Source organism: Sphingobacterium paucimobilis HER1398, from assembly GCF_000416985.1.
In the GTDB taxonomy this organism is placed as follows: Bacteria; Bacteroidota; Bacteroidia; order Sphingobacteriales; family Sphingobacteriaceae; genus Sphingobacterium; species Sphingobacterium paucimobilis.
Window position 1 is genome coordinate 1 of record NZ_ATDL01000022.1, and the last position, 230,686, is coordinate 230,686.

At 41.6% G+C, this 230,686-nt stretch carries 223 protein-coding genes; 97 read left to right on the forward strand and 126 right to left on the reverse strand.

The genetic code is table 11. The annotated features are described in order from the left end of the window. Both M472_RS0123180 and M472_RS41675 read left to right on the forward strand, forming a co-directional pair. Positions 1-342: ATP-binding protein (locus tag M472_RS0123180; protein WP_031301989.1), on the forward strand; the 342-nt coding region annotated here is incomplete at its 5' end. A gap of 62 nt (positions 343-404) precedes the next feature. After that, positions 405-707 carry an STAS-like domain-containing protein gene (locus tag M472_RS41675; RefSeq protein ID WP_021071874.1) on the forward strand — a complete coding sequence of 101 codons (303 nt, stop codon included), beginning with the start codon at positions 405-407 and terminating at the stop codon, positions 705-707. A 360-nt stretch (positions 708-1,067) separates the two neighbouring features. On the opposite strand, the gene drt3b is transcribed toward M472_RS41675, so the two are convergent. The 4 genes from drt3b to M472_RS41695 are packed head-to-tail and all read right to left on the reverse strand — an operon-like array spanning position 1,068 to position 7,206. Further along, positions 1,068-3,116 carry an antiviral reverse transcriptase Drt3b gene (drt3b, locus tag M472_RS41680; RefSeq protein WP_021071876.1) on the reverse strand — a complete coding sequence of 683 codons (2,049 nt, stop codon included), beginning with the start codon at positions 3,114-3,116 and terminating at the stop codon, positions 1,068-1,070. Further along, the gene (gene drt3a, locus M472_RS41685; RefSeq protein ID WP_021071877.1) at positions 3,113-4,474 is read right to left on the reverse strand and encodes an antiviral reverse transcriptase Drt3a; all 1,362 of its coding nucleotides are present in this window, start codon (positions 4,472-4,474) and stop codon (positions 3,113-3,115) included. Before drt3a ends, drt3b begins: the two co-directional genes overlap by 4 nt. A gap of 14 nt (positions 4,475-4,488) precedes the next feature. Then, the gene (locus M472_RS41690) at positions 4,489-6,279 is read right to left on the reverse strand and encodes a P-loop NTPase fold protein (protein ID WP_021071878.1); all 1,791 of its coding nucleotides are present in this window, start codon (positions 6,277-6,279) and stop codon (positions 4,489-4,491) included. Between the two features lie 39 nt (positions 6,280-6,318). After that, entirely contained in the window at positions 6,319-7,206 is an 888-nt protein-coding gene (locus M472_RS41695; RefSeq protein WP_021071879.1) for a hypothetical protein, read from the reverse strand. A 410-nt stretch (positions 7,207-7,616) separates the two neighbouring features. On the opposite strand from M472_RS41695, the gene M472_RS45050 reads away from it, so the two are divergent. The 9 genes from M472_RS45050 to M472_RS41735 all read left to right on the forward strand — a co-directional run bounded on the left by M472_RS45050 (position 7,617) and on the right by M472_RS41735 (position 14,077). After that, positions 7,617-8,051: a hypothetical protein gene (locus tag M472_RS45050; protein ID WP_081643220.1), complete on the forward strand. Its 435-nt coding sequence runs from the start codon at positions 7,617-7,619 to the stop codon at positions 8,049-8,051. Between the two features lie 21 nt (positions 8,052-8,072). Next, positions 8,073-9,005: an AlbA family DNA-binding domain-containing protein gene (locus M472_RS41700; RefSeq protein WP_021071880.1), complete on the forward strand. Its 933-nt coding sequence runs from the start codon at positions 8,073-8,075 to the stop codon at positions 9,003-9,005. Positions 9,006-9,045: 40 nt separating this feature from the next. Continuing rightward, positions 9,046-9,441: a hypothetical protein gene (locus M472_RS45305; RefSeq protein ID WP_021071881.1), complete on the forward strand. Its 396-nt coding sequence runs from the start codon at positions 9,046-9,048 to the stop codon at positions 9,439-9,441. Between the two features lie 55 nt (positions 9,442-9,496). Further along, complete coding sequence (locus tag M472_RS41710; protein ID WP_021071882.1) at positions 9,497-9,964, forward strand: hypothetical protein; 468 nt, start codon at positions 9,497-9,499, stop codon at positions 9,962-9,964. Positions 9,965-9,995: 31 nt separating this feature from the next. Then, a complete protein-coding gene (locus tag M472_RS41715) occupies positions 9,996-10,421 on the forward strand; it encodes a hypothetical protein (RefSeq protein WP_144062787.1) in 426 nt (141 codons plus the stop codon). Beyond that, positions 10,418-10,870 (forward strand): hypothetical protein, encoded by a 453-nt coding sequence (locus tag M472_RS41720; RefSeq protein WP_021071884.1) that lies wholly within the window; start codon positions 10,418-10,420, stop codon positions 10,868-10,870. Before M472_RS41715 ends, M472_RS41720 begins: the two co-directional genes overlap by 4 nt. 43 nt (positions 10,871-10,913) lie before the next feature. Next, complete coding sequence (locus M472_RS41725; RefSeq protein ID WP_021071885.1) at positions 10,914-11,879, forward strand: hypothetical protein; 966 nt, start codon at positions 10,914-10,916, stop codon at positions 11,877-11,879. A 27-nt stretch (positions 11,880-11,906) separates the two neighbouring features. Then, the gene (locus M472_RS41730; RefSeq protein ID WP_021071886.1) at positions 11,907-12,239 is read left to right on the forward strand and encodes a hypothetical protein; all 333 of its coding nucleotides are present in this window, start codon (positions 11,907-11,909) and stop codon (positions 12,237-12,239) included. 167 nt (positions 12,240-12,406) lie between these two features. After that, positions 12,407-14,077: a hypothetical protein gene (locus M472_RS41735; RefSeq protein WP_021071887.1), complete on the forward strand. Its 1,671-nt coding sequence runs from the start codon at positions 12,407-12,409 to the stop codon at positions 14,075-14,077. An 85-nt stretch (positions 14,078-14,162) separates the two neighbouring features. On the opposite strand, the gene M472_RS41740 is transcribed toward M472_RS41735, so the two are convergent. The 3 genes from M472_RS41740 to M472_RS41750 form a co-directional block, all read right to left on the reverse strand. Further along, positions 14,163-15,656 carry a hypothetical protein gene (locus M472_RS41740; RefSeq protein ID WP_021071888.1) on the reverse strand — a complete coding sequence of 498 codons (1,494 nt, stop codon included), beginning with the start codon at positions 15,654-15,656 and terminating at the stop codon, positions 14,163-14,165. A gap of 16 nt (positions 15,657-15,672) precedes the next feature. Next, a complete protein-coding gene (locus M472_RS41745) occupies positions 15,673-16,074 on the reverse strand; it encodes a type II toxin-antitoxin system HicB family antitoxin (RefSeq protein ID WP_021071889.1) in 402 nt (133 codons plus the stop codon). A gap of 123 nt (positions 16,075-16,197) precedes the next feature. Beyond that, positions 16,198-16,374 carry a type II toxin-antitoxin system HicA family toxin gene (locus tag M472_RS41750; protein WP_021071891.1) on the reverse strand — a complete coding sequence of 59 codons (177 nt, stop codon included), beginning with the start codon at positions 16,372-16,374 and terminating at the stop codon, positions 16,198-16,200. 195 nt (positions 16,375-16,569) lie between these two features. Here M472_RS41750 and M472_RS41755 point away from each other — a divergent pair, with 195 nt between their 5' ends. After that, entirely contained in the window at positions 16,570-16,917 is a 348-nt protein-coding gene (locus M472_RS41755; protein ID WP_021071892.1) for a hypothetical protein, read from the forward strand. A gap of 118 nt (positions 16,918-17,035) precedes the next feature. Here the strand turns inward: M472_RS41755 and M472_RS45060 are convergent, their stop codons facing one another. The 5 genes from M472_RS45060 to M472_RS41770 form a co-directional block, all read right to left on the reverse strand. After that, on the reverse strand, positions 17,036-18,109 hold the full coding sequence (locus tag M472_RS45060) for a TlpA disulfide reductase family protein (protein ID WP_021071893.1): 1,074 nt from the start codon (positions 18,107-18,109) through the stop codon (positions 17,036-17,038). Between the two features lie 35 nt (positions 18,110-18,144). Further along, positions 18,145-19,554 carry a RagB/SusD family nutrient uptake outer membrane protein gene (locus M472_RS41760; RefSeq protein WP_021071894.1) on the reverse strand — a complete coding sequence of 470 codons (1,410 nt, stop codon included), beginning with the start codon at positions 19,552-19,554 and terminating at the stop codon, positions 18,145-18,147. A gap of 12 nt (positions 19,555-19,566) precedes the next feature. After that, complete coding sequence (locus M472_RS41765) at positions 19,567-22,986, reverse strand: SusC/RagA family TonB-linked outer membrane protein (protein WP_021071895.1); 3,420 nt, start codon at positions 22,984-22,986, stop codon at positions 19,567-19,569. A 217-nt stretch (positions 22,987-23,203) separates the two neighbouring features. Then, positions 23,204-24,358 (reverse strand): FecR family protein, encoded by a 1,155-nt coding sequence (locus tag M472_RS0123190; RefSeq protein WP_021071896.1) that lies wholly within the window; start codon positions 24,356-24,358, stop codon positions 23,204-23,206. 106 nt (positions 24,359-24,464) lie between these two features. After that, positions 24,465-25,055 (reverse strand): RNA polymerase sigma factor, encoded by a 591-nt coding sequence (locus M472_RS41770; RefSeq protein WP_021071897.1) that lies wholly within the window; start codon positions 25,053-25,055, stop codon positions 24,465-24,467. 195 nt (positions 25,056-25,250) lie between these two features. Between M472_RS41770 and M472_RS41775 the strand changes: the two genes are divergently transcribed. After that, the gene (locus M472_RS41775; RefSeq protein WP_021071898.1) at positions 25,251-25,811 is read left to right on the forward strand and encodes a hypothetical protein; all 561 of its coding nucleotides are present in this window, start codon (positions 25,251-25,253) and stop codon (positions 25,809-25,811) included. Positions 25,812-26,192: 381 nt separating this feature from the next. On the opposite strand, the gene M472_RS41780 is transcribed toward M472_RS41775, so the two are convergent. From M472_RS41780 to M472_RS41840, 13 genes are all read right to left on the reverse strand, one after another. After that, the gene (locus M472_RS41780; protein WP_021071899.1) at positions 26,193-26,417 is read right to left on the reverse strand and encodes a hypothetical protein; all 225 of its coding nucleotides are present in this window, start codon (positions 26,415-26,417) and stop codon (positions 26,193-26,195) included. A gap of 66 nt (positions 26,418-26,483) precedes the next feature. Next, complete coding sequence (locus M472_RS41785; RefSeq protein WP_081643222.1) at positions 26,484-27,089, reverse strand: Rpn family recombination-promoting nuclease/putative transposase; 606 nt, start codon at positions 27,087-27,089, stop codon at positions 26,484-26,486. 308 nt (positions 27,090-27,397) lie between these two features. Continuing rightward, positions 27,398-28,963, reverse strand: a complete 1,566-nt coding sequence (locus M472_RS41790; protein WP_021071901.1) for a calcineurin-like phosphoesterase C-terminal domain-containing protein — start codon at positions 28,961-28,963, stop codon at positions 27,398-27,400. A gap of 67 nt (positions 28,964-29,030) precedes the next feature. Beyond that, the gene (locus M472_RS41795) at positions 29,031-29,627 is read right to left on the reverse strand and encodes a histidine phosphatase family protein (protein WP_021071902.1); all 597 of its coding nucleotides are present in this window, start codon (positions 29,625-29,627) and stop codon (positions 29,031-29,033) included. A 1-nt stretch (position 29,628) separates the two neighbouring features. Beyond that, a complete protein-coding gene (locus tag M472_RS41800) occupies positions 29,629-31,059 on the reverse strand; it encodes an FGGY-family carbohydrate kinase (protein ID WP_021071903.1) in 1,431 nt (476 codons plus the stop codon). A 2-nt stretch (positions 31,060-31,061) separates the two neighbouring features. Beyond that, positions 31,062-32,507: an FGGY-family carbohydrate kinase gene (locus tag M472_RS41805; RefSeq protein WP_021071904.1), complete on the reverse strand. Its 1,446-nt coding sequence runs from the start codon at positions 32,505-32,507 to the stop codon at positions 31,062-31,064. 5 nt (positions 32,508-32,512) lie between these two features. Then, positions 32,513-33,517: an NAD(P)-dependent oxidoreductase gene (locus M472_RS41810; protein ID WP_021071905.1), complete on the reverse strand. Its 1,005-nt coding sequence runs from the start codon at positions 33,515-33,517 to the stop codon at positions 32,513-32,515. A 24-nt stretch (positions 33,518-33,541) separates the two neighbouring features. Then, positions 33,542-33,715: a hypothetical protein gene (locus M472_RS45660; RefSeq protein WP_200859644.1), complete on the reverse strand. Its 174-nt coding sequence runs from the start codon at positions 33,713-33,715 to the stop codon at positions 33,542-33,544. Between the two features lie 62 nt (positions 33,716-33,777). Further along, entirely contained in the window at positions 33,778-34,020 is a 243-nt protein-coding gene (locus tag M472_RS45665) for a hypothetical protein (protein ID WP_021071907.1), read from the reverse strand. Positions 34,021-34,139: 119 nt separating this feature from the next. Next, positions 34,140-35,081 carry an endonuclease/exonuclease/phosphatase family protein gene (locus M472_RS41825; protein ID WP_021071908.1) on the reverse strand — a complete coding sequence of 314 codons (942 nt, stop codon included), beginning with the start codon at positions 35,079-35,081 and terminating at the stop codon, positions 34,140-34,142. Positions 35,082-35,097: 16 nt separating this feature from the next. After that, the gene (locus tag M472_RS41830; RefSeq protein WP_021071909.1) at positions 35,098-36,486 is read right to left on the reverse strand and encodes an FAD-dependent oxidoreductase; all 1,389 of its coding nucleotides are present in this window, start codon (positions 36,484-36,486) and stop codon (positions 35,098-35,100) included. A 42-nt stretch (positions 36,487-36,528) separates the two neighbouring features. After that, positions 36,529-37,770: an MFS transporter gene (locus tag M472_RS41835; RefSeq protein ID WP_021071910.1), complete on the reverse strand. Its 1,242-nt coding sequence runs from the start codon at positions 37,768-37,770 to the stop codon at positions 36,529-36,531. A 112-nt stretch (positions 37,771-37,882) separates the two neighbouring features. Beyond that, positions 37,883-38,932, reverse strand: a complete 1,050-nt coding sequence (locus M472_RS41840) for a metallophosphoesterase (RefSeq protein WP_158499942.1) — start codon at positions 38,930-38,932, stop codon at positions 37,883-37,885. 147 nt (positions 38,933-39,079) lie between these two features. Between M472_RS41840 and M472_RS41845 the strand changes: the two genes are divergently transcribed. Next, the gene (locus M472_RS41845) at positions 39,080-39,847 is read left to right on the forward strand and encodes a DeoR/GlpR family DNA-binding transcription regulator (RefSeq protein ID WP_021071912.1); all 768 of its coding nucleotides are present in this window, start codon (positions 39,080-39,082) and stop codon (positions 39,845-39,847) included. Positions 39,848-39,910: 63 nt separating this feature from the next. Here the strand turns inward: M472_RS41845 and M472_RS41850 are convergent, their stop codons facing one another. The 5 genes from M472_RS41850 to M472_RS46020 form a co-directional block, all read right to left on the reverse strand. Further along, complete coding sequence (locus M472_RS41850) at positions 39,911-41,173, reverse strand: DUF5689 domain-containing protein (RefSeq protein WP_021071913.1); 1,263 nt, start codon at positions 41,171-41,173, stop codon at positions 39,911-39,913. Positions 41,174-41,190: 17 nt separating this feature from the next. Further along, positions 41,191-42,675, reverse strand: coding sequence for a SusD/RagB family nutrient-binding outer membrane lipoprotein (locus M472_RS41855; protein WP_031301997.1), 1,485 nt, complete (start codon positions 42,673-42,675; stop codon positions 41,191-41,193). 10 nt (positions 42,676-42,685) lie between these two features. Further along, on the reverse strand, positions 42,686-45,922 hold the full coding sequence (locus M472_RS41860) for a SusC/RagA family TonB-linked outer membrane protein (RefSeq protein WP_021071915.1): 3,237 nt from the start codon (positions 45,920-45,922) through the stop codon (positions 42,686-42,688). A 188-nt stretch (positions 45,923-46,110) separates the two neighbouring features. Further along, positions 46,111-46,458 (reverse strand): hypothetical protein, encoded by a 348-nt coding sequence (locus M472_RS41865; RefSeq protein WP_021071916.1) that lies wholly within the window; start codon positions 46,456-46,458, stop codon positions 46,111-46,113. A gap of 69 nt (positions 46,459-46,527) precedes the next feature. Beyond that, positions 46,528-46,686, reverse strand: coding sequence for a GIY-YIG nuclease family protein (locus tag M472_RS46020; protein WP_021071917.1), 159 nt, complete (start codon positions 46,684-46,686; stop codon positions 46,528-46,530). On the opposite strand from M472_RS46020, the gene M472_RS45070 reads away from it, so the two are divergent. From M472_RS45070 to M472_RS41875, 3 genes are all read left to right on the forward strand, one after another. Beyond that, positions 46,661-46,807 carry an ATP-binding protein gene (locus tag M472_RS45070; protein WP_081643223.1) on the forward strand — a complete coding sequence of 49 codons (147 nt, stop codon included), beginning with the start codon at positions 46,661-46,663 and terminating at the stop codon, positions 46,805-46,807. The two genes, M472_RS46020 and M472_RS45070, sit on opposite strands and share 26 nt — an antisense overlap. 122 nt (positions 46,808-46,929) lie before the next feature. Next, on the forward strand, positions 46,930-47,382 hold the full coding sequence (locus M472_RS41870) for a hypothetical protein (RefSeq protein WP_021071918.1): 453 nt from the start codon (positions 46,930-46,932) through the stop codon (positions 47,380-47,382). A 184-nt stretch (positions 47,383-47,566) separates the two neighbouring features. Continuing rightward, on the forward strand, positions 47,567-47,830 hold the full coding sequence (locus tag M472_RS41875; protein ID WP_021071919.1) for a hypothetical protein: 264 nt from the start codon (positions 47,567-47,569) through the stop codon (positions 47,828-47,830). Between the two features lie 139 nt (positions 47,831-47,969). Here M472_RS41875 and M472_RS41880 read toward each other — a convergent pair whose 3' ends face one another. From M472_RS41880 to M472_RS41905, 6 genes are all read right to left on the reverse strand, one after another. Beyond that, a complete protein-coding gene (locus M472_RS41880; protein WP_021071920.1) occupies positions 47,970-48,206 on the reverse strand; it encodes an RpnC/YadD family protein in 237 nt (78 codons plus the stop codon). A gap of 66 nt (positions 48,207-48,272) precedes the next feature. Next, positions 48,273-48,920 (reverse strand): Rpn family recombination-promoting nuclease/putative transposase, encoded by a 648-nt coding sequence (locus M472_RS41885; RefSeq protein WP_021071921.1) that lies wholly within the window; start codon positions 48,918-48,920, stop codon positions 48,273-48,275. 337 nt (positions 48,921-49,257) lie between these two features. After that, on the reverse strand, positions 49,258-50,709 hold the full coding sequence (locus tag M472_RS41890; RefSeq protein WP_021071922.1) for a TlpA family protein disulfide reductase: 1,452 nt from the start codon (positions 50,707-50,709) through the stop codon (positions 49,258-49,260). Positions 50,710-50,773: 64 nt separating this feature from the next. Next, the gene (locus tag M472_RS41895) at positions 50,774-52,195 is read right to left on the reverse strand and encodes a RagB/SusD family nutrient uptake outer membrane protein (protein WP_021071923.1); all 1,422 of its coding nucleotides are present in this window, start codon (positions 52,193-52,195) and stop codon (positions 50,774-50,776) included. 11 nt (positions 52,196-52,206) lie between these two features. Continuing rightward, the gene (locus tag M472_RS41900) at positions 52,207-55,461 is read right to left on the reverse strand and encodes a SusC/RagA family TonB-linked outer membrane protein (RefSeq protein WP_021071924.1); all 3,255 of its coding nucleotides are present in this window, start codon (positions 55,459-55,461) and stop codon (positions 52,207-52,209) included. Positions 55,462-55,628: 167 nt separating this feature from the next. After that, positions 55,629-56,651 carry a FecR family protein gene (locus M472_RS41905; RefSeq protein WP_021071925.1) on the reverse strand — a complete coding sequence of 341 codons (1,023 nt, stop codon included), beginning with the start codon at positions 56,649-56,651 and terminating at the stop codon, positions 55,629-55,631. A 141-nt stretch (positions 56,652-56,792) separates the two neighbouring features. Here M472_RS41905 and M472_RS41910 point away from each other — a divergent pair, with 141 nt between their 5' ends. Beyond that, positions 56,793-57,374, forward strand: coding sequence for an RNA polymerase sigma factor (locus M472_RS41910; protein ID WP_021071926.1), 582 nt, complete (start codon positions 56,793-56,795; stop codon positions 57,372-57,374). On the opposite strand, the gene M472_RS46025 is transcribed toward M472_RS41910, so the two are convergent. From M472_RS46025 to M472_RS41925, 4 genes are all read right to left on the reverse strand, one after another. Continuing rightward, positions 57,362-57,640 (reverse strand): ATP-binding protein, encoded by a 279-nt coding sequence (locus tag M472_RS46025; RefSeq protein WP_081643224.1) that lies wholly within the window; start codon positions 57,638-57,640, stop codon positions 57,362-57,364. The two genes, M472_RS41910 and M472_RS46025, sit on opposite strands and share 13 nt — an antisense overlap. A 61-nt stretch (positions 57,641-57,701) precedes the next feature. Continuing rightward, positions 57,702-59,483 carry a hypothetical protein gene (locus M472_RS41915; RefSeq protein ID WP_021071927.1) on the reverse strand — a complete coding sequence of 594 codons (1,782 nt, stop codon included), beginning with the start codon at positions 59,481-59,483 and terminating at the stop codon, positions 57,702-57,704. A gap of 512 nt (positions 59,484-59,995) precedes the next feature. Continuing rightward, positions 59,996-60,343 (reverse strand): hypothetical protein, encoded by a 348-nt coding sequence (locus M472_RS41920; protein WP_144062789.1) that lies wholly within the window; start codon positions 60,341-60,343, stop codon positions 59,996-59,998. 69 nt (positions 60,344-60,412) lie between these two features. Continuing rightward, positions 60,413-60,916: a hypothetical protein gene (locus tag M472_RS41925; RefSeq protein ID WP_144062790.1), complete on the reverse strand. Its 504-nt coding sequence runs from the start codon at positions 60,914-60,916 to the stop codon at positions 60,413-60,415. A 182-nt stretch (positions 60,917-61,098) separates the two neighbouring features. On the opposite strand from M472_RS41925, the gene M472_RS45515 reads away from it, so the two are divergent. Next, positions 61,099-61,260, forward strand: a complete 162-nt coding sequence (locus tag M472_RS45515) for a hypothetical protein (RefSeq protein WP_021071930.1) — start codon at positions 61,099-61,101, stop codon at positions 61,258-61,260. 121 nt (positions 61,261-61,381) lie between these two features. Here the strand turns inward: M472_RS45515 and M472_RS41930 are convergent, their stop codons facing one another. The 5 genes from M472_RS41930 to M472_RS41950 form a co-directional block, all read right to left on the reverse strand. Further along, complete coding sequence (locus tag M472_RS41930) at positions 61,382-62,431, reverse strand: endonuclease/exonuclease/phosphatase family protein (RefSeq protein WP_235049534.1); 1,050 nt, start codon at positions 62,429-62,431, stop codon at positions 61,382-61,384. Positions 62,432-62,440: 9 nt separating this feature from the next. After that, positions 62,441-63,793 (reverse strand): DUF5689 domain-containing protein, encoded by a 1,353-nt coding sequence (locus M472_RS41935; protein ID WP_235049535.1) that lies wholly within the window; start codon positions 63,791-63,793, stop codon positions 62,441-62,443. A 12-nt stretch (positions 63,794-63,805) separates the two neighbouring features. After that, entirely contained in the window at positions 63,806-66,556 is a 2,751-nt protein-coding gene (locus M472_RS41940; RefSeq protein ID WP_021071933.1) for a TonB-dependent receptor, read from the reverse strand. A gap of 74 nt (positions 66,557-66,630) precedes the next feature. After that, positions 66,631-68,055 (reverse strand): fimbrillin family protein, encoded by a 1,425-nt coding sequence (locus M472_RS41945; RefSeq protein WP_021071934.1) that lies wholly within the window; start codon positions 68,053-68,055, stop codon positions 66,631-66,633. 50 nt (positions 68,056-68,105) lie between these two features. After that, positions 68,106-69,701, reverse strand: a complete 1,596-nt coding sequence (locus tag M472_RS41950; protein ID WP_235049536.1) for a DNA/RNA non-specific endonuclease — start codon at positions 69,699-69,701, stop codon at positions 68,106-68,108. Between the two features lie 174 nt (positions 69,702-69,875). On the opposite strand from M472_RS41950, the gene M472_RS41955 reads away from it, so the two are divergent. Then, positions 69,876-70,106 (forward strand): hypothetical protein, encoded by a 231-nt coding sequence (locus M472_RS41955; RefSeq protein WP_021071936.1) that lies wholly within the window; start codon positions 69,876-69,878, stop codon positions 70,104-70,106. Positions 70,107-70,150: 44 nt separating this feature from the next. Here the strand turns inward: M472_RS41955 and M472_RS41960 are convergent, their stop codons facing one another. Together M472_RS41960 and M472_RS41965 are read right to left on the reverse strand one after the other, a co-directional pair. Next, the gene (locus M472_RS41960) at positions 70,151-71,200 is read right to left on the reverse strand and encodes a hypothetical protein (RefSeq protein ID WP_021071937.1); all 1,050 of its coding nucleotides are present in this window, start codon (positions 71,198-71,200) and stop codon (positions 70,151-70,153) included. A 154-nt stretch (positions 71,201-71,354) separates the two neighbouring features. Continuing rightward, positions 71,355-72,494, reverse strand: a complete 1,140-nt coding sequence (locus M472_RS41965; RefSeq protein ID WP_021071938.1) for a hypothetical protein — start codon at positions 72,492-72,494, stop codon at positions 71,355-71,357. Between the two features lie 78 nt (positions 72,495-72,572). On the opposite strand from M472_RS41965, the gene M472_RS41970 reads away from it, so the two are divergent. From M472_RS41970 to M472_RS45670, 3 genes are all read left to right on the forward strand, one after another. After that, the gene (locus M472_RS41970; RefSeq protein WP_021071939.1) at positions 72,573-73,763 is read left to right on the forward strand and encodes an immunity 26/phosphotriesterase HocA family protein; all 1,191 of its coding nucleotides are present in this window, start codon (positions 72,573-72,575) and stop codon (positions 73,761-73,763) included. A gap of 88 nt (positions 73,764-73,851) precedes the next feature. Beyond that, positions 73,852-75,039 (forward strand): hypothetical protein, encoded by a 1,188-nt coding sequence (locus M472_RS41975; RefSeq protein WP_021071940.1) that lies wholly within the window; start codon positions 73,852-73,854, stop codon positions 75,037-75,039. 272 nt (positions 75,040-75,311) lie between these two features. Next, a complete protein-coding gene (locus M472_RS45670; RefSeq protein ID WP_200859646.1) occupies positions 75,312-76,448 on the forward strand; it encodes a helix-turn-helix transcriptional regulator in 1,137 nt (378 codons plus the stop codon). A 40-nt stretch (positions 76,449-76,488) separates the two neighbouring features. Here M472_RS45670 and M472_RS41985 read toward each other — a convergent pair whose 3' ends face one another. The 3 genes from M472_RS41985 to M472_RS41990 form a co-directional block, all read right to left on the reverse strand. Then, positions 76,489-77,583: an aldehyde dehydrogenase family protein gene (locus tag M472_RS41985; protein WP_021071942.1), complete on the reverse strand. Its 1,095-nt coding sequence runs from the start codon at positions 77,581-77,583 to the stop codon at positions 76,489-76,491. Continuing rightward, positions 77,564-77,851, reverse strand: coding sequence for a hypothetical protein (locus M472_RS45675; protein ID WP_021071943.1), 288 nt, complete (start codon positions 77,849-77,851; stop codon positions 77,564-77,566). The genes M472_RS41985 and M472_RS45675 overlap by 20 nt, the downstream gene beginning before the upstream one ends. 218 nt (positions 77,852-78,069) lie before the next feature. Continuing rightward, positions 78,070-78,276 (reverse strand): dihydrofolate reductase family protein, encoded by a 207-nt coding sequence (locus tag M472_RS41990; RefSeq protein WP_081643225.1) that lies wholly within the window; start codon positions 78,274-78,276, stop codon positions 78,070-78,072. A gap of 411 nt (positions 78,277-78,687) precedes the next feature. Here M472_RS41990 and M472_RS41995 point away from each other — a divergent pair, with 411 nt between their 5' ends. The 10 genes from M472_RS41995 (at position 78,688) to M472_RS42030 (ending at position 90,807) form a co-directional block, all read left to right on the forward strand. Continuing rightward, complete coding sequence (locus tag M472_RS41995; protein ID WP_021071945.1) at positions 78,688-79,266, forward strand: RNA polymerase sigma factor; 579 nt, start codon at positions 78,688-78,690, stop codon at positions 79,264-79,266. A 46-nt stretch (positions 79,267-79,312) separates the two neighbouring features. After that, positions 79,313-80,428: a FecR family protein gene (locus M472_RS0123210; protein WP_021071946.1), complete on the forward strand. Its 1,116-nt coding sequence runs from the start codon at positions 79,313-79,315 to the stop codon at positions 80,426-80,428. Positions 80,429-80,545: 117 nt separating this feature from the next. Next, positions 80,546-84,022 carry a SusC/RagA family TonB-linked outer membrane protein gene (locus tag M472_RS42000; protein ID WP_081643226.1) on the forward strand — a complete coding sequence of 1,159 codons (3,477 nt, stop codon included), beginning with the start codon at positions 80,546-80,548 and terminating at the stop codon, positions 84,020-84,022. Between the two features lie 11 nt (positions 84,023-84,033). Continuing rightward, on the forward strand, positions 84,034-85,569 hold the full coding sequence (locus M472_RS42005; RefSeq protein WP_081643227.1) for a SusD/RagB family nutrient-binding outer membrane lipoprotein: 1,536 nt from the start codon (positions 84,034-84,036) through the stop codon (positions 85,567-85,569). A gap of 10 nt (positions 85,570-85,579) precedes the next feature. Beyond that, the gene (locus M472_RS0123215; protein WP_021071949.1) at positions 85,580-86,635 is read left to right on the forward strand and encodes a metallophosphoesterase family protein; all 1,056 of its coding nucleotides are present in this window, start codon (positions 85,580-85,582) and stop codon (positions 86,633-86,635) included. A 4-nt stretch (positions 86,636-86,639) separates the two neighbouring features. Beyond that, positions 86,640-87,101, forward strand: a complete 462-nt coding sequence (locus M472_RS42010) for a collagen-like triple helix repeat-containing protein (RefSeq protein WP_021071950.1) — start codon at positions 86,640-86,642, stop codon at positions 87,099-87,101. A 20-nt stretch (positions 87,102-87,121) separates the two neighbouring features. Then, entirely contained in the window at positions 87,122-87,658 is a 537-nt protein-coding gene (locus tag M472_RS42015) for a collagen-like triple helix repeat-containing protein (protein WP_021071951.1), read from the forward strand. Positions 87,659-87,667: 9 nt separating this feature from the next. Beyond that, complete coding sequence (locus tag M472_RS42020) at positions 87,668-88,219, forward strand: hypothetical protein (protein WP_022829445.1); 552 nt, start codon at positions 87,668-87,670, stop codon at positions 88,217-88,219. A gap of 148 nt (positions 88,220-88,367) precedes the next feature. Beyond that, complete coding sequence (locus tag M472_RS42025) at positions 88,368-89,144, forward strand: glycerophosphodiester phosphodiesterase family protein (RefSeq protein ID WP_021071953.1); 777 nt, start codon at positions 88,368-88,370, stop codon at positions 89,142-89,144. 574 nt (positions 89,145-89,718) lie between these two features. Continuing rightward, the gene (locus M472_RS42030; RefSeq protein WP_021071954.1) at positions 89,719-90,807 is read left to right on the forward strand and encodes a radical SAM protein; all 1,089 of its coding nucleotides are present in this window, start codon (positions 89,719-89,721) and stop codon (positions 90,805-90,807) included. Positions 90,808-90,923: 116 nt separating this feature from the next. Here M472_RS42030 and M472_RS44765 read toward each other — a convergent pair whose 3' ends face one another. Beyond that, on the reverse strand, positions 90,924-91,844 hold the full coding sequence (locus M472_RS44765; protein ID WP_021071955.1) for a DUF6892 domain-containing protein: 921 nt from the start codon (positions 91,842-91,844) through the stop codon (positions 90,924-90,926). Between the two features lie 281 nt (positions 91,845-92,125). Between M472_RS44765 and M472_RS42040 the strand changes: the two genes are divergently transcribed. Next, positions 92,126-92,599, forward strand: coding sequence for a hypothetical protein (locus tag M472_RS42040; RefSeq protein ID WP_144062791.1), 474 nt, complete (start codon positions 92,126-92,128; stop codon positions 92,597-92,599). 131 nt (positions 92,600-92,730) lie between these two features. On the opposite strand, the gene M472_RS42045 is transcribed toward M472_RS42040, so the two are convergent. From M472_RS42045 to M472_RS42080, 9 genes are all read right to left on the reverse strand, one after another. Beyond that, positions 92,731-93,876: a TlpA disulfide reductase family protein gene (locus M472_RS42045; RefSeq protein WP_021071957.1), complete on the reverse strand. Its 1,146-nt coding sequence runs from the start codon at positions 93,874-93,876 to the stop codon at positions 92,731-92,733. Positions 93,877-93,898: 22 nt separating this feature from the next. After that, complete coding sequence (locus tag M472_RS44770; protein WP_021071958.1) at positions 93,899-95,095, reverse strand: thioredoxin family protein; 1,197 nt, start codon at positions 95,093-95,095, stop codon at positions 93,899-93,901. 99 nt (positions 95,096-95,194) lie between these two features. Continuing rightward, entirely contained in the window at positions 95,195-96,643 is a 1,449-nt protein-coding gene (locus M472_RS42055) for a RagB/SusD family nutrient uptake outer membrane protein (RefSeq protein ID WP_021071959.1), read from the reverse strand. Positions 96,644-96,664: 21 nt separating this feature from the next. Further along, positions 96,665-100,345 (reverse strand): SusC/RagA family TonB-linked outer membrane protein, encoded by a 3,681-nt coding sequence (locus tag M472_RS42060; RefSeq protein WP_081643229.1) that lies wholly within the window; start codon positions 100,343-100,345, stop codon positions 96,665-96,667. Positions 100,346-100,435: 90 nt separating this feature from the next. After that, the gene (locus tag M472_RS0123230) at positions 100,436-101,608 is read right to left on the reverse strand and encodes a FecR family protein (protein ID WP_021071961.1); all 1,173 of its coding nucleotides are present in this window, start codon (positions 101,606-101,608) and stop codon (positions 100,436-100,438) included. A gap of 83 nt (positions 101,609-101,691) precedes the next feature. Further along, complete coding sequence (locus M472_RS42065; protein ID WP_021071962.1) at positions 101,692-102,273, reverse strand: RNA polymerase sigma factor; 582 nt, start codon at positions 102,271-102,273, stop codon at positions 101,692-101,694. A gap of 124 nt (positions 102,274-102,397) precedes the next feature. After that, positions 102,398-104,668, reverse strand: coding sequence for a cation:proton antiporter (locus tag M472_RS42070; protein ID WP_021071963.1), 2,271 nt, complete (start codon positions 104,666-104,668; stop codon positions 102,398-102,400). A gap of 117 nt (positions 104,669-104,785) precedes the next feature. Further along, on the reverse strand, positions 104,786-105,517 hold the full coding sequence (locus tag M472_RS42075; RefSeq protein ID WP_021071964.1) for a LytR/AlgR family response regulator transcription factor: 732 nt from the start codon (positions 105,515-105,517) through the stop codon (positions 104,786-104,788). Further along, positions 105,507-106,238 carry a histidine kinase gene (locus tag M472_RS42080; RefSeq protein WP_021071965.1) on the reverse strand — a complete coding sequence of 244 codons (732 nt, stop codon included), beginning with the start codon at positions 106,236-106,238 and terminating at the stop codon, positions 105,507-105,509. Before M472_RS42080 ends, M472_RS42075 begins: the two co-directional genes overlap by 11 nt. Positions 106,239-106,524: 286 nt before the next feature. Here M472_RS42080 and M472_RS42085 point away from each other — a divergent pair, with 286 nt between their 5' ends. From M472_RS42085 to M472_RS42100, 4 genes are all read left to right on the forward strand, one after another. Next, the gene (locus M472_RS42085) at positions 106,525-106,743 is read left to right on the forward strand and encodes a hypothetical protein (protein WP_021071966.1); all 219 of its coding nucleotides are present in this window, start codon (positions 106,525-106,527) and stop codon (positions 106,741-106,743) included. A 105-nt stretch (positions 106,744-106,848) separates the two neighbouring features. Further along, complete coding sequence (locus M472_RS42090; protein WP_021071967.1) at positions 106,849-108,180, forward strand: amidohydrolase; 1,332 nt, start codon at positions 106,849-106,851, stop codon at positions 108,178-108,180. A 9-nt stretch (positions 108,181-108,189) separates the two neighbouring features. Next, positions 108,190-108,867 carry an ankyrin repeat domain-containing protein gene (locus M472_RS42095; RefSeq protein ID WP_235049537.1) on the forward strand — a complete coding sequence of 226 codons (678 nt, stop codon included), beginning with the start codon at positions 108,190-108,192 and terminating at the stop codon, positions 108,865-108,867. Between the two features lie 86 nt (positions 108,868-108,953). Further along, positions 108,954-109,805 (forward strand): helix-turn-helix domain-containing protein, encoded by an 852-nt coding sequence (locus tag M472_RS42100; protein WP_021071969.1) that lies wholly within the window; start codon positions 108,954-108,956, stop codon positions 109,803-109,805. Between the two features lie 2 nt (positions 109,806-109,807). Here the strand turns inward: M472_RS42100 and M472_RS44775 are convergent, their stop codons facing one another. From M472_RS44775 to M472_RS44780, 3 genes are read right to left on the reverse strand one after another with little or no spacing between them, the layout of a single operon-like run. After that, complete coding sequence (locus M472_RS44775) at positions 109,808-110,242, reverse strand: hypothetical protein (protein WP_144062792.1); 435 nt, start codon at positions 110,240-110,242, stop codon at positions 109,808-109,810. Positions 110,243-110,294: 52 nt separating this feature from the next. Then, positions 110,295-112,676 (reverse strand): endonuclease MutS2, encoded by a 2,382-nt coding sequence (locus M472_RS42110; RefSeq protein WP_021071971.1) that lies wholly within the window; start codon positions 112,674-112,676, stop codon positions 110,295-110,297. After that, entirely contained in the window at positions 112,676-113,341 is a 666-nt protein-coding gene (locus tag M472_RS44780; protein ID WP_021071972.1) for a DUF4296 domain-containing protein, read from the reverse strand. The genes M472_RS42110 and M472_RS44780 overlap by 1 nt, the downstream gene beginning before the upstream one ends. An 83-nt stretch (positions 113,342-113,424) precedes the next feature. On the opposite strand from M472_RS44780, the gene M472_RS42115 reads away from it, so the two are divergent. Genes M472_RS42115 through M472_RS42145 form a run of 7 tightly spaced genes read left to right on the forward strand, consistent with a single transcriptional unit; the run spans position 113,425 to position 119,708 of the window. Further along, positions 113,425-114,114, forward strand: a complete 690-nt coding sequence (locus M472_RS42115; protein ID WP_021071973.1) for a YggS family pyridoxal phosphate-dependent enzyme — start codon at positions 113,425-113,427, stop codon at positions 114,112-114,114. Continuing rightward, positions 114,115-114,564, forward strand: a complete 450-nt coding sequence (locus M472_RS42120) for a GNAT family N-acetyltransferase (RefSeq protein ID WP_021071974.1) — start codon at positions 114,115-114,117, stop codon at positions 114,562-114,564. It begins immediately after the preceding gene. Positions 114,565-114,572: 8 nt separating this feature from the next. Further along, positions 114,573-115,376 (forward strand): DUF3298 and DUF4163 domain-containing protein, encoded by an 804-nt coding sequence (locus M472_RS42125; protein WP_021071975.1) that lies wholly within the window; start codon positions 114,573-114,575, stop codon positions 115,374-115,376. Between the two features lie 41 nt (positions 115,377-115,417). After that, positions 115,418-116,686: an aspartate kinase gene (locus M472_RS42130; RefSeq protein ID WP_021071976.1), complete on the forward strand. Its 1,269-nt coding sequence runs from the start codon at positions 115,418-115,420 to the stop codon at positions 116,684-116,686. Then, positions 116,679-117,860: a THUMP-like domain-containing protein gene (locus M472_RS42135; protein WP_021071977.1), complete on the forward strand. Its 1,182-nt coding sequence runs from the start codon at positions 116,679-116,681 to the stop codon at positions 117,858-117,860. The genes M472_RS42130 and M472_RS42135 overlap by 8 nt, the downstream gene beginning before the upstream one ends. Positions 117,861-117,913: 53 nt before the next feature. Continuing rightward, positions 117,914-118,903, forward strand: coding sequence for an LLM class flavin-dependent oxidoreductase (locus M472_RS42140; protein ID WP_021071978.1), 990 nt, complete (start codon positions 117,914-117,916; stop codon positions 118,901-118,903). 10 nt (positions 118,904-118,913) lie between these two features. Next, the gene (locus tag M472_RS42145) at positions 118,914-119,708 is read left to right on the forward strand and encodes an integrin alpha (protein ID WP_021071979.1); all 795 of its coding nucleotides are present in this window, start codon (positions 118,914-118,916) and stop codon (positions 119,706-119,708) included. Between the two features lie 2 nt (positions 119,709-119,710). Here the strand turns inward: M472_RS42145 and M472_RS42150 are convergent, their stop codons facing one another. From M472_RS42150 to M472_RS42165, 4 genes are all read right to left on the reverse strand, one after another. Further along, a complete protein-coding gene (locus M472_RS42150) occupies positions 119,711-120,787 on the reverse strand; it encodes an acyl-CoA dehydrogenase family protein (protein ID WP_031302012.1) in 1,077 nt (358 codons plus the stop codon). 2 nt (positions 120,788-120,789) lie between these two features. Beyond that, positions 120,790-121,392 carry a nicotinamide riboside transporter PnuC gene (gene pnuC, locus M472_RS42155; RefSeq protein ID WP_021071981.1) on the reverse strand — a complete coding sequence of 201 codons (603 nt, stop codon included), beginning with the start codon at positions 121,390-121,392 and terminating at the stop codon, positions 120,790-120,792. A gap of 179 nt (positions 121,393-121,571) precedes the next feature. Continuing rightward, positions 121,572-123,095 (reverse strand): malate:quinone oxidoreductase, encoded by a 1,524-nt coding sequence (locus tag M472_RS42160; protein WP_081643248.1) that lies wholly within the window; start codon positions 123,093-123,095, stop codon positions 121,572-121,574. 373 nt (positions 123,096-123,468) lie between these two features. Continuing rightward, a complete protein-coding gene (locus tag M472_RS42165; protein WP_031302014.1) occupies positions 123,469-123,882 on the reverse strand; it encodes a CBS domain-containing protein in 414 nt (137 codons plus the stop codon). Between the two features lie 472 nt (positions 123,883-124,354). Here M472_RS42165 and fabG point away from each other — a divergent pair, with 472 nt between their 5' ends. From fabG to M472_RS42180, 3 genes are all read left to right on the forward strand, one after another. Beyond that, positions 124,355-125,098, forward strand: a complete 744-nt coding sequence (fabG, locus tag M472_RS42170; RefSeq protein ID WP_021071984.1) for a 3-oxoacyl-[acyl-carrier-protein] reductase — start codon at positions 124,355-124,357, stop codon at positions 125,096-125,098. 69 nt (positions 125,099-125,167) lie between these two features. Further along, positions 125,168-125,605, forward strand: a complete 438-nt coding sequence (locus M472_RS42175) for a hypothetical protein (protein ID WP_021071985.1) — start codon at positions 125,168-125,170, stop codon at positions 125,603-125,605. Between the two features lie 183 nt (positions 125,606-125,788). Then, on the forward strand, positions 125,789-126,766 hold the full coding sequence (locus M472_RS42180; protein WP_021071986.1) for a LuxE/PaaK family acyltransferase: 978 nt from the start codon (positions 125,789-125,791) through the stop codon (positions 126,764-126,766). A 2-nt stretch (positions 126,767-126,768) separates the two neighbouring features. Here the strand turns inward: M472_RS42180 and ypfJ are convergent, their stop codons facing one another. Continuing rightward, complete coding sequence (ypfJ, locus tag M472_RS42185) at positions 126,769-127,632, reverse strand: KPN_02809 family neutral zinc metallopeptidase (protein ID WP_021071987.1); 864 nt, start codon at positions 127,630-127,632, stop codon at positions 126,769-126,771. Between the two features lie 164 nt (positions 127,633-127,796). On the opposite strand from ypfJ, the gene M472_RS42190 reads away from it, so the two are divergent. Next, on the forward strand, positions 127,797-128,378 hold the full coding sequence (locus M472_RS42190; RefSeq protein WP_021071988.1) for a PhnA domain-containing protein: 582 nt from the start codon (positions 127,797-127,799) through the stop codon (positions 128,376-128,378). 24 nt (positions 128,379-128,402) lie between these two features. Here the strand turns inward: M472_RS42190 and M472_RS42195 are convergent, their stop codons facing one another. Genes M472_RS42195 through M472_RS42205 form a run of 3 tightly spaced genes read right to left on the reverse strand, consistent with a single transcriptional unit; the run spans position 128,403 to position 130,008 of the window. Beyond that, positions 128,403-129,035: a Crp/Fnr family transcriptional regulator gene (locus M472_RS42195; RefSeq protein WP_021071989.1), complete on the reverse strand. Its 633-nt coding sequence runs from the start codon at positions 129,033-129,035 to the stop codon at positions 128,403-128,405. Between the two features lie 9 nt (positions 129,036-129,044). Further along, positions 129,045-129,455, reverse strand: a complete 411-nt coding sequence (locus tag M472_RS42200; RefSeq protein ID WP_031302017.1) for a DUF6691 family protein — start codon at positions 129,453-129,455, stop codon at positions 129,045-129,047. Between the two features lie 4 nt (positions 129,456-129,459). Further along, positions 129,460-130,008, reverse strand: a complete 549-nt coding sequence (locus M472_RS42205; RefSeq protein WP_031302018.1) for a YeeE/YedE family protein — start codon at positions 130,006-130,008, stop codon at positions 129,460-129,462. 158 nt (positions 130,009-130,166) lie between these two features. On the opposite strand from M472_RS42205, the gene M472_RS42210 reads away from it, so the two are divergent. Beyond that, positions 130,167-132,299 carry an ATP-binding response regulator gene (locus M472_RS42210; RefSeq protein WP_021071992.1) on the forward strand — a complete coding sequence of 711 codons (2,133 nt, stop codon included), beginning with the start codon at positions 130,167-130,169 and terminating at the stop codon, positions 132,297-132,299. Positions 132,300-132,317: 18 nt separating this feature from the next. On the opposite strand, the gene ispE is transcribed toward M472_RS42210, so the two are convergent. Beyond that, entirely contained in the window at positions 132,318-133,124 is an 807-nt protein-coding gene (ispE, locus tag M472_RS42215) for a 4-(cytidine 5'-diphospho)-2-C-methyl-D-erythritol kinase (protein ID WP_021071993.1), read from the reverse strand. A gap of 81 nt (positions 133,125-133,205) precedes the next feature. Next, entirely contained in the window at positions 133,206-134,444 is a 1,239-nt protein-coding gene (locus M472_RS42220; RefSeq protein ID WP_021071994.1) for a DEAD/DEAH box helicase, read from the reverse strand. Positions 134,445-134,630: 186 nt separating this feature from the next. Here M472_RS42220 and M472_RS42225 point away from each other — a divergent pair, with 186 nt between their 5' ends. Both M472_RS42225 and M472_RS42230 read left to right on the forward strand, forming a co-directional pair. Next, positions 134,631-134,909, forward strand: coding sequence for a hypothetical protein (locus M472_RS42225; RefSeq protein ID WP_021071995.1), 279 nt, complete (start codon positions 134,631-134,633; stop codon positions 134,907-134,909). 165 nt (positions 134,910-135,074) lie between these two features. After that, a complete protein-coding gene (locus tag M472_RS42230; RefSeq protein WP_021071996.1) occupies positions 135,075-135,458 on the forward strand; it encodes a hypothetical protein in 384 nt (127 codons plus the stop codon). Positions 135,459-135,742: 284 nt separating this feature from the next. Here the strand turns inward: M472_RS42230 and M472_RS42235 are convergent, their stop codons facing one another. The 7 genes from M472_RS42235 to M472_RS45680 form a co-directional block, all read right to left on the reverse strand. Next, positions 135,743-136,489, reverse strand: a complete 747-nt coding sequence (locus tag M472_RS42235; RefSeq protein ID WP_021071997.1) for a succinate dehydrogenase/fumarate reductase iron-sulfur subunit — start codon at positions 136,487-136,489, stop codon at positions 135,743-135,745. A gap of 51 nt (positions 136,490-136,540) precedes the next feature. Continuing rightward, the gene (locus M472_RS42240; RefSeq protein WP_021071998.1) at positions 136,541-138,457 is read right to left on the reverse strand and encodes a fumarate reductase/succinate dehydrogenase flavoprotein subunit; all 1,917 of its coding nucleotides are present in this window, start codon (positions 138,455-138,457) and stop codon (positions 136,541-136,543) included. 17 nt (positions 138,458-138,474) lie between these two features. Then, complete coding sequence (locus tag M472_RS42245) at positions 138,475-139,131, reverse strand: succinate dehydrogenase cytochrome b subunit (RefSeq protein WP_021071999.1); 657 nt, start codon at positions 139,129-139,131, stop codon at positions 138,475-138,477. A 13-nt stretch (positions 139,132-139,144) separates the two neighbouring features. Beyond that, on the reverse strand, positions 139,145-140,575 hold the full coding sequence (locus M472_RS42250; protein ID WP_021072000.1) for an anion permease: 1,431 nt from the start codon (positions 140,573-140,575) through the stop codon (positions 139,145-139,147). Positions 140,576-140,690: 115 nt separating this feature from the next. Continuing rightward, positions 140,691-141,839, reverse strand: coding sequence for a porin (locus M472_RS42255; RefSeq protein WP_031302020.1), 1,149 nt, complete (start codon positions 141,837-141,839; stop codon positions 140,691-140,693). Between the two features lie 151 nt (positions 141,840-141,990). Then, positions 141,991-143,196: an NAD(P)/FAD-dependent oxidoreductase gene (locus M472_RS42260; protein ID WP_021072002.1), complete on the reverse strand. Its 1,206-nt coding sequence runs from the start codon at positions 143,194-143,196 to the stop codon at positions 141,991-141,993. A 9-nt stretch (positions 143,197-143,205) separates the two neighbouring features. Beyond that, positions 143,206-143,379, reverse strand: coding sequence for a hypothetical protein (locus tag M472_RS45680; protein WP_021072003.1), 174 nt, complete (start codon positions 143,377-143,379; stop codon positions 143,206-143,208). 211 nt (positions 143,380-143,590) lie between these two features. Between M472_RS45680 and M472_RS42265 the strand changes: the two genes are divergently transcribed. Continuing rightward, the gene (locus tag M472_RS42265) at positions 143,591-144,058 is read left to right on the forward strand and encodes a PA2169 family four-helix-bundle protein (protein WP_021072004.1); all 468 of its coding nucleotides are present in this window, start codon (positions 143,591-143,593) and stop codon (positions 144,056-144,058) included. A 59-nt stretch (positions 144,059-144,117) separates the two neighbouring features. On the opposite strand, the gene M472_RS42270 is transcribed toward M472_RS42265, so the two are convergent. Further along, positions 144,118-144,783, reverse strand: coding sequence for a response regulator transcription factor (locus M472_RS42270; protein WP_021072005.1), 666 nt, complete (start codon positions 144,781-144,783; stop codon positions 144,118-144,120). A gap of 4 nt (positions 144,784-144,787) precedes the next feature. Next, entirely contained in the window at positions 144,788-145,852 is a 1,065-nt protein-coding gene (locus tag M472_RS42275; RefSeq protein WP_021072006.1) for a sensor histidine kinase, read from the reverse strand. A gap of 415 nt (positions 145,853-146,267) precedes the next feature. On the opposite strand from M472_RS42275, the gene M472_RS42280 reads away from it, so the two are divergent. After that, the gene (locus tag M472_RS42280; protein ID WP_021072007.1) at positions 146,268-146,765 is read left to right on the forward strand and encodes an RNA polymerase sigma factor; all 498 of its coding nucleotides are present in this window, start codon (positions 146,268-146,270) and stop codon (positions 146,763-146,765) included. A gap of 57 nt (positions 146,766-146,822) precedes the next feature. Here the strand turns inward: M472_RS42280 and M472_RS42285 are convergent, their stop codons facing one another. Beyond that, complete coding sequence (locus M472_RS42285) at positions 146,823-147,710, reverse strand: SDR family oxidoreductase (RefSeq protein ID WP_021072008.1); 888 nt, start codon at positions 147,708-147,710, stop codon at positions 146,823-146,825. Positions 147,711-147,941: 231 nt separating this feature from the next. On the opposite strand from M472_RS42285, the gene M472_RS42290 reads away from it, so the two are divergent. From M472_RS42290 to M472_RS42300, 4 genes are all read left to right on the forward strand, one after another. Then, positions 147,942-150,128 carry a bifunctional alpha,alpha-trehalose-phosphate synthase (UDP-forming)/trehalose-phosphatase gene (locus M472_RS42290; protein WP_021072009.1) on the forward strand — a complete coding sequence of 729 codons (2,187 nt, stop codon included), beginning with the start codon at positions 147,942-147,944 and terminating at the stop codon, positions 150,126-150,128. 69 nt (positions 150,129-150,197) lie between these two features. Beyond that, positions 150,198-152,003: a glycoside hydrolase family 15 protein gene (locus M472_RS42295; protein WP_021072010.1), complete on the forward strand. Its 1,806-nt coding sequence runs from the start codon at positions 150,198-150,200 to the stop codon at positions 152,001-152,003. A gap of 161 nt (positions 152,004-152,164) precedes the next feature. Further along, on the forward strand, positions 152,165-152,503 hold the full coding sequence (locus tag M472_RS0123240) for a DUF7218 family protein (RefSeq protein ID WP_021072011.1): 339 nt from the start codon (positions 152,165-152,167) through the stop codon (positions 152,501-152,503). After that, positions 152,484-153,572 (forward strand): DNA topoisomerase IB, encoded by a 1,089-nt coding sequence (locus M472_RS42300; protein WP_021072012.1) that lies wholly within the window; start codon positions 152,484-152,486, stop codon positions 153,570-153,572. The genes M472_RS0123240 and M472_RS42300 overlap by 20 nt, the downstream gene beginning before the upstream one ends. A 16-nt stretch (positions 153,573-153,588) precedes the next feature. Here M472_RS42300 and M472_RS42305 read toward each other — a convergent pair whose 3' ends face one another. Next, positions 153,589-153,804, reverse strand: a complete 216-nt coding sequence (locus M472_RS42305; protein ID WP_021072013.1) for a hypothetical protein — start codon at positions 153,802-153,804, stop codon at positions 153,589-153,591. A gap of 272 nt (positions 153,805-154,076) precedes the next feature. On the opposite strand from M472_RS42305, the gene M472_RS42310 reads away from it, so the two are divergent. Continuing rightward, on the forward strand, positions 154,077-156,233 hold the full coding sequence (locus M472_RS42310) for an ATP-binding protein (RefSeq protein WP_021072014.1): 2,157 nt from the start codon (positions 154,077-154,079) through the stop codon (positions 156,231-156,233). A 99-nt stretch (positions 156,234-156,332) separates the two neighbouring features. Then, the gene (locus tag M472_RS45085) at positions 156,333-156,662 is read left to right on the forward strand and encodes a four-helix bundle copper-binding protein (RefSeq protein WP_235049538.1); all 330 of its coding nucleotides are present in this window, start codon (positions 156,333-156,335) and stop codon (positions 156,660-156,662) included. Between the two features lie 52 nt (positions 156,663-156,714). Here the strand turns inward: M472_RS45085 and M472_RS42315 are convergent, their stop codons facing one another. Beyond that, positions 156,715-157,233, reverse strand: a complete 519-nt coding sequence (locus M472_RS42315; RefSeq protein WP_021072015.1) for a CinA family protein — start codon at positions 157,231-157,233, stop codon at positions 156,715-156,717. Positions 157,234-157,437: 204 nt separating this feature from the next. Here M472_RS42315 and M472_RS42320 point away from each other — a divergent pair, with 204 nt between their 5' ends. The 6 genes from M472_RS42320 to M472_RS42335 all read left to right on the forward strand — a co-directional run bounded on the left by M472_RS42320 (position 157,438) and on the right by M472_RS42335 (position 163,943). Then, entirely contained in the window at positions 157,438-157,884 is a 447-nt protein-coding gene (locus M472_RS42320; protein WP_021072016.1) for a hypothetical protein, read from the forward strand. A gap of 63 nt (positions 157,885-157,947) precedes the next feature. Further along, on the forward strand, positions 157,948-158,901 hold the full coding sequence (locus M472_RS42325; RefSeq protein WP_021072017.1) for a glycosyltransferase: 954 nt from the start codon (positions 157,948-157,950) through the stop codon (positions 158,899-158,901). Positions 158,902-158,977: 76 nt separating this feature from the next. After that, complete coding sequence (locus tag M472_RS42330) at positions 158,978-160,834, forward strand: glycosyltransferase (RefSeq protein ID WP_021072018.1); 1,857 nt, start codon at positions 158,978-158,980, stop codon at positions 160,832-160,834. A gap of 4 nt (positions 160,835-160,838) precedes the next feature. Beyond that, on the forward strand, positions 160,839-161,429 hold the full coding sequence (locus M472_RS0123245) for a D-glycero-alpha-D-manno-heptose-1,7-bisphosphate 7-phosphatase (RefSeq protein WP_021072019.1): 591 nt from the start codon (positions 160,839-160,841) through the stop codon (positions 161,427-161,429). Further along, on the forward strand, positions 161,392-162,879 hold the full coding sequence (locus M472_RS44785) for a PfkB family carbohydrate kinase (RefSeq protein WP_021072020.1): 1,488 nt from the start codon (positions 161,392-161,394) through the stop codon (positions 162,877-162,879). The genes M472_RS0123245 and M472_RS44785 overlap by 38 nt, the downstream gene beginning before the upstream one ends. Next, on the forward strand, positions 162,879-163,943 hold the full coding sequence (locus M472_RS42335; RefSeq protein WP_021072021.1) for a glycosyltransferase family 9 protein: 1,065 nt from the start codon (positions 162,879-162,881) through the stop codon (positions 163,941-163,943). Before M472_RS44785 ends, M472_RS42335 begins: the two co-directional genes overlap by 1 nt. Before the next feature lie 18 nt (positions 163,944-163,961). Here the strand turns inward: M472_RS42335 and M472_RS42340 are convergent, their stop codons facing one another. Together M472_RS42340 and M472_RS42345 are read right to left on the reverse strand one after the other, a co-directional pair. Beyond that, positions 163,962-164,939, reverse strand: a complete 978-nt coding sequence (locus M472_RS42340) for a glycosyltransferase family 9 protein (protein WP_031302026.1) — start codon at positions 164,937-164,939, stop codon at positions 163,962-163,964. A gap of 11 nt (positions 164,940-164,950) precedes the next feature. Continuing rightward, entirely contained in the window at positions 164,951-165,475 is a 525-nt protein-coding gene (locus M472_RS42345) for a hypothetical protein (protein ID WP_021072023.1), read from the reverse strand. A gap of 279 nt (positions 165,476-165,754) precedes the next feature. On the opposite strand from M472_RS42345, the gene M472_RS42355 reads away from it, so the two are divergent. Continuing rightward, positions 165,755-166,261, forward strand: a complete 507-nt coding sequence (locus tag M472_RS42355) for an RNA polymerase sigma factor (protein WP_021072025.1) — start codon at positions 165,755-165,757, stop codon at positions 166,259-166,261. A 93-nt stretch (positions 166,262-166,354) separates the two neighbouring features. Further along, positions 166,355-167,110, forward strand: coding sequence for a non-homologous end joining protein Ku (gene ku / locus M472_RS42360; protein ID WP_021072026.1), 756 nt, complete (start codon positions 166,355-166,357; stop codon positions 167,108-167,110). Between the two features lie 2 nt (positions 167,111-167,112). Here ku and ligD read toward each other — a convergent pair whose 3' ends face one another. Beyond that, positions 167,113-169,533 carry a DNA ligase D gene (gene ligD, locus M472_RS42365; RefSeq protein WP_021072027.1) on the reverse strand — a complete coding sequence of 807 codons (2,421 nt, stop codon included), beginning with the start codon at positions 169,531-169,533 and terminating at the stop codon, positions 167,113-167,115. Positions 169,534-169,714: 181 nt separating this feature from the next. Here ligD and M472_RS42370 point away from each other — a divergent pair, with 181 nt between their 5' ends. Both M472_RS42370 and M472_RS45520 read left to right on the forward strand, forming a co-directional pair. Next, entirely contained in the window at positions 169,715-170,329 is a 615-nt protein-coding gene (locus M472_RS42370; protein WP_021072028.1) for a hypothetical protein, read from the forward strand. 27 nt (positions 170,330-170,356) lie between these two features. Continuing rightward, positions 170,357-170,518 (forward strand): hypothetical protein, encoded by a 162-nt coding sequence (locus M472_RS45520; RefSeq protein WP_021072029.1) that lies wholly within the window; start codon positions 170,357-170,359, stop codon positions 170,516-170,518. A gap of 58 nt (positions 170,519-170,576) precedes the next feature. Here M472_RS45520 and M472_RS42375 read toward each other — a convergent pair whose 3' ends face one another. Together M472_RS42375 and M472_RS42380 are read right to left on the reverse strand one after the other, a co-directional pair. Continuing rightward, positions 170,577-170,795: a hypothetical protein gene (locus tag M472_RS42375; protein WP_021072030.1), complete on the reverse strand. Its 219-nt coding sequence runs from the start codon at positions 170,793-170,795 to the stop codon at positions 170,577-170,579. A 5-nt stretch (positions 170,796-170,800) separates the two neighbouring features. Next, positions 170,801-171,361, reverse strand: a complete 561-nt coding sequence (locus M472_RS42380; RefSeq protein ID WP_021072031.1) for a DUF4142 domain-containing protein — start codon at positions 171,359-171,361, stop codon at positions 170,801-170,803. A gap of 248 nt (positions 171,362-171,609) precedes the next feature. Between M472_RS42380 and M472_RS42385 the strand changes: the two genes are divergently transcribed. Then, the gene (locus M472_RS42385) at positions 171,610-172,110 is read left to right on the forward strand and encodes a hypothetical protein (protein ID WP_021072032.1); all 501 of its coding nucleotides are present in this window, start codon (positions 171,610-171,612) and stop codon (positions 172,108-172,110) included. Between the two features lie 98 nt (positions 172,111-172,208). Here M472_RS42385 and M472_RS42390 read toward each other — a convergent pair whose 3' ends face one another. The 7 genes from M472_RS42390 to M472_RS42415 form a co-directional block, all read right to left on the reverse strand. Further along, complete coding sequence (locus M472_RS42390; RefSeq protein WP_021072033.1) at positions 172,209-172,448, reverse strand: hypothetical protein; 240 nt, start codon at positions 172,446-172,448, stop codon at positions 172,209-172,211. 44 nt (positions 172,449-172,492) lie between these two features. Then, positions 172,493-174,043 carry an FAD-dependent oxidoreductase gene (locus M472_RS42395; protein ID WP_021072034.1) on the reverse strand — a complete coding sequence of 517 codons (1,551 nt, stop codon included), beginning with the start codon at positions 174,041-174,043 and terminating at the stop codon, positions 172,493-172,495. A 5-nt stretch (positions 174,044-174,048) separates the two neighbouring features. After that, complete coding sequence (locus M472_RS42400; RefSeq protein ID WP_021072035.1) at positions 174,049-174,438, reverse strand: catalase; 390 nt, start codon at positions 174,436-174,438, stop codon at positions 174,049-174,051. 122 nt (positions 174,439-174,560) lie between these two features. Beyond that, entirely contained in the window at positions 174,561-174,824 is a 264-nt protein-coding gene (locus tag M472_RS42405; RefSeq protein ID WP_021072036.1) for a hypothetical protein, read from the reverse strand. A 222-nt stretch (positions 174,825-175,046) separates the two neighbouring features. Then, positions 175,047-177,230: a mechanosensitive ion channel family protein gene (locus M472_RS42410; protein WP_021072037.1), complete on the reverse strand. Its 2,184-nt coding sequence runs from the start codon at positions 177,228-177,230 to the stop codon at positions 175,047-175,049. A 1-nt stretch (position 177,231) separates the two neighbouring features. Next, positions 177,232-177,369 (reverse strand): hypothetical protein, encoded by a 138-nt coding sequence (locus M472_RS45525; protein ID WP_021072038.1) that lies wholly within the window; start codon positions 177,367-177,369, stop codon positions 177,232-177,234. 96 nt (positions 177,370-177,465) lie between these two features. After that, complete coding sequence (locus M472_RS42415; RefSeq protein WP_021072039.1) at positions 177,466-177,666, reverse strand: hypothetical protein; 201 nt, start codon at positions 177,664-177,666, stop codon at positions 177,466-177,468. 189 nt (positions 177,667-177,855) lie between these two features. On the opposite strand from M472_RS42415, the gene M472_RS45530 reads away from it, so the two are divergent. The 3 genes from M472_RS45530 to M472_RS42425 all read left to right on the forward strand — a co-directional run bounded on the left by M472_RS45530 (position 177,856) and on the right by M472_RS42425 (position 181,505). Beyond that, the gene (locus M472_RS45530; protein WP_021072040.1) at positions 177,856-178,011 is read left to right on the forward strand and encodes a hypothetical protein; all 156 of its coding nucleotides are present in this window, start codon (positions 177,856-177,858) and stop codon (positions 178,009-178,011) included. Positions 178,012-178,048: 37 nt separating this feature from the next. After that, positions 178,049-180,295 carry an ATP-binding protein gene (locus M472_RS42420; RefSeq protein WP_158499943.1) on the forward strand — a complete coding sequence of 749 codons (2,247 nt, stop codon included), beginning with the start codon at positions 178,049-178,051 and terminating at the stop codon, positions 180,293-180,295. 103 nt (positions 180,296-180,398) lie between these two features. Continuing rightward, the gene (locus M472_RS42425) at positions 180,399-181,505 is read left to right on the forward strand and encodes a PAS domain-containing sensor histidine kinase (RefSeq protein WP_021072042.1); all 1,107 of its coding nucleotides are present in this window, start codon (positions 180,399-180,401) and stop codon (positions 181,503-181,505) included. On the opposite strand, the gene M472_RS42430 is transcribed toward M472_RS42425, so the two are convergent. The 4 genes from M472_RS42430 to M472_RS42445 form a co-directional block, all read right to left on the reverse strand. Further along, a complete protein-coding gene (locus tag M472_RS42430) occupies positions 181,502-181,756 on the reverse strand; it encodes a hypothetical protein (protein ID WP_144062793.1) in 255 nt (84 codons plus the stop codon). The two genes, M472_RS42425 and M472_RS42430, sit on opposite strands and share 4 nt — an antisense overlap. A gap of 118 nt (positions 181,757-181,874) precedes the next feature. Beyond that, positions 181,875-182,513, reverse strand: a complete 639-nt coding sequence (locus M472_RS42435) for a YciE/YciF ferroxidase family protein (RefSeq protein WP_021072044.1) — start codon at positions 182,511-182,513, stop codon at positions 181,875-181,877. A gap of 115 nt (positions 182,514-182,628) precedes the next feature. After that, entirely contained in the window at positions 182,629-183,612 is a 984-nt protein-coding gene (locus M472_RS42440) for a YihY/virulence factor BrkB family protein (protein WP_021072045.1), read from the reverse strand. A 59-nt stretch (positions 183,613-183,671) separates the two neighbouring features. Next, positions 183,672-184,055, reverse strand: a complete 384-nt coding sequence (locus M472_RS42445; protein ID WP_021072046.1) for a YidH family protein — start codon at positions 184,053-184,055, stop codon at positions 183,672-183,674. A 196-nt stretch (positions 184,056-184,251) separates the two neighbouring features. Between M472_RS42445 and M472_RS42450 the strand changes: the two genes are divergently transcribed. From M472_RS42450 to panD, 3 genes are read left to right on the forward strand one after another with little or no spacing between them, the layout of a single operon-like run. Then, positions 184,252-185,226: a PLP-dependent cysteine synthase family protein gene (locus tag M472_RS42450; protein WP_081643233.1), complete on the forward strand. Its 975-nt coding sequence runs from the start codon at positions 184,252-184,254 to the stop codon at positions 185,224-185,226. Beyond that, positions 185,213-186,268, forward strand: a complete 1,056-nt coding sequence (locus M472_RS42455; RefSeq protein WP_021072048.1) for a DUF6695 family protein — start codon at positions 185,213-185,215, stop codon at positions 186,266-186,268. Before M472_RS42450 ends, M472_RS42455 begins: the two co-directional genes overlap by 14 nt. Positions 186,269-186,270: 2 nt before the next feature. Then, positions 186,271-186,639, forward strand: coding sequence for an aspartate 1-decarboxylase (gene panD / locus M472_RS42460; protein ID WP_021072049.1), 369 nt, complete (start codon positions 186,271-186,273; stop codon positions 186,637-186,639). On the opposite strand, the gene M472_RS42465 is transcribed toward panD, so the two are convergent. The 4 genes from M472_RS42465 to M472_RS42480 all read right to left on the reverse strand — a co-directional run bounded on the left by M472_RS42465 (position 186,636) and on the right by M472_RS42480 (position 189,500). Beyond that, complete coding sequence (locus M472_RS42465) at positions 186,636-187,319, reverse strand: DUF421 domain-containing protein (RefSeq protein ID WP_051146159.1); 684 nt, start codon at positions 187,317-187,319, stop codon at positions 186,636-186,638. The two genes, panD and M472_RS42465, sit on opposite strands and share 4 nt — an antisense overlap. Before the next feature lie 188 nt (positions 187,320-187,507). After that, positions 187,508-188,233, reverse strand: a complete 726-nt coding sequence (locus M472_RS42470) for a DUF72 domain-containing protein (RefSeq protein WP_021072051.1) — start codon at positions 188,231-188,233, stop codon at positions 187,508-187,510. Between the two features lie 8 nt (positions 188,234-188,241). Continuing rightward, complete coding sequence (locus M472_RS44790) at positions 188,242-188,832, reverse strand: PRC-barrel domain-containing protein (RefSeq protein ID WP_021072052.1); 591 nt, start codon at positions 188,830-188,832, stop codon at positions 188,242-188,244. An 8-nt stretch (positions 188,833-188,840) separates the two neighbouring features. Next, the gene (locus tag M472_RS42480) at positions 188,841-189,500 is read right to left on the reverse strand and encodes an OmpA family protein (protein WP_021072053.1); all 660 of its coding nucleotides are present in this window, start codon (positions 189,498-189,500) and stop codon (positions 188,841-188,843) included. A 190-nt stretch (positions 189,501-189,690) separates the two neighbouring features. Here M472_RS42480 and M472_RS42485 point away from each other — a divergent pair, with 190 nt between their 5' ends. Further along, positions 189,691-190,236, forward strand: coding sequence for a DUF4142 domain-containing protein (locus tag M472_RS42485; RefSeq protein WP_021072054.1), 546 nt, complete (start codon positions 189,691-189,693; stop codon positions 190,234-190,236). A gap of 95 nt (positions 190,237-190,331) precedes the next feature. Here M472_RS42485 and M472_RS42490 read toward each other — a convergent pair whose 3' ends face one another. Next, a complete protein-coding gene (locus M472_RS42490; protein WP_144062794.1) occupies positions 190,332-191,276 on the reverse strand; it encodes a hypothetical protein in 945 nt (314 codons plus the stop codon). Between the two features lie 248 nt (positions 191,277-191,524). On the opposite strand from M472_RS42490, the gene M472_RS42500 reads away from it, so the two are divergent. After that, a complete protein-coding gene (locus M472_RS42500; protein WP_021072057.1) occupies positions 191,525-192,733 on the forward strand; it encodes a glycosyltransferase family 4 protein in 1,209 nt (402 codons plus the stop codon). Between the two features lie 10 nt (positions 192,734-192,743). Beyond that, a complete protein-coding gene (locus M472_RS42505) occupies positions 192,744-193,841 on the forward strand; it encodes a hypothetical protein (RefSeq protein ID WP_021072058.1) in 1,098 nt (365 codons plus the stop codon). On the opposite strand, the gene M472_RS42510 is transcribed toward M472_RS42505, so the two are convergent. Next, positions 193,830-195,311 (reverse strand): glycoside hydrolase family 130 protein, encoded by a 1,482-nt coding sequence (locus M472_RS42510; protein WP_021072059.1) that lies wholly within the window; start codon positions 195,309-195,311, stop codon positions 193,830-193,832. The two genes, M472_RS42505 and M472_RS42510, sit on opposite strands and share 12 nt — an antisense overlap. 255 nt (positions 195,312-195,566) lie before the next feature. Here M472_RS42510 and M472_RS42515 point away from each other — a divergent pair, with 255 nt between their 5' ends. The 6 genes from M472_RS42515 (at position 195,567) to M472_RS42540 (ending at position 201,539) form a co-directional block, all read left to right on the forward strand. Then, positions 195,567-197,774: a hypothetical protein gene (locus tag M472_RS42515; RefSeq protein ID WP_144062795.1), complete on the forward strand. Its 2,208-nt coding sequence runs from the start codon at positions 195,567-195,569 to the stop codon at positions 197,772-197,774. Next, positions 197,771-198,508 carry an SDR family oxidoreductase gene (locus tag M472_RS42520; RefSeq protein ID WP_158499944.1) on the forward strand — a complete coding sequence of 246 codons (738 nt, stop codon included), beginning with the start codon at positions 197,771-197,773 and terminating at the stop codon, positions 198,506-198,508. The genes M472_RS42515 and M472_RS42520 overlap by 4 nt, the downstream gene beginning before the upstream one ends. A 21-nt stretch (positions 198,509-198,529) precedes the next feature. After that, positions 198,530-199,183: a DUF6766 family protein gene (locus tag M472_RS42525; protein ID WP_021072063.1), complete on the forward strand. Its 654-nt coding sequence runs from the start codon at positions 198,530-198,532 to the stop codon at positions 199,181-199,183. Between the two features lie 269 nt (positions 199,184-199,452). Continuing rightward, the gene (locus M472_RS42530; protein ID WP_021072064.1) at positions 199,453-200,190 is read left to right on the forward strand and encodes a DUF6036 family nucleotidyltransferase; all 738 of its coding nucleotides are present in this window, start codon (positions 199,453-199,455) and stop codon (positions 200,188-200,190) included. A gap of 7 nt (positions 200,191-200,197) precedes the next feature. Next, positions 200,198-200,932: a metallophosphoesterase family protein gene (locus M472_RS42535; protein ID WP_021072065.1), complete on the forward strand. Its 735-nt coding sequence runs from the start codon at positions 200,198-200,200 to the stop codon at positions 200,930-200,932. Positions 200,933-200,978: 46 nt separating this feature from the next. After that, entirely contained in the window at positions 200,979-201,539 is a 561-nt protein-coding gene (locus tag M472_RS42540; RefSeq protein ID WP_021072066.1) for a type 1 glutamine amidotransferase domain-containing protein, read from the forward strand. Positions 201,540-201,603: 64 nt separating this feature from the next. On the opposite strand, the gene M472_RS45685 is transcribed toward M472_RS42540, so the two are convergent. From M472_RS45685 to M472_RS42560, 4 genes are all read right to left on the reverse strand, one after another. Further along, complete coding sequence (locus tag M472_RS45685; RefSeq protein WP_200859647.1) at positions 201,604-201,768, reverse strand: hypothetical protein; 165 nt, start codon at positions 201,766-201,768, stop codon at positions 201,604-201,606. A gap of 126 nt (positions 201,769-201,894) precedes the next feature. Next, positions 201,895-202,101: a hypothetical protein gene (locus M472_RS42550; protein ID WP_021072068.1), complete on the reverse strand. Its 207-nt coding sequence runs from the start codon at positions 202,099-202,101 to the stop codon at positions 201,895-201,897. A gap of 215 nt (positions 202,102-202,316) precedes the next feature. After that, the gene (locus tag M472_RS42555; RefSeq protein ID WP_021072069.1) at positions 202,317-202,721 is read right to left on the reverse strand and encodes a DUF5675 family protein; all 405 of its coding nucleotides are present in this window, start codon (positions 202,719-202,721) and stop codon (positions 202,317-202,319) included. 224 nt (positions 202,722-202,945) lie between these two features. Continuing rightward, complete coding sequence (locus M472_RS42560) at positions 202,946-203,704, reverse strand: hypothetical protein (RefSeq protein WP_021072070.1); 759 nt, start codon at positions 203,702-203,704, stop codon at positions 202,946-202,948. 376 nt (positions 203,705-204,080) lie between these two features. Between M472_RS42560 and M472_RS42565 the strand changes: the two genes are divergently transcribed. Further along, positions 204,081-204,275, forward strand: a complete 195-nt coding sequence (locus tag M472_RS42565) for a hypothetical protein (RefSeq protein ID WP_021072071.1) — start codon at positions 204,081-204,083, stop codon at positions 204,273-204,275. Between the two features lie 29 nt (positions 204,276-204,304). Here the strand turns inward: M472_RS42565 and M472_RS42570 are convergent, their stop codons facing one another. After that, positions 204,305-205,435, reverse strand: a complete 1,131-nt coding sequence (locus M472_RS42570; RefSeq protein WP_021072072.1) for a hypothetical protein — start codon at positions 205,433-205,435, stop codon at positions 204,305-204,307. A gap of 261 nt (positions 205,436-205,696) precedes the next feature. Here M472_RS42570 and M472_RS42575 point away from each other — a divergent pair, with 261 nt between their 5' ends. The 3 genes from M472_RS42575 to M472_RS42580 all read left to right on the forward strand — a co-directional run bounded on the left by M472_RS42575 (position 205,697) and on the right by M472_RS42580 (position 206,797). Next, positions 205,697-206,140 carry a hypothetical protein gene (locus M472_RS42575; protein ID WP_021072073.1) on the forward strand — a complete coding sequence of 148 codons (444 nt, stop codon included), beginning with the start codon at positions 205,697-205,699 and terminating at the stop codon, positions 206,138-206,140. 65 nt (positions 206,141-206,205) lie between these two features. Next, positions 206,206-206,436, forward strand: coding sequence for a hypothetical protein (locus M472_RS45310; RefSeq protein ID WP_144062796.1), 231 nt, complete (start codon positions 206,206-206,208; stop codon positions 206,434-206,436). Between the two features lie 142 nt (positions 206,437-206,578). Then, the gene (locus tag M472_RS42580; RefSeq protein ID WP_021072074.1) at positions 206,579-206,797 is read left to right on the forward strand and encodes a hypothetical protein; all 219 of its coding nucleotides are present in this window, start codon (positions 206,579-206,581) and stop codon (positions 206,795-206,797) included. A gap of 63 nt (positions 206,798-206,860) precedes the next feature. Here the strand turns inward: M472_RS42580 and M472_RS42585 are convergent, their stop codons facing one another. The 3 genes from M472_RS42585 to M472_RS42595 are packed head-to-tail and all read right to left on the reverse strand — an operon-like array spanning position 206,861 to position 212,903. Beyond that, a complete protein-coding gene (locus tag M472_RS42585) occupies positions 206,861-208,102 on the reverse strand; it encodes a TlpA family protein disulfide reductase (protein ID WP_081643234.1) in 1,242 nt (413 codons plus the stop codon). Positions 208,103-208,106: 4 nt separating this feature from the next. Next, positions 208,107-209,462, reverse strand: a complete 1,356-nt coding sequence (locus M472_RS42590) for a RagB/SusD family nutrient uptake outer membrane protein (RefSeq protein WP_022829446.1) — start codon at positions 209,460-209,462, stop codon at positions 208,107-208,109. 12 nt (positions 209,463-209,474) lie between these two features. Beyond that, a complete protein-coding gene (locus M472_RS42595; protein ID WP_081643235.1) occupies positions 209,475-212,903 on the reverse strand; it encodes a SusC/RagA family TonB-linked outer membrane protein in 3,429 nt (1,142 codons plus the stop codon). Between the two features lie 667 nt (positions 212,904-213,570). Between M472_RS42595 and M472_RS42600 the strand changes: the two genes are divergently transcribed. Together M472_RS42600 and M472_RS46030 are read left to right on the forward strand one after the other, a co-directional pair. Next, a complete protein-coding gene (locus tag M472_RS42600; protein ID WP_021072078.1) occupies positions 213,571-213,906 on the forward strand; it encodes a hypothetical protein in 336 nt (111 codons plus the stop codon). Then, complete coding sequence (locus M472_RS46030; protein WP_394330235.1) at positions 213,906-214,019, forward strand: hypothetical protein; 114 nt, start codon at positions 213,906-213,908, stop codon at positions 214,017-214,019. The genes M472_RS42600 and M472_RS46030 overlap by 1 nt, the downstream gene beginning before the upstream one ends. A 62-nt stretch (positions 214,020-214,081) precedes the next feature. On the opposite strand, the gene M472_RS44795 is transcribed toward M472_RS46030, so the two are convergent. The 8 genes from M472_RS44795 to M472_RS42635 all read right to left on the reverse strand — a co-directional run bounded on the left by M472_RS44795 (position 214,082) and on the right by M472_RS42635 (position 221,069). Further along, positions 214,082-215,260, reverse strand: a complete 1,179-nt coding sequence (locus M472_RS44795) for a hypothetical protein (RefSeq protein WP_021072079.1) — start codon at positions 215,258-215,260, stop codon at positions 214,082-214,084. Positions 215,261-215,285: 25 nt separating this feature from the next. Continuing rightward, positions 215,286-216,389, reverse strand: a complete 1,104-nt coding sequence (locus tag M472_RS42610) for an HNH endonuclease (RefSeq protein WP_021072080.1) — start codon at positions 216,387-216,389, stop codon at positions 215,286-215,288. A gap of 44 nt (positions 216,390-216,433) precedes the next feature. Continuing rightward, the gene (locus M472_RS42615) at positions 216,434-216,853 is read right to left on the reverse strand and encodes a hypothetical protein (RefSeq protein ID WP_021072081.1); all 420 of its coding nucleotides are present in this window, start codon (positions 216,851-216,853) and stop codon (positions 216,434-216,436) included. Further along, entirely contained in the window at positions 216,834-218,111 is a 1,278-nt protein-coding gene (locus M472_RS42620; protein WP_021072082.1) for a nucleotidyltransferase domain-containing protein, read from the reverse strand. Before M472_RS42620 ends, M472_RS42615 begins: the two co-directional genes overlap by 20 nt. A gap of 43 nt (positions 218,112-218,154) precedes the next feature. After that, entirely contained in the window at positions 218,155-218,328 is a 174-nt protein-coding gene (locus M472_RS45690; RefSeq protein WP_021072083.1) for a hypothetical protein, read from the reverse strand. A gap of 407 nt (positions 218,329-218,735) precedes the next feature. Continuing rightward, positions 218,736-219,329: an RloB family protein gene (locus tag M472_RS42625; protein WP_021072084.1), complete on the reverse strand. Its 594-nt coding sequence runs from the start codon at positions 219,327-219,329 to the stop codon at positions 218,736-218,738. A 4-nt stretch (positions 219,330-219,333) separates the two neighbouring features. Further along, positions 219,334-220,617: an AAA family ATPase gene (locus M472_RS42630; RefSeq protein WP_021072085.1), complete on the reverse strand. Its 1,284-nt coding sequence runs from the start codon at positions 220,615-220,617 to the stop codon at positions 219,334-219,336. Between the two features lie 185 nt (positions 220,618-220,802). Then, a complete protein-coding gene (locus tag M472_RS42635; RefSeq protein ID WP_021072086.1) occupies positions 220,803-221,069 on the reverse strand; it encodes a helix-turn-helix domain-containing protein in 267 nt (88 codons plus the stop codon). Between the two features lie 92 nt (positions 221,070-221,161). Here M472_RS42635 and dinB point away from each other — a divergent pair, with 92 nt between their 5' ends. From dinB to M472_RS42660, 5 genes are all read left to right on the forward strand, one after another. After that, a complete protein-coding gene (gene dinB / locus M472_RS42640; protein WP_021072087.1) occupies positions 221,162-222,340 on the forward strand; it encodes a DNA polymerase IV in 1,179 nt (392 codons plus the stop codon). Then, positions 222,321-225,257, forward strand: a complete 2,937-nt coding sequence (locus tag M472_RS42645; protein WP_021072088.1) for a DNA polymerase III subunit alpha — start codon at positions 222,321-222,323, stop codon at positions 225,255-225,257. The genes dinB and M472_RS42645 overlap by 20 nt, the downstream gene beginning before the upstream one ends. A 68-nt stretch (positions 225,258-225,325) precedes the next feature. Continuing rightward, on the forward strand, positions 225,326-226,639 hold the full coding sequence (locus tag M472_RS42650) for an exonuclease domain-containing protein (protein WP_235049546.1): 1,314 nt from the start codon (positions 225,326-225,328) through the stop codon (positions 226,637-226,639). A gap of 320 nt (positions 226,640-226,959) precedes the next feature. Then, the gene (locus M472_RS42655) at positions 226,960-227,337 is read left to right on the forward strand and encodes a nuclear transport factor 2 family protein (RefSeq protein WP_031302039.1); all 378 of its coding nucleotides are present in this window, start codon (positions 226,960-226,962) and stop codon (positions 227,335-227,337) included. 130 nt (positions 227,338-227,467) lie between these two features. Continuing rightward, on the forward strand, positions 227,468-227,980 hold the full coding sequence (locus M472_RS42660) for a pyridoxamine 5'-phosphate oxidase family protein (RefSeq protein WP_021072091.1): 513 nt from the start codon (positions 227,468-227,470) through the stop codon (positions 227,978-227,980). On the opposite strand, the gene M472_RS42665 is transcribed toward M472_RS42660, so the two are convergent. The 3 genes from M472_RS42665 to M472_RS42675 form a co-directional block, all read right to left on the reverse strand. Further along, complete coding sequence (locus M472_RS42665; RefSeq protein WP_021072092.1) at positions 227,977-228,276, reverse strand: hypothetical protein; 300 nt, start codon at positions 228,274-228,276, stop codon at positions 227,977-227,979. The genes M472_RS42660 and M472_RS42665 overlap by 4 nt on opposite strands. A gap of 235 nt (positions 228,277-228,511) precedes the next feature. Next, positions 228,512-230,221, reverse strand: a complete 1,710-nt coding sequence (locus M472_RS42670) for a hypothetical protein (protein WP_022829448.1) — start codon at positions 230,219-230,221, stop codon at positions 228,512-228,514. Positions 230,222-230,253: 32 nt separating this feature from the next. Then, positions 230,254-230,436 (reverse strand): hypothetical protein, encoded by a 183-nt coding sequence (locus tag M472_RS42675; protein WP_021072094.1) that lies wholly within the window; start codon positions 230,434-230,436, stop codon positions 230,254-230,256. Positions 230,437-230,686 lie beyond the last annotated feature (250 nt).

Here is a 230,686-nt window from a genome sequence, read left to right on the forward strand (position 1 = left end):
AAGAAAACTAAACCACTAAAGTGGCATCATTTGAACCGTAATAGCTGGCACCATCCGACCGAAATGACTGGCACAAATCAAACCGTAATATCCAAAACAGACCTTCTCATCCTGGATGACTTCGGTATCGTGCGACTGGAACAACAGCAACGGCTGGATCTCATGGAGATCTTTGAGGACAGGCATGGCAGAAAAGCGACCATCATAGCCAGTCAGCTACCCGTGGCAAGTTGGTATGATATAATCGGTGAGGATACCATTGCAGATGCAATACTGGATAGAATTGTCCATGTATCACACAGGATTGAACTTAAAGGAGAAAGTCTAAGAAAAAAAAGGTAATATTGTCAGGTCATTGGTAATGACATCCCTTGAACCAAAATCAGGGGGTCAGTATCCCCGGAATGGGGTCAACATCCCCGGAATATGCAGAAGCCACTGGCTTTGGAACCAGAAAATCTGGATTACAGATTAGAACAAAGATTAGGAACCTATTAAATGCAAAACAAAATTATCCTATAATTATTGATTGGGAAGGGGTACCTGTAATATCAAGTAGCTTCGCGGATGAGTTAATAGGTAAACTTTTCCTTGAAATGGGAGCTATGACATTCTCTTCTTATGTAAAAAATAGAAATATGGAAAGTCTTGTGAGAAACTTACTTGATAAAGCCGTTGCCCAAAGATTAACCCAGGAGATTGATTAATATGATTGCTAATCGGCAGCGGAATGTTTCCAGTACCTCATATAGAGATGACCAAAGCCGCTGGTAAAGATGGGAAATTTAAAGGGCTACAACCAAGACATGCAAAACTTTCTGTTGGGTCTGCATCAAGATTGGCAATATATCTTCTAGAACCCCATCAGCTTAGAAGATATATCTAAAAAAAGCTGTCTAATAAAGACAGCTTTGAAAATCCATCTCGTCCTTAATGAATGGGCGTATTTTGATTCGTGGTAAACAAAAACAAAATCCTTTATGCTTGTGTGTGGCAAACTAATGCCAACTATGTTAGACGATGCATAATCAAATATACAAAAATTATTCAAGTTGCATCGTGCCCCATCAATATACTTCTTGACCCAACTTACTTTCTAATTCATTCTCAAAATTAAAGCCTTTCCATTTGACAAACCATCTATCCTTAAATTCGGTAATATTTTTAACATTAGTCAACTTGTAAAAGGACAAAACTTCACCTTTAAATATTTCATCAACAAATGGACAAGTCATTAAATCCAACGTAAGCATAGTTAGCTCGGTACTGAGTTCAAATTCTTGCCTATTCATTTGGTGATATTTTCCTAATATATACCCTTTAATGGCATCTTTGATTTCGCTATACCTAGCTTTATTTTCAATATAGAAGAGCACTACAATAATCTCAAAGTAATTTAGTTCCCGGTCTATACTAATACGACCTTCTTTAAGCTCCCAGCGTAAATATTCGACAAGGGCATCCTTATCTAACCAATAATCTCGACCTAACTCTTTAAGCAAGACAAGAAAATAAAGAGATTCAATACTAAAATGATTTGAAGTTTTATATTTACTAAGTAAGAAGCAAATATTATCATAAATCTTCTTGTACACGAGATCTTTATAATCACTATTAACTAAACCGCCTTTGCGTAAAAGCTTAATCAGTACTGTTAAAATCTTAGATACTTTAATTGCTGTATTAACTCGTGGTGAAACGGAAAAGAGAAAAAATATAAAATCCAGAATTTCTAAAATTGCCTTTACAAGCATCTTTTCCTTGTTTCTTTTATCTATAATTTCTTTATAATCGGCAAGAATTTTAATTACTTTCTTTAGTAAAACAGAAAAGGTAAAATTCAAGATATCCTTATAAGCAACGTTTGATTGCTTTACTATGATTTTGAATTTGGTAATTAAGCTATTTGAACTAACATAAATATTGCCATCCTTTTCTGCTTTCCCCTCGGCGTCCTCCTCATTGGAAATCTCAATTATTTTATATTTGACATATTTATCTAAAAAACTGATGATTTGCTCTTTAGCCACTGTAATCTCAGTAATAATGGGCTTCTCATACTTAACACTCTTCTCGTCGTTCAAATACAATTTAAATTCCTGAAGCGCTAAACGGAATTCCTTAATTATCAGCGCCTTTGTACTTTCATCATTACAAAATAAAAAGTAATCGTCCACGTACCGAAATATCTCATAATCCCTCTTGCATTTTAAACCATAACCATCAAGTCGCTTTAATACATTGAGATCCACAGATTGAAGGATAATCTCAGCAAAAATTCTGGAAAATTCTGGTCCAATTACAATTCCGTTCGTCTCATTATGATTGAGATCCATCAATAGCCTATCGAAAGTTGCTGCAAATGTACCTTTGTCTTTGCCTAATATGCGTTTAGTAAACTGCTTGCCAAGAACGGCCCAGGATATAGAATGTGTATAAATGCTGGCGAAACACTTGGAGACATCAAACTTATACAAATTATTGTATTTCTTTTCGCACCTGTGGTATTTGTAAGACTCGTAAAATTTGTGAATATTATTATAGGACTTATATACAAAGTAAGTTTTCAGACTTTCATACTCCCTATCGTTCTGTTCAAATTTTTCTATGTCTTCTAAAAATGATAATTTCTTATAATGTGTTCGATCTTTAAAGTAATAGCATTTGGCAACTTTGTGAGGGTACCTAATTGAAAATGGGCTTCGGCTACATAGATAAATAATCAAGTCTCGATATCTACTATAAAACTCACTCACCATCAGTTGATTTTTACAGTGAGCAATATCCAAAGTTCTAAAATCATCCGCTTTGTGCGCTATTTTGTACGAAAATGGTATTGAGATTAAGTTACCTTTAGCGGCAAAATTAGGAAGTCTACCATTCTGTATATTCTTTCGTCGATTTTCGTCGTGAATTCCAAATACAATTTTCAATACATCTTCAATCCCTAGATGATTTTTATATACAACATCTTCATTCTCGAGGCGTACTTCAAAATCTGTTAAAAATTCGTAAAAACCTCGATTTGAAAAGATAATAGGCGTTTCGTAAGGTAATATGTCTGAAAGAACCGTTCTATGAGTTTTTAATTTAATTGGATATAATTTTCTTTTCATCTTTTATCTTTCCAAATAGTAAGTATTCGTTTCATTTGTAAAGGCTTAAAAGCGACGAATTTTTTGCTTTCAAATCCGATCTTAAAGCTATATCCCTTATTTTTAACGTATTCGAAAAGTTTATCTGCTTGAACAGAGGTAAACTTATTTTGGACATACTTGTCCAGTTCATTCCAAATTCCTGAATTTGTCAATAACGTATTGGAATAATATACACCTATTAAAACGTTGCTTTTATTATTTATCAATCTAGTATTACCTGTTAAAAATCTGATCCCATTTACTAACAACTTTTTATCTCCTTTACTCCGCGAACTCTTTGCATATAATCTGAATAGTTTATCGATCTTCAATCGATAGTTTTTTATCTTTTTCTCACTAAGTGATATTTCTATCCCTTTTTCTTTGATTAAAAACTTATAGCCTAAATATTCTATTTCTTTCGGTACACGTAAATCTGTTTTCAGATCACGAATGATGCTAACCGAAGTTTTCTCCATGTTTAACTTTAAACCACTTGTACGCATAAGAACTTCGGAAATCAGCGTCTTGAGCTTGTCTTCTTCATCACTATCGTCATTAGCACAAAGAATCAATATGTCGTCAACATATCTTGCGTAATAGAAAACATTTGGCATCCGACGAATTTCATTATCAAATTCTCTAAGATAAAGTTCGCTTAAGTATGCACTGATACCAATTCCTCTAGGTACTCCAATTGTGCTATTTGACAACCTATGGTAGCTATTGATTGTTCTGCTTATAATCTTCTTTGCCAACTGACTCAGTAGATTGTCTTTATTAATTTTTCGTAAAAGCTCAGCTATTGGAATTGATTCAAAGAAGTTTTTTATGTCTGCTCTGATGATTACTTTAGGGGCTCCATCACTTAATAGTAGCTTTACTTGATTGACAATATTATTTCTATGTGACTGTTTAACCTTGTATAGTTTTTTAATACAATACTGAGTTTGCTTAAGCGCAAAGAATGTTTCTGGTGTGGCCCCTGTCAAGTAAATATATTTTTGAGATGAACTATCGAAATGCTGGCGGAGCTCTAGTTGCCAATTGTCTTTAACAATATTATCACTCACGTCATGAAGCTCTGAAAGAAGTAGCTCTTTCTTTTCTTCATTCATGTCTTTTAACTTTTCTCGAAAGAGAGACCTATTAATTTTCTTTTGCTCTATGTCGCGTGTTGTCTTTTTGTTATTTCGGTATTCAGTTTTAACTTCCTTTAAATCATTATTAATTTGTTGGATACTCTCAAAAAAATCACCTTCTTTATAGTTACCCTTACGATTTTCGTAATCAAGTAATCTATAAAAATTATCTGCTGAATATGATTGGTCTATCATTGAATTATATACTTTTATGAAAGTTTACTGATTGCCTCTGTAAGAAGCTTGCCTAATTGATGCAAATTAAATATTTTGACACCAGCAGGCTTTTGAACAATTATAGTATTCTTGATTCTGTCTTCCAGATCGATTAAGAAAATCCTATCTTCCACCAAGAACTTTTTTATATTGCTTACACTACAATACCTTTCGTGGAGAAGATTGCAGAATAATGCAAGGCATTTGTTCTCCGCGAGTAATAGACTCGAAAACAACTCTTCCACTTTTATATTACTAACGAGCAACGGACTGTGTCTATATTCCTCAAATAATGCTCTCAATGACTCTGTATCACCTTCGATAAGGGATTTATTTACTTGTTGATTGATACTATCCTGTCCCTTGGCTAATATTTCGTTATGGAGATCTACTACTTTTGATTTCACCAATTCCGTCTCAGAGTTTTCCTTTTTGAAATGGATCATATTTCCAAAGTGATCTTTGTTAATCTCTTTTCTCTGTTTCGCAATATTCAATCCTCGGTCAACTACCGCGTTAATATCCTTATATGTCAAAGACGTCAAACCATGGTCCGAAAAAAAGAAATAGAAATCTGCAAACTGAGCATATTCGTATATACTAAAAACTCCATTTTCAGCACTTCTCTTTACACGATTGAGTAATTCAGTGAATCGTTCTTCAGATAACCTTCTGAAATTATAAGTTATTAGCTCATTGAATTCTTGTTGCTCAATAGTAGCATTCAGTTTCTTTCGGTCTTGTAATTCTTTATTAAATTCATCCTTATCTAAATAACCTGAAAGTATGTATCTATAAAGTGATGTGTAGAAAGTAAAGTGATATCTTTCTGACAACGAAAATCTCCTACAAAATGATCGTGCGTAAATTTTCGATGCATCGACTTCACTATCCTCTTCTTTCAAATCGAATATCACATGACTTAAAGCATTCAAACCTTTATAGTCCTGGTAATCACTTGAAACAAGTCGTCCTTCCTTGAAATCAATTGCTATCAGTAGGACAAATTCTAAAACTTCCTTTAAAACAATTTCATCTTCAAGTTCTTCAAGTGCCCTAAAAAGCTTCTCTATGATATCCAAACAGAAGAATATGGTTCTGAGATTTCGTAATTTGGTAGTGTGAAATTGTGAAAGTATATAGCCGTTGTACTTTAAAAGAAAGCTTTTGTATTCTTTATTATTTTCATAAGCTGTAAGTAACGAGATTAGAATACCTGATAAGTCCTGTTCGAAATTTAATACCCGCCCAATCAGCTTTTCTTTGATGTCAGAATAATTATTGTCAGTAGAATCAATTTTGGTTTCATCTGATAGGATTAGAATCTTAGCTCCTCGATGTTCAGCTAAATTGTTTAGATATCCTAATAATTGTCTTAAAGGTATATCACATCTTTCTAGATCATCAAAACATAATATTTTGTTCTCGAAAGGAACAAAGTTTACAACCGTATCAGAAAGAAGACTTTCAGCTGAACGATTTACGAATATACTTGATATTGTATTTAAGACCTTTTCTCCTACCTTGATTGTTTTTCGAATCTCTTTGTTATCCGTCTTCACAAAAAGACTTACAAGTAGCGCTTGTTCCAACGCAGCAACTGTTGACAATCCATTTAACGATACGTAATAGGGTTTAAATTTAGCTTTCTTTATAATAGGTTCAAGCTCCTGTTTGTAAAAATAGGTCTTTCCACTTCCCCACTCTCCATTTATCAGTAGCGCGTTCTTTGAGTTTGATTTTAAATAATCGTCAAATATTTTTTTTATAAATCTTGGTTCCATTTATATTTACAAGTAATAATAGTCAATATATTTAATGAATTAAGTTAGAGATGAAATCCTTCGCATTTCAAATGTCTTTTCATTAAATGTAATATGATCAGTCCCAGTCAAAATAGTATAGTCACTATTCCATTTAAGGTTACCAAAGAAAAAAAGACCTTTACCATAAACATCACCAACACCTTTGGTATACTCTGTTTGAATATGAATGTGTAAGGCCACTTGCATGGAGTACGGATTGAACACATATGAAGAGATAGCCACAGAGTTATCGCCCTCACCGATCCCAATCAGAAAACCATCTTCAGCAATATTATTTTTGAACGCAACGTCCAAATCAATTTCTAGACCTTCATAATCTTTAATAGAAACATTCCATTTTCCCAAAAATATTTTTCTAGAAGAAATACGGATTAAGCTTTTATCATTTTCATACTTATTGCTAGATGTCTTCTCAACTAACAAATTCTTTTCCACCTCTATTTCAGAGAGCTTAGTCCGTAAATTCAAATTTTCATTTATAACTTCGCTTTCTTTACTTATTACATCAGATAGCTTTTGAATATTTGTTTCATACTGCTCTCTTAAATCCAAGAATTTTTGCGTGGGTATATACCCTTTGCCCGAAAGGCGTTTGGTTGTTCTTTCATCAATAGCATTTACGGTGGTCTGTAGCGCGCTAAAAGCTAACTTTAAATATGGATAGGCAATTGCAAAACCAAGCGGTAAGACGTAGTTCTTCCAGACATCAGCATTGTCTATGATCAAGGCTTTGTAATTAGGATATCCGTATAACTGGAGTGTCTTCGCATTATACCATAGCAATCCTACTACAATTGGCCAGTTCCAAAAGATCCATGAAATGATAAAAGAAAGAATAAAAGGGTTATTGAGTCTTAGATTAATAGATTTGAGCAGATCATTCATAAATTCATGCAGTTCGTATATTCAGTTTGGCTTCTCCTAAAATACTCAAAACTTATTGAGTAATCCAACTCTATTCAACAAATTATTGCACAAAGGTCATATCTTATCTGTTATCTCCTTTACGGGAAGCCGTAATAACCTGTGTTATATTATTATTAAAAATTGATAATATTGTAAAACAGATTGTAATTGAATTAAAAATCAATTGATTTCATGAGGTTAATTATATAGCTTTAGGGGAATCATTAACCGAATCAAATACTGACATTATGGAATACAAAGTAGTAATTGAGAATCTGCTAGTAAAGATGATAGAAAAATAATATTTATATGCATTACGGAAAACCGGAACATGTAATTTAACTTATTTGATAGCTTTGTGAAGAGTATAAATATAGTAGTTATTAGAATTGAAAAACCTGTTATTAACCCTTGCCTTCTTATGCTGTTCGATATGTCTTGGACAGACAGGATCGTCTATCAGACGCTGTATTGATGTTGTAAAATCTGACGATGGCAAATACTATGCATTGTATAGCGACAACACCTGGGAGGAAAGCACCTATGCGACATCGGAGCTTATAAAGGCAATGCGCAAGAAAGATACTGCTCCCACAAAGACAATATCTCCAACAAACACGTACGGAATAGCAAGCTCCTCTCCTACTAAGGCAACGAGTTCTCCGAGTAGAACATCTGGCTCAAGCAGATCCTACCATAGCAGCAGAACATCAAACACAAGAAAATCAACATCAAGAACATATATCCGAGGACCACGCGGAGGCTGCTACTATATCAATAGTAACGGTGGCAAGACCTATGTGGATAGGAGTATGTGTAATTGATAAACAGAAAATCGTAACAGAATGAGTTATAGTGAGAGAATATTTGGTAAAAATTTAAGAGATTTATCTTTCGACGATATTTCAACTTACTTTCAAGAACCACGTGAAGAGTCTGAAATTTTAGAGTTCAAAAGTGGGCATGGTGATTTCGAAGGAGTATTTGTAAACAATATACTTCGCACAATCAATGCTTTTTTAAATTCATCTGGTGGTCTTTTGATTTGGGGTGCTCCAAAAGATATTGTAATCGAAAACGGCAAGCCAAAGGTATGTGTAGGAGATTTGATACCACTGACAATATTAAAAGAAAAAGACCATCTTATCAATAGAATATCGAGTTCTATTTCCTACATGCCTATCGGAATCCGTGCAGAAAGGCTTGAAAAAGATGGCCAATATCTCTATGTGTTCGAAGTTGATGAGAGTGCTTCTAAACCTCATCAATATAATGGGCTGTACCATATCAGACTGGACGGGCAATCCAAACCTGCGCCTCATTACATTGTAGATGCTTTATTTAAACAAGTGAAATTTGCTGATCTTGAATGTAAAATAGATTTCAAATTAATAAAGAAGCTCGATGAAGATACAGTTATTGAGTTCAATGTAAATATCTGGAACAGATCTAAGTATATCATCGAAAAGTCCTTATCAGTCACTGCATTCACCACAATGGGTTACTTTGATTATAGTAAAAATGACACATTGAATTTAAACCAAAGTACACCATTCCACTATGGCCCACCAAGATCATTTAATAACCAGATCGTTTTTAAGCAGATTGATTTATTCAATTCTACTACTTGTAAAATATATCTAATGTTTGGAGGTGAAAATTCAATGGCAAAGACATCACAATACGAATTAGATTTAAAACCACTAGCTGACGGTAACTTCGATTTAGAACCAAATTTACTTGTCAAGGAATCTAAAGAGAATACATTAATTGATTGATATTTCGAACACCAACTGTAACACGTAATAATAAACAACAATGAGTTTTCACGATCCAATACGTCAATCCAAATATCTGAGACAAACTTTACCCCAAGATAAAAAGCCTATAGGTTTCTTTGTCTTCGCTGAATGCCAGCTTGCTGTAAATATGCCAGAAGGCCAATGGCCTTTAATTTCAGATGTTGCTGGATTAACAAAATATGTTAAAGAGGAAATAAATAAAGAGATAGACACCAAAGAGGGTCTATTACCTATTATCAACTCTCAAAAAGGTAACTACTCCAATATGGCAATCGCCTGCATGCCAGCAAGAGACATAGCTTTAAACGCAAAACAAATCGAACTAGACAAAGATCTATTAGTTATCCTAATAAATAGGCTTATCAAAGATATCAATGAAATAACGACTAGTAAATACCTTTTATTCAGTTAAGAAAATTTCACACCAACTCTTGGTCTGATAATAATAACTTCTAAAGTTTGAATTAATGAAGATTGAATACTTACAATTGTTCATTCCAGTTCTACTCATACTGCTTGCGGGAATTGGATGGCTTTACAGACATGAAAAGGAAAGACGATTAGAAATCGAGAAACAATTGTCAGACAAAAAGTATGATGTTTACATCAGATTACTAACGGTATTTTTCGATTTACTAAAACAAGTAAAAAAAGGACAACCTACGAATTCTGCAAAACTGATAGACAAAATGCTAGATATAAAAAAGGAAATAATAATATTTGGAAATGATGAAGTCCTTTTCGCTTTTTTCAAATGGGAACGCGATTCACAAACAAAAAGAAATCTCAAAGCTCTTGCTGAATTAATTATTGAAATCAGGAGAGATATGGGAAACAACAAAACAAGCGTTACTACCAAAGACTTTTTAAAGTCTTTGGTTTCTACAGATGAAGATTTTAAATATCTTCAGGAACAAGGATATGAATTGTCTTAATTTTAAAACAGATGGATTACATTACACATTCGTGAAAACAATCATAAGTATAAAAATAGTTAAGCCTGAATGGTTAACGATGACGAAAGAAGACAAAGATTACTTTGCCTCTATTAATGAAGCGGATGACTTAGAAAACATGAAATACGGCGAAGGGTGGAAATTTACATTCGACTACCCTATCACTGAAGTGTCGATAAAACGTAATGCTTCATTTTCCTTGCAATTGAAATCTAAAATCGACGAGCAGATAAAAACGGTTACGCTGGACGATATGCTGCTATTAGAGTTTATAGGAGATGATGAAAAACAGCAGCTGGCGATATCAAATAGCCTCTTGGAATCGGATTTCAGCACTAAAAATAAAAAAGGAACGCAGTATTACTACTTTCACCTGGATGGGCGTATCCCCTATCAAAAGTTTGGCGAATTGATCTATATAACTGAAAAGGTATGAAAAATATTATATTTATAATTTCTCTCCTACTATCTAGCATTACGGCAAGAGCTCAGGAGAACATCAAAGAGCTACAGTATGCAAATATCAAGGTAGCGGTACCCGAAGGATGTATGGCCGTATCAGATTATGAACTAATGGACTGTAATGGCTTCTCGGTTCAATGGCTGTATCTGAGTAAAGAAATGGTGCAGCAAGGAGTTCATAAAAGCTTCCTGGATCAAATGGCTCAGCAGTTCGATTATAGAACTAAAAAAAAGATAAATTTTTCATCGCAAAAACAGCCTTTCAAAGGAACAAAATTTGAGATGAAGGACGGAACTTTTCGCATCGTCGGATTTGGGGTGGTAACGGATGTCCCGCTGATCCTGAATCTTAAATTCGCAAAAGAGCCAAAAGATAACACTAGCCTCTCGGAGCTTGAAAAGAATTTCATTGAATTGGAATGATTTGATAATGAGTTTATCTTGATTAAAACAACAAGTAACATATATGCCACAATTTGACCTGGACAAGATCGTCCAATACCTTGCCCCCTATCGCGACCGCCTGCATGAGCAGTACAACTGGAATGCGGATCTGAGCAAGCTCATCGATATGCAGATACTATCAGCAGAGGACCGCAACAGACTGGACGCTCACAGCCGCTATGATAAGGAGGTGCAGCTGAAAGCCCTCGTAAGGACAGCGATATGGAAGGCGCAAAGTGATGATCCGGGCCTATTCGACCAACTGAGTCTGTGGATCATCAAGGACTGGGGCGGTATAAAGACGGCCAAAGAGGACGCAACGAAGGTGCTGATAGCGGATTTCCTAAGGGAGAGGAATGCAGGATTTGACCGGATAGCGAGTGTCTCGAAGGTGGCAGCGTATATGTACCCCGAGGAGTATATTATCTACGATTCGCGGGTGGCGTACTCGCTCAACTGGATACTCCTGTCGCAGGATGCAGGTGACCGCTTCTTCCCTATCCCGGATGGCCGCAACTCGAAGATGATGGCTTTTAACATGGATACGCTGATACGCCTGAGGTATGTGGACCGATATCATCCGGAAAGTCTGGAAAAGCTGACGGAAAAGAAGAATTATATAAGCAGGCTGGACAGATCGCTGTACATCGACAGGGATAGCGCGTATAAGGAGATAAATAGCCTCATGAAGGAGATAAGTGTGCGGCTGTGGCATGATGATGCGGAAAAGGCAAAGCATCTGTTCTACACAGAAATGCTGCTGTTCTCGATAGCGGATCGGGAGGTATTCATGGATATTACCCTACATTTCAGCAGGATCGGCGCTACGCTGTACGGTATGCCCCGCCCGAGGACGGAATCTTCGTTGCCTGCCTCGGTGAAAGGCCGCAGTATCTTTTCGCGGATCGTACCTACGGTGTGCAACCTGGAGCCGATGCTGCATAACCTCCGTGAGCAGGACTGGAACTGGTCGATGCTGCGGGACTGAGAACGTGCGCAGTACCGTGCCTATCGCATGGATGATATCGTCACGAAACTGAAGCAGACGCCCGAGCTGCAATGGAAGGATATTATAAAGCAACATCTACTGGAATGTGATGTGCATGAACTGGGACCGCATCCTATGGATATATACCTAATGGCCTACTATGCCAAGTCGAACCGCAAAAGGAGCCGCAAGGATTTTATCGCTTTTGTGAAAGAAAGCGGTATCTCGGAAAAGGATCTGTCGGGATCAGCGATATGGCAGGTGGGACTGAAAGATGGTGTCTACCTGGGTATACTGAAAGAGGACGGCTCGGTGCAGGACTGGGATTTTGTAAACAGATTTTGCGATAATGGGGATTAAAGCTATAGTATTCTTGATCTCCTGCCAGGAGTGCCGAATGTAGAAGTCCTATATGCCTTGACGCATATCGGACTTCTTGGTTATATAGTATCAGACAGTGATATCGACATTCAGCCTGGCGATTGATTAAACTCTCAAAGAACTTTTTATCTAAAATATCGCGACTTATGATACCTATTTCACCTGTTATAACGTATAGCCAGTTTTACTTTACGGAATTCACTTCTAGTAAAGAGTTAAATACTCTCTACAAATACAAAATTGAAGATACTATACTATTTCTTATCGGAGTGAGAAACGGGTTTAGTTCAAAAAAAAATTCCCAATATCAATTTGATCTAGTAAAAGCCTTTTTTGATTTCTTGCCTATTCAAAAAAAGAAGAGGCTTCTTCAGCTTTTAGATGGCTCTAATTCAGTACTAGTGACACATACTGTGGTGAACAGAATAATTGTAGATCTATTTAATCAAATAAACTATTCGCAGGACAATGTAAGCTTGAATTCAGAGAGTTTCGCATCAGATGTCTTAGATACTCTACTCGCTTATAACGAAAGTCAATATCAATCCGTTGATATCTTAGAGCGCCCAGACACTCCTGAACTAGCTTGGGATATTTTTTTAATGCAAGACAATAATTCACTAGACGAGGTTCATCTCTCTAGAACGTCCGCTCCTAAACACTTAATTTTTAATAAATTTATCAAAAAATCGACCTCTATCGATGACTTAACTCTTTACTTGAATGAAAATTTCTATGTTAATAGCACTCATGAATTGAACCTTCACCTCCTTCAAGTTTTTATTCAAAACACAGCAAACCTTGAAAGCAAAAACACTTTATTAAAGATACCTCCAAGTGAAAAAATACATCAAGTATTAATAAAGATGGAATATGTCTTTGGAAAGGGAATAACCAAAAACAATAGTTTTAATGTCGGAGAATTGATTACCAAACCATTTTTCTTACACTCAGATGGAAATCTCTATTTAACAAGCTCTAGAGACTTTGCTCTGATAATGGACAAGATATGGACTTTTTTCTTGTATAAAAGTAAAGCAATTCAAAAGATCAACACTCAAATCAAAAATGTAAATGATTTCTTAAGCTTCATAGGAAAAGAATATTACGAAAAATTCCTTCTACTGAAAATATTCAATGATTTTTCTAAGAAATATGTTAGAGTACTCTCCTCTGATGATCAGTACCTGCCAGACCTCTCAATGATAGTAGATAATAAAACAGTATATCTTATCGAAATAAAGTCTTCTTCACTGAATTACAGAACCTTTCTAAATAGAAACACTCAAGAGTTTAAACAATTTATTGATGAAAATTTTGCATTAAAGAAAAAGGGCGTTAGACAATTAATTAATAACATTCGGCATCTAGCTGATAAATCCAATGAACTTTATAATATACGAAGTACCAATAAGCTCACGATCGTACCGATTCTCATATACACTGAACATCACTTAACTAAGCCAATGGTCAACAGATATGTAGAAGATCATTTTAAAAAAGAACTTGCTGAAATAAATCTGCCTTTTAAAGAGGTTTTGCCCGTTACAATGATTTATTACGAGTTTTTTATCGAAAACGCAGACTATGTTAAAAAGAAGCCCAATATTCTGAAAGGTCTAATTCGTGATTACTGGAGGTATATCCGGAAAAAAGAAAGGGAGTATGTAAAATTTAAGTCTACCCAAAATTATGTTGAAAGTAGTGTGTCATTTGATGATTATTTAATATACAATCCTAATGTTTATAAAAGTGAGGCCAAGCATATACTTGATAATATGACAAGGATATTTGATTTAAAAGGAACAAGCGAATAAAATATCACGTGCTGTTGGTCCGATAAACAAGATGTCAACCTCTCTAGGTTGCAATACGAAATCGAAAAAGAAATACGGATAGTGCTTAATCCTTCGGTCGATTCTTAAGTAAATTTTCGAAGAACTCACCCGTCTTCATTTTTTGAAGATCGTCCAAGAGCCTTTTCTTGAAAGATTCATCAGGAAGATTAGTCGATAAAGCAATTATTTTTTCAATAATCGTACTTACATTATCAATAGCCTTCTTGTTTTCTATTTCTTCTCGCGTCTCAATAAGCAGCATACACTGATTAAGAATATTGTAAATCTTATGCATTAACTGCAGCAATTGTGTACTTTTTGATAGTTCTATAAATGGATTTAATCCTTGAAGCATATCATATATCATTGGGATACCTTTGTCGTAGTGGACGGAAAGTTGCCTCTGAGATGCATATTTTTTGAATATTGGTGCAAGCTCTTCAAGTTCTTGCTCTAAAATATCTACCTCCCTACAAAATCTATCGTCTTTAATCGTCGAAACAAAAGGAATAATTCTATCATGCCAAAAAGACCCATTTGATTCTTCATTTAATGAATAGAGCTTATTGAATCCTTCATATACAATGACATTAATCATTTTAAGGTTAAATAGCTTTTCCATAATATATTCAGAATGCAAAAAAGCTCTGATAGCTGAGGCTAAATCTATATAAAGATAACTTAACTGCATGACGACCTTACTTAGTTCGACCATACTAATAATTGTGTCGTTTAAGTCTTGTTTAAAAAACTCTTTAAATTTATCGGGCGTATCTTGCTGTCGAGCAAATTCATCTAATTTTTTACTATGTGTTTCTATGACGCCATATAAAGTATCAGACAATTTACCTTCGTCATCTAAGAAGAACTGCTCTAACCCGATTATTGGTAAATCAATAGCTGGCGACATTTCGGAGATCAATACATTAGTTAGATTTGATTTTTGCAAATATTTACTTGAAAAAACGGTCAACTCCTCCATCAATGTACTGAAGGTAATCAAGCGCTGATACTCATCTTCCTCACTTAGTGCTACCAAATGTCTGTACATCTCCATAGGATCTAAATCATAATGGAAACTTAGTTTTCTACCAGTCCAATCTGTGATATTACTTTCGCCAAACTGCCTTATCTTAAGTTCTAACGAATTATACTCATTCCTAAATCCCTGGTAGTCTATGAGCTCAACTAATGGTTTTATCTTTTTTACCCAAAGTGATTTCTTTTGAGCCTTGCCATAGCCATAAAGGTACTTGTAGGCTTCAAGGATTACACAATTGATATATTTAACGTTATACCTTTTTTCTGCAGGCAATACAGCTCTGAAGTTAGAGCGGCTTACCGAGCACAACTCTAAGCTGATATAATTTGTAAAATTAGACAGTGTCTGAAATCCCTCAAAAATTAGCTCCTTCTCATTTTTATCTCGATTACTAAGCTGTCTAAGTACACCAATCTCCAACAACAAATGGGACGACAAATCTCTTAAACTAAATCCTTGCTGTTCATACAGCTTCTTTACAAAATCAGGGGTTGATTCGTGTAGTTTTGAATTCATTTAAAGCAATTTGTGTTTAAACTAACTCTACAGCCTGTAGCTCAGCAGCCAGACGGTGAAGCCCATCTTCTATCTTCTTAAGCTGCGGCTGACGGGGCTTTTTCAATCCTGATGAGTAATGTTGTAGCTGACGCTGATTAATGCCTGTAATCTTCTCTAAAGCGGCATTGGTGAATATGCCTTTGTAATAGTTGAGAAAGCTTTCGGCATCGAAGTGGTATACGATATCGTACCTGCCTTTGAGAATAGATGGTATGTTGTCGGGAGTAAACTCTTCAGTAATAATAGCTATCGCATCCAAGATGGATTGCTTGGCTTCCTCAACGGTATCACCGCCCCCATAAATGCCTTCAGCATTCTCTGCATAGGCGCTGAACATGTCTTCGCTGCGCTCGATTACGATCTTTAATGTTTTCATATGAATGTTGTTTGTCCTTTATAGGCCATATGGATTATCCAAGATATTTCCTTAACTAAACTTATGTCGCCTGGATAATTCATATTCATTTCCCTTTCTTTTATCATGGGGATCGGGAGCTAATTAAAGCCCCAGATCCTTCATGATTTTCTTGCGAAGGCCCTCTCCCATCTCTTTGCTACCATGATAAGGAATTGAACGGGTTTTTCCGTCCTTCTCATAAATGTAATGAGATCCTTTGGTACGGATATGGATCCAGCCATTATTTCGCAAGAACCTGTGGAATTCACTTGATTTCATATCGAAATAGTTAAAAATGTAATTTGGACAATCTATCCCTTAAATCGCCAATCACATCTCGAACCCCACAACACAAAGGTAGTACATTTACTACTATATTTCAAAATAATTTTTCTGTATATTTTTATTTAATAAGGACTTGTCATTAAAAGCCAATTTCAAAACTGATCAAACTTATTATAAAAGAGTAGCCGCATGGATTTTATCGCTTTGGTGAAAGAAAGCGGTATCACGGAAAAGGACCTGTCAGGATCGGCGATATCGCAGGTGGAACTAGAAGGCTCACAGATTGTAAAAGCGATCCTCAGAGAGCATATCCCCTCGCCTAAGATTGCCTTCAGGGATACGCAGTCGTACTTTGGGATATTGCTGGATGATAATAATAGAAAACCGTTGGCAAGGCTACATTTCAACTCCGCAAATAAATACCTGGAGGTATTCCATAATGGTAAGGACAAGGGCGAAAAGAAGCTGCTACAGGATATTGATGATATATTTACCTACAAAAAGGAACTGGTCGAGACGCTGAAACAGTATGAGTAGAGGCTGTACAGGAAAGGATTATCATTATCTAGGAAATAAATTCGTTGCACATATAGCGCAATAATCATGTTTTTGCATTATATGTGCAACGAATGAACTTCTCGGATACGCTTAATGATTAATCATACAATTCAGCCAGCTTTTGATCCAGTGCATCACCTCTCAAGTCTTTAGCGATAATCTTTCCGGAAGGGTCGACCAATAAATTGCTTGGAATAAATTCGATAGCATAGGCAATAGCAACGTCATTTTTTGCGCCTTTGAGATCGGAGACATTTACCCAGGGCAGTTTATCATCTCGAATAGCTTTTTTCCAACTTTGCATTTTATCATCTAAGGAAATACCTATCACTTCAAATCCCTTTTCTTTATATTTATTGTAAACCTTCAACACGTTAGGATTTTCCACGCGGCATGGTATACACCAACTAGCCCAAAAGTCTATTAAAACATAGTGTCCCTTAAACTCGTTGAATGAAATAGAATTGCCTAAAGTATCGGGTTGTGTAAAGTCCTTGATTTGCTCACCTACCTGACTTCTGGACAAGGCGCCTAGCTTCTTTGCAACTTTATCACCAGCAAATGTTTGTTTGACGGAATCGTCCAGCAAGCTATATAGATATCGTATTCTGCTAAAATCCCGTTCTAGTCCTATTAAATACAAACTGTAAGAACTCGCTGGGTTATTCAAAATGAATGCCTCGACTCTTTTGTCATTTTGGCTTCGCACAACTTTGCGTTCTTTTTCAATTATTGCCTTTTGCTCTGCAGGCGCTTCGCGGAGTGCAGTATACAAAGAGTCCCAAGTATGCCTTAGATCTTTTGTAAAAGCATCAAACAGATCTGCATCACGTTGTACAGAGGAACCTTTAAGAACATATGTATCCGTCCTGTCAGCAATACCATTTAGTTGAATATTACCTGGCTCAGCAAAAAAATGATAAAAGCTAGACCCCACTGTCAATGTAATACGTGTGGGCTCCAATAGATCAGTACTCCATTCAAATCTTTCATTCTGGATAAGAGAAGTGTCAACAATGGAAAGACCATCTTTCATATAGAACAACGTAACAGCGCCATTTGACAGCTCTTTGAGATGGGCCGATAATGTGGTATTCTGCCCACTCCCTGTTAGACTCAAAATGGATAATATGGCAAATAAAATATAGCGGGAGAAATTCTTCTTCTTCATTGGGATATCGTTTAAATTCATTTTGTATTTGTGTGTTAATTGTAACCAGGATTCTGCTCCAGCAAATTGTTCAACTGTCGCTGTCCCTGGGGAATAGGATACAGCGCTGCATCAGATGTATAACCAGTCTTTTCATCGCCAAGTACAGTGGATGCCGAACTCTCTATGGTTACATTTCTCTTTAAATCAAACCAACGATTACCCCACTCAAAGCACAACTCTAACTGCCGTTCTTTCATAATCGCATTCAACACTACTTGCTGTGAAGTCTTGTCTATGATACTATTCTCCAATCCTGCTCTCTTACGGATGACATCTAGATCTATCACCGCTTGTTCTAGATTGTGTAGATGCGCCGCCGCCTCAGCACGTATCAGTAATACTTCTCCAAGCCGAACTATCATCAAATTCTCTAGAGGGAGGCTTGATGCCTGCTTGTTCTTATATTTGAATGGATAATAAAAGCTATCCCCCTTGACAATGGATACTCCTACCCAATGCTGAAGACGTTGATCAGATTTTTCAAATTGATTGAGAAGAAATGGAGTTACCAAATATTTTGGCAATACTCCGGCTGACGGGACAAAAGTCTGAGCGTCATCAGTCTGCCTATAAGAGTTCTTTACAGGTAATTGCCAAATCGCTTCGTCGCTACCTTCTAAGAAAGCTGCGTGTACGGCTACATCGCTGATACTGTAGATCCCACTTTTGATCACATCATCGGCTGCATCATATGCCTCCTTCCAATTTCCGCGGTATAGAAACACTTTGGACAACAATGCTTTTGCTGTGTAAAGATTCGGGCGCTGGCGTCCACTCGATGGATAATCGGGAGATAAATCGATAACGGCCTCCTCTAAATCTTGGATAACCTGTCGATAGACCTCGTCAACGGAAGCCCTTGGAAAACGAGCCGTATGTTGATAATCTGTCGACGTGACTAAAGGTACCCCTCCAAATATATTTACCATATTAAAATAGTATAGGGCCCTGAGAACTTTCATCTCGCCTGATATCTGCCTGATAAACGATTGTGAAAGACCTTTGCTATGTGACACACCCTCCAGAATATCGTTTACTTTGTATACTCCTTGATAAGGATATTGCCATAGAGAGACTATGCCTCCACTCAAAGGTGTCAGCATATAATTATAGAAATGAGTATAATCGGTGTTGCTAGCTGTAACGGAGATTTCGTCGGCAGAAAGCCCTGTGGCCACAGTAAAATTGGCATCGCTATAACCAAATCCTTTGCCTTGACTATAAGAATATGCGCCTACCACCGCAGACATCGCAGTGGCACTATCGGCAAATTGTTGTTCTTTGGTGATGAAGGTCGGCGGGTTGCCCGGTATCTCTATCAGCTTTTTGCAGCTTCCGAAGAGGTATAATGCGGTAAATAAGAAGCTGATTTTGATTATATATATATAAGCGCTTTTTTTCATGATAATAACTGCTTAAAATTTAAGATTCAGACCTAACGCAACAATCCGCTGTAAAGGTAAAGCCGTAATAGTGCCGGGCTGCTCAGGATCGCCAACCTTATAATTTGTAATGGTAAACAAGTTTTGGGCATTGGCATATATCCCTCCCCCTTTTACATGTATGTGCTTCAGGATTCTTTCTGGCAATGTGTAGGACAGAGCTACAGTCTTGACTCTCAAATATGTATTATTGCTATATACGCCGTCAGATTGGGTAAAAATAGGTATAGTACGAAGAGAGCTCGAATTATAACTGCTTGCTAAGCGCTGGATGAGAGCATCATCTCCGGGTTGCTGCCAATAGTTATCTAATATCGCTACAGGTTGATTAGTAGGTGCGCCGGGGAAATCTGACGTGTAAAGAGCAGAAAGATAGTTGGGCGAGTAACTACTTGAAAACTGGCAAAATATATATAGACCAAAATCTTTATATGTAAAATTGTTACCAATTCCCCCCATATACTTGATATCCATATTGCCTATAGGCACCTGGTCTCCCCCATTGGCTGCCATCCCAAACTTTGGATTATAGGTGGTGTTACCGTCTTTGTCATAAAATTCATATAATCCGGTGTCTGGATTGACCCCCTTATATTTATATCCTATTATTATAGAAGTCGGTTGTCCAATAATATATTTATTTGCATAAGCAGAGGATGCTAAATCTGGAAAATCAAGCAGTTTATTCCGGTTAAAGGTCAGATTAAAAGTAGAAGACCACGAGAAATTATCATTCTTAACATTACTCGACATGATTGTAAACTCCCACCCTTTGTTTTGTACAAGTGCATCTAGGTTACCAAATACGCGTGTAAAACCCGTCTGTACCGGTAGTGGCATATCCACTAACTGATTGCCCTGTCTGTTTCTATAAAAAGTGGTGTTTACGGATATTCTATTATCGATGAAGCTTAAATCTAACGCTAGGTTCAGAGATTTTTTTGTCGCCCAACTAAAATCTGGGTTATAGAGGTTATAAGCATAGGCTGGTTTAATCCCCTGAAATGGTAGAACTCCTGATAAATTTTCGTACAATGCCTGATAAGAGTAGGCTTTGGAAGCATCGCCGCCGGTAGTACCATAGCTTCCAGAAAACTTGCCATAACCTAAAAAGGAAACAAGATCTCTGATAATCTTTTCTTCTGAAAAAATCCAAGCAGCTCCTATTGACGCGAAATTACCGAACTGACGACCAGGTCCAAAGTTGCTAGAACCGTCCCTTCTCCCCGAAGCTTCTAGGATATATTTCTGATCGTAAATGTATTTAAGACGGGCAAACCCTGCACTATATTTAAATAGATTTTTGGTTTCAAAGGGGTAAGTATCGGTAGCTCCGATAATAGACCCTAAGAAGTTATCATTTGAATAACCATATCCTTCTACCTGGTAAGCATCATTTGTAACCTTCTTATAGGTGCCCCCAAGTAAAGCGGTCAGTATCCCTCCACCAATCGAAAGGTTATAATTCAGTTGTGGCTCAACATTGATCGCCTGTGAGACATTACTGCCAAAGCCCGCGCTTGCTTCTGCAAAGGAAGGATTTTGCGAACGGGCAGGATTTTCAGACCGCTCGTCTGTATTACTCCTACTAAAGCCCACATTAGTACCTATCGTTAATCCTTTCGCTATCTTATAGTTGATCCTCAAGGAACTATTGAAATTATAGTTTTGTAAATACACAGGTTGCATTAGCGAACTATAAAAGTTCTGAACTTCTAAAGGATAACCGTTATAATTCCATACCAGATCTCCATTAGGGGTCACCAAATCAGGCATATTGGGTGCTAGTAGTACTCCTTGCCTGCCTTGATAATTGGCTGAATTATTTTGGTCATATCCATAATCAGCGACTAAATCAAGTGTGAAGCGATCATTGGCTGAGGTATTGTGTATAGCGCTGTGTAACGTAAAACGCTTGTCCGAAAAATCACCAGGATAGTTGTAATCAGAACTTGTATATCCTGCTGCCACAAGGAATGTATTGGAAGCAGAACCTCCGGATAGGGTGGCGTGCATATCTGTATTACGTGTCATCTTACCTGTGATTATTTTTTGCCAGTTGGTGTATTTATCCTGTTCAAAAATTGTAAGATCAGGTGCAAATCCCTCATAATCGTTAGGATCATCAGAAGGTACTAGCCCGTCTATCGCATACGCCTCTCGCCGTAACTGAAGATATTGCTGCGTATTCATCAGACGTGACGGCCGAGCGGTGGAATTAAACTGTGTATTTAGATTTATATCAAGTGTAGTTTTTCCAGACTTACCCCGCTTTGTCGTTATTAAAACAACTCCATTAGCAGCCTGAGATCCGTAGATGGAGGTAGCGGCGGCATCCTTCAATATACTTATACTTTCAATGTCATTGGGATTGATACTATTGAATGGACTGAGCCCTGTTGGCTGGCTTATTCCTCCATTGAAAGACTGTGCCGTGGCAAGATTATTCAACTGATTGATATTGACATTTTGAGGTGCAAACGGAACACCATCAATGATAAATAAGGGTTGGTCATAAGGCTTGACCTGTAGTGTTGTGCCTAAGGTATTCTGCCCACGGACTTGCACCAATGCAGTAGAGCCGGGTACGCCATTGGTAGCAGAAATTGCCAAGCCAGCGACCTGGCCCTGTAATGCCAATAACGGATTGGTGACAGGTTGACGTGCGATTTCATCTGCAGATACGCTTGATACAGCGCCAACACTGAGGCGCTTGGATTCCGTTCCATAAGCGATCACCTGAACTTCGTCTACGGGATTATCATTTAATCTTAATCTGACAGAACCTATATCTCCTGCTCCATTAACTTCTCGATCCAGATAGCCTATAAAAGAGATAATTAGTACACATGAATTCTCTACATTATTCAAAACGAAATACCCCTCATCGTCGGTTGTAGTACCTATTTTTGTATTCTTGACCTTGATGCTAGCTCCAACAAGGGGCTCTCCTCTATCATTCGTCACTCTCCCCTTAATGAGGCTTTGGACTATTAACTCGTCTATAGGCATAGAAGCAGAAATTGCAGGTTTAGACTTGCGAGATATCATAATAGATTTCCCCTGAATGGTATATTGTAGGGATTGCCCCTCTAGTAGTAGATCCAAAGCGGCGGAAAGATCTTTATTGCTAAAGCGCTGGTTTACCTTTTTTGCATCTTTAAAATCCTTATCATCATAAATGAGGATATGTTTGGACTGTTTTCCGATATCGATCAATACTTTTTGGAGGGGTACACCCTTTACGTCAATATGGACCCGCTGCGCAGTCACACCGCCCATAGCTCCTAAAATGGAAATAAAGAATATACATATGGTCAATTTCATCATCAAAAAGATATATGGAGAGATTATTCCCCTGCCGGTTCGATACGGTTTGTTTTTATACTTCATAAATTGTTCATAAATGAACAATACGCCACCTAATAACAGATATAATACAGTACTTCCAATGAATTTGTAGTGGTACTGTATAATCCGTAAGTTTGTATTGTCCGATTAAAAAATTAAGTTAGTTGCTTAAAATGTGATCTGACATCACTGCCGTTGGTGTTTGCTGCACGACGGCAGTACTTAAAATGCCTAGACAACTGCTGGGTTCGCTAGTTCTTTATTCTTGTACTGTTATCCTCCTTCCTTCTATTTTAAATTGTATGCCTGTTTTTAATTCAATGGCCTGGATTACCTCCGATAGGTTAACGTCGCGTGGAATCATGGCAGATAAGCGCAGATCTCCCTTACTACCCATTTCTATATCCACATTGTACCAGCGCTCGATCTGTTTGCTGAATAACGAAAGTGGCTGGTTCTGAATGATGTAAAAACCTTCCTTCCAAGAAAGAACTTGCTCAATATCTGCTTTTTCAACCCAAAGGCCTTTTTTATTCGAAAGCACGGACTGCTCGCCAGGCTTGAGCTGTACGTTGCTACCATCCACTTTACTAGTCACTTTTAAGCTTCCCTCAGCAAGCGTCGTGTATGTATTCCCATCGTCCGCATAGCTATTGATATTGAAATGGGTACCCAGGACTTCGATTTCCTGTTGGTTGGCGACCACTACGAAGCGTTTTGGTGCATCTCTACTGACTTCGAGATAAACTTCGCCTGTGACGGTTATCTTGCGTACATCACTCTCAAAACGTGCAGGATAGCTGATCGAAGACAAAGCATTAAGCCATGCCTTGGTGCCATCGGGCAGTTGAATCTGATACTGTCCTGCGGCTGGAGTCGTCAGTGTGAGCTGTTGCAACATGTTGACCTCCTTTATAGCAGTGCCATCGGTATAGCTGATCATTCCATCCAGAGCAAGTAGTCCCTCTTGCTGTTCGCTCAACGTAATCTCTTCGCCACTCTCCAACATCAGCATAGCACGATTTGTCCCTGGAGCAATATTAACAGCCAATATGGGATCGGTAGCGGAATACCTTAAAGATAGGTAGGATACCGTCCCAACAATCAAGACAAGTGCAGCTGCCAAGTAAGGTAACAGTCTCCTGATAGTAGTTTTTTCTTTCGGTGGCGCCATTGATACGGCAACCCGAAGCTTTTCTCGAACATTGCTGACCGTATGGGTAATCTGTTGTCGGTGATTGAGGTAGATATCTACCGCATCATCGCTTTCCAGTTCTTGTAGAACGATCTCATGCAGATATTCGGGTTCTATATCGGAACCGAAGTATGCCAACAATTGATGGTAATCCTCTTCGGTGATCGAATTGTCGAGGAGTTTATAATATAAGGGTTTGATGGCGTGATTCTCTTCCAAAATATTTGTTTATAGGTAATACGCTGTTGCTCGTAAAACCTATTGCTCTATTTTTAAAAAAAAGAACATAAAAAACATAACAAACTGATATACAGAAACAATAAAATCAATCTAAAAGAGAAGTTGCATAGATAAGAGATAGCATAAAGATAGACTTATCATAATTATTGTAGATAAATCTATTGGCTTTTGCGATATGGTCACCTATAGTCGCTTCAGAGATGGAAAGTATGCGGCTTACCTCGGCATAACTTTTTCCTTCAAGTTTGCAGAGTTTAAAAACGGCTTTGCGTTGTGGCGGAAGCTTATCAATGGTACGCATCAGCTCTTCATCGGCCTGTATCTGTGCTGTAAGATTATCAGGATGGTATAATAGCGAGATTTGTCGGAGCAAACTCTTGGAAAGTTCTTTATCCTTGGACAGCTTTCGGTAGTAATCGACAGCGATATTGCTGGCTATCTTGTATAGATAAGCCTGAAATGACCTTCCCGGATCAATATTTTCTCTGTTTTCCCAGACCTTGACAAAGAGCTGCTGCAAAGCTTCTTCTACCTCATTCCAGGATTTGAGTAAGCGGAATAGTTGAGCACTCAGTTTGTCGGCATATCGTAGATAAAGTGACTCGAAAGCTAATGCATCCCCGTTCCGAAGCTGGAGGAGAAGTTCTTTTTCATCGATATCAACATGCGGTATCATTCCTAGGGTTAACTGTTAGTCTTTGCGTAAAAAATTTTGCTAAAGTTAATCAGTATGTAGTGTAGTTGCAAATAGCACTCTATATCGGACAGTAGTCTATCATCTGTGATTAATAAGATGTGTATTACGGGAATCCGTAATATACCTGTGATCGGTTTGTTTAGTTTCGCGACAAATTATTAAAGTATAGAAATCATGATTTTATCAAAGCAAACATTACAAACCATGCGCTCGTATTGGTTATCTCTATTGGCAGGAGCTGTTTTTCTGTCTTCGTGCAGCAAAAAAGAAGAGGCGCCTGTGGAGGAATATGAAGAATATGCTTATGAAGTAGAATGTGATTTTTGTGAGATTTCATATATCGATAAATCGAACAATACCAAAACGATAAAGAATAACCGTGGTAAATGGGAATACAGATTCGATAGCAAGATTACTTTCGAGCTAAAACTGGAAATAAAAACAACCTTGAGCGACAGACAGACCATACAGGCCTATATCCTGAAAGACCGGGAGGTGGTATTCGGTGACATCGGTTACAATACTGCTATTATAACTTACAATACTCAAAAAGCGAATGGAACGGGCAGTTATGGCGCTCGGCAAAACAATGGTACTGAAAGCCCTTCTAATGGTGGGGGAAATAATGGTGGAAGCACTACTCCTACCTCATCAGTATGTGGAGCTAAAAATAAGACTGGTGGCTACTGCAAGCGTGTAGTAGTTGATGGCGGCCGTTGTTGGCAACATCGTTAGAGCAACCTTATGCTGTAACAGATTTAGCAAATATTTGTTACATCGAGAACAGTATTCGGAATTAATATTTTAGAGGACCGTCCTGAAATAGCTATACAGTTTTTCTAAATCTGGTTGCATGCTGTAAAATATCTAGATATGAGGGGGGACTGAAAGATGGGATCTACCTGGGGATACTGAAAGAGGACAGCTCGGTGCTGGACTGGGATTTTGTAAACAGATTTTGCGGTAATGGGGATTAGAAAGATGGCTCTGGACTCAACCGACAGCTAGCTGCGGGGGGAATCCTGACTAATAGGCTATCGTGAGGATGCTAGGCAGCATAACATAAAAAGCTGAACGTAGTGTTCAGCTTTTTTGTATTTATGATCCTGAGGGTATCTATTTCAGGTGTTCTATTTCTTCGATACGGAGGCCTGTGATTTCCTGAATATCCTCTTTGCTAAAGCCCTTTCCCAACATCTTACGGGCGGTCTCAAGGGCTTGCTCATGCTTGCCTTCAGCCATTGCCTCTTTTTTTGCGAAAGCTATGGTATTATTATAATCGCGTTTGCGATCTAAGCTAGATATGTATGCCATCTGTTCTGCAGGCGATAAGTTTGCCACCTCTCCTACCTCAAAACTAATCTAAATTTCAATACAAAGGAAATTTAAATTACTCTCATCGGCCAATTAAACAACAGACTCTGAGATGAATATACGAGAGAATATTCTTTTGTCCAAATAGCTAGGTAACTCATCGATCTCGTTGAGATGCTTCATCAGGTACATCCACTGATCCATAATGGTTGATAGTTCAGTCTTTGACTTATTAAAATTGAGCAATATGAGCATCTTGTAGCTCAGCTTTTCATAGAGAATCTCTTGGTCAAACTGATCTGCGATCTTGGCACTGTAGTAGTGTTTGGCATCATTGGCCTTGTCCAGCTGAAAGCCCAGTACTGCTACGAAATATACCGGTGGCAATTCATATCCATTGCCCTCAGCTCCTTTCTTGGCTAGACGGCTGATCGTGCGTGAGGTATAGGTGACGGCACGGTCGAAAAAGAAGTCTTGGTTCTGTAACTGCATCTCCACAAGGAAGTGTTCACCTCCATCCCCTATACAGCGTAGATCAAAGACGACCTTGCGCTCGCTGCTATGCTCGCCATCTTTCTCGACATTGGCATATTGGAGGTCTGTAATGATGTGCTCGCCCTCTAGTAGGCTGTTTAGAAAGTTGATGAGGTTGATTTTATTCTCCTCCCGGCCGAAATAGTGTTTCCAGCCAAAACCGATTCCGACCTAGTCGGATGAGCTCATGAGTACCTTAAAAAACTTACTCTCACGAATAGTCACTAAGAATTTCGATGTATCGGCTTGTTTTGATTCGTCTCTGCATAATATGGAAGTTTACTTTGAAACAGTATGTTAATTCATAAAGTAAACCTCCATAAACTAAAATTATTAGCCGTACGTTAACCGTTTATATCCGTGTATAAACGGATATAAACGGTTAACATTGGCATCGTGGTGCAATATTTAAAGACTTAAAATTGATAGTTGGAACATAAGAATATTTACAAAGTCTTATGAAAAGAAAGAAACTAATATCCTATTGCCTCATTCAAACTAGTTGTAATTAAATCTTGTGTATAAATTTTTCCAAAACGATCTGTGGCTACAACTTTCAATGTATTATCAGGACTTGTCACTTCAAAAGTATAAAGGTGCTTTGTGGTTGTTGTATAATTAGCAGCATTACGATTCAAAACGCCCAAATGATAACCCAATGACCAAGCATCAGTATTCAATGAAGAATTTAACACCATATCACCTAACTTCTTATCATTCATGAACACTTCAACCTTCCACGAAGGATCTGCATTCCACACATTAGCGATTAACGTTCTTGAAGTTTTCCCATACGTATATACTCCATATTGACCACCAAAATTTGCATCTCCCCAGTGCAGTCTCAATTGATATTCTTTTGCTAATTTAGTAGGCTTATAATACCAATTCTTAATACTCGTGCCATCAATTTCATATACCCCATATCCATTCGGTGTTCCATCACCATTGATTGTTGACTTCCACCAAGCTCCACAGGTTGCAGCATGCACGTGCTCATATATTTCGATACCATTTACTTTATGAATATAATTTTCATTATAGTGTGTGTGACCTGCAAAAAAGTGTATATTCTTAAAATCTTTTATTATATCAAATAAACGAGATCGTGTAGCAAAAGAGCTGTTTCGAATAGGCATATGATAAGAGATAATTAATAATTTGTCTTTAGAAACAAAGCTTAAATCTTTCTCTAGCCAATCCAATTGCTCATTACTGAATCCCAAACTATAATCAGTGTCATTCTTAAAAACAACATTATCTAAAACTACAAAATGTACATTGCCCCTATTAAACGAGAAATCTAGCGGTCCAAAAGAACTTTCAAAGGAAAGACTATTTCTAGGAACAGCTGGAGATCCTCCAGTTTTATCATGATTTCCAATGGTAGTAAACACCGGCATAGCTGTAGACCCTAATACTGTCTTCATAGTATTAAACAGGTTAGGTTTGTCGGCAACCACATCCCCCAGTGATATACCATAAACTGGTAATTTAGACTTTGCTAATTCCTGTTTAATATCTTCAATTGTCTCTTCTTTAAATCGTACAACCTCTGCATCATTAGCAACTTGAGGATCCCCAATCGCATAAACCAAGAATTGCTCTTCTTTATTCTTCAATTTGCTCAAAAAGAAATTATGCTGCTGAGGAATAGTCGAATTGTTCAATGGTTGATAGAACAAAGCCATATTCCGATCATCAGATGTATTAACTGTATAATCGCTGGGCGTAGAATAATATACAAATCTTGCTTTATTAGATTTTTTGAATTGGTACTCTCCCTTAGCATTAGTCGTTACCAAATTAAAACCATCTGACACAACAACACCTTCTATAGGCTTCAACTCTTCATCCAATACATATCCATAAACATCATTCTCAGGCAGCACATTGATTTTTGGCAACTGTTTGATGGGTTCCGTAATTACAGTATTATCAATGAAATCATCATCATTTTTAGAACAACTTGAACATAACAAACCAATAAACAACGCGATAAACAACAGTTGTGTAATTAGAAAATTAACCTTTATCATAATTTAATATTTGATTCTATATACTTAATTGCTTTACTGATCTCTGGACTGGTATAGCACTCAGAAGTTAAGCGTTTAGTTTTAACAAAGTAATACCGCTATGTTTAGATAATGTTAATAGAGTTAATGCCGAATTCTCTTGAACAATTTTTCTATAGTTTTTAAGTGGCATACCTAATTGCGAGGCCATAAAAAACCTATTTAAACCGTTATGACCGACAATTAACACAGTTTTACCTGCATATTTATCCATTAATTCCTTATAAAATGAATCCAATCTTTGTACTACTTCATAAGCTGTTTCCCCTGTTGATCCCGCCTTATTATTCTCAGGATCCCCCAACCAATTGTTCCAACTTTCAGCGTCGTCTACTTGAAACTCTTCAGATCTTCTTCCTTCCCACTCTCCAAAATCTACTTCAATCAAACGGTCATCAATGATTATATCCTCTCTAAAACCCGAAGCTATCATAGCTGTATCCTTCGCTCTTTTAAGTGGAGAAGAAAAGACAGCATCAAATACATAATCCTCCAAAAGTTCAGTCATTCTTTTTGCTTGACTTATCCCCTTAGGAGTTAACTCAATATCAGTACGCCCACAATACCTATTTCCATCAGCATTATATGCTGTCTCTCCATGTCTTAACAAACAAATAGTAACCATTTTACAAATAATTTAATTCAATTAACTTTTTCTTAAACAGCGCGTATTGCAACTCATAGGAGTTCACTAAGCTTTCATTAGGTAATACTTCTCTTTCAATTGAGGTCATTTTCATGGCTGCGGCAGACAAGCTATCATAATAGGTATGTGAAGCTGCCATAATAGCAGCACCTAGCGCTCCACTTGCTTCTTTGCATTTATAGATGGGTACATTCAGTACTGAAGATCTAATCCTGAGCCACAAATCACTATTACTTCCTCCTCCAGCTGTATACACTGCTGTTAACTTTTCTAAAGACAAATCTTCTATAATCTCATAGGCTAGACGCTCAACAAATGCAACACCTTCCAAGTTAGCCGCAAACAGCTCTGCCCTATTTTCAGTAACAGGAACAATTTCCTTAGCTTCAGGAGCCAAAATTGGGTATCGCTCTCCACTTTGTTTTAAAGGCCAAGCTACCTTTCCTGTCGGAATCAAGGATTCAGCTTCCGCTGTCAATTGATCCAATTGCTCAATAAAGTCTAGTGTTATCCAATCTGCACCTGTATTACTTGCTCCACCAGGCATCCAATAACCTTCAGGATGTCGGTGACTATACAATCTCCCTAAATCATCTACTACCTTATTTCTTGTAACACCTTTAATGACGAGAGTAGTACCAATAGTCGTATTCCAATCACCAGGATTGACAGCTCCAGAAGCAATTTGACTTGAGCAGCCATCTGTAATGCCTACAACAACATCAATCTGAGGTATTGACCATCTCTCCGACAAATCACAAGACAAACTACCAACAACAGTCCCCGAAGGAACAACCTCCTGCATCCACCCCTTTTGAAAACCAAACTCATCAAAAATATAATCAGGCCATTCCAGTTTATCCAAATCATAACCTGATTTTAATACATTAGTATAATCTGTGGTACCATAGTTACCGCACAGCTTACCCACAATAAAATCGGAAGCATGCACCCAAAGGTGGATATCCTGCTTTTTTTCAGGAAAAGACTCTTGAAACCAAAGTATCTTACTTATACCAGAAGAAGCATTAAATCCAGTATAGCCTTGACTTACATATTTACAAGCAATCTTTTTGATACGTAAACCTTGCTCAGCCGATCGCAAATCACTATACATAATCGCATTATGCAGTGGATTCATATTAGCATCTAATGGAATTACAGTTCCTGAGGTAGACGTAACGGAAGCCGCTATTATCGACTCACGATTAAAACCATCAGGCAAATTCAAAACAATTTCATCTATCAACTGATAACAATACTCCCACCACAAGTCTGGAGACTGTTCCTCTCTAAACGAATTATTTATTACAAATTTTTTAGATCTAGAATCTACAATTCCACCCTCATGATCAACCAAAATAACACGAGCACCTTGAGTACCAACATCAATTCCTAAAAAAAATGCCATGATTATACTTCAATATGTTTAAATGTTTTACGTGCATTCTTCCATTCCAAATACAACTTTTCAAACTTCTCATGTTCTTCGGGAATCGTCTCCTCCAAAAGATAAGGTTTCAGCTTAGGACCATTAAGAGCCTCATTACATATATATACTCCTCCTAATACCGAAGCTTGACGATAGGTATCCATTATTCTAATGCGCTTTCCTAGCAAGTTCGCCAAGAATTGACGCAATTTTTTGCTTTCCATTCCACCGCCACACGCCCAGATATAAGGCTCCTGATGAGGTGAAACATCCGTCAAAAACTTATAATTCTCATAAATAGAACAAGCAATGTCCCAGAGTACTGAAAACACAAAACTACCGCGCGTCAATTGATGAGAGACAGGTGCGTTAAATATGAAGCCACCTTTCGTCAATGGTCTATCTTCATCTGCAATCAATGACCCTAGTGATGCAATACACTGGGAGTAACCAGTTTCTTCTAATTCCTTTTCAATAATGTCATATCCTTCATTTGGATAGAATATTTCCTTAAGACGTTGATAGTTTAAGCCAGTAACCCCTGCATTGGCCTCTAATATGAAATTATCTTCATCAATATACCTACTCGTCCATGTCCGTTGTTCCTTATCTTTCTCAAACGTATTGACAAGCTTTATAATTGGAGTTGTAGTTCCCGAAACAACAATAACATCATTAGAAGATGGTTCCATACTTCTAATCGCTAATTGAGTGTCTGCTCCTCCAACTACCACTTGAGCTTCTTTAGATACATCTAAAAGTATCGCTATATCATTTCTAATTTTACCTAGTATAGTACCCGAATTCTTAAGCTCAGGCAATATATTAGGAGATAAATCAAAAAGTGACAATAATTCAGAAGACCAACATTTGTCTTGTACACTATATAACAATGTTTCTGATGCTTGCGAGTGTTCATAACAAGCTGCTCCCGAAAACTTATATTGTATCCAGTCAGAAATACTCATTACTGTGGCAACCTGGTCAAATAACTCTGGATATACCTCACGCAATCCAACAAGTTTAAAAGCAGAAAACAAAGAAGTAGGAAATCTTCCAGACATTTGGTAAACAAAATCTTTATCAAGAAGATCATTCTCCCAATTACGTCCACGATGATCAATATTAGGCATACCCAACAAAGAATTACCAGATTCATTAACAACAACGATTCCTTCCCGCTGACTAGTTGCTGTAATCGCTTTGACTACCACATCCCCAGCCTCAAGTAACGCTTCTCTTGACAAACTAACTATTTGATGCCACAACTCTTCTGGTTCGAAATATATAGACTCTTCATAATTCGTATCTGCGACATAATTAACATTCTCCCGCTTTATAGATAATATCTGTCCCGTTGTCGTAGATACTGCTACACGTGCATTACCTGTTCCGATATCTACAACTAAATAAACGCTCTGTGCCATCTCTATTACTTTATCAATTCGATTATTTGCTTATTTACCAATTGTTTAATTGATTTATTATCCTTGTAGAAAAACTCACGTAAACTATTATTCATAATAAAAGCATGATGATCTTCTACTTCATGAGTAGCACCCGCAATATGTGGAGTAGCTAGTACATTTTTATGTGAAATCATTTTATAATCTACCGAATCAGGTGGCTCATTATAATATACATCTAAGACCGCACCTCTGATTTTCTCAGACTCAATTACCTCTAACAGATCAGCTCTATTTACCACAGTAGCCCTTGCTGTATTCACAAATATTGCATTAGAATGCATTAGTGAAAGGTACTTCTTATCGATCATCCCGATAGTCTCAGGAGTAACTGGTAGATGAATCCCAATAACATCACATGTTGAAAACAACTCTTCTAACTCTACCTTTGTATAATTCTCATTAGGATCCAAATAATAAGGATCATAATAATATATATCAGCAGGAAAGCTCAATAACATACGGGCAATATATTGGCCGACAGCACCAAAGCCTACCATACCTACTTTTTTGCCTGCTAATTCATTTCCTTTAAATTCCAGATAAGAAGTATGCGCTCCCTCATCCCAATTCTTTGCCTCTAGCCAATTTATAGCAGGTATAGTATTACGCATTAGAGTAATTACATTTGCTATAAACATTTCTGCAACCGCCTGGGCATTACGAGCTGGAGTATTGAAGACAGGAATACCTAATTCAGTTGCTACTTTGACATTAATATTTGATGGAGTACCTCTGCAAACACCAACAAATTTCAACTGCGGATTATTACGCAAAACTTCCTCCGTAATATCATCATGTTCTACAATCAACCCATCAGCTCTTGTTTCAGCAAGCATAAGATTAATTTCATCAGCATTAAAAGCTCTTCCGTGCGGCTTCCAGGGTTTATAAATAACTTCATCAAACAAACCCTCTAACTCGTTCAAAGCCTTAGTATTCTCGTAAGGAGCTGTAAGTAAAATTCTCATATATAATGTATTATAGTTTCTTATTTAATCTCTATTATCACTAGGAAGACTGATGTATTTTGTAAGGATAGCGCTTATTAAATAGAGTCCCGCCAACAACCAAATTATAACCTCACTTCCAATAATCCCAATACACAACCCCACCAAAGCCGGCCCAATAAAAACAGGCAATCCCGCTCCAAGATTCAGAATTGACATAGCAGCCCCTTTATCTTCCTTTACCAAAGATGGTACTAAAGCAGACAACGGTACGTAGCCAGCTAATAATGCACCCCAAAATCCAGCTTAGCCATACCAAGCCCAACAAAACCAATTGCAATAGCAACTCCATAAATAGCAAATAGACTAGCGGATTGCTGCATACTCATGCCATGTTCAATCAAATATGGACTTAGCCACCCCTGCTCAACCCCATCCCCCATCATGAAAATCAAAACTCCTGGATACCCCCACTTCAATTGACTTGGGATCCCAAACGTAGATGCATTTACTTTATTACTCATATTAGATTCATTTAGTAATTGGTATTATGGCACTAATATAAACATTAATAAAGAAAATTAAATAAAATTTAAACAAAAAAAAGAATATTATAATTTAATATTCTTTTTCTTCACAAATACTAATACTCTAATATAGCCTCCAAAAAATAATGATCACTAGGGTAAACCCCATGATAACTATCCTTAATAATCGTAGATGAAATAGCCGAAACAGGTCCCTTAGTAAAAATATAATCTATCTTTTTCGCCCGCTTTGCCCTCTCTGCATCATGCGGCATAAAAGCATGTGTAGTGCCTCCAGCAACACCTTGAGCAGCACTAACATCAAAGGAGTCTGACCATCCTGAACTCAAAACTTCATTTATTACCGCAGAATCAGGAGCAGCATTAAAATCACCAGTCAAAATCTGCACAAACTCATTTTGATATTGACTAGCCTCTTTCAAGACCATTTTTACCTGTTCGACCCTAGCCTCTTGTTTTACGTGATCTAAATGAAGATTAATAATACGTAACTCTTTATTCGTTTTCTTATCCAACAACCTAACCCAACTCAGGTTTCTAGCCCTAGCCGAACCCCAAGATATACTCCCCGCTTCAAGAGGTGTCTCCGAAAGCCAATATCCACCTGCATTGAGAAGTTCAAAACGCTTTTTAGAAAAGAAAATAGGGTTTTTAGCAATACCATGGTAACCAACCTGACGCACATCCATCTCTGGTCCATCAAAGCCAAAAGCATAATAACCAGTCAACGAACTCTTGAGATCCAAAAACTGCGAACGCAGCACCTCTTGAAAGCTTACAACATCCGCTTTTTTACTTTTTATAATTTGGATACACGCTTCACGCCTATCCTTCCAGCCCACCCCCTTTTGTTCATCCTCCAACAAGTCAACCCTTATATTACAGGTTAATATTTTAAGACGTTTTTCAAATGACACACTATTTTCATCAGCACTAGCCAATTGAAAATCAACAAAAGGCAACAAAGAAAGAACTCCAATTTTTTGCAAAAAGCCCCTTCGAGAAGAGGCTTTATTATCGTTATTGTTAGATATCATAACTATACAAAATATATTATACTAACTCTTCTTCATACAAATACGCTCCTGATGATCGAAGATCAGCACGTAATTCATTCACATCAACATCACCTGGCGTCACTCCATGACGAACAGCCAACTTAGCAGCCCTACCAGCAGCTTCGCCCATTGCCATACAAGGAGCCATTACACGTATAGCAGACATAGCCTCATGAGTAGTAGAAATAGAGCGTCCGGCGACTAACAAATTCTTAACACCAAGTGGTACTAATGAACGATAAGGAATATCATAACTATCACCACACCAAGTCAAGGTACAACCGCCACCTTCTGGGTGATGAATATCCAAAGGATAACTAGCAACCGCCACAGCATCCTCAAAACGCTTACAAGACAGTATATCATCAGCAGTCATCACATACTCACCAACAATTCTTCTCGTCTCACGAATACCCAAAAAAGGAGCCATTTTAGTGAAATATGATCTCTCAAAACCCGGAACATACTCCGTCAAATAGCGTTGAATTTCTTCAACTTGTTTTCGTCCTTCTACCTCGCCATGTGTCAAGCTCTCAGGATTTGTTCCATCCACCCCATTAATACGAGACATATTAACCCAAACCTCACCTTCACGCAAACCTGTAATTAAGATAGTTCGCTCTACAGGCAATGCGTATCCATTACCTCTTGCTTTCTCCATCAACGAACGCAAACCAACAACTATAAACTGATTATTCTGTCCAAAATACTCCGCAGGAATAAAATCGGTCAAATAAGTCCGAGGCTCCTCTGCAATAGACATTCTTAACTTCTCCGTATCCACCCCCGACATACAGAACATCAAAGTTGGAGGCTGTACCCCACCTACATCATTACCTTGCTCACACGGAACTCCTGCCTTAAATGCAATATCAGCATCCCCAGTACAGTCAATAACAGTTTTAGCTAAAATAATTTCACGTCCAGACTTACTTTCAATAATAACCCCTTTCAATTCATCATTATCCATCACAACACCAGCCGCAAACACATACAAAAGAACCTTCACACCCGCCTCTTGCAAGACCTCTAGCCCTACATTTTTGACTGCTTCTGGCTCGACCAAAGTTAAGCTCATGTGCAATGGACATGGACGGTGTTCCGAAGCCGCACCAACAGCCTTAAGTTGATCTATAAACTTTTGTGGCAAACCCTTAATAATCTGATTTCCCTTTTGTCCTAAAAAACCCAAAACCGGCAAACCGATTGTCATATTACCACCGACAAAGCTTCTATTATCGATTAACGCAACTTTCAATCCATCAGACGCAGCAGCCTCAGCTGCAATAATCCCAGCAGGCCCACCACCTACAACTAAAATATCTACTTCCATACGCACTGGAGTCTCTCTCGCTGGCTCTTGAATCGTTTTAATTTGGCTCATAGCTTAAATTGTTTTAACTGTATAATTCTTTTATTTAAAATCTTAGACTACTTTCTGAGGAACTTTCTCTCGTTTCACCATTCCCCATAAAATCAATACTGCAATTGGATGCATAAATGCCATCACAATAAATATATTCGCAGAGCCAAGCGTCCCCATCATCTGGCCTACGAAATAATTAAATATAACTGCTCCCAAAGCACCAAAACCACCTGCAATTCCTAAAACTGAAGCAACATTCTTAACCGGAAATGCTTCCGCAATAACAACGCTCAATGTAAACAACCAACTTAGACATGCTACTGCTACTAAAGCGAAAATCAAAATTGTAACGAACGGATTAGAGACATAATTCGTAAGACAACACAAAGGAGCCAGCACCGCAACAACAGAAAGCATGATTTTGCGCGCTAACAAAGGCTCTTTGCCTTTTCTAACCATTTTATCTGACCAAGCCGCAGTACCAATCGCCCCTAGATCAGCCACCAAAAATGGGATCCAACCAAACATCCCTATCTGTGCCAAAGACAAACCAGATTCTTCCTGCAAATAGCCTGGCAACCAAAACAGACAAAAATACCAAACCGGATCACTCACAAAACGAATCAATATAATCCCCCACAATGATTTAGTAGTCCACAGTCTTCCCCAAGAAAATTTTTCGTCCGACTTAACCCCCACCAACACATTATCCGCTTCCACCTCCTTGACAATCTCAGCTGGCGGTTCTATATATATCAAAAACCACAACAGAGCGATCACCAAGCCAATAACACCAGCAATTATAAATACCGTATGAAAATCATACTTCATTGCCAACCAAGCAACCATTGGAGGCGCTATAATCGCACCGATAGAACTCCCTGCAACGCAGAGACTATTAGCCGTAGCCCTCATTTTCCCAGAGAACCAAATCGTCACCACCCTGATCTGCGCAGGAAAATTAGTCGGCTCAGCAGCACCTAACATGCCTCGGAAAAACAAAAATGAACCAAAGGTTCTAGAAAGCCCTCCGCCAAAACAAGCCAATGACCAACCTATTATCCCCCCCAACATTATTTTCCGTTCACCAAATCTATCCACCAACCAACCTGACACCGGATACATCAACGCATAGAACAACGTAAACACATTCAACACCATTGCAAAACCATCATCCCCTAAATTATACTCCTCTTTCAACATCGGCTTTAGAATAGACACAATCTGCCTATCATAATAATTGAAAACAATCGCTAAAAAAATAACGGATATAATAAACCAACGACGTTTAGTTGGCTTCATGCTTATTACGAATCTGGACATAACTTAAAATAGGTTGTCTATTAGTTTATTGAAATCAAATATAAACAATAAAACGCACTTATTAAAGAGAATTAAATATAATTAAAGATAATTAAAACATATCGAATGTAAACTCACTATCATTATCCGTTTCATATATAACCTCAGTTGCTGATTTAGGCACAAAAGTCTTCACATGAACCTTATTATTAGGTATATCAAACGTCATAGTACGCATCAATCCCCCACCTCCATTTCTATCACTATCACCATACGGAGCATCTCTTCTCGATTGATAGTCACTCAAAACAGATTTAATCTTATTTCCTTTATAAAGATCAACGCGAAACGACTCACCAGAAATATGACCTCCGAGCATCAAAAACACATTATTATAATCCTTAACAAAATTATAAATAGACTTACCCTGCGGCATGAAGTTCGGCTTTTCTTTACCTACATAATCGACATTTGGCAATGTTGCACTCTCACTACCTTCTGTCCTTCTCAACAAAGAATGACTAACAATAATTGCCTTTCTGTCCTTATACTTCTTTAGTAATTTGCCCGTCCATTTGAACACCTCATCTTCCAAATCCTCATTTTTTTCCAGCTTAGTAGTTTTCTCATTGTAACCAATAAAAACCACTATAAAATCCTGTCCACTAGCCGAGAACAGCGAGTAATGATTCTCACTTGTCTGCTGATCTTTGAACGCACCTCCATAATAAGACTTGCCCTTAAAATGGTTCAATCCAAAATAACGAGGATAGCCATCCTTCATCGCACCTGGAGTCCCCATCGGCGATGTATCATGATTTCCGACAGCCACCCCGTAAGGAATTCCTTCAGGATAGCCTTCTATCGGTTTTTCTAATTGATGCATCACACTAGCAGCCCGCTCCCATTCCTTCATTTTATCCTCTCCATGGTCAACCACATCCCCAAGATGGACCACATAAGCTATATTATTTGACTTAGCATTTCCAATTATCCAATCAATTTGACGTTGAAACATATCCATTGTCCCATTATGTTTTAGAGCAGTGTAGTATTGTGTATCTGGCAATACTGCAATCGTAAAAACACCTGGAGATTCTTGTGCAAAAGCACGAATCAGAAAGAAGAACACCGAGAGTGTTGCAAAAAATAACTTTTTCATTTTTTTTATATTTTCATTCATTAGGTAACACTATAAAAGTATTTAAATTTAATGTTTTTAAACAAAAAAAAAGATTATTTTATTATCAACCTCGTAACAATTATATCATAAAAAATATGTATTTTCGGTTATATTAATCAGTTAAACATGAAGAATATCACAGATAGACATGAATATATTTTAAAAAAAATTAAAGAGAACAATAAAGTTACTATACAAGAGTTGAGTGACGAAATGAATGTCTCTAGTGTCACAATCCGTAAAGATCTTAAATTACTAGAAGAAAAAAATCTACTTTTCAGAACCAAAGGTGGCGCGTCCAACAACAATCCTTATGCTGGCGACCGTCCCATCCTTGTCAAAGAATACATCAATTCTGATGAAAAAAGTAAAATTGGAAAAAAAGCAGTAGAAATGATTCAAGACAATGATTCCATTTTAATAGGCTCAGGCACTACAGCTTATGCTGTTGCCCGTCATTTGGAATCTACCGAACGAATCACTGTCATAACACCCGCATTAAAAGTTGCTTTAGAATTATGCAACAAACCTAATATCGAAGTCTTACAACTTGGCGGGCTGATCAGACCCAACTCATCATCTGTAGCTGGACAATATGCCATGCGCATATTAGATGAAGTATCCTGCGGTATTTTATTCTTAGGTGTTGATGGGATTGACCTTGACTTTGGAATTACTATAAGCAATATCACCGAAGCAACATTAAATCAAAAAATGCTGACCACCTCTCAAAAGGTCATCATACTAGCAGACAGTACAAAGTTTGGACGTCGAGGACTAGGAAAAGTATGCAATATAGAAGACATAGACTGTGTAATAACTGATAAAAATACATCCAGAAAATACATCAAAGCACTTGAAGATGCTGGAATAAAAGTAGAAATAGCAGACTAAATCTCTATAAGTAAAAAAAACTCACTTCAAGAAGTGAGTTTTTTTTACTATTCCGCTTTCGCTTTACTTTTGATAGATATTAAAGTAATCAACTCCCAACCTTCCTCCAGCTGTACTTTCTAAATACACTCTAAAACGTACAATCCCTGTTATATCAACATCTACTGGCAATTCTAAATAACGTTTATTATCCGTAATCTTCACCTCAGACCCTACCATTTTCCAAGTATTCCCGTTATCTTGAGAATACTCTAGACGGGCAACGATTGGGAGTTTAGCGGCAGTTGCATCAGTAGCTGTAGCAGGATACAAATACACATGAACCTTACTTGCGCCATAATACAAGTTTTTGTTCAACTCAATATACGATCCAGCCCCACCAGTCATCATTGCACCAACCCTATCTCCTGCCGAACCTCCATTTGTATGAACAAAACTTCCCGAAGTCAAAGTATAAGCCCCTTTGAATTTCCAAGGCAATTTGGATGTCGGAAATATCGTTTCAAAGTTCAAATTAGTAGAACTACCTATTCTATCTGTAAAATCCTCAGGAAAACCCTCATAAGGCAGACCAGGTTTATGCTCCTCCATCTCTAGAGCTTTGACATCATTTATATTTTGAAGCAATAGCTTAGGCTTTCCATCATTACCTTTAAGCAAAAGAAACACATAATTTGCCAAATTATTCACCTCCTCATTTGCAAATAACGCTTCTTTCAAAACAGGGACATCAATCTCTTCCACCCAGTCCGTTAGTTTCAAATCAGAACCATACGTCTTCCCTACCTTTGGATCCACTACAAACATCGAGTTGAGTCCTATCAAAGTACTTTCATACTTATCGACATTATTCATAATATCAGCAATAGAAGACAATCGAGCACTGACCAATGGCTTTTTACCAGCAGCTATTTTTTGAATCATAGACCCTTTCACGCCACTAACCTCCAATATTCCATCTTTCTTTTGCAACTGCAATCCTTCTACCTGTACAGTTATAGAATCCCCATATTGATAGTTTTTCGCCTCGGCTCCGGCCTCCAATACTACTCCATTGACGTTTTTACCTTTGTACCCCTGCAACACGATCTTTCCTTGCGGGCTATTACCATTTTCACTATCAGAAACCACCACCCCTGTGATCGAAACAGCCTGCTTCATCAGATCCTTACTTAGCACCACTGGACTATCTTTATAAATACTCCTCAAATCATACAGCGATAGATTTGGATTCGCCTCACCTGTTACCGGTATTTCCGCTTCACACCCAGTTGTTAATAGTATAGCCAAACAAGAAGCCACTAAAAATAAATTCTTTCTTTTCATAACAATTTCTTTATTAATTAAAAGGTATGATTCTCCCACCAAATCAATGTTGTTAATAAATCCGGTCCTTGCTTAGCTATAGCATTAGCATAATTTTGAGGGTTTGCAGCCTGTACAGATGATGGATAATACAGACGAGTTGGCATTATCTTATCATTCATCAAGCCATTCCCCTTTGGCATCACAGGATAACCCGTACGACGATATTCCGCCCAATTCTGAATATCCGTAAATATCGTTGCAAGGAATTTTTGATAAATTACCTTTTCCAATTTAGCCTCGTAGCTCAAGTTATTATTCCAAACGACACGTTGATTTGACAAGTAAGTTGATGCTTCTACCGAAGACTTACCCCACCATGTAACCCTTGCCAACACCCCACTGTCATAATAATTTTTAACCGAACTAGCATTTGTAGGAATCAACTCCCTCAAGCCGATTTCTGCCTGCATAAGCTGAACCTCCCCATAATTCAATATATTCCCCATCAACGGGCTTGATTTTAAGATTGGATTCATAGTAGACCTTCCCTCAGGAGTTTGTCCAATAGTATAGCCACTCTCTATCCCTTCATACTCACCATTCGATTTCACCAACCACAAATCAATACAAGGGTCCTCTTTAAACAACAAGCTATCCACAAAAACCTTCCCTGCCTTCTGCTGCTTCCACTGTGCATCCGTAAGCGTAACGAATGGCGAAGCGTATGGCGCTACCCCAGTCCAGCGCAATACTGCCGACTCCTCATTGTTACTGATTATTGGATAATTACTTTTTTCAGAATCTAGTATTTTTTGAATTTTATCCAAAACAAAAGCCGATGTTTCTTCTTTCTGAGAAGCCCTTAGTAGCAATCTCAAATACAGCGAATTACCGAACTTACGCCAATTAGCGATATTCCCTTTATAGACAGGATCACTTGTCACAGGAATATTCGATGCAGCAGCTAACATAACATTTGCCGAATCCAATTTATCAAAAAAGTCAAGATAAATACTCTTCTGCGTATCGAATGCAGGAGTATACGTACCATCCACCCCAGCTTTATTCGAGTTAAAATACGGAATATCCCCGTAAGTATCTGTAATCATGGAATAAACCCAAGTCTGCATAATCAGTGAAATACCTTTAAAAGCGTTCGCTTTCTTAGGATCAGCCACATAACCTTTATCCGCAGAGTCATACATATCTTTGAAGTTCGTTAATTGCAGGTACCAGCCATTCCAAGGAGCCTCAGACACACTATTTGCAATATCATAACGAAATATTCTATCCGTTTCGACCAAAGTATTAACCGTCACCTGCATGAGTTCATTCGTCAATCCCCGCGAACGTGTCATATTATTTTTGACCGTTTCTACAATTGCTCTAGCCATTAAATATTCTGGCAAAGCCTTCTCACTTGAGTTAGGATCTGTATTTAACTCTTTAAAATCTTTTGTACAAGCTCCCAAAAGTATAACAGCAAGAAAAACAAGTACTATATTTTTTCTCTTATTCATTTCAATCAAATTAAAAAGTAACATTCAAATTCACACCAAATGTTTTTGTCGACGGGAACTGACCAATTTCAAAACCTCTACTAATTTCAGAACCACTCAGCGTCCCAAACTCCGGATCAAAACCAGGCCACTTAGACCAGATAAACAGATCACGTCCATATACCCCGATCGCCAGTTTTTGAAGTTTCATTTTTTGAACTAGACTTGTTTTCAAGGTATAATCAAAACGAACCTCTCTTAATTTAATAAAATCAGTAGTAAACACCGCTCCCTCCACATTCGAAACCCCAAAGTGCTGATCATAATAAGAAGACATGTCATATACCGCTACCGTATTAGGGCTATACGTTCCATCTCCATTATCCACTACACCATTTCCGACAATACCGTTCTCACGACCAGGCAATGTAGATTTTGTTTTTCCCTGAACCGCCATTTTACCTTGAGTCAAAGAATATGCAACACCTCCCATTTGGGCATCAAACAAGAAACCAAATGAAAAACCTTTATACTTAAATTTATTCTGGATACTCCCTTTTACATCAGCCGTAGTATTTCCCAAATACAACAAATCCTCTGACAATACCGGCAGACCAGCTTCATATATTATATCTCCAGCAGCAGTTCTTTTATATCCACGTCCATACAGGTCACCCATACCACCACCAACATAGGCCATCACATAACCATTACTACCTGGGCCAGTCTGCAGGATCAAAGACTCCGTATTCTTCGCTAATGACAATATTTTATTATCATTTTTCGAGAAAGTACCATTAACTGTCCAAGTCAATCCATTTCTTTTTTTAATAGGCGTACCTGTCAATGCAATTTCAATCCCTCGGTTACGAACCTCCCCAGCATTCACAACCATACTATTATACCCCGAAGATCGATCAAGTATAGTAGTTAGAATCTGATCCCTAGTATTCGAATTGTAAACCGTAATATCCAAACCTAAGCGGTTTTTCAACATTTTCAATTCAAAACCTGTCTCATAACTCATTGTAAAGAGAGGCTTAAGATGCTCATTACTCAAGCTAACCGGATTATACAAGCCTCCACCAGTATACAATGCGCTCGACAAATAAGGATTAGAAGTTTGGTAAGGATTAGTTCCTCCACTTCCTACCCCAGCGACAGAAGCTCTCCACTTCAAATAGTTTATAGAACGAGGCAATCGCACAAGATCAGACAACACCAAACTACCATTAACAGAAGGGTAGAAGTACGAAACATTCGCTGTACTTGTAGGCGTAGCCAGCAAACTACTCCAATCATTACGGAACGTAAAGTCCAAGAACGCAAAATTCTTATAATCCCCAGCCACCAATGCATACACACTATTAGTAGCATAGGTCGACTTATAAGGGCTAGCCACTACAGCACTCGCCGCATTAGCAAACGAGAATACCCCAGGATACAACAATGAATCTGCAGTCATAGCCACACGACTATAGTTATTTCTAAGCAAAGCCCCACCAACAGAAGCATTAACGTTGATATCCTCCGTCACCTTCGTTTTGTACTTCAACAATACATCCGTATTGATTTCTCTACTTACCACATTTTGCTGCCTATACATTCCCTTCGGAAAATTGTACGTATCAAATGGTCTTTGTTGAGTACGCTCATCCGTAGCCTGATCTACCGCAGTCCTAATGGTAAAATCAAGTTGCTTATTAACAATAAAAGTCGCAGCTACATTCCCAGTTAGAGCATTTCTATCTTGCGTGTTCAACATTTGATACGCAATCAAATAAGGATTATCTCTACCAGTTGATAGCGGCGTATTTTGAAGTACATTTTCGTAGCCATTTTTCCAATAATTCTTTAACCAATTGATGTTCCCGTTAGGTTGCCAAAAAATATAACCATACATAATAGTTTGATTGTTATACCCTCCTGAAGGCAAATTATCCGAATTTTTATTAGTGTAATCTACCTTAGCACTTATTTTCAAATATTTAGAAGGATTAGAATTTACAGATACCGACACCGTATGTCTATTGTAACCCGTATTCGGCACAATCCATTTATTCTGCACATTAGTATAAGAGAAACGGGCAGTTGTCTTATCCGTCCCACCATCTACCGAGATACTGTTGGTAGAAGTTTTTGCAGTTTCAAAAAAGGCATTAAAACCTTCATCCTTATACGGTCTCCACAACGTGCGCTCAGGCCCTCTCCCCTGCAGAACAGGATCATATTGATAATAGTACTGACCATCAAACTTAGCACCATAGGCTTTAGAAGTCCCTCCCGTATTAGCCCCATCAGCAGTCGCTCCATAAGAATAATAATCCACCATATCCCCTTGGCCATACTCATATTGTAGATCCGGTACTTTATTTATCTTAGCAATAGAGTTATTACTATTAAATGAAATACCTATCCCCTTATCTTTTTTCTTTCCAGACTTTGTTGTGATTATTATAGCACCATTGGCACCTCTCGAGCCATACAAAGCTGCTGCACCCGGTCCTTTTAAAATGGTCACATTCTCGATGTCATCAGGATTGATATCATCAATATTACTTCCATAATCCACAACAGACTCATCCAAGTAAGCTCCCGATCCGCCCACCTTACGACCTGAACCACCATTAATAATAACCCCATCCACTACTATCAATGCGTCATTATTGCCCGTAAGATTACTTTCTCCTCTCAAAATAATAGAGTTAGAACCTGTAGGCCCAGCATTAGATCGCACCAAATTCAATCCCGCTACTTTACCAGACAACGCTTCCGTCCAGTTATTCGGCATTGTCTCCGTCAGCTCTTCATTCTTTAATGTAGTAACCGCATAGCCTAATGCCTTTTGATCGCGTTCGATATTCAATGCCGTCACTACAACCTCATCAATAGCTGTATTTTTGGGTTCCAATATATATACAACATGAGTTGAATCCTTTGAAATAGTTTCAAACTGTTTCTCATAGCCCACCATCGTCAAAACAATAATATCCTTATCTTTGGCTTTAAAAAAGAATTTACCAGACACATCAGTCACCCCTAAGACTTTATTCTGTTGATTTTCTATTTTTACACCTGGAATAGGCTTTTTAGAAGAAGCATCTAGAACTTTTCCATTCACAGATACTACTGTTTGTGCTCGAGAAACATTGCTAGATAAAAGAATAAAAACAAATGCTAATAATAAGAAGCAACTGTTTTTAATAAATCCTACATGCTGAAAGCCAAAACTCTCTCGAGAAAAATAATAATTAAAATTAATTTTCATACAGACCCCTTTTAGGTTAATTTAATTATAAAAAAAATGATACTTATCTTTCGGTTTATATTGGGTTATGAATAAGTATTACAACAAATATAAAACAAAATTAAATATTAAAAAACATTTTGCAATATTTTTAAACCAAATATAGTTTCATTAAGTTAAATTATCACTATCAAAAGGTTAAATAAATATTAATTGGCATTCTCTTCTTTCAACGCTCTGTTCACGTGCTTCCTATAAATACGGCCGATGAATAATATACTTTTATTATTTTTTTTATTCCTAATATGAGGTTCATTGAATGTTTTGCACGAATCATAAATCTCTTCCAATAGCGGATCCAACATTACACGTTCATTATTACCCACTACCTGTATAGATTTTATAAAAGCTCTATTGACAGAGACCCATCGATTGATCGTCACCATCTGCTCATCAGCGCATAGTGTCGCTACCAGATCGCGATTACCGAGATACACTTCACAAGTTCCATCTTTCTTGCCTTCGTAAAGGCCTTTCATTGCTTCCTCTTTTTTCATTTCCTGTGTCTAATATAAAAATTCTTTATCTGACACAGTTTAGTTTACGCCCTCATTTCCGTAGAGTAGCTATAACTCATTCAGTTCAAAGAGCTCGCACATGGTTAGTTTGAACCACTCACCTCTAACACGTAGGTGAGAATATTTTTTGTGTAATGGTGTTTCAAATTCTCCATCGTGTTCCCATATTTTCAGCAAGGAGATGTCTGGTAGAAAAGCGACCATCATAGCCAGTCAGCTACCCGTGGCAAGCTGGTATGATATAATCGGTGAGGACACCATTGCAGATGGCATACTCGATAGGATCGTGCATGTATCATACCGGATTGAACTTAAGGAGAAAGTCTAAGAAAAAAAAAGGTAATATTGTCAGGTCATTGGTGATGACAACCCTTGAATCAAAATCAGGGGGTCAATATCCTCGGAATTGGGGCAGCATCCCCGGAATATGCACTATATAACTGAAAAGGTATGAAAAATATTATATTTATAATTTCTCTCCTACTATCTAGCATTACTGCAAGGGCTCAGGAGAACATCAAAGAGCTACAGTATGCGCATGTCAAGATAGCGGTACCCGAAGGATGTACGGCCGTATCAGATTATGAACTAATGGACTGTAATGGCTTCTCGGTTCAATGGCTGTATTTGAGTAAAGAAATGTTGCAGCAAGGAGTTCATAAAAGCTTCCTGGATCAAATGGCTCAGCAGTTCGATTATAGAACTAAAAAAAAGATAAATTTTTCATCGCAAAAACAGCCTTTCAAAGGAACAAAATTTGAGATGAAGGACGGAACTTTTCGCATCGTCGGATTTGGGGTGGTAACGGATGTCCCGCTGATCCTGAATCTTAAATTCGCAAAAGAGCCGAAAGATAACACTAGCCTCTCGGAGCTTGAAAAGAATTTCATTGAATTGGAATAATTTGATAATGAGTTTATCTTGATTAAAAACGACAAGTAACATATATGCCACAATTTGACCTGGACAAGATCGTCCAAAAATAGATGGTGGATCATTGTTGTCATTATAGCAGCGCTGTGGTATTGGTTCTCGAGGGGGTAAAAGTTGTGACCGAGAAAAAGAAGATGCACAGAAAGCCCATCAATTGATCAACACAATACTTGAGGGGCTTACCTTCAAAGAGCAGGATATATACCTACTGGCCTACTATGCCAAGTCGAACCGCAAAAGGAGCCGCAAGGATTTTATCGCGTTTGTGAAAGAAGGCGGTATCTCGGGAAAGGATCTGTCGGGATCGGCGATATGGCAGGTGGGACTGAAAGATGGTATCTACCTGGGCATACTGAAAGAGGATGGCTCGGTGCAGGATTGGGATTTTGTAAACAGATTTTGCGGTAATGGGGATTAGAAAGATGGTTATGGACTCAACCGACAGCTAGCTGCAGGGTAATCCTGACTAATAGAATATCGTGAGGGATGCCAGGTAGCATAATAGAAAAAGCTGAACGTGGTGTTCAGCTTTTTTGTATTTATGATCCTGAGGGTATCTATTTCAGGTGTTCTATTTCTTCGATACGGAGGCCTGTGATCTCCAGAATATCCTCTTTGCTAAAGCCCTTACCCAACATCTTACGGGCGGTCTCAAGGGCTTTTTTACGTTCGCCTTTAGCCTCCCCTTTTGCCATTGCCTCCTTTTTTGCGAAAGCAATTGTATTGTTATAGTCTCTCTTCCGATCTAAGCTGGATATATATGCCATCTGTTCTGCAGGCGATAAGTTTGCCACCTCTCCTACCTCAAAACTAATCTAAATTTCAATACAAAGGAAATTTAAATTACTCTCATCGGCCAATTAAACAACAGACTCTGAGATGAATATACGAGAGAATATTCTTTTGTCCAAATAATTAGGTAACTCATCGATCTCGTTGAGATGCTTCATCAAGTACATCCACTGATCCATAATGGTTGATAGTTCAGTCTTTGACTTATTAAAATTGGGCAATACGAGCATCTTGTAGCTCAGCTTTTCATAGAGAACCTCTTGGTCAAACTGATCTACGATCTTGGCACTGTAGTAGTGTTTGGCATCATTGGCCTTGTTCAGCTGAAAGCCCAGTACTGCTACGAAATATACCGGTGGCAATTCATATCCATTGCCCTCAGCTCCTTTCTTGGCTAGACGGCTGATCGTGCGTGAGGTATAGGTGACGGCACGGTCGAAAAAGAAGTCTTGATTCTGTAACTGCATCTCCACCAAGAAGTGTTCACCTCCATCCCCTATACAGCGTAGATCAAAGACAACCTTGCGCTCGCTGCTATGCTCGCCATCTTCCTCGACATTGGCATAATGGAGGTCTGTAATGATGTGCTCGCCCTCTAGTAGGCTGTTTAGAAAGTTGATGAGGTTGATTTTGTTCTCCTCCCGGCCGAAATAGTGTTTCCAGCCAAAGTCACTAAGAATTTCGATGTACCGGCTTGTTTTGATTCGTCTCTGCATAATATGGAAGTTTACTTTGAAACAGTATGTTAATTCATAAAGCAAACCTCCATAAACTAAAATTATTAGCCGTACGTTAACCGTTTATATCCGTGTATAAACGGATATAAACGGTTAGCATTGGCATCGTGGTGCAATATTTAAAGACTTAAAATTGATGGCCTGGACCTAGAGACGACTTAAGTTCCTGCTATCTCCCGATAAATTTGATATCTTAGTACAATACCACGGTGTAAGCTATATATTATTAACCTATTATTCGGATGGCGACATTAAATGGAATCATACGCTCCTATCAGGCCAGTGCAAGACGTGCTGAAAGGGTAATAAAACAGTATTACAGCAACATGTCCAGTTGGGTTCTGATACGGTTATCTGAAGGCCGGGCAGCATTGGGATCAACTATCCGCCCTTGATCATCCAACAAAACAAAGCGAGGTATCTGTAAGATATTGAATGCTTTTGATATCTGCTTGTTATTGACCGCATCCAGCCATACCTGTATACCGCCGAGTTTTTCCTTTTCTATAAAGTCCACCCATTTCTGTCTATCATTTTCCCTATCCATGGAAATACTTACAAAAACGATGTTTTTGTCTGCATAATCATGCTCCAGCTTTTTAAGATGGGGGATCTCTTGTATACATGGTCCGCACCAAGTGGCCCAAAAATCAATATATATGTATTTGCCCTTCCAGTTTTCAAATGTGAAGTTCTTACCTGTCGTATCTTGCAATACTACTAGAGGTGCTTTATTGCCTTCGAGCATCCCCTCCATGGCATGGTATTTTTCTTTCACTTTTTTTGCGATATCTGGATAAGGTGCAGAGCTGCCAAATTTGTCGTACAGTTTTCGTTTGAAATTTGTCCGTAATGCAAAGGCATAATATTCATACAGGGGTCGGTCGCTGATCTGTGCTGCTACAAAATCGAAGTAGTCTGCCTTGGAACCGGATATTCGGTAGGACTCTTTAAGATAGAAATCTAAAAAGTAGAAATAGGCTATTCCTTTCTCCATTTTGCTATTATCGGTCTTCACATCCGCCAGAAAATCATAATACCCCTGCTCTGCCACGTAATTATCAGACCTATAGGTAGCGCGCATAGTGGGGTATTGTAGTCTTGCCATAATGGCATCGGTATATATAGTCCATTCGCTGACATGTATCAGGTGCTTGGACAATTTATACTTTTTAGTAAATTCCGCCAGCAGCTCCGCACGTGCCCCACGACGCTGCTCCACATAACTATTATACTGTACCGGATCGTAGTATACATAACCAAAGTAGTTCTTCAGGTGCTTGTCGCGATATTGATTGAACAACCAGTCTTCTTCATTGAGGTAGCGGCTGTCTGCGCTGTGCTTGCCGCTAATCTGTAAGGTATTTGGAATATCTCCTAGGGTAACTTCGATATGCTGCTTGTCTCTAGGGTTAAGATAGAGATAAATGAGCTCTGGCCGATTGGTGGTGCTGCTGATTGTAGTGTCCTTGCCGTCTCCTTTGATAAGGGAAAACTTTTCCTCGGTAGGTGTAGACCCCACAATAAGGAATACCCGAGCTGGTCCAGACAAGGCTACTTCGAAACGAAATACACCATCTGCGCTTACTTCGATCTCTTGTTTTTCCTGGCTGCTCAATAGTGCATATTCTTGATAACTAAAGGACACCACTCCGCCTTTAAAGCCATTAATCTTGCCCGTAACCAGGGCTTTGCCTGTAACTGCATGAGCTGCACAAACAAGAATAAAGAAACAGCTAAAAAGTAGTACGATTTTCTTATATAACATGGTCTTGGATCTAATGAATAAAAATCTTCTGTATCTGCTAAAAAGCAGATACAGAAGATAGACGCTATAGATTGGGATTGAACGCTGCTGCATCCGATGGTATCGGTAAATAGATGGCACTGGATTTCCAGGTTGGCTTTAGTGCCGGAAGGATATCATCTGCCCTGGTCTTGTCTGCCTCTCCGCTTACACTTGGCCAGCGACGCAAATCGTACCAGCGGTGTCCCCACTCGGCAAATAGCTCTACACGACGCTCTTGTTCTATGGCCTCGCGAACGGCAGCATCGGCATTGCCAAGGGAAAGTGCTGTCAGCCCCGAACGCTCGCGTATATCATTGATATCATCCTGGGCTAGATTGTATTTCTTCTGGTTATAACGTGCCTCGGCGCGTATCAAATACTGCTCGCCTAAACGTAAGACCATCGTATATTCGACTGTAGGTGTGACACCGAAACGGACCTTGTATTTGTAAGGATACTTGTGGGTCACGCCTGCTGCAGTGGTGATCATGCCTACCCAGTTCTCGTGACGCTGATCGCCTGCCTCGAATGCATTGTACAGGTGATTGGGAATAAGGCGAAATAATGGTGTACCTGTAACTATATTTGCGGGTACAATCAAAAATCCTTCCCAGGTATTGCGCCCGCCGGAAACATTGACGGCTTGTATCTGCCAGATGGCTTCATCACTGTTTTTCAAAAATACATTGTTCATATCGGCAGTTGGCATGAGCTTGTACAATGGATTGGTGATGACTTCGGTAGCTTCAATCTCAGCTAAATCCCATTTTTTGGTATACAGGTAAGCTCGAGCCAGAAGCGCTGTTGCCGCTCCTTTGTTGGGGCGGATCCGCTGTCCGTTTGCATTTACTGCAACACCATTTGGATAGCCATCTAGCAATTTACTCTTTGCATCTTTAAGGTCTTCAATAATCGCGGTGTATACCTCTGCCTCGGGTGAGCGGTTTTTGAAATTGTTTTCATCTACATTGGTATTCAAGACTAACGGCACTCCGCCAAAATTATTGACCAGGTAGAAGTAACAGAATGCGCGCAAAAACTTGGCTTCACCAATCAGCTGACTTTTTACCTCAGGAGATAATGAGGTTGCCTTTTCCAACCCTTCAATACACATATTCGCTTGTGCGATATATTGATAGGGCTCTGACCATAGTGTAGCCAAAAACTGGTTGGACGGAAGCACCGCATTGGCTTTGAACTCGTCGTAGGCCGCATATTGCGCGGCATAAGCAAATTCATCGGCCTCCATGGCTGGAAGTACCATGGACAGGACATTGGCAAACTGGTAGTTCAGTTGATTCATACGTGAATATACACCTGTGACGGATGCTGTGGCTGCTTTATCGTCCGAAAACGCTAAACCGGCAGCGACCTCGTCTTTGGGTACACCTACGTCTAGGTAGCTTTCGCATGAATGGAGTCCTAAACTTAATCCTACTATTGCTATATATTTTAAAAATCTCATAACTCTTCTCTTTAATATGTAAATCGGATACCTATGGTGTACTGTTTCATCGGTGGCATTAATCGACCTTGTGTCTCGGGATCAAATCCATCGTACTTAGTAAAAGTCAACAAATTTTGTCCCTGCCCATACAGCATAATACGCTGTGTCTTAATAGCTGGCAGCAGTGAGGTGAAGTCATAACTTACCATGAGGTTTTTCAAACGAATGTAGGATGCATCTCCCCATTGTGCGTCTGAATGACGATAATAGGTATTGTAGGTGCTGTAAGCCTCGTCTGCAGATGTGGATGCTGATCTCGGAATGGCTGTCACCTGCCCTGCTTGTGTCCAACGGTCAAGTACGGAGGTATCAAAATTGGTCATGATACCTAATGCCCCGGGTGCCATGTAACCAAAGTTCAACAGTTCTCCTTCTTGCTTTACAAATTGCAATAAGAAACTCAGATTGAAATTTTTATAGGTAAAGCTATTATTAAGACCTCCGAAAAACTTAGGTAACCGCGTACCCATTACATATTTATCTTCTAACCCATCGGACAGCTCGCCATCTCCGCTAAGGTCTTCAAATTGGGCAATACCGGTCTGCGGGTCTACACCATTGAATTTGTAGCCATATACGCTACCCATAGAGTATCCTACTGCATATAATTCTCGTTCGTACTCACGGAACGATTCTAAGCCAGGGTAATCAATCAACTTGCTGGTCGAAATCGTTAAGTTGGCCGATGTATTCCATTCGAAATTAATGTTCTTAAAATTGGTGGAACTGACTTCAAACTCCCAGCCTCTATTCTGTACAATGCCTGGAAGATTGGCTGTAAATCCTTCAAAACCTGTCTGCGGTGACAATTTTTTAGTGATGAGCTGATTGTCAGTTTTATTGTAATAGCGGTTTACGTTTACCGTTAATCTATTGTTCCAAAAGCCTGTTTCTAAGCCGAACTCCAGTTTACGCGTCGTCTCCCAGCTGTATAGCGGATTGGCTACCCGTGTAGGGTATAATCCTGCGACGGCATCGTAAGGATAATTATTGAAGCTCCAAGTATCCATGTAGCCGTAATCACCAATCTGGTCATTACCTGTAACCCCATAACTACTACGCAGCTTACCAAAGCTTAAGAATGGAATATGGTCACTTACGAATCCTTCTTCGGAAAAGACCCAAGCCGCCCCCACTGAACCAAAGTTGCCTACGCGGCGATCCGGACCGAAACGTGAAGAACCGTCCCGTCTAAAGGTACCGTTGACAATATATTTATTCTGAATATTATAGGTGGCTCGTGCAAATCCTGCCTGATAACGGTATTTGCTGTAGCGCATACCTTCGGACCGTACGGAGACAGCGGCATTAATATTGTTCAGTTGGCTCTCCAGAGTAAAGTCCTCGCCAACAAAATAGTTTCCATCGTTGATCCCTTCTTGATAGGTCAAGCCTCCTAATAGATCCAGCTTGCCTACTCCTAGCTCTAATGCATAGTTGACTTGTGGTTCTATACTGTAGGAAGAATATGATCCATTACCTAAGTGACTGGTGCTGACAGCACCAGCATCGGGTTTGAAGGATGATAATGGAAGCATACGTAGCTGATTTAGCGTGGTATTGTTATAACCGATAGTAGCTGATAGATTCAGGTTGTGAATAGGGCTATAACGTAAGGTACCGCTCGTCAAAAGGGTCTTATTACGGGTTTCTTGTTTACGTCTTAAAAGTGCATAGGGGTTTTGCAGGTTACCATACCAATATAATGTTCCATCTTCATTATAAATCGGCATATTGGGTGGCAAATCGTAAAACTGACTGATGTCTGATGCCATTGCATTGTTAAAGTCGCCCGTGTAATTGGCTGTAGCAGTGATAGAGAACTTACCATCGGAAGAACTATGGTTAACGCTCAACATACCGGCACCTTTTTTATAACCATTGTCTCCTGGCTGAACGGTGCTCTCATTGCGCAAGGTACCTGTCAGTAAGAAATTGGTGGTTTCTGAACCACCACCTATCGACATGTTGGCTTCTGTAACCTTGCCTGTACCACCCATCATTTTCTTCTGCCAACGCTGATCTAAGTTTTGATCCCATTCGAAGAGATCAGGCGCATCAGGATCTGGCGTGACGCCCGAGTTTTGATAGGCTTCTTTACGAAGCTGTAGATACTCGCCTGTATTCAACATATCGACCATATTAGTGACTTTTCCTCCGCCAGTATAGGCATTGAAATTGACACGGGTGCTGCCAGATTTCCCTTTCTTCGTAGTAATCAAGATGACTCCATTGGCTCCCCGCGAACCGTAAATTGCAGTTGCATCGGCATCCTTTAGTACATCAATACGATCGATATCGCTCGGATTTATACCTGCAATAGGACTTTGGGTACCATTGTCTCCTGTAAACATATTGAGGGATTCCGAAAAGAACGGCACTCCATCGACGATGTATAGTGGTGAACTATTTGCCGCAATGGAGTTTATACCACGAAGACGTACATTCATGGCTGCTCCTGGCAGTCCATTGCTGCTGTTGATATCGAGTCCTGCTACACGCCCTTGTAAAGCTTCCATAACGTTATTGACGGGAGCACGGGACAGTTCTTCGCTCGTAACACTAGCCGTAGAACCGGTACTGACACGCTTACTGGTAGTACCATAGGCTATGACGGTCACAGCATCTAAACTTCCGAAATCGGAAACAAGCACAATGTCCTGCATGCCGGTGGTATACGGTAACTCTTGAGTTTTGTAACCTACGGATGAAATGATTAATGTGACATTTCCCTCTTCTTTGATTGTAAAATGACCTTGCTGATCTGTCGATGTAACTCTATTGGTGCCTTTGACACGAACAGTGACGCCTGGCAGTGGTATACCAGATTCATTGAGAATACGGCCCTGACGTTGCTGCTGTGCTGCCAACGAACTGCGATCGGTGTTTGTATCATTACCTACGCTGGTACTATGCCGCTTGATCACGACTGTTTTGCCAACTTGCTGATAAATTAGATCGGTATTTTTCAGCAGATCATCTAGTAGCATGGCTACATTATCACTAATGGAAGCTACATGGCTCTGTCTGTATTTATCGACATCGCTGCTTACATAGGTGAAGCGAATATTTGTCTGCTTTTCCAATTGCTTCAAGGCGTCCTTCAGTACGACTGTACCTGTTGGTAACGATGCTTTTATTTGGGCCAAATTTTGGGCCGTTGAACTGGCTGCTACAACCGTAGCAAACCATGTCAATAATATTGCTAACGAGGATATTTTCATAAATAAGCTCTTAGTGCACTTGTTTCGGATTAAATGCATAATTTTGATATTGATTTAGTATAATGTAATCAGTTTATTGAATCCTTAAGTCATCTCGGGGACCAGCCGAGGTGACTTTATTCTTTTTTCGTATCTTTCTATATCATAAGCTATTTTCTTTATTTAGGTTAAAAAATAATGTAGTTGTTTTCTGATTTTTTGAATTTGCAATCTGTTAATGTTGTCAAGATTTCTAGTACATATTGGGGATCACTGTCCTTGGCTACGGATAAGGTAATAACCTTATCTCCAAGCGATGGATGGCGCAGATCAATGGAGATCTTAAAATAGCGCTCCAAATCAGCAATGATGGAAGAAATGGATTCGTCTTCGTATTCGAGGTAACCGGCTGTCCAACTACCGGCGACCTTGCTCTTTAGATCTTTCTCCCCTATAGCGCTCTTCGAGATTGAGTTTGTTAGTAACGGCACCCTTAATTCCTGATTTTTGACGAGGGTCGCTAATATTTTATTCTCTTTGCTAACCATAACTTTCCCACTCTTAACGGTGACCAATATGTCTTTCATGTCTGAATAGGCCTTCACATTAAACTTAGTACCCAGCACTTTGGTACTTACATCGCCTGTATGGACGATAAAAGGCCAGTCTTCAGCGTGTTCGACTTCAAAATAAGCTTCTCCAATCAAGGTAACTTCCCGAGGTTCTCCTTTTTTGAACGCTTTTGGATACTCTAGTGTTGAAGAAGAATTTAACCAGACCTTGGTACCGTCATCCAGCACAACTATTTTATCATCGTCCTGTCCGATACTGTTGATAACCTGAATCTGCTGATCCGTATTATTGGTCCGCCACTGCTGTCCGTAGAAAAAACCTACAATCAACATCGCCGCAGAGACTGCCACACCGATGTATATCAAATAACTATTCCTGTTTTTTCTTTTCTTATCGGCTGTCAATGAGTAATGTTGGTTATTTTGATTGTCTTTAAAGTCTAACAACCTCCCATCGTCATCCACGTAGGTCAAGGATGGGTCTTGCCGCTTGAGCTCTTCGTACAGCTCTTTTATTAAAAGACTAAGCTCTTCATCGTACTTTGCCGATCGAATCATTGCGAACAATTCATCCAACTCCAAACGGCTGGATTTATTGTGAAAATATTGTCTTAGTAAATAGTTTATACGTTCTTTCATTATGCTATCTATACTAAAGACGTAACATCTTGCCTTATGTCCTATTGGGGGTAAAGATTTTATTAAAATTTCTTTGGGTGATTGATTAAAACACGAGAGTGCGGTATTATTCGTATATTTATACTGAACTTTCCAATAAAAATGAAGAATGATAATATCCCTTTAAAGAAAATAGCCTATTCTGATGAAGATGAGCGGTTCTCGAAATCTGAGGAGGAAGCCTTACGGCTTTTGTTCAACGATATTTTTATCAGCTACGAGAAATCTCTCTTTAAGCTCGCACACAACTTAACTAAAGACAAGGATATTGCACGTGATATTGTTCATGATGTGTTCATGAAATTATGGGAAATACGTGCTAAAATTCATGAATTAAAGTCTATCGAGTCTTTTTTATTTATCCTCACACGTAACAAGGTGATGGACCACCTTCGAAAAATCTCATCTGATAATAGATTAAAAGAGGCGATTTGGAAATCAATGCAGCATATAGTCGTCGAACAGGAATCGACTATGGAACAAAAGGAATTTCAGGAGCAACTCCAGAAGGCGATTAATGATCTTCCACCACAACGCAAAGTAATTTATATGATGCGTGATGAGGGGTATAACTACAATGAGATAGCTGACGAATTGCATATCTCAAGACATACGGTAAAAAATCAGATCAGTGCTGCGATAAAATCTATCCGAAAGCTAATTAGTAATTTTCATATTTTATGAATCGACTCTTCGAATTGTCGATCTAAAGAATCTAAATGGGTGCCCCCGCATCTACTCAGCAACAGTATTAAAGTAACTCGCATACTAAGCCCCCTCCCTAAAACGATTATTTTGCAAAAACAGGGTTGATACTTACTTAAATCTAGATCCCTATATACCCGCATCAACTCTCGGTTTCGAGGAAACGAAACACCATCGAAAAACGCTTCTTCGCTCAATCCCTCAGGCAATATCCCTGCTGAGGTAATTTCTATTCTGTCGGCTATCTTCTTAAGCTATCCAAGACGTATTGTTAAATAAAGGAATGAATTCAGTGTTACAGGTAACTTACTCTTTAGCACTCGGTTTTTCAGCCATTGCAATCAATGACTCTGCGGTAAGCAGAAAAATACTTTTCTTCGAAATAGATCCCAGCGCATAACCTGCGTTCAAAAGAGCGGGTACCATGGAATCATATATTCTCTTTGTCTTCATTACCCTACGCTTCACAGCTTCAATTTTGTCCGACGATGCGTAATAGATGTCTATCAAATAGAGTAGCCGCTCCTCTTCTTTGGTATACTCTACACTATCCCATTCATCGATAGCCTCATCCAGTGCTAAAATCCACAAGCATATTTTATTGTACTTTTGCTGTTCTACATAATCTGCATCAGTTGTCAATTGCTCAACCTCCACTAGAAGCAGTAGTGAAAGGTCATCTCGTTGGTAGGCTTGATCTATAACTCGGATAAGATCGCTTTTTTTAAAATCTCCGCTATCTGTTATAGTGAGTTCATCGACCATATGTTGCATCAGCAGATGGTAGAGTTCAACCACTTTTGGAGTTTTGTCGATTTCGCCTCTTTCTTTAAAATGTGATAATGGTTTGAACCCAAATTCGTCCTGCATATATTGCTCCAGGATAGCTGATCCTTTTCTGGTCCCGTCCAGTTTGTCCAAAGGCAGATTAATATCTGGGATAAACATATCCAGTATTTGGCCAAACTCCCTCATCTCTAGATCACCGACATAGGGTTGTCCGGTATAGCTTGTGTAAAAATGAAGCTGATCCATATAGGGGGCTCTTAGTTCAAAGGACTGGTCGCATAAGGTTAGGATGGCTTTTACCACAGTAGCCTTCTCTTTGTCGGTCAAGTCGAATCTTTTCATTTCCTCCGCTAACTTTTCAGCCATCCAGAAATAGGACTCAGCAAGGATGTCAGCAGACTTGCCCATGACGCTATGATAAGAATTCGCAATATTTTTCATAACTGCATTATACTCGGCTCTATCTTCTTTCCGCTCTTCAAATTCTTTTTTGCGCTCATAGAATTCGGCAATCAACCGATCTCTTTTAAAATAACGTTTGTTACTCTCTACTCTTAATTTTTGTTCGTCCGTAAGCTCATGGTCATCCAGTACGGAAAAAGCACTGTCATGCGTCCGCCGTAACGTATCTGATGGAAATGGCTCTACCTCTACAGCCAAGCCCATGGATTGGAGTAATAGACACTCACATAAATGAGTATAACGCTGGTCGCTTGTATGGTAGTCCCTGACTTCGTGCAATATAGCGTCAATAAAAGCGAGTCGGCTCTCGTCGGCATTGCTGATATAGAAATCGAGTATGCCGAATGGAGATAAAGTGACTTGCGCAGCAAATTCTGTCAATAGTGGGAATCGGTGTGACATATCTAAAAAGTGACTGGACCGAAAATGTAACGTAAAAAAATCTGATTCATATTGCGGCAGTTCACAGCAAAGAATATGATCATTTTGCCAAAATAAAGAGCATTGTCCTTTAATATAGGGCCTGCTGTCTTGCTCTTCAACAAATTTCATCTTGAAATCTCCGTACACTTGTATATGAAAGCTAACTACTGGCTGTGCTGGAATAGTAAATATTTTCTGTTCTGCTTCCGTAAAACACATGAACTGTTGCAACAGGACATTTTTACCTTCAACAGTATGGCATTTGACCCAGGAATCTCCGAAAATGTGTTCCTGAAAATTAACAGCAGGATCCTGACATGGGGAACTGGAATCTCTCCGAATGTTTGGAAACTCTGGTTTATCATGGAGATATACTCTTAATTTTGATTCGTGGTTTAATAATTGTTGGCCCATAATGTTATCGATAATTTAAGCACTATTTGTCAATACATACATATTTGTATATGAACATATTAAGTTAGCAAAAATTAATCAGTATGCCGAAATAGAAAAAGCTGAACGTGGTGTTCAGCTTTTTTGTATTTATGATCCTGAGGGTATCTATTTCAGGAGTTCTGTTTCTTCGATACGGAGACCTGTGATCTCCTGAAATTATTATGCAACACGGGACAACATCTCTTCGGCGCTTATTTGAGGGGGTGTTTAGTTAAAGATGCCTAATGTACTATTGGGTTTTATATCAACTCCGCAGCCTGTAGCTCTGCTGCCAGACGGTGAAGCCCTCTTCTAACTTCTTAAGCTGCGGCTGGCGGGGCTTTTTCAATCCTGATGAGAATATTGCAGCTGACGCTGATTGATGCCTGTAATCTTCTCTAAAGCGGCAGTGGTGAAGATGCCTTTGTAATAGTTGATAAAGCTCTCCTTACCTTAATCGCTTGTAAAATATCCTCCATAGTTTCCCTAATTCAATACGCAGACGGGACATGATACTGTATACGCAGGTAGCCTTTTGTAGCTTTGTAGGGATCAAACCCTACTTTCACTTCTTGGTCATACCAATCGGACCTAATATCAATATCAATTGGGCCACCGGGAATGCGTATTCCATGAACCTTAATAGAATCGTCTGCATATCCTTTGACTTTAAGCAGTATAACTGCAACAGACTTGGCTGTTGTGCTTGCGGTGAGCAGGGTATCCTGTGAGAGATCGGTAATCTCCCACTCGCCAATATTATTCCGATCACAAGACGTCAGCATAATCAGACCGAAAAAGGTCAGTATAAGTGTGGAAATACTTTTGTGCATGTTCATAATGAAAAGAGGTTTTCTAGAAAAAATAATATGCTGCATTGTAGCTATTGATAAACTATAAAGATATAACTATCTATTGAGCGGCATTGGTAAATTTTCTTTCCCTCCAGCTTTTATATATGCCTCTGTTCTATGTGGCAATATTGTATCATCCTGATCAAACAGATATTTCTTAATCACTTGATATAATTCCAATCGAGTGATGGAATGCAAATCCGAATCATATGGAAGAGCAAAGTTTACGTAGTCATAAACAATGTTAGGTGGTCCATCATACTCTACCTTATTCTTTTGAATACTACTATTTATAAGCGTCAGATACCTATCAGGAGACTTTCGTATGTATTCAATCTGACCAGTATACAATTTATAAATCGAGTCTTTTTTATTAATATTTTTTTTGGTAAAATCATTTTTCACATTTGCAAACGCACTGTATTTTTCATACTCTCGTTTATAATACAACAACCAATCAATTTCTTGATCTACACTAAGATTTGTTCCCTTCTGTTGTCCGTGAATGGCCGAATATAAAAAAGACAAAATGACCATAATAAGCATAATTTTTTTCATATACTTAATTGTTATTTTCAGTTGTGAATAGGATATCAGATTTATTTGTTTTCCTATAAAGTTATAAAAACGCATTGATTTCCAATCTCCTGAGTTAGTTGTTTTTTTTACAATACGCTTATCAATAGTCGTATCTTGGTATGACCAAATAACTAGATTATTGAATCAATAGCTTTAAAACTATGAACACAGATAAAAATAAAAGCAATAAGGATATAGATGACACGACGGCACTAGAGCGTCAAAGAATTTATAGTAATTCTACATTCTTTAAAAAGAAAAATGAGGAGGCTATAGAATTTTTAAAAAAGCATCCTATACCTAAAGAATTTTTAAAACGCTAGGCGTTTAACATTATATTTTTCATACTACCACTTTAGGAGTAATGAATTTCGAAGTCCGATATGCCCAGATGTATATCGGACTTCGCGGTTATATTAGGTATTATGCCTTAAGGAATAGGGGTTAATTTAGATCTTTCACCAGATATATCAAGGTAGGAAAGTGATCTGAATAGCCATTTAGAAAAACATTTCCCGAGAATGTACGCAAGGGATATCCTTTATATCTTCCCTCTTGCGTAATTAAATACTCTGGGTTATAGATTTCTGATTTCCAATAACGGAGAGTGGAGCGATCCTCTCCCAATAAGGAAGCTGATACTATTATTTGATCAAAAAGATTCCATTTGCCCTGATAGCCCAGCGAGCCCACTCCCCTATCATAATGTTTCCACATCGTATTAAACAATCCTCCTTCTGCTACTTCTTCTGGATTCTTTTTAGCCCCCAGTACCTCCCGTACGCTTCTATCCACAGGGTCGTCATTAAGATCTCCCATGATTACAATCTTTGTCTCTGGATTCTGCTTGTATAGTGAATCGGTAACATGACGTACCATGCTGGCGGCGTGCTCGCGCAGTGCGGACGACTTTCCCCCATAGCGCGAAGGCCAATGATTGACCAAGACATGCATTTCCTCCCCTGCCAGTTTGCCGCTCACCAACAAGATGTCGCGGGTCGTATAATCCGGTAGATCTTCTTTATGGTACGCAAATACCTTCGACCCCTGTACCTCAAAAAGACGAGGGTTATACAAAAGTCCTACATCTACGCCTCTGCGGTCTGGCGAGTCATAATGCACTATTTCATAGCCAGAAGATGCCAGTGCCGGTTGGCGGACGAGGTCCTCCAGAACCCTGCGGTTTTCAATCTCGCATACGCCGATAAAAGCTGGCCCGCTACTACTGTATTTGCGTCCGATACGCGACAGGACCTTGGCCATGTTAGCTTGTTTCTTACGGTATTTTTCGGGTGTCCAATGATTAGCACCATGAGGTGTAAACTCCGTGTCCATTATAGCTGAATCCAGTTCCGTGTCAAACAGGTTTTCCAAATTATAGAACGCGGCCGTATATACCTGATACTTTTTCTGCTGGGCACAAAGGCTAAGGCTCCCTGCCAATAGCAGCAGGGAAGCCATAATATATCTTATATTATTAGTCAATATTCTCATATCTATGTGTTACTTAGCCGGACCCACGATGATTGGATCACCCGAACCACCTGTCGATGCTCCTCCGATCAATTCGATATTATCCAAACGGAATCCTACCTTATTGGCTTCTGCACCGGATACAAATTCGAGTATCAGTTGTTCACTCTTCGCAATGTTTGGAATAGATACGGTATAGAACTTACCATTATCCCCATTGGCATTCGATAAAGCCTTATCAGGTACATTAACAAATGCCCCATTCACTTTAACCTTAATGTTATTCATATTAGCTGTAGTTCCTGGGTCAAATAGATTAGCGGCCAGTTGGAATTTCAGGGTAATATCGCCCTTGTTCAAGCTGTTTATACCAGTGATCTTCACCGTGGCATCTTTCGTAGCCGGAAGCCATATATACGCATTGTTGTCTCCAGTCACAGTCCGTATGTCAACCAATCCTGATGCATCACTGTACTGAATAGGAGCCTTCATATCGAAACCCGTAAAATCTGCCAACTTTGGCCTATTGCCCGACAGGTATGGGCCAATACCGAACGTTTCCTTAAAAAAACTTCCCTCCTGTGGTTTCTCTGGTTCTGGAGCCTTGCCGTCGAAATCTTTAACATCGGCTTTAGTGCGTAACAACAATTGCCATCCCCCATTAAAGCGTCCCAGTATACCGATCAATGTTCCCTTTCCTTGTGGTAAGATGTCTTTGGCAAAGTCCGAATAGTTGCTGGTGCGCACATCCAATACATTGCCCGATGCATTCTTGATCTGTTCATTGGTCGTCGCATCGCCGGTTGTAAAAGGCTTCTTACCTCCATTTGTAAAGGTAACATCACGTATTTCCACAAGCTGATGCACCATGTCGTCGGTCAAAGCATTCAACTGAACAAGTCTAGGTTGCGCTTTAGCGGCATTGGGCCAAGAGTTTGTAAAAGTTTTTGACTTGAATATTTCCCAGGCAATACGGTTGGCATTTGTTTTATTCATGCCGATCTGTAATTCTCCCCCATACTTGACGATATATAGGTCTTTCAGATGGAGGTAGACCTCCTGTCCCACTTGGTAGCTGGCATACATCGCATTCTGGTCGACACCGATATTGATTGCTGCCGAACCGTCCTGTAGATAGAGCTGCTTGTAGATGTTGCCCGATTCGTCATTTCCAGTTATGATCCCTTTGATGATGAGGTCTTCTTCGATCAGCTGCGGATCGGTTATTTTTTCAAAGCGTTTTTTTAGTTGTTGGATGGTGATATTGTCGAGTGCCCCTTCATACTTGGGTTCATTCAATGGAGGAGCGGCGTATTCTCGTTCGCAAGAGGTATTGAGCGCAACAAATAACAGCGCAAAGAGTAAATATTTTATCGTATTCATATTCATCGTATGTTAGAATCTATAACTAGCATTCAAAAAGACATTCAGTCCCTGCATATAGAAATAGCGGGACGCAAAACGGTTAGGGTAAGTCGTATCCAAGCGTCCCTGTTCGTAGCCACCGGTACGGATATTCTTATTGTTCAGCAGATTGATAACGGAGAAATTGAAGTTAACCGCCCTTCTGTTTGCCAGATAGAACATCTTACCGATTGAGGCATCAAAAGTGACTACATCATCCAGACGCTCCTGCTGTGTCAGCGCATTGTAGGCTGCTAGGTCCTTTTCATTGTTTGGGTTGATTGCGGTATAGTTCGATGCCAATCTTCGCAGAGGCGCCGCCGAAAGGTAGTTCCGGCCGATGGCATTGGCACTGAGTTCGAAGAACCAATAGTTGTAGAAATAACGTGCTGCCAGTACACCGGCAAACTGTGGAGTACCGGAGACATAAAGATTCTTCATGTAGACCTGTTCCTCCTGGTCGATGATTTTACCGTTTTCTGCATTCATGATACCCAGCGGATTATTGTTATAGAAGTACTCCGCCATCGTGCCGATAAAATCAAAGCTCCAATTGTCATCCAGGCGATACGTAGCTGCGGCCTCTATCCCGCGGTTTATTTTATCTACACCTGTCAGATTGTGGAATACAAATGTCCGTTGAGAATCGTGGTAATAGGCCATTCGTTCCTGCTGGTCGTAAAAATTGGTCTGAAAAAGAGATACCCGTCCAGATAAACTGGGCATGGAGAAGATATAGTTGATATCAGTCGCAAATACCTTACCGCTCTGTAGTCCTTTGACGGCTTGATCCGTAACACGCGACATCGCATAAGCGCGGTCTGGTATAGGTGCTTCGGTATGGTAGCTCATATTGGCCGATAGATAGTGCCTACCGCTGAATTTGTAGGTGGCTCCACCTTTGAGCATATAGTCTACGAAACTGTGCTTCTTGCCTGGTCCGTATGAACTGTTCGGGAAACGTCCATTTTTCATGTTGCCCGTACGCTGAAAATCGGTGTAGGTCAATTTCGTTCCATAGTAGAAATCGATAGTTGAGGTCTGGTACTGATTGGTGATCCAGGCATTGACGGACTGGATATCGATGTCAAAGTCGTAACCAAAGATGTCTCCTACATAAGCCTTACGGTCCGGATATAGTAGGTCGTTCTGTTTGATGGCATCATCTCCTGGATTATCTCGTTCGGCAAATTTATCTTTATCCAGCACAAAGTCTGCCCCTAAGAGGTCACTAACAGTTTTGTATTGATATGATCTGGATTTGCGGGCTTCCACACCAGCTAATAGACGCATATTATTATCATATAGCTTGTTGAATGTCGAACTCAACGTTCCTTCCAGAAGGTCTGAATGTCTCTTTTCTACCATATATAGTGCGGCTCCATTATTTTTATACCTATTTTCTGGATCCATGTTCTGGCGGTACAGTTCATCCCAATTTACTTGCGTGACACGCGTATCGTTTGATTTCCATAAGTTATAGTAGAAATCAACGGTATTCGGGTCTGTCGTGTTGGGGTCCATACTATGGTAAGAAGGCAGGTAGCGGTAGTAATCGGGACGCGGGTCCATCGCGTTGTACCAGTTTAACGCTGAGCTGGCATAGCGACCATAATGTAACAGACCGCCTGATGTCAATGTCGTCTTCTCATCTATTTTCCAGATATGTGAGAGTACCGCTGTAGGATCGTAGGCCGTTACCATGCGTGAGTTGCGTACCTTACCATCCTGATAGCCCCAGTTTGGGTTGTATAGGTTATTGCCCACTAGATCATATACCTCTTGAAAGGAAGCGCCTTGCTGTCCACGGACGACAGGTGATCCGTATGTGACCAGAGAGAGCGAATGCGCGCCTTCAGCCCATTGTTTCTCCATAGAAAGTGCATAAGATACATTTTCATAAGAGGTACCCTCAATGAATCCTTTGTCTGCATATCGGCCACCAACAGCACCTGTAAAGGCCCAGCCATTGTCCATAAGACCTGTTGAATAGCTGAATATACCTCGTGAATAATAGTTCCTGTTCGTGTAAGAACCCGTGATTTTTCCGCCTTTGGCGTAGGAACTGGCCCGCATATTTATATTTTCAGCTCCACCGATGGAACCGAAAGTGAAACTGCCACTGTTATTGTAATTGACCACATCTCCATTACGGGTCAGGTCATTGAGTGCACCGATAGATGCATAATTAAATACCTTTCGGTATTGATCGTTGGCCAGTACTCCATTGATATAGGTCTGTTCATAAAAGGGATCGTATCCTCTCACGCGAAACCGAAATGGAGAAAGTTTGAATCCAACTTTATTCAAATAGATATCATTGGATAGGATGACGGACGAACGTATATCCTGTCCTTGAACATTACCCTCATCCTGCAGGATATCATCGTCGATGACTCCCATTGTTGTTTGCATGTCGATCTGAGGGACTGAGGTTAATAAAATCGGTTCGAGTGTATTATCACTTCCCTTCTTTAGCTCTACTTTAACCCTGTAAGGGCGTATTCCTGCTCCCGTTACCGAGAGGTAGTCTTCGCCAGGCTCGACGCTGACAAAGAGAAATGCCCCTTCCATGTTGCTGATCGTCTGTTGTTTATTCTTCTCCAGCGATACAGTCAACCCAGGTAGGGGTATGTTGTTTTTTTCATCGATCAGTATACCACGGAGCTCTGTTTTTTGCTGTGCATAGCCCACACTGATGTAACCGATGAGAAAAAATAATACGTACAAAGTCTGCCGCATAATCTTATTTTAGGTAAAAAGTATACAAGAGGAGGCATAATGCCCCCTCTTGGGTTTGAACTGTGTTCTGTTGTTTATTTTGTACCGACCAGCTTAATATTGTCGATACGGTAACCCACTGTGTTTTCGGTATTCGTAGTTGAAAATTCTAATGTCAGGCTGTTCCCTGTCGGAATTCCAGCGTCGATGTTTACCGCTACATAGGTATTACTAGTTGCGATACTCCCTGCAGGAACCGTGAGTTCTTGTCCATTTGCACGTACCTTGATGACTTTAACTGAAGCGCCACCACCGTTTGCAGTTATATCATAAGATAACTTAAGCTTGGTAGCTCCGGTTGTATTGATACCTTCAATCTTGAAGCCTGTAGTTCTATTAGCAGGTATCCATACATGTGGATCCATGGTTGAAGTAGCACGTATATCGACATAATTAGCAGGATCTTGATCTGAATATTTCACTCCTTTCTCGGAGAAATCTAGAAACTCTGCAATTCTGGATTTTGGAAAATCTTTAGATGCAGGAGCTGTTCCAAAGGTCTCTAAAAACAACGTTTGCTCCGTACCCGTTCCGGGGTCTGGTCCTGGATCTGTGCCTCCATCACCATCCACATTGAATGAACCACCTGGTACTGTTGTCCAGTCTGTAATGGTACCAGCACCAGTCACTGCGACCTCATTACCAGTCGATCCTGTACTCAATTGGATATCGTAGGTGTATTTTTTACCTGCTTCGAACGACGTATTTGCCGGAATTGCCCATTTGAACGTTCCCGATGCCAAGGTGAATATCACCTCTTTAGCAGCGTAGCTTCCAGGGATAACAATCGCTTCTACCAATTGGCTTCCTGTACCAGCCGTTGCTTTAGCTGTCACATTCTTAGCATTTGCGGCACCCGTCACCGTACCTGTAGCAAGGTCCATTGTAGCGGTAGTATTGATTCCATTGTAAACAACCTGTAGTCCGTTTACATTTGGCACTCCCGTTCCACCTTTTACAGTTAGTTCTATTTTAGCTAGCTTATGGCTAAAGCTAAGATTAGCCGTTGGCGAAGCCTTTGTCAATCCTGTAGCATTGTTAGCGTACAGTACATCGATAGCAGCTGGATTGGTTTGCGTTGTTACATCAATAGGTAGATTTGTACCGGATAGCGTAGCAGAGTATGGGTAGTAAGCGATAAAATCCACAGCACCGGTTTCTGGGTAGTTGATGATCTCGGCGCCTTGGCCTGTGAAGTTGCCATTACCGCTAGTCGTATATTTTTTGTTTGTTGCGAGAGGGCTGGCTAAGCCTGCTCCTTGTTTCATAAATACACCTATAGCATCGTTGGCATCCCAGTTATTGCCCGATACACGTGTACTGATGCCGTTTCCTATTGAAGACGTAAAGGAAACTTTACCATCGTTTTCTGGACCTACATTCCTGTAGTCATCGTTCTTACAGGAGTTACCCAGAACGATCAGTGCTAAAGCAGCACCTAAAAGTTGCTTTTTTTTCATTTTCTCAAATTATCAGTATCAATTAATAGATTATTGTATATTTCTATATCTTACTTTCTCCACACAGTTTCGTCAATCTTACCTTTGGATTCCTTGCTCAAGGCTGGAAAAAATGTAAAACCGGTCTCTTTTTCCAGCTCCTCGACCTTTACTTTATAGGTCATATAATCCTTTGACGAAGGATTAGCATTATTCATTCTAAACCCTATCGTATAGTAGGTGTTTCCTTTTTTCATGGCGAGGGCCTTATAGTAGTATTTTGGTTTGGCTACATTAGTATTGGCGTTATCTTTCACGTAATCAATATTCTGGTCTGCCGCAGTAGTTACCATAGCGCCGGTTACTACATACATCGTATCCACTCCAGATTGTCCGGTCCAGGTTCTTATCTTATTCTCCAGCTCCGCCCATACTCCTTGATTAAGTGGCCTGTTCTGCGGAGTCATATTGGTATAGTAAAATGTCGAAGCATTTTCCTGATAAGTTTTCGTTCGGTCACCACTAGGCAGCTGATGTCCGCGGTCGATAAGCAAGGACTGATTATTGGGGTAGCCTTTGGACAGCAATGCCTGCAATGTACTGTTATAATCAGGGTCGTATCCCCAATCATCGGTACGGTCCTGTCCGCCCAAATAGTCACTGCTTAATGGGTAAGCCACCCATAGGGCCAGTTTATTCTTCGTATCATACAACATGGAGTAATTACGCTTGGTGGCTGTACTCATCTTTAGGCTGTATTTCAATGTTGCTGTTTCTTGAACTAGAGGTAGCTCCATATAGGATCCCGTTGGTATCGGTGTGACGTCATCGTCTTTGCCGAGCGTTATATCATACTGATAGCGGTGTCCTTTAGCAAAGGTCGTTCCTGCAGGCAATTTCCAGATATAGCTCTTACCATCCGATTTGGTAAATACGACCTGCCCCGGATCCTTTACCGCACCTGGGAATAACGTCCATTCCACGAGTGTCTCCCCTGTTCCATTGACTGATATTTTAGCGTTAATATCCTGTAGGCTTGTCGCGTCTACGAGCAGCTGACCAGTAGCAAGGTCAAAAGTACCTGTTGACGCACTGTTTTTGAATACCGCTTTTACGTCAGTAAGAGCACTTCCTTTCAACTTGATCTCAATTTTGGTCATCTGTCGGCTGAATGACAGGGCTACAGGCCCTTGTGCTCCGGTCCATCCTGTGGTCTGTTGGGCATACATAAAGTCTAAAGCTGTTTGATTGCTCTGGTCTGTGATGCTTATCGCCGGAGTTAAGCTGGCCGTGGACTGGTAAGGATAGTATGCTACAAAACTTACTTTACTGCCAGATGGGTACGTTAGTTGTTCTGTTGCGGAGACAGGAGAAAAATTACCATTGCCAGTAGTGGTATATTTCTTGTTAAAGCCATTGTCGACTACAGCGTCTGTTGTCAGTGTGGAGCCATGGGAGTACATGAAAATTCCAACAGCATCCCCCATATCCCATTTTGTACCACTGGTACGGGTCATCGGGAGCCCTTCGATTGCACTTGTAAAAGAAACTTTGTTCTGAATATCCTTGACGGAAAAATCATTGTCCTTGCGACAGGAAACAACCAATAAAGCGAAACAAAAGAAAAGGGTAAACGAGTTTTTAGTTTTTAAATTCAATTTCTGCACCACTACTTGTAATTAATTAAATTAAATTTTAAATTGTTGATTATCGATAAAAGAATATTTGCAACCGAAATGTTTAACAAACATAACCTTGAGAGAAAAACAAATAGTAAAGAGATTATTAACAATAGATTAAATATTGTATGACGAGTCGGACAATGATACAGTTATCCTATTGTGCGATGGGGAAAGCTGTTAATTAAGCACAACAGTAAACTGCAGCTTATAGCAACTGGTTTTGCGCGAACACTGCTCACACCTATTGCCTACTTGATGATGGGAGGTTATGATATCACCACTCCAAAAAAATCGGAGTTGCTTGCCTGGTTCTTAAATTTTGTGTTTTCGGATCGGTACACGGGTGCTAGCTTCAAGCCTGTGGATTTACTCCCTCAGGAGCTTAAATGATATAATCAGCACCGCGTGACCTAGCCCTATCTGTATAAGATACCTCATAAACTTGAAAAACGCTTCAAATAGATATTTGAAATATAGTCTTTAGGCTTTAAACCATTGATTTTACGTGTGCGGAAATATAGATTATAGGTTTTATTTAATTCTTTGTCAGGGTAGTAATTCTTTTTAGAGTTGTAAAAATAATCTAGAAAATTACCGTTGATAATACCTAATCCATCCATAAACTCGAAGTCGCCTATACCATCAATCGCATACCATTTATTGTCCATGCCTGCTAATTTACCTTGTGTGGCAGACGCTAAATAAATAATATTTGTCCAGTATCTTCTAATGCGATATTTGGGATAAAAGGGATTGGTTACAATAGTATCTAATAAAATCTTTCCCTCGTACCTTTTATGATGCGCACCGATAGGTCCCCATTTGCCCTTCAGATAGCTTTCCTTGTTTTCAAATCGGATTGAGCGCAATATCCCACATGCATCCATCAAAGCAGGTTCTATAACAACATTGAGATCGATATAATAAGCTTCGGTCAACGCTTCGCTTTCTAGATGAAAATACTGCCCTCCCTCCTTCACAACTAACTCATAATCGGTACGTTTCAAATTAACCTCTACCTTTCTTTCAAAAATACCTAATGGAGCATACTGAGCATAGAATATATCTTGCTTTGCCCGAGTCAATACACTGTCTATTGGTAGAAATGTAATCTCCCCTGTAGATACCGCTTGTGTGATGTTTTTTTTACCAATTTTATCCTTTGACAATGGAGTAATTGTAATCAATATATCATATGGATATTCATTCAAAATACCTAAAGAATTCTTTATTTCTAAATACCGTTTTGTGTAAAGATCATAGTTACCACTATTCTTCACAAATCTAAAGTAGTAGTTGTAAATAGTGATATCGGGAAACTTATCTTCTATAGGCTCAAGATCTGCATACATACGATTTATTGTAATGCCTTGGTATTTCTCACTTAAAATATCTTTATCAAAAAGCACGTACTCAGCACGCTGTGCTAATAATGAAAAATGACCAAAAAAAATATAAAAGAAAATAATACAGTAGTTTTTCATTATTCTCATGCTAATTTTTTATCTCGTAACTCCAAATCGTTATCATTAACGATCGTATGTCTTATTTAAAAATCTTTGAATTCTCCCTCTGAAAGACCAAACATAGATAAAACATTATTAAATCTACCTGGGCATACTGATTCTTTTTTTAAAATCATTCATCTTCTTGCTTACGGTAGGTTTTTAGTTGTTGTTTGAGGCTATCTTTGATTATCTTGGCGCTAATTTTCTTGCTACAATACAATAATTCAGCAGTAAAATCAACCCGTTGATTGGCCAGTAACGCATCAGCCGTAAAGGACCACAAATTGTCTTTTAAACTAAAGTCTGAGGGAGCCCATCGCACTCTAGCTGGAATTGCATCCAACAGCTGCTGTAAGAGAACAAAGTTCGCAGGGGTTTGATTGGCTTTGTTATAGCGAAAAGCATTTGTCAGGATCATTTCCTGCAAGTACAGACCAGGAACTTCAAACGCTGGAGCATTCAATAGTGTTTGAATAGCATTAAACGGCTCCTTTTTCACTAAAGGCAAGAAAGCCGCCACATAATACGCAGGGCCAAAGGGTTTGCTCTGAACTAGCGCTATTACCTCTTCTAAAAGATGTTGAGCAGCATAGTTTTCAATAAAAATGGTCTTGATTTCCTCCAAGTCATAAATATCTTTTCGCGCATCACATTTTTTCAAGACCTGAAGAAAATTTGCTTTATCTCCACGACCAGCATAATAGTGGGCCAGCAGTCGATAACTGCTGTAGTGATACGACGTGTCCTTTATTTTAGGAATCAGCGTTAGGCTTGTTTTTATATCGTCCTCCAACACTAGTTTTTCAATGGTAAAATTGACCAATCGACTCTGCAAAATTTCATCCGTTGACGCTTCTATATAGCCTTGTAAAGAACTGGTAGATACGTTCTCATTTTCACAGGCTTGCAACAAGCGATAGACCACATCGAGAAAGGAATACGGATACCGTTGGTTGTGTACCTCAAGTGCTGGATCCGCCTGTTCAAGCGCTTCAAGGGCTTGTCTTACTAGCTGTTGTAATGATTTTCCTAGCGTTTTCCCCTTTCTTTGTCGATCGAGAATAAGGGATTTAGCCAGAAAGTCTTGGGTATCAATACGCGATATGATCACTTCATTGGGCAAGGTATAGTCTTGCATCCAATTGATCAATTGGATGCAGATCGTTATTTCTTCTTCTTGTTTCATAACAGCAAGCAAAAAAGACAAGTTGACTCGTCCTTCGTTTTTCTTTTTTATAAAAGTAAAAAGAAAACTTAGTTTGATATTCATTTTTAATCATAGCCTACTTTCTTTTTTATCTTTATTTTTACGGAAAAAAGAAGAAAATAAAAATCAGTACGAAATAGAATGAATACTCCAGCATTTGAACTTTCAAATAAACAACGCAAGTATTTAGGTCTTGAACCTGTTGAAGCTCATTGGGAACGGGTTTCATTGTTTGACAAATACTATTACTTTGAGGGAGATACGATACGCAAAGAAATAAGTGTGGGCGAACAGGGCTATACCGAGCGCAGTCTCCATGAAAAAACAGCAGAGAATCGAAGCATCCTCCTACCTAAAACTGCTAAAGGCAAGAGCAAAAAGCTCAATTTTACGGCCTCTCAATCCTTTAAGGGTATTGGTGTTTATTTTTCCTTTTGGAATGAATACCTATCGCTGTCCAATTATACCACACAGACCTCGTTTTACAGCGAACAGTTGCCCAATCAAAAGCTAAAAGACCTGCCGCTGTGGTTAGACCGATGGATCGCAGATACCACCCCTCAAGAGTTAGAGGCGATTACGCAATTCAGTCAAGCCCATCGACAGCATTGTAAGTATGCTGAGGGTGACTTTTTTGCTTTCAAGATAGGAAGAAACCAATGGGGATTTGGACGTATCCTCCTCGATGTTCAAAAGCAGATTAAAACCAATAAAATAAAGCGAGACGAACATTTTGGTTTGACAAACCTCATGGGAAAATGCCTTCTTGTCAAGATATACCACCAAATAAGTGATACCCGAACCATAGATTTACAAGCACTTGCTCAAATGCCTGCGCTGCCTTCTCAAATCATCATGGACAATCATTTTTACTACGGACAAAACCCCATAATTGGCCATCTTCCCTTGCAAACACAAGAGTATGATATGCTGATTTCTTATAGTAAAAGTATCAGTAGCGACTCACCGCGGACCGTTTATCTTCAATATGGAATGTTGTTTCGCACTCTAGATATACAAGTGTTTGATCGCTACCTCCTACATGAAGATGACAGCCTCTATTTGGGCTATGAAGAAAATCCGTATCGCAAAGAAAGTTCGGGCTTTGGTCTGGATACTGCTAGCCTTGAAGACTGTATCAAGGCCAAATCGAATTTACCTTATTGGCAGAGTGAAGCCGCAAAATACGACACTCAGTTTGACCTAAGAAATCCAACGAACCTTGCCATAAAGCGAGAAATATTCAAGGCTTTTGGCTTAGATGCGGATAAAAGTTATACCGAAAATTTGCTCCTAGTGGAAAATGAACACCTAACGAAAAAACAACAATAAATCAGATAGTTAAGATGGTATTATCTACGATTAGGTAATATGGCAAACTGTAGTAAAGCAATTTAACAACTAATTATCAGACCATACAATGAGCTTTTTCAGAAAGATACTGGGTTCGAAAACGAACAAAGAAGATCATACTGATGGAGAAGAACTAGAGAACGTATATTGCTTGATTGAAATGAAAAATATTGACAAGATAGACACATTGGAGACAACGGTCGAAAGGACGAACTTTGGAGTAATAACTACGTTGCTTACGGAAGTCGAAATCTCGGCTAAAGACAGTATTTCATTTGGTACACAAAGCCTTTTGACTAATTATGTATACAATGAGAATGGGTCTTATAATTTGGTTTACACCATCGTTGGTATAGATGGTACGATAGAAAGTTTTGTAGAAGATGATGGAATTCTTCCTACACAGTTTTTAACCCCAGACGGAGAAAATTATATTTCTCTTGTCCCCTACCATCCTGACAAGGAACTGGAAATCAGCATCCCTGTTTTCAATAGGGAAAACATAGATTTACCGAAAGGAAATAGACCTTTTGTCGGTGATTTTGTCGGAGTTTCAAACCAGTTTTCAATTTTTTATGATGTTGACTTTTGGTCGGATACCAAACCGGACAAAATGCTGGCAATCGAATTTAAGAACGGTGTGATAAAAAAGAAGCATAATATTAAAGTACAGCTTCCGAGAGACAACAAGATCTTTATTGAAAACAACGAAATCCATTTGCTTACAAAAGAAGGAAATAGTTGGCTGCACAGGCAAATAGACGAGAAAGGTAATGAAATCAGGCAGCGAAGATTTAAAACCAGTTCAAAATTCTTTTTGCAGATCCTGAGTCTATCTTTTAACAAAAGGTCCTACCTGCTTGCTCAAGAAAAAGGAAAAATCAGTATAGAGATGGTGGATGAAAATGGTGAAAATTCACGCATGGAGCTCCTTGATATAAAGGATCCGTTTTTCAATACATGGCGACCTGTTAAAATAGCGGAAGATACTTTTGTCACGAGGTTTAATGGGGAATTTGGCAATGGTTGGTTCACCACGAAGAATGACCTGTTACTAGAAATATTTTACAGTAAAGGAGAAAAGGGATATAAAAACTTGTTGACGGAGGAAGTTTTGGAGCTAAAACGATCCAACTTGGTTATTTCGAGTATCAACAAGACTCAGGATAACAGCTATGCAGTTGTATTCTACCCGATGACAGAAGGACGAGATAAAAACAGGGAACTGATAATCTTAAACCGCAAGATAGAATAGGTAACCAAAATAAATGCCTGGCTCAGTTGGACAGTCGTAAGTTGCAAGAGTATTGCCTCAGTATAGTATTTAGCGAAAGGCAATAAATAAATACGGTACTAATTAATAAATCTTGTTTATATTTGCTTTGTTAATCTCTCTTAATCAAAAAGCATATTAATCAAGTCATTTAGCTCTTTATGTTTAATTTTTGCAGACTTCTATTTGTCTACATAGCTTTCTTTGTTACTACTGTTGGATTTGCTCAAAAAACCAATCCAGACTCTTTAAAGGTGGAAATATTAGGTCTCAATGATAAAAACCAACATGAGCAGTCTATTTTAGTGCTTGATAGAATAATAGGCAGCTCTAGTTCTACGGCTCATGACTTATTTCACGCCTACTTGCTGCGGTCATTAACTTATAAAAGTCTATACAATTATACTGGCGCACTTATCAATTTAGATCTTGCGGATAAAGTCGGACAGGGAACTGACTTTGCAGAATCAGCAAGCAGCCGTGTCCTTATTGAAAAGCTCTTTATTTATTTTGACACTAAAAGAAACGAAGAATTTGCTGCACTTCTACAACAGGTCACACCCGAAAAACTAAAACATATTGATGGCGAGACCCGCGCTATTTATGAATGTATTATGGGACATTTGGAAATGCATAAGGGCAATTATTCTGTTGCAAATGCTATTTATGACAATTGTATTCTGCTTTTGGAGAAAGAGAGTCCCAAGCATCTTCCGATAGTGTATAAAGTAAAGGTAGAACTTTACAATTTAATGGGGCAGCAGGATAAAGCGATTGCCGCTTATGAGAAAGGGATGTCGTATGCCGAACAGTTTGGCATTGATCTTTATAAGATTACCATGCTGGAAACTATTATCTATTTTTACGCAGACAATGGAAATTATAAAGACGCTTATTTAGCTCAACTTGAAGTAACAAAACAACGCAGAAAGTATGATGCAGCTAATCGTAGCGGTAAGCTAAATGATTTAGAAAAAGAACTGCTGCAACAAAGGAATGATATAACGTTAAAGAACAGAAAGAATATGACGATTGCACTAACGGGCGTCATTGTATTATTATCTGCATTGCTGTTTCTTCTCTTTAAGCTTTTGAAGTCGAATAAGCAGCGAAGAATATTAATGGAAAACGAGGTCGTGCATATGCGGGCGCGGCTTGAGTCGTATGTCAATAGAAAGGAACATCGCGAAGAAGATGATAATGTGCTTTTGAATCTGGAGAAATATGACCTTAAAAAGCGGCATATTGAAATTATAGATCTGATTCGAGAAGGAAAAACGAATAAGGAAATAGGAGATATTCTTTTTATTTCTGAGAATACGGTGAAGTATCATCTAAAGGTGATCTTTGAAAAACTCAACATTGACAATCGCTCTTCTCTTAGGGGATAAATCAATACGTATATCAAAACCTGTTTAGAGACTGTATAGTTTACATCAGCCTTTTCAGCCACTTCATTTTTTTGTCGGAATAAGGCGGATATTTTAAGTCAGGCTCTCCCCAAGTTGTCTTTTCAATAACTGATTTTTGGTGCGTAAAAGCGAGAAAACCATATGCACCGTGATAGTTGCCTATCCCCGAATTTCCTATCCCACCAAATGGCAGATAATCACTCGCAATGTGCATCAAGGTATCATTGATACAGCCCCCACCGAAGGAGACAAGGTGGAGTAACTTGGATTTGTCCTCTTCGTTTTTTGTAAACAGGTAGGCTGCCAACGGTTTTTCTCCTTCTACTATTTTTTGCAACACGTCATCGTAGTTATTGAAACTGATTACGGGGAATACTGGTCCAAATATTTCATCCTGCATCACGGCATCATCCCAATCAACATGGTCCAATATGGTAGGTTCGATATACAAAGTGTCGTCGTTGGTGTGACCTCCGAAGAAGATTTTATCCTTATCGATAAGGGAAGTAACACGGTCAAAATTCCTTTTGTTGATGATACTGGTATAATGTTCTGCACCATCATAATAATTGGCTTCCTCCAATTTTTCTTTTATCAATTGCAACAACTGGGGCTTCACACTTTCTTCTACCAAAAGATAATCTGGTGCAATACAGGTCTGTCCTGCGTTGAGGAATTTGCCCCAAACGAGTCGCTTTACGGCGACTTCTAAATCGGCTGTCTTCGTAACGATAGCAGGTGATTTTCCGCCCAACTCGAGCACTACAGGAACTAAGTTTTTGGCAGCAGCTTCATAAACTATTTTCCCGACTTTCGGACTTCCTGTAAAGAAGATCTTATCGAAACGAAGCTGTATCAGTTCTGTTGTTTCAGGAACACCACCTTCTGCCACGAATAAGTAATCTGAAGGGAAATTGTCGTTGATCAATTCGGATAAAAGGTGCATTGTATTTTCGGGAAGTTCACTTGGTTTCACAATACAGGTATTGCCCGCTGCAATGGAACTTATCATCGGAACCAGTGTAAGCTGATAGGGATAGTTCCAAGCACCGATCACCAATGTTACACCCAATGGGTCGTAGTGGATATGGCTTTTACCGGGCTGCAGGCTCAATGCTGTTTTTTACTTTTTTGGGCTTGCTCAATTTGTCCAGGTTCTTCAGGAAAAAATCGATTTCATTATAGATGAGATTGAGTTCCGTTAAGGAAGTATCGAATTTTCCTTTTCTAAAATCCTTGTAAATGGCATCGTACAAACGGTTTTCATTGGCCTTTAAAATGCCTTTCAACTTTTTCAGGGTTTCCTTTCTAAAGCCAATATCTTTTGTCTGGTGTGAATTGAAAAACGTCTTCTGCGATTGAAATATGTTACTGAGTTCCATTTGTGTAAATTTTAAGTATGGGATGGTTTCTTTTCGTCCTTCACTTAACCTGTGTTCTTAAAGCTAGCGATTTAAATTATGTTGACAAAGGACCATCCGACAGATATAGCTGAATATAAAAGTCCGATATGCTTTGACGCCTATCGGACTTCGTAGTTATATGGGGAGAGAACATTACAGCTCTCGTTTGCCTGTCAATGATAAAAACGTGTCCCTCTCTATACGGAAACTTTATAATGCAACTGAACCAGGCCTGTTTCAAAGCTTTTACTTCCCTGCAATTGCAGATCTTGAGAAGGGTACACAGCATTAAACAATCGTGTCCCTCCACCCAACAGAACGGGAATAATAGAGATGATCAGCTCGTCGAAAAGTCCTTCTTTGAGCAACTCATTGACGACAAAGGCTCCTCCATCGCAAAATATATCCGTCCAGCGAACATGATATGTACAATATTAGTTTTCTCATTTGTATTTTCTTTATCAAATTTATAAAATTCGACATTATTATAATCATACACAACACAGACAAAACGGGACTTTTCACAGTATATAGAGCAGCCTTTGTCTCTATTCGGCCAATGGCACTGACTATACACACAACTATGATCACCCTGGCTGCAGAAAACTTGTCTGGCATCTACCGGGATCAACTAATGCTACCGAGAATATAATGATGCGTTATTCATCCCCTTTTTGATTTAATAAACTATACCGCTATATTTGTCAGTAGTTACGTAGTAGAATAACGTCGAAATAACCAATAAGCATAAACTTAACACAGAAACAATCTTATTTTAATACTAATTGTGGTAATTCGTCATACAGCTTTGTAAAATGAAGTCGACAGAAAACTTGGAATCGGATGAGGTCTTATGGAACGAGATTGTAAAGGACAATCAAGGTGCATTTGCTGCACTTTATCATAAGTACAGTAATTCTGTTTTTACGGCTACATTAAACCTGATCAAAGACCGCAATTGTAGCGAAGACATCATACAAGAGGTATTTACGACAATCTGGGTAAAAAGAAAGGAATTGGAGATCTCTAATATCCGTGGCTACCTCTATAGAGCCGCCCGCAATAAAGTCATAGACCTACTACGGTCCAAAAAGGTGCATATCCGTATCGAGGAGGTAAAAGATTTGATCGCTCGCGAACAAACAGACTCTTCGCTGCTACAGAAGGAAGTAAATGACCTCCTCAACCAAGGTATCAAAGAGCTGCCTCAACGCTGTGGTGAGATTCTCTTCTTAAAAAAAGAAGAGCAACTCAGTAATCATGAAATTGCACAAAGACTCAAAATATCGCCCAAAACCGTAGAGAACCAAACAACTATAGCAATTAAAAAACTTAAAATAGCGCTTTCTAACAAGTTGGACATCTTAATGTTTATTATATTTTATATTTTTTAATCTTTCCTTTGGGGGTACCTGTCTTTTATCTCGTCTAGTTAGGTAGATGAAAGATAAAAATAACGCTAAAGATATATCAAAAACAGAAGAGGCTGTCCACGATTACTTCTCCCTGATGGAAAGTAAGGGCGAAGCTTATTCGCCTGATTTTGACGAAAGTGGGGTACTGGGACGCATACAGCATGACATCAATAAAAGCCCTGTAAGACTATCGAAAAATTGGCGCAGATGGATCGCTGTCGCTTCTTGCATAACACTGTTGGCAGGCTCGATAGTAGCTTGGCAGTTATGGAACAACAGATCGCATTTTGAACTGGTATCGCTGGAGGATGTAAAGATACTCCCCGCCCATGGTACGGCCATACTGACACTGGCAAATGGAGAAAAAATAAGCCTGGACCAATTGCAGCCCAACAGCTTAATTACTACAGTAGACGGTATACGGGTTTCAAAGAACGCTAATGGCGAAATAACCTATAGTGCAGCGGACAATTTAAAGCTAAACCATATCGCTAATCACCATATTGAAACGCCTAAGGGTGGCTTCTACACCTTATTGCTACCTGACGGTTCGAAGGTATGGCTGAATGCGGAAACCAAAATCAAGTATCCCATCCATTTTGGAGGTAGCGAACGACGTATAGAATTACAGGGTGAAGCTTATTTCAAGGTGACTCATGACGCGACCAAACCTTTTATAGTCAAAACGGATAAGCAAGAAATCACCGTACTCGGCACATCCTTCAATGTAGAAGCTTATGGAAAAGATCTCGAGGCAACGACATTGGTGGAGGGGTCTGTAAAAATATCGAGCGGACAGAGACGTCTTCTGCTCGAGCCGGGACAACAAGCTATAGTGGACAGTAAAAACGCTATCCAGAAGAAGCAGGTTGACGATAGCCAATACACTGCTTGGATAAATGGAGATTTCAGCTTCGTAGACACGGAAATAAATGAGGTAATGTCCCAAATATCAAGATGGTACAATATCGACATCGTGTATGACCAAAAGGGAAATGACCTGCGGCTCAGCGGCATGGTGGCACGCAACAAACCATTGGATACGGTATTGAATATACTGGAAATGACGGGTAAAGTGAAATTTGAACTAGAAGTAAACCCAAATAATCAAGAAAGGAGGATACGGGTAAAAATCATATAATCCCAATCCATCCAAAAGCAAAAAATCAGAAGTGCTGGCACACTCCTGATCGTCAGTCTTTCGGATGATCAAATTGAGTAGCAACACAAATCGGAAAACCGTAAAACTTTAAATCAAATGTATGAAATTTTATTCAAACCGTTGATCGGTCTCCTTATTCCTATAAACGGAAAGGGGTATCGATCATCCACCTCGAGAGTCGAAAATTCGCTATGCAGGACCAATATACTCTCGCTTAAACATGTCTTTATGCGTATCACTTTGCTAAGTTTATTCTTGGGAGCTGTATTGGTACATGCCAGCCCAAACGTAAATGCTCAACGCATCACTCTAAACAAAAAGTCGATAAGTGTCATTGATTTCTTTAGAGAGGTCAGAAAACAGACGGCTTATGACTTTGTATATGACCATTCTATCGTAAAGGACAAACGGATATCGCTTGTCGTAAACGAAATGCCACTGGAACAACTGTTGGAAAAGGTGCTCCCCGAAATTCAGCTTTCCTGGAAAGTAAAAGATCGAGTGATTGTCATCGATGAAATAGCATCTACTTCTTCAAGGCTCGTGGCTCAACAGTCCATAACAGGTAAAGTGACGAATGAAAAAGGAGATCCTTTGATAGGGGCTTCTGTATTCAGCGCACAGCAGAATACCCTGACCGACGAATCTGGCAAGTTTAGTATTGTGGCTAAAACCGGAGATGTAATCACTATCCGTTATGTAGGCTATGAAACGAAAACAGTTTCAATTGTAAACAATGAGCCGTTGAGAATTCAAATGCATGCGCAACTGGAAGAAATGGAAGATGTCGTCGTAACGGCGCTGGGATTGAAAAAATCAGAATCCAGTCTCGGCTACGCTGTCGAAAATGTAAAAGGAGAGATTTTTGAAAAAGTAAAATCAGATAAGGTAATCGATATGTTGGCAGGACGGGTCGCTGGCCTGCGTGTCAATAGCCGATCGGGAGTATTACAGGATGCTGCTATCACGCTCCGCGGACGAGAGCCTCTCTATGTCGTAAATGGTAATCCTGTAAATGTCGGCTTTAGAGGGATTGCAGCCGACGATATAGAAAGTGTCACGGTTCTGAAAGGCCCACAGGCATCGGTTCTCTATGGTTCCAGAGGTATTGATGGTGCTATAGTTATTACCACGAAAAACTCGGGAAAGAGCGATGAGGTAGAAATAGCGGTCAACTCATCCAATATGTTGGCTGCTGGTTTTATTTCATTTCCAGAGGTACAGGAAGTATATGGACAAGGCGAATTTGGTCAATATGCTTTTAAAGATGGTAAAGGTGGCGGATTGTATGATGATATCTGGATATGGGGGCCTAAATTAAATCAAAAAGATCCTAATACACCAAGCGGCTACTGGGAAACGACTCAATACAATAGCCCTAAAGATCCGACAACGGGAGAGCTGATACCACTGCCCTGGGTGTCCAATAAAAATAATCTGAAGCGTTTTTTACTGCGTGGTGCCACGACCAACAATAATGTATCGCTGTCGCAACGTCTAAAAGATGGTGGATACAGTATAGGCCTTAACCAGATGTACAGACAGGGTATGGTGCCGAATACTTCGGTCAACCAGATAGGACTTAACGTGGGCGGTAACTACACCATCCGAAAGCGGTTGAAGGTAGACGTGAATGTCAATTACAGCAATCTGTTTACGGACAATTACCCACCAGTAGGATATGCCAATGACCAGGTGTTCTATAATACGGTAATGTATATGGGTGCCAATACGGATATCATGGACCTGAGAAACTACTGGAAAGAGGGACGGGAAGGATATGAACAGCGCAATTATAACTACGCCTGGTTCCAAAACCCGTGGTTCATCGCCTACGAATACATCAGGCCCTACGCCAAAAAAAGGGTGATATCATCGATCAACTTTGACTATGATTTTGGGAAAAACACACATTTCATCTTAAAAGCAGGTAATGACTATCAATTCACCAATAATGAAACTTTTCAACCTTATGCCTGGGTAAATGGCGAAACTGGCAAGTACAGCAAGGCAACCTATGATGAGACCCTACTGGATATCAATGCCATGGTAACCACAAAGCAACAGTTTGGAAAATGGTCCGTGGATGCGATGGCTGGTGTAAACTGGAATGAGTTGGATCGAAATACCATGACTGGTGAAACCAATGGTGGCTTGATAGTACCCAATGTATACAATTTTACAAATTCGAAAAAACAGGCTACCGTATCCAACTACCGCACTGACAAGCGTATGTATGGTCTTTATGGATCACTGACCATGGATTGGGACGCTACACTTTTCTTGACCTTTACGGGGCGGAATGACTGGTCTTCGGCACTGATAAAGAACAACAGATCTTACTTCTACCCTTCGGTGTCCTCCAGTATCATTGTTTCCAATCTTGTAAAATTACCTGAACCTATCAGTTTCTTAAAAGTACGTGGATCTTGGGTAAACGTAGGTCGTGATATGGATGCTTACAATCTATCGACCAATTATTACCTGTCACAAGTCTGGGGCTCGGAACCTGCATTTGCCCCAGAAGATAGAGTCATCGACCCTAATATCGAACCGAGCATGACAGATTCGTACGAGATGGGATTGGATATTCGCTTTTTTAATAACAAGCTCCGCCTAGATGCTTCCTACTTCAATACATTAGACAAGAACTGGATACAGGAAGTCAATATCCCCCACCCTTCTGGACACAGCAAGATGCTGACGAATGGGAATGCTTATCTCCGAGATGGATATGAGTTTATTCTAAGTGGAAAGCTGAAGGAAAACAAGGACTTTTCCTGGGAAGCATCTGCCAATTTCTCGAGCTTTAAAACCGTACTATATGACATCTATAACGATCAATATAATTACGGAAACTTTAAGATCGGTGACAGATCTGATGCTTTCTACGCTACTGTATATATGCGTGAGCCTGGCACCGAAAACTTTGTAGTCGGAAATAACGGACTGCCATTGGTCGATAAATTCAGCCGTAATATGGGCAATAAAGATCCCAAATGGGAAGCTGGATTGACAAATAATATCCGCTATAAGGACTGGAACCTAAGCTTTAATGTCAGTGGCAGATTCGGAGGTCTGATATACTCCCAATTAAATGCTCGCATGCTTGAAACTGGCGCCGACAAGCGTACCGCCAGCCTAGAGCGAGAAGAAGATTGGGACAGAGTTCCATCCTTTGTCCCGAACGATGCTGTGGTAGTGAGCAGTGGTGATATTAAATACAGCCCTACTGGCGAAGTCCTCGAAGACACACGGGTATTCGAGAAAAGTACTGTCCCAGTTATGTACAAAGACTGGATGCGACAAATGGGCAGCCTCGGCGGACGCATGACGAAGGGGTGGAATGTGTATGATGCCAGCTTCATCAAACTGAGAGATATAGCCATCACTTATACATTGGATAAGCACCTGGTCCATTGGAAAGCCTTCAAATCGGCCAATGTATCCTTGATCGGAAACAATGTTCTGATGTGGAAAAAATTACCGCACGAGGACCCCGATGGTAATGTAAGTACACTCGGTTATCCGACAGAAAGATACCTCGGTTTAAATCTAAATGTCAAATTCTAAAAGATAGATCTATGTCACATATACACAAAACAATACTCATTATTCTTGTCGTGGGGCTTAGTATCGCTATGCCGGGATGCCGTAGCAATATGGACGAAATCAGCAAAAACCCAAACCGATCAGAAGTTATCAATCCGAACAACCTGCTGACTTATCTCTGCCTGTATACCTTTAGTCCAGACTATTTTGGTTTGAACAGGCAGCTCGACAGTTACTTTATAGATTGGCGCTTTGGTGGGAGCCATCTTAATTGGTTACGTCGTAACTTTAATGGGGAGTACCGCTTTCTGACGGTGTCAAACAGTATGAAGTCTGAAGCGGAGCGACTGAACCAACCCGAGTATCTGTCGCTGGCCCGCTTCTTCGACGCACACTGGATATTTACATTGACGCGTCTGTATGGTGATGTCCCTTATTCCGAAGCCAACAGGATAAACCAAGGGATTACCCAACCTAAATATGACGAACAAGAGGAGATTATAGTCAAGGTATTGGAAGAATTGGCTACAGCAAATGACGAGCTGTCCAAACTGGGAGACAAAACTATAGCGGGGGATATCATTTTTGGAGGTGACCTCAAAAAATGGCGAAAAATGATCAACAGCTATCGTCTAAAAGTTCTGATAAATCTGAGCCAACAACAACAATTAAAAGGTACATCGATCGCAAGCAGATTTGCAGATATCGTCAACAATCCTACAGAAAACCCGATTATGGAGCACCTCGAAGACTCGCCCATACGCGACGAGAGCAATAATCCGAACAACTATTACTTGTACCTTGACAATAATTTTATATCAGGCTATCGAATCACTCAGTTTACAGCGGAGTACATGAAGGATAGAAATGACTATCGCCTCACTAAGTTTGCTCAACCTACAATCTTGGCCGAAAATGGAAATCTTGACCCCAACAATCTGCAAAATTATGCAGGAACGAATCCGTGGCCCAATAAGGAGAACAATGTAAATTATCAATACGAGGACAGTAAAAAGATATCGCGAGTAAATAACAGATACCACCGCGAACCTATAGGCCCTCCGACTATGATATTTGGTTATCCCGAGCAGGAATTTATACTTGCGGAAGCGGCACTAAGAGGATGGATAAACGGCGATGTAGCGCAACATTACAAAAACGGAATATTAGCATCTTTCAAATACTTTGGACTGGAAAACAGAGGTTCGGCTTTCATTCAACAACCTAAAGTGCAGCTTGCAGGAAGCGATAGTGAGAAGTTGGGACAAATCATCACCCAAAAGTTCTTAAACTTCTTTATGCAAGGAGGATATGAACCTTATTTCGAGCTAAGGCGTACGGGGTATCCTGATTTTGCCGCTTACGTTACGCCTGATATATCGACCTTGTACAACAATGGGCAGCTACCGCTCCGATATCTATATCCTTTGGGCGAGTTGACTGATAATAAAGCGAATGTAACAACTGCAATCTCGCGTCTTCCGGGCGGAGATCAAATATTTTCAAAAATGTGGCTATTAAGAGGTTCGGACAACCTTCGGAATCCCCAACCTTTTCCTTACCAATAAAATCATGACAATGAAAAGAATAACATTTCTCAAAAATCTATCTTACGGACTCGGATCGACACTCTTAGGAACAACACTACTATCTTGTTCTAAAGGTACAGATGGTCCAACAGTAGAAATTCCCAGCAAAGTCCTCCCTATAACCACGAAGGGTAAGCTACGGATTGGCGTTATTACGGACGTACATAAAGACTTCTTCCCTGATGCAGATCTATATCTGCAAAAGTTTATTGATACGGCCAAACAAAGTAATGTAGATCTGATAATCCAGATCGGTGACTTTGTATATCCTCATTTTAAAAATGACGGTTTCATGCAGATATGGAACTCTTTCGAAGGCCCCAAATACCATGTACTGGGCAACCATGATATGGACACTGCAAGTAAGAGTGATTTTCTGACTTATGTCAACCAAAAACAGCTGGGCAACTATTACTCCTTTGACAGCAATGGCTTTCACTTGGTGGTAATGGACACGAACTACATCAAAAGTGGCGGAATATACACCGATTACAACGCTAAAAACTATACGAAACACCCTGCAAACGAAATAGGCTATGTATCGAAAGAACAGCTGGATTGGCTGCGCGAAGATCTACGCAAGACGGACAAACCTTGTATTATATTCTCGCACCAGCCATTCAATGGCTCGGCAGGCAACAGTAAAGAAGTACAAGAGATACTGAAAGAAGAAAATAAAAAGGGTAAAAAAATCATTGCGGCATTCAGTGGGCACCTGCACAAAAACTGGTTGATTGATATCGATGAGGTCAGTCACATACAAGTCAACAGTGCTTCCTATTTTTATGTCGGTAAAAACCATCCAACAGTCACTGGACGGTTTCCAGCGAGTGTAGAGGCCAACTATCCGATCATGAAAGAGTCTGCTCCTTATGATGATTCGCTGTTCGCAATCATTGACTTCGATGGGCCAGACAGAGAAATAAAGATCCAGGGAAGGAAATCTAACTTTATAGCTCCGACTCCGTACGACCTCAACTACTATACGTACGTAGATCAGCAAAGTCCTTCTTCTAATATTGACAACCGTATAATTAAATTTTAAGGAAATGAAGATGCACACTATACTATGGGGCGTAGTCCTAGCCCTACTAATCGGCTCGTCATCCTGTACAAAAGACGGTGATACGGGACCGGTAGGTGAAAATGGAGTGAAGGGACCGCAAGGACCTACGGGAGATAAGGGACCTAATGGTGATGATGCAGATATCAGTAATGTTGAGATATTTGGCTCGGAATGGTCGGACGCAGTTTTTACAGGATCCGGTACGGATTGGAAGTTTAAGATTGCCGCTCCTCAAATCACACAGGAAGTACTCGACAAATATGTTGTCCACGTCTACTTTTTCAACAATAGCGGAAATTATCTTTATAAACTACCTTATAAAGGGACTTATGCTTCTACAAATAAGATCATCTCCAAGATTTCTGTTGGTGAAGTAGAAATACAAAGTACCTATAAAGCAAACGCAAAATTCCGGTTTGTGATCATAGACCCAAATAAGAGTTAAACATTTAATCGTCACGAGTTATGAAAAATAAATTTATATACCTGATCTGCCTAACACTACTTATCTCTGCTGTGGGATGTACGAAAGAATCGCCCGTCGGCCCTCCTGGACCACAGGGAGAACAGGGCGACCCTGGCAAGAAAGGAAATACGGGTGAGAAAGGCGAAAATGGTGATGATGAAGGAGCCAACGTAGTCGTGTCGGACTGGAGCACACAGGCTTTCACCGGTGCACAAAGGAAATGGTCCGCTAACATAACCGATAACCGCATCACCGAAGCGATATTGGATAAAGGCGATGTATCCGTATATGTAAAAATAGATGGTGCTGTCTACGAACTGAACTATTTTACCAACAGTGCAAATATTATCCAGTCGGTGTCTATGGGTAAAATACAGCTTCAAAGTACGTTTGATGCATCAACTATCGAATTCAGGTATATTCTTATTCCTGCAGGCGCGAAGTCGACATCTTTAAGCAGTACCTCAATGGGACTGCGGACTGAAAAACGCCCCTCTTATAAGGAGTATCAAAAAATATATGGTTTTAACAACTAAAAAAAGACAATGAAAGCAAAAGTTGCAAACATCCATGTATTGTTATGGATTGGATTAGTAGTGTCGATATGCCTAACTAATTGCAGAAAGCCCTTACTGCCCGGCCCAATGGGGACTCAAGGAGAGAAAGGAGAACCTGGTGACCAAGGAACCGATGGCAACAAGGGCGACCCAGGAAAAGGTGGTGGATTGGGAAATGTGTATTACTCCGATTGGAAATATTATGATTTCACCAGTTTGAATACGGGCTACTGGAGAGCTACAGTGAGCGAACCGGTTATCTCTAATGAGATCTTAACGAAAGGAACGACTATCGTGTATTTCAAGAGAGACGGGCAGGTTTTTAAAACAGACTATCTAACTGATAGTGAAAGTTTGACGCAGCGATTAGAACTGGGGCAGATATGGTTATACAGCAGCTGGGATCCCAGCTCAACCATGTTCAGGTATATCATTATACCTCCCAGTAAAACGATAGCAGCAAAAGCCATACAGGCTAAAAGCAAGTCGACGGGACAGGCATATGTTGAACTTTGTGAAATGCTCAAAATAGAGCTTTAATAAAGACCTCCACCTTGAGAATTCGTTCGCTCAGGGTGGAGGTTTACACAACCTACTTTACGAAACATGTTATGAAATACACCTGTTTAGTGAAGCACAAACACCTGAGAGTCCGCCAGCCGGCGGATCATGAAAAAATAATAAGCATATGAAAAAAAACATTATTTTATTGATACTATTCTGTACGCTGGTGGTGCATACGCAAAGTCAGACGAAAACTACAGTAATTGCGCATAGAGGCGCCTGGACTGCTCCGCATATACCGGAGAACAGTATCGCTTCTTTGAAAAAAGCTATTGAAATAGGATGTGGGGGATCAGAGTTTGATGTATGGCTAACAAAAGACAATATCGCTGTGGTGCACCACGATCCTACTATCGATGGTCTCTCTATCGAAAATTCGGAATGGAAGGAACTGAAAAAAAAGAAACTCTCTAACGGAGAAAGGATGCCTACTTTGAAAGAATATATCAAGACAGGCATGAAGCAGCGTGGTACACGGTTGGTACTTGAGTTTAAATCTTCAAAATTGAACAAAGAACGGACACTACAGTTAGCCCAACACTGTGTAGACCTTGTCAAAAAAATGAAAGCAGAGACTTACGTAGACTACATCGGATTTGATTATGAAGGCTGCAAACTCATCAAAAAATTGGATCCAAAGGCAAAAATCACCTACGTGAATTGGAAACATGACAAAGATCCTGCGCAATTGAAAACAGATGGCTTTTATGCGGTAGACTATAATTATAAGGTATATCTAGAGAACCCTGCATTAATCAAATCTTTCCGGGATCTCGGAATAAAGCTCAACGTATGGACTGTCAACACGGCGGACGATATGAAATGGTTTGTGGACAAGGATTTTGACTATATCACTACAGATCACCCCCATTTGCTATTTGAAACGCTGAAAGAAAACTAGAGGTATTACTGACAGCGGAAAAATAAGCCTTGGCCATTGCATAAGCCAAGGCTTATTTTTTTAAGAAATCGGTTATTCTTGCCGCTATATCCGGCCTACTTCCTTTGCATTCTCGCCTATTGTGGCGCAAGGAGATATTGGACACACAGAAACCGAATCAATTGATCGATTCAATATTTACTCAACTTACTTTCAAAGAGTAGGATGTATATTGCAATGGCTTTAAGACGTGTACAACCGGAAAACTTATCTGACGGAGATCATCGAGAAAGCAGTATTTTTAAATAAGACAAACCTTTTTATTAAAAAATAATTTATAAATTTGTCAGCACAAAACATCAATTAAGCAAAAAATGTAACAACTAATTTCTTTCAAACCAATCAGAGTGACTGTCCAAAAGAGGTTGCCTTATTGTTCTCTCCTTAAAGAAAGAAATTTTGCTTACTGCCCAAATTTACCACATACATAGCGTACAGGAATTTACTGCTTTGAGGGGAACATATCAGCCTTTCAGTCAACAATCGCAATAAAATAAATTTTAATCGGTAACTATTCCGTGAAAAACTAAATATTATGACACAGAAAATGAATGTATCTGGATTATTGCCCAATCCGCCAACAGGTGGCATATTAGAGAATATACAATCCTACCTGAAAAACAGCGGTATACCATCCTATCGCTTCCAGCAACTGGTCTATTCCTTACAACAAGGCTGCATAGATTTTAAAGATGCAAAGGAACTTCCCAAACCACTACGTGAACAACTGATTTCTGAATTTGGCACAACCCCGATACCACTCCATATTATAGAAAGTCACAGCTCAAAACAGGTTGAAAAAGTGCTCTTCGAAACAAAGGCGAAAGCAAAAATCGAGACCGTACTATCTCATTATCGAACGGGCTGGACATCCATGTGTATTTCCTCCCAATGTGGATGTGGATTAGGATGCAGTTTTTGTGCCACTGCTGCAATGGGACTTATGAAGAATCTTACTGCAGATGAGATTTGTGCGCAGGTTTTTCATCCCTATTGGCAAAAAAGGTTGCCCGATAGTATCGCATTCATGGGAATGGGAGAAGCTCTTGCCAATCCCAATATATTTACTGCTATTGAGGCTTTTACTGCGAAAGGCTATGGGGGGATTTCCCAACGAAGAATCACGGTATCAACCGTTGGCTTCGCTCCTAACCTAGAGCAACTGGTTCAAAAGTACCCTCATGTAACTATTACATTATCGGTTCATTCTCCATTTTCAAAACAACGAGCAGAATTAATCCCTCTTGAGAATAAGTTTCCATTGGCTGATAACCTTGCTGTTTTGAACAGTTATGTCAAGGCTTTTAATCGCAAGGTGTATCTTGCCTATTTGCTGATTAAAGGTATAAATGATACAGACGAACATCTAAATGCACTTGTTGATTTAATAAAGTCTCAATATAGACCGGAACTGTACCATGTGAGTGTTATTCGGTATAATAATGCATTGGGTGCTAATCCTGCTTATCAACAGCCATCGGCAGAGGGTATATCAAAATTTGTGGAGCGCTTGCAATCCCAAGGCATTCATGCTACTAGGAGAACTCAATTCGGCTCGGGGATAGAGGCTGCTTGCGGCCAACTGCATGCTAAATATGAGCAAAAAAGGAAGGGCAACAAATAATGATTGTGAACTCCTGAGCCATAAAAGGACAATATAAGCCTCATCGAGAGATCAATATAGAAGTCCGATATGCCGTGATGTATATCGGACTTTGCCCTTTAAATTAACCTAAGTACCTACAAGAGCGTAGCTTCAATCCCCTTGGCTTTGAGGGCATCCAATACAGATTCTTCGGTCTGGAACAGGGTCATTTTTTTCAGGTTGGGAAATTGATCGATGTCCGCAAAGGATCCAATGGTAAAAGTATCGTCTTCCCCATCCCAAAAAGGACATATAGTCCTGTAGATCTCGTTCCCTCCATCCTGGTAGATTTCGGTAACGGAATCGGCCCATTTCTTATCAATCTTTAATGCTTTAAAATAGGCAACGAGTTCGGGGATGGGATCATAACCTTCTGCGTCTACATCAATACTTCGCCCCTTGTATAGATTAGCAAATTCATACACTTCTACCATGGGCTTCAACACTTCTTGGACATACATCAACTCATCGATAACAGCTAATTTGAAATTGAAATCGGAAAAGGTTATGCTGTCTTTCACATTGTTTTTGACAGCGTATATATTCTTCTTTTTTGCAGACGCCACGTAGCTATAATTCTTTCCGAGTTGATAACTGTAAACAGGGCTGTTACCTTCTAATCCATAACATAAGGCATATAAGGCCCAGGGGCCTATTTTTCCATCAAAATCTTTTTTCCCTCGGACGGATACGCCATTAAGGTAGATGTCTCCTTCATAAAGTCCGATGGAACGGTATTTAACTTCTTCTTGTGGATGCTGTAAAAAGCTAAGACTTATAACATTATCCATAACCCCATATTCTGTATAAATACCTAGATCATCCCAAGCGACGTGCCACATATTGTCGTCCCAATACTCGCGAGATGGTTCGCCCAAAATAGAATTTAAATAGGTGATGGAAGTCGGAAAGGTAAGGGAATGTGCGTCCAACCATATCCCCTGCTCATTCAATTCAATTTTCATTCGTTCTTTGGTTTCCTTTTTACGGCCAAAAAGCTTGTCTAATAATCCCATTAGTGCTGTTATTTTTTTTATATGCTTCAAGTGACAATATAAATCCTAGTCCCCAAAGTTGATGCCAGCTTGTCCTCTTTTGCTAAGATACCGATTTGTTTTACGCTACACTCTGATTGACTGCTGTAAACTTCTGCAGGGCGACCTGGATCAAGCTTATGTTGCTCAACATTCTTATTTAATTAACTCAAAAGTAACAATCACAACTTGCTTTGTCACAAAACATTGAATATCTTAGGTGTGATAAAGAACCCTATTAAAAATCTTAAATAAACAAAGTTATGAGGCATTCCTTTTCACTGCACCACTTTCCAGACGCTGTAATGGAGATCGACACCTCAGTATGGACAGGTCGAACAAGCCTATTTAAAGATGGCGTAAAACTGGAACGTTCTTCGGAAAAAGGAAAGCCTTTCCTGGCGGAATCAGACGCTGGAGAGCTGATTAAAATATACCCTAAAGCGACCCTTACGGAACTCACACCTGCATTGGAGATTGATGGTATCAAGTACTGTACACAGACCAAGCTTCCTTGGCATCAGAGTGTGGTGGCTCTCCTGCCCATGCTATTGATTTTTGTCGGTGGCGGCTTGGGTGGTGGCATAGGCGCAGTAGCTACCATGCTGAACGTTAAAACTTTCAGAGGAAGCGAATCTCCCATAACCAAGTACTTCAAGGTAATAGGGATATCTGCACTCTCCTATGTATTGTATTCGCTTGTCGCGTATCTGCTGATAAAGATGATCGAAAGATAAACCTGATGTACACTACCCTGCTTCGATAGTGACGAGATGATGGAAGACATAAAATGTAACACGTAATATTTATTATGTTAAATAACAAGAGCATTACAAAGGGGAATACATTGTACTCCCCTTTAAAATAGTTACAATACTTCGCTTAGTTTTTTCGCTAGAGCATCGCTATGCAGGTTCTTCGCTATAATTTTACCATTCGGATCTATGAGAAAATTCTGTGGAATGGCTTTAATACCGTACATAGCCGTAACTTCGGAATTCCATCCTTTCAGCTCACTGACATGATGCCAAGGCAGTCCATCCTTTTCGATGGCATTCAACCAATCTTGTTTTTTACCTTCTTTGTCCAAGGAAACACCCAAAATAGTGAAGTTCTTATCCTTAAAAGCATGATAAGCTTTTACCAGATTCGGATTGTCTGCGCGGCATGGTCCACACCAGGATGCCCAAAAGTCGACCAACACATATTGTCCCTTGAAATCAGCTAAATTGATCATGCGTCCTTCGGTGTCGGGCTGGCTGAACAAAGGCGCTTGTTTGCCTATTCCTACGATCTTGGTTACTGCAATATCTGATGCCAGCTGCTTTCCATGCTGCTGTGCTTGTAACTGTGGAGACAACGATAACAGCAATGGCTCGATGTAATCGGTATCAATATCGTATCCTGCTAATTCTTTTAATGCCAAAAGACTGAAAAAAGAACTTGGGTTAGCTTTTATATAGTGTTCCTTTGCTTTATTGCGTTCTTGTTCTAGTTTTTCAATACGACCGATAACTTGCTTCATTCCAACAGTATCAGTCCCTTGCTCCTGATAGAGCTTTGAACGCTCGCCCATAAGTTCGTCCAGTTGCTTATCCAGTGTACGCATATGTTGCGCATAGCCTGCATAATCCCGTTGTATAGCCGTTCCTACAATTTTAGCATCTGCAATTTTCTCCTTAAAATCTACTTTAGTTACCCCTTTGTCGACATACAAATTGACTTTGTCCCAAGTACCGACACGGCCCCTACTGAAAAAAGAGGCGCCCGATGGCGAATAGTATAGGTTAACTAATGTTGCTTCATTAGCTTTTCCTTTATAGGTCTGTGCCTTCCCATCAAATACCACCGAATCCAGTACCAAGTCCCGACCTATAAAATAACGAACAAAGACTTTTGCCGTCTTAGGCACATCTTTCCCCGGTTTAATCTGAATACTAAAATCATGATCCTGTGCAGACACACTATGAAATGCCAAAGCACTAACGAGTAAGCTCCAAAATATTTTCTTCATCGTATCTATTGATTTATAGGAACTAAATAGCCTGTGCTCTAGCTAATAACGCATCGGCTATCTTTACAATTTTAGAGGTCTCCAGCTCTGCCAAAGCACGTGCGGCTTCAGCAGCTTTCACCGCTTCCTTTTTCTTTTTTAAGGTGATACAGATCTCTGCAAAAGTACCTTGATTGGAATAGGAGTTCTCATTTAGGGCAACGGCTTGCTTTGCCAATACATAAGACTGCTTCAGTATTTTTGCAGAAGGCTCTTTACCTGTTCCATACTTGCCCGAATAGCGTCGAGCGATAAAGCTTAACCGCTCATCCTCCTGTTTAAACAAACCTTTGCGCAACTGATTGGTATAATCGATAAATTCCTTATCGGTGCCATGAGCTCCTATCCATTCGACCTTAAACATTGCCGCATCAACCTGACTCGCCTCGTCCGTTTTACTTGAAAAATAAGCTAACCCTTCTTTAAATTGTGCCTCATCTTTAGTGCGGATATAATCATACATCGCATATTTCATCAGATGAGCTTCTTTCTTTTCAAAAGCCTCTGCGGAAAGTATTCCTTTGAAATATGGGCGATTGTCCATAAAGAATTTACCATACTTATCTTTTGGACTTTGTCCAAATAGCTCAATAATATTCCAGCCTGCTTCAGACTTTAAGAAGGAAGGATCCGCAATTTCATCCAAAGCGTTTTTAGCTTCCGCTGTCGAAGCGGGATCCACCTTGGTCATCGTTGTAATATAAGCGGCTAAAAAGCTGGGGCTTCGCTCGCCTGCCTCGTAACGAGCACGAATAGTTGGGATCTGAAAGTTAGGATCTAATGCACGCTTGCCCTCGGCGATAAATTCCGGTGTTTCCATCCTAGACTGCGAGCGATACATTAACTCACCTTCTGCATCCAAAAATAGATAAGTCGGAAAACTACGGATATTGTACTGCTTGGCCACATCGATTCCCTCTCCTACTTCACAGTCAAACTTGATATTGATATAATTGGCATTGTAAAACTTGGCTGCAACGGCCTGATTGAAGACATTCCCTTCCATCCATTTGCAGGGCGCACACCAAGAGGTATAACCATCGATAAATATCAACTTGCCACTTGCCTTCGCTTGTGCCTTGGCTTCAGAAAGGCTTATTTTTTGAAAATTGATAGCTTCTTGGGCTTGTACAATCGTACAAGCCACAAGGAAAACTAAACTAAATATAATACGGTTCATAGGTATTAATCTGTTTTTATAAGGTCCTATTAATTTGCTTTTAAAATTTTTAAAGGCGTATTACCTTTGCTCGATCTGCTTGGTAATACGCCTTTGGATTTATCTTTTGTATTGTGGCATGGTAGGGTTAATATCCAATGCCTTGGGGGCAACAGGAAAGATCATTCGTGCATCCCCCGATGACATACGGAATTCCTCTCCTTCTACGTAATGTACGATATCCTTGGTTAGGTCGCCCGTCAGGTGTAAACGCTTTAAATCTATCAATCGCGTACTCGCTGTTAATGGCATTTCCCTATTGCGTTCGTCCAAAACCAGCTGCAAAGTCTGATCTTTGTTCAAACCCGTAATAGGCTTATTGTTTTCAATACGTTTATCTCTTAACGTGTTAATCAAACGCAATGCTTCGGCTGTAGAGCCAATACGGGCTTCGGCTTCCGCCGCAATCAGGTACAGCTCAGGCGTTCCGAAACCAGTGTTAAAGTCTATCCATGGCGCCCATAACACCCGGCCAGGAAAGCGGATTACATTTGCGCCGAAGGAAGCACTGTCACGACAGAAAAATAATTCGTACCGCATGTCCTTAGCATGTGCATCCAAGTTACGCTTGTAAGTTTCCATCAAATCATTTGAAGCATAGACCTCTGTATTTAATGATCCGTTTGATGCTGTCCCCATTCGTCCCCAAAGAACCTCATTGTTATCTCTGATTTCTGGAAATTCTTCGTCTACATCTGTTTTTAGATGTACCCTTCCCCAAGTAGACTTTTCTTTGGTCGTATACAGATTATAATCTTCCAAATAATCGTTCAGCTTCAGTGCTTCGGTGGCATTTTCCAAGGCCGCTTTAAAGTCCCCCTGATATAGAGCCATTCTACTTAGAAACCCATATCCAACAGACTTTAGGGCTTGGTACTTGTTATTTGAATGGGTTGCAAGATGAGGTAAAGCGTCTTCTAAATCCTGTCGTACCAATTCGTAAATCTTTGCTACTGATACACGCTCATAGGTCTTTGTAATATCCTCAGTAAGTACCAAAGGCACACCTAAATCCGTATCTGCTGTAGCTGCATCATAATGCTTACTATAGATATTGACTAAAGATAAATACTCAAAAGCCCTACCTACTTTCGCTTCTGCCCACACTCGTTTCTTTTCAGACTCCTTACCATCCTTGGCAGCGAGTACGTTATTAATAATTACATTGAACGTAAAAATATGAGAATATGCAGTTTCCCAATAAATCTCATATTGTCCATCTTCGAATATCGGACCATGTTCAAAAGTGTACAAACGCTTTTGGAATGTCGAATAGTAGTCAAAACTTGCTGATCTATTCACGTCAACCCTAGTGCCTGACAGAATGTTGTCCGTTATGTAGTTAGAAAACACTGGCGAGGCACGTATCAGACCTTGATCATTCAAAAGTAACTGATAGTCATTGAGCAACTCAGGTATCGTAAACCCTTTAGGCTTCACGTCCAGGTAAGAATTACAACTTGAAAGGAATATAGAAGCTACTAAAGCTATAGAAAATATTTTCTTCATGTTTTTTGATAATTAAATGAATTATAAACCAACCGATACACCGAAACTGTAAGTTACTGGAGCCAAAACACCTCTCGTTGGTGAATCCGGTGGACGATATCCCTCAGGAAGCTTTAAATTGTTGGGGGTTCTACCGTAACCGAACCATACTTCTGGATCGATATTGTGCTTGTTAGCTGCCCAACGCCACGCATTCATCACCTGACCGGTAATACGAACATAACGCAATGGTGTTTTTTCTACTAACTTGGCTGGTAAATTATAGCTTAACGAGATATCGCGCAACTTGATATAATCCGCACTTTCCACAAATCGATCACCTGCAGAGTAAATATCCGTTACCGTGTTAGAAGCACCAGCCATATAACGCGGAGCGATATCGGCATCCACTTCGTCACCAGGGTTTCTCCAGTAGTTTAACCAAAGTCTATCAAAGTTGGCGGTATAATTCAACATCGGATATTTAGTCAAAGGCTCTGGTCGTACGGAGCGCATCACATGACCACCATTGAAAATAAACATAAAGTTTAAGGAGAAATCTTTATAGTCAAAACCATTTCGGAAAGCTACACTATAGGGAGGAATAGTCGTACCATTATAGATCAAATCATCTACACTCAACTGCTGTGTTGTCTTGACCAGTGTGCCATCCGCCTTACGGGCTTGTGGCGCTCCAGTAGCGTCAAGCCCCGCATAGTCAATACTATACAAGCTACCTATTGGCTTACCTACACGCTCCTGTACGGTATTATAGTAGCTGTAAGGCGTGCTCTGCTGGGTATAAAGATTTGTTATTTCATTTTTATTATAGCTAAAATTCAATGTAGAATTCCATCTAAAATTATCGTACTGTATCACTTTAGCATTCAAAGCTACCTCGATCCCGCGATTACGCATATTACCGTAATTCATGTTGACGACAGACCAACCTAAAGTAGGATCCACTGCTGTAGGTCCTAACAAATCAGCTGTACTTTTGTTATAAATATCTACTGAGGCTGTCAATCGATTAAATACGGAAACATCTATACCAAAATTGAAAATATCGGTGCGTTCCCAACGTAAAGAAGGATTGGGTGGAGATGTAATACCAGCCTGCATTTCTCCTGTAAAGTAATTTAATCGTGAATTGACCTGAGATATGAGGTATGGGCCATTACCTTTAGGTACATTACCATTTACACCATAAGTCATACGTACTGCCAAGCGATCCAGCCAATCTTGCTCGAACGTAGGTAATTTATATAAAGCCCCAACTGACCATAAAGGTTTATACTGATTCTTGACATCCGTACCAAAGAGGTTGGATTGATCCATACGAATACTAGCTGACAAGGTTAAATTACGATTGTAGGTATAAGACCCGTTAGCATAGAACGAAATAAAACGATCCAGTAGATCCTCAAAACCTTTTTCCTTTTTCTCTAGTGTATAATTTCCAAACAAAGACTCTGTGTTTTTTAAATTAACCCCAAATAAGTCTTCATTAATACCTTTATACACTAAAGAACTCGGGTCATAGCCGTATTTGTATAGATCAGTAAAGCGACTATTGATCTGACGTCGCTCTGCTCCAGCTATCACATTGATGTCATGCTTATCTCCAAAGGTATTTTCGTAATTCAACTGTCCACGTAAGGTATACGAGTTGATATCATTGCGACGCTCTGACAACTGCGCACCCTGTGGTACGTTACGCTTGATGATTCCATCTTTATCAATCTGCGTAGCGTCATTAATTTGACGGCTTACCGTATTGTTGTCTTTCGCGTAGGTGGTAGCCTTGTATCCTTCGGTACGCTCGGTCTGGTACATCAGATCAAAAGTTAAGCCTTTCATTAGCTTAAAATTAGCTCCTACATTAATATTGAGGTATTTGTTAAAGAAGTTGACATGGGTTTTATTAACATGTTCAATAGGCATATAACTCTCGTCTTCTAGCCCAAGACCATTTAGTCGGTCTATTTCAAACTGTGACTTATCACTGTACCATTGTGCTGGTGAGCCATCCGCATTGCGAAGCATAAAGTAAGAAGCTCTACCTCCTACATAGTTGTCATAATAATTAAAACCTATATCACCATCTTGTTTCTGATTCTTACCCAATACATTCAGGTTCACATTCATCCAATCGGTAAGTTTTACACTATTTTTGACATTAAAACCGATCCCCTTATTCACTGGACGTCCTTTGTTATATTCTCCTGGCTGTGTATAATTCAAGGAATAACTGTATTTGTAACGATCGGTACCTCCCGAGAGCGATAGATTGTGCTGTTGGTCCATTATGGTACTGTTCAAAAACTCATCCATATTATCCCAGCGGCTTCTATTACGATATACATCTAGCTTGCTCTCCAATTCCGCATCAGATAACATACCTGCTTTATGCTCATGCAATATCAGGTATACATCGTTCATATATCGCTCTTTTTGTATCGACGAATAATCCGTAGAATTGTATCCAAACATTTGCCTTTGGAAATCTACAAGCTCTGCGGAACTCATTTGGTTTTGGTACTTTTTACTAGGCAATCCTTTAAAAGATAGCGTGTTAGAGTAATCGATCCTAGCAGGTCCTTCTTTTCCCATTTTTGTCGTAATGACAATAACCCCATTGGAAGAACGTACCCCATAGATAGAAGCTGCTGAAGCATCCTTCAATACGGTCATCGTCTCGATATCATTGGGATTGAGTGCTGTCAAATCGCCTTGATAAGGCATGCCGTCAACAACAATCAAGGGAGCTGCTTCCGCATTAAGTGTCGCTCTACCACGAACTTCAATCCCTACTGAATTATTTTTATTCTGAGGGTTAAGTAATGAAGTATTCAAATTGAGACTCATACCTGGCAACAAACCTTCCGCTCTTTCCAAAAAGCTAGTCTGTAGCCTACCTTCCATATCTTTGGATGTAATCTGAGCAAAGGAACCTGCGGCACGTTCTTTACTGATTTTTTGATAACCCGTGTTAACCACAATATCAACCGTCTCAACTTCAGCACTCAGATCCTGAAGTACAATCGTCCCCATATTGGTGGACGCCGTCACTTCCATGGATTTGTAGCCCAGACAAGAACACTCTAGCTTTTGCCCGACATCGACCGTTTGGTTGAACTTAAAGTAACCTTGCTCATCGGTCACCGTACCCAGATCTGTTCCTTTGACACGGATACTGACACCACGAACCGGCTTGCCCTGTGCATCTACGATGCGACCGGATACCTGTTTTTGCTGTACTTCTGCCAAAGCATTAACTGGACTTGCAGTATTGTTAGATACAACTCTTCCTTTTTCCTTGATTACGATGGTTTTATTATCAATCTCGTAACTTAAATTCAAGCTGTTCAAAATCGAAACCAAAGCTTGATCCAGTGGCTTTTGCTCGATATCGACCGAGATCTTGGTATTCGGATCTACATCCCGGGCAGACCATACGTAGTGGTATCCTGTCTGCTTGTTGATCGCCATAAAGACTTGGCGTACTGATGTTGACTTTGCCTTTAATGTAACCTGCTGAGCAATGCCGCTGGCAGAAAGTTGCATCAGGCAAAACGTCATAAAAATCGAAGTCAATGACACTCGCATAATTCTTCTCCTCCATGTCCTACTACCTCTTAGCAGATGGTAGCAGACAACTTGTTTTAATCCCGCAAAATAACCCTTAGAGACAGGGGTATCTTGTCCATAATTTTCATACATTTGATTAGGTTTTAAAAATTTGTTGTACTACAGTTTTAGGCCTTCGGGTAGAGGCGCCGCAATCGCTTCTACCTTACTTTCTTTTAAAAATTATTTCTCTTTTACATATATATTTCTGTCTTCATATCTGAATTTAATCTTTCCGGTTTTTTGCAACAACTCGAGGAGTTCTTTCAATTGGCCAAAACGAGGTACCATCACCTCAAACTTTTCGGCCTTTAAGGCTTCGTTCTCGATTCTAAAATCGACGTCATACCAGCGCCCTACCTGACGTAAGATCTCGTCCAGACGCTCCGAATTAAACACAAAGTTTCCTTCCTTCCAAGCCATTACCGCAGCCACATCGACCTTTGCTTTGTGCAACGAATTGCCTTGAGCAATACTTTGCTCTCCAGGAGTCAGCAGGAGCTGGCCTTCGGCAGCAGCAATATGAACTGAGCCTTCCAATAAGGTGGTATAGCTTCTTTGATCCTCTTGATAAGACTTAACATTAAAATGGGTTCCCAAAACGGAAATCTCCTGATCATTGCTGGATATCCTAAATGGCTTTGCTTCTCCCGATTGCACGCTTTTTTCCTTGGACTTATGAGCTACCTCAAAATAGGCCTCTCCTGTCATGTCCACATGTCGCTCCTCTGCGTTTTCATGGTAAGCCAGACTGGTCTCGGCATTCAGCCATACTTTAGTGCCATCCGGAAGTGTCATCCGATACTGCCCTCCTCGTGGTGTACTCATTTCAAACGACGAGAAGTTGGTGCTGGTAACACCAGGCACTTTTTTTCCGTCCTCGTACACCAGGCCATCGTTGATCAACAAGCCATCACCTGCATCGCTCAAGGCTACTACCGTACCATCTGCAAGCCGTATCGTGGCCTGGCTTGCGCCTGGTTGAATCGCCGCAATTGGCTCCTGTTGCAGCGTGGTCTTATCCTGATTGACGAAAAGCACCACGCCCAAGATGATAACAATAGAGGCCGCCATATAGAAAAAATACCTCCATGGATATCCGCCAGGCAACCGGCTCGGATGAGAATCGACCTTCAATAGGGACTGCTGTCTTTCCCAGGCTTTTTCCGCATCAAAACTTCGGAATAGCTCCAGGTCTCTGGACAATTGTTGCTTGTTCAAGATCGCATCCAGCACAGCTTGGTTATGCTTGTCTTCCAGTAGCCAAGCGTCCACCAATGCCTTTTCTTCCGCCGTCCATTCCCTGAGATGAGCCGCCGATAGAATATTTGTTATCTGCTGTGGATATCTAACCATAATCACCTTGTATAACAGAAAAAGGGATTAAAATCTCTAAAGAGTTTCTAAAAAATATTACAAACAACTCGTAATCAACGTCTTTATTTTACAGAACTGTATAGGATGTCTGCAAAAAGAAGGGTAAAAACGAATAGCTGATCTCTGTTCAGCACATTACGGAGCAGCTGGACGCCACGCATTTTCTGATTGTAAACTGTACTGCTGCTGATCCCTAACTCGTCCGCTACTTCCTGGGGCGTATACCCCTCAATAAATAAGAGCTGTATCACCTTCTGACATTGATCCGGCAAGGTACCTATCGCCTGATGTATCTCCTGTATGGTCTCCGTATAGATGATCTGTTGGGTCACCGGAAAATCTACCCAGTCTTGACTGTGCTGATAGCCTTCTTCCTTGATCCGCAATCTTTTTTCCTTATCTAACAGATTGAGCGCTGCATTCTTACAGCTGACATACAGGAAGGAACGCAGACTGTTAATTTCTGAAAAATCAGCACTTTTGTTCCACAGCTTCAAAAAGGTATCGTGAACGATCTCTTCTGTCACGAAGCTATTCAATCCCATTTTGGAGAGAAATAAGCAAAGAGGACGATAGAAAAGATGAAAGATATGCTGGTAGGCCTCAGGGTTACCCGCCTGAAAATCCACAACTACCTGGTTCATCTTATTATTTTTTAGGACTCTTTGCACATCAAAATTCCCCAAATCTAAGAATTATAACGTAAAAAGATGCTGATTCGAGACAGTCGCCTCCCAACTATTTTTTTGGGGGAGCAGATTCCTCCTCTTATTTCTTCTTGTCAATCAGCAATAATGTCGATGGTGCATCCTTCAGCCAGGCGACTTCTTTGGCCACCAGCTCCTCCCAAACGGTGAGATGGATAAGCATCAAATCCTGCTTTGCCCACATATCTGAAGTGATTTCCTGATCCGTATATACCACCAAATGGTTGGGAGCCTGTTGCTCCAATTGGCGCAGTCGCTCACGAAATACCTCATTGTTTTTCAATACATTCTTAAAATCAACAACAATGATTTGAGAGTCACTATTATGGATGAGTTTTTGGATGTACGTCAGCATGAATATATCCTGGGGCTGAAAAACAGGTACAATCACCTGATCTACGTGCATAAGGTTTTTGTCAATCAGAATACCTACAGCGGAGGTTACCCGTGCATTGATCTGATCGTTGCGGCTATAGGTCACAAATGGAGATTCGGCCTGTTTGACAGTATGTAGCAACCTTTCTGGATTAATAATACGTGAGGTAAAATCCAGGAACCGTCCCAAGAGACTTCCTTCGTAGATAGACTCGCTCACGCCCAACAATAGGAGATCCGTATCTTCCTCGCGTGTGGTCTGGATAATCTCGGTATCGATATCTCCAGATATCTTAAAAACGGAGGACATGGACTGCTCCAGTTTTTTGGCCACTTCTTTGATCTCTCTAAAAGTGTCCTCTTCCTGCTCTTCGACCTCATAGTGGTGCAGCTCATTGGAGGGGGCAATATGTAGGGCTGTGATCACGGAATTGTCTTTGGATTGTGCAGTAAGACCATTCGCCAATCGGAATAGGGATATACCGGTACTGCTTTTCGCAAAGGAAAGAAGTATTTTAAACTTTGTCCTGTCCTGTATCCGGCTACCGGCCGCACTTTTCTTAGACTTAAATAATCTATTGATAAGATCGAGTGAAGGCCCTGTCATAAAAGTCGTAACCAAAGCCATCAACACCATCATAGAGAAGAGCTCGGCACTCAACACGCCCAAATCATACCCGATATTCAAGACGATCAATTCCATGAGGCCCCGGGTGTTCATCAATGCGCCAATGCTCAGGCTGTCCTTCCAGCTCTGTCCTACAAACCGTGCTGCCAGCGCACTGCCGACAAACTTGCCCACGACAGCAACCAAGATGATAACGCCTGCGATCAGCCAGTGTTCGACATCGTTGAGCAGACCGATCTGCGTACGTAAACCAGTAAATACAAAAAATAAAGGCAGCAGCAATAAGACAGCGACATCCTCTACCTTCTCGATAAACAACGAGCGGAAGCGACTGCTCTCCGGCATTATCGCTCCGGCCATAAATGCTCCAAAAAGTGCATGTATGCCAATGACCTCTGTAGCGTATGCCGAAAGCAGGAGAACAATGAAAAAGATAGCAACTACCGGTTTGCCCAAGCTCTCCTTAGCGGAGTTCAACTCGCCGATACGCAGTAAAAACGGACGGACTATCTTGATCATCACAAACACGTAAGCCACGGCCAAAAAGACGGTGTAGATCGCACTTGTAGCCGCGCCGGCCTTCACAATTGCAATAACCACAGCAAGGATACACCAAGCAGTAATATCATCTGCCGCTGCACAGGTAATGATCAAAGCACCCAATTTGGATTTTTGAAGACCCCGCTCCTGGATAATCCGAGCCAGAACGGGAAATGCAGTAATACTTAAGGAAATCCCTATGAACAGACTGTAGGATAGAAACTCTACATTGGCCGGAGCATAGTGCTGATATAAGAAATAGGCCAGCCCCACCCCCAGCGTAAAGGGAATAACAATACTCGCATGCGATATCACGACGGCATCATGTGCCTTGTTCTTGAGCACGCTTAGATCGAGTTCCATACCGATAATAAACATGAATAGAATTAGTCCGATCTGGCTCAGAAATTGCAAATTGCTCAATGAATCTATCGGAAACAATACCGCTGAAACTTCTGGAAAATGTAGCCCAAGCAAGGAAGGTCCTAATATAATTCCGGCCAACATTTCCCCAATGACGACGGGTTGCTTGATCTTAATACATATCCAGCCCATAATCCGAGCCGCAATGATAATGGTGACGATCTGCGCTAACAATATCGCCAAGGGATGTCTGAGACTGTGCTGGATAGAATCTACAAAATCCTGCCATGCGCTCACACTGGTTGCTTTACCGACGATAGCCTCGGTATCCTGTAAACGCGTACCGAGTACGATGACACCATACATCACGGCCAACAGACCTCCGACCAAAACCACGTAGAATATCGTATTCTTATAATCCTTCATATTATTATCCTGCTTATGCTCCTTTATAGAATTACAAAAATACCATTAAGTTGATGGGCCTTGGATACTTCGCAAGGTATGGGGCAAAAAATGTAACAAAGCCGAGAAAAAATGTAACTAACCTCCTGCTGTGATCAACTCCATAAAGGTTTTGCGGTATGTTTCACTCAAGCCTAAGACCAGAGGTTTGTCCAATTGGTCTTTTAGGGTGGTCACGATCTCTTCCGAATTGAAGAACTTGACGATGCGCAAAGAGATGATCTCACGCTTATTAATACGGATAAAACCAGAAGCAGGCAAGATCGCGAGCAAGCCACCAAAACTGATGTTTTTGACCATTACATCGGTATCGTCATCAAAAAAGAAAACCTTGTCCCTGCTGTCTACATCGGAATTGCGTATAAATAGAACCCTGTCAAAGTGGATCAGTGCCTTGCCTTTGTCGGTGTTAAACTGCGCGTATGGCTGCTCGGATACGACGCTCTTGGAGACCTGTATCCTGACCTTGTCTACAGCTTGCTTAAGCCGCTGTAAAGAAATGGGTTTGGTGATATAATCTACAGCATTGATATTGAAAGCTTCGCTCGCATATTGCTTATAAGCAGTCGCAAAAATTATCGGATAATCCTGAAGAATCTCGGCCAGATCAAAGCCTGTCAATTGCGGCATTTCGATATCCAAGATACAAAAATCGAACTCGAGCTCCTTGTACTCCCGCACGACGGCCAAAGGGTCATTGAAGACCTTGACAATCTCCACATTTTCCACTTGGTCGAGTAATATCTTCAGAAATTTTAAACTGGGTATCTCGTCGTCGAGGATAATACACCGTAATTTATTATGACTCATATAATTGAATTTGCAAATAGGCGCTATAGATGTCATTTTCGACAAACCGATGGAGTTCATGCCTCCCAGCATAATAGCGCATCAACCGCTCTTCTAAAGCTTTACTGCCGATCCCTCCCTTTCTTTTGGCCAGTGGGGATTTCTTCGAAATCGTATTATTGACCGTAATCTCCAGAATTCCGTTTTCGAAGCTTATAGCAATCGCAATAAAAGAATTTGCACTCTGTATATCCGCATGCTTAAAGGCATTTTCGATCAGGTCAATGGTAATCAGGGGAATCATCACGGGTGCCGAGAACAACGGTTCATGCTCTTCCTCTACGTCTACCTTGACCTGTATATCGAATAAAGGACTCAATTTTATTTTATTGATCTCGATCAGATTGAGGGCAAATGCGACTTCTTCTTTGGGAGAGACTAGTTTATTGGGGCTTTCATACAGCACGTAGTCCAGCACCTGAGCCAACTTGTCCATCGTAAAGTAAGTTTGATAAGCGTGCGACAGGATAGCATTTAACGAATTCTTTAAAAGATGTGGGTTCAATTCTGTACGATGTACATCATCCAATCGATCGTTTAACCGTTTGTAAATATCCTCTTGGCGCTTGCCTTCCAGTCTTATTCTACGATTTTCACGACTTAAAAAAACGGCATAGACCGCAAGTGCCCCCACTAGCGTCGCAAGGATAGCAACCAGGATATATAGCAGGTGTTCAGACATGTATAATGATACCGTTAAAGACTTGTTTTCCTTCAAACTTAGATAAAAAGCGGCATATTCCCGAATTTCAAAAGCAAAAACAGGCCCTGACCAAAAGACATTTTACAAAACTCCCTTTTCCGCTAGAAGTTATTACATTTTTCGACCTACATATTACATACTATCGCAAGGCGTACCTTTTCTTTCTTGGGATATACGTAATTTAAGCATGCTTCAACAATAATTCGACAGGATTAATACACGTAACGGTGCACTTTTGATGTCCCGTATTAAAACTTTAATAATCATGGAAAAACTCATTTTTGAAACAAACATCAACACGCCCCAATTAGCACAAAAAGTACAGGATGCATTGCAGCGTATCGCTAAGATTCGACACTGGAAAATCGATTTTGACTCCATCTACAACCTGTTGATCGTGGAAGGAATACGACTGGACCATACCGAAATAGTTTCCAGCCTCGCCACGCACGGTATTGAAGCTTGTCGACTATACGAGGAGTAGTGATCTATTGGTATAACCCTCGTAAGCTATAAATCGTACAGACAATGTGATAAAATATACCTACAACTCCGGAGACTGTGTGCTATTTTTGTATAAAAACAACAAATGAACAGTGGTCCTATAACGCGAAAAGACTTCATCCGGAGTTCAGCCCTTACTGTAGCGGGTCTCACCATGGGACCTACCCTACTGGCGGCAGATCGCATACACAACGATAATACAGTCATGAATACAAAAAAACTGAAGTTAAAAAATGTTCGACTGGAGACTGGCTTTGAATACGAGGGCGATACGATTATCGCTACTAAGACTGCTCTCTTTGCCCTGGAGATCGAGAATGGCAGATTTACCAAGATAAGCGCTCAGCAGGAGGATATCGCTGATGCTATCGATGCCAAGGGGATGCTCTTGCTCCCCTCCTTCAAGGATATGCATATCCACTTGGACAAGACCTATTACGGCGAGCGTTGGCAAGCGACCAGGAGAACAGGTGGAGGTGTCAAAGGTATGATAGCCCTCGAACAGCAGATATTGCCTTCGTTGCTCGAAAAATCAACATACAAGGCGGAAAAACTTATCGAGCTCTTACAGTCGAAGGGAACCTCTTTTGCCCGCAGTCATGTCAATATAGAACCCACATCCAAGTTGGACTCTCTGAAGAATCTAGAGCAGGCATTAGAAAACAAGAAGAAGGGCTTCGGTGCTGAACTGGTTGCTTTCCCACAGCATGGTGTGTTTTATACCGATACAGCTCCTTACCTGCGGGAAGCCGCGAAGATGGATATTGACTTTATCGGTGGTGTAGACCCTTATTCTATAGACGGGGCTATCGAGAAGACAATGGACTTTACGGTACAACTGGCGCTGGACCATAATAAAGGAATCGACATACACTTACATGAGTCTGGCGAATCTGGTTTAAAGACGGTAGAATATCTGATCCAAAAGGTGGAGGAAAACCCCGTTTTAAAGGGTAAAACCTACCTCAGCCACGCTTTTGTACTAGGTCGTATCGACAGTACCAAACAGGAGGAACTCGCAGAAAAACTGGCGCACTCGCAGATCGGTATCGTATCTACCGTCCCTTTTGGCGGCTTGACGATGCCTATTCCAACCTTATTGAAACACCATGTCCAGGTCATGCTGGGCAATGACAGTATTGTCGACCACTGGAATACTTTTGGCAGTGGCAGTGTATTGCAAAAGGCGAACCTCGCGGCGCAGCTGTATGGCTATACCAGTGAATTTGCTTTGTCCAGAATACTGAAATTGGCGACCGTAGGTATAGTGCCGCTCGATGACAAGGGCGTACAGCAATGGCCGGCTGTTGGACAGGATGCTGATGCGATACTGGTGGAAGCCAGCTGCTCGGCCGAAGCCGTCTCCCGGATATCGAATATTGCATCTTTGATGTACAAAGGTAACATCGTATACTAAAACGTTTTGATGATGAGGAATTTATTAATCGTGCTGTTGATGGCGACTTTTACGACGGCCTGTCAAGCAGAACAGCACAACGAAAACACAAAAAACAATGATCATATGCAACAGCAGGATATACAGACTGCAGTGCTCCGAGGGGATAGCGCAGCTTTAAAATCAGCCTTGTCAAAAGGCGCAGACGTCAATACACGAGATGAAAACGGACGGACGCTCTTGCTTATAGCGACGAACAATCAGCAATTGGAAATAGCCAAGATCTTGGTCGCACATGGAGCTGACGTCAATCTACAGTCCAATAATCTGGACAGCCCATTTCTGTATGCGGGTGCCAGTGGACAGCTCGAACTGGTCAAGTTGTACCTGGAGCATGGTGCTCGATTTGACATTTTCAATAGATACAACGGCACAGCACTGATTCCGGCCTGTGAGCGTGGACATGTAGAGACCGTACGCCTATTGGCTCATACCAAGGACTTCCCGATAGACCATGTCAATCGACTGGGCTGGACAGCCTTAATGGAGGCAGTCATACTGGGTGATGGCACAGAAAAATTCCAGCAGATCGTACAAATACTAAAAGATGCAGGCGCAAAACTGGACATTCCTGATCATGATAACCGAACGCCCCTACAGCATGCAGAAGCCAAAGGCTATCAGAAGATTGTCCAATTGCTGAAATAGTATCGTTATAAGATGTGTGTCCGAAAAGTTTATCTTTCACACACACCTTATTATTTTATACCTATTTTTATGGGAAACTAAATGATATGCAGCAGGGCCATGACTTCTTCCCTACATTGGGGCTTCAGGAATTTAAGGAAAAGCATTCCAATAGCAGCCAGGTGCTCTATCACGAACTTCGAGGAAAACGTCTGATAGATGCTCCCCACAAACATGATTTCTTTATCATCATGCTATTCGAAAAAGGAGGAGGCACGCATACCATAGACTTTGTCAACTACCCGATCGAAGACCATCACATTCATTTGCTGTTTCCTGGCCAAGTGCACGAATGGCAGATCACAGCGGACAGTATTGGCTATCAGCTGATGGTAAGCAGGGAATGGTTTGAACATTTTATTCCCCATTTACGATTTGCCACACCTTATTACCAAAATCATCCCGTTATTGGCACCAGTCCAACGGATTATAGCGCTCTCAAACAGGAGTTCGCAGCGATACAGGATGAAATATCGAAAAAAGACGTTCTCTGGGATATCGTACAGACACGGATCAAACTGATTGCCCTGCTCTTGAGTCGATGCGCAGAGACGCAGTTTAAAGATTTTGAAAAATACACTACCAATCCTATTATATCGAAGTTCTTGCTGTATATAGACCGCTACTACGTCGAGCAACGGCTGGTATCTTTCTATGCGGACAAGCTCCATATCACCCCCAACTACCTGAACATTCTGACCAAAAAGGTTCTTGATGTCCCGGCCTCTTCTTTGATCCAGGATAGGTTGATCTTAGAAGCAAAACGCTTGCTCAAAAGTACGGAGCTGTCCATGAAGGAAATCGTTTATAGCCTGGGCTTTTATGACCATGCCAACTTCTCCAAGTTCTTCAAAAAAAGAACGGGAATGACGCCTTCTGCCTTCAGAGAAGGAGACTAGCGCTATTTTTTCTTCAGAATCATGCCGTGGTCGAAGCTCAGGTGATCTATATCACTAAAGACCATCTTGCCATTGCTTTCCTCGATCTCGCCATAGCCCTCTACCAATCCTTGCTCAGTCAGTCTAAAAACCACTTGACGAACCGAGGTTACTCCTTCCGACACAAAGCTGTATTCGCCCGTTATCAAGCTATCTTTGAGTAAACCGGTTATCTTGCCTATATTCCTGTCCTTACCAGAGAAGGCATATTTTAAATCACCAAATACAGAATCCTTTTGTTGCTGTAGAGCCATATTGATCGTATCGCCTTCCGATTGGAACAGGTACTCCCCAGCTATCGTATCTTTACCTGCTTCAGGACTAGCCGAGTTACACGCTGCAGTCAGACAACATCCCAAGCCCAACATATAGAAAAATCCTTTAAAAACAATTCTCATAAATCCTTTATTAGAATACATTAAAATTTTATAGTCAAAAAAACGATTTCGTCTATCCAATATAAGCATAAGTGATGCCATCTCCACCACGATCGGCATGTTCATCTTCAAAACGGCTCACATGATTATACTTGCGCAAATAATCCCGGACAAATTTGCGTAATATTCCATCTCCTTTACCATGTACAATTTTTAATGACGGGTAGCCGATCATCACCGCTCGATCCAGCACCAGCTCAATCTTATGCAGCGCATCTTCGGTTCGCATCCCCCGTACATCGACTTCGGGATGGAAATCCGCTGCGGATGTGGTCGAGACTCCCCCGATACGCTTTATAGCCTTTGATTTCTCTTTGCTGCGCAACTTCGTCACACGATTTGCTTTGACCACTGTACGAAGCTCACCTAAAGCAACAATCAAACTGTTATTCTTGGTTACTTCAATAATCTCCCCTTCAGAGCCCGAGTCATCAATCCGTATCCAGTCCCCGACCTCAAAGCCTTCCGACTCTTTCTTCACCAAGGTCTTCGATTCTTTAGGCTTGGTCGTGGCAGCACTGTGCTGATCCAAGGACTGATTGAGCTTGGAACGGATGGCTTTCGTTTTTTCCTTATCAGCCTTGACCGATCGGATTTCCGATATGGTATTCTCAACTAAGCGATTGGCGTCTTTCAGGATAACCTTTGCTTCCTCCTTCGCTTTTTTCAAGATCTCTTTCTTGTTCTCTTCGATATAAGCCTGCAGGGACTCGTATTTGGCTTTCAGCTCAATAAGTTCCTTCTCGCGCTTGGTCACGGCAAACTTCGTGTCCAACACTTCTTTTTTGTCTCTTTCTAGGTCTACCAAAAGGGTGTCAATCTTTTTCTGTTGTACACCGATCTTTGTCTTAGCGGATTCCAAAATCTCCTTTGAAAGACCGATTTTCTGTGCAATCTCAAAGGCGTAGGAGCTCCCAGGCTTACCGACTTGTAGAATATACAGGGGCTTCATCTGGGTATTGTCAAACAACATCGATGCATTCTCCAATCCATCCGTATGGCTGGCAAACAGTTTGAGGTTGGAGTAGTGTGTGGTGACCACGCCTCGAACCTGCTTTTTATTCAACTGCTCTAATACCGCCTCGGCAATCGGACCGCCAAACTGTGGATCCGTCCCCGTACCGAACTCATCGATCAGAATCAACGTCCGTGCATTGGCAAAAGTCGAAAAATGCTTCATCTTCGATAAATGCGCACTGTAGGTACTCAAGTCGCTCTCGATGGACTGGTCATCACCGATATCCGCAAAGATCTGCTTAAAGACGCCCATAGAGGAGGTATCATCGGCCGGGATCAATAATCCCGATTGAAGCATCAATTGCAATAATCCTACCGTCTTCATACAGACCGACTTTCCACCAGCATTGGGACCTGAAACCAAGATAATACGATCTGTATCATCAATTTTGATATTCAACGGTACCACCGTATGTGATTTGTCCCGGATGGCGTTCAACAACAGCAAGGGATGCTTGGCCTGGACCAAGTTGATTCCCGCATCTTTGGTCAGAATAGGCATATTGGCCTGGATATCGATGGCAAATAATGCCTTTGCCCGCACAAAATCCAATTTGGTCAACAAGCCGTGATAAGCCAACAATAAAGGCACGTGCGGACGCAGCTCGCTGGTCAGATCGGTGAGTATACGAATTACCTCTCGCCTACGCTCAAACTCCAGATCGCGGACTTTATTATTGAGGTGGAATACCTCTTCGGGCTCGATATAAGCCGTTTGTCCAGTCGCTGACTCGTCGTGGATCAGGCCTTTCAATTTTCGCTTATTCTCGGCAAGGATAGGAATACACATCCTGCCATCCCGAATTGTGAGATTGCCATCAGCCGTCCAGCCTTGGGCTTGAGCCTGCTTAAATACACTGTCCAGTCGCTTACGTGCTTCTTGCTCACTTTTTGTAATCTGCTGCGTAAGATCAAGCAACAGTCGGGAAGCATTGTCTTTCAAACGGCCCCTATCGTCCAGCACCTGCTCGATCGAACGCACAATAGCCTTTTCTATAGGGAGGTGTTCAAACAACAACTCCAAGTGGGCATACTGCCCTTCTCGTTCGTTAAAGTATCTGATAATAGCATAGACAGTCCGTAGGGACAATAATATACGATAGAACTCTTCCTCGCTCAGAAAAGCTCCTTCCACCTTGGCTTTTTCGGCCAAAGGCTTTATCGCATATATATGATCCACCGGTAGTGGTGCATCATGTGTCAATAAATTTTTGAATTCGTTGGTTTGCTTTAAAAAGCGATCTATCTGGTCCGCTTTGACCTGTGGCTGTATCTTATCGACCATCTGTCGCCCAGCCTCGCTTAAACATTTCTCTTTCACCAGTTCACGTATTTCCGTGAAGCCTAGTTTTTCTATCGCATTCTGAGGGTAAATCATTAATTAGCAGGTTTTCGCAGCACCTTCTTTATTTTTGTCGTATCTAATTTTTCAAAGCTCTTGGTGGTATCCGAGCTCTCCTTATCCACTCGCTCTTCGGTATCCGATTCAGTCTCTGCCGGAGGAGGTGGCGTTATCACCGGCACCTGAATGCCGTAGGCGTTGAGCTGCAGTTCGGCTTTCGTCAAGAAGTCCGTACCATTCTGCACATAGGTATACGCGGTACTGTCCCGATGTACATTGCTGATCATATCTTTGAGCATCGCCGTATAACGCTGCAAACGCATGGCTTGCTGTATACTGTCTTGTACGACAGCGTTACGGATGGAATCTTCTTGTTGATACATTCTATCTTGTTTGGAAAGCGTAGTATTGACATCCGTATAGATCTTTTCGGTCAAAATGGGATTTCCAAGATAATAGTCAAGATTATGGATAAACAATGTAGAATCCAATTTGAATTTTTCAAAAGCACGTTCGTACAAAACAGGCATCACCTTACGACCGCTATCTATTGGCAACGTATTCAGGTAGGCATCAATAAGTGATACCTCCGTCATCAACTCGGTCATATCCTTTTCTGACAATATACCTTTTGGTTTTTGTTTGCTACACGAGACAAACAAAAAAAACAATAGAATAATGGTAAAATATAAGCGCTGCATTATTTAAATTTGTACAAATTTACAAAATGCCTTTGTAATAGGTACCTTTGTGGATCATATCTCCAAAAATAATTTTCGAATACATGGACATTACTGCAAACATTCAGGAAGTACAACAAGAACTAACCCCTATAGGTGTCACATTAGTAGCTATTTCTAAGACTAAACCTGTAGAAGACATACAAGAAGCTTATAACGCAGGGCAGCGCATATTTGGCGAGAATATGGTGCAGGAGCTGGTTGAAAAACAGGAAAAATTACCACAGGACATCCAATGGCATCTAGTCGGACACTTACAGACCAACAAAGTCAAGTATATCGCCCCCTTTATCAGCTTGATCCAATCGGTAGATTCGTTGAAGCTTCTTGCAGAAATAAACAAACATGCTATCAAACACAAACGGGTGATCGACTGTCTACTGCAGGTAGATATCGCTCAAGAGGATACTAAATTCGGTCTTGACCATCCCGAAGTCATTGAGCTTTTGGAAAGCGAAGAGTTCAAAGCCATGAAAAATGTACGTATACGCGGTTTGATGGGAATAGCAACCAATACGGAAAAAGAGAAAGAGGTAAAAGAGGAATTTTATGAACTCAAGATGCTCTTCGATGGTATTAAGGTAAGTTACTACCGCAAGGAAGACAGCTTTGACACCTTGTCCATGGGGATGTCCTCAGACTATAAGCTTGCTATCGAACAGGGAGGTAATATGGTACGATTGGGAAGTACAATTTTCGGTAAGCGAGTCATAAAACATTTTAAAGCGAAGTAGATGGCGATTACAATACGCACAGCTCGGAAAGAAGATTGTCCAGCGATGATGGCTCTTATTAAAGAACTCGCTGTTTTTGAAAAAGAGCCCGACGCTGTAACGGTGAGCATGAGTGAGTTTGAAAAATCCGGATTCGGTGACAATCCCGTATGGTGGGCTTTTGTAGCTGTAGATGACCTTAAGGTGATAGGCATGTCGCTTTTTTACATACGATACTCGACCTGGAAAGGTCGACGCTTGTATTTAGAAGATTTGATCATCCATGAGCCTTATCGTGGACGAGGTGTGGGCAAGATGCTTTTGGATCGTACCATTGCACATGCCAAGGAACAAGGGTACTCGGGTATGATGTGGCAGGTACTGGACTGGAACACGCCAGCCATCAAATTTTATGAATCGTACCAAGCGACACTTGACGGAGAATGGATTAATGTAAGTTTAAATTTTTGATTAGGTAAATGCGAGTTGGAATACTATTGCTAATTTTAATTTCTACCCTATCCTGCGCGAATGAACACAACAGGACGACCCAACGTGCAACTTCGCCCGAATATTCGCTCAAGGATACCCTTGATTACACCTATCATACGAAAAAGGAAATCAGTTCTTACTTCGTGGGGGACTCCGTACGTACCGATACTGCTTATTACAAGATCACGTACCCTGTCTTTGGAAACACGCAAATAGACCAGGCTCTACACGGGTCGATCTTCATCGAACATGAAAATAATGCCGAGGAAGGTGCGCGTGCTTTTTTGGATGGTTATAATGAGTTTGTCGAGGAAAACAGCACCACGTATGTCAATGCAGTATGGTACAAAGATGCGAACAGTAAAATCATATTAAATACACCTTTATTTCTCACACTCCGGACTTCCATTGACGAATACACCGGAGGAGCACATGGCAATCACCTTACTTTTTTTTCTGTTTTTGACCTGGATCTATCAAAAAAAATGGAATTGACCGACCTGATTGCTACGGACAAACTAAAGGATCTGACCAAATTGGCAGAAAAACATTTCCGCAGGAAGGAAAACCTATCAGACACCAGCAATCTTGCTAAAGATTTTTTCTTTCCAGACGGAATATTCGCATTAAATGATAACTTTGGCCTCACGAAAGAAAAGTTGATTATTTATTACAATGAATACGAAATAAGACCTTATGCAGAAGGCATTACAACAATCGAAATCCCTTACCAAGAGGTTTTGGAAATGCTAAATGCACGGGCCAAAAGATATATAAAAAGTATTCAGTAATACCGTACTCCAACTATCCGTAACTCTTATACAACATATTAATGCAGGTTTTTAAATTTGGTGGCGCATCTGTAAAAAGTGCCGATAACATTAAAAATGTAACTTCTATATTATCGAAATACAAGTCGTCTGAGCTACTTGTTGTTGTCTCTGCCATAAATAAGACAACAAACAAATTGGAAGAGCTTGCACAAGCTTATTATACAGGTGAGAAAGATCCTTTCGAACTGCTGCATGAAGTAAAGGCTGATCATTTTACGATCTTACAGGGCTTATTTGAGGATGCGAATCACCCCACATTTGACGATATCAACAATTCTTTTGTAGAAATCGAGTGGATTCTTGAAGAAGAACCTCAGGATACTTATGATTATCTTTTTGATCAGATTGTATCTATTGGAGAGTTGGTCTCCACCAAGATACTTGCCGCCTATTGCACGCATATCGGAATCCCTACACAATGGGTCGATGCTCGGGATTATATACAGACGGACAATACATATCGCGAGGCACAGGTAAACTGGGAACTTACCGAAGAGAAAATCAGAAAGGATCTCCCCAGCATATTAGATGATCATGTCGTCATGACACAAGGCTTTATAGGATCGACCTCCGAAAATTTCACAACCACTTTAGGACGTGAAGGATCGGACTATTCGGCTGCTATTTTTGCCTCCTGCCTCAATGCCGAAGATATCACCATCTGGAAGGATGTACCTGGGGTATTGAATGCGGATCCGAAATGGTTCGAAAAAACAGAACTGATTCCAGAACTGTCTTATACCGATGCAATCGAACTGACGTATTACGGTGCGACAGTAATACACCCCAAGACCATAAAACCCTTACAGAATAAGAAAATAACACTCAGCGTACGTTCATTTTTAGATCCGGAAAGTCCGGGTACTAAAATCAGGACTACCAATCAGACGCTACCTGTGCCCTCTTTTATCTTTAAGGTCGACCAAGTATTTATCAGTATACTGCCGCGAGATTTTTCTTTTATTGTGGAGGACAATCTCAGCCATATATTCAACCTTTTCCACCAGCACCGTATCAAGGTCAATATGATGCACAATAGTGCGATCAGCTTTTCGGTCGCTATCGATGATACCGGTAAGAACATAGAGACACTATTGGTAGAATTGGAGAAAAGATATAAAGTTTCGGTCGCCCGTGGCTTGGAATTAATAACCATCCGCTACTACAATCAGCAAACAATCGATCGAGTATTAGTAAATAAGGAAATAATTCGCGAACTTAAGGACAGTTATACCTGTCAAATGTTAGTGAAAAATATTGATGAATAACCGTATACTGGATAAAGAGGTACAAGCTTACATTAAAGTTAACCGGGAAAAATCTCCCAGTGAAATCGCTTTAAAGAAAAGTCCATTCAGCGATGTGAGTTCGTCCGAAATCGCAGCGCAGATCGATGGTTGGCAGCGTGCAGTAAAAAAACTGCCTACCTGGGCCTTCTCTGCCGGCATCTATTATCCCGACAAAATCAATCTCGAACAGTGCTCTTCGGAACATACCGCACTCATCAAGCAGACGCTGATAACCAAAGGCAGCAAGGTCGTCGATGTCACAGGGGGCTTTGGCGTAGACAGCTGTTACATGGCCCAAGAAGCGGAGATTGTCGTCCACTGTGAGCTTAATGAACGACTTTCAGCGATTGTCAAGCACAATGCTACAGTATTGGGAGTGAACAATGTGGTATGTATCGCTACCAATGGTGTCGATTTTGTCCAACAACAGGAAGATGGATCCCTGGACTATATTCTCATCGACCCCTCCAGACGAATCAACCATGCCAAGGTATTCCTATTGGAAGATTGCGTACCGAATATCATCGCAGCACAAGATATGTTCTTTCGCAAATCCCGTTTTACGATATGCAAACTGTCCCCTCTCCTTGACATCAGCACGGCACTGCAAAAGCTCAAGCATGTCAAGTTAATCTATATCATCAGCGTCGACAGCGACTGCAAGGAACTGCTTTTTATTCAGGATGCCAATTACACGGAAGCTCCAAAACTCGTAGCTATACGTCTTTTTCTAGATCAGATACAAACGCTCGTATTAACACAAGAGGAAGAGAAACAAACCCTGATACGTACCTCACAGCCCCTGACTTACCTGTATGATCCCGATGTCAGTATCACCAAAGCAGGAGCTTTTAAAACTGTAGCCAAGCGATTCAATCTTTTCAAGCTCCATACACACTCGCATCTGTACACCTCCAGCGACCTGGAGCCAGACTTCCCGGGAAGGGCATTCCTTATACAGGAGGTGTTCGAACTGTCTGCTTTCAAAAAGAGAACCTCTCTGGAGAAAGCAAATGTTTCGGCCAAAAACTTCCCAATGAAAGTCGAAGAAATCAAGAAAAAGTTCAAAATCAAAGATGGAGGAAACGAATATTTATTTTTCACCACCGACTATCTGGGTAATCCTATTGTCATACATGGACACAAAGTCTAAGAAAAGACAAAGCCATTACAATTCCTGTTTTTCATTTCTTGTATCTTTATTCTATGGAAAAAATAAAGATTTCAGCACTAGAATTGGCTACCATTTGCAAGAATAGTAATGCTTCAGAAGCGATACAACGCGCTGTAACTGGTGCTCAACATATAGAAAATTTAGGATTTCACCGTATCTGGCTTGCCGAACACCATAATATGCCGCATATCGCCAGCTCAGCTACTGCGGTGCTCATCGGACATATCGCGGGCAAAACGTCGACGATACGTGTAGGATCCGGAGGTATTATGCTGCCAAACCATACGCCACTGGTCGTGGCCGAACAATTCGGCACCCTGGAGAGTATCTATCCGGGTCGGATCGATATGGGGCTAGGTAGAGCCCCCGGCACTGATCAGCTTACTGCTATGGCCCTGCGCCGCAATAATCTGAATACATCCTTCTACTTTAAGGATGATATACTCGAACTGCAACGCTATCTGGACGAAAACAATGTAGATGCCAAAGTCCGGGCGTTTCCAGGAGAAGGACTCGATGTGCCGATCTATATATTGGGTTCCAGTACGGACAGTGCCTATCTGGCAGCAGAGCTGGGACTACCCTATGCCTTTGCGGCACATTTTGCCCCTGCCATGCTGGAACAGGCGTCTGAAATATACTACAGTAATTTCAAGCCCTCCCCTGCATTGGCTGCACCTTATTTCATGATCTGTGTCAATATCGTGGCAGCGAAAAGTGTCGAAGAAGCACAATTCCTATCCACCAGTCTCTTTAACATGTTTGCCGGTATATTGACTAACCTTCGCAAGCCATTGTCTCCGCCTACGGAAAAACCCATCTATCACGGTATTCCAGAAATAGAAGAAGCTGTCAATCGGATGGTGAGCTGTACATTTATAGGGACCGAATCATCGATTCAGGCTGAGGTGTTGGCTTTTGCTAAAAAACACAAAGCACATGAAATAATGACGACAAATTATATCTTTGATGACGCAAAGCGATTGGAATCTTTCGATATCATCGCGAGTGCCTTGTTATAGATATTTAGACATGAAAAAATACGGCTATCTCTTTTTACTGGCGGCTATGGTGATGGCCTGTCAGAATAAATCAAATAACAAACAGCAACAGACAGAGGACCTCCCGAAACAGGATACAGTCGCAGAGCAAGCTCCAACAGACTCGCTCGCTGCTCCTGACAAAGAGATCGTTTACAGTGCAGATGTCGATTCGATTATAGATGGCCGTATTTTATTGCCCTCGACCTATAGGGTATGGGAGAATAACGATGTCTCCAAAATCATCAATGGAAATTGGTTAGAGCTTCATCACAAAAACGGCTCATACTATGTCCAATCTGCTTCCTACCATATCGAAAATGAAGATGAAGAACCTTGCTCCGGCCTCCCCACAGAGACCATTGTCCCCAAAGAAGACGTACTTGTTTTCTTCAATATCCCTACTGTACAGAAAGGTGCGGTCGATAGCGTAGCTTTCAAAAATCCGATCATAGAACCGGGCAAACCTTTCGAATTCACCTTCCAGCACGACAACTATAAACTGCAGGCCACGGGTATCCAATTCCATAAAGATCAGGAGCGCGGCAATCCCCATGCAAGATATACGCTTAAACTCTATAAAAACGGTCAATATATACGCACGATCATAGACCAAACGCAATACAACGATACCGCTAGCGAGCTCGCCTTTATCGGTGACCTGGATAAAGATGGACTTCCTGACTTCATTTTCTCCAGCCCACGGGACTACGAGGAGCAACGCATGATCATCATATTATCCGGCAGTGCATACGCCTATGATGGCAATGTACAGTTCGACTGTTAGCCTTATATATTCAGCAAGCTGTGCTGACTTGCGGTAAATATATTGCGAAACACGGTATTGATCTCTTGACCATTCTGTGCGGCATTGATCCCCAGTAGAGGAAACAGCGTCACGACATCGGCAAGGATATGTTTTACGATTCCACGGGCAGTAGATGTAATCTCGGATGCCAGTGCCGCATCCAATGGAGAATCCTGAAGCGCCAGTGCCCACAGCTGCTCTGTAAGCGCTGCGACTTTGGTTCTATCGGATTCCAACTGCTGCTGCAATCCATCTAAGCGCTTAAAATAGTCCCTACCGTATTTTGTATGCCAGTTTTCATCTGCAGATTTCTCAAAGAAAAACTTTTCCACCAGATCCAGGTAACGCCTGTACATGCCCATATAATTGACCAATAATGTCAATTCTGCGAAAGGAACAAAAGGGATTCGATAGAGCACGTGATCGTCAATGCGATGCTGGGGATCGATTTGAAAAGCATGATGCGCTTCTACAGTTGCATTTTCTAACGAGAAACTATGACTGGCTGTACAAGCCAATCCGAAAGAATCCCAATCGTAGTGAATCAACACTTTGTCTCGAGGGACGAAGAAAGAGTAGAACACCGGATTACCGTCCTTATCCACACGAGCTTTATCCCCATCATAGACAAAGCTGTTCAAGGTAAAATGGGATAAGTGTGGTGCACCAGTAGCAAATCTCCAAAAGCCTGTTATGCTATATTGTGTTCCATCCCATACTGCTTTTCCGGTAGCACGTCCAGATCCTCCAAAACAAACTTTACGATCTGCGAAAACCTTTCTCGCCAGATCTTTGTCCAGATACCCGGCAAACATATTCGCCCCAGCACATAAAGTCACGGTCCAGCCCAATCCCCCATCCCAATAAGCCAATTCTTCGAGCAATGCTAAACCATCTTGCAGGCTCAGTTCTTTTCCTCCCAATATCTGCGGAACCCATATATTGAACCAGTTGTTATCATATATCAGAGACAACTGCTCGTCGACCAATGTCTTGCTGTCGATAGACAGGGCTTGCTTATCTTTTATAAGCTGTATAGCTTCTTCACTTATCATCATACTCATTTTGGGGTATTCATCAGCTTACGCCAGTTAAAATAGCCGAATATCGCGACTGTAAATAAAAAGGTCGTGAGTCCAGCAAACAAATAAAGATCCTTATGAATCAACAGAGGGACAGCAAATAGATTACTGATATTGAGCAATATCCAATTCTCCAGCTTCCGCTTGGCCAATAACCACATACCGGCCCAAGCTGTAGCGGCCACCCAAGCATCCCATGCTGGTACATCCGAATCTGTCACATGTTCCAATATCAGATACAACACCCCGAAACCGACTAGGCTGATCAAAGCTACCACGCGCCAATCTTTGGCACTACAGCTCGTAATGGGCTGTTGTCGCGCTTGGATATTGTGGGTCCAATACCACCATCCATAAATACTCATAATCAGGTAATACATATTCAATGCGATCTCCGCATAGAGTTTGGCGCCAAACAGCACATACATCCCCGACACTATTCCCATAATGCCAAAGAAGTAATTAGAAACCTTATTATTTTTGGAAAGCAGTACCTGTATAATACCACAAAGTACAGAAAAACGCTCCAACCAGGAAGTCTGTAGAAATGCGTTACTTATATTTTCAAAAATAGTCTCCATAAACAATGTATCGAAGACATAATGTACAGGAATGCTATTTTGAAAAAATTACTCCCTACGCCAGCATTACCTGGATCAGGTTCCTCCTACCAAGGTAGGATTGGGTATAATCTCAGCTTTTGTTCCGTACCATCAAATGATACGGAACCGCACCCCATTAAAAATGTCTATTTTTAATATTAATCTAATTGCAATACGTGGTGTGTATGCGAACGTATCTCTGCACACAGCTCCGGATTATCGTTCAATGACTGTCCCCAAGAAGGGATCATCTCCCGCAGTTTTTTTCGATATTCATCTGATTTTGCACGTTCCGGAAAGCACCGCTTTAACAGCTGTATCATAATCGCTACGGAGGTAGATGCCCCAGGAGAAGCTCCTAACAATGCGGCAATCGAACCATCTGCACTTGATACGACTTCAGTACCGAATTCTAAAACACCACCGTGTTTCGGATCTTTCTTAATAACCTGTACCCGTTGGCCTGCTTTTTCTATCGCCCAGTCTTCCAAACGCGCGGTAGGCATAAATTGCTTCAAAGCGTCCAATTTGTCCTTCGGTTTTTTCATAACCTCTGTAATCAGATATTTGGTCAGCGGAAGATTGTCCAGACCAGCAGACAACATCGGTTTTATATTCGATAGCTTTATAGAAGCCGGAAGGTCAAAATAAGAGCCTTGCTTTAAGAACTTGGTTGAAAAACCAGCGTAAGGACCAAACAATAATGCTTGCTTGCCATCAATGTAACGGGTATCCAAATGTGGAACTGACATCGGTGGTGCACCTACGGATGCTTTGCCATATACTTTGGCGCGATGCTGAGCGATGATTTCTGGGTTTGTACAACGCAACCATTGCCCGCCCACAGGGAATCCACCGTAGCCCTTAGCCTCAGGGATACCTGATTTTTCTAATAACAACAACGAGTGCCCACCTGCTCCAATAAACACGAACTGTGCTTTGATATCCCGCTTCTCTCCGGTCTTGAGGTCTTTTACCTCTACTTCCCAACGGCCATCATCCTCTCGTTCGATATCTTTGACTTCTTGGTGCAGGGATAACTTAATATTATCTTTAGTGCGCAGGTAGTTGATCAAATCCTTGGTCAGTGCCCCGAAATTCACATCCGTACCAATATCCATTCTTGTAGCAGCCATTGGTTCGTTAGCAGCTCTGTCTTTCATCATCAATGGAATCCATTGCTCCAATAGGGATTTGTCTTCTGTATATTTCATCCCCTTGAACAAAGTCTCTTTTTCCATCGTTTCGAAACGTGTCTTCAAGAAACGCACATCTTTCTCGCCAAACACAGCACTCATGTGGGGTACCTGACGGATAAAATGAGAAGGATCTTGGATAACTCCCTTTTCTACAAGGTAAGCCCAAAATTGTTTCGAAACCTCAAATTGCTCTGCTATTTTGATGGCTTTTTCAACTTTGACTGAACCATCAGCCTGCTCTGGGGTATAATTTAATTCACATAAGGCCGAGTGACCTGTCCCTGCATTATTCCATGCATCCGAACTCTCTGCTGCAACAACATCCAAACGCTCGACAATCTCGATATTGATATCTGGATTTAACTCATTGATCAATGCTCCTAGTGTTGCACTCATGATGCCCCCACCTATCAGAACGACGTCAACTTCGGTATTTTGTTTTTTCTTGCCCATGACTTCTTTAAATTGTTGCAAAATTAACATTCGTTTTTCGTTATTACGAATCATTTTGTCAAAATTCTCTCATTTCCACCACATTTTATTCGGAGAAACCAACTTCATTTTGAATTAAAAAAACAGAATAACTGTTCAAACAAGTTTTATATAGCACAAATGTTCAACATTGATCGTTGAATGGAATCGAAACATTGAAAATTACACATAAGATATATTCACGGACTGCCAATTAGGTATTTATACGGCTTATTGAGACGAAGAAATCGGAAACTGTGTAAAATGAGAAGGTATGTACAGGGAATACATCTTCTCATTTTCTCTACCGATTTAAAATCCATGGGATGACCACATTCTTTCCTATGCCGAGACGAATAAGATCATTAAAACATAGGACAGACGGCTAGTATTGATCAATAAAGTATTTCAATAAATCTGTTGTGGTAACGATTCCTACCAATTCTTCATCTTTCACCACTGGTATCGAATGGAAAGTAACCTTGGATAGCGTTTCTGTTACTTCTTTAATTGTTGCATCAGGACCTACTATAACCGGTGATTTGGCCATTAACTGAGGAATAGTGTACATATCATACACCACAGCTTCAATATCATTTTCTTCTGTTACATCGGCGTAGCTGATTTTCAGCAGATCAGAGTAACTTACAACGCCGACCAATTTCTTATCTTCAACAATAGGAAGATGACGGATATGGTGTTTCTTAAATAGTTTTTCCGCCTCATACAAACTGTCTTTCGGAGTTAGGGCAACCAACTCTCTTGTCATAATCTCGGATACGGGGACTCGCTGTTTCATACTATTTTATTTTAGTGATTTCCTTTATTTCTATACTCAAATATCGGCATCTTTACACACTAAAAACAGGATATAAATCACTTAAAAAAATGATTTATAAACAGATATATGTTGATTATTAGTTGTAAGCTTGAATGCTTGTCTTATTTTCTTTCTGATTTTACAGTTTTGCGCCAAATTTTAGGATTGATGGAAGTCTGGGCCCATTACACTGATTCGCATTTTAAAATATGAAATTCCTTTTTCAATAAACTTAATGTTCTGTCAAAATTTACCTATTTTTGCGAATTACAGAATACATATGAACTATCTACGCAACTCAGCATGCACAAGTATAGACAGCTAACGTGTAGATATTCCATTCCGATAAACCGACGCAAGGAGCTCGTCGGAGACAATCGGAACAAGTTAATGACAGATAAAAAATAAACCGATCCGACAGTTGGCGGATCATGAAATAATTAATTTACATATGAAATTACTCGAAGGAAAAACGGCATTAATTACTGGTGCTTCCAAAGGAATTGGCCGCAAGATAGCCGAAGTGTTCGCACAACATGGTGCTAATGTGGCATTCACCTACCTATCGTCTGTAGAAAAAGGGCAAGCTTTAGAAAGTGAGTTACAAGCTTTTGGTACAAAAGTAAAAGGCTACCGTTCGGATGCTTCTAAATTTGATGAAGCAGAACAACTCATCAATGATATCGTCACCGAATTTGGTACGCTGGATATTGTAGTCAACAATGCCGGAATTACAAAGGATGGTCTTTTGATGCGTATGACAGAAGAAAACTGGGACGATGTCATCAACATCAACCTCAAATCTATTTTCAACGTTACGAAAGCAGCTTCCAAAGTGATGATGAAAAACAGAAAAGGTTCCTTCATCAATATGTCTTCCGTAGTCGGTGTACAAGGCAACGCAGGACAAGCGAACTATGCTGCTTCTAAAGCTGGTATCATTGGTTTCACCAAGTCTGTAGCAAAGGAACTGGGTTCTAGAAATATCAGAGCAAACGTCATCGCTCCAGGATTTATCCGTACAGAGATGACCGAAGTATTAGACCCTAAGGTTGTAGCAGGATGGGAAGCCGGCATTCCACTAAAACGTGGCGGTGAGCCAGAAGATGTCGCAAATGCTTGTCTTTTCTTAGCGTCGGATCTATCTGCCTATGTTACGGGACAGGTACTTCCCGTAGATGGCGGTATGTTATAAAACATATAAGTTCTTTTGACCTAAAGGTCAAAAGAACTTATACTTTAACACTGCTTTTACCCCAAAAAAGTGATTACTTCGAGCAAATCGGTAACCACTTTCTGCCAAACAGGAACCACTAAAAGCCAACAAGTGACCCCTCCTTACCAAAAGGTAACCACTAAAAGCCAACAAGTGATCACTTCTTACCAAAAGGTAACCACTAAAAGCCAACAAGTGATCACTCTTTACCAAAAAGTAATCACTAAAAGCCAACAAGTGACCACTCCTTACATAAAGGCAACCACCAAAAGCCACCAAATGATCACTCTTTACCAAAAGGCGACCACTAAAAGCCAACGAGTGACCCCTCCTTACCAAAAGGCAATCCCTAAGAGCCGACAAGTGACCACTCCTTATCAAAAGGCAATCACTAAGAGCCAACAAGTAGTCACTCTTTACCAAAAGGCAATCCCTAAGAGCCAACAAGTGACCACTCCTCCCCAAAAAGCAATCCCTAAGAGCTAACAAGTGATCAGTCCTCACCAAAAGGCAACCACCAAAGACCAACAAGGGACCACTCCTCACCAAAAGGCAATCACCAAAGACCAACAAGGGACCACTCCTCACCAAAAGGCAATCACTGAAAGCCAACAAACAGTCACTTTTTTACCGTATTTTCTGTTTTTTTCGATTAAGTTTGCAGTCAATATGCAAAGGCAACAAGTTTTCAATATACAGACAGCGGACGATTTTAATACAACTGCCCTACAGGTTTTCAACTTTCAGGCCCAGCACACTCCTGTATATCGAGATTATATACACGCCTTGCGCATAGACCTAAAGACAATCGTCGACTATAGACAGATTCCCTTTCTGCCCATTCAGTTTTTCAAAACACAGCAAGTAGTAGCCGAAAACCGTACCCCAGAGATCGTGTTCAGCAGTTCGGGCACGACCGGAATGATCAATAGCAAACACCTGGTTCCCGATCTACATTGGTATATAGACAGTTACCGAAAAGCCTTTGATCTATTTTACGGAGACGTAGCAGAGACCGCTATTCTGGCGCTGCTTCCTGCCTATCTCGAACGCGAAGGTTCATCGCTCATCTACATGGTGGATGACCTGATCCAATCTTCGCAGCAAGCCGAAAGCGGTTATTTTTTATACAACCACCAAGAGCTCTACGATACGCTGAAAAGCCTACAACAGAAAGGGACAAAAACGATATTGATAGGTGTCACCTATGCCTTACTCGACTTTGTAGATGACCACAGCATTGATTTTCCGGAACTCATTGTCATGGAGACAGGTGGCATGAAGGGAAAACGCAAAGAGATGGTGCGCGAAGAGCTTCACCTCCAATTGAAAAGAGGTTTTGGGGTACAAGAAATACATTCCGAATACGGTATGACGGAGTTGCTGTCCCAGGGATACTCCTATGGAGATGGCATCTTCCGAACACCACCATGGATGAAAATCCTTATTCGAGATACCAATGATCCCCTGACGCTGTTATCCGATAAAAGAACAGGAGCTATCAATGTGATTGATCTCGCAAACTATTATTCCTGTTCTTTTATCGCAACGCAGGACTTGGGCAAGATTCACCCAGATGAATCGTTCGAAATCCTGGGCCGGTTTGACAATGCCGACATTCGTGGTTGTAACCTGCTGGTGCAATAAAGCTATTGCAGGCTACGATCATCAAAGGTATTTCCCGCATTCAGATCACCAGTATCGTATCCTTTCTTAAACCAATAAGTCCTTTGCTTAGAAGTACCGTGCGTAAAGGACTCGGGGTTACTGTGCCCCTGCGCCTGCTCCTGGATATGATCATCCCCTACAGCTGCTGCTGCCTGCATACCGTCCACAATATCCGCATATGTCAATTCGATATCCGAATTCTTGTTGACATAATGTGCCCATACTCCCGCATAAAAATCAGCCTGTAATTCCGTCATCACAGAGATTTTGTTATACTCCCTTTCGGACATTTTTGCACGCATCGCATTCGTTTGCTTGAGCACCCCCAAGATATTCTGAATATGATGGCCTACCTCGTGCGCTATGACATAGGCTAGCGCAAACTCTCCCTTAGCACCAAAACGTTGCTTCAATTCGTCATTGAACGTCAGATCCATATAAATCGTCTGGTCCGCCGGACAATAAAAGGGGCCATAGACAGATTGTCCCATCCCACATCCGTCTGTCGGAGTATTACGATCATACACAACAAGCTTAGCCGGTGGATAGTCGGTATTTGCCTGCTCACGGAACAACTTGCCCCATACATCTTCGGTACTCTGCAGCACCACCCGCGAAAATTCGGTCAACTGCTGTTCCTCTGCACTCAATTCCCGCACCTCACCTGTTGTCGTTTCTTGCCCCGCTCCCATCTGCTGCAACAGCTGGCCTGGATCACCTCCCATAAAAAGCCCAATCAACAGGACTATTACACCACCAATACCTCCAATTGCGACCTTTCCACCCGAAGACATACCTCTTCTATCTTCAAAATTACCGCTTTGTCGACCACCTTGCCATTTCATAATTTCTATATTTAAGTTAAAATCTTTTCATCTTCTACATCAAATTCTTTGCCAAAGGAAAACAAAAACCTTACATTTTTTATTGATATCTATAACATCAAGTATCTTCAACACAAAGAGATAAGAACACAAAACCTTTCATTAAAAAATCGTATATTTGGCCCATGAGTTTAGAAAAGTTATTAGCCGAAAGAAGTGGAAATAAATGCGAGCTATGTGCGAGCACTTCAGACTTATCTATGTATGAAGTTCCACCTACCTCCAATGCCAACTTGGACAACAGTATCTGGGTCTGTGAGGTATGCAAGTCACAAATAGAGAAAAGAGAACAAATCGATCCAGAACACTGGAAAGTATTGTCAGATACGATGTGGTCGGAGTACGCTCCTGTACAGGTGGTCGCTTGGCGTATGTTGAGCCGACTGCGCAATGAAGGCTGGGCTGCTGATAATTTGGACATCCTATACCTGGATGATGACAATCTAGAGTGGGCAAAGAAAACAGGCGATCATGAACAAGACGGTACAGTTGATTTCCATCAGGATTCGAACGGCACAAGATTACACGAAGGAGACACGGTGGTATTGATCAAAACACTGGATGTAAAGGGCTCTTCATTAAATGCCAAATTAGGAACTGTCGTTAAAAACATCCGTTTGGTACCTGATAACACCGAGCAGATTGAAGGTAAAATAGAAGGTCAGACTATTGTAATACTGACCAAATACCTACGCAAAGGACAATAACAAAAGGAACCCAGGTTCCTTTTGTTATTTAATAGTGATTACATTCCGATTTAAGATCAGAAAATCTTGCTTCTCAAGCGATTTCAATAATCTTGAAATCACCACACGCGAGGTATTCAGCTCGTTTGCGATTTCGAGATGTGTTTTTGTAATAACATTGCCTTTGTTAATAGTAGCCACATTTAACAGATAATTCTTTAGCCTACCAGACATATCATTGAAAGCCAGATTATCTATCGCTTCCAACATTTCGTCCATACGATTATTATAGCTGTCAAACACGTATTTACGCCAAGACGGATATTGGGCCAACCAATCCTCCATTTTCTGAACAGGAATCAGGAGTACGCGACCATCTGTCTCTCCTATAGCCCGAATATTGCTCCGTTTGTCCCCTAGACAACAGGCCATCGTCATCGCACAAGTATCTCCTCTTTCCAAAAAATACAACAGCAATTCTCCTTCCCCATAATCATCCCGCATAATCTTTATCGCACCGTCCAACAATATGGGCATGACTGTAACTGTCTGCCCCATATCAATCAGGATATCCTGCGGGTGAAATTTTTTTAATTGTGCTACCTTTTCAATCTCTTCAATAAGCGCTGCTTCAAACTGTTGCGGGTAATATTCTTCTATAATTTCCTTTATCTGCATACCTAGTCTCTAATGCGGCAACTTGTCTTTTACAAGGCCGTAGATAAAGGTACCAAATAAAGCGCTTACAATCACTATCAACATGGGTAATATACCTGCACCTAACAGGACAAACATAGGCCCAGGACAAGCTCCTACCAATGCCCAGCCCAATCCAAAAAAGATACCGCCCAATAGATACCGCGCTACAGACTTGTCTTTAGGCGCTACAACGACCTGCTGCCCGTCTATATTCTTGGCAGAACGCTTCATCCATTGCACTCCAGTAACTCCAATGACCAACGCACTTCCCATGAAACCGTACATATGAAAGGATTGAAAGTTGAACATCTCATATATTCTGAACCAAGAAGCTGCCTCCGCTTTATACATGACCACGCCAAAAAGAATTCCTAAAACTATAAATACAAGCTGTCTCATAATATTAAAAAAGTAATGGAAACAAGCCATGAACCATCAGCAAGCCTCCAATAAAAAATCCAACTACTGCAATCAACGACGGCAACTGCAGATCACTCAATCCCGATATCGCGTGTCCAGATGTACAACCGCCGGCATAACGTGTTCCAAAACCAATTAATAACCCACCAATGACCAACAGAAACACGTTCATAACAGACATATCGCCATATATCTCGACAGGTACATAGGCTTGTCCAGCACTCTCAAAATCCATCGTCTTCAACTTAGCAATGGTCTCGGCAGAGATCGCTGGGATCTGATTGTCCGACAAATAATGTGCTGCGACATAACCGCCGATTACGGATCCCAAGAGAAACAGCAAATTCCAACGCTGAGCCCACCAATCGAAATCAAAGAAACTACAGGATTTGCCTGCACCTGCCATCGCACACATCGTTCGAAAATTAGAAGAGAACCCAAAGCTCTTCCCCAAATAAATCAAGGTTAGCATAATCAGTGCCACCAATGGACCTCCAACATACCAAGGCCAAGCATTATAAATCCATTCCATATGTAAAAAATATTTCATATCTGCACAAATATAATCAGTAAACTTAATTTACTCGGTTACTTTTGTTACATTTGCATCGGCAAAAATCAGAATTAACACACAGTATATTAATTCTTTAATTCCAATAGGTTTTACACATTACAAATAAGACTAAGTCCGTGTCCGACAAATCAAATTTAACTTTAAGAAGAATAGTATTATTCAGTCTTATCGTATCTTTCGCTATATTAAGTACAATATTCGTCTATCAATACCAACAGTACAAAAAGGTAGAAAGCAGACTTAATGCGGCCTATTCATCGGGGCAATTACAATCCCCAGCCCTATATAAACTGTTCTCGACATTCAGTGAAGCTGACAATTTGTTTCGCCTGTACACCATCCACTTTGACAAAAACGATTTTAACGGGTACCGGGCAAAATTAGACACCATCAAGATGGTCGTTGATTCGCTGGCGGCACTTCCCATCGAAAAAAATCCAATTAAAAACAGCGCAGGCAATAGTGTTACTGATGGTAATTTGGCCCTGCAATATGTTGCGCTGAAAAAACAAGTCGATGATATCGTTTATTATGCGCAGGATTCTTTGCAGGTACTGACAGACAGAAGTAATCCTGCTAAACAGAAACCGAGGATCACACAGTCCGATTCGGTCATCAGTAAAATATTGAGGGACACTCTTAAAGTATTACAGGAACAAGATACCGTCGTAAAAAAGAAAGAAGCGCTTTTTAATCGAATATTCAAAGCTAAAAATGACACCTTGGTCAACCAGAAGACGAATGAAGTATTGAACATTAGTCAAATTGACCTGGTACAACGCAATATAGACCAGCTTATCTCGACGAATGAGAGAATCTATAAAAACAACCTGCGTGACCTACGGTCTGTATTCGAAAAGCTCCAGCAGGCAGAACAAGAGCTCATCATCTCCAACTATAGTCTCTTGAACAACCTAAAAGTAGGCATAGAGAATCTACGCCAAATAGAATTGGATGGAATACGTAAAGCGGAGGAACGGGATTTTGCGCTGTACAAAGAAAACTCGACCAATTTTGGAAATCAATTGATCATTGCCTTATCTATTATGCTGTTGATGATCGTTTTCTTGATCTATTACCAGTATCAGGTCGCCTCCTACGAACGTAAGCTTTTGGAAGAGAAAGACTATGCTTCGAAAATTGCAGAAGAAAAGACCAACGTACTGGCCAATATTAGCCATGAAGTACGTTCTCCTCTAGTATCGCTACAAGGCGTGGTCAATCTTCTAAAAAACAACAACGATGCAAAAACCATTGACAAAGAGATCATACAGACCATCGACAATGATATCAATGTCATCAATAGCACAGTCAATGACATATTGAACCTGAGCAAACTGGAAGCTGGCTCCTTGGATATTAAATTTGGCTATATCTCCCCTCACAAGTTGATAGAAGACAGCATAGCTCTTCATCAGTATCAAGCAGAGACGAAAAAGCTTGAATTGATCAATGCCAACCAAATAGACCCTCAATTGATGATATGGGGAAATTCTTTCCGTTTCAAGCAGGTACTATCCAACCTTATTTCCAATGCTATTAAATACACGCAAAAAGGAACAATCACTGTCAAGGCCGAAATCAAGAAGATAGGCGACAAAAAACGTGTTGTCATTCGTGTCATAGATACCGGAATAGGCATTACAGAAAACAAAAAAGATCAAGTATTCAGAAAATACTATATCGCTGACAATAAAAACAAGTCTGGTGGCTTTGGGTTAGGTCTTTACATTTCAAAAATACTGAGCGAACAAATAAAAGGCTCCATCTCATTTGTCAGTGAAACTGGTAAAGGAACCACATTTACCTTCGAAATCCCAATAGAAAAAAGTCATCTTGAAACGAATGAATTACAGCAACTTTCTATAGCTGACCTGCCAGCAGGATTGAAAATTGTCTTTATCGATGATAGTCGTATCGGATTATTTTTCATCCAACAATTGTTCAGCAACAATCAGAACGTGCGCTTATTCGACAACAGCCAACAAGCTTGGGCATACTTAGCATCAACCCCTGTAGATATCGTCGTAACGGATCTGGTAATGCCTGAATTGGACGGATGGGAAATACTGAATCGGATCAAATCTACAGCATCATTGGCAGACACGAAGGTATTTGTATGCACTGCAGAGAACATGCTTTTAGAAGGAAAGTCAAATCAGAAATACTATTTTGATGGCGTCATCAACAAGCCTATCAGTGAAAGCAACTTGGTCGCTACACTACTCGAAATAAAAAGCAATCCTTAAAGCCTATAGAATGGTGTACTACAGATCAACAGGATAGTACACCATTCCTAATGCTTCCAACTCCTGCAGATCGATCCTACTTTCAAAAATACCAAATACCGCCGAACCCGAACCCGACATAGCCGCATAGATGGCCCCTTTCTCATAAAGCGAATGCTTTATTTTTTCGATCAACGGATACCTTTCAAAGACACCCAGTTCAAAATCATTCACCAGGTGGTACTTCCATTCTTGTATCGGCAATTGGATAGCCCTTTTCAAATCTGAAACAGGGGTTTGAGGCACGACACACTGATAAGCTTCTACTGTAGAAATATGAATATCTGGCTTTACAACAGCAATAAAATAATTAGAAAGATCCAATTCGACATCTTCAAATGTGGTACCGATCCCCGAAGCAAACACCGGCTTGTTCGTTACAAAGAATGGGCAGTCGGCTCCCAATTGCGCAGCATAGGATTGCAGTTGTTCTGTAGACAGGTCCAACGAATTGTAGGTACTGAGCATCTTGAGGACATGGGCTGCATCCGAAGACCCCCCGCCTAAGCCTGCCCCTATAGGTATATTTTTCAAAAGATGGATATGTACTGGAGCTATACCATATGCTGCATCCAATAACTGGAATGCCTTTTCGCACAGGTTGCTGCCGCCATCTGGAATAGCCAGACCATCCACCTGAAATGTCATTCGTTCCGACGGTGTTATCTCGATGACATCATACAACTTTACAGGAAAGAAAACAGTTTCTATATTGTGGTAGCCGTCACCTCGCTTTTCAGTGACCAAAAGCCCCAAATTGATCTTAGCGTTTGCAAATGAAATCATATGCCAATTTAGGATAAAATATGGCAAACAGCGCAGTGTTTTACAATTTTTATCGAAATAGACTGCACTCAGTCCTCCTCGTTATGAGGAGGGGGAAGATGCCTTTTTCTGCTTATTAAAATTTCCTTTTTTGTTAAAAGGCTTGCGTTTCTTCTTATTATTGGACTTTAATCTGGGTTCGTAGGCAGGCCCCTCAGCAAATCCTTCCGGCAATGCTACTTTTTTGATTTCATATTCAACAAGCTTCTCAATGAGAGCAAACTTAGTTTGGTCTTTCACATTTATAAACGTGATCGCCGTTCCAGTGGTCGCTGCACGCGCCGTACGTCCTACCCTGTGTACATAGTCCTCAGGATCCGGTGGTACGTCATAGTTGACCACCAAGCTAATTCCTACAATATCTATTCCCCTAGAAATCACATCCGTACCGATAAGCACATTTATTTTTTTTGCTCTAAATCTGCTCATGATATCCTCACGCTCCGATTGGTTCAAATCGGAATGGAACCCCTCCACAGCTAGACCACTTTTATTCAGATCTCGAGCTAATGTTTTAACAATATCCTTTTTAGAGGCAAACACAATCGCTGTATTATATTTCGGGTCTCTGAGAATATGTTGGATCAACGCATTTTTATGTTCATCATAAACAAGATAAGCATGCTGATCTATCCCTTCAGAAGGCTTAGAAATTGCAATATTAATCTCCTCAGGGTTGCTCAATATTTTCTTTGCCAACCCCCTTATTTTAGTTGGCATTGTAGCCGAAAATAACAGCGTTTGTCTTTTTTCAGGCAAATAACTGATGATACGGATAATATCGTCGTAAAAGCCCATATCCAACATGGTATCGGCCTCATCAAGCACCAAATGTTTTAGATGACTAAAGTCAAATTTACCGGACGACATATGGCTGATAAGACGCCCAGGAGTAGCTACAATAATATTCGCTCCTTCCCGGATTGCCCGTTTTTGCTGTTCGTAGCCCATACCATCTCCGCCACCATATACCGCAATAGAGGTCGTACCTGTAAAATATCCAAGGCCCATGACCTGCTGATCGATCTGCAAAGCCAATTCACGTGTCGGCACCAGTATGATCGTATCGACACGCTCCTTTTGGTCTTTTCCATTCTTATGCAGAATAGGAAGCAAATAGGCCGCTGTCTTCCCTGTACCCGTTTGAGCACAGGCTATTAAATCTTTATTCTCTAATATAACCGGTATGGTCTGTTCTTGTATCGGGGTTGCTTCTACAAAGCCCATGGTGTCGAGCCCTTCGTCCAATGTAGGAATGAAGCCAAATTCGTCAAATCTCAAAATGTTGAACTATCTATTTATTATAAAATTACTCGAAGTTACTAATTTTTAAGCAATAATGTTCGTTTGTTTACCGACCAATCTACCATTTTTACCGATAGAGCTTCCGAGCTAACCTATTTTATATAGACTGACTTTACCATTGTCCCTACCTTTGGACTATACAAACAATAAAACAAAACAGATATGGCAACTAAAACAACATTCGATTTCAACAATGAAAATATAACAAGCGGAGTTCAAAAAATATTTTACTCCATCCAAGAATCTAAAGTGACAGTATCTTCTGTTTCTGGCAAAGAATGGTTAACTATTCCACTGATTTTCGCACTGTTGATAGGCTTAATATTTCCGTTTGTCGCTATCATCGCGCTGGGATTAATTCTACTTCGAATCATCAAAGTATCCATCGTCCGAGAAGTACAGAACCGTATAGATACACAGAAAACAATCGACTCCAAGTAGACTACTTGGAATATATAGGAAGAAACACACAATAAGTAGTCTTTATTGAAAAGAAATAAAATTTCGTTAAAAATATGTTAAGTCAGTTCGTTACATGAACCTATTGGGCGCTTACTTGTCCTAGAAGCGTAACAACAATTTTTTGTATAACTAAATTACATACGCATGAAAACGACATTTAAAATCTTGAGCCTACTATTGATTACCGTATTTATGGCTACCTCTTGCAGCAAGGATGATGATCCAGCAGACAATGACCTATTTATAGGCAAGTATGAAGGCACGATTTCTTTCAAGGACACCAATGATAAGGACAAAGATGTGTCTTCTACAGAAGGTTCGGTGACAGTCACTAAAGTCGGAGACAACTATTCTTTTAATTTTTCAAATGGAATTCCAACTATCAAGGATATCAGTATGAAAAAAGGAGACAACAATACGATTATGTTCAGCGACAATGGCATTGGAACGATCACGGTCACCGCTTCTAAACTATCGATCGCTTTTACAAGAGATGGGCAAGCATGGCTAGCCGATTGTAAAAGATAAGTCATATCATGAAAAAAATAAAAAAAAGCTTTACTTAGTGTAAAATATACACTATATTTGTATCATCATAATTTAGGTTTATAATTGGTTACTAAAGGTTTTCATTCTCCCCGTTTGAAAACCTTTATTTCAACAAACAAAACTTAAGATATAGGTCAAAAAGAATTAGATTTTTTTAAATTATACTGTTTAAGCAAGTAGTCTTCTGTGCGTTGGAAAACTACAAAAAAGAGGAAAGCGATGTAAATCACCTTCCTCTTTTTACAATATCCCCCTTAGCCTAATTATTTCCGTATGCGGAGTGCCCTGTTGTATTCATAGTTCATCCGTGCGATATTCAGAACCGATATGCCTTGTGGACACTCGACTTCACAGGCTTCCGTATTCGAACAGTGTCCAAATTCTTCTCCATCCATCTGCGCTACCATTCGTATTACCCGCTCCTGTCGCTCCTCTTTACCTTGAGGGAGCAGTACCAAATGGTTTATTTTTGCCGACGTAAACAAGGCTGCACTGCTGTTTTTACAAGTTGCCACACAGGCACCGCATCCGATACAAGCAGCGGCATCAAAGGCTTCTTCGGTAGTTTGGTGACTGATAGGCAAAGCATGTGCGTCGGGAGCCTGTCCTGTATTGGTCGATACAAACCCTCCGCTCGAAATAATCCGATCAAATGCAGAGCGATCCACGCGCAAATCGCGCTTTATTGGAAACGCCTGTGATCTGAAAGGTTCGATAAATACCGTCTCATTGTCCTGAAACGATCGGAGATGCAATTGACAGGTCGTCGTATTTTGCAAAGGTCCATGAGCGATACCATTGATCATCATTCCACATTGGCCACAGATGCCTTCACGGCAATCGTGATCAAATTCTACAGGCTCCTCTCCTGTTACGATCAGTCTTTCATTCAGGCTGTCCAACATCTCCAAAAAAGACATGTGGGGATTCAGATCCTCCAAAACATAATCCACCAATTTGCCTTGCGATTGTCGGTCTTTTTGACGCCAAATTTTTAGATTCAACTTCATATATAATTCCTTTCTGAGCCTCCTAACAATAGGGCGCTCTGCTATTAAATTCTACTTATAACTACGTACAATCGGTTTCAAAACTTCAAATATCAGTTCCTCCTTATGCAGTATAGGATCGCTTCCCTCTCCTGCCCATTCCCAGGCTGAAATAAACTGAAACTCTTCATCATTACGCATAGCCTCTCCTTCAGCCGTTTGGTATTCTTCCCTAAAATGTGCACCACACGATTCTTTTCGTTCTAACGCATCAAAACACATGAGCTCACCAATCTCCAGATAATCGGCCACCCTTCCTGCTTTTTCGAGTTCACTATTCATCGATACCGTATCTCCGGGGATCTTGACGTTCTTGTAAAAATCCTCGCGAAGCTTCCTGATCTCCACGATAGCACCTTTTAATCCCGCTTCATTACGAGCCAGCCCACAATAATCGTATAGAATCTTCCCTAATGTCTTATGGTAATAGTCCACCGTCTTGGTACCAGCAATACCGAGCAACTTCTTTAGATTTGTCTCTACTTCGGTCTGTGCTTTATCAAAAGCCGGATGATTGGTATCAATTTTTCCAGTATGTATGTCTCCAGAAAGATAATTAGCCACCGTATAAGGTGCGATGAAGTACCCATCTACGGAAGCCTGTAACAAGGAGTTGGCACCTAATCGGTTGGCACCATGATCGGCAAAATTGGCCTCTCCTAATGCAAATAATCCAGAGACAGTAGTCATCAGTTCATAGTCTACCCACAGTCCCCCCATAGAAAAGTGCGCAGAGGGCGAAATCATCATCGGCTCTTCGTAGGCATCAAATCCCGTTATCTTGCGGTACATATCAAACAGATTGCCGTATTTTTCCTCAATCTTAGCGCGTCCCTGCTCCTTGATGGCTTTCGCAAAATCAAGATACACCGCATTCTTCAGTGGCCCGATTCCAAAACCAGCATCAATCCGTTCTTTAGCAGCCCTGGAAGATATATCACGAGGTGCCAGGTTACCGAATGCAGGATACCTTCTTTCCAAGTAATAGTCTCTCTCCTGTTCAGGAATATCATTCGGCTTTCTGCTTTCATCCGCTTTAAGAGGTACCCATATCCGTCCATCATTACGGAGCGATTCGGACATGAGCGTCAGCTTCGACTGATAGTCTCCTGACTGTGGCAGGGAAGTCGGGTGGATCTGTATCCAGCTCGGGCTGGCCATCAAGGCTCCCTTCTTATGTGCGCGCCATATGGCAGACCCATTACAGCCCATTGCCAATGTCGATAGGTAATATATCTTCCCATATCCTCCTGTAGCCAAAATAACCGCATGTCCGGCATGTCTTTCTAAAACTCCTGTATCGAGGTTACGCACGATGATCCCCCTCGCTTTTCCATCGATCAATACCAGATCAAGCATCTCATGCCGCGAATACAGCTTTACAGTTCCTTTTCCAACCTGCCGCATCAGCGCCTGATAAGCACCCAACAACAACTGCTGCCCTGTCTGTCCACGTGCATAGAAAGTTCTGCTCACCTGCACCCCACCAAAAGAGCGATTATTTAGGTAGCCACCGTATTCCCGACCAAAAGGAACTCCTTGCGCCACCGCCTGATCGATCAGATTCAACGAACATTCTGCCATACGGTACACATTTGCCTCCCGAGCCCTAAAATCTCCACCTTTCAAGGTATCCACAAACATACGATACACACTATCGCCATCATTCTTATAGTTTTTAGCGGCATTCACTCCTCCCTGCGCAGCGACAGAATGCGCCCGTCTTGGGCTATCCTGAAAACAAAAAGCCTTCACCTGATACCCCATCTCGGCCAGCGAAGCCGCAATCGAGCTCCCTGCCAGTCCTGTACCTACTACAATAACTTCCAATTTCTTACGGTTTGCTGGATTGACCAACTTAGCCGTTTTCTTAAAATTCTCCCATTTTTGCTCTAACGAGCCTTCAGGGATTTTAGCATCTAAGTTCATTCTATTCAATCTTAAGTTTAACCCGTAGTGATAAATATATAAATAGGCATCATGGCAAATCCTGCACAGACCAGGATCGCATAAACCGCACCTGCAACCTTTATCCAACGTACATATTTAGGATGAAATACCCCCAGGGTACGTAGCGCACTATGCACCCCGTGAATCAGATGATAGCACAGTGCCACCATGGACAATACATAAATAACCACATACCACCATTCCTGAAATGTGGTTACAACCAACTGGTAGAGGTCCTTATTTCCATTGCTATCTACCGGTAGTGTCCCAAATTTGTACACGTACCAAAAATTCTGAAAATGGATGACCAAAAAGATCAGTATCAGCGTACCGAGCACGCCCATATTACGGCTATACCACTTACTGGCGCGCCCCCTTCGGTCTTTTTGATAGGGCTTAGCAGCCTTTTTATTTTTTGAGGTAATAATCAAGGCATCTATCACATGGACGATAATACTCAGATAAAGTATGTAAGAAACCATCTTTATCAATCCGTTGCCTGATAGAAAATGAGAATACCAGTTAAATTGCAGGCGGGCTTCTTCTACCGGCAAGAACAACTGTAGATTTCCTAATAAATGTATAATTAGAAAGAAACCCAGAAAAAGCCCAGTCAGACATAAAAGCATTTTACGAGATAATGTTGTCAACATCGCAATACATATTTTAATAATAACCAATTACTTTCATCCACAATCCACCCACTGCCATATAGATCACCAGCAGCAGAATACCGATTTCCAGTCCCCTTAGCCACCAGGCTTTCAGCTCAACATAGCCGCTACCAAAATATACCGGTGCAGGCCCATGCCCATAATGGGTCAGCACGCCATAGATCGAGCCCATGAACCCCAGCATCATCGCCAGCAGCATTCCTGGTATACCTAAAGATATCCCCACACTCAGCAAGGCCGCATACATAGCCGCCACATGAGCTGTAGCACTAGCAAAAATATAATGGCTGAAAAAGTAGACCAATACGATCACCGGAAATGCTACCATCCAGCTGAGCCCACCGATCTGCACTTTGACCAAGTCGCTAAACCAGCCTATAAAACCGAGCTCATTGAGCGAGCTGGCCATCATCACCAGTACAGCAAACCATACGATCGTATCCCAGGCCCCTTTCTCCGCCTTCACATCTTCCCAGGTCAGGACCGACGTCAACAACAGCAACGTCAATCCAATAAATGCCGTAGTCGTCGCATCTATGGAAAGTGCTCCTCCAAAAATCCATAGCGCCAATAACACAAAAAATGCAAGCAACATCAGCCATTCGTTGACTTTTATTGGTCCCATTTCTTTCAACTTTTCACTTGCCATCTTAGGCGCATCACCGGTTTTCTTCAATTCGGGAGGGTATATTTTATACATCACCAACGGTACGATAAAAAATGCCGCAAGACCAGGGATGAAACCAGCTGCCGCCCAGGACATCCAGGTGATATCAACTCCCAGATTGGCAGCAAACTTTTGGCACATCGGATTACTGGCTGTACCCGTCAGGAACATCGACGAGGTAATCAAGTTCATGTAATAACTATTGAGTGTCAAAAAAGAACCTAACTTACGGTGCGTCTTCGGATCATCGGGTACAGATCCAAAACTCATCGCCATGGACTTCATGATTGGATATATAATCCCTCCTCCTCGTGCCGTATTGCTCGGTATCGCCGGCGCTAAACACATATCTGCCAAGCCCAATCCATACGCTAGTCCGAGCGAACTTTTACCAAACACCTTAATAAAAAGGAAAGCGATCCGGTTTCCGAGTCCCGTCTTAATAAAACCACGGGCAATAAAAAAGGAAATACCGATCAGCCAGATTACCTTATCGCCAAAGCCGCTCAATGCCTTTACAATAGAAGCACCGGGGTTGCCCGGAGCAAGCACCTGTGTTAATGCCGTAAAACCGATGGCCATCATACACATAGTCCCCATAGGGGCTGCCTTGAGGATGATTCCCAGAATTGTAGAGGCAAATATGGCAAACAGATGCCAGGCCTCAGGTGTCACCCCTTCAGGTGCGGGGATAAACCAAAGCGCCAGCGCAATTAAAAAGGTAATCCCTACTCTCTTGATGTTTATTTCTTTCATATGTAAATAATTTGTCTTTTATCTGTCATATGGAATATCCAAAGTATTTTCATTGGTCTTTGTGTAGCCTGTACTACATGGATATTTCATATTTAAATGATTTATTTCTCTTTCATTAAAGCCTACTCTGAACCTGCACGATAAACAAGTTGCCGTTATAAGTAGTCGTATTGGCTACCTGATGCTTATAGCGGTCCATCTGCATTCCGATCTGTATACGGGCACCGTAATCTTTCAAAAACTCTAATCCCAGCATCGGAGTCAGCGTCTGCCGTGGATTAGAATCCCTACTGAAGCTTCTATCCAGGTACTCATAACGGCAAGAAGCCTCTATGGATCCTAAGTTTTTATGTCTGATCTGATAACGCAAATTAGGCAAGAAGTAGACACCCCGTACGAGATAACTATTGATATCACCTGGGCGATCTTCCTCTAGAATAGTTTTGTACAGCGCATGATTAGTCGCTTGCTTACCTTCCAGCTGTAGGTCTAGATTCCATTTGGCCGAAAAAGGAATATTGCCAACAACATCCGCCCCCCAAGCATATACATTCTTTTTAATGACCTCACCGACACCACCGTTCAAGCCAATATTCACCCCATATTTTTTCGAGAGTCCAAAAACTAGACGCGTCATATATTGCTTCCCGTTGTCGCTGTCAGAGACCTGGTTCTTTCCATTTCCATTGACTACCGAGACCGCATATTGAAAGGGCATCTTTCCGAGATGCAGTGTCCCTCCTATTGAAGCTCCTATCTGAAAGCTGGTCCAGCCTAGCTTACCGAATTCGCTGTATTGATTCGACCAATCCAAAGACTTAATAATGTCTGCCGGAATTGTTTCTTCAATACCAAACCAAGGCCTGAACTGTCCCACAGTTATGGCCGCTTTAGGACTAAACGTGTATTTCAGATAGGCATTTTCCAATACACGGGTCTTCGGATCATTTTTAAAATCGGCAAGATTTACCAATGCCACGACCTCCGTACGTTGGCTTATTTTAGCCTGCACCTGCGCGCGCATATACTTCAGCGCAAAAGAATTACTAGTTCCAGAACGGTCCTCGTGATGCTGCCCTCCCACATCAACATCCTCATTCGTGCTCACCACATAACGGGCCTGAAACAATCCTTTAAACTTGAATGTCGGGTAATTTTCAAATTTTTTGCCCCAAGTGCTATCCGGTACCTGCGCATAAACAGATGCAGGCCCCAGCAAGGCGATCAAGAAATAAAAAACAAGGTAAAGACATGTTCTTTTCATAGGCTAATACACAGTTACAGTTTTTCATATAGTAGATGGTTATAGTAGATACATGAATTGTCATCAAATTGTTTTAAAAAATATTAATTATAAAAAAAAACCGTTACGGAAAGTAACGGTTGACAAGCTGAAACATCTTATATGGGCTGTATTATCTACCAAAGGCAAATGCCTCCTGTAGGGGATGTACCTTCCCCTTTAGCCAAAAAGAAAGCATTTCCATGCCTACCACGGAGAAAGTAATGCCATTACCTCCAAATCCCAGCACGAAGTAAGCATTTTTAAAGTCTTGATGGGGTCCAATATACGGAAGCCCATCTTTGGTCTCACCAAACGTACCGGTCCATGAAAAGTCCGTATAAAATGTCCTTTTAGGAAATAAGCGTTCAAAACTATTGCTGAGTTTACGCGCTTTACGTGCCAATAGGGCGTCCCTCCTTTTTGGGTTGCTAAATTTTTCGTCACCGCCTCCTATCAATACCCGCCCATCGTCCGTACAACGCATATAGATATAGGGGGTATCTGTATTCCAGACCAGTAGATTTCTGATCGGTTTACAGGCATCAGCATCGACTTCTGAGACAATGGCATACGTACTCAATAAGTCCACGAACTTTTCCTTGATCATGCTTTTACTTTCGTACCCCACACAATACACCACTTTCTGCGCCTGAATCTTTGCTCCGGTACCTACCGTACAGAGACTATGCCCTTTACGCTGCCTCACCTTTTTGAGTTCCGTCCGGTCAAAGACCCGCAATCCCCGCTTATGGTTATAAGCCAACAATTCATGCAATAGACAGAAAGCATCTACACTAGCCCCTTGTTGAGACAGAATACCTCCGTACGTCTTCTCTAATCCAAAACGCTGGGATAAATCCTCCTTCGAAATCCATTCTACATCAAAGCCACCCGCTGCACGTGCTTCCAGCTCCTTCTTCAAACCGGCAACGTCTTTTCGCTTTGCCGCAAAATACAGTGACTCCTTCCGTACAAAACCAGCCTTCGACGCGATTTCCTGGCTAATATCTTCCAATTGGTCAATAGCCTCTGAGCAGGCTATATAACTTGACAAGGCCTTTTCCGCACCGATGAGCTTACACAGCTTGTACAGCGGTACGTCAATTTCATACTGCAACATAGCGGTTGTCGCAGACGAACTGCCGTAGCCAATCTCTCGCTTATCGATTAGAACAGTATCGTAGCCATCTGCAATACATTGATGTGCAATCAACGCCCCTGTTATCCCTCCTCCTACCACGAGAATTTCACATTCCATATCTTCCTTCAGGGAAGGATAAGAATCCAGCAAACCGTTTTTTACCAGCCAAAACGGCTCGGATGATTTCAAGTCCATATCAATAATCTAACTATCGAAGCCAACATCATTTTTAAAAAACACAAAATAGATAATGGCCAATATTACTACTGCAATAACAATCGCCCACATGATACCTTTCCCTGCGGGCTTGTCATCCGCTTCTTCCTTGACCACCTCAGGCACCTGTCCTTCATTTTCCTCTTTATCGTTCTTTTCCATAACTCTGTTTTTTATTATAAAATGAACAGCTCAATTCCTATTTAGTTTTTACCACCTCATGAACTTACGCAAACTTCTCCCTGAGCAGCAGTTAATACGGTACCTCCCACCGAACTTTTACCTGATCTCCCGTAACTAATACCCCTATTCGATTCATCCCTCAACTATATGCTCCTATAGCTGTCCTCTATGCAAACAAAAAAATAACGATATGGAAAACTTACATCAAGACACGGCAGACCTTTTGAATCAACTTATAGAAATAAACAACGATCGTATCGAAGGCTATGAAAAAGCTATTTCTCTATTGCCCGAAGAGGGCAACTATGGCTTACAGGACGTTTTTGAAAAATACCGCGACCAATCTATTCAGTTTAAAAATGAACTAAAGCCTTTGGTTATCCGCGAGGGTGACATGCCCACAGAAGAGACCCGTACCAGCGGTAAACTATTCAGAACATGGATGGAGATTAAATCTGCAGTAGCTCCTTATACCGTAAAAGCAATCCTCGAGAGCTGTGAGCGTGGGGAGGATGAATTCAAAAAAGTCTATAAAGAAGGGATGACAAAGCACGCGCAAACTTCGTCTGCCATTCTTTCGATTATCCAGAGCCAAGCAAACTTACAGCTCGAAGCACATGACCACATCAAAGAATTGCGGGACAACATTGATCTATAATGGATTCCTAAAGATCAAGTAAGGATATATTACCGCTTTATATAGATGGTCGTATGTCCTTACTCTACCAACCTATTTACGACCGCGTATTTAATCAAAGAAGCCGAATTCTTAACTCCCGTTTTTTCGATCAGGTTCTGACGGTGTCCTTCGACCGTTCGTTTACTCAAGAATAATTTATCCGCTATTTCCACATTGGTATACCCATCACTGATCAGCTGCAGCACCTCCACTTCACGCTCACTGAGTTCAATTCCATCTGCTCCTCCCTCCTCACGCTCGTAGCCCCCAAATGCCGGAGGTTGCGCAATAACACGTTCTAGCAAGAGCATCGCAAGCTCCTCACAGAGATAACGGCCTCCGTTACCGATATGTGCTATCGCAAAGAGTAACTCATCGTAACTCACATTCTTTACGAGATAGCCTTTAGCACCTTTCTCAAATGCCTGTGCGACATTCTGCGTATTATTCAACATCGACAATACAATAATTTTTATATCCGGGTATTGCTCCACCAGTTTTTCAGTCAGTTGCAGCCCATCCATACCTGGCATATTGATATCTGTAATAATAACATCCGGGACCACTCCCTCCGCCAAATAAGCAATTGCCTCTTTACCATTATTAGCTTCGGCAATCACCTCCATATTCTCTTGTGTATCCAATAATAACTTTATACCATTGCGGACCACCAGATGGTCCTCTACCAAAATTATCTTAATCATATTGTTAGTTATACATCGTTATTAATACCTGACTGCTTTCTGAAACACGATTTACCTCCAAAGTACCGTCATATAGACCGATTCTATTGTGCACATTGTGCAATACAGACTCTGGATAGTGCTGAAAGCTCTCCTCTCCAACTCCCCTAGATTCACTTAAGTTAATATTTATTTTGTTCCCTTTTACGGTTATTGTTAGGGAAGCCTCGTAGGGGCGGGCATTCACCTTCCAGCTTTGCAATAATGCCTGCACAACACGGTAGCAGCAAAACTGAAACTCTGGCGATTTGTCTGCTATACGTGCATCTATTTTATAGCGGAGATCGTAACCCAATCGTTTCACACCAAATATCATATCTTCCATCGCGGGCAAAAATCCGACATGTACAAACACATTCGGCAGCAGGTCATTAGAAAGCGTTGTAATCTTTCTAATCGTATCATTCAATCTTTTCTTCAATGCGGATATCTCATCTTCATAACCGTTTGAAATTATAAAATTCTGCATACTCACACGCAGGGCATAAAGCTCTTGTGCCACATCATCGCGTAGTGTCAGTCCGATCTGCGCCAGCTCGGATTCATACATATCGAAAAAAGAGCGGTACAAGGTATCGAATTTATCAGTAGTCAATGTTGCAAAACTATCTTCTTCATCCAAGAAAACAATACCGTACCCCCAGCTTCCCTCCTTCAGTTGCTCTTTCTTACCGTATATACTGATCCATTTTGAACTGCTTTTCCCCCTACGTAACTGTATATAAGACAATACTGTAAGATATTCGAAGTTTGCTTGTTCAAAAAAATGTTGCAAACGCATCTTCTCTTTACCAGCAAAAAGATCAAAAAAGGTCTTTCCTAAAACATCCTCTTTATGGGCGTATTCCATTCGATCCAAGACCGGACCATAGGCTTCGGTTATTTCAAAGGCATTGTTCAACAGCATTCGACCTTGTGCCCCGTGTGGAAATACCTCTTTCATAACAAAAACTTCGTTGGGCCGATGGTTTAACATCAGCTTGGACCGTTCGAAGAGTTCCTGTTCCTTTTGTTTTCTGTGTATCTCCATTCACTCCAAAGATTAATTTCTTCTCCAATACCTAGCATAGCAATGGAGTAATATGGTGAAGAAGCAAAAACCAAACCTATTCTCCCCTATTAAATACCTGTTATTAATTTATTTTTTTGCGGTTTATACGTGTCGGAAAATATTTTTACCTGATATCAAATGCAAAAACACCTTTTTTTAAATTCAGGCAAGCATGCCGATAACGACAATTGCCCCTGCACAGCGCAGAAACTAAAACAACAAAACACTGTAATACAGGTAGATAAAAACAAAAAGATAGATATACCTCTTCTACCGTATTTTTCCCTAGCGCCTTATACGAGCTCGATTCATACCTATTTATGCCAGTAATCCTGCACCATATTTGATGTATTCCAATAAACAAACATAAACTTACAACTTAGAAAATATCGATATGAGAACAGCACAATTAAACTTGACGATTTTAGAAAACAGTCCTATTCTAAATAGTATAGCGCAGAAGTTCACGAGCGATCCTTATGAAAAAGAAGAGTTGGTCCAGGAGACATTCATACGTTCTCTCAATTATCTGGAGAAGTTTGTTCACAACCCCAAATTGGTCGCTTGGCTCTATACAATAATGAAAAATATATACATTAATAAATACCGTAGACAGGTCAAGTACCGGACTATCGAATCGGAACTCCAACATACCACACATTTCGAGAATACATCCTATAACGGGGGTGAATCCAAATTTGTAATGGAAGATATACAAGAAGCCCTCTCCAAACTCCCAGCTTCCAACTACATAGCCTTCACCATGTTTGTAGAAGGCTACAAGTACAATGAGATTGCAGAACACCTACAAGTGCCCGAAGGAACCGTAAAAACCAGAATCCATATGGCCCGCAAATTATTGAAGGAAAGCCTTAGTGGGTATGTATCTTAATACGAGTATAAAGTACTATAAAATGCCCTTCTATAATTCTATAGAAGGGCATTTTATTTAAATCGTAACGCGCCCCCCTGTAGCTGGGATCGTAGCTCCAGACACATAAGATGCCGCATCCGAGGCTAAAAATACATATACCGGCGCAATTTCTACAGGTTGTCCCGGTCTACCAATAGGCGTATTGGCTCCAAATTTTTCATGATCAGGTATAGTACTCGGGATCAGAGGCGTCCATACCGGTCCCGGAGCTACTGCGTTGACACGTATTCCTGAGCCATCCTCTAAGAATAGTTGTGCCAAGCTAGCTGTAAAATTCTGGATTGCGCCTTTACTCGCTGCATAAGGCAAGAGCGTAGGGTTCGGATCATATGCATTCACGGAAGTTGTATTTATAATACTACTTCCTGGTCTCATATATTTTTTAGCCGCTTTTACGAGATAGAACATTGCACTCATATTCGTTTCAAAAGTTTTATTCCATTCCGATGCACTGATTTCTTCTACGTTGTTATACGTCATCTGATACGCCGCATTATTAATCAAGACATCGATCCTACCCAATGTAGCTACACAGGTACGGACAACAGTCTCACAGTGTGATTCTGAGCGAATATCACCACGAATTAACACACAGGTACGACCTGCTTTTTCTACCCAGTCTTTCGTGTCAAGAGCATCTTCATCCTCAACCTCTTCTTTGTACGCTACCACAATATCTGCACCTTCCCGAGCCATAGCGATTGCAACAGCTTTACCAATACCCGAATCGCCTCCTGTAATAAGAACAACCTTTTCTTTTAACATCCCCCTACCTTCATAGGATTCTTCGCCATGATCAGGAACTGGACTCATTGCACTAGAGATACCAGGTACAGCTTGATCCTGTTTTTCAAAGGGCGGTTTCGCGTATTTATCAATTGGATTATTTTCTTCTTCTTTCATAGTCTTTTATTTTAAGTTCAAAAGTTAACAATGAACAGCTCCGGCATCAAATTGTTAATAAAATTAGAGGTACAGGTATTTACCCCTAGTGTCAGTACCGTAATAAATACCCCTTTCCGCCTTTATACCTGAATCGCCCCCGTCTTTTACAAACTATTCCTCCTAAGAGACGTTAGACAAGTATAGTATTACATCTATTCAGGCCAATCTTGGCCTATCACCTTACCTTGTATGCAAACAAAACGAACTATAATCATCTCCAATCGATTACCTATACGTATCGAAAAACAGGATGGTAAATTACTTTTTATTCCGAGCGAAGGCGGTCTCGCCACAGGTCTCGGCTCTTACTATAAAAAAGGCGGAAGTATCTGGGTCGGCTGGCCGGGGTACATCCCGGAAACTCCGGAAGAAGAACAGCTCATTCGGGAAGAACTGGCCAGACATAACCTCATCCCGGTTTTCCTGAGTGCCCAAGAACTGGAAGACTACTATGAAGGCTTTTCGAATGAAATATTATGGCCCATCTGTCATTACAGATTATCCTACGCCGTATTTGACAAGTCCTATTGGGCGGCCTATCAACAAGTAAATCAAAAATTCTGCGATGCTACGCTAGCACAGCATATCACCGAAAAAGATGAGATATGGGTCCATGATTATCAATTGATGTTGCTTCCACAATTATTACGACAGCAGAACAATTACCTGACCATTGGCTACTTTCAGCATATCCCCTTTCCTGCCGATGAGATTTTCAGATGTATCCCCTGGCGCAATGAATTACTAAAAGGTCTGTTGGGGGCCGACCTCATCGCCTTCCACACCTATCATGATGCCCAACATTTTCTAAATTCCTGCTTAAACCTCCTCCATCTCTCGCCCAAGAACAACAGCGTACGCTGCCGGGACCGTAGAGTACATGTAGAGGTATTCCCGATGGGCATCGATTTTGAAAAATTTGAGCAGCTGTCCAAATCTGCCGATGTGCTTTCTAGAGTACAGGCGCTACAGGAGCAGTATCAAAATCGCAAAATCATTCTTTCCATCGATCGACTGGATTACAGCAAGGGGATTCTGGAACGGCTGGCCGCCTACGAAAATCTCCTACAGACCTATCCTGAATTACGCAACCGCGTAGTTTTATATATGCTTGTCGTACCTTCTCGCGACAATGTCGCCCAATACAAGCTATTGCGTGACGAGATCGACCGTATGGTGGGGCATATCAATGCGGTATACGGTTCGGACGAATGGATCCCTATTACCTACTTCTACAACTCGCTATCCATTGAAGACCTCTCTGCCCTATACGTTGCGGCAGACATCTGCCTTGTCACCTCCCTTCGCGATGGCATGAACCTAGTCTGCAAAGAATATATAGCCAGCAAATCCCAACAACAGGATGGTGTACTCATTCTCAGCGAATTCGCAGGCGCTGCCAAAGAGCTTCCTGAAACAATACAGATCAATCCCTATTCCATTGACGACATTACAGAAGCAATACACCTTGCTCTCTATATGCCCAGAAGAGAACAGCAGCAACGGATGAAAAGCAACATTACACTGGTCAAAAAATTCAATATCTCCCATTGGGTAAAATTATTTTTCAACCGCCTACATGAAATCAAGCGCGAGCAAAAAGCCCATGCCAGTAGAAAGCTACAAGGCAGTACCCTCAAAAAGATTACAGACAAGCTGGCCCAATCCAAAAGAAGACTCCTATTTCTCGACTACGACGGCACCTTGGTCGGATTCCAAAAAGAGGCCAATGCAGCGCGTCCGACCGCAGCAGTACTCCAGGTCCTGGCCGATTTGCAAAGTGATACGGCCAATCAGATTACCATCATCAGTGGCCGTCCGCATACCGATTTACGCAAGTGGTTTGGTAATACCGACTACTTCCTTATTGGCGAGCATGGTGCCTGGAGCAATTTTCCTGATGGACAGTGGCGCGATAAACCTGATATGCCTACTGCCTGGAAAACCCCAGTACGCCGTATCATGTCCAAATTTACAGATCGTACACCAGGAGCGAATATCGAAGAGAAAAACTACTCCCTAGCCTGGCACTACCGAAAGGTCCATACCGGTCTGGGTCTTATGCGCGCCCAGGAACTGGCAGATGCCCTACGCTACCTGTTGCCACAATATGGTCTTCAGTTGCTCCTAGGGGATAAAGTTATTGAAGTCAAAATCAATGTACTGAACAAAGGAAAAGCAGCTTTGGAGATTGTAGAACAGTACAAACCCGATTTTATATTCGCCATGGGCGACGACTCCACCGACGAAGACATGTTTTTCGAATTGCAGGATTCGGCCGTAACCGTCAAAGTCGGCAATAAACAGACACTGGCACAGTACTACATCGAAAACCAAGAGGACGTACTTACCTTGCTCCAGCAGCTCCGTGGATAACAGAACAAAAGCAATGACCTCTCAACAGGCCTTTGATTCCTAAGGCCTGTCGTACTTAAACTAGACAATATGACAAAACAGAAGCATCTTTACAACAGCGGAATTATCGGAAACTGTGCCTATATCGCACATGTAGGCAAAGACAGCAACATCAATTGGTTATGCTGGCCATCTTTCGAAGACTCTTTTGTATTTGGTACACTACTGGATGAGCATAAAGGAGGACGCTTTAGTATTACTCCTCCTGGAGATATCCTACATTCGAGCCAACACTATATCGAGAATACAAACATCCTATGCACGACAATAGAAAGCGCCGAAGGAAGCTACCGCATCACCGATTTCGCCCCCCGCTTTGAGCAGTACGAGCGCTATTACAAGCCACTGGTCTTAATCCGCAAGATAGAGCCCATCTCAGGCCACCCCAAAGTACGGGTAGTCTGTGATCCCAAATACCACTATGGTGAAGCTTCCTTTCAAAAAAGTAGAGGGAGCAACCATATCCAGTTTGAATGTGGCGAAGTCAAGATGCGCCTGGCGACCAATATGCCCATCAGTCATTTCTTCAATGACGTAAGCTATCTGATTAATAAACCGGTTTATTTAATCCTGACCTTTAGCAATTCATTTGAGGCGCCTATCGCGCGTACTGCCGAAGACTTCCTGACCCGTACCCGTCAATATTGGCACCGCTGGGTGAAAAACGCCTCTATTCCGGCCTTCTATCAAAAGGAAGTAATACGCTCTGCACTCACCCTTAAACTACATCAATATGAGGATACTGGTGCTATAATCGCCGCCAGCACCACCAGTCTGCCAGAGCATCCCGGTGCGGGGCGTAACTGGGATTATAGGTTCTGCTGGGTCCGGGACAGTTACTACGTACTTACGGCATTGAGCCATATCGGTCATTTCGAAGAGATGGAACGCTATGCTTCCTATATCGCCAATATCACCCAGTCGGATCCCGGCCGGCTACAACCGCTATATGGTATCCTGGGCCAGTCCGACCTCGAAGAGAAAACACTGGATTCCCTTAGCGGATACCTGGGCAATCAGCCCATCCGCATAGGCAATCAAGCCTCCGAACATATCCAAAACGATGTATACGGTCAGGCCATGATAGCCTTACTTCCCTTATTTACCGATCATCGCTTCCGCCACCAAAACACCGGATTCGCAGCCGAATGGACACGTTTTATACTCCGCAAGATGGAACTCACCATTGATGAGAAAGATGCCGGTATCTGGGAGTTCCGGAATATGGAAAAACGGCACTGCTATTCCAACCTCTTTCAGTGGGCAGGCGCCACAGCAGCTTTGAAAATAGCACGGCAATATGACCTAGAAGACATCAGTAGGCAGGCCAATGTAATCCGCGACAAAGCGGCACAGCACATCGAGAGCTGCTATGACCCAGAGCGCATGGTTTATACCAATGCCCATGAGAGCACAGACCTCGATGCCTCGACCTTACAGCTTATTATGATGGGCTACCTTGATCCCAACTCGGAAAAAGCTAAAGAACATCTCAAACAATTAGAAAAAGTATTGAAAGGCGATCGGGGGTTATTCTACCGCTACCTTCACAAAGATGACTTTGGACGTCCACGGTCTACCTTTCTGGTCTGTGCATTTTGGTACGTCGAAGCATTAGCCTGTGTCGGCAGACTCGATGAAGCCCAAGAAGTGTTCAAGCAGTTGCTATCCTTTGCCAATCACCTGATGCTATTCAGTGAAGACGTCGATGACTACGATGGTAGCCAATGGGGTAATTTCCCGCAGGCCTACAGCCACGTCGGACTGGTCAACGCCGCCTATCGCATTGCTATCAAGCTTGATAGTCCTACTTTTTTCGACAACACCAACAGCTAGCGCGAGTTTGCACCGCTCTGCGATGTTACGGTTTTTACGCACTACTGCGACAAATACGTAGTTCCAAAAGCGTAGATTTTGAGACTAAAACAAGTATTCTGCACCGCTATTTCGGTCTGTTTTTTGAAGTTAGTTTAACGTAAACAACTCAACATACTATTATGGATATACAAGATTTGAAAATTACCGCAGGACAGATGAGAAGCTTGATCATTGCCATGATCAATGTAGACACACAAAATAATAAGAGCATGACAAAGAACCATGGAAAACAGATAAAAGATGATGCCAAATACGAAGCATTACGTCGTGAAGGAGCCAGCAAAGAAAAAGCTGCCCGCATTGCCAATTCGCCCAGTGCCAGTAAAAAAGGAGGTAAAAGTAGCCCAATGGAAGAACGTACCAAAAAAGAACTCTTAGAAGAGGCTAAAAAAATCGGTATCACCGGACGGCATGACATGGACAAAACAACATTGATCAATGCCATCCGAAACCACTAATTGCTCCACAGCAGACAAAGCTATTGTTGTGAAACAGGCCCTGCAAGAAGCAGGGCTTCGTTATATAACCTGCGATGGCAAAGGCTACTCCCGCGTAAGACGTGGTTCTGGTTTCGCCTATATGGATCCTCAGGGCAGGCCCTTAAAAAACGAAAAGATACTTCAGCGTATCCAGGCATTAGTCATCCCGCCTGCCTGGCAAGACGTCTGGATATGCTCCCTACCCAACGGCCATATCCAGGCTACCGGATTGGACGCACGCGGACGTAAACAATACCGATACCATCCCCAGTGGGTTGCCTTGCGCAACAAAACAAAGTTTAATAGCTTACAGGCTTTTGGACGAAGGTTACCCTATCTCGACAGACGTATTTTAAGGGATCTTAAGCGGCCTGAACTATCTAAAACACATGTCTGTGCATTGGCTTTGGCCATTATGAGCAAAACCTACTTTCGCGTAGGTAATGACATCTATGAGAAGGAAAACAAATCATATGGTCTCACCACCCTTCGGAACCGACATTTAAAACAGATCTCCTCACAGAAAGTCTTTTTTAAATTTGTTGGCAAAAAAGGAATCCAGCAACAAAGCTACCTCAGAGAAAAATCATTAATCAACCAACTTAATAAAGTGAAAGAAATCCCTGGACAGCGTCTCTTTCAATATTATGATGGGAATAAGAGAGCCACTCCTTTAGATTCTGGAGACCTGAACCAATATATCAAAGAGGTTATGGGCGAAGATTTTACCTGCAAGACCCTGCGCACCTGGTATGCCAGTATACTTGCACTGTATTACCTCCGTCAAATAACAACAGCACCTACAAACGAAAAAAATCGAAAGCACCTGCTCCTGACCGTCATTGATGCTGTAGCTGAGCAGCTTGGAAATACACGAGCAATCACCCGAAGTCATTACATCCATCCCTATATTCTAGAAACCTACCTGTCAGGAAAGCTCGATTCCTGGATTTCCCGCACGAACAAGCGCCCTCTAGCTCCTACTTCCGACTCCTCTTATAAACGAAAACTCTTACAACTACTACAAGATTCGACTCAGTTGCAGTAGCAGCGTCTGCATCATATTACAGACTATCTTTTAGCGTATCCGTACTATCCTGGTTGGCGGAATCTAAGGTTCCATACCTTAATTCATCTGTCGGATTCAGGTTATACCTCGACTTATCTGACTCGGTCACCGGCCCTGGCTTACTGCCAGTATCTTTTTGTGGGCCTTTACAGCCGGTCATCCATATAACACTGGTTATGGTGATGAGAAAGTAACTGTTTATTTTCTTCATGGTATCTCCTTATTAATTTATAACTTATTTAATAACAAGTCAAAGGATCATTGGTTGGCCTCTTACGTTGATTAGCGTAGTAATACGGCAACCGTAGCGGTAAACACCTAATATCTCTTGTTTGTCAACAAATTCCCCCTTCCATTGTTGGCATAATATCACTATAAATAGCAGTGGTGCATTTTGTTTGTAATTTGACCTACATAGCACTAAAACAATATATATCAACTTTTTACGTTTAAAAATAAACTTAAAAGTTCGAAAGCGCCTTTATGAAAAACACGGTACAGCAGGTTGATATCAACTCTTTGCAGCAATTTGGCAATCTAATTATTACAGACAATAAGATGGTCATGGTCGCAATAAGCGATTCGGCACAGTCTTTTACCAATATAGCCATACAGCAGCTATTGGGACTTCCCCTTACTGACTTTTTACACCACCTATGGGGTAGCAATCATCAAAAGTTTTTAGCAACCGTCCAGGCGCTCATCGCTAAACAAATTCCCAGTCAGGTATTTTCAAAAAAAATCAAGAGTCAATACTATTATTTTAAACTCAACCTTAACAAAGGTTTTGTTTATATCGAATGGGAAGAACAGCATCGTAAGCATATTTCTGTATCTCGCATGAATGAACTGGGCTTTCTATTCGACGAAATTTATGTCAATAACTGGAACTTTCTATGCAAAGCCTTACAGAAAATATTAAAGTTTGAACGTGTTTTTGTGCTCCAGATTCAAGAAACAGGTCAAAGCAGTATTATTGCCGAATCCTTAAAAGCAGATAAACCCTCCTTCTGTGGTAAAGAGTTTGCCCAAAGCTTCTTTCCGCCAGAACTTACTCCTTACTATAACAGTCTAGCCTATCGCTATATTCCCAATCTAGACAAACTGGACCAAAAGTTATATAGTCTCGATCCCGGCATACACCTACTTTGCAGTCAACTGGCGGTCCCACCCGAGCTGCATGAAATCTACCTCAGAAGTATCGGTGTGAAAGCAGCTCTCTTCTTTCCTTTATACTTAGAAGGTAACTTCTGGGGACTTGTAGTGGCTCAACACCCGAAGGCTAAGAAAATCGATCTTCAACAGCGCAAATTATGCATCTTTATCATACAGAGCGCAATGAGTAAGTTTGAAAACCTGTTTAAACAGGGGCTCATCGACGAAAACCAACAGCTTTCGGAAGCAGAATTGATCTTAAAACATTCTTTGGCCGATAACAAAACGGTTAATTGTGCGCTCGTCCAAAATATGGAGCTGCTTACCAATATGGTCAAAGCTGACGGTTTTGGTATCTATAATCAGGGAGACGTTTTTTTTCATGGCGATGTACCCCATACTGACCTTTTTTATGACATAGTGGATTACTTAAAAATTGCAAGTAACAAAACACTTTTCAAAGATTACAATTTCAAACTCAACCACGGTTCCCACTTCCAGGAGGAGCTACCATTTGCAGGCCTACTCTACTATACTCTAGGTATCGAAAAAGACTATTACCTCATCTGGTTCCGAAAAGAACACAACAGCAAGATTGTCCAACTCAACCTAGACAAACAGAAGAATGGTACGCAAATACGCACTTGGGAACAGCCTATTTACGATTCTGCCCTGCCTTGGGACGACAGCGATTTAAGGTTTATCACGATGCTCCAACAGACGATCAAGGAATCTATCGTCATCCGATCGGCAGAGAAACAGATGCTGACCAATGAACTTCAGCTATTGAACAACGAGCTGGAAATGTTTACCTTCAGTCTTTCGCACGATCTTAAAAATCCACTTTCCATACTTAAAATGGGTCTACAGTTTCTAAAATCTGTCGGTCATACCCTCAGCCTTGAAAAGAAAAACGACTGGTTTCAAAACTTATCGGGCAGTGTTACGAATATAGAAGATATCATAGACAATATTGTCCTTATCAGTCAAAGCAAGACCACAGCGATGGCCAAAGATCCTATTCCGATGTCGTACACCATCAAAAAGATATCTCAGGAAGCCAAGTTAATACACCAAGCACCCGACTGTCAGATGGATTTTGGAAAGCTCCTGCCTCTTTGGGGAGAAAAAAGTGCTCTATACCAAGTCTTTCTCAACATCATCAATAATGCCGTTAAGTACTCGAGTAAAAATCCATTACCCAAAGTTTGTATCCACAGTACAATGGACGAGCATCTTGTATGCTATAGTATACAAGACAATGGTGTCGGAATCCCGAAGGAAAACCTTCCACACGTTTTTGATATTTTCATCCGTGCCGGTAATTCACAGTCCTTTCAAGGGACAGGTGTAGGACTATCGCTGGTCAAGCGTATCATGGATAGACTTGGTGGCACTATCGAGATCCAATCTATCGAAGGCACGGGGACAACAGTCAACCTCATCTTTCCGATCAGCTCACCTTTTCCAGATTCTATGTTATAAGCTAGAATCTTCTTTTTTATGAACCAATCCTATCCACAGCTGTTCGCAGTTTAAGTAATCCTATTTTTTACATAAAAAAGAAAAGCTATGGAAGAGAAAATGAGAGCATGTATAGAAAAATGCTTAGAGTGCGCCAATGCCTGCATGCATTGCGCCGCATCCTGCCTAAAAGAATCAGAAGTCAATATGCTACGTGACTGTATACGCTTAGATTTAGAATGTGCTACAATATGCAACACTACTGCCAAGCTTATGCAATTAGAGAGCAGCTATTCCAATACCGTTGCCGAGCTCTGTGCACAGCTATGTAATGCCTGTGCTGAAGAGTGCGAAAAACACGCCGCGCATGGCATGGAGCACTGTGCCCAATGCGCACGTATATGTCGGGAATGCGCAGACCTATGCATGTCGATGAGCACTGCTGCATAGTACACCTTACAATGATCCTATTAAAGCTGGAGCGTTCCAGCTTTAATAGGATTTATTCTTTCGTTCTGACTTCGGCTAAAGCGCCTAGCCACTGGCGCAGATCTGACAGCAGACTATTACAGGTAGCCAAAATAATCTCTGCGGCTGTACCACTGAATTTCTTTTTAAAAATAACCTTCTCATCTCCCAAAGCAAACGCATAATACACCGTACCTATGGGCCGTCTCTGTTTAGGGTTATCGGTTTCATAAGCCAACCCCGTCACACTGACGTATACTGACTTTTGTGGCATTAATTTACTTAACCCATCCAATATCCGCAGTGTCACAACCGCCGATTCTGCACAATACTTATTTATTTTAGAAGTAGATACCCCCAAAAGCTTTTCTTTGACAATGTTATCATAACAAACGACCGAGCCTAAATAATAATCACCACTATTTACCTCCATTGCAATCACAGCACTTAAAAAACCGGAACTCATACTTTCCACACAGCTAAGTTTCAAATCATTACTAACTAATAACTTTCCACAATGTCTTAATATCTGTTCATTGATTTGTTTTTCCATCCCCCTTTATATACTTATTCAAAAGCTTTAAACGTCTGACACTACCTATAAGTTGCAATGGCTTAATTATTTACTAACAAACAAGTAGATTCTACGCTATCTATTAATTATCTCAGGTACTTTACCCTCTCATTTAGGTATTTAACCCTACAACCAAAGCAAGCTCAAGGCGTTCATACAGCAAACATTTAAAACTAAAACACCATGAACGTTTACACCACAGTACCTACCGAGAGACCAGGTCTCATCGTAGCCATTATGCTGACAAATAGTAATCCAGGCATGCCAGGAGAAGGTGAGGATATTCCTTATTCTTCCCAAAAGACCGAAGAGTCCAGTGGCCTATCCCCAGATGAACATGAGGTTGAGAATTTACCACCGGAACAGCCTGATGTTGATCCATTAAAACGCGAAAATCCGGACATTACAGAAATCGACGAAAACGAGCCTATGGATCGGCCGGAAAGTGATCCATTAGAAGCGCCTGTCCCCGATATTGACGAAATCGAGCCGGATACAGATCGAGAGATTGATACCGATTATCTCGACGATCAGCAAGAAAATGATGATGAGCAGGACAATATTGATCGAGATCCTACTATCGCGCCGGGAACAGATCCCATGAAAACAGACAACTCACAAATCATCTAAATGGCTATAGCAGTGACTTATTCACTGCTATAATCTATTGGATCCCATAAAAAAGGAGAAAACGTGCAAATTGAAACCCCAAGACCTCGAATTTTTACCTGGAACATCCACGGCTCATACCTATACTATCTATCATTAGGAGATTATATCATCTATGTACCTTACGATGAGGAGCGGAGCGAACGCTATAATGGACGAGGGACCACATTCCCTTTTCCCAACAATGTCATTGAAGTTCCCATACAGGAAGTGCAAAATATCACTTTCGATATTATCTTATTCCAATGTGATGAAAACTATTTAGTAGACCAGTACGAGGTACTATCCGAACATCAGCGTGGGCTTGCTCAGATTTATATCGAACATGACCCACCTTGGGAGCATCCTACCGATGCCATTCACCCCGTACAGGACAGTAAAGTAAGCCTGGTACATGTCACTCATTATAACAGGCTGATGTGGAAGACCAGCCTTCCTGATGTGCGTGTCATTAGTCACGGCGTATCCATCCCTACCGTGCCCTATCAGGGCACCTTAAAAAAGGGAATTGTCGTCATCAACAATCTACCGAGCCGCGGGCGTATGTTGGGGTTTGATCTATTTGAGGAAGTTCGCCAACATATCCCTTTAGACCTTGTCGGCATGGGTGCAGAAGAATATGGTATAGGCGAAGTACTGCATCCCCAATTACCCGCATTCATGAGCCAGTATCGATTTTTCTTTAATCCCATACGCTATACCAGTCTTGGCCTTTCCATCTGTGAAGCCATGATGATTGGCATGCCGGTAGTAGGCTTGGCAACAACAGAACTGAGTACAGTCATCAAGAATGAAGTAACCGGATTTGTACATACGGATGTAAAATACCTTATAGAGAAGATGCAACTTTTGCTTGACGTACCATCGGTAGCCTACGACATCAGCCATTCGGCCACTCAGAGCGCAAAGGAACTTTTTGATATCGAACGTTTTACCCGACAATGGAAAGAACTATTTATTGAAAAAACAAAATTCTAAAAAAGAATTATGAAAACGCCGAAAAAAGCATAGATGCCTAAAAGCAAAATCGGCTAATGAATAAACAAACTTAGAGATGAAAAAGAAAATAGCATTTATTAGTGACCACGCGTCTCCATTAGCTACTCTTGGAGGAATAGATAGTGGTGGACAGAATGTATATGTCGCCGAAGTAGCCCGTTATCTTGGTAGCATAGATCAACAGATCGATATTTTTACAAGACGTGAAGATACAACGACTCCCGAAATCGTCGAGTTCTCTCCAAACGTTCGGGTTATACAGGTACCCGCAGGTCCTGCTGCCGTTTTACCTAAAGAAGAATTGTATATGTATATGCAAGAATTTGCAGATCATATGCTGCATTTTATCGACGAAGAGCGAATAGATTATGATTTAATACATGCTCATTTTTGGTTATCGGGTATGGTCGCTATGGAAATCAAAAAAGAACTCGATGTTCCGTTTGTCATTACATTTCACGCCTTAGGCATTGTACGGCGTCTACACCAAGGTGCAGAAGACAAATTTCCTTTACAACGCGAGCAGATAGAGCAGGATATTATGTGGCATGCCGACAAAATTATTGCAGAATGTCCCAATGACGTCAAAGACCTCATGCAATACTATCATGCCCCACAGGAAAAATTGGAAATTATTCCCTGCGGATATAACCCGGACGACTTTTATCCCATCGACAGAAAAACAGCATTAGCCCATATCGGATTAACCGACGACTGTGATTATATCCTGCAATTGGGACGTATTGTACCTCGAAAGGGTATAGACAATGTAATTAAAGCACTTGCAGAACTACATGAATCTTTTCCGCGTTTACGACTTATTATTGTAGGCGGTAGTCTCGATGATCTCAATCAGGATACCGAACTAGCGCGTCTGCAACAACAGGCAGTGCAAGCTGGCCTTGAATCAAAAATCATTTTCACAGGACAGAAGAGCCGCGACGAACTTAAATACTATTATAGCGCCGCCGACATTTTTGTAACCACTCCATGGTACGAACCTTTTGGCATTACCCCTCTAGAGTCCATGGCCTGCGGTACCCCTGTAATAGGCTCCGATGTCGGGGGCATTTCCTTTACTGTGCGTCACGGAGAGACCGGCTTATTAGTGCCACCCCATGCCCCAGAGCAACTATCCGCAGCAATTAAAATGCTTCAGACCGATATTGCCAAACGTAAAAAAATGGGAGAATATGCATTAAACTATGTACAGAAAACATTTACATGGGGGCACGTCAGTAAACAAATCGACACCCTGTACAATCAGGTGATTCCGGTACACCGTCACCATAAAATCCTCAATCAGCTTAAGAAAAATTTTCACGAAGCCTCCCAGACCTTTATACGTTCGGCCGATTTATTGCCCACTCAGATTACCAAGGTTGCACAGGAGATGTGCAACACATTTGTAAATGGACATAAAATAATGGTATGTGGCAATGGAGGAAGTGCAGCTGAGAGCCAACACTTTGTAGCGGAACTCGTAGGCCGTTTCGAAATTCCGGAGCGTCCTGGTTACCCTGTACTATCCTTAAATGCTGATAATGCAGTACTGACCGCCTGGGCTAATGATTTTGGCTACGAATATGTATTCCAACGCCAAGTACAGGCACTTGGACAAGCTGGTGATATGCTTATCTGTCTCAGTACAAGTGGCAATTCACCCAATATCCTGCACGCTTTACAACAGGGAGTTGACCAAGGTATAACAACTGTCAATATACTGGGCAAATCGGGGGGAAGAGCTGCACCACTCGCCGATTACAATATCATTATACCGTCACAGGATACAGCCCGTATACAAGAGGTTCATCTGCATATTATCCATCAGTTGTGCTGGTTGGTAGAAACTCAGCTAGAGGGTGTAAATAAGCATACATCTACAACAAAAGTCAACAAATTAACAGCCTGATCTGATGAAAAGATGTATTTTCTTAGACAAAGATGGTACCCTAATACGGGATGTTCCTTACAATGTCGACATTTCAAAAATCAGTTTCTATGAGGATATTTTTGAATCATTGCAACAGTTAGTGGCATCAGGTTATTCGCTTATCCTCATCAGTAATCAATCCGGCATCGCGCGGAGATACTTTGACGAACGGGCTCTTCGATTGGCTTTCGATCATATAGGTAATGAGTTCTTACATCAAGGCCTACCCATTTTGGACTATTACTTTTGCCCGCACCTAGAGACCAGCACCTGTAGTTGCAGAAAGCCTTTACCAGGGATGATCGAACAGGCCGCTCTAAAACATCAGATCAATCTTTCACAATCCTGGATGGTCGGCGATATTCTCGCCGACACTGCCGCAGGACGGGCTGCAGGATGTAGAACCATACTCATTGACCGCAGTGGGTTAGAGCGATCCCTTCCTTTGGCCAACCACCCCTCCTTCGCACCCGATTATGTGTTGGACGACTTTAAGAATGTAAGTTATACGATATCGAACTTTAACCATACACACGATGAATACACAAGAAAAGCAAATACTAAGAACCTTTAGCGATAAACATATCTTGGTAATCGGAGATTTTATGTTGGACCGTTACCTTGATGGAAGCTGTAACCGATTGGCCCCCGAGGGCAGTGTTCCCATACTCGATATAAAATCCGAAATGACCTGCTTGGGCGGATCCGCCAATGTCGCTGCAAACCTACAACAACTCGGAGCACAGGTTACCTATATAACCTATCTTGGACAGGATGAAGCTGCAAAAGCAGCTATTGCCAAGTTGCATGAGAAAGGAATACCTTCCCTTTGCCTGCATTTTACAGAAAGCGATCCTACGCTCACGAAAACCCGATTATTGAAAGATGGTCAACTATTGTACCGGATGGATGTAGGCAACCGAATGAATCCCTCCGAGTCCATTCAGGAAGGATTTCTTAAAGACTTCGAAAAAGCTTATGCAAATTGTGACGCGCTTTTTATCTCCGATTATGACAAAGGGGCTATCACCTCTGCAGTTATTAATGGACTGGCCCAACTCCGCGAGAAAGAACACAAAACTTTGGTTGTAGATGCTAAAAACTACAGTAAATACAAGCATTTGGCCCCGGATATCATAAAACCCAATTACAAAGAGGCATTACAGATTACGGGCGAGCAAGCGATGGAAGACCGTATCAGGCAAGCTTCCAACTGGTCCAATACGCTCGCAAAAAATACGCAGGCGAAGACCATATTAGTAACTTTGGATCAGGATGGTGTCGTTGTCAGTAGACGGAAGCTCACTTCCTTTCATTATGTGTCCCCTAGAGTCGACGTCAATAATGTATCTGGTGCTGGCGACACTTTTTTGTCAGCTTATCTTCTTGCCCATCTTTCTGGTGCTTCTGATTATGAAGCGAGTAGAATAGCCTGTACTGCAGCGGCCGTCGCTATACAAAAGCCAACCACAGCTTCCTGTACACTCGCTGAGTTACGCTATGCTTTGATTCCTACAGACACCAAAGTACTGGACAACATGGAAGACCTGAAATGCCTATCTGAAACCTTACGGCATGAGAAAAAGATTGTGTTTACCAATGGCTGTTTTGACATCTTCCATTCCGGACACGCGCATTACCTAAGACAGGCTCGTGCATTGGGTGATCTATTGGTCGTGGGAGTCAATACCGATGCCAGTGTGTCTCGTCTTAAGGGGCCTCATCGTCCTGTTAACATTCTTTCTGACCGCATCGAAGTCCTACGAGGTTTAGCGTGTGTCGATTACATAGTCCCTTTTGGGAACCAAGAAAACGACACCCCCGAAATGATCATAAAAGCACTTCAACCCGCTATATTTGTAAAAGGTGAAGATTATAAAAACAAGGCCCTACCTGAGCGCGAACTCTTAGAGTCGCTAGGTGCCAAAGTCGAGCTCCTACCCTATATTCCCCATCAGTCTACTACAAAGATTATCGCCAGGGTACAACATGATGACAATACTGTACTAAAAAAGATAAGCTAATGGAGGCTTGGAATGCATGTAAAAATTTACTGATTGTCCGTTTAGACAATATGGGAGATGTCATCATGAACAATGCAGCTTTATCAGAGCTCCGTGATTATTTTCCGGAGAGCTCACTGACGTTGCTTACCTCTAGCATGGCGGCTCCTATTACCTCCTTCTTAGGTAGTGTAGATCATGTTATGCTCTTTGATACGCCATGGATGAAACTCGAAGATTCAGATCAGCGGGCCAGTCTTCAACAACTGATTGCCGCTATCAAAAGTCAACAATTTGATGCCTGTATCATTTTTAGTGTCTATAGTCAGAGTAGCATGCCTGCAGCATTAATTGCGTATTTGGCGGAGATTCCACTTCGGGCGGGTTACTCCCGCGAGAATCCTTATCATCTACTTACCCATTGGTATCCAGACCCCGAACCACTATTTGAGATCAGACACCAAATACAACGTGATCTAAAACTTCTTGAAATAATAGGCATTCAACCGGATATGACACGTTTGCCCAGCTTAAAAAAGGTCGGACATACTGTTCCTATTGTACGCAACGATCTTTGGGCTGATTTCGTAACCGCCCCCTATCACCTAGTACACTTAGAAGTTTCCGAAACCAAACGTCAGTATCCAGCATTGCAGGCCCGAGAACTGATACAGGGACTACTGGCCGAGGGGAAAAAGATTGTGTATACGGGACAACAACAGAGCCCCTATCTGGACAGCTGTATTCAGGGTATCAGTGACCCAAATTTGCTAGACTTGCGTGGACACACCGATATAGCCCAACTCTTGACTCTTATTGAGCATGCTACCGGAGTAGTCTGTGTCAATACCAGCGTAATGCATATAGCATGTGCTTATGAGCGCCCCCTTTTAGCGTTGTATGCTGACAGCAATCCTCAACATACACCATGGAACCAGCAGCACATTCAGATTATATTTGACGTCCCAGAACAATTTCGCAGTAAAAACCAGATTATCACCTACACCCATTTCCGCCATCAAATGCCGATTACTTCCCCTAGTGATATTCCTACACTTCTTTATCAGTATAATTCACTATTCTAGTAGACGGAGTGGCATCGTCTAATGCACTTGCAACATACGATCTATAACCGCCTCCATGTCCACTAGGTCAAGCTCCTCTCGGCCGTTATAAGTAGTGTGAAGCGATTTATTGATTGGCCCCCAGCGGTTAGGTTCTCCATCTAGGCTGATGACAATACTGCATGTTTCCAAAGCGGCTGCAACATGGGATATCCCCGTACAATTGCACACCAGCATAGCTGCATTTCGCACCAAGCAACCGAGCACCCCCAAATCAGTCTTACCAGCAAGATTGATTACCGGTATTTCCAATAATTGTTCCATTTCATCAACAAGATTTTCTTCAGCAACAGTTCCCGTCAATACAATTTGTAATCCCCGATGATGCAGATATTCAGCTAAGTATTTAAAATTAGACAAAGGCCATTGCCTATCAACATTACGACTTCCCACATGGACAATCGCATAATGACGTAGGTTCACTTGCCGCTCCAGCACATGGAAACCTTCCCAATCAGAAAACTTAAGGGGAAATAAAATCCTCCTATCGGTCGATTCTACTTTTAACCCCATATGTTCTAGCAATGCCAGATGGCGATCAACCTCATGAAGATCATCTGGATAATGTAGCCAATCCTTATTAGCATTCCTGCGATCAGGGCAGAAGCCGATCAAACGCTTGGCCTCCCATAACTTTAAGAAATCATTCACAATTGTACCGCTGCCATGCATCTGTAATAAGAGGTCGAAATCCCTTTTTTGCATTTCTTGTACAAATCGATCTATTTCCGCCAAATCAGGCGTGGGTAGCTCAGGCAAACCGGCATATCCTGGAAATACGATAAACTCATCAATGAAATCATAACGCTCTACCAATGACTTCATATGCGGTAGACCTATCATATACAATATAGAGTCTGGAAAGCATCTTTTCAGATGGGCTACCGCAGGCAATGCACATAACAGATCACCTAATTGTAAAGCACGAAATACAGCTATTTTTAAAGGTACAGGCATAGGTTTGGCATTCAAGGTATAGCCTTTGCAAGTGGATTAGGATACTGTTTTCTTACTTTGCGTATCTCCTGCTGCAGGTTAAACAATTCGGGCAGCGCCTTAAAAGAAAAATAAGAGATATCCTCCGAAGCCGCATCCTGCACCAGTTGCGTATAGAAGGTAATACTTTTGTTGATATGATCCTCACAGACTTCAAGATAGGCTCCCTCTTTTTGGGAATCATAGCCTTCAAATCCCTTCTGCAAGCGGCCGTATAGCAATTCAAACTCTGACTCTGCCAACTGCAGATTCTTACCTGTACAGAGTTCTACAGCATCCGGCTGTGTAGCGGTATAATACGACTTAATCCTACTACACAGTTCCCTAATCTTTTTATCCTTGCTATGGCTATAAAAAAGCTCCGCCATTCCCAATCCTTCGGTCCGCATAAATACAATATTGCGGATCACCCTACCCTCCACCTGCTCATTTTGCGCTTCGGTGCGTGGTATGGGGACTATAAAAAGAAAAAAGAGTACGAAAGCCTGAATATACATAATTAGTTGTTATCTATTTCTCTAGTAACAAATGATATACCGTATTGTTCAGCACAATGGGTGCTATATATAAATACCCGTATTTTTTGAACAAAAAATGACATAAACACCTATAAAAGAACACTTCAGCGAGCGACAGTGATTCTAACAAAGGGTATTTTTCTCCACCCTTGCCGTATATATATCCTTTTTTACTGTGCGAATACCCAAACGCATCAGATTGGGTACTTCTTGCACTTTTTTTGTAACAGACCTGGTACATCTAAAAATAACTTCAACATGGAAAACAAAGATTTAAATTTACAGCTCAATGAATACCGTTCGGTATTGAAGAATCTTGCCTACAAGTTTACCAATGACCCGGAAGACATCCAGGACTTGGTACAGGAAACCCTGCTTCGCGCATTAAAGTACATTGATCAGTTTTTTCACAACCCCCGGGTAGTTTCTTGGTTGTTCGTTATCATGAAGAACATATACATCAACCATTACCGTCACCGTAAGCAGAAATACCGCTATGAAAACCACAAGGCCAATGAATATCAAGATCTGGGTTGCCATGAGCCCTTTACCGAAAATACCGTCGAAAAAAGCCTCGCGCTAAAGGATGTAAAACAGGCTTTGACCCAATTACCCAAGGAGCACAAAGAGATGTTCGACCATTATATCAATGGGTATAAGTACAAAGAACTCTCGGATCTCTATGGTATCCCAGAGGGTACGATAAAATCCAGAATTTTCCTCATACGGAAAGGACTGCAGAAGCAGTTTCCACAATACATATAATTCCTTCAACACCTTCACAAACGGTGAAATACGGGTGGACCAAAACCAACCTGTATTTCACTTGTTCAATTAGCATACTAAACAGCATATATTATGAGAGCCATATGGACAGGAGCTATCGGTTTTGGTTTGGTCAACATACCCATTAAAATATACAGTGCTACACAGAGCAGTTCATTAGATCTGGATATGTTGGATCGGAAAGACAAGTCAAACATTAAGTACAAACGTGTCAATGAAACCACAGGCAAGGAAGTCAGCTGGGACAATATCGTAAAAGGCTATTTACTTAACGAGCAGTATATCGTGCTGGAAAGCGTAGATTTCGAGGAAGCAAGTCCCGAAAAGAACAAAATGATCAACCTGCATTCCTTTGTCAAAACCGAAGAAATAGACAGTATTTACTTTGAGACGCCCTATTATCTTGAGCCCGCCAAAGGAGGTGAAAAAGCGTATGATCTTCTTCTAAAAGCATTAACAAAAAGTAAGACCGCGGGCTTAGGGTCCTTTGTCATGCGTAACGTCGAAAATCTTGCTTTGGTCAAGCCTCATGGGAATTCCCTATTGCTCAACAAGCTTCGGTTTGAAGAAGAGATCCGCGACAGCGAAGAGCTGCGCCTACCCCAGAATACGAAAATCAAAAAAGAAGAGATGGATATGGCTCTTCAACTGATAAAGCAACATTCCCAACCTTTTGACATCTCGAAATACAAGAACGAATATACCGCAGAATTACTCAATATCATCAAGCAGAAAGCCAAAGGGAAGCATACCTCTATCCGTAAGATAAACGTAGAGTACACGAAATCTAGTGATCTCCTCGCCAAGTTAAAAGCCAGCTTAGCCTAAGCTCACAGCCTAGCGAGTGCCTGCTTTATATTAACGGGCTTATCCCAGATTGCCGCCCACGGATCTTTCTTATCTTTCACACGCTTTAGCATACTCCGGATATTAAAAACCTTGATCTGTAGCCCTACCTTAAGTTCTTCCCAAAATAAGGGGGCACTTGCTGTAGCTCCTTCCTTAGGCCGCAACGAATAGGGTGCCGCAATAGTCTGCCCCCTTCTATTTTGTAAAAAATCCAAATAAATCAGCCCCTTTCGCTTTTTGGGATCTCGTACGATACTGGTCGTTTCCTGGTGCCGCTCATGGAGTATGGATGCCAATAACTGTATAAAATCGCGTACGATATCGTAATCATACTTCGCCTTTACATACAGGTAGATATGTAATCCTGTCGATCCAGAAGTTTTCAGAAATGCGGGTACACCTATCTTATCCAATAGCTTTTTAGCATCTTGAGCGATACGGACGACCTCATCAAAGTCTGCTCCATTAGGATCCAGGTCCAGCACCCCGAAATCGGGCTTCTCCGGCTTTTTATAAGTGGCCAACCAAGGATTTATTTCAATAGATCCCAGATTAGCGATATACAACAACGTCTGTTTGTCATTACAGACGATATAATCGATTTCCTTACCGGTACTTTCTGCATGGACAGGTACTGTTTTGATCCATTCCGGTATCTTGTCAGGATCCACATCCTTCTGAAAAAAACCATCCTTCTCGATTCCATTCGGGAAGCGGTGCAGAGAGATCGGTTTGTCTTTGAGATAGGGCAATATCCAATCCGCCATTTCTTCATAATAGGCGATCATCTGCCCTTTCAGATAATTATCCTTAGGCCAGTAGACCTTATCCAGGTTGGTCAGTTCTACAGTCTTACCTCCGATCTTAAGTGTCTCTTCATTTCTGTCTATATCCATAGCTTCTTCCGTTTTGATCTCCTTTGCTTTCTTATCTTCCCGTAGCATCTTAAATACGGGGTGTCTTAAATGTTCTTCTTTTGTCCATTCTGAATAGTATACCTCCGCTATCAATATCGGTTTTAGCCAGATCACCTCCTTCTCCTTAGCCACCTTTGTCCCTCGGGCAAATGGCTTCCTTCCATTCTCCAACCGTTGCATCGTTGTATAGAGCGACTGCAGCAAAGCATCGCTAAACCCCGTTCCACAGTTACCGATATAAACCAGTTGACCTTCCTTATAGAGACCCAGCACCAATGCGCCGAAAAAGTCCCGACTCCCTTGAGGGCGGGTATAACCGCAAATAATCACCTCCTGGCTATGCCTCAGCTTGTATTTTACCCAACTTGTACTCCGCGTTCCTTCGAGGTAACGGCTATCCTTTTCTTTGGCCACTATACCTTCCCAGTTGTTATCCTTTGCAATCTGCTGTACCTCTACGCTATTTCCCTTCAGTGACTCTACTTTCTGTATAACCTTCACTCCATCCATCCGTTTAAGCAGTAGATTTAGTAAATCTCTACGCTCTTCCAAGCCATAGGCAGTCACTTCTTCTTTCTCCAAGCGCAGGATATCAAACACATAATAATGTAACTTCAGTGCACTAGGGATAGGCTCCCCACTGGCTATCAGCTGAAAGTGGGCCTTTTTGTCCATATCTTCGATCACCAATTCCCCATCCAAGCAAACATCCCGATCCAATCCATCAATTTCCTCTATTAATGAAGGAAACAGATGGTTCATCAGCTTCCCATTACGGGAGTAAAGATGCGTGCCTTGGCTATCATGTACCGCCAGTATCCGGAACCCATCATATTTTTTTTCATACAGCCAATCCCCTCCCTCCGGCAGTTTCTCAACCAGCTTGGTCAACATCGGTTTTGGAGGAGGCCCACTCTTGAATGCCAGTCCTGCGATTTTTACCGGTTCAGCTACCCTATCTTCACTATTATACGGCTTATCTGTAGCGTATTTATCCTGATGCTTGATCAGCAACCACGCTTTTTCATCGCCTCCTTTCATACGTACCAAGGCAAACTCACCACGTAAAATATGACCCCATAGTTTAAACTTAATTGACCCCTTCTCCCAATTTTTCAAAAACTCCCTTTCATTTTCCACATCTGTAAACTCATAGTAGCCCGAATCAAAAATGTGCACTGTACCAGCGCCATAATTTCCCTTAGGAATATTGCCTTCAAAAGAGGCATAATCTACAGGGTGATCCTCCACCTGCATGGCAAGTCGCTTATCCTTAGGATACAGTGATGGTCCCTTCGGCACCGCCCAACTTTTCAGAACACCATCCAGCTCCAATCTGAAATCATAATGTAGCCGTGAGGCATGATGACGTTGTACCACGAAGCGCAATTTATGTTTAGCTTGCTTTTTTATAGGGCTCTTTCCCTGAGGTTCATCCGTCTTTTCAAAATTTCTCTTTCTTGTATATGTTTCTAATTTGGCCATGCTGTCTGTCTTTACGTTAAGTGCTGAACACTTAAAGATGCCTAAGGTTCATAAAAACAACAAACTAAAATGCGATACAACAAGCCTTTAACACGTACTTATCGCTCACATTTACGTATTTCATCCCACAACTTCTTACTGACCTAACCGTTCATGGCGTACAACATTTAATAGAAACATAATGCGAACACCTATTCCCGAACAGATTGAAGGCAAGGCCTTAGACTGTTTTAAGACCATAGATTTCCCGAGCTTACAGGACTCAGCACGTTTTTTCGAGCAAGCAAAAACCAAACTGCTCGATATCAACAACTGGCATCAGATTACCGGTAGACCGTCTGCCGAATTTCAGATTATGGATTCCTTCGGCCTCCCCTTGGATCGGACCGTCGAAAGAGGAGACTATATACGTATTGACATTCCAGGACCGGGTCTGCCTTCAGCCGATGGCTACGATTGGGTACAGGTAGAAAGCATAGACAAGCAGAGCGAAGGACAAAACCAGCGCCTTACCCTTACTTTAAGGCCTAGTCCTGATCCCACAAATGAGCATACCGATACCGCACATTTTTTTAAGCGTCTTGCTACTTCGTCTATTTTGTTAGAACAGACAGGCAAACGTATTTTCATTCATTACGCCGGACGCAATGAAATCATAAATACCGACAACAGCTCCATCCTTGACAATTTCAGAAATTTCATGGTAGGACTAGGCGCCAAAATGGGAGCTTCTTTCCCACAATGGCAGGCATTGGTTGACGGATTGGGCAACAGTAGGACAATGAATAGTAATTAATTTAACACTTTTAAAACAATAGAACACATGAAAAACGAGAAAAACAACAAAACGACAACAGAGAAAGAGCAGGAGTACAAAGACCGCAATCAGAAGACCAAGGTAGAGGATAATACAGGCAAGCGTCCAGAAAAAGATACTAATCCACTTCCTCCTAATCCGAATCAGGTAGACAACCACGAAGAATAAAAAAAAGCGTGCCGGTATTATCCGACACGCTTCCCATTATAACAGCTATACTCGGAACCTAGGTTCCTTTTTCTTTATGCCGCTTTTCAAGCGGTCTATCCGTTGGATCGTTGGGCATATCATTGAGTTGTTCGTCTTGGGGATCCACTCCTGCTTCTGCATCACCGTCATGTTTGGCATCTACATCCTCCAGCACCTTCCCTTCACTGCTCAGGCGTACTTTTTTGGTCTTCTGCATCTTATTCCCTACCAATTTATTCTCATCTTTTGTCGCCATATTCCTTACATTTTATTATTCTTGACCGTATCTACTATCGGGGGAGTCTCTTTATTTACAGGAGCAGTATCATCCAGTTTTAATTCCTGGGCCTGCGTTAGATGAGACTTTAATGCAGGCAATTTATCCGCGGCCCATATCTTCAACGTTTCGTCGGTCATCGTATTATCACCATTCACCCCCTCATACAATGCAATCGAATTTTCGTGAGAAGCTACCGCAGCATCCTTAAACGCCTGATCATATTGTCCTGCTTCGGTTCCTTCCAATACTCCCAATTGGCCATGATGGCTTTGATCTAGCTCAGTAGATATAGTCCAGCCTTTAGCTTCTGCATACTGCCGCAACTCATTCAGGATCTGCTGATGTTCGTCAACCAGCATACGCGAGTATGCTTTAATCCCCTCATTAGACGACCTTTGTCCTGCTTGCTGTGCTAGCGCGACTTCATATTGATTGGCCATCACCGCCTTGTTAACAAAGTCCTGTTCCGGATTTTGCTGTCCGAAAGACATAAATGTTATAATCCCTAGAATTACAACAGCCCAATTTACATACTTTTTCATGGAGTTATCTTCTTAAATGTTAAACTTCAATTTTCTTCTTCTACAGCTTTCGAACACACCAGCAAAACATTGGTTGCCATAATTTACATTTCAAGTATTTATACGTTACACGATGGGTCTTACACCTTTTAAGCGCTTTTTATACGTTAATAATCAAGCAAATGAACTATATAACCGATCGTACGTTTTTACTAAAACCTCCAGCTAGCCCCTTTGGGCGACTGGAACTTCATTAAAACAACTTTTCTATGAATATGATGATTTACTACGGCCTTAGTCTGTTATTCGCGACCAGCATATCGCTCCAATCCAATGTCGATCAGTTAAGAAAAAACTACCTTGCAGCGAGTCAGGACGAATCCATCTGTAAGCAGGAAATAGAACGCATAAAAGATTCTTCCGGTGAATCTCCTATAGAAATGGCCTACCATGGAGCCTACCATATGCTATGGGCCCAATACCTTAATGCGCCACTGAGCAAACTCAACAGCTTTAAAAAAGGAAAAAAACTTATGGACAGCGCTTTACAAAAACGCTATGGAGATCCGGAGATTCACTTCTTACGCCTCACGATCCAACAACATGCACCCGGCATACTTAAATACAACACCAATATCCAAGAGGATGTGGATCAGATTACCAAACATTGGGAATCTCTACCCTCTGCACCAGTAAAAAAACAGGTAAAAGACTTTCTGACCTCCAACCAGCTACTCCATGACACGCAGCTAAAAAAGCTCCAGATTTAACCGCATCGCTATACTAAGCGAGTTGATTATTTCCTACACAAACGAAAGAGGGCATATATATGCCCTCTTTCGTTTTGCTTACTACCTCATTTCAATTTTTAATCGTGTCCCTGGGTCTTCACAATTTTATTGTAGATCCCAAATAACAAAAATGGTGCTACCCACTGTCCTACAAACAGTGACGTATGTTTATGCCCGATACATTTAAGCGCCAGTGAAGCCGCCATCGCTGTCAATGCAGTACAGAGGTATATCTTTGAAGGCACCTGCGCTGTTTTGCTTTCTATTTCCTTGGTCATCTGACCTTCTTCCAATTTTTTGTTTTCAACATTTTCCATAGTCATTACTGATTTTAGTGTTCATAAATTAATTTTCTATTCTTTTATAAAATTTCTTCATCATTATGTTCCCAGTCCCACTTTTTCAACGGTGCGAGAGCAGGACCATTCAATAGATGCCCTTCACAGTCATATCTTGCACCATGGCAGGGACAGTCCCAACTCTTTTCTGCGGTATTCCATTTGACAATACAGGCCGCATGGCGACATACGGGATCCACTCCATATAATTTACCGTTTTCATCTTTGTACACTCCTATTTTGTCTCCTTCATATCGGATTACGCTCGCCTGTCCTCTACCTAATTCTGCCAGCTCCTCCATATCTTCTGCCCGCAGCCGGCCCTTGACAAAACTTTTTATGACGTCTAGATTTTCAATCAGCAGATCCCTCACGGCGGATAGCGGTCCTACACGTGTAGGCGAATACAGTTTTTCGTATTTACTTTTACCCTTTATGATCAGATCTGACAGGATCCTGGCCGCCAGTGTTCCGAATATCATTCCGTTACCACCATATCCAGTTGCCAGCAATTCATTTTTATGTGTACGTGATGTACAATATCCAATAAAGGGCAAGGCATCCTGGCTTTCATAATACTGCGATGACCATTCATATTTCTTCTCTTTCACCTCATACTTACCTCGCACAAAAGCCTCCAGTTCACTGAAGTTATAACGCTCGTTGGCATCATGCGCAGTCTTATGATCCTGTCCTCCTACCATGAGCAAAGGTTTGCCCTCATGCCATACCGTACGATAATAATGGAATGGCTCGTCCATATCATAGATCACTGCCTCCGGGCAGTCCGCATCATTCTGTAGTTCGAACACTTGAATGTAACTCCGATAAGGCGCCAGTCGAAAATTCATCCACTGTACACCCGGCGGTGTATGTGTGGCGTAGACTATCTTTCGAGCCAACCAAAGCTGCCCATTTGCCGTTTTCACCTCCAACTTATCGTCTGCACCAGCATTGACCTGCTGGACCAGTGAATTCTCAACCAATTGCCCACCTAGGTCCAGAAAGGCCCTGCGCAAACCCAGCATATACTTTGTAGGATGAAATGTTCCCTGTCCCTCAAATACGATTGCCTGTGTGTAATCAAAAGGTATTGGTACATCCTTTGCTTCCGCTACGTCGATCTTTACCTTAGCTATGGCCTCTTTCAACCGGTGCAATTCTGTTTCCTGTTCTTCGTCCTGCGCATACATATACCCTTTGCAACGGCGTAGGTCACAGTCAATACCATATGTCTCTAAATTCACTTCAATATCCAATATGGCCTGCCGGGCCGATCTCGCCACCTGTATTGCTTTGTCGATTCCATGTTGTCTAATAATATCGGTATATGGGGTGTCCAACACCGTATTCAGATGTGCAGAAGTACCACTGCTCGTACCAAAAGCCATATTATGGGCATCAATAAGCAGGCAATTCAGACCTTCCCGCTGTAAGCGCAGTCCAGTAGAAAGTCCTGTTATACCAGCACCAATGATCAATACATCATAACATAAACTTTTATCCATTCCTGCTAGCGGAAACTCCACCGTATCCTGCCATATACTTATTTTATTTCCGTCTCTCTTCATCATATCATCTATTGTGCCTTATTATTGCCTGCGAGATTAAATATTCCTTCACCTATATAAGATTTGATGGCAAATCCTCTGACATCCCTTGCCAAGTCGGTGAATCCCTTAGACCCGACCCCAGTAGAGAAACGAACGAATACCTCCGTTTCCCTTTTCGTATTGGTCAAAAACCCGGCTTGTGTAAATTTCGGAATCGGTGTATGTAGCTTGAATACGACTCGAGCGCCAGCGCCCCTAGCATGCACTACGCGTCTGGGGATACGCTCACAGGGATCTCTACTGCCTTCAGGCAGTGTATTAAAATCATCTTGAATAGTAGTCCCTTGATTGAAAGTCAGTGGCAAATTACTGCCTTCTCCTTTGGGTTTTGTTCCATTCTTATCATTTTGTTTCATGGCAAATGTTGTTTTTTTGGTTACACCTTTATGTACAGGCGAGCGTCCAAAAAGTTGATACCAAACAAAAAAGGGGTACTTACCCCTTTATTACCGTACTAATACGACATTTGCCTTGTTTATTAGCGTATACTCTTCCCGCGGTAACGTACAATCCCGTCAAAACGCACTTTAGGGGATTCTGCACATAACACATCATCTATGCGTAGCAATGGTGCATCTTCCGAGCCAGTGACCTTACAATGCAGCATAAAGTCCTGCAGACTATCCGCTTTTTCGGGAAGCCAGTATGTTTCCGAATCCCGTGCTCCAACATAGGCCTTTAGGATATCATATCCTTCCATTTTGAGACTGACCAATAGGTCTCTAACACGTTTCTTAATCATATTTATCAGCTTAATTGTTATAGTAAATAACAAGCTAACTCAAAAAGTGTTCATCGGCTCTCAACTATTTTGTCATTACACTGTTCGTGCTACTATATTCATCAAAAAAATAAGCATATGTTTTTATCTATTCTAATCGGCGTCCTATTTATTGTATCAGTATGGTATCTCATCGTAAGATTCAAAAAGAGAGGTGAACTCCATAACAGAAAGAATGAATAGTTAGCCCGAAGCAATCCTTATTTGCTTCGTTTCCATTTCACGCTGTATTATTTCCAGAAAGTTACTTCTAAACTTTTCTATTAATTGTACATTTCGGATACCTACCTGTATAGATATCTGATAACTATCTGCGGTCATTCCCTGGGTCCATATTTTTATAGGTATTGCCCTATCTACTTCTTCAAAGGATTTAATCTTTGTCCGCAGCCAGGCTTTCCATTCATTAAGCTCGACCGACTTATCGACAATCAATTGCATATTCAGACGTATATCCGAATCAGAGAATGTCCAGTTGACCAGCCTACCGGACAATAGGTCGCCGTTAGGTATGATTACGCGCGCTCCCTGATCGGTCAGCAACGTACTCGAGCGGATACCTACTTCCATCACCTGCCCTTTCTTATCAGCAAGCTCCACATAATCTCCAATTTTGAAAGGCTTCTCAAAGACCAATATAATACCCGATACAAAGTTGTTAATGATATTCTGAAGCCCCAGTCCTATTCCCACACTCAATGCCCCGATAATAACCGTGAGCTTATCCATACCAAGTCCCAATATGCTTATTCCAATCAGGAAGCCCACTACGATTATCGCTAATCTGAAAAGAGGAAACAGCGTCATTTTTTGCATATGTTTTTCAGACCCATTCGGAATATCAATAATCCGCTTTAACGTTTTTTGGAGCCAATTGGAAGCGGCTACCACGACCACTGCGAGGAACAGGTCCCCATATGAAAAGTTAATGCTACCCAGCCTATGCGAGCTATTAAAAATGCGATCAAAAACCGTAGCCACTTCACGCGTAAGATGTAGCCCATTGAATAATACCAAAAGCACTAATATGGCAAAACAGAAGCGGATAATCCGGTCTACCGTAGCCAACATCTGCTTGGGATCAAACCGCCTAAACCACGAATCCTCTTTTGATAGCTGATATTGCTTTTGCAAATCGTGCAGCAACATATCCCTGATTGCACGCAAAGATAATCCCTGCAACATACCGATAGCTGCTATCAGGCTCCACATGCGTCCCATATCAAGATAACCGAGTACCAAGAAAAGAATTGCCAAAGCATGTGCCAGAGCGATAGCCATACGTGCATAGCCGGGTAGATAACCTATTGGATTTTTCAGATCGGTACGCTGCCCGATACGCCAGAGTAGATATACACCGACAAGATTTACTGTAAGCGCCAACAACTTTGTCCAATGCTCATCAGACAACAACAGGTTTGCCAGCAACATTGCTATATAATATGCAAAGGTAAAAAGCATGATCCGCCTCTTCATGACGGATAGTTCAGAATAAAGAATTAGGCACAGCAATATGAATATGATTAAATAACTTATTTCGAGAACCACAATTGGCACCGTAAGAGAGGTAATCGGCAATAACACCAAAAATAAAAGTAAAGCCTTTAATATCGGTATCCACAGCGGTTCGTTTTTATGAAGTGTAAGCTCGTCTACATGTTCTGGCGTCTTTCTGCCTAACCTAAATATCCAATAAAAGTAGAATAGGCTAATAAGCAGGATAAATAGTCGGTTACCCCAGGTGGATATTGCGAAATAAGAGGTCGAAGCACCATCTTTGACCCAATTTTTTTCCATAGTCTTCAATACCTGCTCTCTGCTGGGGCGTTGAGCAGTGGGGGTAGCCTGGATAGCGGCCAGTTCCTCCCTTCGGTGTATAGTGGTCCGCTGTAGGTATTCGACATCCAGCACTAACCTATTTATTCCACTCTCCATACGGCGGAGTGTATCGAGGAGTTGAGGAACCTGTAGTTTCAGTGAATCGGCTACTGTTATTTCTAGAACCCCTGTCGTATCCGTTACCTGATCTTTCTTCCGATTTACTTCCTCGCTGAGCTGCGCTGCTTTCACTGACTTTCCCAATGCGAGCATCTCTGTCCTTGCGGTTGTAAAAAAAATAAGGGTACTGTCAATGAATGCTTTATCCGCCTGATTTCTGACCCAAGACAGTTTTCGTTTTACACTATCCAATTTGCCAGACCAAAGATTCAATACACTTTGCCATTGCCGGATGTGACCATTAGGCTGCACTATATCTTCACTGCCTAGCACTTGATTTAATGTATCTGTTCCTTGGAGTTGTGTTCCCTGCACATTACAGCAAAACACCATGAAATTTAGTACAAAAAAAATAAACTGTTTTTTCATATTAAATAAATCCAAGTTTATCAAAGCCAGCCTGCAATAATTCGTAATAAGAATCGGTCATCTCTTCAAGCCAAGCTCTTGTTTTATCCTCACTGTAATGTGAGGTCAGTACGAGTAGCACCGCGTTTCTTCGTTCCATTTTTTCTATCTTTAATGCTCATTTATGGACAAAAGCGGAGCTTTGCTGACATGCAAATGCTCCGCTTTTCTATTTAAATCAAAAGAACGGACTATATCAGGGCATGATTGGCGTAGGCGGTATCAGACTGTCAATACTATCTTTTGTCGATGTCGCCGAGGTATCGATCGGACTATCGTAAGTATTATCCGGCATACGTTCGCTTCTGTCCGCACCCTCCGTTGTATTGTCTCTGTTTCCACATGCTGCTGTTCCTAAAACAACAAGCATAGTTACACTAAATAAGATCTGTTTCATAGCTCTCTCGTTTATATATAAGTTTCTGTTTCTCCATAGCGAACAATACAATAGCTCTAGGGTTGAAGTCAAGAAAAATTAGGGTGTTTTATACGGCTATCAGCAAGTATAAACACGCATCTTTCATCTTGTTACGAACCAAGTCCCAAAAAAGAAGTTATTTAGTTCAAACGCCTTATATACAGATATATGAAAGAGAAACAGAAAAAGAGCGATAAAGGTAAAAAAGAAGACAAGCATCCTTCTAAATCGAAGAACAGCAAACGGTTAGTACAGTTATACCGAACCGGACTACGGGGGTACTCTCTAGTTGATGAGACTGGAGAAGGTAAATTTGAAAAATGAATATAATAACCTATATTTAACGTTTGGAGGTCTCGCTATGAATAAAATATCAATGCGCTGCGAAGATGAACAGATTCATCTTTGTGGACAAGTTCAAGAGTTTGGTTTTTTATTGGTATTCGGTCCGGATCTCTCCTGTACGGCTGTAAGCGAGAACGTTGCAAAATGGTTAGACCTTTCTATCCAAGATCTTTTAGGATCTCCCATTGCCGTCTGCTTGGACAAACTACCCTTGCCCCCGATCAATTTCCAACAACTCTTTTCCTCGTTTGAAAAAGACCCTTTATTCCGAGAGGTATCCGAAGTTATCATCCAAGCTATTCCCTTTTACCTGAGTATACATCAACGAGGGGAATTACTGTATCTGGAGTTTGAGCAATGCAATCCCTCCAAACCCAGTAGCACCAAGTTATACTCTCATGCACGTAGTTTAGATGGGGCCGGCGAAAACCTATGGTTTGCACTATGCGAAAGCATCTACCATGTTATCGGCTTCGACCGTGTGATGATCTACAAGTTTATGGATGACGGCAGCGGCCAAGTAATCGCCGAGAAAACGGCCGATGATATGAACTCCTTGCTAGGCTACCGATACCCCGAGTCCGATATTCCGGCACAAGCGCGACAGCTGTATAGCCAATTTATTGCGAGACATACTGTAGACGTCAATGCCCCTACCTATCCTATTTTGGGCAGAGATATCAGCACACTCGATCTTGGGCGATGCAGCATACGTGCACTATCCCCTATACACTTACAATACCTACGTAACGCAGAAGTAGAGGCCAGTGCCAGCTTTTCCATCTTGGTAGACGGACACCTATGGGGGCTGGTCACCTGCCAGCGCCGTAAGCCCAGAATGATAGATCTCGGCCAGCGGCATCTCTGCGTATTCCTCGTACAATATACCGTAAATAGGTTTCTGGCCTATCAACGCAATTTAGATTTACAATACAATAAGCGTATCAAAACCCTGGAACTGGATCTTAAAGAAAAACTACTGGTAAATCCCGATATCCGGACTGTACTGTGCGATCATGCAGGCCCTATGTGCGAGATGGCCGGCGCGGATGGGCTGATCATCCATCATCCTGAAGGCACCTATCGCTATGGTTCATGCCCCGATCGGAAGCATTTCGAAAAGATACAGCAGGTCATTAGTCAACGGAGTAAAAAAGAACTTGCTGCCTACCAGCAGATACAAGTAGATAATCCGGATGGATCTTTATTTCCGGGCGTAGCTAAGGTCAACATCTTGAATATTCCTCGACTGACCCTATACTGGTTCCGCAAGGCTATTGAAGCCGAAGAAACATGGGCAGGCAACCCCGAGAAACACTACCGCTACGATACGAGTACGGGATTGAACTATCCTTCCCCACGTACTTCTTTCGAAGCCTGGAAACAGACCATACAGGGACAGGCTCCCTCCTGGAAAAAACGGGAGCTTTTGTTTATGCGGCGTGTACGCTATACCGTACAGGATGCTGTCATGAAGCGTATGTCAGAAATCCAGGTGCTTAATGAAAAACTCGTCGAACTGAACAGTACACTTGACACCTATAGCCATACCCTGAGCCACGACCTCAAAAATCCGCTTTCGGCGATCAAATTGGCAGCCCAGATTATCCAACAGCGCAGTAACCTTCCAGACGAATTTCTAAAAAAAATAAGCGGGAACGTACTCGATGCCGTTCAGCTCATGTCCGATATGATGCAGCGAATCTCGGAATTTTCAAAATCCAAGAGCTTCGATTTCACCCCTCGCCTGGTCGACCCCGAAGTATTGATCCATAAAATCATCTCAGATAGCAAAAAGGCTTACCCCAATACTGTGATAGATATTAAAATTGGCAAATTACACCCTTTTTTAGGTGAAACAAACCTGGTCTATCAGTTATTTTCCAATGTACTGACTAATGCCATCAAATACAGTAGTAGAGAACAACAGCCCCAGGTACATATAGAAAGCTATAAGGGTCAAGGATATATCACCTACCGTGTCATAGACAATGGGATCGGTATTCCTGCAGAAGAGTTGGATACTGTGTTCGAAATTTTCAAACGGACGAGCAATGCCTTAGCGTTTGAGGGTGCAGGCATAGGTCTCTCCGTGGCCAAGCGTATCGCTGACCGATTACAAGCACAGCTTCAGATCGAAAGCCAGCTGGGCAAAGGCTCGCTGTTCATCCTAAAATTTAAAGACCTGCCGGAGGAACCTGAAGAAAATATAGCGTCAGAAGATCAAACGGAACAGAAGCAGCATCAGAACCACGCGTTATAACACTCATTTACAACACCTTTTACATAAGAGATCACGATAAACCACATGCGATTGGCATGGTTTGTGTCTACTAAGAGTTTGAATTATACCCTAAAATTGCAGTATGGAAAAAATAAATCTGAACCTATTAGACGTTTTGGATCATTGTCCTTTAGCCACGGCTATCTATGACACAGCAGATTTACGGATTACCTACGCCAATACAGCCATGCTTGATATGTGGTGTATGAGTACAGATATTTTAGGCCAGTGTTTTTCAGAGGTTTTCCCGGGTTTCACAGAAGAGGGATTTACCAGCATCCTAGAAAAGGTATGGTATACCGGTATCACCTATCGTGCTACAGATACACCCGCTGTAATCGTGGACGGCAACAGCAAATACACCCGTTATTTTGATTTTGAGTACAAAGCATTAGTCGATTCAGAGGGCATTACATACGCCATCTTGCATACCGCTACAGATGTCACCAAACATCAGATTGCCACTAGCCAACTGCGCTTACGTGAAGAGCAATTGTCATTCAACAATGATCTGGAAACACTCACTTATACCCTTTCTCACGACCTAAAAAACCCCTTATCCATAGCAAAAATGGGGATCGGATATTTGAAAAGCCAAAAAGACGTCCTTGCCTTCCATAATCTACAATGGTACGACACTATCGCCCAGGCGCTGAACAATGTCGAAAACATTGTCAATCAAACCGTACAACTCAGCGCAGCACGTTCTATCGCCAATGTACAGGAGATGAATCAACTCGACGAACGGATAGCCACCTGGTGTCAAGAAGTCAAACTACTCTATCCCCAATTCAAGGGTAATATTTCCTTAGGGCAGCTCCTACCCGTGTACGGTGATATCGGTGCAATCTATCAGATATTCATTAATACCATCAGCAATGCGGTCAAGTATTCCACCTGCATACAGCAACCCGAAATCGAAATCTATAGTGAGCAGATTGACAAAGGAGTAGTTTATTTTATCCGAGACAATGGCATAGGTATTCCAGAGAATGAACTGGATGAGATATTCTGTGTACATGGGCGTGGGAGCAATGCCAGCAAACAGCAAGGTACGGGCATCGGCCTCTGCTTGGTCAAGCGTCTTCTCGAGCGGTATCGAGGTACCATCAATATCTCGAGCAAAGAAGGCAAAGGCACCCTAGTACGTCTTTTTTTTCCTAAACTAAGTGCCTTTGAGAATAATTAATCTTCGGTACTGAAGCTAATGATTTCCTGTGAATCCCGGTGTCTAAAGCTTAATGATAACCGCTCCTTATAACCGTGCAGTTTCTCATACGATGGATTCTCACTATACTGATCTTCCAAATTACGCAGGACTTTTAATACCTCCCCGTCGTCTGGATATTCCCCATACAATACCTCGGTATGAGTCAGCTTATCCGGCGCCTGCACACTCTTTATCACTTTAATATTCCGTTGATTGAGGACCTGTTCCATAATGAATACTGTATTATAAATAATTTTAGGCCACCCTGAAATCATCTTTTTCAAACAGCGTGTAAAACAATTAATAGCGGAGAATCGTTATGTGGGGTGGCCTAATAGCTTGTTTATGTTATTCTGCTTTTGAATTCAGATTCGTATCTGCCAAACTGGTCAGTAACTCATCACATTTCTTCTCTTCCTTCAATGTCTGCAGCAATAGTTTCAATGCTTTTTCCAATTCCAATACCTTCGCAAATGCAGCCAGCGTACCATAGGTCGCGATCTCGTAGTGCTCCACCTTCTGCGCCGCTGCAATGATGCCGGCATCGCGTACCGCTCCTGCTTCTGTTTCCTCCATGATACTCTTTCCCTCATCAATCAGTCCGGCCATAGCATCGCATTTCTCTGCTTTTGCCTTTTGTCCCATACTCTCAAAACACTGCTCCAAGCGTTGTACATGCATCTCCGTCTCTTCGATATGCTGCGTAATCGCCTTTTTCAATCGCTCAGAAGTCGCATTTTTCTCCATTTTAGGCAATGCTTTCAACAGTTCTTTCTCGGCCCAGAATATATCTTTCAGTCCATCTTCAAATAAGTCCTGTAAGTTCTTTGCAGCACCTGATTTTGCTTTTTCCTTTTGTCCCTCTTTCATTGGAGCCTTTTTGCTAGCGGTAGTACCAGCGTTTGTCTTTGCTTTAGTGTCTGCAGTAGCACTCTTAGCTGCAGTCTTGGTTTGAGCCTTTGTTGGGGTTTTTGTTGTTGTTGCCATAGTTCTCAATGTTTAAGTATTTAATGCTTATTACTTGGAGAACCCCCAACTGTCCAGGGCGTTGAGCTAGAACGGGGCAAATCCGTATTAGTTACGACAGATTACGTACAAACACCTACACCTCATCCCGGTTTCCCTTTGCCTTGTCATCCTCTGTCAACGGCGCCGGCGGTACCACACGCACCTCCCGTTCTATTTCTCTCACCTCTACATAAACCGCAAATTCCGAAGGCTCTATAGGTGTTCCTTTGCAGATCGCATATTCCCGGGTGTATACTGCACCAAAATAGAGAATCGCGGAGGTATAGTACACCCACAGCAAAATCAGTACAATCGCACTGGCTGTCCCGTATGTACTTTCTGTATCCGAATTTCCGATATACAGGCCGATAAGGAAATGGCCGATAACAAAGAGAACAGCCGTAAATAGGGCGCCCGAGCGCACTGTACGCCACTTGATATTCACATCCGGCAATACCTTAAATACGATACAGAACATGAGGAATATAATGCCAAAAGACACCAGGAAATTAATCCCATTAAACAATTGTACCGAAGCATCCGGGAAGAAACGCTGCAGGCGGTCAGTCAATGCCATCACGATACCATTGACGATCAGCGTCACCACCAGCAAAAAGCCAAGCCCGATGACCAGTGAGGAGGACAGCAAGCGGTCCTTTACAATCTTCAGCCATCCTTTTTTGACCTTTGGCCGCACATGCCAGATATTATTAATAGAATTCTGGATATCGCCAAATACCGTCGTAGCCCCTATCAGTAGCGTGACCACACTGATGATCAGCGCCATATTCGACTTGCCGGAGAGTGACAGGTTCTTGATAATATCCTGCACCTGTAGGGCGACACTACTCCCAATCAGTCCCCTGAGCTCCGTAAAAACCTTTCCCTGAATCGCTTCCTCGCCCAAAAATATACCGGCCAGCGAAATCATGAGTACCAAAATCGGCCCCACGGAAAAGACCGTGTAATAGGCTAGAGAAGCGCTGTACTTTAAGGCCGACTCATTCATAAATCCCAGTACGGTATTCTTCAATATTGTAAAATGTGTCTTGATTATATTTTTCTGTTCTTTTGCCATAATTATCCCAGGTGTGTCATTTACAGAACCCCTAAACACCCTGAATAGTTCACAAACAGTTAAAAGCTATCGATGAGGTACCAGCTCAGTATAAAACCGATCACGGCAATCAATATCGCTATAACACTGATAATAGAGGAACTGGGGGCAAACTCTCCTTCTTCTATCTGCTTCCCGATCTTTCGATATTTGAGGTAAGCCAACAATGCAGTCACAGCTCCAATGATAACGATTGCCGTACCGACCTCACTGGAGTACCCGTGAGGTGCAGGTTCACTCGTCTGCGGACTCAGCATGGCCGTAATCTGCCGCATGAACAGTGAAAATTTAACGACTACAAAACCAAAGCCCATTATTCCTAAACTGGTCCGTATCCAGGACAAAAATGTTCTTTCATTGGCCAGGTGGTCGTTTACTTTCTTAGAACTGTTCGTATCTAACATTATTTGTAAGTATAGCTGTGTAGTATTTATTATTATTATCCAGCTAAAGAACATCTGACCTCCTATTAAGTTTTAACAGGTGTATGCAACTATTATCTTCTACGGCTGTTAAATAATTATTAAAAGATAAATGAAAAATAATATAGCTTTTCATTTGCCCGTTATCATAATATAAAAGACACTTAAACACAATAATTTGGATACAACAACCATAGGACACACACCTCTCGAACCATGTTCCTATCTTTCAGATAGGCATCAGTGCAATATACTGATCAAAAAAGAATACCATAATCTCAATAAAACTTCCAAAGATCGTCCTGCTTGGCATATGATTCAACAAGCAATCAAAAGCGGCAAGCTGAAACCTGGCTATACCATTGTTGAGGCAAGCAGCGGTAATACCGGTATAGGTATTGCTCAAATAGCACAGCAATTAGGTTACCCCTGCTGTATTTTTGTCACTAAAGACTGTGCTAGGGAGAAACTTGCTCTTCTACGACAGCTCGGTGCACAAATCTTCATCTGCGACAACTCCAACGGTATAGATGACCTACTCTCCAGTCAGTTTCAAGCAGCCCATTATGCAGCCAACAATCCTTCCTGTTTTTTTACCGATCAATATAACAACCCCCAAAATCCGTTAGCGCATTATCTAACTACAGGTCCCGAAATATGGGATCAATCTCACGGCAAGGTGAGCCACTTTTTTGCAGGCATCGGCACAGGGGGAACGATATCAGGAATAGGCCAATATTTGAAAAGCAAGAATAATACGATTCAGATATGCGGTATTGAACCCCATGGGTCCATACTTCAGTATTACAAGGAACACGGCTCCGCACCGCCGAAAACGTCCACCATGGACAAAATAGATGGCATTGGTCGCCGATTCATTCCCGGTACATTTGCGCCCAATCATATCGATAACATTCTCCAAGTGAGCCGTCAAGAAACCATATCATGCGCTCATGACTATTATGAAGCAACCGGTACACTACTGGGGTTCTCGAGTGCAGCTGTCCTCGTTGGGCTTGAACAATATCTTCAGCAAGACAACCCACACCCTCCTCAGGATATGGTACTACTCTTCGCAGACTATGGCGATCGTTACCTGAACAGCCTTTACCCTAGTTTAAAAGAAAAACAAGTACAGTATGATAAGCTTTAATGATTTTGCTATTCCGTTAGCATGGCCAGATAAAACAGCATTCGGTGACGAACGCTGGATGGCCTTTCTAAAGAAATGTGGTATCGTTAAGAATCTCAATTTCAAAGTAGGTCATGCTGCACTCCTGCTGATATCCCGTCATACTGGCGCTATTGATTACTATGACTTTGGCCGATATGTAACACCGCGTGGCGATGGACGTGCGCGCTCCAAAGTCTTTGATCCCCGGTTAAAAATCGATACCGTAGCTCAATTTTCCAGCGGCAACATCAGCAACTTAGACCATATACTCCGCAATTTATCTGCTATCGAAGAGGCAACGCACGGAGGAGGCCGTCTGCTTTTTTCGATTGTCAACAACATCTCCTATATAACTTGTCGAAAATTTGCAGACTCCCTGGTCGCTAAAGGGCCGATTCCCTATGGCGCTTTCGCAGCTGGCAACAATAGCTGTTCGCGATTTGTAGCACAGGTTCTCATCGCTGGCATGCCTCCTAATGACCCGCGTATTCGCAGGTTAAAATACCCAGAAACCCTAAAGCCCAGTCCCGTCAGTAATATAGTGAATACCCGTAACGGAGGTTTCGTCCATTGTTATGAGAACGGAGATTTACAGCGTTGGAAATCCAACCGTTTCCATTCCCTCAAATTTCATTGGCAATTACTGAAAGAAAATCTATCCCACAGCCATTTTGAAACATTGGGCTGCGATATAGGCAATGGTCAACTGGATAATCCCAGCCGACCGCCCCATCTCCAAGATAACGCGCAATGGCTTGGAGGTATCGGCGAAGGAATGTGGTTTCAGATTTTGCCAATTCCACACCCCTTATGCTATCTGATAGAAAGTTATAATGCACAAGGACAATTGATCAATCAAGTAAACACCTTATGCCCACAGGATACTTTTGACATACAAAAAGATTTCGAAATCACCAGGCAAATGGATGGAGCATACTTTACAATTATACAAAACGGCATGAAGCATTTATTTAAAAAAACAGAAAACAAATACTATAAAAAATATCTTAACGTAATTTAACAATGGAATTGACCTTATTAAAAGCAAAAATCCACACGGTAACAGTTACCGAGGCAAACGTCGCATATAACGGCTCGATCACAGTAGATGCTGATCTATTAGATGCCGCAGGGATCAAAAAATACGAGCAGGTTTACATCAACAACGCGGTAAGCGGCAGTCGTATTATGACGTATGTCATTCCTGGCAGGCGAGGCAGTGGGGAAGTGTGCATGAATGGGGGTGCAGCATTGCATGCACAGGTAGGTGATACCGTACATATACTTTCATTTGTACATATGTCTCCAGAAGAGGCAGACAGCTATCAACCCACATTGGTATTTACAGAAGGCAACAATCAGATTAAATCGATTGAAAAATACGATTATTAGCTATATCTTTTCGTATTTAATGCTTTAGTCCATTTTGATTTTCCGCAACGGTTACATTGCGGAAAATCTTCCTTGATATATTGTACAATACAGCCACAATACATACAGGCGAATGGCCCGTTTGTCGTGCTGACATTTACCTGTTTATAGAAAGTCGGAAATAAAGGTAACCCGTACCTCACCTCTTCATCGGCGTAGAACAATACGCTCAGCGTACCATCCACTTCCAATACGGCATCACGGACCTGCCCGAGATGCTCCACATTGAGGTTACGCAACTCCGCAAAAAACTCCATTTTAGAAAAGTTATTATCATCTTCGTGCTGTAGGTCAAATGTCCCGTTCTTCACTACCGATAATACCTTGCCTTCCAGCACATGGGTCAGCTTTTCAGAACGGGATGCCAGCCATGTAATGGTTTTGTACACCAGCATCACACAGGCAAAGACAATAACAGCATATACAATCGGTAGATCTTCTTGAAACATGGGGTCGCCTGCTGCCGATCCCAGACTGATGATAATGGCTACCTCAAAAACCGTGAGCTGGCGTACGCCCCTTCTTCCCGAGAGACGGAGGATCGTCAGAATCAGTACAAACATGATTACTGTTCGGATCGCTATCTCTATCAGAAAGTCCCCTTGAGAATCAGGGCCTATAAGGTCGTCCATTTCCATCATAACATTTTTCTTCTGTACAAAAAAGTGGTGCCTCTTTAAGAAACACCACCAATCATTAATACTGTTTTAAACTTTGCTAACATTGCGCATTAGTAAGTTCTGGGAGAATAATCGGTATATCGATTATTCCCGCTGATAGAACAGCCCTAATCACTAAACGTTCATTTATTTTTTATTTTCTTTATCATTTATTTAGAAAGTAGCTCTTTTAGGCGATTTGCATTTTCTATTGCATGCCCATGCATATCATTATTAAAATAGATATAGCTATCCTGCACCTCTGGATGTACCTCGATCGCTTTGACCAACCCCTTCAGCTCTTCATCCGTATAGCTAGATCCATACAACTTGGTACTACCGTGCATCCGGTAATAGACCATAGACGTATTCACGACCACTTCGTCTGGCAGGTTAGGGTGGCTCATCCCGCAGAAAGTGATGTTGTGATTTCCTAATTTTTCGTATACTTCCGGTCGCCACCAACTCGCATGCCTGAACTCTAATACATTTGGATAATTGCTATCCAAAGCATCTATAATCCGTTGGAGCGTCATATCATCATATGCCATACTCGGAGGGAGCTGGAATAGCACACACTTTAACTTTTCGGCTAAGCCATGCTGCACCGTATTATAAAAGTCCGCTATCAGAATCTGGGTATCTACAAATTTCTTATAGTGCGTAATCAAGCGTGGTGCTTTAACCGCAAAACGAAATTTTTCCGGTGTCCGCTTATACCAGTTCTGTAAAAAAGCGAGCTGTGGAAAGCGGTAAAAAGTCACATTTGACTCCAAGGTTTCAAAATGCCTGCAATAATAATCCAACCAGTCCTTCTGTGGTAGATTGCTAGGATAAAATTTACCTTTCCAATCCTTATAATAGAACCCCGAACACCCGATATGCCAATTCTTCATTTTTATACTTAATGATGTCGTGGAGTTATATGTCCGATAGATGACAATTGCTGTTTACTAAAATGAGGGTGTTCGTAAAAGGTATCAGGGTCGTACTCCATCGTAATCAGACCACTCTCACCCAACACCTTTCGAATGGCAATCTCATCGCTCGGACTTACAAAATCTGGATCGTAAGAAGGCAACTGCATTACCTGTTGCAGGGTAACCGGTACGACTACCACATCCACCTCTGAATCGTACGTGACCTTGCTGCCATCATGTAGTGGGATATTTTCAGGATGCACCGAATCGTCGACAATCGCAGATGGCGTATGATCTACCTCCTGGATCTCCTCCTTGCTAAATACTGCTATTCCTATCGGTATCAGAATCTGTTTCTCCAGACCCGCAGAATAATTGTCATAATCTACCTCTACCACGATATAGCGCACACGCTGTGATACCTCATCAAATAAAAGTTCATCTACCTCACCAATTTTCTTTCCCTGTAGGTCTTTGACATCCCAGCCCCTGATATCAGGCTCTCCGTCTACAATCTCATAATCACTGCCTGTCAATTCGATCAGGCGGTTATTTCTTATTTCTTGATGTTCCATAGTCCTTCTTATTTAATTTCCTTTTCTCGTGTTGCATCTTCAAATACCACAATCTGTACATTGCGATTCTGCGCCCTACCTTCCGCCGTCTTATTGCTTGCAATAGGTTGTCGTTCACCTATAGAATGAACAGAAATTTTCCGATAATCTACCCCGCCGTGGTCGACCAGCCAGTTTTTAACTTCCGCAGCACGATCAGCCGCCAATGTATTATTATGGGCAGGGCTACCTGTAGCGTCTGCACTTCCATATACTCCTATGTACGCACCATCAAATCGCTTTTTAAGAATCGTGGCGATCGCTCTCAGTTTCGGTTCCGAAGCAGCCTGTATATTCTTTTGATCTTTGGGGAACAGTATATTTTCTCCCAGGGTATAAATGGTGTAGTCCGTTCCCTTCCGTATAGATATATCCGGATCTGTAATCTCCGGATCAGTAGTTGCCGGAGCATTGAAATCAATGCTATTCCAATCCGGCTCGGTAATCGCAATAGCCTCTCCTTGATCCGAAGCGAGGTCGGCATTGCTATCCACTATTGCGGCGTCTCCAGTAGTTTCGGTATTATGCCCCCGTATCCATAGCATGACGACAATCAATGCGACGATTGCCAGTAACAACCATAGCCACCAGCCCGTCCTATTCTTTCTCTGTACTTCTAAATGTGCCATATCATTTTCTTTTTAGCGTTATTTTATTGAAATGAACAGGAACCGACAGCAAAAGTTCAAAACCAATATTAATTTAAGTTAGAAATCCGATCTGCATTCTTGAGGCCAACCATACGTTTAACAACTGATAATCAATAGTGAACTTTTTCGACACGTAGCTGTTATAGAATAGCACATTAACTACAGAACTATGAATACGATTCTCCGGACAAAACTGATCATCTATTATTTCACGGTCTTATTGACAACATCCGGCCTATTCTATGGCTGCCACCACGATAATAGTACCTACAACGATAACCAAGGTTTTATCAATAAAGCACATAGTTCCTTACAACTAAAGATCGCCGCTGGTAATCTAGCCGTTCAAAAAGGCCAAGCGGACAATATACAGGACTATGGAGAAGAAGTCGTAAAAGAACACAGCGGGACCTACGAAGAGATAAAAGAAATGGCCATTGCCAATAGCTGGATCGTTACTGAAGAGCTGTTGACTACCCACCAGAAAAAGTTCAGTGATTTACAGGAACAAGAGATATCGAAATTTGACCTCGCTTTTGCGAAATTGATGGTGAGCTCGCATGAGGAAGTAATCAATCTGTTCCAAATCGCCAGCGTTAACGAGAATGGGGTCTACGATACCGATGTACAAACATTTGCCCGAACCACCCTGCCTGTACTTCAGTCACAGCTCATCGGAGCAAAAGAAATTCTCGACCAAGTGGACGAGATTTAAGCGTTCACGTTGTTCATAGCGAGGAGAATCGACTATCCCACACAGACGCACCTAAAAATGTACTTTTAATATCTTCACGTCTTACGAAAGAAATTCTAACAAGGAAACCACCAGTGCATAAAATAGACCATATCATTCTTAAAAAACAGCTTGATATGGCCGTCAGACATACCGGTATCATCTTCCCTTAGCTTAATCACCCAAAGCGTTCCTTCTTTGTCCAGCCCCAGTCTTCCTTTCACTGCGGTAGGAAAAAGGCGTTGTATCTCATCCATCGTGGTGCTAGCGTCGATTTTGACTCCTTTATAGGTGATAAAGTTTCCGTTTTTAAACCAGAACTCATCTACAGCGACACTGTCTTTACTGGTTTCAAAGCGCGAACCGTCTTTGTAAATGTAGGTATCGTCTGGCGCTTCGGTATCAAAGATCGTGAAACAAGGAGCTTCATCTTTTAACCATTTGACACTATCGGGCTTTCCGAAGTTATCTTTAAACTCCGTAAGGGTGAAGTAGCGCCCCACTTTACCATTGAACCGGATATCTTTTTCCAGCATCACATCACTCCATCCACTATGCTGAGAAGGTCTGGTCGGAGTAGTCACCGCGTTACATGACTCTAAAAGGTTATATCCTTCAAGAATGGACTTGTCATATTTTAGCTCCTTCGGATTATCGGGGTCATGAGTAATGTCCATGAGCTTATTCCTCTTACTAAAAAACTCCAGCCAACCGACGGTATTCTCCATCTCGCGTTCCGATCCGGTACGGTCAGAAATGTCCGATTTATAAAGCTCTATCGTCAGCTTATCAGTCTCCGTGGCAATAATCCTAGCCTGTACCTCTGATTTATTAAAGCTTTCAAATGCGAGCGCATTACTCGACCTTACAAGTGCTGTAAGCAACTCCGTGCAGGAATAATCTTTAATAGTTGCTATCTCCTCACTGCTGGTAATGGGTTGATCATTTTGAACAGGTTTCTTATTTGGTGCACCTGAGCAGGATAAGAAGATAAATGGAATTAAAATAAAAATTCTTCGCATAAACCACATTTTTAATCTATCGTTGATTGCAACGCTAAAGTTATGCCATTTTTCTCTCCATTTACTTTAGAATCTGCCCCACCATCTCCGATTTAAGGCAACTGCTATTCAAAAGAAGCACTAACACAACGTATTTATACGGACGGGTTTGATTTAATACGGCATTTTTAGTTTTCGGGTTTTGTCTTACAACATAGTCCTTAGTTTTCTGTTCTTTATTCAGAATAAGAACGAAACATAACGTCACTATGAATATCGCCATTATAGGAACATACCCACCAAGGCAGTGCGGTATCGCCACATTTACGCAGGATTTATTCAGATCTCTAAGCCTGGATCCGAGCATAACACCCGCTATTATTGCCATTTCGGATGGTAGCGAAGGCATCTTTCCTTCTGAAGTATCCGCAAGCATTGAAAAAAACAACGTTTCCAGTTATCTGAAGGCCGCGGCACATATCAACGAGACTTACGATGCCGTTATCATCCAGCATGAGTACGGCATATTCGGAGGCGAAAGCGGCGACTACATATTATCATTAGCCAAAGCTCTTTCCGTCCCTATCGTTAGTAACTTTCATACGGTGCTCCAACGCCCCAGTGACGCGGAGCTCCGGGTACTTAAACAGCTTGCAGCCTACAGCCATAGCATTACCGTCATGACTGATACTGCTGTAGAAATGCTCAAGCGCATTTACAATATCCCGGCCCGTAAGATAGAGCTCATTCCTCACGGCGTGCCCCATTTTTCCTACCGTCAAAGCGAGGCCAAACAACAGCTTGGCCTGACCGGTAAGAAAGTAATGCTCAGTTTCGGATTTCTGGGCCCCAGTAAGGGCTTCGAGACCGCTATTGAAGCCGTAGCGGCTGTACCGCAGGATGATTTTGTCTATATTATTTTGGGCAGTACACATCCCAATATCTTGCGGGAGGCAGGAGAATCCTATCGCGAATACCTACAGACAAAAGCACAGGAACTGGGTATAGCCGACAAGGTCTGCTTTATCAACGAGTTTGCTTCCGAAAAACTACTTACGCAGTACCTCAGCGCCTGTGATATCTATGTCACGCCCTATCCCAATGAGAACCAGATCAGCAGCGGTACGCTTTCCTTTGCAATCGGTGCAGGCGCGGCCGTAATATCTACACCATACTGGTATGCCAAAGATTTATTAAAAGACGAACGTGGGCTGTTATTTGACTTTAAAGACAGCAAAGCACTCAGCCTGATCATCCGCACCCTATTAGAAGAGCCTCAGGTATTAGCGAAGTACCGGTATAATGCGGCCCGTTATGGCGCGTCGATGAGCTGGAGCAATATAGGTAAGCTACAATCCAAACTTCTTAAACGGATTATAGCACATGAGGTGTCCGCCCCAGTGACCTTACCCCGCAGCAGCGCTCCGCACCATGTTAATAATCTATTACATACATCCACTCATAAACTGTCCTCTTAAGTAAAGATCAATGAAGCAAGAAGTACATACCCTCGACTCCATTTTTGATTTTGACATGCTGCAGGAGATCATCCCTGAGCTTCCAGCATTTGATCTCGCTCATATCCGCCGGATGACCAATCTGGTTTCTATCGTACAGCATGCGACCTATAGCATCCCCAATTACAAACACGGCTACTGTCTCGATGACACCGCACGGGCCCTGCTATTGACCACATTAGCTGCTCAGGTACACCCATCCGAGAAATATAAAAACCTCGCTTACACCTACCTTGCTTACATACAGTACATGCAGCGCGATTGTGGCCGATTCCGAAATCTCCTTTCCTTTGACCATCAGTTTTTAGATGAGTACGGTACCGAAGATAGCTACGGGCGTACCGTATGGGCATTAGGCCATTTCCTACGCTATAACCGTGAGCCTGAATTAGTTTTTCTCGCTGAAGCGATGCTGCAGCAGGCCCTCCCCCATTGTGTAGCGCTTAAATCTGTCAGAGCAGTAAGCTACACCCTCTTAGGGCTACAGCATTACTACGCTTCCAACCGATCGGACGATAAAATATTACCCTATATAAAACAGCTCAGCTATTACTTGGCCGATGAATATCAGGGCAGTCACAGCCCCGATTGGAACTGGTACGAGCAGGTACTTGCCTATGATAATGCGATTATTCCTTTAGCGGTACTGCGTAGCGGTGTACTGCTCAGACAAGAATCTTTACTGACCATAGGCCGACAGACAGCGGAATTTCTCGATGGCCTTATATTTGAAAAAGGATACCCCTCCACCATCGGAAATGAAAACTGGTATGTACGCGGTGGCAAACGGAGCACATTTGCCCAACAGCCTATAGAAGTGCCCTCGAGCATACTCCTATACAAAGAGCTTTTCAGCCTATCTGGCGATAATCACTATAAACAGCGTATGATCCAATGTCTACACTGGTATTTTGGAAAAAATGAACTTGGCCTTACCCTGTACGACCCACTCACAAAGGGCTGTTGCGACGGTTTAGAACGGTTCGGGCTGAATCTCAACCAAGGCGCAGAAAGCAGTCTCAGTTTCTGGCAAGCTTATCTACACCTATGTCACGGCCTAGACGGTTAGCGGTCTGAAATTGGTGAGCGCATCCAGTAAATCGTCCAAACATAAAGTCGCATAGGTAGATGCATGGTCAGACATCGCGTATGGAATTATTAAATGGCCATTATGCAGGATCTGACCACAAGAATAAACTACATTGGGGACATATCCTTCCCGCTCTTCGGCATTAGGATAGAGGAGCGGTTCACTCAGCTTGCCTACTATTTTTGTAGGATCTTCCAGATCAAGCAATATCGCTCCGAGCGTATACTCGCGCATTGGCCCTACGCTATGCGTCAATACCAACCAGCCTTTGGCGGTTTCTATAGGCGACCCGCAGTTGCCCAATTGCACAAACTCCCATGGGAATTCCGGTTCTTTGAGCAGCGTCACATCCTGCTGCCAATTTATCAAGTCTTCTGAAAAAGCGATGTAATTGCTTTCTCCATCTACCCGACACAACATCGCATATTTACCATTGATCTTTCTAGGGAAGAGTGCCGCTCCCTTATTGGCAATTTTGCCGTTAATAGGCTGTACTTTAAAACGCACGAAATCCGTTGTCGAAAGCAATTTGGGTAATATCGTGAGGCCATCATATGCTGTATAGGTCGCATAATACATCGGCCTCCCTTTATCACTGATAAACCGTACAAAACGGGCATCTTCAATACCATTCTTCTCCGTATCCGATATCGGGAATATTACTCTTTCCGATAAGGCCGTGTCCAAAGAATAAGTCATTTCATAATGCGACGAAGCTAGCCAGGTCATATGCGTCATCAACGTCTGGCCTTCCATATCCAGATTATTTTCCTGTTGGATCTCCTGCACAAAGCGGCGCAGCTCCTCATAGGTAAAACTATCGGTCAGCTTAGCGTTGATAAGATCCAGCATATCTTTTTCGGGGTCGTGTATCTGGAGTAATTTATCGATAAAATCCGACTTTAGATACCGGTGGCTTTTTACCTGCTTTGGTTTTTCCAATAGTCTGCCCACTTCTTCAACATGTACATTTAGCTCCTTGTCGATAATAGCCGATCGAAACACAATCGAAGACACATGCCCTTCCCCGGTCGCTCTAAAGCTCAGTATGATCCGTTTTTCACCATCCCGCAATTGCGTTTGATCGGGAGATTCGACGATCGAAGGGTTGAAAAAAGCGGCAGCTTCGACAGAATACTCCATTGTAAAATAAGCCCCGATCAGTAACCGTTCCCTTTGTGAATAATCGCGATCACGAAGCTCCAGATCCAATAACCTTCCTTCCGTACGTTTAAAGTTTTTTTCCCATATATCCAGTATACTCCGATGCCGCTTCGAAAAATTACGGAGAAGCTGATTCAGCATATCTGTCTGATCCTGCTTTGAGCTTTTTAGGATACGGTTTACTATTTTAGTGGTACGCTCAATATTTATATTAAAATATCTCGCCAGCACCCTTTTGGAATCGGGTTTGAAGAATATACTTTTACGGACTACCTGTAAGGACATAGTATCATATTTTTAGATTAGAACCATCCTTTTCCGTATTTAGTTTTGCACAGACTACTATTTTTCAATTCTTTCCTGATCCTAAGTTTCTGTACCAATCTCCGTATTTCCCTTCTCATTTTCAGTATATAATCTGACAACCAAAACATTATCTAAACGTTCATACAGCACATATTTAAAACTAGACGACATGGAAAACCAAGCATTCGAGTGGCCAAGTCTGTTCTTAAACCACAACACAGTTATATCTCTACTATGACGAACGTTTCTATAACAGCACAAGTAAGTAAATCGCATTTAATAAATGGCGAATATCATAGACTCTATCAGGACGATCTAGGGGGATACGATTACACACTCTTTCGGACACCTTCTGAAATTTTATTGGAAGTAAATCTTCGGAATGGCAGACTGCTCTTAGCCCGGCTGTCAGAACTTTCTGATCCCTCGAGTACAACAATCCACTGCAAAAGCATAGAATCTCATAGGCTTGACTTAGAGATTGAATGCAGCATAGGCCTATACCGTATTCATGTACAACTACATGGCGGTGAATCCGTATTTATACACTACACAATGCATTTGGAACCCAAAAATCATTTAACAAAGTTGCCCAACAATCCCGAAGTCTTGATCCTGGAAGATCAAAACTATAAGATACCGCCCGAGGGAACAACCTACCATATGCAAAAACAGCTAAGATCTGGTGCATGTTTCACCGATTTTGGACAAAAAAGTAAAGGTACCTTACTCTATTTTCAAGATCTCAGCTCATTAAACAAATATGCCGAGCATACCCAGCAGAGCTTAAGCGACGTCGTAAGTATGCAATGGCCAGAACTCGGCCTTTCACTCCCACAATCCGACCAACGTGCTATCCAAAAAGGAGAACGATATAAACTTTGCCACGCTTATCTTATATTCGAGCCCACGCAACCCAAAGATAGTATAGCGATGTCCCGACGTTACATACGGGGTCTAGCTTCCATATACGAACAGCTGGAACGTCCAGCCATCCGCACCCTTCCCCTGCCGAGATATGCTCACTATGCATTGCAAGGACTCGTCCGCACGCATGGCTGTTGGCAGCAGGTCGAAGAAAACGCCTATTTGAATGCCTACCTCAACGACTACGAAACGCCACCTGAGAGCATGGTACAGCTTGCTGTATTGACACCTCTGGTATTGCATAGTACGCTAGAGCGCTCCAACCATGCCCAACAGGTCATCGGTAGCCTTACAGCAGGTTTAAGTAATTTCTTCGACCCGATTCTGAAAGCCTTTGTACGGTGGATACCAAACAAGGAGCATCATCTCGATCATTCCGAAGAACAGAAGAAACCCCGTGTTATGGATTCCTGGTACCTCCAGCATCCATTGATCCAACTCGCCTCACTTCTTGAAGCCAAACATCTGGATGCGGACCTGGAAAATAAATTTTATCAATCCCTTCGATTCTGTATTAAGGTTGCTCACCATTTTGAGTACAACTGGCCCATCTTTTATGATCTGGATACCTTAGAAATCATTAAGGAAGAAGCACAGCCCGGTCAGGGCGGTGAGAAAGATGTCGCTGGCATGTACGCCTATTTAATGTTAAAGGCCTATACGCTGAGTGGCAAGAAGATTTATCTGACGGAAGCCAAGCGCGCAGCAAAAACTCTATTTCGATTTGGATTTGACCTTATCTACCAATCCAATAATACAGCATATGCTGCCGAGGCACTTTTGCAACTATGGGTATTGACAAAAGAAAAAAAGTATCTTGATTACAGCGAGCTATGTTTGGGCAACCTGTTACGCAATACCGGTATCTGGCAAAGAGCTTATGGTAATTCCAAAGAATACCCTACTTTTTTTTGCCTCTATCCATTGACTGATGCGCCTTATTCCGCTGTATTTGAAGAACAGGAAACGCTTGCCAGTTTTCACCGTTACCTGCGGATGGCACACACTGAAAAAGCGCCTGTAGCCGAGGACCTGCAAGCCCTGATGGCCGAATATACCTATTACGCATCTTGTCGACTGGCCTATTATCTACCATCGCTTTTACCCAAAGATATCTTAGCGACCAGGGTAAAAACCGGATATCTCGATGCGGAGCTATGGATGCCGATAGAAGATCTGGGTGATGGCTGGGAAGCTGTCGGGCAGGTAGGTCAAGAAGTATACGGAGCGGGCTTCCTATTTCAATTGATAAGATACCACTACCTATCTCTAGACGATACGAGCAGCTGCTGCTACATTGGTTACCCCTATATAGAAATCGACCGCAAAGATCAGCAGGTAAAGATACAGGTGCTCGGCAGCTCGGATTACGGCTGTATAGTGCAAGTGTACGGAATGAAAAGCAATGCCTGTACCATTACTTTAAAAGATGGATCACACTACGATCTAACAAAAGATAACAACCGCCTTAAAATAAAGGGCGCACAAGAAATCACTATAAAATGGAAATCATGAACAGACAAACGACTAAAAGGGTATTCCTGACGGGCGGTACAGCCGGGATAGGCCGCGCCACCGCATTACAATTGGCGGCCAAAGGCTACTATGTATTTATAATCGGCCGCAGTGCCGACAAGCTGGAAGATTTTCTGAAGGACGCAGCAGCTCAAGACCTACACCACAATATTGGCTATCTCCTGCAGGATCTCACTGACCAAGAGGCATTAGAACGCTTGCTTCCCGAGATCTGGTCATCACATGGTCCTTTTGATGTACTGATCAACAATGCGGCGCTGGGATTTGCAGGTGTATACGGTGTCGAAATCAATCAACTGTCATATATGACAAAAACAAACATGGACGCCTACCTCCTTTTATCCGGATTTTTTGCCCAACAGATGGCAGAATCCAATATTGCAGGAGATATTATCAACATTGGTTCGATGAGTGCGGATAGCCGGGAAGGAAAAAGCAGTGGCTATGTAGCGACCAAAGCAGGCATACAGGGATTTACAGAAGCACTGCGAAAAGAACTCAATCCTAAAAACATTCGTGTATCTCTTATTGAACCTGGTGCCGTGGGAACCGATATGCAGCCCTCCTCTCCTGAAGAACAGCGCGAACTGGAAGAAAAACTGGAAATGCTAAAAGCAGAAGATATCGCCGAGGCGATAAACTTTGTACTGGGTCAGGACCGACGAGTCTCTATCGTATCCATGCAAATAAAAGCCCTGCGGCAATTTATTTAATTCACCTCATAACGATGTACCATGAAACACCCTTTTTTATACCGGAACAGTCTATCCATCGTCTTTTTGGTGCTATTTGCTTTTGCCCTGTTAGCACAGGCTTACTTTGGATGGAAAGAGCAGCAGGAAACTTATCAAGAACATGGCGAATATCTTGCGCTGAGTTCTTACCTGCGCAGTGGCCATTTCGTTGCAGCTACTTTTGAAAATTTTCAAAGTGAATTTCTACAGATGGCGCTTTATGTAGTCCTGACTATTTTCTTACGGCAGATCGGGTCGGCCGAATCCAAGAGCCTGAACGAAAAAGAAGAAGTGGACAGAGAGCCTGTAAATCGCCCAGATGCGCCCTCTGCCGTAAAAAAGGGCGGGTGGCGCCTCGCCATCTATAAGCACTCCCTATCACTCGCCTTTTTGATGCTATTTATCTGTTCATGGATCGGTCATCTGTACGGTAGCTATCACAGTTTGTTGGAAGAGAACCGATTGGAAGGAAAAGCCCCTATTGCTATGCGCAAATTTTTAATGGAACCCCAATTTTGGTTCGAGACTTTTCAGAATTGGCAAAGCGAATTTCTCTCCGTAGCCTCCATTGTTATTTTATCCATTTACTTACGACAAAAAGGGTCTCCAGAATCAAAGCCTGTTGATAGTCCGCATATGGAAACCGGAAAATAAATTAAAGCGCTATGGATACCTGATATCTAAAAAACACAGCCATGAAAATGATAAACAAAATGCAAGGATATTATTACTTTCTTAGTGGTATCTGGCCCCTAAGACGCCTCCATTCAACTCGTCTTCATCGCTGGATACGTGTTTTTATATTACAAGCGTATTTTAAGCCACCTGCGAAGGCATAACAGCATCCCTCTAGATTAAGGTTTATAGGACTAAGGCAACGAAAATGGTTTATAGGTGTTCATTCTTTAAAAACACGATATTGCATGACAGAGAGCGAAAGATTAGAAGCAACATCCTTTTATAAAGATGTATTGCTATTGCTCCATGAGAGCGAATATGACTACATGCTAGGGGGTGCATTTGCAATGTACCACTATGCGGGCATCTACCGTGACACAAAAGATCTCGATATCTTTTGCAAAAGCAGTGAGTACCCAAAAATCCTCAAACTATTTGAGCAGGCAGGCTATCAGATAGAACTGACAGATGTCCGTTGGCTGGCCAAAGTCTTTAAAGGTTCCTATTTTATCGACATCATATTCGATAGCGTCAACCACATCTGCACTGTTGAAGACAGTTGGTATGAGCGTGCTATGGAAGGCCACTTTTCAGATATCCCTGTCCGCTTCATCCCTGTGGAGGAGCTGATCTGGTGCAAAATGTATGTTCAGAACCGCGAGCGTTATGATAATGCCGATATCAATCATATCCTGTTGAGATACGGGAAGCAGCTCGATTGGGACCATCTACTATATCGCCTGGACGGGCATTGGCATCTGTTACTGGCAGCTCTCTTGATATTCCAGTTTGTGTATCCTTCCGATTATCGGGATATCATTCCAAAAAGGATATTTGATGAATTGCTCGGCCGTGCCCAGGAACAATATGACCTTCCACCGCCCTTAGAAAAAGTATGCCGGGGCCCGCTTATCGATCAGACCCAGTACCAGGTGGATATCAAAGAATGGGATTACAAGTCCTATACCATTACTACAATCTAATTTTACTATGGAAAGAACCAAGAAAAGAGTAGCCGCTATGGCCGATATTCACGTCAAAACCAGCGATCGCGGTATATGGAAAGACACCTTTGAGCAACTAAATACAGAAGCCGATGTACTGATCATCTGTGGCGACCTTACCGACACAGGCGATGAGGATGAAGCCCGGGTGTTGGGTGAAGCTTTACATGGTCTGCATATTCCTGTAATAGGCGTATTAGGCAACCATGATTTTGAAAAAGGCCGTCAGAAAATTATTAAGCAGATCCTTACCGAGCATAAGATGACGCTCCTCGACGGCGAATTTACCGTTGCCAGCGACATAGGCTTTGCAGGCACCAAGGGGTTCGGCGGAGGATTCGATCAATTTATGCTGTCGATATTCGGTGAAGATATGATGAAGGAATTTGTCCATGAAGCTGTAAACGAATCCCTACAGCTCGACCGTGCGCTGACACGACTAGAACAAGAACATCCCGATTTGCCCAAAGTAGCCCTTTTACATTATGCGCCGATAAAAAACACCGTCAAAGGAGAACCCGAGCAATTATATCCCTTTCTCGGCTCCTCCCATCTTGCAGAAGCACTAAACAGGCGACAGGTCACTGTAGCCTTTCATGGTCATGCGCATGGAGGAACCATCTTTGGTCAGACATCAGGTAATATCCCTGTTTATAATGTAGCACTACCATTGCTCAGAAACGAGCATCCAGGCACCTCCTATATGATCGTGGAGGTATAAAGAAAGAGAACACACATGAATTTTTAAAAACAAAATAAGAAAAGTTATGACACAATTAACCGACAAAAAAATAGCGATCTTGGTCGCAGATGGTTTTGAAGAAGTAGAATTGACAAGTCCCAAAGAAGCCTTGGAGCAAGCAGGCGCCAAGGTAGAAATAGTATCCCTAAAATCCGGAAGTGTATGGGCTAAGGAAGGACTAGAATGGACGAATGATTATAAAGTAGATGTTAGTATAGATAGCGCATCGGTCGAAGCATACGATGGACTAATGCTTCCGGGTGGCGTGATCAGTCCAGATACGCTACGTACCAATGAACAGGCCTTAGCTTTTGTAACATCCTTTTTCAATAGTCATAAGCCGGTTGCCGCAATATGCCATGGGCCTCAGGTATTAATCAATGCTGAAGTGGTAAAAGGCCGGAAAATGACATCCGTCGAAGCGATAAAACTCGATCTTATCCACGCTGGAGCACAGTGGGAAGACACTGAAGTCATTGTAGACCAAGGATTGGTAACTAGCCGCACCCCAAAAGATCTCCCCGCCTTTAATCGAAAAATGATCGAAGAGTTTGCAGAAGGCAAACACAGCGGGCAAGATGCTTAAAGGTTAAACGCGTCCTTGATTAAAAGGACGCGTTCTGTTTTTAGCTAGCGCTGTTATTAATGTGTTACTGCCTTCGTCTCCTGTCCAGCAGCTGCGACATCAGATAGCTCACCAGCGTACCCAGCGCCGCCATGATCACCGTCTGTAATAAATCTCCAAGCGTAACCGACGCCCAGATACTACATAAAGTACCTCCTAAGGTACCTGCACGTATTTCGTTTAATTTCATGCCTTTTGATGTTATGGTGATTATAGTAGTTATGATAGTTATAAAGGCCTCGAAGAGATTACCTATTTTCGTCATTGCGCGGAGTGTAACGACAAAGCAATCTCATTCAATAACTAGATAACTCCGTTACTCTTCACTCTTTACTGGGTCACTTTTGTCACTCGTCACTCCGTCACTCCTTTCCTGCTCCTCCGTCTCACTCGTCATTGCCTCCAGTACCCCCAACCCTACAGCGACGTATTTGATAATATGCAGCGCCTTACCTGGCAGCTTGATCGGAGCCAGTAGCAACACCTGTACCGCCTGGCTTATTTTCTTGATGATTTTGTGCATTTTTTTTAATAATTAAAGTTAGAAGGGCTAGCGTTAAACCGTAAATAAGCTAAATCGTGAAGCCTTTACTTTTTAACAGTTTTACGATTTCACCCTTCCTAACTCTCTAACCTTGTAACTTTATAACCCTGTAACCTACTTTCTAACCTTGTAACTAGATAACTCGTTCACTCGATAACTTGTTAACATGATAACTCGTTCACTTGTTAACTCCCTCACTTAATAACCAAATACACCTCTCCACCCATATCCCACAGTCCATACACCAGTGCTTTCAGTTCGGCGAGTGCCTTTCGGCTTTCGGTTCCGGTACCTTCTCCTGTCAGCTTCGTAACAGGGGCTATACAGCCCAGTAGCTCCCGAGAGGCATCATTGGCAGCATGGATCAGGATCGCTTCCCGCCCCAGTACATTCGGTATGCCTATCTGTTCACCGTGCTTGGTATAGGTACGCTTGACCAACTTGTAGCGTCCCGTAGGGATGCAGCTCATGCGTGGCATGTTATTGCGCCAGGGCAATTCGATGGTATGACTGATCTGCTCGCCCTGATACGAGATCGTCCCATTTGTCCCCCGCTCTCCGTATATCCGTCGGAGATGTAAGGTGTGTTGATTGTTCATTGCTTTTTTAAGATTAAGTAATGGAGGTGAGCCTTATATCGGCCTAGAACTGTTACACAGGCTTCCCGAAGACAGGTTCGTAAACTATCTCGTCATCCCGACTAAAGTGGAGGGATCTAAAAGCTATATTTTTAACCCTATACAGCTAATAGACCTCTCCACAAGGTCGAGGTGACGGGTTAACGTAATTTACTTCACTCCTCTCACCTTCTCGTCACCTTCACTTATGGTCTGTCCACCGCTGCAAAAGTCAGCGCATTGTACAATCCGTTAGCCAGCGGATAGTAAGCACCGTTGACCTCCTGAAAGTACCCGATACCTACCAGTACGATCACCGCCTTGGCCGGATCAGCTGTCAGTGCTGCCGTCAGATCCACCTGCTCAGGGCCCATCGACAGCACATCGATGTACGGTGAGCTTTCGACCACGACAGGCACATCTTCCGAATCGGCACTGTACTCTAGTACAGCTAGGCTAAATCGTGCATGTGTGGCTCCCTCCAGCCTGGCGATCTTACTGCGAGGCGAAAATGCCCCCGTAGTCAGCGTCGCTTCACCCCCGGTACGGTCGTACGCATACTGCAGCTTACCGTAGAACACCGTCGTCAGCGAAGCCGTCGTGTTGCACTCCAGACCGGTCAGCATCGGCAGGTTCTCCGCCAGCACACGGCGCTCGCCACGCTCATTGACCGAATCCGCCTTGATCACGGCCGACATCCGCGACGATAGGCGCTGCGAGATACGGCTGTCCACATTCTGCTCAAAGAGCTCCCGCAGCTGATCGCGCATTTTTTTGGAGGCCGCCGCCGCACGACCAAACTCGGCGCCATTCTCCCGTGTACGCTGGAACCTGGGATCCGTTGCGATACGTTCGCCCGATACGCCACCTTTCATGCGTACCTGATAGCTGCCATCTTTCGTTTTGAAGAAAGTCAGATCCCCGATCTGCCCTTTCATCTTGATCAATCCTTCTAATCTTGCCATTTCATTTATCTGATGTTGACAGGTCAAAGATGGCACAGTCGATCCGAAACACTGTTCAGGATGGTCACATACAGGCCAAGTGCATACAAATAGTTCGATATGCGCGAAATGATCAGAAATGGCATTTGCAGCCCCTTTGATTATTAATTACTTTAGCCTCTGCCAACATACAAGGCCACGCTCCGGAGAGGGAGCCTACCGTATGCCAGGTGTATAGCCTAAGTATTGCCCAAGTATGCGTGAAGTATTAACAGTGTATAAGGAGAGTATTAAACCGACATACACTCTGCCTACTTCATCAACGCCTGACAGGAGCATACATACCGCACTGCACCCGCATGCCTACGCAGAGCAGGTCTTATAAAAATCAAGGAATATGAAACCACAAAGACTATGCATATACGCCCAGGACGTAAGCAATATCCTGGGCAAGAGCCTCTCCCAGTCGAGACGCATACTGACCTGTATCCGAGATGCCTACGGCAAAAAAGACAAGCAGTATGTCAGCATTGAAGAATTTGCAGAATATACAGGACTGGCGATAGAAGAGGTCAGGAAACACTGCAAGTGACCATAGCTACAAGGCATCTGTTGAGGGATTTAGATGCCTTTATTTCGCTCTGCCAGTGCCTTTGTGACTTTAGCACTTATCCCCTTCCAGCGATTCATAGACACCCTGATCGGTTCGTCCTGAAAGTCGACTTTCAGGATATTTCGACCATTCGTCTCTGGGCTCAATCCCGTCAGCGTGTGTGCGCCGACCAACAGATTACGCCCCACGTGTATCATATCCGTGTATATACCAGCCAGTTCCGTCAAGCTGCTTTCGGGGATCAAGATTTTTTCCTTCGTATTGAGAATCAGGTAAATTATAGGCTTCTTGTTCTGACGGTCTACAATCTGGAACCGACTGATCTCCTGCTGTGTAAAAAAACGGCTCTCTTTTCCCGGAGTACACAGTTCATAGATACGTTGCGGTTCCTGACTGAGTTTAATCTCCAACTGTGCGGTCTTATCCGCCAGCTCGGCGACCAGCGTGAGCTCCCGCTCCCGGAGCCCTTCCGCCTCTTTATGTAGCTTTTCATTTTCCAGCTGCGCGATCCGGAGCTGTTCCTCCAAGCCGTGCATCCTTTCCATCGCCAGGCGTAATTCCGTAACCGCTTCCTGTGTCTGTCCATGTGCCAGGGAAAGTTCCTCCGTGAGCGTATCGATCTTCTTCTTGTGCGTTGCGATTTTATTCAGCAGATATACAATATACCCCTGCCGATTCAGGATAACCAAGAATATCACAAACAGTGCATAGACAAAATGCATATACTCCGTCATCATCATCTCTGCACCGTATGCCAGCCAGAGGTAGAGCAGCAGCAGTGCAAATGGAATCATCACACCCTGCCACACCTGCAGCACCAGGCGGCGGCTCAGTTTCTTGTGCCAGTCATACCTGCGATCCAGTGTATAGCTTACCAGCATGACCCAGCCTATGATAGCTGCAATGATCAGCATCGCCTCTACTGCAGTAGCCCGTACTGCAGGACGCAGAATATACCTCACCGACATATCCTCAAAGGGAAATAAGGCATAAGCATAGCCCAGGAAAAAAGGCCACAGCGCTCCGATACGCCATCCATAATAAGGCGACAGTACAAAACGGAGAACACTTACAACTATCCTTTTCAACCGAGGCGGCAGGGAGAGACGATCGACACGCGACAAGAGGTTTTTCTTCATAATTTTGAGTTTAGGTAGCTCAATATTAGCTAATTATGACGATTATTTCAATTTTAAACTACCAATATGTAGCCTGATCACTACACTGTCACAGATATTTAACGTCTTCCCTCCCTGTTTTTGACACTTCCCGACATCGGGAAATACCCTCCCTCCATTTGGTACGGATTCCTTTCATTTCGGATATAAAAGCCTCTAGATTTGCTAAGGCCAAGGCACGATGCCTTAAGGACATTTTTGATAAACTTAAAATCAGATAATATGAAGAAACAATTCACATTGACCGGTATCGGTGTCGACGAATGGATCACCTACATCTATGCAGGTGGCGACCATCGTATTCATGAAGAGTGTGCCTATATCGCGCATGACTTTGTCGGGTGGATCAGCTACCGCTTTCAGCTGGCCGCCAGTCAGATCGAATTTGTGATCAGTCTGGGCGAGTTGGTGCACGAGTCCTACAGCAGCGATATACAGAATACGCTGCTGCTACGCGGCACCATCAGCCTGGACAAAGAGCAGGAACCCATTCTGTCCGATAAGATACAGAATGCCAAAGCCCAAAATCCCAAAGTCGTATGGAAGGAAAAGCAAAATGCTGTTGCGCGAGCGATGGCAACAGAAGGGAAGCAAAAAGACAAGCATAACGAGCAGAAGGCCAGCCTTCGGTTCCGTATCAGCTATCCGGATATAAACGTAAACTAGAGAAGCCAATAGCGGTGTACCCTCTCCCATTGCTACAGCCTCTCTCAGCGATAAATAATAACAGAATGAAAACGAAGACATACCATAGCCATCAGGTAGCCCCCAGTATGACTCCAGACAGAACCAATCACACTGGACACGATCTTACTATCGCTGTCTACACCATCGCCGTGCGATGCAGACTGGACTCAGCTGGAAAGGCACTCGCTGAGCTATGGCCTGTCGCCAGCCTTACCGTAGCCCGGTACAGGCGTAGATTTGCGGTATTCCCCCGTAGGATACGGGGAAAGATATGAAGCCCTGCTGTGATGCCTTTAAAAAAGCAGTACCCGATAGTCGGGACACGGCAGGCCGAGACGTACAGCTATTCTAGAACGATGTACGCGCTTGTAGCCAATATATAAACTGAATTGAGATAGTGAAAAGATCGGAGGAAAAATGGCATGGTTTGAATTAACCGGCTCTAGTCCTATCGCTCCTAGCAACTATACATTCCGTAACTCACCACCTACATGTGGTGGTCAAGATCAAATCTGTGCTGTACAGGCTAACAATGTCGGTGGACAACCCGACCTTACACCTGCATTGAAAGATGAGATGATCACGGCCTTACACGATGGCGTAGAGTCTACGAATGTAAAGTTACGGGACAGATAGTCTAGAGACCGATATAAAATTTTGGTTAAAGGGGTGGATGAAGAGTCCACCCCTTATTGTTTACTATTCCAAGTCTTCAAATACGAGAACCTCAACCTTTCTTAACTCTTCTTCTAATATCATCCCGTACTTTTTCAGCTGCTTATTCAAATTTTCAAGCGTAGAGAAGTCCTCTATCTTCATCCGGACGTCCGAATTAACCTCATCCACCACAGGAGGAAAACTATCCTTATAATCTATCATAAAGGCCAGTACCGAGGTACCTTCTAGCTCACCTTCGTCTGAAGACAGTTCCTTTTTCGCTTTAGGCAATCGCTTTAAGACAAGACAGGGTATTTCTTTTTCAGACCAATAGACACGAAGTCCAAGTGCATTGCTCAAATCCCCGATCATAATCTCTGCCAATTCTGACAGCTCCGTTTTTCTAGAATAGGTTCTATGGTAACTGATGCCATTGCTTAAAAGCCACTCATTCTTTCCCCCTTTCCCTAGGTAACGATATCTATCGTGTTCCTTAGCTTTCCATACTACCCGTTGCGCCTTCAACACAAAGGTGGGCTTTTTGATTTTGCTCCATGCAGCTACATAGGCTCCAAATATATCTGCATTATGAAAATAAACCTTCCCAACATTGCGTAAGCTATCCCATTCCATCTTAATGCCCTGCCATACCGCTCCGTCCTGATACCCCGTGATACGTAGTGATGTGATCAGGCCAGATTCGGGGACTGATCCCCCCAAAAGGGTATCCTCTGTTCCAAAATCAGATTTTAAAGGCAAGTTAATCTTGCCTTTAAAATAGAGTTCCTCTATATTTTGGCGTTGTACAAAATCAGAGAAAGTAACAGCCTGCACCTTGTTATTCAGTAGCCAAGCGGTATGTGGGATGCCCTGATGCGGAAAATAACTGCGCAATAAGGTGTCACTGTATATCGTGACGAGCTTAATGCTGTGTTCTCGGACATAGGGATGGCTAGCGAAAAACTTTTCGATGGTTTCTCTATCCTGCCATGTCACCAGTACGATCTGCAACTTATCCTCCATCTCCTCCTGTAGTTGCTGAAGATTAGGCATGGCTGCAATACAATTAACACAGTAGGTATCAAAGAAATCCAGTATCAACACTTTATCTTTTATACTTCCCAACGCTATCTCGCTTTTTTCATAGTTTAAAACTGGGAACACCGGAAGCGATGGTAGGGATTGTCCTACCTTTAGCTCCAAACTACGATTTATTGTACTCTGTGCTTTTCCTATTGCTCCATAGCAGAGGGAGAGCATTATAACTATTATAATCTTTTGCATAGTGTTAACGTTTGTTCTGTGGCATCCCTGATTCTGTAATCACCAAATCAGGAATCAATAAAGCATATTTAGGGGTATTCGGTTCTAAGGTATATATCTTACCATCGATCGTCCTATTCAGGGTTTTTCTAAAAGACTCCTCCTGATTCAGCCTCCGTAAATCGCCCCAACGTAGACCTCTAAACACCAATTCCTTTCTTCGCTCATTAATAATTATAGATAGTAACCGCTTTGGATCCGTTTCAGATACCGGGGCAAAATCCGTATGCACTATTCTATGCTCTAGGAGTTTATTAATGTCAGCCAAAGCCATAGCGCTTTTACCTGTCCTTACGGCCGATTCTGCCCGTATCAAATAAACCTCACTGCTCGTTAATCCCACAAAGGGAGCTCCTGTTGTATTATCATAAGACCCCTTAAAGGCATAAGTGCCTGCATCCGATTCGTTTTCCTCAAAAAACAACTTTTTGCGAAGATCGGAATCCTCATAACTTGTAAACAGCTCCGGAGTAATACGCGCATAATAGGGGCCTAATGCATTAGTGAATACCATGGTAGCTGCAAAAAGAACCTCTTTGTTAAAACGGGCGATTGGTAATGGTGATTCCGCATCTAGCTCCTGATAGTTCAAAAGATCACTTTTGAACATCAGACAAGAGTCAGCATAACGATAAGCTTTTTCATAGTCTTGCATATCGAGATAAACGCGGGCCAGACCAGCATACGCCGCCGCTTTATGTGGCCTTCCGCTACGAGGCTCTGTGATCGGCAGTTGCTTGATGGCATCCTTATAATCTGCTATAATCTGATCGTAGGTCGCCTGTAAGGTGCTGCGCACAGATTTGTAATCCAATGCAGGACTCAGTCGAAGCGGTATACCCAGTTCCTGATCTGCGGTACTGGATTGATAAGGCAAAGTATATACACCAGCCAACTGATGCAAAGCAAAGGCTCGGAAGAAGTGCGCTCCACCGAGTACATGACCATAGCGTACCGGTTCCATATTCCGCGCTACATTATCCAATATCTCCAGCACCTGATTGGCTACATAAACCGTTTTATAGGCATTCTGCCACTGCGTATGCATCATCATAATCTGATCCGACCAGGTATATGCAGCCTTCTCGTCTTCCTCGGGCAAGGCATTCCAGTCTTCAGTATTCAAGTAGTACTCATCACAGGCCACCTGACCTAGACTCGGATATCCTGTATTCATCGTACTGTAATCACTAAGTAACAGATCGGCATGATTGAGGGTATTGGGGACAGCCATTTTCTGATCCGGCTTAAGTTCCAAAAATTCAGCGCAGCCCATCATGGTCAAAGTCACGAATAGGCTATATAATAGTATCGTTTTCATCTTAGATTGTCTTTATAAGTTAAAATTGAATCCCAGTGAGGTATACATCGGATCAGGCACAGACATACCATATTCTGGATCAATCCCTAGTTTATTTGCACGCCATATTGTCCCTACATTTTGTATATAGGCATATACCCGGGCATTCTTCAAGCCGACCCGTTTGAGCTGACCTAAGTTATAGCTCAGTTGGATATCCCGCAGTTTGATCTGATCCCCCCGTTCGACCAATGCAGATGAATAATAGTAGAGATCGGACGCAGCGCTAGAATTAGGATATACAAAGGCGGGCACATTGGTCCATTGCTCATCCCCCGGTTTTTGCCACCTCTTGGCATAGTCGGCATGTCCTACGTCATTATTGATAAAAAAGCTATTGTAAAACGAAGTACGTACAAACTTAAAGCCCAACTGATAGGAGATGTTAAAGGATAGTTCTAGTTTTTTATATGTGAAACCATTGCGCAGAGAGCCAAAATAAGTTGGCTTAGAAGAACCATGATTATCCAGATCATCTACTTCCGAACCGTATACTATCCCGAAATAGTCATCTGACACCTCACCATTCAGATAACCTCTAGGCATGCCTGTATTGGGATTCAGTCCTGCCCATTTGTAGGTCAGTAGGCTATAGAGATCATATCCTTCTATAGGTGTCCTCGCACCATAAAACGATCCCGATCTAAAACTATCTGACCTACGGTCAGCATTGTACGATTTAGTGACTTTGGTTCTATTATAAGCAAAGACGAGATTAGAATTCCATCTGAAGTTCTGCTTTTGGATATTTATCGTATTCATAGCGATATCCATACCTCTCCCGTCCAGGTCGGCCGAATTAATGGCTAGGGTAGAATATCCTGTAGAAGGATCCAGTTTTGCCCCTGCAATCAGGTCTTTTGGTCGCTTGATATAATATTCTATTGCCCCCGTAACACGGTTTTTAAAGTTAAAATCCAAGCCCATGTTGAGCATACCCACACGCTCCCAGCGCAGAGATGGATTGGGGGGCGATTGCATCTGTGCATAGGGATTACCAGTGATATAATGAGGTGTGGACTCCACCCTGATGATCGGGTAAGCAGCAGTGCTGTTGTTGACATTACCATTATAACCATAGGTGGCACGTAATTTCAATGACGGAAAAACCGATTCATCTATAAAATCTTCTTTAGATAATGACCAAGCTCCCCCAAATGACCAGAACGGCTGGAATTTATCATTTGTCTTTACACCAAATAGATTGGAAGCATCTTGTCGCGCACTCCCACTCACTGTATAGCGTCCATTGTAGGTATAAGAGGCATTAGCAAAATAGGATACATAGCGATTGGTATAGGATTCTACCTGCGAGAAGTCCTCTAGTCTAGTTGTCCCGGCTATCCCGTTAAGAGTACGGATCTCCTTACCATACTCTACAGGAATATGGGTCAGTGTCTCGGGGTCGTATCCAAAGAATACGGCACTTTTCATACTACTGCCGATCTGCCTTATCTCCCCACCTGCTATAGCATATAGACTATGCCTTTCAGACCAATCTTTATTATAATCCACCTGTGCACGTCCCTGATGCATTTTATTCGTTCTATAAAGCGTATTCATCATATCCCCCACAGGTATATTCCATATTACTTCGTCCTTATTCCAGCCTGCCCTATAATTGATATATTGCCTATGATAGACCGATCCGATCCCCTTCCATACCTCAGTGGGCTGACTGGCAAACTGATAAGCATATAATCCCGAAACCTTGAGCGAAGGCGATACTTGATAGGCAGCCAGCATATTGATAAAAGTCTCTCTGATATTGGTTATCTCGTGTGTCTCATAAAGCTCTTTCAATGGTCTGTACTGCCAGTCGAGGAGTCTCCCTCCTGCTACCGTATCCCTAAATGTCGGGTTATATGCTATAGCATCCACGATCAGTGGATTGCCCTGCTCATCGGCAAGCCGCATATAGGGATAGTTGCCCTCTCCTCTAGCCATTAGATTTAATCCCATTGGTCTTTCACTATCTTTCTTCTTGGACTCCGTATAGGTAATTCCTATATCCAGACTCAGATTTTTGATCGGACGCAGCTGTGTGTTATTCTTAACTGTTAGCCTACTGTAAGAAGATGTCACCAATTCCTGAAGATTCTTGTCATAGCCCAACGAAAAGGAAGTATTTATCTTTTCCGAGCCACCCCGTAGCTGTACGCTGTACTGCTGTTTAGTAGAATTACGATAGATATACTTCAGAAAATCGTCACGAAGATCTATAGTTCCCAGATAATCGAGTTCTTGCTCCAAATCCGCGTCATCTATCTCCTTGTTTTTATGTTTCTTTAATAGCTGTATCACGGGAGTTAGTCCTGAACTATACCTGTTCATTCTACTATTCCAATATCCTTTGTCAAACAGAAACCTTTCGGCTTCGATATAATCCGAGCTACGCATCTGAGGATAGTAGTAGAGATCAGGCTTCTGCCCCATAGTTACATTGCTATTTACGGACAATTCAAAAGGTTGATTGTACCTACCACGCTTCGTGGTAACTATTATCACACCATTACCTGATTGAGCTCCCCATATAGACGAAGCTGCCGCATCTTTTAGTACGGTTACATTTTCAATGTCATTTGGATTAATATTATAGAAAGTACCTGTATACTGATCAAATGACCATTGATAAGGAACACCATCAACAACAACCAAAGGATTAAGTTCAGAATATATAGTACTTTCCCCCCTCACCTTCACCCCCAAATACCTCCCTCTATTAGGGGCATATGTTTTGTCGGAAACCATGCCTGGCACTACGTCCTCTAGCCTGCTTACAAAGTCCGTCGATACCTTCCGGTTAAATAATGCCGAGTCGATAAATTCAAAGCTCCCCGTAGCTCTTTCCTTGGGTATCTTCTGGTATCCGGTAGATAGGACTTCGACTTCTTCGATCTGTTTTTCATTGGCCTGTAGGGCGATATTCAATATTGTAGCTGTATTCTCATAGGCAACCCGTTGCTCCTTATATCCGATATGTTTTATAGTTAATATCCCTGTAGGCTTATCCACGCCGATGGTAAACCTGCCCTCCTTATCCGTGCGCGCATGCTTCTTCTCTACTGTGACCGAAGCCCCTTCGATAGGCTTTCCATCTTGATGAGATGATACTATACCTGTCAGTACGGTTTGAGTTAGGCCTTTGGTCCCGAGTTCACCTCGGGATCCTTGAGCCACCGCTTGTGTAAACACAAGCGAACTAAACAACACACAGAAAATCATTAATACCATCTGCCCCACTATCCCCTCGTCATTGCGAGGAGCTTGGCGACGAAGCAATCTATCACTATTATTTATTTCTTTTGGGCGACCAGAACGGTCTTGATAACTCGTTAACATGTTAACTCGTTCACTTTTCCCAAAGGGCAGTTCTCTCCCACCCCTAAAAAATTGTCTCATTTTTTGGATTCATTAGGTGTGACCTAATGAGGGCGGGTCAGAGCGTTACTTTTATAAACAATCTACACGTACCTGATCCTCGATCAGGTCACACTGTTTTAAATAAAAAATTAATTGAATGAAATCGAGGAAATGCCTTTGCGGTCTATAATTGGGATCTTAGGTTTTAATTGGCAAATACAACGATCTAAGTCGTTAAGAATGACTTCTGCTCCTTTAGCCTTAAGGAGGCACTTTAATCGCTTTTCTTGCTTGATTTTTTTTCATAACCCGTTATAGTAACGAGTCTAGGACGAGCAGTAACAATAAGTGTGGGACTACACGCCGTGGTTGCGAAAAGTTTCTGAAGCCTGACGTAACACGGACTGACAGTAGGCCCACACCTATCTTACTGAGCAAATATAAGAAAATGCTATAAGTTAAGAATAGATATGGGTATTTAAACTACCATCCTGCGTTACGGCTTCAGAAATGCAACCGCAAGACTCTTTATTTTAAATACTAAACAAATAAAGACAATACATCCTTATTAACAAACCAAATATACAAAAAAAACAACAAAAACAACATTAAAAAGAACAAATAATTCTTTTACGAGAACAATACAAACTTATTATCTGTATTGAATTCATTATATAACCAACTTGTCTAAATTAAATTTATCACTATGGCAATTTGGGAAAACAAATTCACAACAGAAATCAAGCTTGATCCAGTTTTCGCAGCTTTAAAATCTTTAATTTCAGACGGAACAATTACCGAAATGATTTCCCTTCGAGAGTACAGTCCAACTAAACTTATGGCAGTGCTCAAAATGAATCATCAAACCTTTATTGAAAAATGTGAAGAACCTTGGAAATTCTCAACCGAACACATTCTACTATTATCTTATATAATTGACATTGATCCGATTCTTCTCTTTGAAATAATTCAAAAGGAATCTTTAAATCATCTCAAAAAACAAGCAGGTGTTTATCTCGACAAGATACAAAAAAAGAAGTAATCGCAAAAGGTAAAGACTTAACGACTGAAACTGTAAGAAAAGAACTTGAAAGAATGTATGCAGATAGACTTTTAGAAAGAGAAGGCAGATCTGGTGCGGGAGCAGTATTCTAATATAAGGTTAAGAAATAACTATCTAAGCAAGACTATTTGATAATTACGTCATAAAGAATAGTTTAATCATCATGGCTTACTACGTAGAAAATATCCTCGTATTGGGTATTAAGAATTTCACAAATTTTTTGAGCTAAAAAAGATTTATAATCTAAGCTTTGAGCATGCGGAGCAAGGTTAAAAATATCTTTAAGGGCATACTGACCATTATATACAAAAACCATATCATTCTCAAAAAGGTAGCGCACCGTTGGGTTATCGGTGTCGACACTAACAATATTACACCAACCACAGAATCCAGAATCTCTATGCTTTTTCAGATATTCTTCCCCCAATCTTTTAGCCTCGCTCCTACAAAAATCCAACACCTTGTGCAATGTTTCAATTCTTTCTTGCTCTAAAGGCGTATACTTGAAAGTATAAAATGCCGCCTCCGATAAGTCTTCTATGCTTTTGACTTTTCCTCCATTAAACTCTTTTAATGCAAGGTCTAAAACAAGAAATTTAATTTTCGAGGAAAACTCTCCGAAAGGAGTATATCCACCTTCCTGTATTGTTCTAACATGTCGTTCCAATGCCAGTGCCTCTGTCTTACTTTTTACAATGAGAATAACTTCACTAAAATCATCAACATCAAAAAGATGAAGGCCATCGAGATAAAGTTCATCATTAATCCATATTTCATCCTGCCCAATGATTCGCCATTCTCTTTCGTGAGTCCAATCTATTTCCTTTTTTTCGCCCAATTGAAAAGCTACATAACGATACTGTTCTTTTATGGGCAGAATAGAATCTTTAATAATCCTAAAACTCGAATTATCGTTTGAGGATTCGTCAAATTCAAAATTATTGTTTGCTGAAAGACCGTAAATTACTGGCCTCCCTCCTCGTTTAAAAAATTCATTTTTTCTAATAGCGATTCCATAATTAGATACTCGATAAGTATTCCTTCTAACATTACGATACTCTAACAGATTAACAATCGGCATTTCGGTAAAACAAATCGCGGGTTCAAATCCATAGATCGTTGCTTTCCCACGTCTAAAGGAAAAACTCCCTCTAAGACCTCCTTCCGAAACGATGTTAAATAAACATTCCATCTCTGTCATGCTAGCCGTATTATTATCTTCAGCAAACCACATTTGGCCCCCAAGCTCATAAACAAATGGAAGATCTTTGATATCTTGCCTTCGCAAAAAATGGATTATATACTCCGAAATATCCGTTCTTTTCAATGCCATAATATATTTGTGACCTGTTTAATAATCATTCATGTTTTAAATACAATGCCTCACAAAATCCTCCGAGAGCAGCATTTTGATCATAAATCTTTACCGTCATATCAGCTTTTGGCATCCATACCCGTCCAAATTCGACGGCTAAGGCGACGGGCATTGCTGGAAATAGATGGATGATCATATCTTGTCCATATTTCTTTTTTAAATCATTTAATACGTATTTCAACTTATTTCCAAAATCCTTGATTTGTTTCCTTGATTTTACGAAATCATTATGAGGATCCGCTATTCTAACAGAATAAATTGAAACATCATTACCCATTACTTTCTCAATTCTATCATCCGTAATATCTCCACTCAACTCAATTTTTAGGGCAATCAAATTAGCATTCCTTATTTTCTCTTCGTAAATATAATCTGTTTCAATCTCAGAATCAAACGCCCAAGTATCTGGCACCCGTCGTTTCTGACGTACATCGACGATTAAAATATCGTTCAAAAGAACACCTAAATGAATCAACAATGGAATAGGTGCGAATCCAAATAACGATATATGGTTAATTTCTCCAGATTTTATCCTAGGCAAAAGGAACCTATCGAATTTTTGCTTTAAATTTTTTATTTCTATTTCCCAAAAATCCGGGTCGGAATCTTTATTCAAGCTATTTACGACCCCTAGTTCGATCGAACTGTCTTGTGCTGGAAAATAATCTGGCAATAAGAAGTTACTTACATATAGATAAGAGACATTAGGTGTATTAGCGCCAATATTAGCATTATAACTAACTATAAAACTTTTCCTATCCGGATGTATACTTGTTACATTTTGAATTCGCAGCTCATGGTCTCTTTTCATTGCCAACAGAATTGGTTCTGAATGAGCATCTACTTCAATCTTGTCAATTAATCTGTGATGACTATCGCACAGCAACATTAAATTGTCAATATCATCAGCTAGTTGAGGCGATCTGATAACATCCCCTCTAGGACCATTCGGTTGATCGGCCACTATGTGAGCGATATATGATTGATTAAACCTCTTTTTTGTCAGTATATCGGTATGCAATTCTTTATTACATCCTATGTATTGACATCTGCCAGCAGAACGTATCCATATTAGGTATTTGTTCATAGACGATATAGTTGTTCTACTCATTTTCTACTAAATTTTAATTATTAATGCACTGTGCCGCCACCTTTCCAATTTCCATCAATAAGCCATAACTCATAATGGAATAGCCAATCCACAATCCAAGGAACTATCGTATAAGCGATCATTCTGCGTTTGCTCCACTCATTGTGAACAAAAAGACATAATTGCTGTTCTTCATGATCATAAACGTGAGGTAACCTATCTTCTCCTTCAGCCAACTTTAGTGGCTTTGGTTCGACAACATATATTTTCGGATGACTTCCTCGAGAATATTCCATTTTCACCTTATATTCCTGACCTAAGGGAGAAGACTTTAATGTCTGCTCCCAGGTAAAATAAGTTTCCATGTCCGATACCAATACTGCGTCAGGAAAGCTCCTCTTTAAAGCAATGTATTGTTCTTTCAACGTAGGCACTTTTGCCTTAATCTGTCGATTTCCCATGGAATGTATGTGCTGGAACTTTACTAATAAGAGCGCTCGCTGCTGATGCCGTTCCAATGATTCCTTCCTTTTTGGAATAATAATTTGATTGATCTGCAGTTGAGGTCCTTGAACGATCTCCAATTTGAGTAAATGTATCAACCACCACTTTATTTCCGAAGGACTTTTTAAGTGACTCAGCAATGTTATGCATTCCGTTTTGTGATCTTGCTATATCTAGGTCCTCTCGAATCTGTCTCAACCATCTATAGAAGTTATCTCTACGAACTGAGCCCGAATCGTTCCAACGGTCAGCGAAGTTTTCGGCTTTATTGACTGGATTGGATATCCATTCATAACGATTTCCATAGTGATCCTCTTTCCATTCGATTTCGCTTTCCATTCGTGAAATCACTCCGAAAATAGCATCTGACAGATTTACTTCTCCTTGATATGCTCTAGCAGCCAAAGTAGTTATGATACAAGATATCGGTTTTTGCTTTCTAATATCTTCATTACTTTCCGCAGTAAACATAATATCTCTATGTCTTTTTAATAGTTGTACAGCTCTTTGGAGGGGCAATCTATTCTCTTGATATCTTGGAGTTGGTTTTACTGCCTCATTTAAAGAAAAAGCCTTTAATACAGCTCCCTTATACATTTGAACTCTACTCATAAACCATTTCGCGTATCCAAATGGATTGCTTTGATACCATCTTGATGGATCAGTCTCACTACTGTAATTCGAGCTTTCCTTGTCAGTAATTGACAATTTTAGACTTTCATAATCATCCTTCTGCAAATTGGAAAAAGACTTCTCTAACAGTATTTGATAACCTTGTGAGATTACACTCGGTAAGATATCCATGTGATATTTATCATTTCTATCCGAATCAGAACGATACTTCAATGTCCAACAGCGTCTGCCCTCTTTATCTAACAATGATTCATAAGTCATATGGGATCTCAACTGTTCGCCCACTACATTTTTAACATCTTCTTGCGTCCAATGCAACTTCTTACCGTGCAACTCACACACTATATCCAAATCCAAATCGTCTTCTGGATTTACTGGTTGTACTGTCGTGCCTATTATAAATGATCCCTGAGGTTTTATTTCAGGATTAAAGGGCTTTAATAAAGAATCATCTTTACTAAGCCAATTTCCAACTGCATTATAACTTCTAACTGCAGCATTGTGTTGAGTTTCCGTAATGCTCAAATTTTCAGATAATGTTTCTAAAATATCAGCAAATTGCTCTTTTTTTAAATCTGTCATATTTTTTAAGTTAAAATGCCCAGAAATTCTGGGCACTTAGATTCTACTTCTCTTCTCTTATTCCTTTAAATTTTCCACCGGATGTCTTAACATCCATAATCTGTCCCGTTTGTGTATCACGCTTAGCCCATAATCCCGTAGTTGGATTTTGGAATTGCGTACGCCCACCGACGTAACCATGGCGACGGTTGTCGCCAGATTTACCATTTCCCGCCATAATTTTTAAGCTTAGAAATTACATACCTAACTATAGCTAAACTCAGTAACCAGATATAAATATCCCATAAAAGACATCATACCCTAGCTCTGAAGAGTAGCGTTAGTTCATTAATTACTCCAATAAATAACGTGACTTGTGGTAAAGGAAATCGGTCTGCGCTGAACCCGACCGTAGTTAGAAAAAAGAAAGTATTAATACGGTTTCCCGAATTATTTTTTTGGTTTGCAAAACAATTTTCGTTATTTCGCAGTTCAATTACTACAGAAATACTTTCATTTCTACTTTTCTAAGTACGAATGATAAAATTTAAAGGGCTAAGTATTAGCACTACTTGGCTCTTCTTTTTATCCTCTCCTCTTTTACTATATCTTAACTTTTCATTTCTCTTTTTGTTATTATTTCTATTACTTCTCTAACTCCTTAAAATAAGCGACTAGTTTATGTACAGAAGTAAAGGGATTGAATTCAGATTTTATGTTATCATCCTCATATTTCTTCTGAAGTTGTGCTGCTCTAATTAAAGCTGTTTCCAGATAGCTTCCCAATTCTACGAAGTGGTTCAACTTTGTCTTATGGTAAGATGGCCATAGCTTTTTGAGATAACGCAAGCATTCTTCTCCATCCTTAAATGCCCTACCACAATCTTCAAAGTGAAGGATGAACCAAAACTCAAGACTAATGGCTGTAAATGCTAGCCTATACCCTTCCTCTTTAGATATAGAAAACACCTCAGTAAGGTGAGGTGAATGATCGTGGTCAAAAAACAGCCAAACATCTTCATATGGAGCTTTCTCCTTATTCGCTTGTTTAACACGTTTCTTTGCTTCCGCAATCAGATTAAGAGGGTCGTTCTTCTTATGGCGAACAACTTCTACAGTGACACTGCGTTGCATAGCACGAGACAAAAAGGCACTACGAAGAGATTTAGCATAAATTTCTTCAGTAAATCCTTCGCACAGGATCAAAATACGCCTATATACAACAGCCCGTCTCTTCATTACCTTAATCCTGCATCTCTATTAAAAAGTCTTCATCTCTTATGATAGGTGTTGCACCTAGACGTCCTGCCATATACCACTTATCTAAAGGAGTATCTGCACGCACGCCTTCAATATCAGAGCAACGGAACATACTAGATGCACCGGTTTCATCTTTTTCCACGAACCATACCTGATCTCTCCGAAAGATATCGTGCGATAGCTGACTAACATCATGCGTCGCAAAAATCAACTGCGCGTTATTCCTATTAATATCCGGCCTATGGAACAATTTAATCAAGAAAGTAGTAATATCAGGATGTAGATTTTTTTCCAACTCATCCACGATCAAAACATGCCCTTCTTCCAATGCTTCTAATAGAATACCACCTAAAGCAAACAAATTCTTTGTCCCCGCCGATTCTTGCGCAACTTCGAATGCCTTTTGAGTTATGACTGCGCCATCCTGATAGACATTATGATAAGTTTTTATATCATACTTAAATTTATCCAACAAAGAAACTCTCACTTCCTCTGGTATACTAGCTGGAAACTTAAACATCTCAGGATTTGTTTCCTCCGCAGACACCATTGATATTCCAGTATCCAATGCACATATGAGCGCATTGAACCTTCTCGAAAAACGAGAAGATGAATCTTCGGCCAATCGTCTTGCGTACAATCGCTTCAAATCTTCCTCAGCCATTCCTTCAATAAGCGGATACACCCTTAAACTAGTATCAAAGAAGCGGTAAGCATCCGAAAGAGCTTCTACATTATTCTCTACCGCCTTAGAAAGAAAAAGCTGATTCTTAAGAGTCAATTTTTCTATGGTCTTTTTTGCTCCCTTATAATAATCTCCAAATTTGATATCAAGCCCAGACTCACGACTAAACAACAATGACTTATAATTCCCTTTAAAGAAACTAAGCTCCTCGAACTCAATCTGATACTTTGAAAACCAAACGTGGTACTCATATTGAACTTCGTTAGATACAAAATCTATCCCTAATTTTACAGGCTTTTCTTCTGACTCTACATCCAACAGAAAAGGCTCATATGCTGAAATGGATTTATCTAGCTTAAAGCCCGAAGATTTCAATACCAAAAATTCTAATGCTCTAAAGGCAGTCAAAAAACCACTTTTACCCGAAGCATTGGGACCATAAATAACAGAAGTCGCAAGGACCGTATTATCTTTTGTTTTAAAATAGTTACTAGAATGCCCCTTCAAAGCAGCCTTTGTCATATCCATCTCTACCGGGTCCCGCAACGATCTGAAGTTCTCAACTGTAAATCTTAATAACATATTCCATCAATTTATTCACAAATATAAGGAATAAAATCCGATAATACTAGTAAAAAAACAAAAAACACGAAAATAAATAAACTATATCAATGTTTGAGCAGTAAAATACCCCTTAAAATAAGAAAACGACGCTTTTATAGACGTCTGTATACAACTTCTATCTCCCTCATCCCCTCTCATCTTCCCTACTTAACAGGCAACACCATCCGATAATCCGGTAGCTTCAACAGCTCCTCTATCCGAGACCGTTGCAGATCGATGCCCACCAGTAGATCTATAGACACGTGAAAGTATCGCGATATACGCTGCAGCAGCTCTATAGGTGGTTCAGAAGCCCCCTCTTCGTACTTGGCATACCTCGACCGGGTGATGATGAGATCATCAGCGACCCGCTGCTGGGAAAGGCCCCGACGCCCCCGCAGAAAACGCATATTATCAGCTAGTAATGACATAACCCTCCTATATTGCTACAAATATTAGCAACAAATATACAATTCTTAGCTATAGTTTATACTAATTTTGTTAGTAATTTAAATAATCAGTGATGGAGAGGCATATCGTACATTGTGACCTGGATACTTTCTTTGTATCGGTAGAGCGGTTGATAAATTCGGATCTCATGGGCAAGCCTGTGCTGATCGGTGGCAATGGGGATCGTGGCGTGGTGGCTTCCTGCTCGTACGAGGCCCGCAAATATGGGGTGCACTCGGCAATGCCGATGAAGCTGGCACTACGGATGTGCCCCGAAGCGGTGGTGGTGCGGGGTGACCATGACCTGTACTCCAAATATTCGGGCACGGTGACGGAGATCATCGAGGAGATAACACCTATCGTGGAAAAGGCTTCAATTGATGAGCACTACCTCGATATCACGGGAATGGACAAGTTCTTTGGCTGCTGGAAATGGACGCAGGAGCTGCGCGGAAAGATCATCAAGGAGACGGGGCTACCGATTTCTTTTGGCCTATCGGTCAATAAAACGGTCTCCAAAATAGCTACGGGCGAGGCAAAACCCTGCGGCGAGAAACAAGTGGTAGGTGGTATGGAAAAGATGTTCCTGGCACCGCTCTCGATCCGTAAGATCCCGATGGTGGGCGAAAAGTCGTACCTCACGCTGCGCAATATGGGGATATCGCAAATCGAGACGCTACAACAGATGGAGGTATTTACGATGCGCAGGGTGCTGGGTGAAAACGGGGTATCGATATGGAACAAGGCCAACGGGGTGGATCACAGTGCGGTAGTGCCATTCCGCGAGCAGAAGAGTATGAGCAAGGAGAATACTTTTCTGGCGGATACGATAAATATGGACATCCTGCGCAAGACACTGGTCGCGATGGTGGATGAACTGGCCTATGACCTGAGGCATCAGCAGAAACTAACGGGCTGTATAACACTAAAAATCCGCTACTCGAACTTTGATACGCATACGCAGCAGCTCGCTATCCCGTATACGAATTCGGACCGGATGATAACGGAGAAGATTCTGGAGCTGTTCAAAAAGCTGTATACTCGCCGGATGCTGATACGTCTGATCGGTGTGAAATTCAGCAAACTGATCCATGGTTCGTACCAGGTGGATCTATTCAATGATACGCTGGAGGAGATACGTCTGATGCAGGCTATCGACAAGATCAGGAACCGCTATGGTGTGGAGCTGATAAAGAAAGGTATCTGTCTGTTGGATAAAAAAGGAGGTGCAGATGATGCTCAACCTGCATAGCTATTTTAGCCTGCGCTACGGCACGCTGAGTCTGGAGGATATGGTGGAGGGCCTGCTGGCTACGGGACATGATACGGCGGTGCTGACGGATATCAACAATTCGTCGGGTTCGTTGGATTTGCTGCGGCTGGGGATGAAGGCGGGGTTGAATATTCTCGGTGGCATGGAGTTCAGGAATGAGGACCAGCTGCTGTATATCGGTATCGCACGGAATAACGAGGGATTCAGGCAGCTGAATGAGCTGATGACGACGCACAACAGGGAGGCTTCGCGGCTACCGGACTCGCCTCCTTTTTTAAATCAGGTGTATATGATCTACCCCTACGGCAGCAGGTCGGTGAAGGATCTACGGGAGAATGAGTATATCGGTATAAAGCCGAACGAGCGTAATCTGATCCGACTGGAACCTGCGGCAAACTGGGAGCGCTATGTGATCCTGACACCGGTCTCTTTCATCCCGGAGGATTATAAACTGCACTGCCAGCTACGGGCGATAGACCATAATATTCTGTTCTCGCAATTGGACAAACGAATGGTAGCAGATAAGGAGGAGGTGCTGATACCGAAGGTGCGGCTCCTGGAAATGTACCGGGACTTTCCGATGCTGATACGTAATACGAACCGCCTGCTTGGCTCCTGCTCTTTTGAGCTGGATTTTAAGAAAATGAAGAATAAGGAGTCGTTTACGGGCAACCCTGTCAATGATAAGCAGCTGCTGCATAAATATACGATGGAGGGGTCCATGCGCAGGTATAGCAAGACAGATAAGGTAGCACTGGAGCGTATCAAAAGGGAACTGGAGATTATCGAGAATCTACGCTTCTCGAGCTATTTTCTGATCACGGATGATATATGCCGCTATGCACGCAGCCGGGACTTTCACTATGTGGGGCGTGGCTCGGGAGCCAACTCGGCAGTAGCGTACTGCCTGGGGATTACGGATGTGGATCCGATAGACCTCAAGCTGCCCTTTGAGCGTTTCCTGAATCCAAAAAGGCAGTCGCCACCGGACTTTGATATCGACTTTAGCTGGAATGAGCGGGACGATATCTATGATTATATTTTCAACCGCTACCAGACGGGACATACTGCCCTGATGGGTGCGATGAGTACCTTCCGCTCGCGGAGTATCCTGCGCGAACTGGGTAAGGTGTACGGGCTGCCCAAAGCGGAGATAGACCGACTGGTGCATGAACCGGAAAATATGCTGAATAAGAATGAGGTGACCAACACGATCCTGTCGGTGTATAACCGGATGGCGGATTTTCCAAACCAGCGGACGATACATGCCAGTGGTGTGCTGATCTCGGAACAGCCCCTCACCTACTATTCGGCACTGGACTATCCACCCAAAGGGCTACCGACGATGCAGTTTGATATGTATGTATCGGAGGATATCGGCTTTGAAAAGTTTGATATCCTATCGCAGCGGGGTATCGGCCATATCAAGGACTGTCGGGAGATCGTAAAACAGAACAGGGGTATCAGCATCGATACGGGCAACCCAAAACGCTTTTTTGAGGATCCGAAGATTGCGGATCAGCTCCGGTCGGCCAATACGATCGGTTGCTTTTATGTGGAGTCGCCGGCGATGCGGCAGCTGATTACCAAACTCCGCTGTGATGATTACCTGACACTGGTCGCGGCTTCGTCGATTATCCGCCCGGGGGTGGCCTCGTCGGGGATGATGGCGGAATTTATCCGTCGCCACCATAATCCGGAAGCGGTGGTGTACCCACACCCTGTATTCAAGGAGCAGCTGGAAGAGACTTACGGCGTGATGGTGTATCAGGAGGATGTGATGAAGATCGGCCATGCCTACGGTGGCCTGGATATGTCGGATGCGGATGTACTGCGCAGGATGATGTCGGGCAAGTACCGTAGCAAGGAGCATCTATTGGAAATTGAAAGTAAGTTTTTCGAGCATTGCCGCAAGCAGGGCTACCCCGAAAGTGCGAGCCGGGAGATATGGCGGCAGATGGAGAGCTTTGCGGGGTATTCTTTCAACAAGGCGCACTCGGCTTCCTTTGCGGTGGAAAGCTATCAGAGTCTGTTTCTGAAGACGTACTACCCGAAGGAGTTTATGGTGGCGGTGCTGAACAATTATGGGGGCTTCTACAACCGCAAGGTGTATGTCAATGAAGCTAAGCGTGCAGGTGCCCGAGTGAACCTGCCTTGTGTGAACAGGTCGGTATTTGCGGCAACGATCTATGGGGATGACATCTTTCTAGGATTTGACGCGCTGCTGAATCTGAATGATAAGCTGGCGCTGCGTATCCCGGCCGAACGAATGGCCAATGGGGAATATACGAGTTTGGATAACTTTGTACTGCGTACGGGTGCCAAGCTGGAGCAGCTGATTATCCTTATCCGGACGGGGGCTTTCCGCTTTATGGGACTGGGCAAGAAGGAACTGCTATGGGAAGCGCATCTACTGCTGTCGAAGGATAAACGGGCGGAGACAGTACCGCTACTCTTTGAAATGGCGAGCCGTAAACCGGTACTACCGAAGTTGCAAAGCTCGGTACTGGAAGATTATTACGATGAAATAGAGCTGATCGGTTTTGGGATATCGGGTTCGCTGTTCGATCTGGCCCGCAGTGATTATAAAGGGGATGCCAAGGCTGCGGATCTAATGAATCAGGAAGGAAAAATGATCCGTATGGTGGGGGATTTTGTAGTCGAAAAGTATGTACGTACGAAAAGCGAGAAGCTGATGAAATTCGGCACTTTCCTCGATGCAGCGGGAGATTTTTTTGACACGGTACACTTCCCTCCTTCGCTGGCCCAATACCCCTTGCGGGGCAATGGCCTATACCTGATCGAGGGTAAGGTGGTCGTCGAATTTGGATGCCCTGCCATCGAGGTGGCCCGATGTGGCAAGATGCCACTGAAACCTGATCCGAGAAGTGTTTAATAATGATGAAATTGGAATACGCAATTGTAGATATTGAAACTACGGGCGGGAATGCCCGAGGTAGCCGTATGACGGAGATCGCGATCCGCATACACAATGGTAAGGAAGTGATTGAATCCTTCGATTCGCTGATCAACCCGGAAAAGGATATTCCGCTTGCCATATTTGCTCTCACAGGCATAGACAACGAGATGGTTCGGCATGCACCTGTCTTTGGTGATATTGCTAAGCGTGTGTTTGAAATGCTGGAAGGTCGAATCTTTGTGGCGCATAATGTGAACTTTGATTACTCTTTTATCAAACATCAGCTGGCCGAATGTGGTATCAAATGGGCTGCAAAGAAGCTCTGCACGGTTCGCATGGCACGCAAGATAAAGCCCGGCCACCGCTCCTACAGCCTTGGCTACCTCTGCGATGATCTGGACATCCCTATCCTGAACAGACACCGTGCAGGTGGCGATTGTGAGGCTACGGCAATCCTCTTCAGCCGCTTACTGCAATGGGACGAAGACGGAGTAATAGCAGGAATGATTAAAAAGTCGTCGAAAGATCAACGCCTCCCCCCTAACCTTCCCGCGGATCAGTTTGAAGCCTTGCCGGAACGCCCAGGGGTATACTACTTTCATGACCTGAAAGGTAAGGTGATCTATGTGGGCAAGGCGCTAAATATTAAGAAACGGGTGGGACAGCACTTCTCTGGACACAATATCAATCCGCAGAGGCAGAACTTTATGAGGGAGATATATGCGATATCTTCGGAAATATGCGCTACGGAGCTCATGGCGCTCTTGCTCGAATGTGCGGAGATAAAAAGGTTATGGCCTGCACATAATCGTGCGCTGAAAAAGTATGAACCGAAGTTTGGGCTATTTGTGTACGAGGATATGGCTGGCTACAAACGCCTAGCCGTGGGTAAACTCTCTAAATTTCACACCTGCTGTATGATGGTGAACCGCGAATATGATGCCGTGAAATTACTCTCGGGACTGGTGGATAGGTACGGTATAGATACGCGCCTATGTTCGTTTACCAATACGAAGCTATCCCGCCAGGATATCGCACAGACGGCCATCATGGCGCACCTACCTCCTGTAGATGAACATAATGCGCTGGTGGAGTCGGCTCTCGAGGAACTGCAACGTTGCCGCCCTACATTTGCGCTATTTGATAAGGGGCGCGATGGCAATGAGAAAAGCTGTGTATTTATTGAAAAAGGCAATTTCTACGGCATGGGCTACATCGATAGCGGGTGTCAGCTCAGCGACATCGATGATGTACGCGACAACCTGACCCGCTATGCCGGAAATCACTATATGGCACAGCTGATCATTAACTATGCGGAGAGGTATCCTAGGAAGGTGATGAATTTAGCTCATCAATAAGCATTACGATAATTAAACATGGTGCTGTGAGAATCAATTATGAGCTAGCAATTCCACGTTCCCATCTCCTCACCCCCCTAATTCAACAAACATCATCACCCTACAAATAAGCAACTTAAACAACCCTTCTATACTTAACACATCTCGACAGCGTGATGGTAAGATCATCAGCGCCCCAATGCTGGAGTAGCCCCCAACTCCCTCTCGGAAAACGCATATTATCAAAGAAATAATGGCATTTCGAATCGAACCAGCAATTAATAGACCTAAAATTAAAAAACTATTTATAAGCAATAATGGTTATTTATAACAAAAAGATTATGAGAAATGAAATTATAATTCTGGAAAAGAAATACTGGGATGCAATGGCAAACCATGACTTCGAAACAGTAAAGGAACTAACATTTTTTCCTTGCATAGTCGCCGGAAAACAAGGTGTGCGGAATATTGATGAAGATACTTTTGCCAAGATGTTTGAGGATACTAAAAATGATACAATCAGCTCTGTAGATATCACAGACGAACAGGTCAGTATCGTTTCTGAAGACTATGTAGTATTGGGATACAACATTACGTTAGAATACACGACAAAGGGACGGACTACTAAATTAGATTGTGTGTGTACTTCTGCCTGGGTGCGTACCGATGGCCGCTGGCAATGTCCATTACATACGGAAACAGAAATAACAAGACAGTGATAAACTAATTTTGATTTGTCTTGTTCTTTAAATATACAAACAGTTTGCTTGTCGAAAGATAAGATCTATTCTGGGGTTAAACTTCCAGATTTTTCCTAGCATTACTATTCTTAACAAAAACAATTATACTATGAGTGAGGAAAACATTAACAACCGAAAAGATGCTATAGCAAAATTGAAAGAGCTAGCAGAAGAAATAGACTTTTGCTTCTTTTGTACGAACATCAAATCCGAACAATCTGACTCTACCCCGATGAGCGTGCAAGAAGTGGATGACGAAGGGGCAATTTGGTTTCTAGCATCACTCGACAGTAACAAATGTGAAAATATAAAAGCAGATAGTGCGATACAACTATACTTTTCATCACCTAAAGACTTCAAATTTCTTGCTGTTACTGGAGATGCAGATCTCGTACGGGACGAAAAAAGAGTTGACAGGTACTGGAATAAGATGGTGGAAGGGTGGTTTGAAAAGGGGCGTGAAGATCCTAACATTATATTGATACGTGTAAAACCTCAAAAAGCGCATTATTGGAACACTAAACATCATAAACTATTATCCTATGCCCTTACAATGTACAGTGCAATAACTGGAAATAAAAATGACCAAGGCCTTCATGGAGAGATTGATATCCCGAATTAAGTTCGGGATACCTGCTCCTCACACTCATTGTATATGTAAAAGACCTTCCCTGTCAAGTCTTCATCTTTGAACTTAAGTAATGCTTCTTCAATAAATAGGACTTTTTGCTGTTCAGAATCTAGAACCCCGACATTAGCATGATCGCCAGTACTTCCTACACAAACATCGAGATTAACTCTTCCGGGTATCCAATTCGGATCATTATCATCTGGAGAAGCTGAAGAACGAAGAATATTAAACCCTAAAGCCCTAAGTTCCCTTAATATGGAGATACGCAGTTTTACAAATCCTAACATAATTAGATCTATTTCATAAAGGTTTTACAACTATATAACAAACTGTAATCCAAAAAGTTATTTAAAACATAAAAAACACGAACAAGTAGCTCAAGGCTAATAGCTATATATATATATCAAACAGGGGATGTAAATGTATACGAAAAACAGATTTAAACTACATACCTAAGAAGTTATTGAGACATAGCCTTAATAGATTACTATTTTTATCAAGCGTCGGCAATACCCAAAAGAGCTATTTCCTGACACATCTCACATTTCTATAGCCTTCTGCAGCGATCAGACTGAGCCCTAAAAGCTCAACATCCCCAAGTAATGTAGTGGATACATTTCTTGTCCTTGTATTACTCAGTCCCAAAGCTCCTCCAAATTGATGGTTTTCACCTTTAAAATAACTTATTCCCAAATTGGCCAGGCCTAGCAGATCAATCGTTCTGTTATCTGACCATATCTCTACAGTTCTATCCTCTCCACTATGCACAAGTATTCCGAGTAATCCTCCGTTTATCCTCCCGTTTAGGTTGAAGTGGAGTTTGGAATGCGGGTAGGGTGCTGCAGTATTCTCGTTGATAGGTGTAAAACTAATATTTGTACCATAGTTACCAAAGATTACTGAAGTCGAATTTTTAAGGCTTTCAAGTTGGTCTTTAGTTGGTGTTGCCCATAAACCTTGGGGATAAACAAATTCGCATGGATCCCCCGCTACACGGTTACCAACACCTCTCGGATGAATTGTAAATGCTGTAAAGAAAGTGTTATCTGCACGACTCTTTCGATTCATATGTCCAAATCTGTAAGGATTATGCCCTGCCTGATAATACAAATTAGATCTCGCCCACGCTACCCCGCCTACGGTCAATGCCGACTCTACAAGATCAATCTTGGCTAATACGGATCTTCCGAGTGCTCCTGCGGGCAATTTTGCAAAAGTATATGTAACAGGTGTATTGAATTCTCGGGTAAGACCAGGTTCGTCCAATGCTATTTTAAACCGCTTTAGAGTGACCCTAAAATTATTGATATCATCTGTTCTTGTGGTGTAAAAATAGAACGCCCGTCGATCATTATACTCATACCCGTCAACAGCCTTATGGGTAGTCTGGGCTCGCTTTCCTGTGATCACCTGCTGATCCACTACAACCCCACTGGAGACATTCATAACACCTTTTCTGAAATAATCATCCATCAACTCTATCTCTGCTTCCAAAAGGTTGGCAAACATTCCCATCGTATTGAGCTCTACCATGACGCGGCGCAGGCTGTGCTTGAAGACGATTCCCAAGGGCATGACAATCGGAGCGTTGGGACTGGCTGTATTTACTACAGTGACTTCTCCAGTAGCGTGAAGTAGGTCTTCTCCCTCGCCGGTAGTTATTGTGGCATTGGCTAAATTTGAAGATGAGGGAGCCGGAGGTACAGTCTCGCTGTTATAAGAGTAAGCTATCCATTCGTAAGTCTGACCTTTCACGACATCAATTTTAAAATCTGCACCAGAAGTCATTACATCGTTATACACTACGTGTCCATTACTTTTCTGCCGGAGTATAAGTCGATATTTTACGCCTTGAGCCATTGGTTTTGAAGTTACATTCTGCAAATTCGCCAATGGACGATGGGAAGAATAAAGTTTGTCTACAGATAAGTTGTGTCGATCAGAAAAAGAACCAACAGACAACACGGCATCAAAGTCCACATGTGTAACTATATCTATTGCAGTTCCATCATTAGATTGTTGAGAAAGACGACGTTCACCCGCATTACTGGACATTTTTAATGTAGTATTAATATTAAAATCTTCCTGAATACCTTTTACGGAAATAGCTAAGGAAGCATCAGTAGTGAGATTTTTCAATCCGTCATCATCTGATTTTTTAGAACAACCTGGAAGGGCCAAAGCAAGAACACAAAAAATCAAACCCTGTTTATAAGCAAATGTTGACAACATATACATTCAAAATTTATTGGTTTAAAATAGAATTAATAATCGCCTCGCTGTTTTCCTCCATCGATTTCTTCTCCCCACAGATGCACCCCCGGTGTATGGAGATTGTCCTGATTCTCGCCACCAGTGACTTTCGCTGAACTCGCAGCAATACTCTCTTCAAGACTTATATACTCAATATATAGAGAAGGGGCTACATATGGTTTTTTCTTGTTCATACTATCTTTTAAGTCATATTTCGTTTCTCATCTTCAATTAAGGATAAATATCAAATTATATCACTAGTACTATGATAAAACAAAAGACTGATAACCTACCTAAAAAGATATACTCAAATCTACTCAGTCACAAAAAAAACAAGATAATAACACTTTTTAGAATTTGCTTTTTATTAGAAGTGAATCTATCAATGTATCCGAAATCACTCCGTTCGTAAAGACATTCTTCTATCTTATAATAATACCTTTC

Excerpts from the sequence above, each read along its gene's own strand:
- M472_RS41675 (WP_021071874.1), top strand. The coding sequence starts at position 405 with ATGGGGTCAACATCCCCGGAATATGCAGAAGCCACTGGCTTTGGAACC.
- drt3b (WP_021071876.1), bottom strand. The coding sequence starts at position 3,116 with ATGAAAAGAAAATTATATCCAATTAAATTAAAAACTCATAGAACGGTT.
- drt3a (WP_021071877.1), bottom strand. The coding sequence starts at position 4,474 with ATGATAGACCAATCATATTCAGCAGATAATTTTTATAGATTACTTGAT.
- M472_RS41690 (WP_021071878.1), bottom strand. The coding sequence starts at position 6,279 with ATGGAACCAAGATTTATAAAAAAAATATTTGACGATTATTTAAAATCA.
- M472_RS41695 (WP_021071879.1), bottom strand. The coding sequence starts at position 7,206 with ATGAATGATCTGCTCAAATCTATTAATCTAAGACTCAATAACCCTTTT.
- M472_RS41700 (WP_021071880.1), top strand. The coding sequence starts at position 8,073 with ATGAGTTATAGTGAGAGAATATTTGGTAAAAATTTAAGAGATTTATCT.
- M472_RS45305 (WP_021071881.1), top strand. The coding sequence starts at position 9,046 with ATGAGTTTTCACGATCCAATACGTCAATCCAAATATCTGAGACAAACT.
- M472_RS41710 (WP_021071882.1), top strand. The coding sequence starts at position 9,497 with ATGAAGATTGAATACTTACAATTGTTCATTCCAGTTCTACTCATACTG.
- M472_RS41720 (WP_021071884.1), top strand. The coding sequence starts at position 10,418 with ATGAAAAATATTATATTTATAATTTCTCTCCTACTATCTAGCATTACG.
- M472_RS41725 (WP_021071885.1), top strand. The coding sequence starts at position 10,914 with ATGCCACAATTTGACCTGGACAAGATCGTCCAATACCTTGCCCCCTAT.
- M472_RS41730 (WP_021071886.1), top strand. The coding sequence starts at position 11,907 with ATGGATGATATCGTCACGAAACTGAAGCAGACGCCCGAGCTGCAATGG.
- M472_RS41735 (WP_021071887.1), top strand. The coding sequence starts at position 12,407 with ATGATACCTATTTCACCTGTTATAACGTATAGCCAGTTTTACTTTACG.
- M472_RS41740 (WP_021071888.1), bottom strand. The coding sequence starts at position 15,656 with ATGAATTCAAAACTACACGAATCAACCCCTGATTTTGTAAAGAAGCTG.
- M472_RS41745 (WP_021071889.1), bottom strand. The coding sequence starts at position 16,074 with ATGAAAACATTAAAGATCGTAATCGAGCGCAGCGAAGACATGTTCAGC.
- M472_RS41750 (WP_021071891.1), bottom strand. The coding sequence starts at position 16,374 with ATGAAATCAAGTGAATTCCACAGGTTCTTGCGAAATAATGGCTGGATC.
- M472_RS41755 (WP_021071892.1), top strand. The coding sequence starts at position 16,570 with ATGGATTTTATCGCTTTGGTGAAAGAAAGCGGTATCACGGAAAAGGAC.
- M472_RS45060 (WP_021071893.1), bottom strand. The coding sequence starts at position 18,109 with ATGAAGAAGAAGAATTTCTCCCGCTATATTTTATTTGCCATATTATCC.
- M472_RS41760 (WP_021071894.1), bottom strand. The coding sequence starts at position 19,554 with ATGAAAAAAAGCGCTTATATATATATAATCAAAATCAGCTTCTTATTT.
- M472_RS41765 (WP_021071895.1), bottom strand. The coding sequence starts at position 22,986 with ATGAAGTATAAAAACAAACCGTATCGAACCGGCAGGGGAATAATCTCT.
- M472_RS41770 (WP_021071897.1), bottom strand. The coding sequence starts at position 25,055 with ATGATACCGCATGTTGATATCGATGAAAAAGAACTTCTCCTCCAGCTT.
- M472_RS41775 (WP_021071898.1), top strand. The coding sequence starts at position 25,251 with ATGATTTTATCAAAGCAAACATTACAAACCATGCGCTCGTATTGGTTA.
- M472_RS41790 (WP_021071901.1), bottom strand. The coding sequence starts at position 28,963 with ATGATAAAGGTTAATTTTCTAATTACACAACTGTTGTTTATCGCGTTG.
- M472_RS41795 (WP_021071902.1), bottom strand. The coding sequence starts at position 29,627 with ATGGTTACTATTTGTTTGTTAAGACATGGAGAGACAGCATATAATGCT.
- M472_RS41800 (WP_021071903.1), bottom strand. The coding sequence starts at position 31,059 with ATGGCATTTTTTTTAGGAATTGATGTTGGTACTCAAGGTGCTCGTGTT.
- M472_RS41805 (WP_021071904.1), bottom strand. The coding sequence starts at position 32,507 with ATGGCACAGAGCGTTTATTTAGTTGTAGATATCGGAACAGGTAATGCA.
- M472_RS41810 (WP_021071905.1), bottom strand. The coding sequence starts at position 33,517 with ATGAGAATTTTACTTACAGCTCCTTACGAGAATACTAAGGCTTTGAAC.
- M472_RS45660 (WP_200859644.1), bottom strand. The coding sequence starts at position 33,715 with ATGTCAATTCTGAATCTTGGAGCGGGATTGCCTGTTTTTATTGGGCCG.
- M472_RS45665 (WP_021071907.1), bottom strand. The coding sequence starts at position 34,020 with ATGAGTAATAAAGTAAATGCATCTACGTTTGGGATCCCAAGTCAATTG.
- M472_RS41825 (WP_021071908.1), bottom strand. The coding sequence starts at position 35,081 with ATGATATCTAACAATAACGATAATAAAGCCTCTTCTCGAAGGGGCTTT.
- M472_RS41830 (WP_021071909.1), bottom strand. The coding sequence starts at position 36,486 with ATGAGCCAAATTAAAACGATTCAAGAGCCAGCGAGAGAGACTCCAGTG.
- M472_RS41835 (WP_021071910.1), bottom strand. The coding sequence starts at position 37,770 with ATGAAGCCAACTAAACGTCGTTGGTTTATTATATCCGTTATTTTTTTA.
- M472_RS41840 (WP_158499942.1), bottom strand. The coding sequence starts at position 38,932 with ATGAAAAAGTTATTTTTTGCAACACTCTCGGTGTTCTTCTTTCTGATT.
- M472_RS41845 (WP_021071912.1), top strand. The coding sequence starts at position 39,080 with ATGAAGAATATCACAGATAGACATGAATATATTTTAAAAAAAATTAAA.
- M472_RS41850 (WP_021071913.1), bottom strand. The coding sequence starts at position 41,173 with ATGAAAAGAAAGAATTTATTTTTAGTGGCTTCTTGTTTGGCTATACTA.
- M472_RS41855 (WP_031301997.1), bottom strand. The coding sequence starts at position 42,675 with ATGAATAAGAGAAAAAATATAGTACTTGTTTTTCTTGCTGTTATACTT.
- M472_RS41860 (WP_021071915.1), bottom strand. The coding sequence starts at position 45,922 with ATGAAAATTAATTTTAATTATTATTTTTCTCGAGAGAGTTTTGGCTTT.
- M472_RS41865 (WP_021071916.1), bottom strand. The coding sequence starts at position 46,458 with ATGAAAAAAGAGGAAGCAATGAAAGGCCTTTACGAAGGCAAGAAAGAT.
- M472_RS45070 (WP_081643223.1), top strand. The coding sequence starts at position 46,661 with ATGTCTGGTAGAAAAGCGACCATCATAGCCAGTCAGCTACCCGTGGCA.
- M472_RS46020 (WP_021071917.1), bottom strand. The coding sequence starts at position 46,686 with ATGATGGTCGCTTTTCTACCAGACATCTCCTTGCTGAAAATATGGGAA.
- M472_RS41870 (WP_021071918.1), top strand. The coding sequence starts at position 46,930 with ATGAAAAATATTATATTTATAATTTCTCTCCTACTATCTAGCATTACT.
- M472_RS41885 (WP_021071921.1), bottom strand. The coding sequence starts at position 48,920 with ATGCAGAGACGAATCAAAACAAGCCGGTACATCGAAATTCTTAGTGAC.
- M472_RS41890 (WP_021071922.1), bottom strand. The coding sequence starts at position 50,709 with ATGTTATATAAGAAAATCGTACTACTTTTTAGCTGTTTCTTTATTCTT.
- M472_RS41895 (WP_021071923.1), bottom strand. The coding sequence starts at position 52,195 with ATGAGATTTTTAAAATATATAGCAATAGTAGGATTAAGTTTAGGACTC.
- M472_RS41900 (WP_021071924.1), bottom strand. The coding sequence starts at position 55,461 with ATGAAAATATCCTCGTTAGCAATATTATTGACATGGTTTGCTACGGTT.
- M472_RS41905 (WP_021071925.1), bottom strand. The coding sequence starts at position 56,651 with ATGAAAGAACGTATAAACTATTTACTAAGACAATATTTTCACAATAAA.
- M472_RS41910 (WP_021071926.1), top strand. The coding sequence starts at position 56,793 with ATGAAGAATGATAATATCCCTTTAAAGAAAATAGCCTATTCTGATGAA.
- M472_RS41915 (WP_021071927.1), bottom strand. The coding sequence starts at position 59,483 with ATGGGCCAACAATTATTAAACCACGAATCAAAATTAAGAGTATATCTC.
- M472_RS41920 (WP_144062789.1), bottom strand. The coding sequence starts at position 60,343 with ATGAACATGCACAAAAGTATTTCCACACTTATACTGACCTTTTTCGGT.
- M472_RS41925 (WP_144062790.1), bottom strand. The coding sequence starts at position 60,916 with ATGAAAAAAATTATGCTTATTATGGTCATTTTGTCTTTTTTATATTCG.
- M472_RS45515 (WP_021071930.1), top strand. The coding sequence starts at position 61,099 with ATGAACACAGATAAAAATAAAAGCAATAAGGATATAGATGACACGACG.
- M472_RS41930 (WP_235049534.1), bottom strand. The coding sequence starts at position 62,431 with ATGAGAATATTGACTAATAATATAAGATATATTATGGCTTCCCTGCTG.
- M472_RS41935 (WP_235049535.1), bottom strand. The coding sequence starts at position 63,793 with ATGAATACGATAAAATATTTACTCTTTGCGCTGTTATTTGTTGCGCTC.
- M472_RS41940 (WP_021071933.1), bottom strand. The coding sequence starts at position 66,556 with ATGCGGCAGACTTTGTACGTATTATTTTTTCTCATCGGTTACATCAGT.
- M472_RS41945 (WP_021071934.1), bottom strand. The coding sequence starts at position 68,055 with ATGAAAAAAAAGCAACTTTTAGGTGCTGCTTTAGCACTGATCGTTCTG.
- M472_RS41960 (WP_021071937.1), bottom strand. The coding sequence starts at position 71,200 with ATGAAAAACTACTGTATTATTTTCTTTTATATTTTTTTTGGTCATTTT.
- M472_RS41965 (WP_021071938.1), bottom strand. The coding sequence starts at position 72,494 with ATGAATATCAAACTAAGTTTTCTTTTTACTTTTATAAAAAAGAAAAAC.
- M472_RS41970 (WP_021071939.1), top strand. The coding sequence starts at position 72,573 with ATGAATACTCCAGCATTTGAACTTTCAAATAAACAACGCAAGTATTTA.
- M472_RS41975 (WP_021071940.1), top strand. The coding sequence starts at position 73,852 with ATGAGCTTTTTCAGAAAGATACTGGGTTCGAAAACGAACAAAGAAGAT.
- M472_RS45675 (WP_021071943.1), bottom strand. The coding sequence starts at position 77,851 with ATGGAACTCAGTAACATATTTCAATCGCAGAAGACGTTTTTCAATTCA.
- M472_RS41995 (WP_021071945.1), top strand. The coding sequence starts at position 78,688 with ATGAAGTCGACAGAAAACTTGGAATCGGATGAGGTCTTATGGAACGAG.
- M472_RS0123210 (WP_021071946.1), top strand. The coding sequence starts at position 79,313 with ATGAAAGATAAAAATAACGCTAAAGATATATCAAAAACAGAAGAGGCT.
- M472_RS42000 (WP_081643226.1), top strand. The coding sequence starts at position 80,546 with ATGTATGAAATTTTATTCAAACCGTTGATCGGTCTCCTTATTCCTATA.
- M472_RS42005 (WP_081643227.1), top strand. The coding sequence starts at position 84,034 with ATGTCACATATACACAAAACAATACTCATTATTCTTGTCGTGGGGCTT.
- M472_RS0123215 (WP_021071949.1), top strand. The coding sequence starts at position 85,580 with ATGAAAAGAATAACATTTCTCAAAAATCTATCTTACGGACTCGGATCG.
- M472_RS42010 (WP_021071950.1), top strand. The coding sequence starts at position 86,640 with ATGAAGATGCACACTATACTATGGGGCGTAGTCCTAGCCCTACTAATC.
- M472_RS42015 (WP_021071951.1), top strand. The coding sequence starts at position 87,122 with ATGAAAAATAAATTTATATACCTGATCTGCCTAACACTACTTATCTCT.
- M472_RS42020 (WP_022829445.1), top strand. The coding sequence starts at position 87,668 with ATGAAAGCAAAAGTTGCAAACATCCATGTATTGTTATGGATTGGATTA.
- M472_RS42025 (WP_021071953.1), top strand. The coding sequence starts at position 88,368 with ATGAAAAAAAACATTATTTTATTGATACTATTCTGTACGCTGGTGGTG.
- M472_RS42030 (WP_021071954.1), top strand. The coding sequence starts at position 89,719 with ATGACACAGAAAATGAATGTATCTGGATTATTGCCCAATCCGCCAACA.
- M472_RS44765 (WP_021071955.1), bottom strand. The coding sequence starts at position 91,844 with ATGGGATTATTAGACAAGCTTTTTGGCCGTAAAAAGGAAACCAAAGAA.
- M472_RS42040 (WP_144062791.1), top strand. The coding sequence starts at position 92,126 with ATGAGGCATTCCTTTTCACTGCACCACTTTCCAGACGCTGTAATGGAG.
- M472_RS42045 (WP_021071957.1), bottom strand. The coding sequence starts at position 93,876 with ATGAAGAAAATATTTTGGAGCTTACTCGTTAGTGCTTTGGCATTTCAT.
- M472_RS44770 (WP_021071958.1), bottom strand. The coding sequence starts at position 95,095 with ATGAACCGTATTATATTTAGTTTAGTTTTCCTTGTGGCTTGTACGATT.
- M472_RS42055 (WP_021071959.1), bottom strand. The coding sequence starts at position 96,643 with ATGAAGAAAATATTTTCTATAGCTTTAGTAGCTTCTATATTCCTTTCA.
- M472_RS42060 (WP_081643229.1), bottom strand. The coding sequence starts at position 100,345 with ATGTATGAAAATTATGGACAAGATACCCCTGTCTCTAAGGGTTATTTT.
- M472_RS0123230 (WP_021071961.1), bottom strand. The coding sequence starts at position 101,608 with ATGGTTAGATATCCACAGCAGATAACAAATATTCTATCGGCGGCTCAT.
- M472_RS42065 (WP_021071962.1), bottom strand. The coding sequence starts at position 102,273 with ATGAACCAGGTAGTTGTGGATTTTCAGGCGGGTAACCCTGAGGCCTAC.
- M472_RS42070 (WP_021071963.1), bottom strand. The coding sequence starts at position 104,668 with ATGAAGGATTATAAGAATACGATATTCTACGTGGTTTTGGTCGGAGGT.
- M472_RS42075 (WP_021071964.1), bottom strand. The coding sequence starts at position 105,517 with ATGAGTCATAATAAATTACGGTGTATTATCCTCGACGACGAGATACCC.
- M472_RS42080 (WP_021071965.1), bottom strand. The coding sequence starts at position 106,238 with ATGTCTGAACACCTGCTATATATCCTGGTTGCTATCCTTGCGACGCTA.
- M472_RS42085 (WP_021071966.1), top strand. The coding sequence starts at position 106,525 with ATGGAAAAACTCATTTTTGAAACAAACATCAACACGCCCCAATTAGCA.
- M472_RS42090 (WP_021071967.1), top strand. The coding sequence starts at position 106,849 with ATGAACAGTGGTCCTATAACGCGAAAAGACTTCATCCGGAGTTCAGCC.
- M472_RS42095 (WP_235049537.1), top strand. The coding sequence starts at position 108,190 with ATGATGAGGAATTTATTAATCGTGCTGTTGATGGCGACTTTTACGACG.
- M472_RS42100 (WP_021071969.1), top strand. The coding sequence starts at position 108,954 with ATGCAGCAGGGCCATGACTTCTTCCCTACATTGGGGCTTCAGGAATTT.
- M472_RS44775 (WP_144062792.1), bottom strand. The coding sequence starts at position 110,242 with ATGAGAATTGTTTTTAAAGGATTTTTCTATATGTTGGGCTTGGGATGT.
- M472_RS42110 (WP_021071971.1), bottom strand. The coding sequence starts at position 112,676 with ATGATTTACCCTCAGAATGCGATAGAAAAACTAGGCTTCACGGAAATA.
- M472_RS44780 (WP_021071972.1), bottom strand. The coding sequence starts at position 113,341 with ATGCAGCGCTTATATTTTACCATTATTCTATTGTTTTTTTTGTTTGTC.
- M472_RS42115 (WP_021071973.1), top strand. The coding sequence starts at position 113,425 with ATGGACATTACTGCAAACATTCAGGAAGTACAACAAGAACTAACCCCT.
- M472_RS42120 (WP_021071974.1), top strand. The coding sequence starts at position 114,115 with ATGGCGATTACAATACGCACAGCTCGGAAAGAAGATTGTCCAGCGATG.
- M472_RS42125 (WP_021071975.1), top strand. The coding sequence starts at position 114,573 with ATGCGAGTTGGAATACTATTGCTAATTTTAATTTCTACCCTATCCTGC.
- M472_RS42130 (WP_021071976.1), top strand. The coding sequence starts at position 115,418 with ATGCAGGTTTTTAAATTTGGTGGCGCATCTGTAAAAAGTGCCGATAAC.
- M472_RS42135 (WP_021071977.1), top strand. The coding sequence starts at position 116,679 with ATGAATAACCGTATACTGGATAAAGAGGTACAAGCTTACATTAAAGTT.
- M472_RS42140 (WP_021071978.1), top strand. The coding sequence starts at position 117,914 with ATGGAAAAAATAAAGATTTCAGCACTAGAATTGGCTACCATTTGCAAG.
- M472_RS42145 (WP_021071979.1), top strand. The coding sequence starts at position 118,914 with ATGAAAAAATACGGCTATCTCTTTTTACTGGCGGCTATGGTGATGGCC.
- M472_RS42150 (WP_031302012.1), bottom strand. The coding sequence starts at position 120,787 with ATGATGATAAGTGAAGAAGCTATACAGCTTATAAAAGATAAGCAAGCC.
- pnuC (WP_021071981.1), bottom strand. The coding sequence starts at position 121,392 with ATGGAGACTATTTTTGAAAATATAAGTAACGCATTTCTACAGACTTCC.
- M472_RS42160 (WP_081643248.1), bottom strand. The coding sequence starts at position 123,095 with ATGTTAATTTTGCAACAATTTAAAGAAGTCATGGGCAAGAAAAAACAA.
- M472_RS42165 (WP_031302014.1), bottom strand. The coding sequence starts at position 123,882 with ATGAAACAGCGAGTCCCCGTATCCGAGATTATGACAAGAGAGTTGGTT.
- fabG (WP_021071984.1), top strand. The coding sequence starts at position 124,355 with ATGAAATTACTCGAAGGAAAAACGGCATTAATTACTGGTGCTTCCAAA.
- M472_RS42180 (WP_021071986.1), top strand. The coding sequence starts at position 125,789 with ATGCAAAGGCAACAAGTTTTCAATATACAGACAGCGGACGATTTTAAT.
- ypfJ (WP_021071987.1), bottom strand. The coding sequence starts at position 127,632 with ATGAAATGGCAAGGTGGTCGACAAAGCGGTAATTTTGAAGATAGAAGA.
- M472_RS42190 (WP_021071988.1), top strand. The coding sequence starts at position 127,797 with ATGAGTTTAGAAAAGTTATTAGCCGAAAGAAGTGGAAATAAATGCGAG.
- M472_RS42195 (WP_021071989.1), bottom strand. The coding sequence starts at position 129,035 with ATGCAGATAAAGGAAATTATAGAAGAATATTACCCGCAACAGTTTGAA.
- M472_RS42200 (WP_031302017.1), bottom strand. The coding sequence starts at position 129,455 with ATGAGACAGCTTGTATTTATAGTTTTAGGAATTCTTTTTGGCGTGGTC.
- M472_RS42205 (WP_031302018.1), bottom strand. The coding sequence starts at position 130,008 with ATGGAATGGATTTATAATGCTTGGCCTTGGTATGTTGGAGGTCCATTG.
- ispE (WP_021071993.1), bottom strand. The coding sequence starts at position 133,124 with ATGATTTCATTTGCAAACGCTAAGATCAATTTGGGGCTTTTGGTCACT.
- M472_RS42225 (WP_021071995.1), top strand. The coding sequence starts at position 134,631 with ATGGCAACTAAAACAACATTCGATTTCAACAATGAAAATATAACAAGC.
- M472_RS42230 (WP_021071996.1), top strand. The coding sequence starts at position 135,075 with ATGAAAACGACATTTAAAATCTTGAGCCTACTATTGATTACCGTATTT.
- M472_RS42235 (WP_021071997.1), bottom strand. The coding sequence starts at position 136,489 with ATGAAGTTGAATCTAAAAATTTGGCGTCAAAAAGACCGACAATCGCAA.
- M472_RS42240 (WP_021071998.1), bottom strand. The coding sequence starts at position 138,457 with ATGAACTTAGATGCTAAAATCCCTGAAGGCTCGTTAGAGCAAAAATGG.
- M472_RS42245 (WP_021071999.1), bottom strand. The coding sequence starts at position 139,131 with ATGTTGACAACATTATCTCGTAAAATGCTTTTATGTCTGACTGGGCTT.
- M472_RS42250 (WP_021072000.1), bottom strand. The coding sequence starts at position 140,575 with ATGAAAGAAATAAACATCAAGAGAGTAGGGATTACCTTTTTAATTGCG.
- M472_RS42255 (WP_031302020.1), bottom strand. The coding sequence starts at position 141,839 with ATGAAAAGAACATGTCTTTACCTTGTTTTTTATTTCTTGATCGCCTTG.
- M472_RS42260 (WP_021072002.1), bottom strand. The coding sequence starts at position 143,196 with ATGGACTTGAAATCATCCGAGCCGTTTTGGCTGGTAAAAAACGGTTTG.
- M472_RS45680 (WP_021072003.1), bottom strand. The coding sequence starts at position 143,379 with ATGGAAAAGAACGATAAAGAGGAAAATGAAGGACAGGTGCCTGAGGTG.
- M472_RS42265 (WP_021072004.1), top strand. The coding sequence starts at position 143,591 with ATGGAAAACTTACATCAAGACACGGCAGACCTTTTGAATCAACTTATA.
- M472_RS42270 (WP_021072005.1), bottom strand. The coding sequence starts at position 144,783 with ATGATTAAGATAATTTTGGTAGAGGACCATCTGGTGGTCCGCAATGGT.
- M472_RS42275 (WP_021072006.1), bottom strand. The coding sequence starts at position 145,852 with ATGGAGATACACAGAAAACAAAAGGAACAGGAACTCTTCGAACGGTCC.
- M472_RS42280 (WP_021072007.1), top strand. The coding sequence starts at position 146,268 with ATGAGAACAGCACAATTAAACTTGACGATTTTAGAAAACAGTCCTATT.
- M472_RS42285 (WP_021072008.1), bottom strand. The coding sequence starts at position 147,710 with ATGAAAGAAGAAGAAAATAATCCAATTGATAAATACGCGAAACCGCCC.
- M472_RS42290 (WP_021072009.1), top strand. The coding sequence starts at position 147,942 with ATGCAAACAAAACGAACTATAATCATCTCCAATCGATTACCTATACGT.
- M472_RS42295 (WP_021072010.1), top strand. The coding sequence starts at position 150,198 with ATGACAAAACAGAAGCATCTTTACAACAGCGGAATTATCGGAAACTGT.
- M472_RS0123240 (WP_021072011.1), top strand. The coding sequence starts at position 152,165 with ATGGATATACAAGATTTGAAAATTACCGCAGGACAGATGAGAAGCTTG.
- M472_RS42300 (WP_021072012.1), top strand. The coding sequence starts at position 152,484 with ATGCCATCCGAAACCACTAATTGCTCCACAGCAGACAAAGCTATTGTT.
- M472_RS42305 (WP_021072013.1), bottom strand. The coding sequence starts at position 153,804 with ATGAAGAAAATAAACAGTTACTTTCTCATCACCATAACCAGTGTTATA.
- M472_RS42310 (WP_021072014.1), top strand. The coding sequence starts at position 154,077 with ATGAAAAACACGGTACAGCAGGTTGATATCAACTCTTTGCAGCAATTT.
- M472_RS45085 (WP_235049538.1), top strand. The coding sequence starts at position 156,333 with ATGAGAGCATGTATAGAAAAATGCTTAGAGTGCGCCAATGCCTGCATG.
- M472_RS42315 (WP_021072015.1), bottom strand. The coding sequence starts at position 157,233 with ATGGAAAAACAAATCAATGAACAGATATTAAGACATTGTGGAAAGTTA.
- M472_RS42320 (WP_021072016.1), top strand. The coding sequence starts at position 157,438 with ATGAACGTTTACACCACAGTACCTACCGAGAGACCAGGTCTCATCGTA.
- M472_RS42330 (WP_021072018.1), top strand. The coding sequence starts at position 158,978 with ATGAAAAAGAAAATAGCATTTATTAGTGACCACGCGTCTCCATTAGCT.
- M472_RS0123245 (WP_021072019.1), top strand. The coding sequence starts at position 160,839 with ATGAAAAGATGTATTTTCTTAGACAAAGATGGTACCCTAATACGGGAT.
- M472_RS44785 (WP_021072020.1), top strand. The coding sequence starts at position 161,392 with ATGAATACACAAGAAAAGCAAATACTAAGAACCTTTAGCGATAAACAT.
- M472_RS42335 (WP_021072021.1), top strand. The coding sequence starts at position 162,879 with ATGGAGGCTTGGAATGCATGTAAAAATTTACTGATTGTCCGTTTAGAC.
- M472_RS42340 (WP_031302026.1), bottom strand. The coding sequence starts at position 164,939 with ATGCCTGTACCTTTAAAAATAGCTGTATTTCGTGCTTTACAATTAGGT.
- M472_RS42345 (WP_021072023.1), bottom strand. The coding sequence starts at position 165,475 with ATGTATATTCAGGCTTTCGTACTCTTTTTTCTTTTTATAGTCCCCATA.
- M472_RS42355 (WP_021072025.1), top strand. The coding sequence starts at position 165,755 with ATGGAAAACAAAGATTTAAATTTACAGCTCAATGAATACCGTTCGGTA.
- ku (WP_021072026.1), top strand. The coding sequence starts at position 166,355 with ATGAGAGCCATATGGACAGGAGCTATCGGTTTTGGTTTGGTCAACATA.
- ligD (WP_021072027.1), bottom strand. The coding sequence starts at position 169,533 with ATGGCCAAATTAGAAACATATACAAGAAAGAGAAATTTTGAAAAGACG.
- M472_RS42370 (WP_021072028.1), top strand. The coding sequence starts at position 169,715 with ATGCGAACACCTATTCCCGAACAGATTGAAGGCAAGGCCTTAGACTGT.
- M472_RS45520 (WP_021072029.1), top strand. The coding sequence starts at position 170,357 with ATGAAAAACGAGAAAAACAACAAAACGACAACAGAGAAAGAGCAGGAG.
- M472_RS42375 (WP_021072030.1), bottom strand. The coding sequence starts at position 170,795 with ATGGCGACAAAAGATGAGAATAAATTGGTAGGGAATAAGATGCAGAAG.
- M472_RS42380 (WP_021072031.1), bottom strand. The coding sequence starts at position 171,361 with ATGAAAAAGTATGTAAATTGGGCTGTTGTAATTCTAGGGATTATAACA.
- M472_RS42385 (WP_021072032.1), top strand. The coding sequence starts at position 171,610 with ATGAATATGATGATTTACTACGGCCTTAGTCTGTTATTCGCGACCAGC.
- M472_RS42390 (WP_021072033.1), bottom strand. The coding sequence starts at position 172,448 with ATGGAAAATGTTGAAAACAAAAAATTGGAAGAAGGTCAGATGACCAAG.
- M472_RS42395 (WP_021072034.1), bottom strand. The coding sequence starts at position 174,043 with ATGATGAAGAGAGACGGAAATAAAATAAGTATATGGCAGGATACGGTG.
- M472_RS42400 (WP_021072035.1), bottom strand. The coding sequence starts at position 174,438 with ATGAAACAAAATGATAAGAATGGAACAAAACCCAAAGGAGAAGGCAGT.
- M472_RS42405 (WP_021072036.1), bottom strand. The coding sequence starts at position 174,824 with ATGATTAAGAAACGTGTTAGAGACCTATTGGTCAGTCTCAAAATGGAA.
- M472_RS42410 (WP_021072037.1), bottom strand. The coding sequence starts at position 177,230 with ATGAAAAAACAGTTTATTTTTTTTGTACTAAATTTCATGGTGTTTTGC.
- M472_RS45525 (WP_021072038.1), bottom strand. The coding sequence starts at position 177,369 with ATGGAACGAAGAAACGCGGTGCTACTCGTACTGACCTCACATTACAGT.
- M472_RS42415 (WP_021072039.1), bottom strand. The coding sequence starts at position 177,666 with ATGAAACAGATCTTATTTAGTGTAACTATGCTTGTTGTTTTAGGAACA.
- M472_RS45530 (WP_021072040.1), top strand. The coding sequence starts at position 177,856 with ATGAAAGAGAAACAGAAAAAGAGCGATAAAGGTAAAAAAGAAGACAAG.
- M472_RS42420 (WP_158499943.1), top strand. The coding sequence starts at position 178,049 with ATGAATAAAATATCAATGCGCTGCGAAGATGAACAGATTCATCTTTGT.
- M472_RS42425 (WP_021072042.1), top strand. The coding sequence starts at position 180,399 with ATGGAAAAAATAAATCTGAACCTATTAGACGTTTTGGATCATTGTCCT.
- M472_RS42430 (WP_144062793.1), bottom strand. The coding sequence starts at position 181,756 with ATGGAACAGGTCCTCAATCAACGGAATATTAAAGTGATAAAGAGTGTG.
- M472_RS42435 (WP_021072044.1), bottom strand. The coding sequence starts at position 182,513 with ATGGCAACAACAACAAAAACCCCAACAAAGGCTCAAACCAAGACTGCA.
- M472_RS42440 (WP_021072045.1), bottom strand. The coding sequence starts at position 183,612 with ATGGCAAAAGAACAGAAAAATATAATCAAGACACATTTTACAATATTG.
- M472_RS42445 (WP_021072046.1), bottom strand. The coding sequence starts at position 184,055 with ATGTTAGATACGAACAGTTCTAAGAAAGTAAACGACCACCTGGCCAAT.
- M472_RS42455 (WP_021072048.1), top strand. The coding sequence starts at position 185,213 with ATGATAAGCTTTAATGATTTTGCTATTCCGTTAGCATGGCCAGATAAA.
- panD (WP_021072049.1), top strand. The coding sequence starts at position 186,271 with ATGGAATTGACCTTATTAAAAGCAAAAATCCACACGGTAACAGTTACC.
- M472_RS42465 (WP_051146159.1), bottom strand. The coding sequence starts at position 187,319 with ATGATGGAAATGGACGACCTTATAGGCCCTGATTCTCAAGGGGACTTT.
- M472_RS42470 (WP_021072051.1), bottom strand. The coding sequence starts at position 188,233 with ATGAAGAATTGGCATATCGGGTGTTCGGGGTTCTATTATAAGGATTGG.
- M472_RS44790 (WP_021072052.1), bottom strand. The coding sequence starts at position 188,832 with ATGGAACATCAAGAAATAAGAAATAACCGCCTGATCGAATTGACAGGC.
- M472_RS42480 (WP_021072053.1), bottom strand. The coding sequence starts at position 189,500 with ATGGCACATTTAGAAGTACAGAGAAAGAATAGGACGGGCTGGTGGCTA.
- M472_RS42485 (WP_021072054.1), top strand. The coding sequence starts at position 189,691 with ATGAATACGATTCTCCGGACAAAACTGATCATCTATTATTTCACGGTC.
- M472_RS42490 (WP_144062794.1), bottom strand. The coding sequence starts at position 191,276 with ATGCGAAGAATTTTTATTTTAATTCCATTTATCTTCTTATCCTGCTCA.
- M472_RS42500 (WP_021072057.1), top strand. The coding sequence starts at position 191,525 with ATGAATATCGCCATTATAGGAACATACCCACCAAGGCAGTGCGGTATC.
- M472_RS42505 (WP_021072058.1), top strand. The coding sequence starts at position 192,744 with ATGAAGCAAGAAGTACATACCCTCGACTCCATTTTTGATTTTGACATG.
- M472_RS42510 (WP_021072059.1), bottom strand. The coding sequence starts at position 195,311 with ATGTCCTTACAGGTAGTCCGTAAAAGTATATTCTTCAAACCCGATTCC.
- M472_RS42515 (WP_144062795.1), top strand. The coding sequence starts at position 195,567 with ATGACGAACGTTTCTATAACAGCACAAGTAAGTAAATCGCATTTAATA.
- M472_RS42520 (WP_158499944.1), top strand. The coding sequence starts at position 197,771 with ATGAACAGACAAACGACTAAAAGGGTATTCCTGACGGGCGGTACAGCC.
- M472_RS42525 (WP_021072063.1), top strand. The coding sequence starts at position 198,530 with ATGAAACACCCTTTTTTATACCGGAACAGTCTATCCATCGTCTTTTTG.
- M472_RS42530 (WP_021072064.1), top strand. The coding sequence starts at position 199,453 with ATGACAGAGAGCGAAAGATTAGAAGCAACATCCTTTTATAAAGATGTA.
- M472_RS42535 (WP_021072065.1), top strand. The coding sequence starts at position 200,198 with ATGGAAAGAACCAAGAAAAGAGTAGCCGCTATGGCCGATATTCACGTC.
- M472_RS42540 (WP_021072066.1), top strand. The coding sequence starts at position 200,979 with ATGACACAATTAACCGACAAAAAAATAGCGATCTTGGTCGCAGATGGT.
- M472_RS45685 (WP_200859647.1), bottom strand. The coding sequence starts at position 201,768 with ATGAAATTAAACGAAATACGTGCAGGTACCTTAGGAGGTACTTTATGT.
- M472_RS42550 (WP_021072068.1), bottom strand. The coding sequence starts at position 202,101 with ATGCACAAAATCATCAAGAAAATAAGCCAGGCGGTACAGGTGTTGCTA.
- M472_RS42555 (WP_021072069.1), bottom strand. The coding sequence starts at position 202,721 with ATGAACAATCAACACACCTTACATCTCCGACGGATATACGGAGAGCGG.
- M472_RS42560 (WP_021072070.1), bottom strand. The coding sequence starts at position 203,704 with ATGGCAAGATTAGAAGGATTGATCAAGATGAAAGGGCAGATCGGGGAT.
- M472_RS42565 (WP_021072071.1), top strand. The coding sequence starts at position 204,081 with ATGAAACCACAAAGACTATGCATATACGCCCAGGACGTAAGCAATATC.
- M472_RS42570 (WP_021072072.1), bottom strand. The coding sequence starts at position 205,435 with ATGAAGAAAAACCTCTTGTCGCGTGTCGATCGTCTCTCCCTGCCGCCT.
- M472_RS42575 (WP_021072073.1), top strand. The coding sequence starts at position 205,697 with ATGAAGAAACAATTCACATTGACCGGTATCGGTGTCGACGAATGGATC.
- M472_RS45310 (WP_144062796.1), top strand. The coding sequence starts at position 206,206 with ATGAAAACGAAGACATACCATAGCCATCAGGTAGCCCCCAGTATGACT.
- M472_RS42580 (WP_021072074.1), top strand. The coding sequence starts at position 206,579 with ATGGCATGGTTTGAATTAACCGGCTCTAGTCCTATCGCTCCTAGCAAC.
- M472_RS42585 (WP_081643234.1), bottom strand. The coding sequence starts at position 208,102 with ATGCAAAAGATTATAATAGTTATAATGCTCTCCCTCTGCTATGGAGCA.
- M472_RS42590 (WP_022829446.1), bottom strand. The coding sequence starts at position 209,462 with ATGAAAACGATACTATTATATAGCCTATTCGTGACTTTGACCATGATG.
- M472_RS42595 (WP_081643235.1), bottom strand. The coding sequence starts at position 212,903 with ATGAGACAATTTTTTAGGGGTGGGAGAGAACTGCCCTTTGGGAAAAGT.
- M472_RS42600 (WP_021072078.1), top strand. The coding sequence starts at position 213,571 with ATGGCAATTTGGGAAAACAAATTCACAACAGAAATCAAGCTTGATCCA.
- M472_RS44795 (WP_021072079.1), bottom strand. The coding sequence starts at position 215,260 with ATGGCATTGAAAAGAACGGATATTTCGGAGTATATAATCCATTTTTTG.
- M472_RS42610 (WP_021072080.1), bottom strand. The coding sequence starts at position 216,389 with ATGAACAAATACCTAATATGGATACGTTCTGCTGGCAGATGTCAATAC.
- M472_RS42615 (WP_021072081.1), bottom strand. The coding sequence starts at position 216,853 with ATGGGAAATCGACAGATTAAGGCAAAAGTGCCTACGTTGAAAGAACAA.
- M472_RS42620 (WP_021072082.1), bottom strand. The coding sequence starts at position 218,111 with ATGACAGATTTAAAAAAAGAGCAATTTGCTGATATTTTAGAAACATTA.
- M472_RS45690 (WP_021072083.1), bottom strand. The coding sequence starts at position 218,328 with ATGGCGGGAAATGGTAAATCTGGCGACAACCGTCGCCATGGTTACGTC.
- M472_RS42625 (WP_021072084.1), bottom strand. The coding sequence starts at position 219,329 with ATGAAGAGACGGGCTGTTGTATATAGGCGTATTTTGATCCTGTGCGAA.
- M472_RS42630 (WP_021072085.1), bottom strand. The coding sequence starts at position 220,617 with ATGTTATTAAGATTTACAGTTGAGAACTTCAGATCGTTGCGGGACCCG.
- M472_RS42635 (WP_021072086.1), bottom strand. The coding sequence starts at position 221,069 with ATGTCATTACTAGCTGATAATATGCGTTTTCTGCGGGGGCGTCGGGGC.
- dinB (WP_021072087.1), top strand. The coding sequence starts at position 221,162 with ATGGAGAGGCATATCGTACATTGTGACCTGGATACTTTCTTTGTATCG.
- M472_RS42645 (WP_021072088.1), top strand. The coding sequence starts at position 222,321 with ATGATGCTCAACCTGCATAGCTATTTTAGCCTGCGCTACGGCACGCTG.
- M472_RS42650 (WP_235049546.1), top strand. The coding sequence starts at position 225,326 with ATGACGGAGATCGCGATCCGCATACACAATGGTAAGGAAGTGATTGAA.
- M472_RS42655 (WP_031302039.1), top strand. The coding sequence starts at position 226,960 with ATGAGAAATGAAATTATAATTCTGGAAAAGAAATACTGGGATGCAATG.
- M472_RS42660 (WP_021072091.1), top strand. The coding sequence starts at position 227,468 with ATGAGTGAGGAAAACATTAACAACCGAAAAGATGCTATAGCAAAATTG.
- M472_RS42665 (WP_021072092.1), bottom strand. The coding sequence starts at position 228,276 with ATGTTAGGATTTGTAAAACTGCGTATCTCCATATTAAGGGAACTTAGG.
- M472_RS42670 (WP_022829448.1), bottom strand. The coding sequence starts at position 230,221 with ATGTTGTCAACATTTGCTTATAAACAGGGTTTGATTTTTTGTGTTCTT.
- M472_RS42675 (WP_021072094.1), bottom strand. The coding sequence starts at position 230,436 with ATGAACAAGAAAAAACCATATGTAGCCCCTTCTCTATATATTGAGTAT.